Genomic DNA, 230,686 nt, shown 5'->3' on the forward strand with positions numbered 1-230,686 from the left:
GCTTCTCGTGTTTCCCGGGGGGGCTTTTGCACCCCCCCCCCCAACACGCGGTGCCCCCCCCCCCCCACACAGGGAACCGGAAACCTAGCCGGGGAACGGCTTGCTCTGGTTGTCCTCAGCCTTGATGCACGCGTCGAGCTTCCTCTCGAGGGCGGCCGCGTCGGCGAGCGCCTTCCTGGCCGCCTCGCGCTCTCCCAGCTGCTTCAGCTTCGCGGCCTTGGTCTTGAGGTCGGCGATCTGCTGGCGCATCTGGTTCTTGTTGCACGTGATGGTGGCCTTGGACGTGATCGCGCCGTGGCCGGCCGGCGTGGCGGCGTGAGCGGGCACCGACGTGACGAGGAAGCCTCCGGCGATGACCGCGGAGACGGCCAGGGCGGAAAAGCGCTTGTTCATGGGTGGTAATCCCCCAGTTTTGGCTTGAGTTGGTCGGACTGGATCTTACAAAGCCCTTTGAACCGGCCAGTAACCGACCCCGTCCCGGCCGTCCCGGACGCTCCCCGCCGACGTATCAGCGGCCCCGCTCGACGCGCAGCGCGTGCTGGTCATGGCGCATGGCGTATCCGCCGGCACCGTCGCCGTCGCCGTCGCTGAAGTGCCGCCGCACGTACGCCTCCACCGCCTCCCGGGGCACGGGCGGGCCACCCGGGACGCTGAGGTGGAAGCCGGCGACCAGCACGGTCTCGTCCAGGTCCCGGCTGCGATAACAGGCGGGTACGACGTCCAGCCCGGTGCCGCCGACCAGACCGGCCGGGAGGGAGGTCAGCTCGTCGGCGAGTTCCCGCAGATCGAAACGGCGACCGGTGAAGTGGTGCACCATGCGCATGCAGGCGTTGTCGGGATCCTGCAGCAGGATCAGCAGCACCCCGCCCGGCGCCACCCACTCCATGACACGGGCCACCGTCGCCGCCCACTGCTCGCGCGGCACGTAGTACAACACGTGGGACAGCAGGGCCAGATCGGCCCGTGCGTCGACCCGGGCCTCACCGACCGGTTCGGCCACCACCTCGGCCTGCGGAACGGCCCGCGTCAGTGCCCGCCGCATCGGCTCGCTCGGTTCGACGCACACCGTGCGCCCGAAGCAGGGGGCGAGATGCCGTGTCGTCGTACCGTCGCCGGCGCCCACGTCCACCAACACCCGTCGCTCGGGGAGCCGTTCGACAATCCCTCGCAGGTAGGCCCGGGTGAGGATCGTCTCGTCCGTCCCGGCGAGGAACCGGCCGAACGCCTCCCGGTACGCGGCCTGGTCCGTCCGCAGGCTCCCCACCTCCACGGCCGCCTCCCGCTGTCCCACTTCCACCGCTCCCTCCACCTCACGGCACGCCCGCCCGGCATGCCACCAGTGACCCGTCGACCACGCGACAGTGCCACGGCCGGCACACCCGCCCGGTGATCGGCACACCTTCGGCCGGCGGCGGAACGGGGCGCGCGGAAGCGGACTCGAACGGCACGGCGTACGCTGCGCGCGCCGGCGGTACGCACCGCACCACCGGTCCGCGGCACCCAGCCGGACGTCGGCGAGGGCGCCGGGGGAGGGAGGCCTCCGCCCGGCGCCCCGCGGACCGTGACCGGTCACAGGACCGGTCATACGACCATGAGCCGCTGGGGAGCCGGCCCGTCGGCGAGGACGGTGAACAGCTTCTTGATGTCGCCGGGGGCGAGCTTGATGCAGCCGTTGGACCGGTAGTCGGACGGCCCGTCCCAGCGCCGGCTCTCCAGGCGTCCCTGTCCGCCGTCACGGGTCATCTCACTGTGGATGAACAGGTCCGTACGCCTGGTGCGGCCGTTGTTGCAGGTCTTGTCGCTCAGCGGGATGGCGTATCCCTTGATGACCGAACCGTTGTAGCGGGTGTGCCGGGCGCCGACGGTGTAGGTGCCGGCGGGCAGCCAGCCCCGGGCCGTGGCGCACTCGTCCCGCCCCTCGGGGTGGCCGGCGCCGAAGCCGGACCCGGCGCGGTAGGAAGCCACGGTGCGGTTGTCGCGCAGCACGGTCAGCCGGGAGTTCTGCGGGTCGCCGGCGTTGCGGACGAACGTCAGCGTGGTGACGGCCGGCCGGCCCGCGCCCACGGGGGCGGCGTGGCCGTCCGGGGCGGCGGCCAGGACGGCGGTGAACGCGGCCGCGGCGGCGAGGGCGACGGCGGTGGACCGGATGCGCCCGGCCAAGGTCATGGACATGAGCGGATCACTCCTTCGGGGTGCCGAGGTGGCGAGGTGGGTGTGCGATGAGCGACGGGAGGTCACGCGGGCCGGTCACTTGTAGGTGATGTCCCAGTGGTTGCCCTCGTTGGCGTAGACGTTGCCGGCCGAGGTCCGGTACATGGGCGCCCCGTCGCCCCGCCTGCCGATGTAGTCGTAGTGGCCCTTGATGTAGCGGGTGACGCAGGTCGTGGGCGTGATGTCGACCTTGTAGCCGTTCCAGTGGCTGTACCTGCCGCCGGCGTGCCCGGTCTCGGTGCCGCCGGTGATGGTGATCCGGCAGCCGCCGGCCCGCTTGAAGGCGATGATGCCGTCGACGGTGCCGGAGTTGATCTGGGAGAAGGAGGTGCAGGTCTTCCGGTTGCGGTCGGAGCAGTGGCCGCTGGAGGTCCAGCTGACGCCGGCCGACCGCAGCCTGGCCGCCGCCTGCTCGTGCGTCAGCTTGGTGCCGCTGGCCTCCGCGCCGGCGGCGGGCAGGAGAACGGCGGTCGCCGCGGCGACGGCCACCACGGCGGCGTACCCACGGTGTGCGAGGTGCTTGACGGTCACAGGATCGTCCTTTCGGTGAGGTGAAGGGACCGGTCGCGAGTGGTGTCTCGCCTTGCCGGTGGCCCCGATCGTGTCCGTGCCGCCGCCGTCCCGGCCAGGACTTGCCCGGGGGTGAGGTGGAGGCGGGACGTCCCGCGCACTGACCTGCGCGGACGACCCCCTCAGGGACGGTGGCGCGGGATGCGCGGGACGGCTGCGGGAAGCCCGGGACGGAGCGCTCGCGCGGGCACCGGCGGGCGTCACGATTTGTGTGCGCAGGATCGCTTTCGGTAAGAGTGGGGCTGCGAGCGAGCGACGTCGGGACGCACCGGGGGTGGGAATGCCGCGTTGGAAGCCGCTGCCCGAAGGGACCGAACCCAGCGTCCGGCAGCTGGTTTCGCATCTGCGCAGGCTCAAGGACCGCAGTGGGCTGAGTCTGGCCGCGCTGGAGACCAAGACCGGGTGCAGCAGATCGTCGTGGGAGAGATACCTGGCCGGACGGGCACTGCCGTCACAGCGCGCGGTCGAGGCCCTGTGCGAGCTGAGCGGCACCGATCCGGTCCGGCTCCTGGCCCTGCGGGAGGTCGCACGGACCGTCTGGGACGCGTCCGCCACCGGCGGGGAGGACGGCACGGCCTACGACGGCCGAGTGGGCAAGGCCGAGGACGAAGACGAGGAGGGCGGGTGCCGTGCCGGGCGCCACGGCGTCGGGCGCGGCGGGTTCGCGCTGGCGGTGACGGCGGCGTTCGCCGCTGCCGCGCTGACGGGCACCTTCCTGGGCCGCGCGGCGGGCCAGGAGGCGACGCCGGAGACCCGGCTCCCCCTCGTGCACTGCCAGGTGCGGTCGGAGGAGGGCGCGCTGTACGCGGGCTACAGCCGGACGTGGAAGAAGACGATCGGACTCGGCTACTACGACGAGTGGGTGGCCGAAGCGGAGTGCCTGCTCGACCATCGCGGCTACGACACCGGACCGCTGGACGGCCTGTACGACCTCGCCACCCGCGACGCCGTCCGCCGGGCCCAGGAGGATGCCGGAGTGGTGAACGACGGGATCGTCGGGCAGGACACCTGGCCCGTGCTGCGCAGGGAGGGGTGAGCGGGACGATGCCGTGGAAACCGTTGCCGAACACACTCAGCCCGGAGAGCGTGCGGTTCGTCACCAGGCTGCGGGAGTTGAAGGACCACGCCGGTGTCAGCCTGGCGGTGCTGGCGAAGCAGACGGCGTACAGCAAGTCGTCGTGGGAGCGGTGCCTGAACGGCAGCGCGTTGCCGCCGCGCCAGGCGGTGGAGGCCATGTGCCGCTTCATCGAGCAGCCCGCCGCCCCGGTCCTCGCCCTGTGGGAACTGGCCGACCTCACCTGGGGCAAGCACCCCGACCGAACACCGACGGGCCCCGCTCCTGCGGCCGAGGCGGCGCCACCACGGCCGCACACACCCCGCCGTAGTCACCCGGAGCAGCCCGCTCCGCCCCACCGCCTCCCCGCACAGCGCAACGACGACACCCGGCAGGACCCGGAGCGACCGGCCGGGACCACCCGGCGACGCCATGCCCCGCGCACGGTGGCGGCGACGGCCGCCCTGGTGGCCGCCCTCACCCTCCCGCTCACCTGGTGGCTGGGTCACACCCTGGGCCGCCCTGCCGCACGGCACTTTCCGGCGCCGGACCTCGCGACCGCGCACCCCCTGTGCACCGGCCGGGCCTGTCAGGGCGAGGAAGCCAAGGCGACGTGGTGTACGGGCGCTTCGGAGACCGTCGCCAGGAAACGCACCGCCGACGGCGCTGTGTTCGAGGTCCGCTACGCCAAGGAGTGCGGGGCGGCCTGGGGCCGGATGTGGTTCTCCCGGCCCGGGGACCGGCTCGTCATCAGCCTGGCAGGCGACCGGTTCAGTGCGCAGGACACCGACCCCGCCAAGACCGGCAGCTACCACTCCACGCCGATGCTCGCCACGGACACACCCCGCCGCATCACCGCCTGCTACCTCCCGCGACAGGGCGCCCGGGTGTGCATCCCACCTCCCTAGACTTCACGGGCAACGGGAACGCGACGGGGGAGAGCCATGGGTACGGGTGCGGGCACGAGCGGCGCGGCGGACGGCGAGCTTCCCCTGATCGCCGCGGTTCGCGTCGGCGACATCGGCCTGGTGAGGAGGCTTCTTCTGGAGGGCGGCGACCCCGACGTGTGCGACGCGCACGGAACGCCCGCGTTCTGGCTGGCCGCCCGGTCCCGCTCCGCAGCCATCGCGCACCTGCTGCTCGACCATGGTGCCGATGCCGGGCGGTGCGGGCCGGACGGTCCGCTCCCGCTGCGCGCGGCGGTCGACTGGGGGTCGCCGGCGCTGGCCGAGGTGCTCCTGGACGGCAGGGTGCGGGGACTGTACGGCAGGCCGGAGCTGCTGGAGATGCGGGACCTGGCGCGTCACTGGTACGAGACGGGGGTCGAGGGCGAGCTGCGCCGCCGCACAGGGGCCGCGGGTTCCGTCGGCCGTACCCGGGTCCAGGACGACGAGTTCAACAGCGTCCACGAGGTCTCCCTCGGCGGGACGACCGTACGGGACGGGCACGCGGCGATCCTCACGCGCCTGGAGGAACTGCTCCGTATCCGCGCCTCCTTCGAGGACCTGATGGGCCGTGCGCTGGCCCACCCCGACCAGGACCACACGGCATGGGGAAGTGCCGCCATCCTCCTGGCCCACCGGCGTGACGAGGAGACCTGGACGGCCGCCGCGGCGCTGCGCACCCATCCGGACCCGTCCCGCCGACTGTTCGGTGCCGAGGTGCTACGGCTGACCCACCTCTTCGACGACAGCGACGAGGACGCGTTCGCCGGGCCCGCCCTGGACATCTTCACCGACTGGTCGGCCGAGGAGGCGGACCTCACCGTGCTCACCGAGGTGCTGGTCGCCCTCGGGGAGCACCCCGGCCCCCGCGCGAACGCAGCGCTCCTGCCCCACGCCGGCCACCACGACGTCCGGGTACGGCGGGCGGTGGCCCAGGCGTTCAGCACCTGGCCCGCACCACCGGTCTTCTGCGACGCCGTCCGTGAGGCGCTACTGGAGCTGATGACCGACAAGGAGGCAGTGGTACGGCAGTACGCCGGCCTCACGGTCGCAGAGGGAAAGGGCCGGGATCCCGACCTCGCCGACGCGCTGGCCGCCCTGCTGGACGACAGGGACCGGCGGGTCCAGACCGTCGCCGTGTACGGACTCGCCCTCCACGACGACGAACGCTGCGTGGAAGGGGCACGCCGCCTCGGCCCGCCCCGCCCCGGCCACCCGGACGAGGAGCGCCACCTCGGCGCCGCCTGGCGTTACGAGTGGCGCCGCGACGGCCGATGACCCCCTCGTCCACGGCGGCTAACGGTTGCGCCGCCGCTGCCCGCCGTAGAAGACGGACGCCCCGACCAGCACGGTCAGCCCGATCGTCGTAGCAGCGGTGATCTCGCTGGTGTCCTGGTCCTCGGGCCCGTACGGCAGCCACGGATCGAGCAGACCCAGCGGGTCCTCGCGCACCGTGATCCGGTCGCCCTTCCCGGCCTGCCCGAAGCAGTTCTGCATCTGGGAGACCTCGAACGTGCGCCGTTCGCCGCCCAGTTCACGGACCGTGCACATCATGTCGGCGCCGTGCTCGCGGTGCAGGTCGACGACGTTCACGACGACCGCGTCCACCGGCTCGCCCACCGTCCGCATGTACCCCTCGTACACCGCCGGCCCGGCGAACAGCGTCAGCGCGAAACCCGACACCGCCACCAGCGTGGCCGCCCCGGCCCGATGCCACACCCCGCCGACCAGACACGTCGCGACCGCGACGACGGCCAGGACGACCACCACCCCGACCAGGGTCACCCACTGCGCCACCGCGGCTCCGAACAGCAGCAGCAGCGGGACCGCCACGGCCCACGCCAACGAGTCGACCGCCCTGCGAGCTGGACTCCACGCCCGCTTCCCGCTCACCGCCCCACCCGGCACGGTCCCCGCCGCCGCCCCGAACTCGCTCATGCCCCCGTCGCCTTTCGCACACCATCAGCCGTCGTACGCGGAAGAGGGTACGAGTACGGGACGAGAGCCGACGCAAGGGGGCCGGCTGCGGGGCCGACGGTAAATCGTGTGCCGGCCCCGCTGATCACCGCGGACGCCACCGCCGAGGCGCTACGGGCGGCCCTGAACGACCTGGGCGGCGACGCGGAGCTCACCCGCCGTTCGGCTCGGCTGCGCACCGACGCACAGGGCGAGGGCGGGACCACGCGCGCCGCCGATCTGATCTGGCACCCATCGACGCCGTCGGCGCATGGGCCTTCGAGCACGGCGACGAGGTCATGGCAGCCCAGGAAGCCTCAGGGCAGGGGTTTGCCGGCAGATGAGTGCCGCATCTCTACTCCAGCAGCCGTTCGGCGTCATCCGGAACCCAGGGAAAGGACGCGGCCGGCGCCTGCCCCAGTGCGAGTGTGCTCAGGCCGAACATGAGGACTCCCAACGGGACATGGAGCGACGGCATGTGCGCGATGCCCAGTACGACCTGCACCGAGGCCAGGACGAGGAAGCCCGAGGCGTACAGGATGGGGCGGGGCGCCGCGCCGCCCGGTCGCCAGGCCAGGATCGCGGCGAGCACGTACAGCATCGACGCGCCGTACATCACGCGGGCACCGACGCTGTGCAGTGCCTCGCCGTGGGAGGAGGAAAGCAGCAGTCCGGCGGTGGTGGCCTGGAAGAACAGCGCCAGGGTCTGCAGGGCGATCGAGACCTTCAGGAACGTCTGGCCGCGGTGGTGTGCCGTCGTCTGCGAAGCCATGGTGTGTTCCCCCCATTGTCGAGTGGTGTGCGGTGGTGGACAGGACGGGTGGTGTCCGGGGCATCCGGTGTTCACCGCAGGGTGAGCGCGGTCTCGGACGCGATGCGGGTCAGTTTCTGCGGGTTGCGGACGTAGTAGAGGCCGGTGATGCGGGCGTCCTCGACGCGGACGGCCATGACGCCGTCGAGTTCCCCGTCCCGCCGTACGAGGAGCGCGGGGTGGCCGTTGACCACGGTGGGCTCGCAGCTGATCGTGACCTCGGGGTCGCGGGCGCCGCCGGTGTAGAAGCGGACCACCTTCTCGGCGCCGATCACCGGGTGCAGCGCGGCCCGCTTGAGGCCGCCGCCGTCGCTCATCAGGACGACGTGCGGGGCGAGTACGTCGAGGAGGCGCTGCGGGTCCCCGGTCTCCAGCGCGTGCCGGAACGACTCCACGGCCGCCCGGGTGGCGCGCGGGGAGACCGGTGTACGAGGGCGGCGGGCGTCGACGTGGCGGCGGGCCCGGAGCGCGATCTGGCGGACGGCGGCCGGGCTCTTGCCGACGGCTTCGGCGATCTCGGCGTAGCCGACGTCGAACACCTCGCGCAGCACGAACACCGCCCGCTCGGTCGGTGAGAGCGTCTCGAGGACGAGCATCATCGCCATCGACAGGCTCTCGGCGAGTTCGACGTCCTCGGCCACGTCCGGCGCGGTGAGCATCGGTTCGGGCAGCCACTGGCCGACGTACGCCTCCCTGCGGCGCTTCATGGTGCGCAGCCGGTTGAGCGACTGCCGGGTCGTGATCCGCACCAGGTAGGCGCGGGGATCGCTCACCTGCCCCAGGTCGGCCTCGACCCAGCGCAACCAGGTCTCCTGCAGGACGTCTTCCGCGTCGGCAGCCGATCCGAGCATCTCGTAGGCGACGGTGAACAGCAGGTTGCGGTGCTCCAGAAACGTTTCGGTCGCCGGGCCGGCGGCACGGTCGCTCACGTCTCGCCCTTCTCCTTCGCCGCCGGCCTGCCGGCCTCCGTCCTTCACACGTGCGTCCACGGCAAGTTCCTTTTCATCGGCAGACGTTCTTCATGGGGCGGCCACAAGACACCGCGTGCTCAGCCACTGTGACGATATGTGAGCCAGACCACTCGACGGACCGAGCGGGGCTCGGCTCGCGTCGGTGTGCGTCAGCGCAGTCCCAGGCAGGGCAGCCAGGTGCGGGGGGCCCCGTGGGCGGTGGTGAGCAGTGCGGACAGGGCGCCCGGCAGGCCGGTCAGCAGGTCGGTGGGCCAGGCGGCCGGCGGAGCGGAGGCGAGGCGGGCCGTCAGGTGGTGAACGAGCCGGTGCTTGAGCGCGGCGGCGGCGGGCAGCCGCGCGTGGCGGTCGAAGGCGTCGGCGACGGCCAGTACCCCGGCAGCGCCGTGGCACAGCCCCAGGCGGTCGGCGGGGGCGTCGCCGTAGAGGTGGAAGGTCTCGTCGTAGTGCTCGGCGAGCGTGGTGAAGGCGGTCGCGGCCCAGTCGGCGGCCACCGCGTCCCCGAGGGCGTCGGCGGCGTCCCACAGTGCCCAGGCGACCCCCGGGGTGCCGTAGCACCAGGCCTGGCGGGGGTGGGCCCGGCGTGCGGGCGGACGGTCGAGTCCGGCGCCGGGCCAGGTGCGGATGCCCCGCTCGTCGTCGTACGCCTGCCGGACCAGCCAGCGGGTGGCCCGGCCGAGCGCCGCGGCGAGGCCGGCGGCGAGGTCCGTGTCCGCTTTGGTGCGGCGCAGCGCGGCGGTGAGCGCGGTGACGACTCCGGCGACGCCGTGCCCCATGCCGGTGTTGACGCGGCCGTGCACCCACGCGAGGTGCGGGTGGTCCGCGTAGTGTCCGGTGCGCAGCCGTCCCAGTTCGTCCTCGTCGCACAGGAGCGCCAGGTGCTCGGCGAGCGGCCGCGGCGGGGGGTCCGTCGGTTCGGCCGTGCACAGGGCGAGCAGGGTGCCGGAGGGGCCGGAGATCAGGTCGTAGTCGGGGAAGGCGACGGTGTGGGTGCGGTACCGGGGCGGGCGCCCGCCGAGGTGGGCGGCGAGCCGGTCCGCGGCGGGCCGTAGCCCGGGGTGGACGCGGGCGCCCAGGCGCAGGCCGACGAGCGTGCCGGCCAGGCCTCCGTCGTACAGGGCGGGGTGGCAGGGCCCGCGTCCGGCCGTGCGGGACCACACGGCCACGGCGGCCGGCGCCGCCTGCCCGTCGGCGACGAGGTGGGCCAGGACCGGGATCCCGGGGTCGCAGCGGTGCCCGCCGCTCCCGGGTGCCGAGGTCCACTCCCGCAGGTAGCGGACGGCGAAGCCGTGGACGTCGTCGAGCGGGGTGACCGGTGCGGTCGTGTCGTGCGCCATCGTCCTCCTCGCCTGCGTACGGGCCGGGGCGGAGCCGCCCTCCCGGGCGGGCGGCTCCTCGGGCGGATCAGCAGATCACGACCGTGTTGCAGACGATGATCGTGCACACGCCGCTACAGCCCTCGCTGTACGCGGCGGCCGTCGGCAGGTCCTCGCTCGTGATCCGCTCTTCGAGGTCGCTGATCAGGGTGTCGAGTTCGGTGAGTTCGTTGGCGGGCATGGGACTTCCCCTTTCACTCATCGGTTGTGGACCGCCCCGGGAGCCCGCCTGGCGGGCGGGCCGGGGACGTCGTGCCGGCCCCCGACGGCCAGAGTGTCCGCGGCGGCTGCGGCGAGCCGGCCGGCGCTCTGGTCGTGGGGGAGCCGGAGCAGCAGTTGCGCGGCGACGGCCGCGCCACCGTGCAGCGGGTCGCGCAGCAGCAGGTCCTCGGGTGCCGGCAGCATCTCCTCCACCAGCAGCGCGGTGCCCGCCTCCCGGGCGCACAGCCGCTCGATCTGGTGGAGGGCCGTCAGCGAGGCGAAGTCGACGGGGACCGGCTTGCCGCCGGGGGCGGTGCGCGCGAACGCGTGCCGGGGCAGACCGGCACTCCGCCTCAGCAGGGCGAGCGTGCGGACCTTGGCGAACAGGTCGTCGCCCGGCTGCCACAGCCGGCCGCGGTCGATCCGCCAGGTGGCGGGGGCCAGGACGAGATCGCCGCCCGCCGTCAGCCGCGGCAGCCTGGCCCGGTCGGGCAGGGCCGCCTCCAGCGCGTCCAGGCGCACCAGGTACGAGGCGGCGGGATGGCTCGCGGCGAGCAGCAGGCGTACGAGGGTGTCGTAGGGCGGGGCGGGGGACCGGGTGGCGTGGTACACGGGGATGATGCGCCGGCCGTCCGCCTCGGCGACGATCCGGCCGCGGCTGTGCCGCAGGCTGATGCGGTCCAGCGGAAGGTAGCGCGCGTGCCGGCCGGGTGCGCCGTAGTACGGCGTGGGGTCCGGGTCGCCGGTCCACCAGCGGGTCGTGACGGGACGGCGTACGGCGTTGGCGGACCGCTCGGTGAGCGGCGGTACGAGCAGGTCGACGAAGCGGACACCGGTGCGCTCCTCGACGGCGGCGAGGAAGGCGCGGTAGGCGTCGTCGTTGCCGTAGCCGCAGTGCAGGGCGCGCAGTCCGCCGGCGAACCGGGCGTCGAGCACCCCGGCGGCCGACGCGGTCTCCAGGACGGCCACGGGGCCGCTGCCGGCGGAGGGGGCCAGCGGGCGCAGCAGACAGTCGACCGGCCAGGGTGGCAGTGCGTCGTCGGCGCGGGGTGCGCCCAGAGCGTCCAGCAGCGCGTGGTCGAGGTCGACGCATGCCGCGCCACTGCGGGCGGCGGCGTCCAGGTGGTCCAGCAGCCGGGCGTAGCCGCCGCCGGGGTCGCGGGCGGGGGACCAGCCGGGGTAGCGGCGGGGGGCGGGCGGCGGCTCGTCGGCGCTCAGCCGGTCGGCGAGTATCTCGCTGAGGGGCCGCGCCTGTTCGGTCAGTCCGGTCGGCGCGGGCTGCCGTTCAGCGGGGTCGGCGGGGTGGTCGGCTTCCCGGAGGGCGGCGATCCGGGCCGCGATCCGCAGCCCGCGCCGCACGCGTGCGACGGCCGCCGCGGGCACGGCGGCGTCGGCTCCGAGGCGCCGGTAGGAGTCGAGGAACCAGGCGTCGGATCCGCCGCCCGCCGTCGGCCTCGGCAGGGCACCGGTGGCGGTGACCGTGCCGGCCTCCACCCAGCCGCTGTGGTGGTGCCGGGGCGCCTGGCAGACCTGCAGCAGGCCCAGGCCGTGCAGATGCTGGAGGAACCCCCGCAGCACGCCTGGGGACAGGGGCGGCCGGCCGGGCGGCGCGGACAGGGGCGCCAGTGCCCGCTCCAGTTCGTCCAGGGGGCGCGGCCCGTCGGCGAGGAGGGCCAGCACCCCTTCCAGCAGGGGGGTGCGGCGCAGCACGATCTGCCGGAGCCGGCCGGGTTCGCCGGGATGCACGACGTAACAGCGCACCTGGCCCGGTGCGTCGCCGGGCGCGGTGGCGGGAGGTTCGGCGAAGTGCAGGGGTGTCGGCGCCAGCAGGGTGTCCGGGCCGGCGGTGCGCAGGTCGGCGGGGGCGGTGCGGGCCCGGACGAGGTGCACGTTCTCCACGGCGATCGCGGCCAGGGCACCGAGCGGGGTACCGGGCGCGAGCAGCGGCGGACATCCGCTGCGCCCGCCGGTCACCGGGAGCGCGGCGATCTGGCCCGCCCAGCCGCGGGGCGTGGTCTTCACCGCGGCCCGGCCCACGACGCGCCACAGGTAGGCGGCGCGTTTGCGTAACTGCTTGCCCGACCAGGACTGCCCTTCGGCGAGCCGCCGTTCGACGTCGTCGGCGAGTCCGGGGGCGGCGCTGTCCACGAACGCCCGCATCACCGGGCTGGAACACGCCGTACGCCAGGCCTGCTCGGCGAGACGCTCCTGTTCCGCCGCGACCGCCTGCCGCAGCGCGGCAACCGCCGCCTCGGCGGCCTCGGACTCGTCCAGCAGGGCGCGGGCCCGCTGCGCGAGATCCGCGGGCACGGCGGGAGAGTGCTCGAGGACCAGGCAGTCCGGCCTGCGCGGGGCCGCGCCGGAGTGCAGGCGCCGCCGCAGGGCGAGTACGGCACCCCGGTCGGCGGCAGCCAGCAACGGGTGCGGTACGACCTCATCGCCCAGCCGGTCGGCCAGCGCACCGGCCCGTACGGCGAGTCGCTCGGCGGCGTCGGCCTGCCGGGCGGCGCTCTCGAACAGGTGGTCGGCGGCGCCGGCCGTCCAGGCCGCGCCGGGCATCCCGCCCACCCGCAGCAGCGCCGTGGCCCCGAGCAGCGCGCCACCGGTGTCCGCCGCCTGTGCCGGTACGTGCCCCATGCTCACTCCACCCCCTCGCGGGCGTCGGCGGCGAGCGCCTCGGTGAGCAGGCACTGGCGTGCGGTGGACAGCGCGCCCCGGTTCCAGTGGAAGATCACGTGGTGGGCGGCGGCCCGGCGCGCGCCGATCGTGGCCTCGCCGGAGGCGAAGTAGTGGGTACGCCAGCGCTCCGCGGCCCGCCCCACCGCCTGGACGTGCTCGCCCACGACGTCCCGCCAGCCCTTGGGCAGCGCGTCGAGCCGGGCGCCGGGGCTCAGCTCCCACCAGGCGCGGATCCCGGCGGCGGCCCGTCGCAGGTCCGGTTCGCCGAGCCCTCCGGGCAGCCGTCGACCGGTCTCCTCCCGGACGGCCTGCCAGACCCCGCGGTGCTCCCAGCCGACGATGTCCAGGCCGTCGAACACCGCGTGCAGCAGCGCCAGCGACACCCGCCAGGACGGCGGTGCCGGGGCACCGGCCGCGACGGTGTGGACGTCCAGCCAGGCGCGCGAGTCGGCGGTGAACAGCGCGTGCACCCAGGGCATCGAGCGGGGCCCGCCGAAGAGATACGTCTCGGGCTCGTACACACCGGTCACGGGCGGCGCCCACGTGCCGTCCTGCCGCCCGGGCTCAAGACGCCGCAGCAGTACGTCACACAGCTCGCCCGCCCGGGACGGCTGTGCCGCGAGGAACCGCACGCGCAGGCCCGGGGGTTTGTGCATGAAGAAGAACTCGCGCGCCTGTCCGGAGGCGGTCAACTCGCGGGCGGTGGTGGTGAGTTGCCCGTACGGCAGCGTCCCCGTGGCGGACGGCGCGCAGGCCAGGTTGAGCTGCACCCACCCGGCGTCGGGCGTGTGCGCGCGCAGGGCGTGGAGACCGGCTGCCAGGAAGGTCCGGCGGGCCGCCGCGTAACCGGCGTCCTGGGCGGCGACGGGAACGGCACCGAACGGCTCGGTCCGCGCGTCGTCCAGGCAGTCGGCCAGTAGACGTTCCACCCGCACCATGCGGCCTCCTCACCGGGGAAGACGAAGTCACCCTTGTGATGTCCGCACGGCACGCGGTCCGAAGCACAACAACGAATTGGTCATATGATCAACAGGAGTGCGCGGGAGGTATGCCGCCCCGTGTGAATGCCCGGCCGACGCGCCGGTCTCCCACCGGCGCCGCCGACCCACGGGGATGACCAGGTCGTACGGCGCCGGGGGAGTCGCTACAGCGTCACCTCTTCGCCCAGCTCGGGTGCCAGGACCTCGTACGGTTCGCCGTCCGCCGCGTCGAGGAAGCGGGTCAGTTCCTCGGGCCGGGTGGTGTAGACGCCGTCGATGTGGAATCCGTCGTAGTGCATCGGTATCGCGGTCTTCGCTCCCAGCAGGCGCGCGGCGACGGCCGCGTGCCGGGCGTCCAGCGCGGCGGGGAGGGGGCTCGCCGGCTGGCAGTGCGGGAAGCACACGGTCGGTCCGTTGACGGGGGTCAGTACGGCGTCGAAGGGGCCGTACCGATGGGCGGCGCGCCACCAGTACCCGTGGAACATGGTGTCGCCCAGGTGGATCACGCGCTTGCCGTCGGCCTCGACCACCCAGGACACCTGGGGGTCGCCGAGCCCGTCGACCGCGGGTACGGCCGCGACGGAGAACGGCCCGATCGTCGTCGTCCCCCACGGCTCCATGGGCTGTCGGGGCAGTTTCCACGCCGTCAGTTCGGCTTCGGACTTGAGCATCCACAGGTTCTCGTGGTCGTCACCGCCGAACGACTCCGGGTGCAGGACCGCCCCGCCGGGACGCAGTGCCCGGGCCAGGGCGCCGGCGTCCGTGTGGTCGCGGTGGAGATGGGTGCACAACCCGGCGAGCACCTCGCCTTCGGCGCGTGGCGCGGTGACCTTGGGCATCGGTGCCGTGACGCCACTCCCCTCAAGAACGCCCTCGGGCTGGCCGAGCAGGTCGATGACCAGGCTCTCACCCCGCGCTTCGATCTCCACTCCGGCCCACCCCAGCCATCGGACACGCATGTGATCCGTCCTCCCCTTCGGTCGCAATTAGCGGACGATCGTTCGCCAAATTAGCATACGAGGGTTCGCTAAAATCAGGGGTATGAGGAGATCCGCCCAGGAAGCCCAGCGCACCCGCGACCGCATCGTCCGCGTCGCGGTGACTCAGGCGTCCAGCGTGGGACTGTCAGGACTGACCATCGGCTCGCTGGCCGACGCCCTCGGCATGAGCAAGGCAGGGGTGGTCGGCCCGTTCGGCTCGCGAGGCGCCCTGCAGAGCGCGGCCCTGACCGAAGCGGTGGAGATGTTCACCGAGGCCGTGGTGACCCCGAGCCGTGCCGCAGCTCCAGGCCTGGCACGACTCCATACGGTGATCGACGCATGGTGCGACTACCTCGCCAACGGCCCTTTCCCCAACGGCTGCTTCGTCACGGCCGCCTCCTGCGAACTCGACGGACAGCCGGGCGAGCTGCGCGCCTACCTCCTGCAGACGGTGACCCGCTGGCGGAACTTCCTGCGCGAGCAGACCGTGACGGCGCAAGCCGCCGGCGAACTCGACCCGGACCAGGACCCCGACGACGTCGTGTCCACCCTGACCGGCATCGCCATGGCCGCCAACCAGGAGATCCAACTCCTCGGCGATGACAGCGCTCCGGCACGCGCCCGGCGCCTCATGCGCGCGGCCGTCGACAAGGCCGGCGGCGAGACGGCCCGGCCCGGCGGGTGAGGCGAGAAGGGGCATCGCCCGTCACTGCGGAGCGAGGTGTTGTTCCAGCCAGCTGAGCAGGGCCGCGAACTCCGGCGACATGGTGGTGTCCGACTGGGTCAGCTCGGTCGAGCGGCCGCCCTCCTCCACCGTGATGGTGTAACTCATCGCGTCCCTGGCGCGGCCGGGACCCTCCTGCCCGGCCGCACCGGGGACAGCCGCCGCCACCAGCCGGCCCAGCTCCGCCGCGGCGCTCGCGGGGAGGGCATCGGTGTCCACCACCCTGGGCGGCCGGCGCAGGTGGATCGCAGCCGCCAGCCCGCCGTGCCTCGCCAGAGTCACCTTCATCGTGCACAGCCTCCCGGGGTCGGCCGAGCCGGCCGGTACGGGCCGTGCCGGCCGCCGAGGACCGGACCGGTGTCAACCGGCCGCGGTCACCTCATCGCCTTCAGCGCGGTGATGTCCTCGCTCAGCTCCTTCACCTGGGCGGCGAGTGCCCCGACCTGCTTGCTCAACGCCGCGAGGCCGTCCTCGCGGCCCACACCGCCGTCCCGGCCGGCCGCGAGACTGCGTGCCCGGGCCACCCCGGCCGGGACCCCGCTGATCTGGATCCCCACCTCCTGCCACGCCGCCAGCACGGCCAGCTGCTCGGCGCTGCCGGAGCCGTACAGCTCTTCGGCCTTCTGGTAGGTGGTGTCCGCGAATTCCTGGAACTTGCTCTCGATGCTGGAAGCCTTGAGCGCCTCGTACCAGATGAGTCCGGGAGCCTCCCAGGCGAATCCGCCGATGCGTATGGCGGTCAGGTAGAACGCCTTGTTCGGGATGCCGGAGTTGATGTGCACCCCGCCGTAGTCGCCTCTCTCGGTGTTCGGCAGGTTGACGAACTTGCTCATGTGGTCGGGCTGCGGGTCCTTGCCGAGCAGGGCGTTGTCGTACGCCGTCCCCGGAGCCTTCAGCGACCGCAGCGCGTCGGCGTCGATCCCCGGGGTGAACACATCGGCCCCGATCAGCCAGTCCGCCGTCTCCGCCGACTGGTTCGACGACCACTGCTTGACCAGCGTTCCGAAGACATCGGAGATCGACTCGTTCAGAGCCCCGGACTGGTGGTGGTAGGCGAGCCCCGCGGTGAACTCGGTGACCCCGTGGGTCAGCTCGTGGGCGATCACGTCGATGGACCCGGTGAAGTCGGTGAACATCCGTCCGTCCCCGTCACCGAAGACCATCTGCCGTCCGTCCCAGAACGCGTTGTTGTAACTCGCGTCGAAGTGGACGTACCCGTCCAGGCGCATGCCCAGGCCGTCGAGCGAATTGCGCTGGAACACCTTCTGGTAGAAGTCCCGCGTTGTGCCGAGTCCGTCGAACGCCCGGTTCACGGACTCGTCCCCGGACGCCGGCCCCTCCTCCGTCCGCGCCAGAACAGCGAAGGGGAGGAACCGTCCCTGCCGGCAGTCGAACACCGTCCGCCGGCCGTTCCCGGCGGCGGCCGCACCGGCGAAGGACGCCCGGACCGACCGCTCACCCCGCAACCGCGTCGTCGTCAGCAAGGTGTCCAGGGCGGCCTTGCGTACCTCACTGTCGTCGCTGCCCAGGAGCTTGTCGAGAAGATGCGGGGGGATGATGCAATTGACGTGGCGGGTCCTGGTCATAGGACACCTCCTGTGCGAGAGGAACGACGGTTGATTCATTGACCACGTGAAGACGACGTGATCACTTGATCGCAAACTCGGGCATGTCTCATGCCCCCGCTTGCTGCACTTCCAGATCGAAGACGACGGGGCAGTGGTCCGATGCCTTCGGTTTGTCGTGCCCCACGCCCGGGAACCGGGGGCCGGTGTATTTGACGGCACGCAGCGGCATGCCTTTGCGGAATATCTCCGGCAGCGCGTGCGGGGCTGCCCGGGCGAGTGAGACCGACGGGAGGACGTAGTCCAGCTGCCGGTATGCTTCGCCGTCGTCCCAGTAGTGCGTCCACCGGTCACCCTCGGGCAGGCGGGCCACCACGTTCTCGACCTGGTCCCAGTTGACGATCCGACCGATCCCGGAACCCCCGTCGGCGTCCGTCTCCAGATAGTCGTTCAGATCGCCCAGGACCACGAACGGACGGTCGCCCGGAGCCTCGCTCCCGAAGCGGTCGGTGACGATCTCCCTCACCTTCCCGGCCTGCCGCTCCCGCTTCTCCCGGGTCTGCGCGCGTCCGCCGCGCATGGACTTGAAGTGATTGACGAACAGCGTCACGGGCGTGCTCCGCCCCTGGCCCACGCCGACCTCGATGTCGACCTCGAGACAGTCCCGGGAGAACAGCGGTGCCGTCGGGGTCACGGGATCCATGAGGTGCTGGTACGAGCGGATACGCGTGATCGGCAGCTTCGACAGCACCGCGATGTCGATCAGCCGCGGATCGTTGCCGTCCACCCCCGCGACGTACGGGTACTCGGTGCGCCCGCCCAGCGCTTGAGCGCGGAAATGCTTGAGCGTATCGACGTTCTCCACCTCTTCCAGGCACAGCACGTCGGCCCTGAGTTCCCGCACCGCCGCCCCCGTGATGGCCTTGTCGTCCATACCCAGTTCCTGGAACAGGGTCTGGTCGACGATCCAGCCCTTCGAGTTGGCGGCCGCCGGGTCGATGCCGGCCTGGAACCGCCAGCGCGCGAAGAGGTTCTCGACGTTGAACGTGGCCAGTCGCAGCGTTGTCACGGGCGCTCCCGAAAGATCGGGACGGATAGATGGCCATCACAGGGAAATGCGCGTCCGCACCGGTGCGCGGCAGCAGCAGAAGAAGCGTGGACGCCTACCAGCCCCGTTTCCAGCGGCAGGGGCCACGCTGACATCAACAATTCTCCTGCCGGTCACGGTGCCCGGCAAACGCAGCGCCCCACCATCCAACTCCGGGACAGACGCGTGCCCTTGTCAACCGACTTCTGGCACAGGGCGCCGTCGGGCCGGCGCGATTCCGGCCGCTGATCGTCATGACTGCGAGTCAGCCCTGACGGAGCACCCGCTACGCGACCACGTCGGCGTCAACTTCGCGATTTCCGATTCACCCGAAGAAAGGGTGAGCGGGGGAGGAGTGGCGAGTCGCTTTCCGTCACGACTGGGGCGGCGGGAGATGTCAGGGACGCGTGTGTGTCTGGAGCGGTGCGGCGACCGCGGCACGGGTGCCGGCACGGCGAGGCAGGCGCGGGGGGAAGCCCGCCAAACCTGCGGCGCAGGGGTTGTCCGGACCCACGCGATCGTCACTTCCCGTGTTCACGTGAATGCGGTGAGCTGCCGAGCGCTCGGACTCCGTCACCGGACGCGCAGGCGCGTCCGGTCGGCGGCGCACTCCGGCAACGTCGACTCGAAGGGGAAGACCGATGACTACACCTCCCGCCGCACCGCTCCGCGTCGCGCTGGTCAACGGCAGCTTCGAAGAGCCCGCCGTCACCGATTACGAGATCCTCCCGGACGCCTCGCAGACCCAGGCGCCCAAGCGGGTCGTGGGCTGGCTCACCACGGCGTCCGACCACAGGATCGAGTTATGGCGGTCGGGGTTCAACGGCGTGCCGGCGGCCGAAGGCGCCCAGTTCGCGGAACTCAACGCCAACGAGGTCGCCACCCTCTACCAGGACCTGCCCACCACGCCCGGGTCCACGCTGTACTGGCGGCTCTACCACCGCGGCCGGCTGGGACAGGACACCATGGCCCTGGACATCGGCGCACCAGGCTCCCCGGTGGAACAGCGACGCTTCACCGACGGCAACACCGCCTGGGGCTACTACACCGGCACCTACACCGTCCCGGACGGCCAGACGACGACCCGCTTCGCCTTCCGCTCCGTCTCCGCCGCCGGCGGCAACCGCGGCATCGGCAACTTCCTCGACGGCATCTTCTTCGGCACCGCTCCCCACCTGGTGCTCACCAAGACCGCCGTGCCCGCGGGACCGCTGGAGGTGGGCGACGTCGTCACCTACCGCGTCACCGCCAGGAACGAGGGCGGCGGCAACGCGGAGAACCTCGTCCTGACCGACACCGTCCCGGAGGGTACGACGTATCTGCCCGGGTCCCTGCGCGTGGTCGACGGCCCCAACGCCGGTGCCAAGAGCGACGCGAAGGGCGACGACCAGGCGTACTACGACGCCCAGGCGGACCAGGTCGTCTTCCATCTGGGCAACGGGGCGTCCGGTGCGCAGGGAGGCAGCCTCCCCAACACCGAGACGCTGCCGTCGGGCACCACGGTGGAGTACCGGGTCGTCATCGACCGGGCGAGCGGCGGCAAGCAGATCAGCAACACCGCCGGCGCCTCCTACGAGAACCGGCTCGGCGAGACCCCGGAGCCGCTGACGGCCACGTCCGACGAGGAGGTCACCGAGGTCAAGCCGGCGGCCGACCTCACCGTGGCGAAGGCGGCCGACGCGACCACCGTCACCGTCGGGCAGACCGTGACCTACCGCGTCACCGTCCGCAACACCGGCCCGAACCAGGCCACCGGCGTCACCGTCACCGACCGGCTGCCGGACGGCCTCACCTTCCTGTCCGCCGAGGGCACGCCCGGAACCTACGACCCGGTCACCGGACAGTGGGCCGTGGGCGACCTGCCCGACGGCTCCACGGCGACCCTCACCCTGCGGGCCAAGGCCACCAGGTCCGGCCGGATCACCAACACCGCCACCGCCACCGCCAACGAGAAGGACCCCGACCCCACGTCCGACACCGACACGGTCACCGTCTGCGTCGAACCGGCCCCCTCCTGCTGCGACCCCTGCTCCCCCCGGCAGTAGCCGCTCATCTCGGTACGCGGCCCACAGCACTCGCTGCCGGTAGACGACGAGGTGCCGAGGGCCGATGCGTATGAGTCCTCCCGAGACGATCGCCGGGAGGACTCATCCCGCTGCTCGGCGGCCACCTGGCCCGCAGACGGTGTCGCAGGCAGCGGCCTCAGTGCCGCGTCCGTCATCGGTCCCGACGATCGTCCGTACCGCTCAACCACAGCCAGGTGACGGAGGGTCGGCCGTCAGTGCCCGTCGTCCGGCGGCAGGCTCGGCACATCGGCAGGGAAGAGGCTGAGCAGCAGCCCGTACGGCTTGGCGTGTGCGCTGTCGGTGGTTGCGTGCGGCTCCGCGCTCATCGCGCGCAGCCGGGCCTCCAGCGCGTGCGCCTCGGCGTCGGTGAGCCACAGATGGCGCAGCGCCGTGTGCGAAGGCCGGCCGGGCTGGTCCGGCAGCATCTCGCCGAGCGCGGCGTTGATCAGGAACTCGGGTCCGACCGCCGCGTCCTCGTGCACCTTGAAGCCGTGGCTGACCAGCGCGAAGTACTGCTCGGTGCCGCCGCGCACCTGGCGGGTCTCGGCCAGCCGGACCAGTCCGGCCTCCCGCAGCACGCGCACGTGATAGCCGATGGTGCCCTTGCTCATGCCCAGCACCTCGGCGAGCTGACGCAGCGTTGCGGGGCGCTGGCGCAACACGTTGACCATACGGTGACGCACCGGGTGTCCGAGGGCCTTGAACTGCTCGGGCGAGCGCAGCACCAGGTGGCCCTGCTCGTCGCGACGGTGCTCGTCCTGGTCGGCACTCCCGTGCGTGGGGGACTGCTCTTCTGCCATGGACGGATCTTCTGCCATGGCGAAAGTGTCCATGGATCCAAACACTTTTGACAACTCCATCGCGGCAGCCCCAGAATCCCCTACCAGGAAGTGGCGAGGATTCTCGTCACTTAACCCGGGATCCCCAAGGAGTCCGATGCCCCTCGCCACGGCCCGTGTCGCCACCGCGCGCCCCGCCCGCTACGTCAAGCAACTCGTCTCCCACATGGGCCACAAAGCGGCCGCCTCCCTCACGCCCGACGGCCGCGGCACGATCACGGTCGCCTCCGGGACCTGCACCCTCACGCCCACGCCGGACCGGCTGGAGCTGACCGCCACCGCGGCCGACGCCGAGTCGCTGGCCCGGGTCCAGGACGTCATCACCCGTCACCTGGTCCGCTTCGCCGCCCAGGAGCAGCTCGCCGTCGAGTGGACCGCCGCCATCGACGGAGGCGAGCTGGAACCCACCGCCCCCGTCATCGACGAGTACCTGCTCGGTCATCACACGCCGGCCGACGACATCCTCGGCGAGCTGGCCGTCGCGACCCGGGAGGCCGCCGCCGACGCCGCGCACATGCAGGTCTCCTCCGACGAGGGCGCGTTGCTCACGATGCTGACCCGGCTGACCCGCGCCCGCTTCGCGGTCGAGGTCGGCGTCTTCACCGGCTACTCGACCCTCTGCATCGCCCGCGGCCTGGCAGCCGGCGGCCGGCTGCTCGCCTGCGACGTCAGCGAGGAGTGGGCCTCGATCGGCCGGCCGTACTGGGAGCGCGCGGGCGTCGCCGACCGGATCGACCTGCGCATCGCCCCCGCGCTGGAGACGCTGCGGGCGCTCGACGCGGAACCGGTCATCGACATCGCGTTCATCGACGCCGACAAGGACAACTACCCGGCGTACTACGAGGAGATCGTGCGCCGGCTGCGCCCTGGCGGGCTGGTGGTGCTGGACAACGTCTTCCTCGGCGGCCGGGTCCTCGATCCCGCCTACCAGGAGGAGCGTCACGTGGCGATGCGCCGCCTGAACGACCTGATCCGGACCGACGAGCGGGTGGACGCGGTGATGCTCCCGCTGCGCGACGGAGTGACGATCGCCCGACGCCGCTGACCCCTGAAGGCGGCTGCCCCCGAGCGCCGGTGGTGTGCGGCGGCCCGGACCGGACGAACGGCAGGCTCAGTCCTCCTCCGCACAGCAGCCGCCCTGTGCCGCCGCGTGCCCGGCGGTCCGCAGCCGGCAGAAGCAGGACGCCTCGATCTCCACGTCCGCCATCGCCGCGGCGAACTTCAACTGCTGGGCCACGAGCTGTGCCTCCGCCTGTCTGCCCAGTCGTACGAGGCACTCGTGCAGGCCGTGCAACGCCCAGACGTTGCCCGGGTGTTGCAGCGGGCGGGGCAGCGTGTCATCCAGCCCGAGGTCGGCGCGGTAGACGGCCTCGGCCTGCTCGACCCGGCCCTGTTCGAGGAGGAGGGCGCCGTAGGCGTGACGGGTGGGTTGCATCCACCCCCACGGCTCGTCGTACGGAAGACCGTCGTCCAGCTCGATCGACCGGCGCAGCGCCGCGAACGCCGCCTCGAACGCGCCCTTGCGGTACTCCAGCTCACCGTCGAGCATGTGCGCCGCGATCTCCAGGATGTCCGCGCAGGTGTTGTTGAACAGCATCCGTGTCCCGGGGACCCGGGCCGCCGCGCCCCGGAACAGCTCGCGCTCCCGCTCCGCCTCGCCGATCCGGCCCGTGGCGGCGAACGCGACCCCGCGCGCGTACCGGAGCATCGCCGTCGTCACGCAGTACAGCTCCGCGTCGGCGGGCAGCGCGAGGCGCAGGATGTCCTCCCAGCGGCCGAAGCGGATGAGCACGTGCACCCGCATGGCCAGGAAGCCCTCCAGCCAGTCGGCCATGGGCGGACTGTCCACACGCAGCAGTTCCTCGGGCACGGCCGCCTCCAGCCGTCCCGCCGCGTCGAGCGCGTCCTTGCAGCGGCCGAGGAACATCGCGCCGTAGATCTTGAAGTGGTAGTTGTGGCACCGGTACAGGGTGTAGAAGTTCATCGCCCCGGCCCGGGCGTGGAACTTCTCGTCGGCCGTGATCGCCGCCGTGTTGTCGCCGACCACACGGCGGTAGTCGCCGCACAGCACCTCCAGGTGCGAGGGCATGTGCTGCAGGTGGCCCGCGTCCGGCACGAGACCGCGCAGCCGGTCACCGGCCGGCAGGGCGGCCTCGGGCGTGGGGGACATCTCCATCAGGTGGATGTACAGGTGCAGCAGTCCCGGGTGCCGCTCGCCCGCCTCCGTGGCGATCGCCCGTTCCAGCACGGCCCTGGCCTCGGTGGTGCGGGCACCCTGGGCCGGCCGACCGGTGCGGATGTCCCACAGCTGCCAGGGAGTGAGGTTCATCAGCGCGTCGGCGTACAGGGCGGCGACATCCGGGTCGCCGCCGGCCAGTCGGTGCACGGCTCGCATGCTGTCGGCGTAGGCGGTGTTCCACACCGGGCAGTCCCCGGCATCCGGCACCGAGGCCCGTGGGTAACGGGCCTGCAGGGCACCGATGAGGGCCTGCTCGACCGGCGTGGCACCGGCCGCCTTCGCCTGCGCGCGCCGCACGGCGGCGTGCGCACGCTCCACCGTCCGTTCCAGGTCGTCCTCGTCGAAGAACTCCCACGGCTTGTTGTAGTTCGGGCCCAGGGCGTAGGCCAGGCCCCACTCGGCCATGGCGCAGCCGGGATCCGCCGCCGCGGCAGCCTCGAAACAGCGGACGGCTTCCTCGTGGTTGAAGGCGTACGTCCAGGTCAGGCCGCGGTCGAACCATGTCTGTGCCTCGGGCGACGCCGTCGTCACGCGCCGGCCGTGGCCGCCGAGGTCGTAGTCGTAGTCGCGCATGCGAACTCCTCACAGGCCGACGGCCGGCTGTCCCGGTGACCGTGGCGGGGTAGGACGGCGGCGGTGTCACGGCCCTGGCGAAGCGGGTGTGACGACCCTAGCGAAGTACGGCGCGGGGCCCGCCGCATTCCTGTGGGAAACCCCCGGGAGGGTGTCCCGGCCCGCCGTGGTCGTCGTGTGCTCCGCACCTGGCCCGGGGCCAGGGACCCAGCGGCTCGCGGAATGCCTCGCCGGCCCCGGACCTGCCCGGTCTACAGACGGACGACGATCAAGGCGATGTCGTCCCGCCCTCCGTCCACCACGCCGAGACGGGTGAGCAGGGTGTCGGCCAGCTGCTCGGGGTCGGACCGGGCGTGGCGGGCGAGGGTGGCGGTGAGGCGGTGCAGACCGGCGTCGATGTCCTCGTCGCGGCGTTCCACGAGCCCGTCGGTGTAGAGGACCAGGGTGTCGTCCGGTGCGTAGCGGAGCGTGGCCTGGGGGCGCGGGGCGTGGCCGAGGGGGACGCCCAGGGGAGGGTCGGTGGCCTGGTCGAGCAGGACCATGGTGCCGTCCGGGCGGGACAGGACGGGTGGCAGGTGACCGGCGCTGGTGTAGGCGATGCGCCGGTGACGGGTGTCGATGACGGCCTGGGCCGCGGTCGTGGCCAGTGCCCCGTCGCAGGTCCGGGCGTACAGGCTCACGACGTCCATCGCGGTGCCGGGTTCGTGGAGGGCCCGGAGGGCGGCGGACAGCGTGCTGCGGAGCATGCCCATGACGGCGGCGGCCTCCAGGCCGTGGCCGACGACGTCACCGACCGCGACGCTGAAGCGGTCCTCGGTCAGGTCCACCACGTCGTACCAGTCGCCGCAGACGTTGAGCGACCGGGCGGCGGGCATGTAGCGCACGGCGATGTCCTGGTGCCCGGCCAGGTCGGGGGAGTGCAGCATGGCCCGCTGGAGGGTGAGGGCGGTGCGGCGTTCCCGGTTGTGGGCCTCGCGGAGTTCCTCGTTGAGGCGCTGCAGTTCCTGCGCGCGGGAGTACAGCTCGGCTTCCATCGCGGCCCTGTCACCGCCCGGTTCCTCCGATCTGGCACGCAGCGGGCGGGTCTGTACGAACTCGGTCATGTCCTCCACGCGGTGGATGATCCACGCGACCTCCCCGTCGGGTCCCAGGACGGGAGTGTTGATGGGCGACCACCACTTGGCCCGGAACACCCCGGGCCGGCCGGAGACCGGGACGTCGTACTTCTGCACTGCCATCGTGTCCGGCTTCTTCGAGCACAGCACCCGTTGCAGGGAGGCGGTCAGATTGCGGACTCCGTCGGCTTCCGGGTCCGCCGGGTTGTCGGGGTGGACGTCGAAGATGTACCGGCCGACCAGCTCGTCGCGGGTGCGGCCCGTCGCGCACAGGTACGCCTCGTTGACCTCGACAACCACCAGGTGGGGGTCGAGGACCAGGTAGGGGCTGGGCGTCACGGCGAACAGCGCCTGGTAGTCGATCTGTGGTGTGGTCACATGCGGCTCCCGTCCCGCCGCCGGGTGTCCTCACAGAAAGTATGCGCCCGACCGTGAGCGGCGCATCGGTGCCGGATGTGAAGGGGACCTTGGGCATGCTTCTCCCGGGGCGGCTTGAGCGGGCTGCCGGTCGGGCGGGGTGAAGGGGGAGCGGTGCGCAGCTTCGAAACGGGACAGACGGTCGTACGGCGTGACGTCCACCGTGGCGGCCGCGTATGGAGCGAGCACGCGCTGCGCGTCGTCGCCGACACGGGCGAAGCACTGGTGACCGCGTGCTCGCCGGGAGCCGAGGCCCGCTGGCCCGCGCTGTATGCCAAGGCCCGTGCCGACGGTGACCGCACGATGCGTACGGAGGCGTTCGACGCCATGGCGAGCGGCACGTGGGAACTGGCGGCCGCGGTGTGGCAGGAGACCGAGCTGCTGCTGTGGAAGCCGCCGACGGCATGGTTCAGCGTCAACGCCTTCTACACCGCCGCCGGACTGCGGAACTGGTACGTGAACTTCGAGCGCCCCACCCGCCGTACGCCGGACGGGTTCGACACCTTCGACCTCACCGTGGATCTGCTCGTCGCCCCGGATCTGACCAGCTGGGAGTGGAAGGACGAGGACGAGTACGCGCACGTGCGACGGCTCGGCATCGTCACCGACACCGAGCACCAGGCCGTGGACGCCGCCCGCGCCCAGGTCCTCGCGATGCTCGACGAGCGTGCCGGCCCGTTCGCCGATGTCGCCGCGTGGTCGTCCTGGCGGTGGAACCCGGCCTGGCCGATCCCGCGTCTCCCGCAGCCCGTACCGAGGGGTGGAGCTGGGCAGCCGGGATGTCTGGGATAGCGTCCCTCTCACTTGGGACAGAGGAGAGGGACGTCGTGCAGGTTCGGGTTCGTGGGCAGGGTGCCCGCCGGTGGATCACGTTCGGTGTGGTCGCGTTCGGGGCGCTCTTCCTGGTCATCGGGCTGATCCTGGCCGGAGTGTCGGTCTCGTTCCTGATGGACGCGGAGCGGACCCGGGGCACGGTGGTGGCCCTGGAGTGGCGCGGCGACCCCGACCGTGTGTCCGGCAGGAAGCGGGTGGACGACGGACCCGTGGCGTACCCGGTGGTGGCGTTCACGCCGGCCCACGGCACACCGCGGAAGTTCCGGAACTCCACGGGTTCCAATCCGCCGTCGTACGAGGTGGGCGAGCGGGTCGAGGTGCTCTACCGCGCGGATTCCCCCGAGGACGCGCGGATCAACGGGTTCGCCTCGTTGTGGCTGCTGCCGCTGATCTTCGGTGGGATCGGGCTGCTGATGGCGGGGATCGGCACAGGTGTCGCTCTGGCGACGCGGGGACGGTCCCGGGCCCTCTGACCCACACCCGGGTGCGGAACCGCCGTTGCACCGCTACCCGAGCCCTTACGCCGTCACCAGCTGATGCCGGCCGCCACCGGCAGGTGGTCGCTGCCGGTGGCCGGCAGCACCCAGGAGCTCTCCGGCGTCACGCCGCGGACCAGGATCTGGTCGATCCGCGCCACCGGGAACTTCGCCGGCCAGGTGAAGCCGAAGCCGTTCCCGGCCTCCCCCTGAGCCGAGCGCAGCTGCGCGGTGATGCCCGTGAGCGCGCGGTCGTCCATGGTGCCGTTCAGGTCGCCGAGCAGCACCACCCGCTCGTTCCGCTCGGGGGCGACGGCCTCGCCGAGCGCCTGCGCGCCACGGTCCCGGCTGTCCGTCCAGAAGCCCCTTTGGGGCATCAGCCGTACGGATCCCAGGTGGGCCACATAGACCGCCAGGGGACCCCGGTCCGTGGCCACCGTGGTGCGCAGCGCCCGGGTGTAGACCATCTTGATGTCGACCGGCTTGGTGTCCGCCAGCGGCCCGTAGTCCATCTTGGTGTCGACCGGCCGGGTGTCCGACAGGGGCAGCTTGCTCCACAGCCCGACCGTGCCCCGCACCGTGTGGTACGGGTACGTCTTCGCCAGCTCCTTCTCGTACGTGCCCCGGGCCTGCGGGGTCAATTCCACCAGGGCCAGCAGGTCCGCCCCGGAGGCGGCCAGGTCCCGGGCGGTGCCGACCGGGTCGGGATTGGCGTCGCCGACATTGTGCTCGGCCACGGTGAGGTCGCCGCCCGGGTGGGACTTGTCGCGGAGCAGCCCGCCGAAGAGGTTCAGCCACACCACGGCCGGCAGCAGCAGCACGGCCACCGCGGAGGCGGAGCGACGCCACAGCGCCCCGGCCAGCAGGACGGGGATGAACAGGCCGAACCATGGCAGGAAGGTCTCCACCAGGCTGCCGAGGCCCCCGCGGTCCGTGATCTGCGCGTGCAGCAGCAGGGTCAGGCCGAGCAGCAGCGCCGGCGCCGCGAGCACCCGGCCGCGCCTCCAGGGGCCCGGCCGGGAGACGGCCCGTATCACCCGGCGCATGCGTGCGCTTCCGGTCCTGGGCGGGGTCGGCGTGCAGACGAGGGCAGCCGTCGTCGACCGCTTGGGGGTGCAGTTCGTTCCCGTACGTGGGGACCGCCTTGCGAAGAAGGTACGGAGTCGGCGAATCCGGTGGGTGGTTGTTCGTGCTGATGGTGGGGTTCGGCGCATGCCGCCAGTCAAGGCAGCATGGTGTTGCCCGCACGTATGTGTTTTTCGATACGCCGACGATATGGGCCGGCTCGTAGCATCGAGAGCATGCGTGTGTTGATCGTCGAGGACGAACCGTATATGGCGGAAGCCATCCGCGACGGCCTACGGCTGGAAGCGATCGCGGCCGACATCGCAGGTGACGGCGACACCGCGCTGGAACTGCTGGGCACCAACACCTACGACATCGCCGTACTCGACCGCGACATTCCCGGTCCTTCCGGTGACGAGATCGCCCGACACATCGTCGTCTCCGGCAGCGGCATGCCGATTCTCATGCTCACCGCCGCCGACCGTCTCGACGACAAGGCCTCCGGTTTCGGACTCGGCGCGGACGACTACCTCACCAAACCCTTCGAACTCCGGGAACTCGTGCTCAGGCTCAGAGCACTCGACCGCAGGCGTGTCCACAACAGGCCCCCCGTGCGCGAGATCGCAGGGCTGCGGCTGGACCCGTTCCGCCGGGAGGTCCACCGGGACGGCCGCTACGTCGCGCTGACCCGGAAGCAGTTCGCCGTGCTCGAAGTCCTCGTCGCCGCGGAAGGCGGTGTCGTCAGCGCCGAGGAACTCCTGGAACGCGCGTGGGACGAGAACGCCGACCCGTTCACCAACGCCGTGCGCATCACCGTCTCGGCACTGCGCAAGCGTCTCGGGGAACCCTGGATCATCGCCACCGTGCCGGGTGCCGGCTACCGCATCGACGCGCGGCCGGGGGCCGGAGACGAGGGAGTCGAGCGTGGATAGAGCCCCTGGTATGAGTGTTCGTCTCAAACTCACCCTCAGCTACGCCGGATTCCTCATGCTGGCCGGCGTCCTGCTGCTCGCGGCGGTGTGGGTTTTCCTCCTGCGTTACGTCCCCGACCGCGCGATGCTCATCAACCCCGATGAGAAGCCCACGAACGGTGTCTTTCCCGTCCGGTCCGCCCTCCTGGACGTCTTCGCCCCGAGAGCGGCCGCAGTACTGGCGTTCCTACTGATGTTCGGTCTCCTGGCGGGATGGATCCTCGCCGGCCGTATGCTCGCCCCCCTGACCCGCATCACCGATGCCACACGCATCACCGCGAACGGATCGTTCTCCCACCGAATCCGGCTACCGGGCCGCAAAGACGAGTTCCGCGAACTCGCCGACGCCTTCGACACGATGCTCGGGCGGATCGAAACACACGTCGCCGAACAGCAGAGATTCGCAGCCAACGCCTCTCACGAGTTGCGCACCCCGCTCGCGATCTCGAAGGCGCTCCTCGACGTGGCCCGCACCGATCCGGGCCGCGCCACCGGCGAACTCATCGACCGTCTCCACGCCGTCAACACCCGAGCGATCGACCTCACCGAGGCACTGCTCCTGCTCAGCCGCGCCGAGCAGCGGTCCTTCCCCCGAGAACCCGTCGACTTGTCCCTCGTGGCGGACGAAGCCACCGAAACCCTCCTCCCCCTCGCGGAAAAGCGCGGCGTCACCCTCGAGACCTCCGGCGACATCGCCCCCACGAGCGGCTCGCAGGCGCTCCTGCTGCAGCTGACCACGAACCTCGTGCACAACGCGATCGTCCACAACCTGCCGGAACAGGGCACGGTGTGGGTCGACACCAGCGTCCGCCCCGAGACCGTGGTGCTCACCGTCGAAAACACCGGCGAGAGGCTCACCCCACAGCTGGCCTCGACACTCACCGAACCGTTCCAGCGAGGCACCGAACGCGTCCGCACCGACCACGCGGGCGTCGGCCTCGGCCTGGCGATCGTCAAGACCATCACCCACGCACACGACGGAACACTCACCCTCATCCCGCGCGCCGCCGGCGGGCTCCGCATCACTGTGGAACTGCCCGCGAGGCTCCGCAGCGAAGAGGATCTCAGCTGCCTCAAGCTGAAAACGTGAGCCCACGCGGCTCTGGGGCGATGATGTCGGAGGGAGCTGCAGGTCTCTTCAGGAGAGAAAGGGACATCCGCTATGGCGACACAAGGCCCCGCGACTCAGCCCAGGACCGAGTTCGACGCCCGCTACAGCTCCGCGACCAACCCCCGCCCGGGCGCCGCGGACGCCACCGCCACCGAGTGGACCGAGGCCCAGCGACAGCTTGAGGCAGCCGAGATCTTCTGGGTCTCCACGGTGCGGCCGGACGGCCGGCTGCACGTCACCCCCGTCATCGCCACCTGGCACGACGGGGTGCTGTACTTCGCCACCGGCCCGGGTGAGCAGAAGGCGAGGAACCTCGCCCACGACGCCCACTGCGCGCTGACCACCGGGGGAAACTCACTGACCCGAGGGCTCGACCTGGTGGTCGAGGGCACGGCGGAGCCCGTCGCCGACCCGGCGGTCCTGGAGAAGGTGATCGCGGCGTACGAGGCGAAGTACGGGCCGCACATCACGTCGCCCGAGGGCACGTTCCACGGGATCGGGGACGCGTTCCGGAGAGGGGACGCGGTGGTGTTCGCGGTGGCCCCGGCCACGGCGTACGGCTTCGGCCGGAACGACGGGGTGTACACGCATACGCGGTGGACGTTCTGAACGACAGCACGGCCCCTGGGAGAGGCAGCTCCCCCGGGGCCGGACCGATGCGGCTTACCGCACGTCTACGTAGTCACCTGAGGAGGTGACGTCCGGGGTGATCCAGTTGCCCGGGTAGGTGAGGCGGTAGTAGCCGTCGTGGGTGGCGGTGGTCGTCGTCTTCACCTGGCCGTCGTCGACCGGACTGGTGAACTTCAGCGTGGTGTAGGAGTTCTCTGTCTTCTCACGGTACTGCAGCTTCGCGGGCGTGCCGGAGGAGAAGCCGTGGTACTTGCCGTCGTCCCAGCTGGCGCGGGTGATCAGGCCGGTGACCGTGACCGTCTTGCCCTTCTTCACCGGCTCGGGCGCGGCGTCGGCGGTCAGCTTGGTGAAGCGCTGGAGCAGGAAGTCCTTGGCGCTGTCCCGCTTCGCGAGCCCGATCTTGCTCGGGTCCTGCGGGGCGTCGGTGTCCTGGCCGTTGAAGGCGAGGGCGTAGATCCCGGTCTTCCAGATGCCGGCCATGTCGTTGCGCAGTTGGGCCGGGTCGGCCGTGACGGTGGCCGTGCACGTCGCGAGGGTCGCGGGGGAGGTGGGGGAGTCCGTGCAGGCCGGTTTGGCGTCGGCGAGGAGTGCGATCGCCTCGTCGGGCGAGTTGCCGCGGTACAGCTCCAGACCGACGACGAAGTCGGAGGCGTGGATGTCGACGTCCGCCCCGTGCTTCAGCGTGAACGTGACGGTTGCCTTCTTCGGCGCGCTCGTGCCGACGACGATGTTCTTTCCGCCGTTGATCTCGGTGTTGTAGAAGGTGACGTCCAGGGCATGGGCAGTGCCCTTCACGGCGTCGGTCGGGGCGGGTGCCGTCGTACCGAGCACGTCGACGAAATCGCCGGCTCCGCTGGCCGGGGAGGTGGTCGAAGCGCCCCTGAAGTAGAAGCGGAAGTAGCCGTCGAGCGAGGCGGTGGTGGTGGCCTTCAGGTTGCCCTTGGCGTCCGCCCTGACGGTCTGCAGCGGGGAGTAGGTGCTGCCGCCCTTCCTGCGGAACTGGGGCACCACGTCCGGCGAGTGGTAGCCCTCGTACTTCAGCGTCTCCCAGTTGACGCGGGTGATGACGCCCGTGATGGTGATGGTCCGGCCCTTCTTCACCGGTTCCGGGGAAGCATCGGTGACGGAGACCTTGGCTGCGCGCTGGAAGTAGAAGAAGCCGGCCTGCTCCTTTTCGCTGTGGTCGCCGTCATCGGCGTCGACCCGCGCGTCCACGTACCAGGTACCGGCATGGGCGTTGGTGAGGTGGTCCGTCTTCGGGTCGATCGTCACCGAGGCGGTGCAGGTCGAGGTGGTGGCGTCGACCTGGGTGCAGGTGGGCTTGTCGGTCGAGGCGTGCCCGTTGCCGGGGCCGTGCAGGTAGAACGCGTCGGCACCCTTGATGCCCGAGTCGTCCGTGGCGGTCACGCTGACGTCGAAGGTGACCGCCGAGGTGCCGATGGCGACCATGTTGTCGCCGTCCACCACCACTGTGGTGATCTGGGTGTCGCCCTCACCGGAGGCCTGCGCGGCCGGTACGGCGAAAGCGGACAAGGCCAGAGCGCCGCCCACGACGGCGCTGGAGGCACGGATACGCATGTGTTGTCCCCACGTGTGAATCTGGGGAGTCGGATGACTCCGCAGAAGTGACACGAACAGGAAACGAAAGGTTGTACGACCGGTGAACAACGCGCAGACGGCTTGCCGCCGCCCCGTCACCACGCGCCTCGCCATCCCTGGCGCGCGGCTCAGCCCGGCTGTGCGGTACCCCTGACCACGTCCACGGCGAGGCGTCGGTGTACGGCGAAGAGGTCGAGGGCGGTGTCGGTGTCCCGGGCGCGCAACGCGGCGACGAGCCGCTGGTGTTCGCGCGGAACGCGGGCCAGGTAGTCCTCCGTGCTGTGCCCGATCCGGGTCAGCAGGAACAGGTGGACCTGGCAGCGGATGCCGTTCCACGCGTCGGTGAGGCGCTGGTGGCCGGCGGCGGCGAACACCACGTCGTGGAAGGCGATGTCACAGCGCACCATGTCATGCGCGTCCACGGCCCGCTCCATCATCTCGGCCGTCTTCGCGAGGGAGGCGAGGTCCTCGTCCGAGGCGCGCGAGATCACCTGGCGGACGGCCAGGTCCTCCAGCGCACCGCGCAGACTGTCCAACTCCTCCACGTCCTGGGCGGACAGCGTGGTCACCGTCGTACCACGGTGCCAGGCGCAGTGGACCAGGCCCTCGCGCTCCAGCAGGCGGAGAGCTTCGCGGACCGGGCCCCGACTGACGTCCATGTCACCGGACAGCTCCACCTCGCGCAGTTGCGCGCCGGGGGCGTACGTCCCGTCGAAGATGGCCTCCCGGATGTGGTCCGCGACCTCCTCGGCCAAGCCGCGGCGCCGGGCCGGAGCCACACGACCCCGTTCGCTCAACTGCCCCACCTCCCCGATGTCCTGACGTTAACATTCACCCGTTGTCGGAATGTCAACATTAAGACAAGGGGTTGCCATGACCGTTCTCGATTCGCCGATCCCGCGCTTCCACCTGGCCATGCCGGTCGACGACCTGGCTGCCGCCCGCCGGTTCTACGGCGACGTACTGGGCCTGGAGCAAGGCCGCAGCGCGGACACGTGGGTGGACTGGAACCTGCACGGCCACCAGTTCGTCACACACCTCGTCCCCGAGCGCGGCCGGCGCATACACAACCCGGTCGACGGACACGACGTCCCCGTACCGCACTTCGGACTGATCCTCACGATCGCCGAGTTCCACAAGCTCGCCGACCGGCTGCGCGCAGCGGGCACCGAGTTCGTCATCGAGCCCTACGTCCGTTTCCAGGGGCAGACGGGCGAGCAGTGGACGATGTTCCTCCTCGACCCGGCGGGTAACGCCCTGGAGTTCAAGGCGTTCGCCGACGACGCGCAGGTCTTCGCCGCCTGACCGACGGCCCGTCCCGCTCAGCCGGCCGAAGTGTTCTGTCTCGCCTCGCGTGCTTCGGTGAGGGCTCGCTGCCTGAGGTTGCCGCCGAACAACTGCATCGTGGTGGCGGCCAGGATGTCATCCCTGCCGATGGTCCGCCCGTCCCCCCTGCGGGTGGACGGGATTTGGAGGGAATCCTTGAGGAACGGGGGTGGGGCCGGTTCGCCCGACATCACCGGGGTGACCGTGCCGACACGTTGGGCCCCGCCCTCGCGGACGACCATGGCCGCGTCCCGGGCGAGGTCCGTCAGGAACACGCTCGCGATTCCGTCCAGGTCGCGGACCATCGCCGGGACGGCCGTAGCCCCCTGGCTCCGCAGCAGCTTCCTGACCCCAGCCTCGAACCTGTGGGCGCCGACCACGGCACTCGGTTTGCGGGATCTGCTGCGCTTACGAGACGGCACGATGACACCCTCGGCGTCGTACAGGACACCGGTCAGGCCGTGAAACGTCGGGCTGTGGTCGTACCACTTGCTCCCCACCTCGAGTTCGACGTTCCGGTCGATCGCCGAGAGAAGGTCACCGGGAACCAGCTTCTTCCGGGCCTCCTCCGCCGCCGCTCTCCTCGCGCCGTCGATGATCTCCGTCAGCACTGTCCGCGTCACCGACGCGGCGGCCCACGCGGCCGACCGAGAGACGTGCATCGAGGTCACGTCCCTGAACACCGCTTTGACGAGAGAAGGCTTGAACGGCGAGACACCCATGACCGAGGCGGTCTCGGGACCGCTGCGCTCACGGCGTGCGGGCTGTGTGGTCATCGGAAGAAACGCTCCCTGCTGTCGGAGTTGTCAGAGGCCCACACTTCACCACGCAGACCCGCTCTCGTCCCCCATCCTCCGTCGAAGCGGCACCACCTAGCGTCGGTGGAGGCGGCGACAGCCGGCGAGCCCGGCCATGGTGCGCTCGACGGTCCAACGGAGACGGTCCAGTCGTTGCCAGGACTCCACTCCCTTGAGGGCCCCGACGGATATGGGCAGACCCGACCGTTCCGTGATCAGCCGGCCAGGGCGCGAGCCGTCTCGGCCCCGAGGCCGCAGGAGGCGCCGATGGCCACCGTACGGCGGCGACCCTGGGCGTTTCAGGGTGTGAGCATCCGGTCCTGTTCCACCGGAGGTGTGCCGTCGTGCCAGTCCAGAACCCTGCCGAAGCGGACCAACTCACCGTACAGGACGGGATCGACGTGGTCGGCGAAGACCAGGTCGAGCACGGCCGCGGCAGCCTGGGCCGGCGACTGGGCCTGGCTGTAGTCGCTGAACCAGGGACGCGAGGTCGCGGTGTCGACCATGCCCGGGCACACGGCAGCGATCAGAGTCCCGGTGGCGAGGTCGTGCGCGCGGCGTTCCGCGGCGACCCAGGCTGCTGGCCACGACGAGCAACCGGCCGCCTGGGCGCAGCACGGGACCGAAGGAGCGCAGGATCGCGTGCGTGGCGGTGTTGGAGACGTCGATGAACTCGTCGGCCCGCTCGGCCTGCGACTCTTCGGGCAGCACACGGGCGACCGCGTTGGAGATGACGACGTCGGCACCGCCGTGCCGGACGCGGAGGTCCTCCGCGAGGTGAGCGATGACGTCGGGGTCGGTGACGTCCAGAACCCGTCCCTGCACGCGGGCACGGGTACCGGGCAGCCGGCCGACCTCGCGGGCGGCGTCCGTCACGCGCCGATGGCTGCGGCCGGTGAGCAGGACCAGGTCGTCCGGGTTCATGCGGGCCGCCAGTCCTTCCACGAGAGCGCGGCCGAGTCCCTGGTTGGCGCCCGTGACGAGGGCGATGCGGGATGCGTGCATGCCTGCCACGCCAGGAACCCCGTTGCCATGAGCCCAACGAAAGTTCAGCCTCGGTAGTATGCGTGAGCGTCATGGACTTCACGGCGGCGCCCCCTTCCACCGACTGGAGTCCCATGCCTGCACGCCAGAGCCTCGCCCTCGCTCTCATCGTCGCCGCAACCGCCCTGACGGGCGGCTGCGCGGAGCAGCAGAACCGGGAGACGGCGACCGAACCCGGCACCACGACCTCGGTCCCGGCCACCGCCACTGCGGCCCCCTCCTGGGACGGCAAGGCACCCCAGGAAGACGCCGTGCGACGCGCCACCCGCGCCCTGAACGCCGTGGAAACCGACGGCGCCTCACGGGTCGACGAGGGGACGGAGAACCTCGCCGAGGGATGGGGAAAGACCTTCACCCCGAAGGAGAACCGGCCCCACACCCTCGACATCGCCTGCCAGGCACCCGACCACCGCACGCTGACGCTGACCCTCGCGCGGGGCGGCGCGGAAAGCGAGTGGGAAGTGACGTGCGGCGACCGTGAGGCCGATCAGTTCAACATCCCCGCCGGCAGCCGCTTCACCGCCCGTATCCCCGCCGCGGGCCGGCACTCCCAGGGCCTCGTGCTGTGGCGGCTCAACACGGTCGCCCCCGCCGACGTGGAGGGCTGCGAGGACGACATCGCGGGATGCGACGAGTGAGAGGCACCGGAGGGCCGCCGGCCGGACGGCAAGACGCGCCTAGATCTGGGCCTCTCCGGCGCGTACGAGGCCGGTCTCGTAGGCGATGACGACGAGTTGGGCGCGGTCCCGGGCGCCGAGTTTGGCCATGGCGCGGTTGGCGTGGGTCTTGACGGTGACCGGGGTGACGAAGAGGCGTTCGGCGATCTCGTCGTTGGACAGGCCGGTGGCGACGAGAGTCATGACCTCGCGCTCGCGCGGGGTGAGGGTGGCCAGCCGCCGTGGATCCGTGAGTTCGCTCGGTGAGGGCTGGGCGAGGAAGCGGGCGATCAGTCCTTTGGTCGCGGTGGGCGAGAGCAGGGCCTCGTCGGCCGCGACGAGGCGGATGGCGTCGAGGAGCTGGGCCGGTTCGACGCCTTTGCCGAGGAAGCCGCTCGCGCCGGCCCGCAGTGCCTGGACGACGAACTCGTCCATCTCGAAGGTGGTGAGGACGAGCACCTTCACTCCGGCCAGGTCCTCGTCCTGGCCGATGAGCCGGGTGCCCTCGATGCCGTCGACGTCGGGCATGCGGATGTCCATCACCACGACATCGGCCCGCTCGGACCGGGCCAGCTCGGCCGCCTCGCGACCGTTGGACGCCTCGGCGACGACCTCCATGTCCGGCTGCGCGTCGATGAGCAGCCGGAAGGTTCCGCGGAGGAGGGCCTGGTCGTCGGCGAGCAGGACGCGAATGGTCATCGGGAGCCTTTCACAACGAGGGGTTCCAGGTCTTCGGCGTGAGTACGAGGGGGAGTTCCGCGTGGACCCGGAAGCCGCCCTCCGGCCGGGGGCCCGCGGTGACGGTCCCTCCGACGGCGGTGGCGCGTTCGCGCATGCCGATCAGGCCGTGACCGGTGCCGGGGCCCTCGGCCGGGCCGGGGAGTCCGTCGTCAGTGACGGTGATCCGCAGGGTGTCGGCCCCGTAGTCCAGTGTCACCTCGACATGGTTGGCCGAGGCGTGCTTGTGGGTGTTGGTGAGCGCCTCCTGGATGATGCGGTAGGCCGTCAGCTCGGTGGCGGGTGCCACAGGCCGGGGCAGGCCGGTGCGCTCCAGGTCCACAGCCATGCCGCCCGCTCGGAGATTGCCGACCAGGGAGTCGATGTCGGCCAGTCCGGGAAGGGGGGACCGGGAGTCCGGCGCGTCGTCGGGCTGGCGCAGCAGCCCGACGGTGGCGCGTAGTTCGTCGAGTGCGGTGCGGCTGTTGTCCTTGATGTGGGCGAGCGCCTGATGAGCCAGTTCCGGATCGGTGCGCAGCAGGTGGTGGGCCACTCCGGCCTGGGCGTTGACCAGGGTGATGTGGTGGGCGATGACGTCGTGGAGTTCACGCGCGATACGGACACGCTCCTCGGTGACCCGGCGGCGGGCCTCCGCCTCGCGGGTCTGCTCGGCGCGTTCCGCCCGGGCCTCGGCCTCGGCGAGGCGCACGCGGCGACTGCGGACGACATCGCCCAGGGCCGTGGCCGCGATCGCGAGGTCGAACCGGAGCAGCGCCTCGCCCGCGAGCGGTGACACCGAGTGGGCGAAGGCGTAGACGGCCGTGATCGCGAGGGAGGCGATGACACCGGCGACCCACGCGGTGCGCCGGCTCCCGCGGGTGGCGAGTGTGTAGAGGGCCACCAGACTTGCCGCCGGAGACAGGGAGAAGTCCGGTATGCGGACCATGTGCGCGAGGTCCACGGCCAGCGTGACGAGGACGACGGGCAGCGGCCACCGGCTGCGGAGGACGAGGGGCGCGCAGGCCAGTGCCGTCCAGGCGACGCCGCCCATTTTCGGCGCATGCCATCCGGTGCCTCCCTGCCCGACGGCACTCGCCGCCACCGCGACAAGGATCACCAGCACGGCCGGGAGCGTGTCCCGCACTCGCCCGTGACGGGCCGGCCAATGCCGAAACACGGCGGTCACCTGCATTCCTTCACTATGCAGCACACATACGGCGCGGCCCGGGCCGGGCGTGGCGGTGCGCCTTCCGCGGCCCGGCCCCTGCTCCGGGCCGGTGCGTCAGCGGCTCATCCCGGCCGGCTCCGGCTCACGACCGGGGCCCGTCCCCTGCTGCGGCTCCTGGACCGGCCCCTCCACCGACACCCGGGGAAGCGCCCGGTCCAGCGAGCGGGGCAACCACCAGTTGGAACGGCCGCACAGGTGCATGAGCGCCGGTACGACGACCATGCGGATCAGCAGGGCGTCGAGGGCCACCGCCACCGCCAGGCTCACGCCGAACTCGGAGATCACCCGCATGCCGCCGAACACGAACGACCCGAAGACACAGACCATGATGGTGGCCGCGACGGCGATCACCCTGCCGGTCTCCGCCTGCCCGACCCGGACGGCACGGCGGTTGTCCCCGGTGTGGGCCCATTCCTCGCGCATCCGGCTGACCAGGAACACCTGGTAGTCCATCGACAGGCCGAACATGATGCCTACGACGAGGATGGGCACGAACGACTCGATCGGTCCGGCGGCGCCCAGGCCGAGGAGCGAGGCCCCGAAGCCGTACTGGAAGACGACGACGATCGCGCCGAACGCCACGCCGATGCTGAGGACGTTCAGCAGTGCGCCGACGGCGGGGATGAGCAGGCTGCGGAAGGCGACCGTGAGCAGTAGGAAGCCGAGTACGGCGATCACCAGCACGAACACCGGCAGCTTGCCCATCAGCACGGACGCGAAGTCGTCGTTGCCGGCGGTGGGGCCGCCGACGTAGACCTTCATCGAGGTGCCCTGCTCGGCCTGCGGGATCACGTCGGAGCGCAAGTGGTCGATCAGGTCGGAGGTCGCCGCGGACTGCGGGGACGTCGTCGGCACGACGGAGATCACACCGACGTTCTGGCCGTCCTTCATGGGGGCGGCGCTGACCCCCGCGACACCGTCGACCTGCCCGATCGCGGTGGCCAGCTCGGCCTCGGCCGCCCTGTCGGCGGCGGTGGGCGCCTCGACGGCGAGGACGAGCGGACCGTTGAAGCCGGGCCCGAAGCCCTGCGCGATCATGTCGTACGCCTGGCGGTTCGTCGAGGTCGTCGGAAGGTTGCCGTCGTCGGACGCGCCCAGGCGCAGGGTCGGCGTCGGCAGGGCGAGCGCCGCCAGGACGACGAGGGCGACCAGACCGAACGTCTTCGGCCGCGCCTGGACCCGCCCGGCCCACCGGCCCCACAGACCCGCCGTGGGCTCGAAGGCGGTCCGCGCCTGGTCACCGGAGAGGGCACGGCGCCGGCGGCGGCCGAGGACCCGCGGGCCGATCAGCCCGAGCATCGCCGGCAGCAGGGTGACGGCGGCCAGCACGGTCAGTACGACAGTGACGGCCGCGCCGATGGCCATGCCGTTGATGATGCCGACGTTCAGGGTGAGCATGCCGAGCAGGGCGACCACGACGGTCAGCCCGGCGAAGACCACGGCCCGGCCGGAGGTGTTGAGGGACTTGCTGATCGACTCGCCGACGCTCATCCCCGCCGACAGGTTGCCGAGGTGCCGGTTGACGATGAACAGCGCGTAGTCGATGCCCACGCCGAGACCGATCAGGGAGCCGAGGGTCAGCGTGGTGTCGGAGAGCGTGATGACATGGCTGAGCAGCATCACCGCGATCGCGGAGGTGCCGACGCCGGCGATGGCCGTGATGATCGGCAGCGCTGCCACCCACACCGCCCGGAAGACGAACAGCAGCACCACGAAGGCGAGGACGATGCCCATGGCGTCGGCGACCGGGTTCGGCTCGGGGCTGACGGTGAACGCCTGTCCGTTCAGCGCGATGTGCAGGTTCGCCGACTCGGGCCCCGTGGCAAGTTGCCTCACATGGTCGATCTGGGTGTCGCTGACGCCCTGCTCGAACGCGACGGTGGCGTAGGCCGTCGTACCGTCCTTGCTGATCTGGCTCTTGCCCACCGCCGTGAAGGGGCTGCTCACGGAGGCGACGCCCGGAGCGTTCCCGATCTTCCGCACGGCGTCGGCCATCGGCTGCTCGGCGGCGGCGTCGGTGACCTCGCCGCCCTCGACCTGCCAGACGACCCGGCCGCTCTTGCCCGCCGTGCTGCTGGCGGCCTTCTGCAGCAGGGCCGTGGCCTTGGCGGAGTCGGTGTTCTGCGAGGTCGGGCTGTTGCCGAAGTCGCTGCCGGCCGCGCCGACCACGGCACCGAGGGCGATCAGCAGGCCCACCCAGGCCAGGACGACGGCGAGCCGGTGCCTGTGGCACCAGCGGGCGAGAGGGGACATCGACGAGCCTTTCGAGGGGTACGCCACACGAGCCGGGCCGGCGGTTCCGGCCCACCCTCACGCTCGCAGTCACCTGCTCTCTCGTCATTGGCCGCGCGCAGACACCTGGGTCTACTGCGATCGCAGTAGACCGTCGGCGCCGGAGGGCCCGACAGGAGGTCTCCGTCGCCCACGGGCTGGGCACCGAAGAGGCGAACCCGCTTGCGGAGTGGGGGTGTTAATGGCTTCGGCTCTGTTCGGTCGTCTATGTTGTGGGGATGATGACCGGGACGGCATTGCGCCACACACGGATTGGTGACCCGGTGCTCTTCTGAGTGCCGTACGGGCCGGTGTGGGCCCGGTGTTGGACAGAGGGTCCTGCGCTGCTGCGCGGGCTCCGCCTCCGTCGTGTTGATCACAGGCTCGACACATCGACCACGACAGGAGCATTCATGCCCACCAAGACCCTGCGGATTCCCACCGCGGACGGCCAGGCCGACGCCTTCGCCGCCTTCCCCGATGACGGCGAGCGGCACCCAGGGGTGCTGATGTACGCGGACGGCTTCGGTATCCGGCCCGTGCTGCGGAAGATGGCCCGCGAACTGGCCGGGCACGGGTACTACGTGCTCGTCCCCAACCTCTTCTACCGGCACGGCCCGGCACCGGTGATCGAACTTCCCGAGCACATCGGAGAAGAGGCCCGGCCCGCGGTCTTCGCTCAGCTGATGCCTTTGATCGAGGCGCACACCACCGAACGTGTCCTGCGCGACGCCGACGCCTACCTCGGGTTCCTCACCAACCAGCCCGAGGTCGGCGCCGGACCGGTCGCGGTGACGGGCTACTGCATAGGCGGCCTCCTGGCGATGCGCACCGCCGCGGCCCACCCCGGACAGGTGGCCGCCGTCGCCGCATTCCACGGCCCCATGGGCGCCGACGGGCCCGACAGCCTGCACCGCCTCCTCTCCAAGCTCACCGCCCAGGTCCACCTCGGCCACGCCGAGGGCGACATGACGCCCGAGGCCCTCGGCGTGCTCAACCGGGCCCTGGACGCCGCGGGTGTCGACTACACCTCCGAGATCTACCCCGGCACCATCCACGGCTTCACCATGTCCGACACCGACGCCTTCAACCCCGCCGCACTACAGCTCCACTGGGACCGCCTGCTCCCCCTCCTCGACCGCACCCTGGCCGGCAGCTGAGGCTCCGGCCCGGAAGGCCCGGAAACCGAACCTGACGTTGGTGTGAGGGCGGGCTGGGCCCGCCCTCACCGATCGAGGAGTCATGCCCGAGCACTCGGGCCGCGCCGGCTGAGGTCGCAGGGCTGCGATCAGGGGTTGGTCTTGATCTCCTTCATGGTCAGGCGGGATTCGAGGCGGATGCCGGCGGGCAGGCCCTTGAGTTTGTCCATGAGGAAGGCCTCGTAGGCGGCATGGTCGGCGACAGCGACGCGGATGAAATAGTCGGGTCGGCCGTACATGCGGCGGAACTCGACGACCTCCTCATAGGAGGCCACGGTGGCCTCGAACTCCTCGACTGTCTGGCGGTCCTGGGCATGGAGTTCCACGTCGATGAGGACTTCCAGCCCGCGGCCGAGCGCCTGCGGGTCGATGACGGCCCGGTACCCGGCGATCACGCCCGCCTCTTCCAGCCGCTTGACTCGGCGCAGGCACGGCGGTGGCGTCAGGCCGACCCGTTTGGCCAGCTCCACGTTGGTCAGCCGGCCGTCCTGACGCAGCTGAAACAAAATTTCTCGATCGACGGCGTCGAGAGTAATTTCATTGCCCATACCGCCGATCCTAGAGTCCTAGGTCGCAACCATATAAGGCGGGATTCTTTCTAAAATTTCGTCATGGACATAAGCCCCGTCGTCACCGGGGGCCGGTCTCGGCCCGCGCCCATCCCTCCGTCCCCTCCCCGGTCCGAAGCACGCGCGGCGTTGAAGCACTCCGCCGGCGTGGGCCTGGGCTTCGTCCCGCTCGGCCTGGCCTTGGGGGCGCTGGTGGTGCAGTCGGGTCTGCCCTGGTGGTGGGCGGGACTGTCCGCGGCGGTCATCTACGGCGGCTCGTTCGAGTTCCTGCTCATCGGCATGGTCACCGCCGCCGCCCCGCTGGCGGCGATCGCCGCCTCCGCGTTCATGGTGAACGTCCGCCACGTCTTCTACGCGCTGTCCTTCCCCCTGCACCGGGTGACCGGCCGCCTCGGCAAGACGTACAGCACCTACACCCTGTCCGACGAGGTATTCGCGCTGACCACCGCCGAGCAGGCCCGCTCCTGGCCCAGCCGGCGCATCCTGTGGCTGCAGCTCTTCCTGCACCTGTACTGGGCCTGCAGCGCCACCGCCGGAGCCCTGCTCGGCTCCCTGATCCCCCACAGCGTCACCGGCCTGGACTTCGCGCTCACCGCCATGTTCACCGTCCTCGCCCTCGACGCCGTCCGGGAGCTGCGCGGCGACCTGCCCACCCCCGCCCTGGCCCTGCTCAGCGCCGTGGCCGCCCGGCTCCTCTTCCCGGACGAGATGCTCCTGGCCGACTTCACCCTGTTCACCGCCGCCCTCCTCACCCGCCACCTCGCCACCGGCAGGAAGCCGAGCCATGCCTGAGACGTACTACGCCATCGCCGCCGTCCTCGTCGCCGCCGCCGTCACCTTCGCCCTGCGCGCCCTGCCCTTCGCCGCCCTCACACCCCTGCGCGCCAGTACGACCGTTCAGTACCTCAGCACGCGCATGCCCGCCGGCCTCATGGTGATCCTCCTCGCCTACTGCCTGCGCGACCTCCCACTCACCCACACCCGCGCTCTCGCCCCGGCGGCAGCCCTGACCGTCACCGTCGGCCTGCACCTGTGGCGCCGCAACGCGCTGCTGAGCATCATCGGCGGCACGACCGTCCACGTCATCCTGGCCGGCACGGTCTTCGCCCGCTGAAGCCGGGCTTGACCTTGACACGTTGATAAGGTGTGCCCTGGGTGCAGGAGGTGGTCCCGATCCACACGACAAACGGAACCCCGCAGAACACCCGCGTGGCCAACGCCCTCAGCGCCAAGGACTCCTCGGTCCGGCTTCAGGCGGCCCTGGCGGTCGGTTCGAACCCCCGCCCCGGTTTCCTGGAGACACTGGTCGAGCGGTGCGCGGTCGAGCCGGACTTCTTCGTGCGAGACATGCTGTCCTGGGCGCTGACCCGCCTCTCACCGGAGATCACCCTGCCCCGGATCCGCCGGGAACTCGACTCCGAGCGCACTCAGGCCCGCAGTCAGGCGTTGCACACGCTCTCGAAAATCGGTGACAAGAGAGCATGGGCGTGGATCAGGCGCGACATGCTGCGCGACGCCGACGACGAGGTGGCGCGGACCGCCTGGCGCGTCGCGGTCGTCCTCGTGCCCGAGGACGAGAAGACGGACCTGGTCGATGAACTGGTCGGGCAACTCGGGCGCGGCGACCGCGATATGCGGCTGAGCCTGAGCCGGGCCCTCGTGGACCTCGGCGACGTGACCGAGCCCGCCTTGGAGAAGGCCGCGGTGAGTCCCGACCCGGTGGTGGCCGCGCACGCTCGTGCCACCGAGCTGCTCCGGCAGAACCCGGAGGCCGGTTTCGACGCGGCGGTCGAGGAGGCGAAGCGAGTCGTCGTACTCGGCCCGGAAGAAGCCGCTGCCGCGGCCAACGCCACGAACGCTACGGAGGCCGTGGATTGCTGATCGGCGAGGTGGCCCGGCACTCCGGGGTGAGCACGCGGATGCTCCGGCACTACGACGCCCTCGGGCTGGCGCGGCCCACCGGTCGCACCGTCGGCGGCTACCGCGAGTACTCCGCCGAGGACGTCCGCAGAATCTTCCACGTGGAGAGCCTGCGGTCCCTCGGGCTCTCGCTCAAGCAGATCGGGCGCGCCCTGGAGGACCCGGACTTCACACCGTCCGGCCTGGTCAGCGACCTCATCCGGTGGACGGAGGACCGTGTGCGGCGGGAACAGGAGCTGCTGGAGCGGCTCCGCGCCGTCGATGCGTCCGAGCCCACCGGCTGGCAGGACGTCCTGCGCATCGTCGAACTCATGCAGGGCCTCAACTCGACCAGTCCGGCGCGCAGGCAGCAGGCCGTACTGGCCCGGCCCGAGGGCGTGCCGGTTCCCGCCGAACTGCTGGCGGGAGCGGTTCTGGCCGAGTCCGACCCCAACGTGGCGGGCGCCCTGCGCTGGGCGCTCGCCCGGTCGGGCGGCGACGGCGTGGCGGCTCTGGCCGCCGGGATGCGGTCGGAGCACGTCGACATCCGGCGGCGGGCGGTGATGGCGATCGCCGAGATGGCCGAGGCCCCGGGTGCGACCGCGGCGCTTGCGGACGCGCTCGGGGACCCGGACCCGACGGTGCGCGGGCAGGCCGCTCTGGCGTTGGGCAGGCGCGGCGTCACCGCGGCTGTGCCGACACTCGTCGGCATGGTGGTAGAGGGCTCCAACGACGTCGACGCGGCGGAAATCCTGGGAACGCTGTCCCAGGACCCTGGGTGCGCGGACCGGATCACCAGCGCACTGGCCGAGGAACTCGCAGCGTCCACCGCGGACTCGGCGACGCGGATACGGCTGACCCAGGCCCTGGTCGAGCTGCCGGGGAGCACGGCGAAGGAGGTCCTGCGCCAACTCACCCACGACGAGGACCGCGCTGTCGCCCTCGTAGCGTCGGCCTTCCTCGGAATTCTCGACAAGGGGCAGGTCTTCGCGCCCTGAGCACCGGGGGAGGAGCCACCGGGCTCCTGCCCCGGGCAGCCTGTCCGCACACAGGTCCGGCACTCCGGCACCGAGCCCAGGGGACCGGCGTAAACGGACGGACAGACTCCCGTGCGAGGTACAGTCATGCACGGTGCCAAAGCGGCCCTCACCGTTCCGGCGGTGGCGTCTTCCCGGACAACGTGTGTACGAGAGGCGGTGCGACCGTGAGTCGGATCCTGGTGACCGGTTCCGCCGACGGCCTTGGACGTGCCGCGGCCGATGCGCTGCTGTCCGCCGGGCACGAGGTCGTGGTGCACGCCCGCAGCCAGGAGCGCGCCGCGGCCCTCGACCCGCAGGTCGACCGTGGGGCGCACCTCGTGGTCGGCGACTTCACGGACCGTGACGCCGTACGGCGCATCGCCGCCGAGCTGAACGACGCCGCACCCCTCGACGCGGTCATCCACAACGCCGGCGTCTGGAGCGGCCCGGCGGTCATGCCGGTCAACATCATCGCCCCGTACCTGCTCACGGCCCTGCTCCGCGGCCCGCGGCGCCTGGTGTACCTCAGCAGCGGCTCGCACTTCAGCGGGCGGCCCTCGCTCGACGGGGTCGACTGGCAGGGGCGGAGGGCGGGCTCGTACGCCGACAGCAAGCTGTTCGTCACGACGCTCGCGGCCGCGGTGGCCCGCCTGCGCCCCGATGTGCTGAGCAACGCCGTGGACCCGGGCTGGGTACCGACCAAGATGGGCGGACCGAACGCCCCGGACGACCTCGAACTCGGCCACCAGACGCAGGAGTGGCTCGCCTCCAGCGACGAACCCGAGGCCCTGACCACCGGCGGGTACTGGTACCACCGCGAGCGACTCCAGCCGCATCGCGCGGTCCACGACGAGGCGTTCCAGGACCGTCTCGTGCAGGCACTGGCACAGGAGACGGGTACGGCGCTCTGACCAAGCAGCGAAGCCTGTCCGGCGTGAGACGCGCTCAGTTGGGGCGGGGCAACAGCGCGCTTGAGGGCAGTCGGTCCGCAGCAGCCTGATGCCGGCACCGGTGTGCGCGGCGGTCTCAGGCGGTGGGACGCTGCGCTGCCGGGTCGGTGTCTTCGGTGGCGGCCAGGGAGGCGAGCAGGCGCAGTCCCTCTTCTGAGGGGGAGCCAGGTATCGCGGCCGGCCTCACGGCGCAGGATGGCCACCGCCATGTCCCCGAACAGCTCCCAGTCGGGGTAGAACCGGCGGGAGGCCGGGTCGAGGAAGTTGAGGCGGGCCAGCTTCTGCTGGTTGTCCACGTTGGCGAACAGGTCGACGTAGAAGGCGCGGGCGAGCGGGTTGGCGGCCAGGATGTCCATGCGGCCGTTGCACACGACCGCGGGCCCCGCCGTGATCGCGTCGAGGGTCCATTGCAGGCTGCGGTGCGGGGTCCACTGCCGGGTGGTGGTGCGGCGCCGGGGGCGGGTGAGGGCGTCGGTGCCGTCGGCGGCCTGGGCCAGGTGCAGGAGGTGGGCGCGTTCGGTGTCGTCCAGTTGCAGGGCGCGGGCGACGGCTTCGAGGACGGCGGGGGAGGCGCCGGCCAGGTTGCCCCGTTCCAGTTTCGCGTAGTACTCCACGCTCATGTCGGCCAGCGCGGCGACCTCGCTCCTGCGCAGCCCCGGCACGCGCCGCCGGGACCCGGCAGGCAGGCCGGCCTGCTCCGGGGTGATCTTCGCTCGCCGCGAGGTGAGGAACTCGCGGACCTCCTCACGGTTGTCCATACCTCCGACCGTACGGCCTGCCCGCCGCGGGAGGGATGTACTGGCAGTACACCTTTCGCTGGTAACTCGCTAGCCGACGGGATGCGCGGTTACCTGGAGCGGAGGCACTCCCCTGGGCGGCGCCGCCGTGCCGACGGATACCCGGCCGGCAGCGTGCGAAGGACAGCGGCACCCTTGCCCGCCCCCGACCCGTACCTGCATACGGCCGGCTGCCCGAGGCCCCCGGCCCCGCCCCTTCAGCAAACCGGAAGGACTTCCCCCCATGCGCGGAGCAGTGATCCACGCCCCCGGCGATGTGCGCTTCGAGACCCTGGACGACCCGAAGATCGTCAAACCGACGGATGCGATCATCCGCACGGCCGTCACCTGTGTGTGCGGCTCCGACCTGTGGCCCTGGCGTGGCCTGGACGCGACCGACGAGGCGCACCCGATGGGCCACGAGTACGTCGGCTTCGTCGAGGAGGTCGGGGCTGAGGTCACCTCGGTCAGGCCCGGCCAGTTCGTCGTCGGCTCGTTCGCGACCTCGGACAACACCTGCGCCAACTGCCGGGGCGGATGGCAGTCCAACTGCCTGAACCGCGAGTTCATGAGCACCTGCCAGGCCGAGTACGTCCGTATCCCGAACGCCCAGGGCACGCTGGTCGCCACCGAGGAGGTGCCGGGCGAGGAGTTCTGGCCCGGCCTGCTGGCCGTCTCCGACGTCATGGGCACCGGCTGGTACGCCGCCGACGCCGCCGAGGTCAGGCCCGGCTCCACCGCCGTGGTCGTCGGTGACGGAGCGGTCGGCCTGTGCGCGGTGATCGCCGCGAAGGAGATGGGCGCGGAACGGATCATCGTCATGAGCCGCCACGAGACCCGCCGGCAGCTCGCCCGGGAGTTCGGCGCCACCGACCTCGTCACCGAGCGCGGCGACGAGGGCATCGCCCGGATCAAGGAGCTGACCGGCGGCATCGGCGCCGACTCCGTCCTGGAGTGCGTCGGCACCGCCCAGGCCATGCGGCAGGCCCTGCACTCCGCGCGTCCCGGCGGCAACGTGGGCTTCGTCGGCGTACCCCACGAGGTGCAGATCGACGGCCAGGAACTGTGCTTCTCCCACGTCGGCCTGCGCGGCGGCCCCGCCCCCGTGCGCCGCTACCTGCCCGACCTGATCGACCGCGTCCTGACCGGCCGCATCAACCCCGGCAAGGTCTTCGACCTCACCCTGCCGCTGGAGCAGGTCGCCGAGGGCTACCGGGCCATGGACGAGCGCCGCGCCATCAAGACCCTCCTCAAGCCTTGATCCCACAGCGCAGCCGATCCGGGGCACGCCGTCGCCCTCGCGAGCCCGGGAGCGAGCGGCACGCCGTGCCCGCCCAGCCATGACGATCACCAAGAAGGAAACGACCTTGCAGATCACCCGAAGCTCGATCAACACCGTCAAGGGTCCCGCCGACTGGTTCACCGGCGACGTCTACATCGACGCCGTCGCCGCCGCGCCCGAACCCTCCCGTGTCACCGCCAACCTGGTGCACTTCATGCCCGGCGCACGCACCCACTGACACCGCCACCCGCTCAGCCAGACCGTCTTCGTCACCGAGGGGATCGGTCTGTGCCGGCGCCGGGGCGGACCGATCGAGGTCATCCGGCCCGGCGACCGGGTGCTGTTCGAGGCCGACGAGGAGCACTGGCACGGCGCCGCGCCGAACCGGCTGATGGTCCACCTGGCCATCAACGAGAGCGATGCCGACCACGACGTCGTGCACTGGCTGACCCCCGTCACCGACGAGGAGTACGCCACCGCCCCGGCCACCGACTGACACCTGCCCCGAGCCCAGCGCCGGCCCCCCGCCGCCCTAACAGGTCGGCGACCGCGTCGGCTGCATGGTCGAGCTTCGACGCGGTCGTCCAGACCCCGCAACCGCCGTTCGAGTCGCGGTAGCCGGGCAAGCATCAGGTAGGCGACGGCCATCGGTCCCTCCAGGTAAGTGGCGCTCTTGTCGGCAGCTTTCCGCAGCAGCCGTCCAACGCGGTGGCCACCAAAGGATCACGTCAGTAGCCTGGGCGGCATATGCTCCTTACAGCGGAGGGTTTCCCGCATGTCCACCTCGTTCGTCCGCCCCGAACCGCCGTACTACGCAGTGATCATCACCACCAGGCCGTCTGCGGATCTCGAAGGCTACGCAGAGATGAGCGCGCGCATGGCCGAACTCGGTGAGGCGCAACCCGGCTATCTCGGTCGCGAGTCGCTGACCGACGAGGACGGCCGGGACCTCGTCGTCATCTATTACGCAGACGAGGCGTCGATAGCGGCATGGAAGGCCCACCCCGAACATCTCGAAGCACAGCGGCTCGGACGGGAACGCTGGTACTCCTCCTACAGCGTGGAGATCGCGCGGGTGGAGCGCGCCTACGCCTTCAGCCGCGACTGAAGGACGCACTCGGGTCGGCCCGCGCAGAGACCTGCATGGCGTCCAGGACGGCCGTGACCGTCCCGCCTGCCCCGCGCCGTCAGACGGTCCGGTGCTGGAAGGCGCGGCGATACGCCGTGGGCGTGATGCCGACGGTGTCACGGAACCGGGCCCGCATGTTGGCTCCGCTGCCGAGGCCGCACCGAGTGGCGATCTGCTCCACCTGGAGTTCGGTGGTCTCCAGGAGTTCACGCGCACGGTTGATGCGGGCGGTCAGGAGCCATTGGTGGGGGCTGACGCCGGTTTCCTGGCGCCACAGGCGGGTCAGGGTGCGTGCGGAGACGCCGGCGTGGTCGGCGAGTTCGGGGATGGTGAGGTTTTCGTCGAGTCTGCGCAGGGCCCACTCGCGGGTGTCGGCGAGCGTGGTGGCCCGTGGGTCGGGGAGGCTCCGCGTGATGTATTGGGCCTGTCCGCCGTCGCGGTGCGGGGCGGCGACGATCTCCCTGGCGATGTCGTTCGCGATGGCCGCGCCGAGGTCCTTGCGGACCATGTGCAGACACAGGTCGATGCCTGCCGTGACGCCCGCGGAGGTCAGGACGGTGTCGTTGTCGATGTAGAGGACGTTCCGGTCGACGCGCAGCCGGGGGTAGAGCTCTTCGAGGGCGTCCGCGCTGGCCCAATGGGTGGTGACGGTGCGGCCGTCGAGCAGTCCGGCCGAGGCGACGGCGAAGGCGCCGGTGCAGATGGAGGCGATGCGGATCCCGGCGCGGCCGGCGAGCTTGAGTGCGGCCCTCACCCGTGGGTGCGGAGGGCGCCGGAAGTCCTCGAAGCCCGGGACGACGATCGTGTCCGCTTCGGCGAGCGCTTCGAGCCCCGCGGTCAGTCCGAGGGTGAACCCGGCGCTGGTGGTCACGGTCTCCTCGGTGTCCCCGCACACGGTGAGTTCGTACGGGGTGTTCGGACGGGCGTTGAAGATCTGCGTGGGGATCCCCAGGTCCATGGGCAGCACGCCGTCCACCGCCAGAACCATGACGCGGTGTCTGTTCATGGCCGCAATGTTACGGCCGGTGCCCATTTCACACGGAGGGCCAGCGGGCCGCCCTGCCCAGGCCCCAGTGCGAGTGGGCGGGCCAACTACCCTGCTCAGCCTGCGCTTCGCGCAGCCGGAAAGTGACGGTTCATCCCCACCACCTTGGCCCCAAAAATACGCATGCTGGCAGATCAGCCGTGGCCTGGAAGGGAGGTTCCGGAGAAGGATCGAAAAGCGAGCGCGGGGCGACCAGCTCCCCACACCGGCGGAGCGGTCCGAGACCCCCGGCCGAGGACGAGGAGAACGGACAGTGACTTCGCAGCATGTGGTGGGCCGGTTCTTCGACGTGCAGGGCGGCCAGGTGTACGCCCATGTCCGGGAAGGCGACGGCCCGGCGCTGGTCTTCCTGCACTATTGGGGAGGCTCACGGCGCACCTGGATCCCGGTGCTGCAACGCCTGGACCCGGGGCAGGGTTTCGTGGCCTACGACCAGCGCGGATGGGGCGACTCCACGAGCGTGCCGGGACCGTACGACCTGGAGCAGCTCGCGCAGGACGCACAGCGGGTCATCGACGCGCTCGGATACTCCCGCTACGTGCTCGTCGGGCACTCCATGGGCGGCAAGGTGGCCCAGATGCTGGCCGCACGCAAGCCCGAGGGCCTCAGGGGAGTCGTCCTCGTGGCGCCCGCGCCACCCGCGCCGGTCGGGGTGACCGAGCAGGTGCAGGAGACGGTTGCGCAGGCCTACGACAGCGAGGAGGCGGTTCTGCGGAGCATCGACCTGATGCTGACCCACGGCGGGCTGACTCCCGAACTGCGCCGGCAGGTGGTCGAGGACAGTCTGCGCGGCGGCCCCCAGGCGCGTCTCGCGTGGCCGCGCCAAGGACTGGTCCAGGACGTGTCGGCCGGTGTCTCAGCCATCGAGGTGCCCGTGCTGGTTCTCGCGGGCAGCCACGACAAGGTCGACCCGCCGGCCGTGCTCGCCGAGCACCTGCTGTCCCTGATCCCGACCGCCTCGCTGACGGTCCTGAAGGACACCGGCCACCTCGCGCCCCTTGAGGTGCCCGACCAAGTGGCCGCGCACATCGGCGCGTTCGTCGCCCAGCTGTAAGCGCAGCACTCCAGCCGCACATCCCCCGTGGGGTGAGCGGCCGTCGCTCCATGCGCCGTGCGACCGCAACACCCGGCACGCCGCAGCGGGCCGCCCGGCCACCGCACCGAATCGATCGATCTGCCCCCGACCGGGGCACCCGACGAGAGAGACACATCGTGACCACCGACGCCCACCTGCCCCTCTTCGAGCAGCTCGACCTCCCCGACACGGGCCTCACCCGGGACACATACGCTTACACGGCACAGGCCACGCCCGCCTTCGTTCTCCACCACGGTGTGCGCTCCTACCTCTTCGCCCGCGCCCATGCCCGGAACCAGGAGCTGCGCGCCGGTACCGACTACGACGACGAGCTGCTGTTCGTCGCGTGCGTCCTGCACGACATCGGACTGAGCGAGGAGGGCAACGGCGACCAGCGCTTCGAAGTCGACGGCGCCGACACCGCAGCGGCATTCCTGCGCGAGCACGGTGTCGAGGAACGGCGTATCGCCATCGCCTGGGACGCCATCGTCCTGCACACCTCGGACGGCATCGCCTCGCGCAAGGGCCCGGAGGTGGCGCTGGCCCAGGCGGGCATCGCCACCGACATCCTCGGAGTCCGGCGTGAAAGCCTTCCGCGAGGCCTCGCCGACCATGTGCACGCCCTGCTCCCGCGTCAGGACCTGGCCTACGCGCTCAGCGACGCCATCATCACCCAGGCCAAGACCAAGCCGCACAAGGCGTCCCCGCTGACCTTCCCGGGCGAGCTGCTGCGCAGCCACCTGCCTTACGGCGCCCGTCCCGGCTGGTACGACCTGCTCGCCGCGGCCGGCTGGGGCGACAGGCCGGTCGGCGCCACCGCCCGGCGCCGAGCCGAGACGCCTCAGCAGGTGGGGACCTTGTTCATGGAGTACCTGGAGGCCGGTGACATCGAGGGTCTGGTGTCGCTCTACGAGCCGAACGCCCACTTCGTCCCCACCCCCGGAACCCACCTGGTGGGCACGGACGCCATCCGCGGGGCACTGCGGCAGATGATCGACAGCGGCGCCCGCCTCAAGCTGGAACTGCGCGACATACGCCAGGTGGACGACGTCGCCTTGGTGTCCCACACCGCCACCCTCACCGGGGTCGGTCCCGAACCGGTGATCTCCACCACCACCGAGATCCTTCGACGCCGGCCGGACGGCGGCTGGGTGCACGTCGTGGACGACCCGTTCTTCGGCTGACCGGGCTACTCGTCGGAGAGCGTCAGGTCCGGGACCCGCCAGGCCGCGATCACGAACGCGACCAGGGCCACCGCGGCACCGGTGAGGAAGACGACGCGCATCGAGGTGACGTATCCCTCCAGGAACGGCAGCGCCGCGCCCCGGTCGAGGGCGTGCAGGAAGGCCGAGTCCTCCAGGTCGACACCGCCGCCGGGGCGCAGGACACCCGTGAGGGCGTGGGAGTTGTCGGGCCGCGCCAGCAGCTGGCGGTAGGCGGGGTCGTGGCGGGCCTCGGCCAGCCGGTCGGCTATCCGGCCGGCCGCCGTGGAGAACAGGATGGAGAGGAAGGCGGCGGTGCCGACCGTGCCGCCGTTGGAGCGGAAGAAGTTGACCGACGCGGTCGCCGCACCCATCTCCGTACGGGGCACCTCGGACTGCGCGAGCGTGGTGAGCGTCTGCATCGACGCGCCGAGCCCCGCGCCCATCAGGGCCATGCCGAGAGCCGCGTACCACAGCGGGCTGTCCACGCCCAGGGTGGCGAAGACGAGCATCGCGGCGGTGAACGAGCCGATGCCGGCGACCAGATGGACCTTGAACCGGCCGGTTCGGGCGATCAGCCGGCCCACCAGCAGCGTCACGGCGAGGTTCGCGGCGACTGTGGGAAGGGTGGCGAGCCCCGCCGTCATCGGGCTCATGCCGCGGACGATCTGGAGGTACAACGGCAGTGTCGTCATCGCGCCGAACATGCCGATCCCGACGACGAAGTGCAGAGCGACGCCCAGCCGGAAGGCGCGGATGCGGAACAGCCGCGGCGGCAGCAGCGCGGCGTCACCCCTCCGCCGCTCCACCACGACGAAGACGACGAGCCCCAGCACGCCGACGGCGTACATCAGCAGCGCCCGGGGTGAGCCCCACCCCCAGGTGCGGCCCTGCTCGGCGACGGTCAGCAGCGGCACGATCCCCACCGCCAGGGCGAGTGCTCCGGGGTGGTCGAGCCGGTGCCGGACCCGCCGGTGCGGGAAGCGCAGGACGCGTACGATCGCCACGGCGGCCACAGCGGCGAGGGGCACGTTGATCAGGAAGATCCAGCGCCAGCCGTCGATGCCCAGCAGCGTGCCCCGGTCCGCGAGGGCTCCGCCCGCCAGCGGGCCGACGATGCTGGCGCCGCCGAACACAGCCATGAAGTAGCCCTGGTAGCGGCCTCGTTCGCGCGGGGTGGTGATGTCGGCGACGATCGTCATGGCCAACGACATCAGCCCGCCGCCGCCGAGCCCCTGCACGGCGCGGAACGCCGCGAGTTCGTAGATCGAGGTGGCGCATCCGCACAGCAGTGAGCCGGCCGTGAACAGGCCGATCGCGGCGAGGTAGACGGGCCGGCGGCCGTGGATGTCGGAGAGTTTGCCGTACAACGGTGTCGCGATGGTGGCGGTGATGAGGTAGGCGGTGGTCACCCACGCCTGGGCCGTCAGCCCGTGCAGGTCGTCGGCGATGGTCCGCAGCGCGGACGCCACCACCGTCTGGTCCAGCGCCCCCAGGAACATACCGAGGACCAGACCGGACATGACCGTGGTGATCTGCCGGTGGGTGAGCCGCACGGGCGCGTCCCCGGCGGCACCCTGGTGCCGGGTGTCGGAGAAGGTCACATGTCGTCCTAGAGGTGGGGTCCTGGGGGGAGGGGTGTGTCGGGGGCCGCGTCCGCCTTGCGGGTACGACCCCCCGTGCGCCGGCGCCGACGAGCTACCCGGCGATGCCGCCCAGGTCGCCGACCGCCTGCTCGACGTCCGGCAGCGTCAGCATCTCCAGCCGGGCCGACCGGGCCCGCGCCCGGGGCGCGGGATCGGCGAGCAGCCTGCGGCACACGTCGGCTATGCCTGCCGCGCTGCGGTCGGTGATGCGGAGGCCCAGACCCAGCTCCTCCACGCGCTCCGCGTTGGCGTGCTGATCACCGAAGTGCGGCAGGACCGCCAGCGGCGTGCCGGTGCGCAGGGCCTCGCGGATGCTGTTGAACCCGCCGTGGGTGACGAACAGGTCCACCGACTCCAGCAGCAGCGGCTGCGGCACGCGGTCGGTGACGTGTACGTGCCCGGGCAGCCCCTCGGTGTCCAGGTCAATCCCGGACGTCGACACGACCACGGTGCAGTCGCTCAGCTCGGCCGCCGCCCCCACGATCGCGCGCAGGCTTTCGGTGGTGTCCGGCATCTTCACCTGCAACGGCGTGGTCCGGCCCGCCGTGTGCTCGTGCATCGTCGGCAGGGCGGTGCCGATCGCGGCGTACACCAGGGGCCGGTCCGTGGGGAGTTCGGCCGCCCACCGGGGCAGCACCCCGTGCCGCTCGACGTCCACCGTCTGCCGGTAGGACCACGTCGGCGGCAGGTGCCGGGAGAAGGAGAAGGCGGGCGGTACGTAGTCGACGCGGCCGTTCGGTACGACGGACAGCGGATCGTCCCGCTCGGGCAGCCCAAGTTCCTGACGCCGCTCGTTGAGCAGCGGCAGCACCTCGGAGGGGTCCAGGATGTTGCTGAACCCGGAGGGCGTCGGCAGCTGCGGCACACCCAGGAGTTCGGCGGTGAGCACCGCGCCCATGTCCATGCCGTCCCGCAGGATCAGATCGGGGCGGAAGTCCCGGGCGAGGGGGAGGAGGAGGTCCAGGTGCGGCTTGACACCCGGCCCGGCCAAGGCCCGCATCAGCAACCGGGACAGCGCCGGCGCCGGTTCGGTCAGGTCGATGGTGTCCGGGAGTTCGGCGGCGTACGGGCCGATCATGGCGAGCGGGTCGAACCGCGGTAAGGCGGCGTTCACCGTCACGTCGTCGTCCTTGAAAACGGGGGCGAGGGCGTCGGTGGTGACCACCAGCACCTGATGCCCGGCCTCGGCGAGGGCGCGCAGCAGAGGAAGCTGAGCACGCCCGTGGGACGGACTGCCGAGTGTGGTGCAGAGAACTCGCATGAACTGGGCCTTTCTCGTGGACAGTTGGTGTGGCGGAGCGAGGGGAGTCGGTGCGGCGAGAGAGCGCACAGGCAGGAGAGACGCTGAGCCGTCACCCCACCCGCGCCGGTGTGCTCGAGCGGCCGATGCCGTGCAGGGTCAGCCCGGCCCGCGCGAGCAGGTCGGCGTCCAGCAGGTTGCGGAAGTCGTAGACCTGGTGGCCGGTCATGCGCGCGGCGATCGCGGCCCAGTCGAGGTCGCGCAGTTCCGGCCACTCGGTGAGGACCACGCAGGCCGCGGCCCCCTCCGCGGCCCGCACCGGGTCGTCGGCGAGTTCGACCAGATCGCTCAGGTCGGGCCGCTCCGCGCACAACGCCGGGTCGTACGCGGTGAGTACGGCGCCCCGGTCCCGCAGCAGCCGGGCGACGGCGAGCGCGGGCGAGTCGCGCAGGTCGGAGGTGCCGGCCTTGAAGGTCAGGCCGTACAGGGCGAGTCGTACGCCGTGCAGCGAGCCGTCCGCACCGCGTCCGCACGCGGCGGCGACGCGTTCGACGAGCTGGCGCTGGTGGGTGACGTTGGTCTCGATGGTGGCGCGCAGCAGCGGGAAGTCGACGCCGGACTGGTCGCACACGGTCAGCAGGGCATGGGTGTCCTTGGGGAGGCAGGAGCCGCCCCAGCCCGGCCCGGGCCGCAGGAACGCCGAGCCGATGCGCGGATCGCGCCCGATGCCCTCGGTGACATCGGCGATGTCGGCTCCGAGGCTTTCGCAGAGGGTGGCGAGGTTGTTGGCGAACGACAGCTTCATCGCGAGGAAGAAGTTCGCGGCGTACTTGGTCAGTTCGGCGCTCGCCGGGTCGGTGAGCACCAGAGGAGCGTCCAGTGCCGAGTACAGTTCGGCCACTCGGCGGGCGGCGTCGCGGTCGGCGGCGCCGATCACGATGCGGTCGGGGTGCAGGAAGTCGTGGACGGCGCGGCCCTCGCGCAGGAACTCGGGGTTGCTCACCACGGTCACGTCGGCCCGGCCGAGCAGTGCGGCGACGCGCACGCAAGTGCCGACCGGCACGGTCGACTTGTTGACGACGACACAGCCGGGCCGCAACACCTCGCGGATCTGCCCGGCGACGGCCTCCACGGCGGCGAGATCGGCCGCCCCGCCCGCTCCCATGGGCGTGGGCAGGCACAGGAACACCACGTCGGCCTCGGTGACGGCGGCCGCGGTGTCGCCGGTGAACTCCAGCCGGTCCGCCTCCAGGGTGTCCCGTACGGTCTCCGGCAGACCGGGCTCCAGGATGTCGACCCGGGCCTCGCGCAGCCGCTCGACCTTGTGCGGGTCGGCGTCGGCGCACACCACGGAGTGTCCCAGAGAGGCCAGGCAGGCACCGGTGGTCAGTCCGACGTAGCCGGTTCCGATCACGGCGACATGTCGAGCAGGCACAGAAGATCACCATTTCCGGTCGGTGGGGCCCGAGTTGTCAAGTCATCAATCGTTGACCGGTCTCAGGTATGGCACGCGGCGCGAACACAAGTCAACGATTGATGACAACGGTCGGTGACTTTGAGACAGCTGCTCCAGACTGGAACATGGGGCGGGCGGCGGGATGTCAGCAGACGACGAAAGGTGCGGTGACGTGACGGGAGTACACGACGGCGAGGCGTCGAAGGTGGCGGCGTGCCGGCCTGCCCACAGGCGCTCGGCCTCGCGCACGCGCACCGCGCTCAGGGCCGCCGCGGCGTTCCGCTTCGGCAAGTACGGCTACGAGGGCACCAGCGTGCGCGACATCGCGGGCGACGTGGGCGTGGACGCCGCCCTCGTCTACCGCTACTTCGGCTCGAAGGAAGCGCTGTTCAACGACGTGACGGGCACCGGCAAGATATTCGAGCCGCTGCTGGAGGAGCCGGTCGAGACGATCCCCGACTGGTTCTGCGCACTGCTCCTGGGGGCACCGAAGGACGGCGACTTCCCGCATCCGGTGCTGTCGGTGCTGCGATCCTCCGGCAGGGACGAGGCGGTTGCCCGACTGCGGGCGGATTTCACGGAGGTGTTCACCAAGCGCCTGGCCTCTCGCCTCGGCGGCCCCGACGCCGACCTGCGAGCGGAACTCCTGGCGGCCTGGATGCTCGGCACCAGCCTGATGCGTACGGAGATCCGCCCCCCGGCCCTGCTCTCGGCTCCGGACGCCGCGCTGGAGCGGTACCTGCGCGCGGGGATCGAGGTCCTGCTGGGCCCCACGCCGCAGGACGACGAGAAGAAGCCCGAAGCCGGGAAGGGGCAGTGCGACACGGACGACCACTGATCCGGAACACGTGAGGCGACCTCCCAGGTTCGCCGATGCCCCAGATCCTGGAGAACCCCCTGCGTGCCCAACTGGAGTGCTGCTTATTGATTTGCCGCCGGCCAGCACGCTCGGATAGGAAGCTCGCATGCTCAGGGGCGGCAAGGTCGGGCTCAGGGCCCGGCACGAGGACGACATCCCGACCCTGCGGGCCGAGCTCTACGACGACGTGGTCAACTCCTCGCGAGCCGAAGCCGGACCATGGCGGCCGATCACGCTCGGCCGCCGCCGCCGCTGCCGCCGCGGCCAGCGGGGGCATCGACAACCACAACCGCTCAGCGCACCTCGGGCCGGGGCTGCTGCCGTCCGCCCGCGGCAAGGGCTACGGCACCGACGTGGTCGCGGTGCTGTGCCACTACGGGTTCGTCGTGCGCGGCCTGCAGCGGGCGCAGATCGAGACGCTGGCGGACAACGCCGCGATGCTGCGCTCCGCCGAGCGCAACGGCTTCGTCCGCGAGGGCGTGCTGCGCTCCTCGGCCTGGCTGATGGGCGAGTTCCTGGACGAGGTGCTGCTCGGGCTCCTCGCCCGCGACTGGAAGCCGCACTCGACGGGCTGGGCTGCCGCCCGACGCCCAAGTACGGGCCGCGGAGCCGACACGGACGGCCCAGGGCCAGGCCGGTGATGCCGTCCCGCATGGGCCGTGCGCCCTGTCCACCCGACCGCCAAGCGAACCGCCAGGCGCCACGCCCAGGCCGAGGCCGTCCGCCATGACGCGAAGACCCTTGCCGGGCCGCCACCACCGGGTGCCTCACACGCGGCGCCCCAAAGTCCGGGTCGCTTCGCCCCCCGGCTGCGGATCCGGCCTACCTAGTCCTCGAAGTACAACGGCGACAGTCTTGCTCCTCGCTCCGAAGCATCCAGGTCGGGCGGCGTGACATGGGCGAGGTCACCGTCGATGGGGATGTCGAACTTCCGGCCGATGTCGGCGATGGCGATGCCAACCCTGCCGCGCAGCACACCCAACGCCTGAACCGTCAACACCCATTGGGTCCGATCCCGATGCTCGGGGTTCGAGACAACTCTCGCGGCGAGTCTGCGTGCCGACTCCGCATCGGTCAGCCACTGCCGCACAGCGGCGCGCATCGCGCGCACCTGGTCCCGCAGCTCAGCGGACTCACACTGCTCGACCTGCTCGCTCAGATAGGTACGCAGCGCCTCGATTGAGCCCCAGGTCCCGTCTTCCTCTTCGATTTCATAGGGCGCGTGGAGCACCCGGTGGTCTTCCAGACGGAGCAGGATCGACCTTGCTCGCTCGCGCTCGCTTTGGCTGAATTCCAGACTCGCACCCTGCCCGAAGAACGAGAAGCTGATCGTCTTCAACCGGCCGCGTCGACGCCACCGCCACCGCTTGAACATCCCTTACCTCCAACTCTCCGGTGTGCGAGCCGACTTGGCGCAACCCCGGGGCGCGGAGCCGAGACGACGGGCCCCTCCGCCAGCGGGGTGGGCGATCATGCCCTCGGGCGTTCCCGTGGCGGGCCGGCCGCGACGATCCACGCCGCCGAGGACGGCCCCTGGCCATCATTACCCCGGGCCGGGCGGGTGACGCGCCGGAGTTCGGGGAGGCCATGACCCGGATCCGTGCGGCGTAGGACCAACGGGCCGCCCCGGGGATACATGTCCCCGGTCTGGTAGATGGCCCAGTCGGCCCCGGGGTGATCACGCGGTCGTAGGCGATGCGGTGCCGCGGTAGGCGCTCAGGACGCCGAAAACGCTTCCGCCGTGGGCGTTGGTGCTGTGGAAGGTGAATGCCTGGCCGTCGCCGGTGACGGACCGGGTCCAGGCGGACTGCTGGGTGGAGCGGAGTTCTCGACGAGAGGACCCGGTATCGCGCTCCAGTCCGCCGCGTCGATCTCAGCCAGCACGACAGCCTCCCCGCACCTGGCGCTCGCCCCCAGGGGTCCTGCTCGGCGGCCAGTCGCTCAGTCGATCGGTGTGCCCGGTGCCGGCCATTGCCGGCGTGCAGGGATCAGCAGGCGCATCAGTCGGTAGACGAAGCGGAGTCTCCAGTCGTCAGGGGAGCGGATCTCCGTGATGAACGCGCGTGTGGACCGGCTGATGGATTCCATCGCCCGCTCAGCCGACCCGGGGTCCAGGAGCCTGTCGCAGTTGAACCAGGCAAGGCCCCGTGCGACCCGGATGCCGTAATTCGTGAAGAGCTCGTCATTGCGCGCGAACAGCCGGTCCAGGGAACTCAGACTGTGGCAGTATCGGGCGGCCAGCTCGTCCTGAATCCCGTCGATACAGGAGCCCAACACGTCATTCATGCGATGGAAGTCGCCGATGCGCTGGTGGTTGCCCCAGTGGGCATCCAGGGACTGAAGGGCAAGGGGCAGGTCGTAGGACATGTGTGCCATCATCGAGAAGAGCGCGTCCTCCAGAACGTAGGAATGCGGTACGGCCGATGCGGCATAAACGTCACGCCACGGCGGCGGAACGGAATCTGGAAGGTCATCCGGGTCGACCCTCCTATTCCGGTGAGGTCGTGTATCCAGCCAGGCGTCGATGGCGTCCATCGCCCTGAAATAGCCCGATGCGAGTGAGACGGACAGGTCAGCGACCCAATGTGGCTCTTTGAATGAAGGCGTATCCGCGCGCAAACCAGCGGCCAGGGTGCTGGTGAGCCGGTAGTAGGTGTAGGCGAACACCGCACGAGGGTCCTGCGCCTCTTCGTATTGCCTGAGCCGTTCCGCGAGCTCGCCGGCAACGCCCCAGACCTTCTCCGCAGCACCAGTGGCCTGTGTTGTCATGAGGGACGCCGTGGTTCGTCGTCGTGCACGCCCACCCGGCTGGCGCGCTCCGTCGCTCTTGCCCAATCGCAGACCAGCTCTCCCGAAAGAGTTCGCCGGTCGGGTCCTACCCGGTAGTTCGCCGTCCAAGCGGTTCCCAGCAGCGGCATGTGGTAAGTGGACGCCATGCCTGCGTCGCGGATCTCCGCAGGATAAGTGAATGTCCGCGACAGGATTTTCGGAACCGGACCGAACCTCTCCTCCGCGTGCACGGTTACCGTGCTGCCGTCGGGGTCCAGGACGTAGCGCTCTTGCAGCAGGTACAGAGTGACACCGAACTTGGAAAGCCGAACAACATTGTCAGCCTCGCCGAAGGCGCCCGAAGACGGTTTCGCTACGATCTTCGAGTCCAATCGGGACGCACCAGTGAGTTTTTGGGTCATTTGCATCGCGATGACGAGAAGCTGGTTCTTCAGGCCGAGGTCACGATCTTTCCTGAAACGCGTCCATGAGGTGATGCGGAAAGTGAATTTACCTTGCCAGGTGCCTGCCCCTACGCTGAAGTAGTAGACATGACTGGGTGCTTCAGTAGTCAACTATCTCCCCTGTCATTCCCGGGGACCCTTTGCCGTATCGGGCAGCATCATCCGCAACGAGACCACCGATGCGACGGCCGCCACAGGCGGTAGAGCCGGATGGCGCAGAGATCCAACCCAGGTGGCGCACGCGGCGGGGTCGGGCTTGGGGTGCCAGCAGTTTCCCCCTGCACGGGCTCGCCGACGACGGGCTGCATTGCGGCCAGTAGCCTCAGGCACCATGGGAATTCAGATAGATGTAGTGGCGGGTTACCTGATCAACGATGAGATGGAGAGGGTGCTCGGGCTGGCCGAGGCGGTCGGCGAGCCCGTCACTGTCACGTTCCTGTGGGAGGGGCGTGAAGAGGCCGAGCGGGCCGTGCTGGTGCCCGCGGCCACTCTGGCGCTCTGGGAGCATTGGGCCCCCACCGCCTACCCGACGAGTGACGCCAGGGACGAGAACCAGGCTGAAACGGAAAAGCCCGAACTGGCCCACCCAGCGGAATTCGGCGCGTTCACGCTCTTTCGTCGTCGCGTGGGAGGGCGCACTGCGGTCGCCCGTGGAGGCGTGGTGGTCGCCGAACTCCTGGACCCCGACGAGGCGCACTGGCTCCAAGAGCAGGCCCGCGATGTCCGCCAGGGCTTCATGGATCCGAAGCAGAAGGCGGCGTTCGAGGAGTTCCTCGCCCGACAGCCGCCCGTCGATGAGCAGTGATGCCGCGATCGCCTTCTGGGACCGTGGGACCATCCCGGAGGGAACCGAGTCGGCACAGGCTCACCCTGCCGCCGATGTTGTGCTCGTGTCACCAAGGCGCAGGCGAGAGGTTCGTCGGCGTTCTCCACGCCGGACTGGAAGACGACGCTGGCGGTCGAGGTGCCGATGACGTTGCGGGTGCCGAGCACGCTGGTGGTCCAGTACGTGCCTGAGGAGACCGCTGACGCCCGCCAGGCGCCGCCGAGGTGCAGCGGTTCGGCGATCTTCAGCGCGGCGGCGAGCAGACCGCACAGGTTGCAGCAGTCGGGTACGGCACGCGGCTCTGCCATGGCCACACCGCGATCCTCGAGCCTCGGACGCCTGGACGCCACCCGGCTGTGGGCTGATCCTTCTGCTGAACGGCTCCTGCCGTCCGGCACGATGCCGCGGCTCAGTCTTCGAAGAGTGGACCGTAGGGTTCGTCTTCCGGTGTGGAGACGCGGACGAAGTCCTTTCCGACGCCCAGTGCTACGTCCCGTACGCGAGCCAGGACGTCCCGTTCGGCAGGGAGGGTAAGGGACGGGCGGCCTCCGCCTGCTCGCGGACGGCGTTGATCAAGGATCGATCCCATGCGCGACACCACAAGGCCGGCTGGGCGGGCGGTAGCCGTACCGGCGGCCCTCGCCCGTGGCCCGCGACGGCCTTCACGGCGCATCCACGAGGGCGGTGACCGACGCGGGCGTGCCCAGCTCCATCGCCGCCCGCTCGGGTCAGAGCATCGCGGGGCGTCGCCACTCCTGTCCGAGGACATGGTGGTCGAGGAAGTTCAGCACCGTCTCGTACATGAGGCGGATGTGGTTCGGCGCTCCGACGGTGTGGCCCTCGGTCGGGAAGTGCAGGAACCTGACCGGCACGCCGAGCCGTTGGAGATCGCGGTGCAGGCTCAGTGCCTGGCCCATCGGCACGCGGTAGTCCTCACCTCCGTGCACGATCAGCACGGGGGTCGTCACACCCGCCGCGTCGAGGTGCGGCGAGTCGGCCTCGTACCGCTCCCGTTGCGTCCGCGGGTCGCCGAAGATCTTCCGGAAGTAGGCGTGCATGTCGGTCTCGGCCTGCAACGCCTCCAGGTTCCACATCCCGGCGGCCGAGACGATGGCCTTGAAGCGGTCGGTGAGGGTCGCTGCCCTGTTGGCCAGGTAGCCACCATACGACCAGCCGGCGAGGGCCGTCCGGGTCGCGTCGAGGTCGGCGCGCGCCAGCGCGGCGTCCGTCAGCGCGATGACGTCTCGGTAGGGCTGACGGCCGTATTGCCCCCGGCCGCGTACTTGCATCCGTTGCCCGTAGCCGGTGGACAGGGCCGGGTCCGGCAGCAGCACCGCGTAGCCTCGGGCCGCGAACGGCCAGGGGTTCCACGACCACGTCCAGGCACTCCAGGACGCCTGTGGGCCTCCGTGCGGGACGACCAGCAAAGGTGACGGGCGTTCGGGTGAGGCGCCTTCGGGCAGAACGAGCCAGGCACGCAACGGAAAGCCGTCGTCAGCCGTGGTGTGCACCTCGGTCAGAGTGCCGGGAAGCTGGTGGAGGTCGCCGGGGGCCTTGAGAAAGGCGGGTTGCTGATCAGGTGTGACGGCATCCAGCCGGACCACTCGGGGCGGGCTGTCGATCGCGCTGCGCAGCGCGTAGAGAGTGGTCCCGTCGGGTGTCACGCACAGCGAAGTGTAGGCGCCGGAGGCGGTCAGGCGGGTGACGGTGCCGTCCGCGTCACGACGGAAGACCGGGCAGTGCCCCCGCTCGTCCCCGGTGAACCACACGGTGGTGTCCCCGGGAACCGGCGAGAGGACCGCCCGTCCCGGCCACGGCCAGTTGTCGAACTCCGGTAGCAGGTCGGTCTCCTCGCCGGAGCCCAGCTCGAACGCGACCAGCGTGACGCGCCATTCGGTGTCGTACGTCTCCTCCCGCTGGCGCTGGCAGACCAGCGTCGAGCCGTCGGCCGTGAACGCCAGGCGGTAGTACTGATGGCCAGGGCGCGAAAAGGTGCGACGCCGGACACCTGTGGCCGCGTCGGCGATCACCACCGTATTCGTGTCCGGGGCACGACCGGTCGCGGCCCGCGTGTAGGCCACCAGCGATCCGTCCGGTGAAAGTGCCACGTCTGCTTCGCCCGCCAGGCCTTGACTGCCGGCGTTCACCGCAGGCCCGTCGAAGCCCAGGACGAACGTGTGCGGTTCGTCAGGTCCGAGGGCTCCACTCCACGCACCGGTCGCCGTCTCCTCGTACAAGGCCGCGTTGATCACGGCGTTTTCGCGCTCACGGAGAGAGGCAGCGTATGTCTCGGTGTCCGCGGCGCCGGGTAGGAGATCAGCGGTGTAAGCGACCGCGTCGGCATGGGCGGCGACGGTGAAAGCCGATATGCCACCCGGGTGGTGGGCAGTCTGCTTGGCCTCACCCGTCTCAGGCAACGCCCACAGCGACGTACCTTTTCGGTCGGTCTCATCACCGGCGGGGTCGGTGTTCTGGCGGCCTGAGAGGAACAACAGCGTCCCATCGGCAGCGAACGCGGGGTCGAAGTCGCCCTCGACAGAGCGAGCCACGGGCCGGCTCTCGTCCCGACCCGAGGGGTCAACCTCCCAAAGCGTCGAAACGTGCCCGGTTCCCTCCGCGTTGGTCGAGTACACGGACAGGACCAAACGCGTCCCATCGGGTGCCAGAGCCAAGTCGGACAGACGGGAGTGCGCGGCCAGCAGGCCGTGGAACGCGGCGGGATCATCCGAGGCGTAGACCATGGCGATCATCCTGCCTGCCGCACCCCTGCCGGGACCAGCGGTCGGACGAGCCGAGGGGCGCGCGCATCCGGTCGATCACGGCACTGCGTTGCCCCACCACCGCCTCCACGTCTTGGCGCTGCCTGCGGCGCGGTGCACCCCGGAGCCGAGGTCGACGAACCTGTAGGCGACCGTCGCGACCTGGGCGCCGAGCGTATTTCTACTCCAGTAGCTTTCGGAGCGTTCAGTACATTGCCAACGCAGCCCGGGATCACCGACTGCTGCGCAGTGGAACAACCGGAGTGTCGCCCGTGCCCAGAGAAGCGCCGTACCTCGCAGTAGCCGACATGCTCCGCACGCGGATTCAGGCGGGGGAGTGGGATGTCGGGGAGCGCCTGCCGTCCCGGGCGCGGCTCGCCGAGGAGTACGGTGTCGGGCGCAACGTCCTGCAGAGGGCCATGGACCGTTTGATCATCGACGGCCTTCTCGAAGGGCGTGCCGGCTCGGGCACCTACGTCCGCGTGCCGCGCGAGCGCCTGCGGCTGGTCCGCGCACGGCACCGTGAACGCCGGGGTGGATCTCCGTACGGCGCCGGGATGAGGGAGCGGGGCAGGGCCGACGCCTGGGATGCGCACAGCCAGGTGCGTGTCCCCGCTCCCGAGGCGATCGCCGAGCGGCTCGCCATCCGCCCCGGAGACCTCTGCGTCAACACCCACTACGAATTCCTCGCCGACGGTCAGCCTGTCCAGCTCTCCGAGTCCTGGGAACCGATGGCCATCACCGACGGAACGCCCATCGTGCTGCCCGAGTTGGGCCCTTTGGCGGGGAAGGGGGTGGTGGAGCGCATGCGTTCCATCGGCGTGGTCATCGACACCGTGGTCGAGGTGCCGCGCCCGGCTCGGGCCACCCAGACGCAGGCGAACCTGTTGGGAATCAGTGTCGGGGACCTCGTGCTGCAGATCGAGCGGACCATCTACGACTCGGACGGACGTCCGGTGGAAACTGCCGACATTGTCATTCCTGACGCGCGCCGGGCCGTGGTGTACGAGTTCGCAGCCGAGGTCCCATAGCGCCGGATCCAGTACTGCCGCATGGAAAGGACAAGAGGAGATCGTATGTCGACACCCTCTCGACTCGGGCTTTTGCGTGATCCCGACTTCGGACGCCTGTTTGCCGCCACCGCCCTCGGTCAGCTGGGTGATCGCATCCTCTTTCTCGCCTTGCCGCTGGTGGCGATCGTGGCCTTGCGCGCCGACAACTTCCAGGTCGGGTTGCTGACCGCGATGACCACGGCGGGATCGCTCCTGGTGGGGTTACCGGCCGGCGCGTGGGTTGACCGTATGCGGAAGCGATCGGTGATGATCAGCACCGACGTTGCGCGCTCACTGGTCCTGTTGACGGTACCGGTCGCGTGGTGGGCCGGTCTGCTCACGATCTGGTGGCTCTACGCAGTCGCCTTGGTTCATGGAGTCCTGACCGTCTTCTTCGATGTCGCTTACGTCAGCTATCTGCCCCACCTGGTGGGGCGCGGCAATCTTGTCGAAGCGAACTCGAAGCTTTCGGCGGTACGTTCGGTGACCAGTATCAGCGGGCCGTCGGTGGCAGGGCCGATGGTCGGCCTTGTCGGGGCTCCCGCAACGCTTCTGGTGAGTTCGGCAGGGATGGCGCTGTCAGGACTGCTCGCGATCACTATCGGCAGACGCGAAGAGAAGCGTGAGTCGAGTGAGCGCCCTCAGTTGGGCCGAGAGATCAAAGAGGGGTTGCGGTATGTTCTGCAGCGACCTGTTCTACGGGCGATGATGCTGGCAGATTTGATATTCAATCTTTCCCTGGTCATTTACCAGACCATGTTGCTGGTCTTTCTGGAGCGGGAGTTGGGGCTCGATTCCTTCGGCGTTGGCTTTGTACTGGCGGGAATGGGCTGCGGTGCCTTGCTGGGCGCGCTCTTGGCAGCCAGCGCCTCCAAGCGTGTCGGGCACGGTCCGGTCATCTGGCTCGCGCCCCTGCTCACCTGTCCATGGACCGTCCTGATGCCGTTGGCCCGACCGGGGTGGACCGTTTGTGTGGCCGCGATCGGACTCGCGTCGCTCTCTCTGGGGGGAGTCGTCCGGGTGGTGGCTCAATCAAGCTTGCAGCAGGCCCTCACACCGGATCGGCTCCTCGGCAGGATGAGCGCCACAGCTCGATTCGTATCCTGGGGCGGCATTCCCCTGGGAGGAGTCCTGGGCGGTGTCTTGGGCTCTGCGTTCGGAGCAGCGGCCACCTTGTGGATCGGTGCAGCCGGCATGACGTTGAGCATCCTGCCGAACTTCCTGTCGCCGCTCCGAACCATGCGCACATTGCCTACGGGACAGGTACCCGAGCTGGTGGGCTGAAGCTCTCACGCGGCCGACACGTGAGGCTGCCGCCGAGGCACAGCTTTGCCGCAGAGACCCACCAGCCTGTCGACCGACGGCCCCCTCAGGGCGCACAGTCGGTTGCCAGCACGTCGGGCAGGAGGGAAGCCATCTTCTCGGGCCGGACCCTTCGCGGGCCGCGCCTCACGCTCTTGCTCCGGCCCCCCAGGCCCACTCTGGCCGGCAAGGCCAGTCGCGGCCGTCGGCGCTGGCGGATCGCCCAAGCGCAGCAGGGACGACACGGTCCTGCCGCGGCCGATCAGCACGCTCCCGGTCGGCCTGACCTGGCCGTCGACGCCAGACATCACGCTGCTCGGCGATGCCGCGCACCCGATGCCGCCGGTGGGACAGGGCGCCAACATGGCGCTGCTCGACGGCGCCCTGCTCGGCCTCGCGCTGGCCGCGCACCCGGACGACTTTCCCGCCGCCGTCAGGGAATACGAACGCGAGATGTTCGAACGCACCAGCGCGGCCGGTCGGCAGTCCGCGCGCATCCAGGAAATCCTGATGTCGCCGGACGCCGGCCGGAAAATGCTCGCGTTCTTCCAACCGGACTGAACCATGAGCCTCTTCAGCTCCATACGGCCTGCTGTCCACCACTGCATCAGGTCAACTATGCGTGACCGCCTCCACGCGTGCCGTAATCACTCGTAGAGTCGGACCAGTTGGCAGGAAGGAAACGAGATGTCCCATGACCTGACCGAGCTGGCGCGTGTCGGCCGTGTGCTGGAAGAGGCACACTCCCTGCTGAAAGGTGAACAGGAACGACTGGAACAGCAGTACGGGCCGACACCGTACGGAGACAGCACCGCCGGCAGCCCCATGCAGACGCTGTCCGGGATCAGGGACCTGTCCGCAGCCATGTCCAAGGCACTCAAGGGGGTTGCCCTGGCTGCCGGCTATTCCGTCCTCGGCATGGACCAGCGAGCCGACCACGCGCTCGACGTGGCACGGATGAAGCCGGTGGCTTTCCCGTCCGGTGCGGACCGCATGTCTCGTCCGCTCGGTGAAGCCACCGTACGAGCGATGGAGCTGATTCGAGACCTCGGCTTCTTCGACGAGGACATCGCGATCGAGATCGACGTGGCCCTCGCCGCTCCGCAGGCGACGTATCCACCGGCCGATTGGGACGCGTACGCACGGGAGCAACGCGCTCGGTCCGAACGACACTGACCAACGGCCACTACAGGGCCGTAGCCGCGCTTGGTGTGACCGGTCCCGGCTGCGCCACCAGATGGCGGGGAGGTGCTGATCACTCTGGGCGCACCATCCCCGAGCCGAAGTATCAGCGGTCAATCCCTGGCGCCGCGGGAGCCGTGGCGGGTGGCCCGTCGGCTTCGGAGAAGTCGGTCTTCAAGCGCGCCTTCAGATCCATTATCCGGGTGCGGCGGGGTGCCTGTCACCGTCCTCCGGAATGATCTTTACGCCTGTTATATGCCTTTAGGGTTGCGGAGGACGAGCACAACGCACCGATGTGACCAGGGAGTCGAGAGTGACGCACGACGTTGCCGCGCTGGCGGTGGAACTCACGGAGATGGCCGTGGTAGATCACCAGTCCTCAGTCCGCGCCAACAGCGATGACCCCGCCGAGCAGTTGGCGTGGCGGCGGCTGACCGCACGGCACGGCGACCGGCTCGGCGAGATCATGGATGAGTACGGCTGGCCGACTGCGGACCTGGTCGGCGAGGAAGCCGCCCGCGCGGCCTGGCTGATTGCCCAGCATGCCGACCGGCAGCTCGACGTCCAGCGGCGTGCCCTCCAGCTGATGGAGCAGGCGGTGTCGGCGGGCTCGGCCAGCCCGCGCGAGCTGGCCTTCCTGCGCGACCGCACGCTGGTCAATGAGGGCCGCAAGCAGGTCTACGGCACTCAGATCGCCGGCGTGAAGGACGGGTCACCGGTTCCGTGGCCGTGTGAAGAGCCCGAGCGCGTGGACGAACTCCGTGCGGAAGTCGGCATCGAGCCCTTTGACGAGTACGTTGCCAAGTTCCGAATTCCACAGCGTCACTGACTCGTCGCAGTCCTCACCGAGTGGCTGTGCCCAGCACCTTCCCGGCAGACCGCAGTCGGTAGGCTTGGGGGAGTCCGTCAGGTCTCTGTTGGTGAGAGGGAAGCATCGTGGCAGCTGAGCCCTCAGTCGAGACGACCATCGCGGGCCGTGGCGTGGTGGCCAGGATCAGCGGCGAGATGAACTACCTGACCGGTCCGGACTTGTGGGAGCGGATCAAAGGAGTCCTCGCCGGGAGTGGCCGCTTCGTCGTGCTGGACCTGGCCGGTGTGCCGTTCTGCGACTCCGCGGGGCTGAGCGTCCTGCTCAGGGCTGGTCGGCACGCCAGCCTGGGCGATGCCCAGCTGGTACTGGCGTGTGTGCCGCCGCCGCTGCGGCGGATCCTGGAGATCACGGGCGCGGACCTGGTTCTACCGGTCTATGACACCGTAGCGGCGGCCCAAACGGACCTTGACGGTCGAGGGGAAGCCGGGCTCGTCCCCCAGTAGGCCATCAGGCTTCGAGCGGGGCGCCACGCGGCGTGAGTCGCACCGACTCCGCAGCGCCGCCGGCAGGGGCAAGGACCCACCGCAGTCATCCGAATGGGTGGTTTCGCCCGATAAGCGAGCGGCCAGTCGCGCACGAGGCAGCGCGGTGGACGGGACCCTCCGGTGCGGGCGCGAAGGCGTCGACTTAATCTACGGCCATGACTGACGCCACCATACCCACCATCCGGGAAGCCCTCGACCTGCTGCTGGAGGGCAACCGGCGCTTCGTCTCCGGTACCTCCGAGCACCCCAACCAGGACGCCGCGCGCCGTACGGAGATCGCCCCGGCCCAGCGACCGTTCGCGGTCCTCTTCGGCTGTTCCGACTCGCGACTGGCCGCCGAGATCATCTTCGACCGCGGCCTCGGTGACCTCTTCGTGGTCCGCACCGCCGGCCACGTCATGGGTCCGGAGGTCCTGGGCAGCATCGAATACGGTGCCGCCCTGCTGGAGGCGCCGCTCGTCGTCGTACTGGGCCACGACTCGTGCGGGGCGGTCGCGGCGACCTGCGCGGCCCTGGACGACGGCACGACCCCGTCCGGTTACGTCCGCGACGTCGTCGAACGCGTCACCCCCAGCGTCCTGGCTGCCCGTGCGGCCGGACACCGCGACGCCGACGCGATCCTCGAAGAACACGTACGCCACACCGTGGACCTCCTCCTGGACCGCTCCCGGGTCCTGGCCGAGCGCGTCGCCGCCGGCCAGACCGCCGTGGTCGGCCTGTGCTACCGGCTGACCGACGGAAGCGCCCGCCTGGTCGCGGCACGCGGCGTCGACGTACCAGCTCCCGCTCCCGTCCTGTCCTGATCCACCGCGCACCGGGCAGCGACACGTACAGCTCCCGCCCCGGACAACGCGCGGCCGGGCTCCGCGCGGCCGCAGCGGCCGTGTACCGCGGCGAACTCGTGGTGCTGCCCACCGACACGGTGTACGGCCTCGGCGTCGACGCTTTCGACGCCGAGGCCGTCAGCCGATTGTCCGGGCCAAGGGCCGAGGCCGCGACTTGCCGGCCCACGCCCTCGCGCTGGAACTGCTCGCCCTCACCGGACACCCCGTCCGCCGTCGGCGGGAAGCTCTCCGAGCATCCTGATGCCGCGGTGGTACCCCGAGGAGAAGGGCCACGCTCCGGGTCACGGGCGCGGGAAGCGGGCGCGCATGGCGTCGATGCAGGTGTCCCGGGACGTGGGCCCGCCGAACCGAAGACGGTCGTAGGCCGTGAACGCCGGTTCCAGCCTGTCGAGCTCGTCGACAAGAGCGTGCAGCCGCTCAGACCACTGTGCTGAACCGGCATGAGGGTCGTTCGCGGCGGCACTGATCGCGGTCGTCAGGTAATCCTTGCGCTGAATGGTGGCCGGGGTCACCGAGTGCAGACACACGTACTGCCCGCTGAGATACGCATTCCACTCCGCCTTCCCGGTGACCGGGTCGGCCCAGTGAGCGGTGAACCACGCTTCGAGCAGTTCTACGCCGCCGGCTTCGTCGGCGTGAGTGAACAGGTCGGACGGCACCATCTCGGCACCGTCGGACCGTAGGTATCCCGGGAGCGGCAGACGTCGGCCCAGCATCAGCCGGCGGACCTCATCAGCGTCGCGGCCATGGACGGTGCAGAGTTCCTCCAGGGCGACGAACTGCGCGCTGACGTACACGTCATCGGCATCGGACATCGGATGGTCGCCGTTGACTTCGCGGAACCGCTCGGCGAGCCGCTGCTTCAGGTCCGTCTCCGGCATCGGGTTGCCTCCGGCGTCACCAGGGCGGGCCTCTCCCGCACAGGACTCGGCACGCTACCGGCCGGACGGTTCGGCACTCACCGAACCATCGACGTGCGGGGAGGGCATCCCCTCCAGTGAGGTGGCGGGAGGCCCCAGGGCTTGGTCGAGGCCATGACCGCCCTGGAGCGTCCCACGGTCCGCCGGTCGGCGGATCGCGCGGTCCCCCCATCCGCCGGTGATGCGGGGGACCGTCGGCAGGTTTGCGCCTGCTGGATCCCTAACGCGGGAGCGTCAACGGCGACACGTCCGCGTCAACGGAGGCGACGACCCGGCTCACTCCCGCAGCTCCTGACTCCCGTCGGGTTCTGCGCCTACCACCACCGCGTAGGAACCGAGACCGAGGAGGCGGTCCGCGGAGATCTCGCCGAGCGCCGTGTACAGCGTGCGGATGTGCCCGGTCGTGTTGTCGAAGGCGATGTCCTTGACGGTGCCGTGCGCGGTGCCGTGTTCCGTCAGGACCCGGTGCCCGATGGCCTCGTGATGGGCGGGGAAGGTGCTCCGGCCGGAATCGGCGGCAGCGCGGGAGCGCACGATGACGGCGTCTCGTCCCACCGCTTCGATCGCGTTCCAGGCGATGGTCGTGGCGTGTTTCGGGGCACCGGACAGGCGTAGGCAGGCGACCACCCTGGTGTGGGGGTCGATGGTCAGGCCTTCCACTCGTCCCAGCGGTTCGGCCTCTTCGGCGGTGATCACCGGTAGCCCCTGGGCCTGGGTGAACAGCATCATGCCGCGCCCCCCTCTCCGGTCGTGGGCGTGCCCGCGTGCGACTGCGCGGCGTGCGCACGGAAGGCCTCGACCTGGGCACTGAAGCTGGGCAGGTCGTCGGCGATGAAGTGGCGGGCGTGTGCGGGGACGACCAGGGCCCGTCCCGAGACGGCCAGTGTCTCTCCGCGCGGGATGAACGCCTTCCGCTTCTGGGCATCGAGGTTTTCGTTGGCGGCGATTTCGAAGCCGACGACCCGTCCGCTGGTGCCGGCCTCGATCACGACATCCAGGACCGTGCCCACCTCGGTCCCCTGGTCGGCGAGGACGGGTGCGCCGATGACCTCGCCCTGTTCGGCTTCGCCGGCCCCCACGATCCTGTCCCGCTTCTCCATGACCGCCTCACTGCGAATCATCACGGCGGACGGTCCGATGGCGTGCACTCCCGAGAACGGCAGGCTCTCCTTGAGCGGACCGGACAACAGGCCCCGCCCGCTCAGGGTGAAGCCCGTGATCCGGCCCGCCCGAGCGTCGAAGACGGTGTCCCTGATCTGGGCGACGGCCTCGCCGCCCAGCGTCACGACCACCCGCTTGGTCAGTTCCGAGGCGAGCATGAGGGTGCTCACTGCGATCCCTCCCGACCGGACTGGCGGGCCGCACGTACCGCGATCACCGTGCCGCCACGGCGCCTCGCCTGGACCACCAAGGTTGCCGCGGTGAGCAGTACCACCACCGCGACCAGGGCGACCACCCAGCCCCACCACTCCATCACCGACCTCCTCGCTACCGTCGCTGCCGGGGCCGTCACCTTGTCCGGCGCGACCCTGGGCTATCCGCATGCCCGCGGTCCGGGCATCACACGCCTTTCGGTGCGCCAAGGGGTTGGAGCCGGTGGGGGATCAGGTCAGCTCTGGGGGTGGCCCTGCCGGGGCAGGCGTACGACGGTCACGAAAAACTCGTCGATCTGGCGTACGGCGGCGATGAACTGGTCGAGGTCGACGGGCTTGGTGACGTAGGCGTTGGCGTGCAGCTTGTAGCTGCGCAGGATGTCCTCCTCCGCGGAGGACGTCGTCAGGACGACCACCGGGATGTGCGCGAGGTCGTCGTCGGACTTGATGCGTTCGAGGACCTGACGACCGTCGTACTTGGGCAGGTTGAGGTCGAGGAGAATGAGGTCGGGTCGCGGCGCCTGGCCGTGGGCACCCCTGCGGTAGAGGAAGTCGAGGGCTTCCTCGCCGTCGCGTACGACGTGCAAGGTGTTGCCGATCTTGTTGTCCTCGAAGGCCTCCCGGGTCATGAGTTCGTCACCGGGGTCGTCCTCGACGAGCAGGACTTCGATCGGCTCTACGGGCGCGGTCATGCCGGGCTTCCTTCCAGGGGCGTGCTGACAGGTACCTCATGGTCACCGGCGCGGGCGGCCGGGCCGGCGGGGAGGGTGAAGCAGAAGCGGGTGCCACCGGTGTACGCGGTGTCGATCCAGATGCGGCCGCCGTGGAACTCGATGATCTTCTTGCACAGGGCCAGGCCGATTCCGGTGCCCGAGTAGGCGTCCCGGCCGTGCAGACGCTGGAAGATGACGAAGACCTTCTCAGCGAACTCCTCGGGGATGCCGATGCCGTTGTCGCTCACGCACAACAGCCACCCCGGCGTGTCGGCGTCGGGATCCGGTTCGCAGGTGACGAGGACCTCGGGGGTGCGGTCCGGATGACGGAACTTGACCGCGTTTCCCAGCAGGTTCTGCCAGAGCATGACCAACAGCGTGGGGTCGCCCACGACTTCGGGCAGCTGCTCGGGCCGCTCGATCCGGGCCCCGGTCTCTTCCACCCCGGCGGCGAGATTGTCGAGCGCCTTGTCCAGGCTCCGGTCCAGGGGCACGGGCACGTGAGCGTCGTTGAGGCGGCCGACGCGGGAGAAGGTGAGCAGGTCGTTGATCAGGATCTGCATGCGTTTGGCGCCGTCCACGGCGAACGCGATGTACTGCTTGCCGCGGTCGTCCAACTGGTCCCCGAACCGCTTCTCCAGCAGCTGGCAGAAGGAGGCCACCTTGCGCAGCGGCTCCTGCAGGTCATGGGAGGCGACGTAGGCGAACTGCTCCAGCTCGGCGTTGGACCGGCGCAGCTCCACCGCCTGGTCGTCCAGGTCCGACGCCTGGCGGGCCAGGGCCTCCTGCTGGGCGCGGGAGGAGTCCAGTTCGGCTACCAGGCGCTGCCGCATCGCTTCGACGGTACGGCCCATGGCCTCGATGTCAGAGGGGCCGCCCACACTGATGCGGTGCCCGAACTCCCCTTCCGCCACGCGACGGGACCCGATGCGCAGGGTGTCGAGCGGGCGGACGACCATGGTGTGCACCAGTACGGCTAGGGCGAGCCCGGTCAGGAGGAACGCGGCCACCATACCGGCCAGCACCCAGTTCCGTACGGTACGGACGTGTGCCAGCTGGCTCTTCCCCTGTTCACGGGCCTGGGCCAGGTCGTCGAGCTGGGCGGTGAAGAGGGCGCGGATGCGGTCGAAGGCCTTCTTGCCCCGCTCGGTCGCGGTCCTGTCCACCGGGCGGGGCTTGCCCGGTGTGACGCCCGCGACGAGAGGCTCCGCGTAGGAGCGGCGCCAGCCGGCCGCCGCACGCTCGATGGCGTCCAGGTCTCCGCGCAAGGTCGGTCGGTCGCCGATCAGCGTGCGCAACCGGTCGGCGGATGCCCGCTCGGCCCGCTTGCCGTCCGTGTACGGCGTGAGGAACTGGGGATCGGCCCCGATGGCGTAGCCACGCGCACCCGTCTCCTGGTTCAGCAGCGCGGCCTGCAGCCGGTAGGCCTCGGCGTGGGCCGGCTGTATCTGCTCGACCAGTTCGTCCGAGACATGCGCGGTGCGGGCGAGCAGCTCTGCACCGATCACCGATCCGGTGACCACCAGCGCGATCATGACCGCGAGAGCCACGTGGAACCAGCCCTGCACAGTGATCCTGCTGCGGCGGTGTGCCTTGGGCGGATGGGCAGGCGCTGTCATGTTCTCGATTCCTCGGTCGTCTCAGGCTGTCGGTTCCATCGCAGGTGCAGTACGGCGACGTCGTCCGTCAGGCCGCCATGGGCCTCGGACAAGTGCTCCGCGCTGCCGATGAGTGCGTCTACGAACGCCTCCGGCGGCAGCGCCGCCGCCGAGCGGGCCAACTCCAGCAGGCCCTCCTCACCCAGCCGCTCATGACCTGGGCCGGTCCGCCCCTCGAACAGGCCGTCGGTGAACAGGACGATGCCGGCGTCGGCGGGCAACCGGAGTTCCTGGGCCGGCCAGTGGGCCAGCGCGTCGGGCAGCAGCCCCAGGGCCGGCCCGCCTGCCACCTCCACCCACTCCACGCTGTTGCCACTGCGCAACAGCATTCCGGGGTGACCGGCACGCATGACCCGCGCCGAACGCCGGTCCGGCAGCAACTCCATGCTGGTGAGGGTGGCGAAAATCTGCTCCCCGGTGCGTTCGGCGACCAGGATGTCCTGAAGCGTGCCCAGCTGCCGCGCACCGGTCGTGCCGCTGACCACCAATGTGCGCCAGGCGATCCGCAGGCCCACGCCGAGAGCTGCCTCGTCCGGGCCGTGTCCTGACACATCCCCGATCAGGACGTGTACGGTGCCGTCCGGAGTCTGCACCACGTCGTAGAAGTCGCCGCCCAACAACGCCTGTTCCCGGCCGGGCAGGTACCGGGCGACCACGTCCAGGCCGTGCGCCTCGCGGAGCAGCGGGGTGGGCAGCAGACCGCGTTCCAGGCGCGCGTTCTCCTCGGCCCGCAACTGCCCGGCCTGCAGGGCTGCGGCAGCCTGCTCGGCCTGCTTGCGCTGGATGGCGTATCCGACAGCTCGGCCGAACAGCTCCGGATCGACGCGCCCCTTGACCAGGTAGTCCTGCGCCCCTGCGGCGACCGCCGCCAGCCCGGCGCCCTCCTCGGCCAGCCCCGTCAGCACCACCACCGCGACGTCCGCGCACTGCCGTACCCGGGCCACACCGTCCAGCCCGTGGGAGTCGGGCAGGTGGAGGTCCAGCAACACGCAGTCCGGCGTCGTCGTGGCCAGTGACCCGCGGGCTTCGGCCAGGGAACGTACCCAGGACAGGCGCATACCGGGAGAACAGTCGGCGACCAGTTCCTCCACCAGCAGGGCGTCCGCCTCGTCATCCTCGATCAAGAGGACCAAGGGCTCCTGCCTGGCCGAGGTCGCCTGCTCCACCGTGGACGCGCCACGAGCGCTTTGCACGCCGACAGGCCCCTGCTGTGTTGGGAGCATCCGTCTCTGCTTCCCCTTCGATCGCCTCCGCTGAGCTCCTGGAAGCCCGGTTGCCGTATGGCAACGACCGAAGAGTACTGGGCAGCCGTGCAGCGTGTCCGCCGAAGATCTCGTCGTCGGCCTGTTTCGGCTCGGGCGGATCGCTCGTGTCATTGCGGGACGCACATGTGTCGAGTCGGGGACTCAGGGTAGGCGGCCGGTTACCGGGAGAAACCAGCGGGGGTGCTGAGGAGCCGTAGATGGACGCACTTGCACGACTTATCCAGAAGGCCATGAGCCGCAAGCACCTGTCGGCCGAGTCGGTCGCCGCTCGCACCGGCATCCGGACGCCGCGCGTCAAGGCGTTCGCGGAGGACGGCGCGAAGGGGCCCGTGCGGCCTACCGAAGAAGAGCTGGCCGCACTCGCGGTCATGCTGTCCCTGCCGGCTACGGAGGTGTTGGCGGCGGCAGGCGCCCGGGACACGGCAGGCGGCGGCCGCCAGCCGGCCCTGCGCCTTCGAAGCGCTGATTGAGGCCCGGCCAGGGGGTGTTCGTTTCCGGTCACGGCAACGGTGGCCGGAGCTTGTGGCGGGCGGGGGGTCACTCGTCCTGGTGGTCGCGGAGCACGAGCATGGAGCGGGCTTCGATCTCCACCTCGCTGCCGGCTTTGATCAGGGGTCGGTACTTGGTGTAGGGGATGGCCGTGTCCACCTCCACCGCCCACCAGGGGCCGAGGCCTTCGGGAACGGTGAACGTGAGGGCTTGGCTGTGGGCGTTGAAGAGGAGGAGGAACGAGTCGTCCTCCACGCGCAGGCCCCGCAGGTCCGGTTCCGTGATGGCCTTGCCGTTGAGGTGGACCATCAGGGACCTGGCGAAGCCGGTGTCCCAGTCGGTCTCGGTCATCTCGCGCCCGGCGGGGGTGAACCAGGCGATGTCCTTCATGTCAGTGCGGCCGTCGTGAGAAGCGCGCCCCTTGAAGAACCGCCGCCGGCGGAAGACCGGGTGGTCGCGGCGCAGGGCGATCAGCTTGCGCGTGAAGTCGACCAGCTCGCTTCCTTCGCTGACGTGCGCCCAGTCGATCCAGGTCAGTTCGTTGTCCTGGCAGTAGGCGTTGTTGTTGCCGTGCTGGCTACGGCCCAGTTCGTCACCGTGCAGCAGCATGGGCACACCCTGGGAGAGCAGCAGGGTGGCGAGGAGGTTGCGCTGCTGACGGGCCCGCAGGGCGAGGATGCCGCGATCGTGGGTGAGGCCCTCCACGCCGCAGTTCCAGGAGCGGTTGTGGTTCTCACCGTCGCGGTTGTCCTCGCCGTTGGCCTCGTTGTGCTTGCTGTCGTACGAGACCAGGTCGCGCAGGGTGAAGCCGTCGTGCGCGGTGACGAAGTTGACCGATGCGTAGGGTCGGCGGCCGTCGTTCTGGTACAGGTCGGAGGAGCCGGTGAGCCGGGATGCGAACTCGCCGAGTGTGCCGCCCTCGCCCCGCCAGAAGTCACGTACGGTGTCGCGGTATTTGCCGTTCCACTCGGTCCACAGCGGCGGGAAGTTGCCGACCTGGTAGCCGCCGTCGCCGACGTCCCATGGCTCGGCGATGAGTTTCACCTGGGAGATGACCGGGTCCTGCTGGACGAGGTCGAAGAACGACGACAGGCGGTCGACCTCGTGGAACTGGCGGGCCAGGGTGGCCGCCAGGTCGAAGCGGAAGCCGTCGACGTGCATCTCGGTCACCCAGTAGCGCAGCGAGTCCATGATCAACTGCAGGGTGTGCGGGTGGTTCATCCGCAGGCTGTTGCCCGTGCCGGTGGTGTCCCAGTAGAAGCGCGGATCCTCCTCGGACAGGCGGTAGTACGCCGCGTTGTCCAGCCCGCGCAGCGACAGCACCGGACCGAGGTGGTTGCCCTCGGCCGTGTGGTTGTAGACCACGTCGAGGATGACCTCGATCCCCGCCTCGTGCAGGGCCTTGACCATCGAGCGGAACTCCTGCACCTGCTCACCCCGCTGCCCCGCCGAGCAGTAGGCGTTGTGCGGGGCGAAGAAGCCGATCGTGTTGTACCCCCAGTAGTTCGACAGTCCCTTCTGCGTCAGCGCGTGGTCCTGCACGAACTGGTGGACCGGCATCAGTTCCACCGCGGTGACGCCCAGCCTGACGAAGTAGTCCACCATGGCCGGGTGCGCAAGCGCGGCGTACGTGCCGCGCATCGCTTCCGGTATCGCCGGGTGAGTCTTCGTCATGCCCTTCACATGCGCCTCGTAGATGACCGTCTCGTGATAGGGAGTGCGCGGCGGATGGTCACTGCCCCAGTCGAAGAAGGGGTTCACCACCACCGACTTCGGCGCGTACGGGGCGGAGTCCAGGTCGTTGCGTCGGCCGGGGTCGCCGAAGTGGTAGGGGAACAGCGCCTCGCTCCACTCGACCTCGCCCTCGATCGCCTTGGCGTACGGGTCGAGCAGCAGCTTGTTCGGGTTGCACCGCTCACCACGCTCGGGCCGGTACGGTCCGTGCACCCGGAACCCGTAACGCCGGCCCGGGCCGACGTCCGGCAGGTAGATGTGGTGGACGAAGCCGTCGACCTCTCTCAGCGCGACCCGGTCCTCGGTGCCGTCCTCATCGAAGAGACACAGCTCCACGAGCTCCGCCGCTTCGGAGAACACGGCGAAGTTGGTCCCGGCGCCGTCGTAGGCGGCGCCCAACGGCGACATGTGTCCCGGTCGCGGGCCTACCTCGGTACTTTCCTGCCATATCCGCATGACCACGCGCCTCCCCGGTACGGATGGTGGGCAGCCCGCACCCGTCCGTTCCCTTGTGCCCGTGTCATCAGTGAGCATGCCCTTACGCCGGACCGGCCCCGGCGAGCCGCGCGAGGAAGCGGCGCTGTCCCAGGCGGGGCCGCATGCGGGCCGGGGCAGTCCGGACCGGCCATGGCGCGGCGTACGTCCAAAGGACGCGCGTGACTGGCGGGGGCCGCTCTCCAGCGCAAGCGTGGACCTGCGGGCAGCAGCTGATTCAGTGCGCTCGGGCTGTTGCCCGCAGGTCAGCCCACGGTTGTTCAGAGCGGCGAGCGGCTGCGAGGCACCCGGGCCAAGGGGCTCACCAGCCCGTACAGCTGGTTGAACGCGTCCCGCAGAACCGGGCGGTCCGGGGGAGCGGCCGCCACCAGTGCCTGTTCCAGAAGTTGCCTGCGGCGTTGACGCGTCGCTTCGAGCACGCAGTTTCCGGCGCCGGTGATGCAGTACTCGCCCGTCGGAAGGCGGCGCACCAGCGTGCGTTGCTCCAGCCGCTCGAGCAGTTCCGCCGCGAACGAGGGGCTGACGCCGAGGTCGCCGGCGATCCGGCCGGGATGGGCCGGCTCGCCGCCCAGGGCGAGCAGACCGCGCATCTGCTCCTCGGAAACCGAAGGGGCGACCTCCTGATGGGCCCGCTGCCACAACCTGATCATCGACGCGGCGACGAGTTCCGCCGCCGCATTGGCTTCGGCATATTCGGGTTCCACTGACATGGGTTTCCCCTTCCTTCATGCCGTTGAGTACACGCACTTACCCACCCGCAGAGGCATCAGCCCCGCCTTTACGTTCGAAAAGGCTGTGAGCTGGGACGGAGGGCGAATGACGTGACGGCATCATCGGTCATTCAGGTGACGAGGTCCCCGGTTCGAGCGGCCCTTGACCTCTCGAACCGGGGGCGGTCCGGTCGGAAAAGAAACGCGGATTCACTCCGTTAATTGGCCGGAACGGGTGGCGAATTGAGTGCCGACGGGAAGCCCGGGTAAAGGAATTCCATCCCGGGAATCGCCCCGGACCAAAGATCCTCGGCAGACGTCGGAAGGAGCAGGGATGGACAGGCCGGCGGAAGTTCTGCTTGACCGGGTGCGTGAACGCGGAGGGTACGTACAACAGGAGGAGGCGGCCCACGCGGTGCGGATCGTGCTGCCGGTACTGGGCTCGCACCTGGTCGGGGACGACCGTACCGATCTGGCGACGCTGCTGCCGTCGCAGTTCGCTCCATGGTTGGCCGAGGCGGAACCGGCCAGCGAGCCTCTCACGCCTTCGGCCTTCGTCGAGGCGGTGGCAGCGAAGGACACCATCGGTGCGGTGGACGCCCGGCGTGCCGTGGTCGCGGTGCTCAGCACGTTGGCCGACACGGCCGACGACGGCTTGCTGCGCCGGATTCTGACGCAGCTCCCGCCGGGCCACGCCGGCTTCTTCGGTCGCACGGACCCGGCCTGAGAGGCCTCCTGCTCCCGCCCAACCAGGAGGCGGATGCGGTGCGGAAGAGCCGCTCTGCCGTTGTTGCCGAGCCATCGCCGGCGGCCGGTACACGCGGGCAGTCAGTGCGTGCGACGGGCTGTCGCTCTTGGACGTGGCTGATGCCATCCTGCAGCCCGCGGCGAGAAAGACCCCGTACAAGGGAGCGACCGGAGGGATCGTCCGTCGTGGGGCGGTACACGCCGTTTCCGGCGAAGAGGAGTCACATCGGCCATGGATGCCCGTTCACGTTCACCTGGACGGGGCGGGCCCGGCGCAGAATGCGGGCCTGCGCCTGTCCGGATCCTCGGGCCATACGGACGCCCTGGCGGGGGATGCTGTGGAGGGTGTTGACCGAGCACGGCGCCGAGACGGTTGCCCGTACCGCGGTCACGCCGCCGACAGCACCGCGCGTACCGTCTTGCCACCGCCGGAATCACTCACCACCGACAGTCGGCGGGACACCGTCCTCACCAGCGCGATGCCGCGTCCGCTCTCCGCGGACATGGACGGCCCCCGCAGACAGGGCCGACGGGGACTGTCGTCATGCACCTCGATCGTGAGTTCGTCGGCGTCATCCACCGACAACCTCAGCCGGCAGGAACTACGTCCGTGCCGCGTGGCGTTGGCCACCAGCTCGGAGGCCACCAGCACGGCATCGTCCATATCGGCCGCATGCTCGGCTCCCTCGCGGATGAGGAACTCCTGGGTCAGCCGCCGCGCACAACAGGCCGAGTGGTCCGCACACGGCAGGTGGTATTCGACGCGTGCGGTACGCCGTCGGGCGCGCCGGTACGCACGCATGGTGCTCACTTCCCCTCCGTAGAGGATGGCGACGCACTGAGTGCCAGGCGCCGGGCCGGGGATGGCAAGAGCGGCACGTTCCTTGGTACGGCCCATTCCCTCCGCCAGACCCTCGCAACCCGGTCGGCGGACGATGTCCACCCGGGACGTACCGCAGTTGACGTACGCGGCCGGCCCAGGGAAGCGGATCACCAACGCCTCAGGCTCGCGACGACGCCCCGTGACCGCCGGGAATCACCTATCGGTGCCAAGGGTCCGGTTCGGGCGCGTCTTCGGTGAGTTCCGGTTCCAGGCCCTCGGTCACCCTGGTGCGGCCCCGGCCGGCCTCGGCCCGCCAGGCCTCGAAGGTCCAGGCGGTGACGGCGACGACGGCGAGACCCAGGAGCCAGCCGCCCAGAACGTCGCTGCACCAGTGCACGCCGAGGGCGACCCTGGTGAAACCGACGCCGAGCACGGACAACACGGCGACGCACCAGCACCCAACCCGCCAGGCCCTCGGTATCAGCGGCAGAAGCACCAGCAGGAAGATGCCGAAGGACGTGGTGGCCGTCATGGCGTGGCCGGACGGGAAGGCGTATCCGGGCGCATGCGCCACCGGGTCCTGCAGGCCGGGCCTGGCGCGCTCCACCACGGTCTTGACCAGCAGGCCGACGAGCCCGCCGGCCACGGCGGTCACCGCCGCCCAGGCTGCCAGACGCCACGCCCTGCGGTACAGCAGCCAGACGGTCAGCACCACGACGGCCGCACGCAGCGTGAGGGGGTCCCAGACCCCGTCGGACAGCAGGCGCAGTGCGCTCGTCCACGCCGGGTGGTCGAGGGCGACCTCGTGCAGGCGCTGTGCGGCGCCCATGTCCAACTGCCGCAAGGGCCTCCACCTGCCTTCGACCAGGATCAGCAGCAGCCCGAAGGGGACCGCGCTCACGGCGGCGACGAGAGCCGAGGCGAACAGTCGTGCGCCGAACCGGCGGTCGGCCTGCCGGCGACGTTCGCGCAGCTGTCGCAGGGTGACCAGCGTGCTCATTCAGACCTCCGGATCTTCTCGGACAGGACCGGGTCGCCGGCCACGCGCAGCTTCCAACCGGGCGGCGAAGGACAGGCCCAGGAACAGGGCGAAGAGGGTGTCGAACGAGTCGCTGAGGCTCAGGTAGAGGCTCAGCAGCCAGGTGAGCGCCATCCACAGCACCAGGTACACGGCAGCTCCGGAGTCCAGGCAGGTGTAGCCGGGTTGCCAGCGGCTCGGCGAGCTCGGTGTGCCGGGCGGTGCTCACGGGTCTCGGGAACCTCCAGGTCTTCCCGATACGGTGGCCGGCATCCGTCCCCCTGATCAACGTCTCGCGGCGATGGTCGGCCTGAGGCTCCTCCTCCGGCTCACCACCGTTTGCCCGCTCATGCCCGGAGCAAGGCAGGCCCCGCCCGGGTCACTGAGCGTCGGGAGCGCAGGGAGCGCGTCTGCATCCGGACTCGACGGCATACCGGCGGCCCCCGCCCGTGATGCCGCACCCGACGCAGCGGCACACAGGCAGCGGCTGTGCCGTCGCCTGGAGCGGCTCATCGGCGTGGCCGCCACCGAGGGCAACGAACTCCGCCCCCTGCGCGACGGCGACGAGATCTTCCCCGCCATGCTCGGAGCCATCCGTTGGCGCGACACCCGCGTCTACGGTTCCTCTTGGAGCCAGCGCCGGATCACTGGACGCGTCCTTGGCCCAGGCCGCCTTTGGGCACCAGCCGCCGTATGGTCACCGTGACCTCGTCGACGTTCAGTCCGGTCAGGTGGGTCACCCGCTCGGCGACGTCACGCTGGATGCCCTGCGAGAGGCCCGCGAGGTCGGCGGGGTAGGGCAGGTCCAGGCCCAGTCCCAGGCGTACCGATCCCCCGCGCGTGACGGCTGACGCGGAGGGCTCGGTGGCACGGCGGTCCGGTGGCAGAGCCGCCCGCTGCTCCTGAGCCGTGCGGGCCACGCGGGCGGCGATGCGGGCCACGACCCGGTCGGGGATGACGGTGGCACCCCGTTCACGGGGCGCCGGAAGCCGCTCGGTCCGCGCCGGCGATTCGGGCGTGGGGTGGCGGGTGCCGCCCGCCGCTGTGCTCACCGCTGCCGCCGCAGGTCGATGTCGCCCTTCGCGACGAGGCCGATCAGCAGCCCCACTCCGCCCAGGACGGCGACCAGGAGAAACACCCAGAAGCCACCGAAGTAGCCGGCGAAGCCGAGTGCCATGCCGGCTGCCATGCCTGCGATCGCTGTGTCCATCACTCACTCACCTGCCTCGCGCGCCCGCGCCGTGGTCGGAACGGGCGATGACCGTCGGTGTTCAGCGCACGCGACCTTCTTCTGCCGCTGCCTCTTCCTCGGGCCGCCCGGCACTTCGCGGGTGGACGTGCCAACGATCTTGGCCACCACACTGACCGAGACGGCGTCACACCGGCCACGCCGGCCAGACCCTCCTGGCCGATGCTGTTCCGGTTGGTGGTGTCCGTCATGGCCCTCGCCTCGATCGGCCTTGAGGTTTGGAAATGACACCTCTCAACGGTTAGACACCAACGCCGCCCAACCATCACACCCGCTTTGTGGCCTATGTCCCATAGCATGGTGAGGGTGACTCCGCTGGGAGCGGACGATGGCAGTACAGACCGGATGCACCCCTCCGGACCTTCGGCTCTCGGACGCCCTGCTCACGATGCGCGCCTCCGAGGGCGACGAGGACGCTTTCGCTCTGCTCGTACGGCGCCACAGCCGCAGTCTCCTCCTCCTGGCCACCCATATGCTCGGCAACCCGCAAGACGCTGAAGAGGCCGTTCAGGACGCCTTCGTCAGTGCGTGGCGACGGTTGCCGGAATTCCGTCACGGCGCCGCGTTCACCACCTGGATCTACCGGATCACTGTCAACCGGTGCCTGAACGCCCGGCGCCGCACCCGTCTTCCCCTGCCACTGGACGCGGTGGCCGAACCCGCCGCACAGGAAGCCTGCAGCTCGCCCAGCCGGACGGCCGAAGGGCATGCCGCCCTGGCCGCCCTGGCCGACTCGCTGGGCAAGCTCAACGCCGATCAACGAGTGTGCTGGATCCTCCGGGAGGTGCACGGCTTCTCCTACACCGACATCGCACAGATGACAGGCGTGAGCGAGGAAACCGTGCGCGGCAGGCTGTTTCGAGCACGCCGGTCCCTGAAGGAGGCGATGGCGCCATGGCGCTAGAGGACCAGGAGCCGCAGAGCCCCGCCGCCCGTGTGCCCGTCCTGGCATCGCTCACCGGTGACGAGGTCCTGCCCTGCGGCCGACTTCTCAGTCACGTCTGGGAACAGGCGCGCGATGCCGCACCGGAGGCGGATCCGCACACTGCTTCCTGTGCGCACTGCCGCGAGGCCGCCGAGGGGCTGGCCGCACTCGACGCGGCCACACAGGCGTTGCGCGAGCAGCAGCCGACCGGGATGAACGCCGTCGCCGACCGGGTCATGGCCATCGTCCGGTCGGAAGTCCGGCTTGGGCGCATGCTCCCGCTGAACGACCCCGCACTGGATCTGCGGATCGCCGAGAGCGCCGCCGCCAAGGTGCTGCGCCAGGCCGCCGACACGGTACCCGGGGCAAAGGCCATGAGCTGCCGCCTCTCGTCCCAGGACAGCGGCACCGGGGTGCACGTGACCATGACCCTTGCCGCAGCGTTCGACCCACCGATGCCCGTCACGGCCGACGAGGTCCGCCGATCGGTCATCACGGCGGCGGACCACACGCTCGGCATGGCGGTCACGGACGTCGACCTCACCGTGATCGACATCCTGCCCACCGAACCCGGCGGTGCCTGATGACCTCACCCGACCTCCCCGCCCTCCGCAGGGCCGCGGCGGACGCCGCTGTCATGACTCCAGGCGTGGTCGGCCTGCACTGCGGCCTCGCCCACCGCCTCGCACACGCCTGGGCGGAAACCGCCGGCAGACACTCTGCGCCCGATACGGGCGTCCGCGCCGACCGCACAGCAGACGGCACCGGCTGGCACATAGAGGTGCGCTGCCTCCTGTCCGAAGGTCACCGAGCGCTGGATGTCGCTCGCAACATCCGTTCCAGAGTGAGAAGCGCTGTCCTCACCTACCTCACCGAACGCAACCAGGTGGAACCCGTCACCATTACCGTCACCGTGACCCGCATCATCACCCACACCCCACGGTGACTCTGGAGGAGGCGCACCCCCCGCCGCGCCCCTGTTTCCGGCCCGAGGCCGAGGGCAGGCGATTGAGTGAGAGCCATGAAGGGAGAGACATGACTGCCGGAGAGAAAGCGAAGGCCAAGGCCGAGCAGGCTGTCGGTAAGGCCGTGCGAAAAGTCGCCCACGCGCTCGGCAACAGGGAAACGGAAGCCAAAGGCGCCGCACTGGAGGCGCGGGGAAAGGCTCGCGCTCTCAAGGAAACGGCGAAGGGCGGCCTCCAGCGCTGATTCCGGCCCTGAACGCGCCCGGACGACGTCCCGGTCCGGGGCGACGCGCTACGACAAGAGGGCGTACGTCTTCCACGGCACGGTCACTGCGGGATCGGCGTCGCCCTGTACCCCCAAGGGTTGAACGTATCGCGTGTTCAGCCTCCTGCCGTGGGTACTGGGCCAGGCGACCGCTCCGGTTCGGAAAGCAGCCAGGGTGGTCCGCGCGCCGAGTCTGCCCGGGACGACCCGGATGCGCGCCGGCGGGGAGCGGGCCCCCCGCTCCCCGTGCGGTGTGCGGTGTCCATGATCGGTTCGGTTGGCCCTTCCCTGCTGCTCGAGGGAGGAACAGTGATCGACCCCGGTGAGAGAGAAGGCGCCAGCGCTCCCCGGAGGCTGGTACTCGGCAACGGCTCTGACGCTCCCGCGAGAGCGCGCCGGGTCTGCCGGCGGTTCGTTCGCCAGCTCACTCCTCCGGTCGACGACCGGGCCGCCGAAGACGTGGATCTCGTCGTCACGGAACTGGTGACCAACGCGGTGCGGCACGCCCAAGGCACGACCTGCGTGCTGAGCCTCGACGCGCGGCCGGACGCGGTCGAGGTGACAGTCCTGGACTCGGACCCCGGTCCGCCCCGCCCGCGTACCCCGGACTTCAGCGGACGCTTCGGTGGTTTCGGCTGGCCCATGATCCGTCGTCTGGCCAGGAACGTCACCGTGGTGCTGGTCCCCAACGGCAAGGCCATCTGCGCCCTGGTTCCCAGGTGACTCGCACCGGTCTCCGGGCGAGGCGCCGGGGGTCGGTCAGGCCTGGTCAGCCCGGTTCGCCTTCGTATCCGCACAGCCAGGTCAGGGCAGCGCGCAGCCCGCGCAGGTAGTCGGTGTTCGTGGCCTCCAACTGGACAGTCACCGCGTCCAGTTCGGCGGTCAGTACGACCAGGTCAGGCACACCCCGACCGCCCCGGGCGGTGACGGGGGAACTCTCGGCCCGGCCGAGCGCCCACTCGTAGGCCGCCGCCTTTCCGGCACTGATGTGGGCTGCTTCCGCTGCCTGGTCACCGGTCACGGCGTCGAGGGCGGACAGGACCTCCGACCGCCGGCGCGCGCCGACCGTCTCGGCGTCACCACCGCTCCCATGGTCACGTTCCATCCGTGCCACCCTCCGTACTCATCAGCCCTGACGTCGCGCTTCAGCGTATCCGCGGGGACCGCTCACCTCCCCGCACCCCACGGTCCCGCGTGAACCGGCTCCGGACAGGCGGACGGGCCCCGGCACGCTCCACCGTCGGTCGCCTTGCTCGGCCGCTACCCCCATGGCGAAGGACATGAGAGCGAACTCCTCAGAGCCGCCGACCAGGTGCTTCGGACCTTCGAGGCGTGGCCCACAGTCGAGTGGAGGCGATCTCGGGGTATCCGAAGCCAGGAAGGGCCCTCAAGGCGTCTGTTGTCGTTTGACAACTATAGCCTCAGGGCAAGAAAGTAGCCGTGTCGTGCTGTGCGGGGAAGGATGTGGAATGTTCCGGTGGGCGGAGGATGCTCCGTGTGCTGGCCACCGACGCCCCGCAGGGTCGGGGAGTCCGGTGGTGTGGCCCAGCGGTCAGGCGGTCTGGTCGTCCGACTGCTGGGCGTTGTCGTGTATCTGCAGCGCCGCCGCGCGGCAGAACGCCTCCAGCCCCTCCAGCAGTGCCGTGCGCTTGGCAGCGGGCATGAGGGCCAGTACCGCCTGCACTTCCTGCTCCCGGCGCGCGCGGAGGTCGTCCAGGAAGGCGCGGCCCCGGGCGCTGAGGTGCAGCCGCACTTCGCGTCGGTTGGCCGCGCTGACCACGCGCTCGACGAAGCCGGCGGCGACCAGGCGGTCGCACAACCGGCTGGTGGACGGCGGCGTGGAGGCGAGGGCGTCACTGAGTGTGCGCAGGTTGATACCGTCCTGGTGCTCCAAGGTGAGCAGCACCCGCATCTGGGACGCGGACGCCGGCGCGGTGGAGGCTCGGCCCCACAGGACTTCCAGCAACTCTCCGGCCGTCGCGGTCACACGGGCGACCTCGACGGGTTCCGGGCGGGGGCGGAAAACAGCCACTGTCACACTCTCGCAGGCACTGGGACGGCCGTCAGCCTACTAGGCGCCCGCAGCGGCTAGAGAGGCTTTGGACGGCTCGTACGGCTTGGCGCGGCTGAATCGTGCGACCTCGTCACGTGGGCGAGGTCGGTAAGTGTCCGCCAAAAGATTGGTGTATTTACCATCGTGAACAGATTTGTGGCCGCCGAGCGCGCCTTGCGTACGGCGGCACCCCACGAGTTGCTCGACGCTGTCCGTCGTGTGCTGGTCGAGCAGTACGCCGCGGAGTCCGTGGAGCTGTTCATGGCCGACTACGGCCTGACCGTGCTCCAGCCGGTATCGGTGCTGCCACACACCATGGATCCGGTGTCCGTGCACAACAGTGTCGCGGGCCGGGCCTTCGGTGCCCAGGAGTCGGTCGTCGAACCCAAAGGCGAGGGCCGCGTGCGCGTGCACCTCCCGGTCAGTGTGCGCGGGGACCGGCTCGGTGTGCTGTCCGTGACCCTGAGGGGTGAGGACGGGGCGCAAGGCGTGCTGGGCGAACTCGCCGATGTCGCGGAGGTGCTCGGTCACGAGGTGGTCGTCGCCGAGCGGGACACCGACATCTACCTGCAGGCACGGCGCAAGGACCGTCTCACGCTGGCCGCCGAGATGCAGTGGCAGCTGCTGCCCGGCCGCTCCTGCTCCCGCCCCGAGTACGAGCTGGGTGCGCAACTGGAGCCGGCGTACGCGATCTTCGGTGACAACTTCGACTGGTCCGCCACGGCGGACCATCTGATGCTGTACGTCACCAACGGCATGGGCGAAGGCATAGAGGCCTCCCTGCTGACGAACCTGGCCATCAACGCCCTGCGCAACGCTCGGCGGGCCGGGATCGCCATCGACGACCAAGCGGCCCTGGCCGACCAGGCCGTGTATGCCCACTACCGGGGGCACAGTTATCTGTCGGTGCTGATGTTCGACTTCGACCTCGCGACGGGCCGGGCCAAGGTTGTGGACGCCGGCTCGCCGCAGATGCTGCGGCTACGCGGCGGCACGGTGGAACGCGTCGCCTTCGAGGCCCAGCTTCCGCTGGGCATGTTCGAGGAGACCGACTACGTGGCCCAGGAGTTCCATGTCGAGCCCGGTGACCGCCTGATCTTCGTCAGCGACGGGGTGTACGCGGTCGCCGATCCCAAGGGGGAAGCATACGGCGATGTGGCGCTCGCCCGGGCGATCCAGTCCACTCGACTGCTCCCGGCCGCCGAGGTGCCGCGCGCCATCCTGCGGGAACTGACCGGGCATCGTGGCCGACCCACCCCCGACGACGACGCTCTCGTGGTCTGCCTCGACTGGCACGGACGCTGACCTGATCGCGCAATTCCCCTCGACAGATGGCGATCCCGTGTTGTTCGCATACGCTCCCGGCGCTAACGTTTGCCGTGAGGCAATAATCGCCTCTTGGTAAGTGTGGACGCCATGCCCTCTGGGCCCGGTGCAGAGGGGCGATGCGCGTGTCGGAACAAGAGGCGGTCGTGTCGACGGCGCGCCGGCTAGGAGCGTTCCTGGAGCGCCGCCGGGAGCAGATCGCTCAGCGCTGGGCCGATGCGCCGCTCTTCCGGACGGTCTTCACCGTGTCGCGCGACGAGGCGGTGGAGGCGTGCAAGGCCGTCGTGGACGCGCTGTCCGACGTGGCGTCCTCCGGGCGGCTGGAGGACCTCTCGGCCTCCGGTTTCGGCACCGTCCGTGACCAGCTCGGGCGCATGTCCGCCTCGCGGACCCGCACAGGGTCGAGTCCGGCCCAGATCGCGGACGAGGTCGCCGCCCTGCGCCCGCCGGTCACCGAACTGCTGCGGGCGGAGTTCTCAGAAGCCGCGGTGCCCGAGGCGGCCGAGAGCGTTCTGGCACTGACGGCCTTGATGGGCACTCTGCGGCTGGTGGTGATGCAGGCGGCGCTCAGCTCGGGCGAGGAGCTGATCGCGCGGCAGCGGCAGCAGCTGCTCGAAGTGGCCACCCCGGTGATCAACCTGTGGGAGGGCATTGTCGCCGTTCCGCTGATCGGCACGCTGGACAGTGCCCGCAGCCAGGTCGTCATGGAGTCCCTGCTGGAGGGCATAGTCGACCAGCGTGCCCGGTACGCCATCCTGGACATCACCGGTGTGCCCACGGTCGACTCGCTCGTCGCGCAGCACTTGATGAAGACGGTGGCTGCCGCGCGGCTGATGGGCGCCGAGTGCATCGTTTCCGGTATCCGCCCGGCCATCGCGCAGACCATCGTCCAACTCGGCATCGACCTCGGTTCCGTGCTCACCCGGTCCTCGCTGGCCGACGCCCTGGCCTACGCCCTCACTCAGCAGGGCATCGAAGTGTCCCGGCGCACGAGCATCCGGTGACCACTCCTCTGCCGGGCCGCGCGACCGCGGTGCCGGTCCTCGCGCTGGGGGAGACCCTGCGGGTCAGCCTGCAGGGGGGCCTGCACGACGGTATGGCCGAGCAGCTCCAGCAGGACATCACCCAGCGCATCGCCGACAGCGGGGCGACCGACGTCGTCATCGACATCTCCGGCGTGGAGATCGTCGACTCGTTCCTGGGGCGGATCCCCGCCGAGATCTCCGCGAACGCCCGTCTGCCGGCGGCCCGTACCGTGGTCGCGGGCATGCGCCCCGCTGCGGCCGTCACCCTGGCCGAGCTGGGCCTCACCCTCCCCGGACCGACCACCGCGCTCGATGTCGACCGCGCACTGGAACTGCTCACGGCCGCGCCGGACGGTTCGGGCGGACGCGAGAGGGGCACGTGATGCCGGCCTCCGACCCCGTCTTGGCGACCAGCCTGCCGATCGGCTCGGACGCGGACCTGGCATGGGTACGTCAGCAAGTGCGCCAGTCCGCCTCCGGCCTCGGCTTCGGCCTGGTGCAGCAGACGAAACTGGTCACGGCGGCCAGCGAACTGGCCCGCAACACCCTGGTCCACGGCGGTGGCGGGCACGTGGAGATCACGCCGCTGGCCCAGGGGGCGGTCCGCGGGCTGCGGCTGTCGTTCATCGACAGCGGTCCTGGGATTCGTGATGTCGAGCTGGCCCTGACCGACGGCTACACCAGCGGCGGCGGCCTGGGCCTCGGGCTGAGCGGTAGCAGACGCCTCGTGAACGAGCTAGTGATCGATACCGAACCGGGCCGGGGTACCACCGTCACCGTCACCGCCTGGACCGCAGGCGTACCCGTGGCGCGTTCGGGGTCGCGATGACACGCGTCCGGGACATCCCGGTGCACGACTCCACCCGCGTACGAGACGTCCGGGTGGCGGCCGAGGCGGCAAGCCTCCTGGCCTGTCCCGGCCCGCACCGCACCGAGGTCGCCGCCCTGGTCTCCACCGAGCCGGCGAGCAACCTGCTCGAACACGCCGACGGCGGTCGCATGGTGATCCAACTCGTCGACCGCTTCCGAGGGGAGACCCGCTCTCGGGCGGTGCAGCTCCCCGCTCTCGACCACGGCCCCGGTATGCGCGATGGCGACGCGGCGATCCGGGACGGCTACACCACCAGCGAGGCGTCGCTCGGCGCGGGGCTCGGGACGTGCCCGCGCGTATCCAGCGTGTTCGACCTGTACAGCACCCACCGCGGCACCGTCGCGGTGGCCCGCATCGATCAGGACGCCGGCAAGCAGAAGACCCGGTCGGTCTTGCAGGCAGGCGGGATCGACGTCCCGCTCGGCCAGGCCGAGCACTCCGCAGACGCCTGGAGTCGGACGCACGCGGGCCCCCGCCCGACTCCGGTGCTCGCCGACGGCCTCGGCCACGGCGCCAAGGCCGCTCACGCGTCCAGTGCCGCAGTCGAGGAACTGCACCGCTCCGCGCACCCGCCACCCGCCGAGATCCTGCGCCGGACGCACTCCGCGCTGCGCCCCACCCGTGGGGCGGCCGTCGCCGTGGCCCAGCCGAACACCGACAGCGCGGAACTCACCTTCGCCGGCGTCGGGAATATCGGCGCCCGGCTGCACACCACCGGCTCAGGGGAGCACCTCGTCTCCCACCCCGGGATCGCCGGGGCCAGGTTCCCGGCGACCGTACCCGTACGGCGCGCGCCCTGGAGGCCGGGCAGTGTGCTCGTCCTGGCCCACGACTCCACGGGCCGGCGCCCATGATCCCGCCTGACGTCCGGAAGATCACCTCAGCCGCCGAGGCCGCCCACGCCCGGGCCGTCGCGGCGCGTCTCACGGCCGCCCTGGGCGCGCCCGAGGTCGAACGGGCCCGATTTCTCACGGCGCTCACGAGGCATCTGCGCCAGTGTCTTGATCACGGCGGTGCCGAGCTCACCCTCACCGTCCGGCAACCCGCGCCGGACGGGATCGGGCACGTACGGGCTGTCGTACGACCCACTCCGCCGACCCCTGACCGGACGCCGCCTTGGCGGCTCGCTCTCGCCTGTCCCGGCCCCGTGACAGAGGACCTGTCCGACTTGGCCGTCCTGGACGACGCCGCCGATCCCGCTACGGCCATGCTCGCGGTGGACGAGGCGAACGCAGCGGTTCTGAGCAGGCTGGACGAGGTGGAAAGGCTGCTCCGCCTCCACCGCGAGGAGCTGCACCAGACCAACCAGGGCGTACTCGCGCTGCACGCCGAACTGGACGCCGCCGCTCTCACCCAGCGGGACCTGCTCGACGCCGAACGAGCCGCACGCGGCGAAGCGGAGAAGGCACGGCGCCTGCTCACCTTCCTCGCCGACGCCAGCGCGGCCGTGACCGCGTCCCTCGACCACGAGGACATCCTGCGCCGCCTCCCCGAGCTGCTCATCCCCGAGTACGCCAGTCAGGTCGACGTCTGGCTCTTCGACAGCGAAGACGAACAGGCGGCCGGGAACGGCGCACACTCGGCCGCCGCGGTCGCCGCCGCCCGCACCGACCGTCCCCAGCACGCCGGCCCACGCCAAGGCGGCGTGGCCTGGACCGACGACCTCCCGCTCTCCGCGACGGACCCCACCGGGCCGGTTCTGAGCATCCCGCTCACCGTGCGCCGGACCCTGGGTGTGCTGACCCTGACCGCGCCCGGTGACCACTTCGACGCGGACACCAGCGTCATGCTGGTCGAACTGGCCCGCCGCACCGCCATCGCCCTGGACCACGCCCGCCGCTACGAACAGCATCGGGACACCGCGGAGGCGCTGCAGCGCGCCCAGCTCACCGACCTGCCCAGCACCGACAGCCTGCGCCTCACCGCCCGCTACCTGCCCGCCACCCGCGGACTCAACATCGGCGGCGACTGGTACGACGCCTTCCACCAGCCCGACGGCAGCCTGCTGGCGGTCATAGGAGACGTCACCGGACACGGGCTGCGCGCCGCCGTCATCATGGGCCAGCTGCGCACCGCCCTGCGGGCCTACGCCGTCGAGGGCGACAGCCCCGCCCAGATCCTCACCCGGCTGCACCGCATGCTGCGCCACCAGCAGCCGAATCTGTACGCGACCGCCACGATCGCCCGCTTCCGGCCCGGCGATCCCCACGTCGTGTGGGCCGCCGCCGGGCACCCCCCTGCCGTCGCCCGCACCCCCGACGGCAGCGTGCGCGTCCTGGACGCCAAACCCGGCGTCATGCTGGGCGTCCCCCTGCCGTTCGAGTACGAGGACCACACGGCCGAACTGCCCCCCGGCTCGACGCTCGTCCTGTACACCGACGGCCTGGTGGAGCGGCGCGCTCACGGCATCGACCCAGGCATCGCGTTGCTCGGCCGGACCCTGGCCGCACTGGACGAGCCCGCTTTGGAAGACCTGGACGCGTGCGCCGAGTCGCTGCTCAAGCCCCTGGTGCACGGGTCCGAACGCGACGACGACGTCTGCCTCCTGCTGTGCCGAACCCCTACGACGACTCCGGCCGGCTCTGTGGGGCCCGGAGACCGCCTGGGCGCCATCAGCGACGAGAGTGGCAGGGCCACCGACTAAAAGGCGTACATATCGGTCAAAAGGGAACGTGGACAGTGCACATCACTACTCCCCGAGGAGCGAGTGGCCATGTCCACGGGAACGCTTCTGGCGATCATCATTCCGATCGTGGTGGTGGTCGCTCTCGCCGCTGTGGCGGTTGCACTGCTGAGACGGCGCCGTCACCTCCGTCAGCGCTTCGGCCCGGAGTACGAACGGACGGTCGAGGGATCGGACAGCCGACTCGCCGCCGAGCGTGAGCTCAGGGCCCGCGAGAGGCGGCACGACTCGCTGGAGATCAAGCCCCTGCCTCCCGTCTCCCGGGACCGCTACACGCGGGAGTGGAGCAGTGTTCAGGAGGAGTTCGTCGACCGGCCGGAAGACGCCGTGCACGACGCGGACCGGCTGGTGACCTCCCTGATGCACGAGCGCGGGTACCCGACCGAGGGGTTCGAACAGCAGATGAAGGACCTCTCGGTGGAGCACGGCGCCACGCTGGAGCACTACCGGGCCGCGCACGAGGTGGAGACCCTCACCACCCGCAAGCAGGCGACGACCGAGCAGCTGCGGGGTGCCATGGTGCACTACCGCGCCCTGTTCGACGAGTTGCTCTCCGACGGCGGCGGCCGGGCGCAGCACGCCCGGTCCTGACCACGACCACGACGGCCGCATGGAGGAACGCCATGCACAGAAACGAGGACGAGGACCGCACCACCGGCGGTCTGTCCACCGAGGACCTCGCCCAGCCGGCCACCACCGGCGGCGATGAGGAGCCAGCCTCTTCCGAAGCCCCCGTCTATCCCGGCGAGAGCACCGCGACGGAGAGCGCGGGCGGCGAGCCCGCCACCGGAGGAGCCGACGCCGAGGTCGCGGCCCCCGAGGCCCCGGCCACCGCCGAGGGTGCCCCGAGCGCCTCGGACGACGAGGTTCCGCAACTGCTCACGGACGACGAGGAGCGCGGGTTCCGCGACCGGTGGCAGCAGACCCAGAACAAGTTCGTGGACGACCCCCGCGAGGCCGTGCACGACGCCGACACACTGGTGGCGGACGTCATGCAGGCCCTGGCATCCACCTTCGCCCAGCACAAGAAGGACCTGGAGGCCCAGTGGAGCCAGGGTGAGCGGGTCGACACCGAGGAACTTCGCGGGGCGCTGCGCCGATACCGTTCCTTCTTCAACCGGTTGCTCAGTACCTGAGCGTCCCGTTCAGCGCGTCAACCGGGCGGCGGCAGCGCACCGCTCTGGGCGGCGAGAAGGGCCGTCATACCGCGGCTCAGAGCCCGCCGCTCCGCCGGCTCCATTGCCGTCAGGGCTGCCGCCAGAGCCTGGGCCCGCCGTGCGGCCACATCGTCCAGTACACGGCGTCCCTGCGACGTGAGACTCAACCGCACCTCGCGACGCTTCTCCGGATGCAGCGTGCGCTCCAGCATCCCCGCCGCCTCCAGCCGGTCACAGAGCCGACTGGCGGTGGGCACCCCGATCTCCAGCCGCTCGGCCAAGGCGGTGAGGTTCAGTTCCGGTGCCGCCTGCAGAGTCCGCAGAGCACGCAGTTGATGTGGGGACAGGCGCAGCGCCGCCTGCTGCGCGGCCATCGACCAGAGGTTCGTGAGGCTCTCCACGGCATCGGCGATCTCCAGCGCGACGGCGTCCGGGTCGTCCCCCGCTCCCTCCACGTCACCGCCTGAGCCGTCGAGTCGGGTCACGAACACATCGCTTTCAGTGAGTTTCGAACGCTGCGGAGATAATCCTCACTCCATCGCTGTACCCGAAGACATGGGGTGCAAGCAGCTCGTGGCGCGACTGGGCGTAGCCCGGACAGCGTCCTGTGCGGGGCCTTCGGTGCGGCGCACGTACCTCCGCCCCGGGGCTGACCGGATCGTTCCGCCAGGGGTCCCGATCGTGCCTGTTGCCCATAGGCCGCCCCTGGTCAGACTCGTAGACATGAAGCGAGCTTTGATCGTCATCGATGTCCAGGAATCCTTCCGTGCCCGACCGCTGTGGGAACAGATCGCCGACCCCGAGATCGCCGAGCCGGTGAACCGACTGGTCCGGCTCGCTCGGGACAACGGTGATCTCGTGATCTGGGTCCTGCATTCCGAGCCTGGCAGCGGAGGCGTGTTCGACCCGGCCCTGGGGCATGTGCGGCTGCTGGACGAACTGGAGAAGCCACGGGCGAACGAGCCGGTAGTGCACAAGACGTCGCACAACGCGTTCACCACCACCAACCTGCAGCAGCGGCTGACCGAGGCCGGCGTCGGCGAACTGTGGGTGTGCGGCATTCGTACCGAGCAATGCGTCGAGACCACCGCTCGAGTCGGCAGCGACCTCGGCTACGAAGTCGTCTTCGTGGCCGACGCGACGACCACCAACCCGATCGGCGACCTCAGCGCCGAGGCGATCATCGAACGTACTCAGGCCGTGCTGCGTGACCGCTTCGCGCGGATCGCCACGGTGGCGGAGCTGGCAGCATCACGGGTATGACCCGCGTCGTCTTCGTCCTGCTGCCCGATGTCCACCTGCTCGACCTGGCCGGTCCCGCTCAGGTCTTCTCCACGGCCGTGGGCTTCGGGCAGTCGTACACCCTCGACTATGTCGCCGAGCAGGAACTGGTTCCCAGCGCCCAAGGTCTTCCGCTCACCGCCCGGACGGACTGGCCCGATCTGCGCCGGGACGATCTGGTCGTCGTACCGGGATGGAGGGCGCCCGCGCTACGGAACGGCCCCAGGCTGAGCCCCGCCACCACCGAACGACTGCGCGCGCACCACACCGCGGGCGGCACGGTCGCCAGCGTCTGCGCGGGAGCAGAGGCCCTGGGACAGGCCGGCCTGCTCGACGGTCGCCGCTGTACCACCCACCACCAGCTCCAGGAGGAGCTCGCCGCCCGTCACCCCCGGGCGACCGTGGTCCGCGACGTACTGTTCACCTCCGACGACCGGGTCATCACCTCGGCGGGTATCGCCAGCGGCATCGACCTGGCTCTGCACCTGGTGGCGGTGCGCCACGGCCCGGCCCTCGCCGCCCAAGTGGCGCGGGACATGGTGATCTATGCACGCCGGAACGGCAACGAACCGCAGGCCAGTGCGATGCTTCGCCACCGCTGCCACGTGGACGACACCGTCCATCGGGTCCAGGACCTGATAGACGCCCGCTACGCGGAATCCCTCCCGCTCGCCCGCCTCGCCGCCCACGCCGGCGTCAGCGCGCGCACGCTCACCCGGCAATTCGCGCGGGCCACCGGCGGCCTCACACCTCTGCGCTACCAACAGGCCCTGCGTGTGGAACGTGCCGAGCACCTCATCAGCCACGGCACCACAGTCGAGTCCGCGGCCCGTGAGGTCGGCTTCGAGGACGCCCGCATGCTCCGTCGGCTCCGTTCCCGGCCTTACTGATGCAGGCATCGGAGCGGCGGATCGTGGCGGCCCGGCGTCCAGGTGCCGGAGAGGCTAATGCTGCACCAGTGAGTCGGCCAGCCGGCGACGCGCCACCCGCAGTGCTGCATCCAGCTGGCGGGTCCCGGTGACCACGCACAGCGTGTACGTCGTGTCCTCAAGCTCGCGCGCGGTCTGCGGGCCGCCCCCGGATGCCAGGCTGCGCCTCAGCGTCTCGCACCGGTCGACCAACTCCCGCAGAAGCGAAGGATGGGCCATCACCAAGGTGAACACCTCCGGTCGCGCCTGGTAGAACCAACCCTTTCCCCCCAACAGTCGCATTCACCGATATTCGCTGCATCTCGGGTTCGGAGAAAACCTCGGTGCTCGCTGCCACCATCCGCGCTCGGTCGTCAACTCAGCGTTCCCGGATGCGCCACCACCACCAACGACCTGCCGTCCACTCGCTGGCCGGGGCAGGATCTGGCAGGGTGCGTCGTTCGAACGTGTCGTCGATACGAGCAACCAGCCGGCCCAGATCCCGCTGGGCTCCGCGAGGCAGGTGCATCATGGCCTCCTCCAGGTCATCGCGGGCGTCTTCCACCTCCAGCCCGGGCTGGAAGACCTCGGAGGCGTTCAGATAGCGGCCAGACTGCTGGAAAGCCCTCTCGAACCGGGACAGCGCATCAGCGACCGCGTTGGGCCACATCCTCTGGTCCTCGACACGGCGGATCGCCGCACGAGTCCGCGCGGAGACACAACGGACCTTCCGGACCGGGTGATGCCATCGTGGCCGCCATCGCTCTGCACGGACGGCCTTGGGACGCCTACGCGGCATCGTCCTTTCGGATCAACATGGCGCCATCATGCCACGGCGCGGTGCCCTCGCACACGTGGTCGGCGAGCGGGGTGAGTTCGGCGTCGCGGCCGAGCCGTGCAGTCGGATGCCACACGGCGCCTTGGGCGGGCGAAGCAGTGCGGACCGGCCGCCGTGCACCGGCAGTTGTCGGCACGAGCCGCCGGCCTGGGCGCTCAACTCCTTGGTGCGGCGCGCCTTGGCGGGGGCGGTGATGTCGGGGCGGTGACGTCGGTGTGCGCATCCTCCCGGTCATGCCCACCTGGCGCACGGAGGCCGCCCGGTCGGCGAGGTGGGGAACGCGATGGGCGGGGAGCCGCAAGGCGCTTGGGGCGTCAGCTCTTGACCGGAACGCCCAGCATGCGCATCAGCTGGGCGAGTTCCTCCTGGAACAGCTTGTCCGGGTTGGTGGTCTGGGTGCGCATGTGGCCGTAGACCTCCAGTGACACCAGGCCGTGCAGGTGTCCCCAGATACGCAGGGCGAGGGCGACTGCTGCGGGCGGCAGGCCGGGGAATGCCGGCCGTACCTTCTCGAGGAGCCCGGGGTCGAAGTCGGACCAGTCGAAGGCGCTGTCCTCGTGGAGGTGCCGGGTATGGGGCCATGCGGCTGCCGCGAGCGCGGTGAGGCCGGTGCAGACCCGGCGCGCGGCGTCCGGGGCGGGGCCTCCTTCGGGAGCGTGGTAACCGGGGACGGGGTCGCCGTAGATGAGCCGGAAGCCCTGGGGGTTGACCAGCGCCCAGGTCCGGAAGGCGGTGGCCCATGCCGCGATCCGGATGGCCGGATCCGTGGCGGGAGCGGCCTCCCAGGCGGCGTCCACGGCGTCGGCCAGGGCGGTGTACACATCGTTGATGAGCGTGGTGACCAGGTCGTCCCGGGTCGCGAAGTAACCGTAGATCGCGTTGGCGGTCATGCCCATCTCGCGGGCGATGGCCCGCAGTGTGATGGCGTCCGGGCCACCCGAGGCCATCAAGGCCAGGGCCACCTTCTTGATTTCGGCTGTGGTTTCAGCCCGCAGCCGCTCGCGCCTTCCCCTGCTTCCCGTGACTGTCACGTACGGCACTGTACAACGTCCATTTACTTAGTGCCGTGCAGAAACTTCACGGCGTATAGTTTCTGAGCGGCGTCACCTCTGGTGGCGTCCCAACTTCCGTACGCACAGGGGAGAGCCATGCACATCGGAGTCATCGGAGCCACGGGCACCATCGGCAGCAGGGTCGTCAGCGAGGCCCTGGAACGGGGCCACCACGTCAAAGCGTTCAGCCGGGACGCCGCTCAGGCGCAGCGCGAGGAGAGCCGGGACCACATCACCTGGACGAGCATCGACGTCCTGGACCCCACGAGTGTCGCCGGCGTTCTCCCGGGACTCGACGTCCTCATCAGCGCATTCCAGCCCGGCAATGCCGCGAAGGACTTCACGGACACCGTCCGGCGCTCGATCGCTGACCCCACCGTCTACGCCACGGCGGCACGGGCCCTGCTGAAGGGTCTGGAGAGTCACCCGCGGACCCGGCTCATAGTGATCGGCGGGGCGGGAAGCCTCGAAATCGAACCAGGAGTGGTGCGCGCAGACTCCGACGAACTGCTGCACGCCGCCCTCGACCACCTAGGACTGCCCCGCGCATACGCCGCAGCGGTACGCGGTCACCGCGACGCGCTGAACGTCCTGCGCACCTCGAACCGGCTGTGGACCTACTTCAGCCCCGCGGAGGAGATCGCCCCCGGAGAGCGCACCGGTCGCTTCAGGATCGGCGGTGACCAGCCGGTCCTGGACGCTGACGGCCGCAGCCGCATCTCCGTGGAAGACGCGGCCGCCGCCTTGATCGACGAGGTGGAGCTGCCGCGCTTCGTCCAGCGCCGCTTCACCATCGGCTACTGAACGCCGCAGCCCGCGTCCTCCGTACGCCGCCGGGCCCGTCACAAGGGGCTCCGGTCGGCGAGCCGTACGACCATGCCCTCGGACGCTCCCGCGACGGACTGACCCCGCAAACGCCGGAACACCGCCGAAGGCCGCATCCGACACGCTCAAGCAATGCCACGGCCCCGACCACCCGTCACGACAAGACCGCGACCATCCACCTCGCCGCCATCTAGCGTCCTAGAGCTAGTCCAAGGTCATCGTGCCGCTGGTGTAGCGCATGCCGTACTTTTCGCCGATCACGTTGACCTTTTCCAGGTCCATCGCGCCGCCCGCGGTCCTGACCGCGGGGCCGGCCGCGAAGAGAGCCTCCAGGAAGTTGTCCCAGCCGCCCGGTGTGGAGACCTGCAGCGCTCGCGCCGGAGGCCGGGAAGCGTTGCGCATGGCGTGCGGGATGCCGTGAGGCAGTAGCGCGCACATACCGGGGGTCAAGCGGTACGTCCGCCCCTGGAAGTCGATCTCCATCTCGCCTTCCAGGACATAGACGAACTCGTCCATGAACTCGTGCACATGGGACGGGATGTCGACGTCCAGGCGGTTCTCCAGGACGGCGAGCCGGCCTTCGCTGTCGGTGGTGGCGACCTTGACGCCGAAGCCGGGCGGTAACGGGACCCGGGTCTGCCGGGTCTCTCCGGGTCGCAGCAGAACAAAACGGTCAGCGGACATGAGTGATCCCTTCCTGCCGGCCAGGTGATGCCGATGGACAGCTCTCACCCTACGCGCGAAGTGGAGAAAAATCTCCAGTTACTTGGCGGCCGCTTACGATCGCCCCATGACCCCTGAGCCGCCCTTGCGCGCTGACGCCCAGCGCAACCGCGAGAGAATCCTTGCCGCCGCTCGCGAGCTCTTCCGAGAACGGGGCACCGCTGTGGCCCTGGACGACATCGCGCGCCGCGCCGGAGTGGGCGCGGGCACCCTCTATCGCCGGTTCCCCGACCGTGATGCGCTGATCCGGCAGGTCATCGTGGACGGCTTCGAAATCTGCCTGGCGGCGGTGCGGGCGGCCCATCAGGAACTGGCGGATCCGGCGGGCGCGTTGGAGCGGCTCTTCCGGCGCGTGGTGGAACAGCGCGAACGCCTCGTACTGCCCCTGATCGGCGGACCGGTCGTCCATGACCCACGGGTACAGGAACTCCAGCACGCCATCCGTGACGGTGTCGAGGAGATCCTCGCGGCCGGCCGGGCGGCCGGCGTCGTGCGCTCCGACGTCACCTCGGAAGATCTGATCACCGCCGCTGCCATGGCGTGCCGCCCCATGCCGCACCTGCCCGGCGAAGTGAGCGCGGCGCTGGCCGTCCGTCACGTGGCGGTCTACTTGCACGGACTGCGCCCCGAAGGCGCCACACCCCTGCCCGCGCTCGCGCCGTCCCCCGAGGCCATCGGGCGGCACGTGGCCATGGACCAGCGTGATCCGAGAGAAACCCCTTGAGAGCGTCCGCCGGTAGGTCATGGGATGCGAGGGCTGACGGTTCGGGTGTCCCAGCGGTGGGTGGACCAGGCTCGTCGGATCAGGCTGCGGATGGTGACGATGGCGGTGGCCAGGGCGATGAAGAACTCGAGGCAGCTCCAGCGGTGCTCGGTGTAAGTTCGCCGGGTGGGGATCGGGGAGTTGATCGGGGCGGGGCGGACGGCGGATGTGTTCGCCCTCGACCAGGACCGGGTGGTGCGGCGCTACCGCGACGGGGAGGACGCCACCGGTGAGGTGGTCGTGATGGCATACCTGGCTGAGCACGGGTACCCGGTGCCGGCGGTGTGGCCGGGCGCGGCGGCCGGGGGAATTGGTGATGCAGCGGCTGTCGGGGCCGACGATGCGTGAGGCGCTGGTCGCGGGCACGCTCAGCGGCGAGCAGGCGGGCGAGTTGCTGGCCGATCTGCTGGTGCGACTGCACGCCGTCCGGCCCCGGGTCGGGGCCGACCCCGCCCACCGCATCGTCCACCTAGACCTGCACCCGGAGAACGTCTTCCTCACCGCCGACGGCCCTGTGGTGATCGACTGGGTCACCGCCCAGGAGGGCTCTCCCGGCCTGGACACCGCGATGGCCGCGCTGATCCTCGCGCAGGCGGCGCTCACCATGCCGGCCGCCGCCGAGGTTGCCCGGACCGTCCTCCCCGCCCTGGTGCGTCAACTCGGAGGCACCGACGGCATGCTGCTGCCTGAGGCCCGGGCCCGGCGGGCCGCCGATCCGACCCTCGCCCAGGAGGAGATCGCCGCCCTCGACGAGGCGGTCGCCCTGATCCTGGCGGCAGGAACCGACGCCCATGAGAGCGTCCTCCAGTAGGAGGTGAGCTGTGGCTATCGGATGCCGGGGCTGGTGGGTCGGGTGGCCCAGCGGTGGGTGTCCCAGGTTCGGCGGATCAGGCTGCGGACGATGATGATGCCGGTGGTCAAGGCGACGTAGAACTCGATGCACACGCTGCGTCGTTCGGTGTTGCGGCGGAGCCGGCCGAAGTCGTTCATCCACGAGTTGGTCCGCTCCGCCACCCAGCGGCTCGGTCTGGATCGGTGTCTTCGTGCCGCGTTTGGTGTCCGGTGAACTCGGCGCCTCGCTGATCGGGCAGCGTGTCCACCCGAAGACGCAGCGAGAGACGTCGTGCACCGTGTGCCGCGTCCTCAGTTCCTGCTCAACAGCCTCAGCAGCCCCACCCGTTGTGCACGGGCGGGGCCGCGACGTTCGCGCCCTTGTGGGCTGCCTGCACTGCCCCGACCGTGGACTGTCGGCGGGGTGTCACTCGATGCGAGGGGAATGGCTTGCGACGCAGGTGGGATGACGCGGTGGGTCGACTGCTGTTGCACACCGCGGTGCTGCTGCACAGAACAGTGGCAGGACGGGCTGCGCGAGAGCGGTGGCGGGCGCGGCGTGATGGGGTTGTCCGGGCTGCACGTCGGAAGGGCGTGCCGATCGAGGAGCTGGCCGGGCGGATGGGATTGTCGGCGGGCTGGATCCGGCAGGTCCTTGCCGGGCAGCGGCCGGCTGAGCCGCCGGCGGTGGAGGAGGCCGCATAGCGAAGCGCGTGTGCCCGGCCGGGTGGTGGGGGCGCGGTTGCCGCCACCTCCGCAGCCGCACCGGCTGACGGAGCCGTAGGCGGACTTGTGTGAAGGCCCCGCCCGACAACTGGGCGGGGCCCCTTTCACGTGTCCATGACTTCGTCCGGAAGCTCGTTCACGGCGTTGACGTACTTGATGCCGATGTCCATGTTCCCTCACTCATTCGGAGCAGGCAGTCCGGGCGCCGGCCCTGCGTGAGCTACGGCTGGAGTGTCAGGACGACCTGCCATCCTCGTCGGCTGCCGAGGCATCGTGTTGAGGCCGGGCGTCGTCTACGGTGGCTCGGGAGAACCACATGGCCGCTTCGGCAGTGTCACCTCGCTGCTGGAGGATGCGGCCGGCCTTGCGCATGGCGACCCTGTTGCCGGTCGTGTTGGCAGCGCGCTCATACCACTCCAGGGCTTCCGTTATGCGACCCCTGCGAGCGAGTTCGTCAGCCGTCAGCATGAGGGCGCCCGAATGTCCCGCGGCGGCTGCGTGCTGGTACCAGACGAGCTTTTCCTGTCCCAGCCCAGCCTCGTCCAGGTAGGTGATCGCCTCTTGGAAACAGCTCCAGTCACCTGTCGCGATGCGGCTACGGAGCCAGTCGAGCATCTCGCCGACCTCCCCCAGCGTCTGCATCACCTCGACTCTCACGCTGGTAGCGTCGGTGTCTCCGGCGTCGCTCCGATATTTGAGCCAGTCCAGGGCGTCCTCGGAGCGCCCTGTCTCCAGCAGATCTGTGATCAGCATGCGAAGAGCTATCGCATCGCCGAGTTCGGCAGCGTCCTGGTACAGCACCAGCGCCTGATCGGCCTTGCCACGAAGCCTGAGGATGTCGGCGGCTTCGACCAAGGCCTCCAGATGCCCTTCTTCAGCCAGCAGCTTGAGTCGTTTGAGGTTTTCGTCGAACTCGCCTTCCTCCTCCAGAAGTCGAGCTCCTTGCCTGAGCGCGCCAGGCGAGCCTGCTGCCGCCCGCGACCAGATCCACCTGACCGCCTCGTTGACGAGTCCCATGGACCGCATCAGGTCGACGGCGAGCGTCTGTGCGAGCGTATTGCCTTCTTCGGCACGTGTGCGAAGCCAGGGCAGTGCTTCGCCGACCCAGAACTCGCGCCCAGGCAACTCACGCATCCGGTGCAAGCCCGCGTTCAAGCCACGCTCTGCGGCGGCCGCGAAGAGGCGATAGGCATGCCTGTACTCACCCGCACTGCGGGCGGCATCCCCCAACGGCAGCAAGGCAGTCGGCTCGCCGAAGTTGGCAGCAGCGTCCCAGAGGGCCGTGGGCACGTGTTCTGCGCTCCGGCTGAACCGGCCGTCATGGTCAAGGAAGTCGGACAGTCGATAAGCAGGGGTCGGCGATTCAGCCGACGAGAGGGGCCGCACCGTACCGAGGGGTGGGCGTGCTCCTCGGCACGGCGCCGGGTCCGACACGTATTCCCAGGCACGCCTCAGGCCCTCGTCCGTCAGGGCGCTGTACTGAGTCGGCGAGAGGTAGCCGCTGAGAGTCGCCTCCAGCAGAGCCTGCGGGAGGATCGGCCCGTGCCCGAGTCTCCGCAGGTCCATGGCTGCGTGGATCAACGCGCGCGCGGCCGCCGGAGCCGTTGTGTACCGTCTCACCACCTGTGGACCACCTGCCAGATACTGTGTGATCCTTCCGTCCTCGGCGTTGCTCAGAGCCTCTGCCCAGCGTTCGTCCGTCTCAGCCGCCTGCTGGACACTTCGCAGTACGTCAGCCCCCGTAAAGGCGTCCGGTACCGGAATCACAACGTCCGCGCCGTATGAACGATCCAGGTCGCTGAGCTCCCGGTCGTCGTTGAGGCTGCGCCAAGCGGAGCGACTTCGCATGTTGGCGCTGAACAACTGTCGGGCGTTCCTGTGCACGTCTGCGTGTGACGGGGAGGCGGGAAAGGTCCGCAAGGTACTCAAGTAGTCGGGCCAGATCGTCGCCAGGACGAGCACCGGAGCGCGACCCGGAGTCAGCAGCAGTTCGCGGAGCCCGGCGGACAGGTCCTCACCAAGAGACGAACCCGGGGTGATGACGTAGCTATGTGCCTCATCCAGCCAAATGACCGTCTTCGGTACGACGGTGGGCAGCCCGTCAAGCGCCTGTTGGGGCCCGAGCGGATACCACAGTCGCCAGTCGTCCGGAATGCTCTTGATCGCTTCCCAGCAAGCCCGCGTCTTTCCCGTGGAGGACTCACCCGACAGCACCGCCTGGACGCTCTGACCCTTCACGGCGAGGGCCACCAACTGCCGCAAAGTCCTGTCGTGGTCCCGTTCCACGTAGACAGGAAGGGCTTCCTCATCATCTGAGGCGCTGCCGATGACCTCGTGCACTTGGAGGGCAAACGGGTCGCGGAAGTCTCGGATGGGCCGCCCGGCGTACTCCATGAGTTCGGCTTCCACCCACAGCTGCCGGACCTTGGCCTCGACGTGTGCCACGTCCCATCGGGCCAGACGCCCGAGAACTCGCGCCAGGGCGCAGACGTTCGCCTGCCCGGGCAAGGCGGTCCCGTTCAAGCACCGGTTGATGGTGTCCTTGCCTGGGCTGCCTTGTGCGTCCTCGTCTTCCGACACGAGCTCCACCAGCTCCGCGAGCGTCGGCTCGCCTGCCAGCTTGTACAGCCGATACAGGAGGCTATGGAGCTCGCCGCGTGCGCCCGGTGCCCAACCCGGAGCGGTGACAGGCCGCGGACGGCGCTTTGACACCTTCTCATCGCCACTCATCGCTCAGATCATCGCGGATGAGGGTCGTTCGGCACACCCACCTCGTCCTTTTTCCTCCCCGCTCCGTCCACTCGTCTCCACTCGTCCGGCGCCGATCGCGAGGGGGTTTCTTGGTCTTGCCGGCCGGCGGACAAGACGACCCAGGCACAGACGCGGAGGCTTCATGGACGCGGAACGTCACGACGAAGAGAAGAAGGTGCGCCGAGCCGAGAGGTGGAAGGGGCGCATGAGGCGTTGCGGACAGCTCATCACCGAAGGGGCGTTGCGCGGGATCGGCTCGGCCCTCGGGAGCGCGGTGATCGGCGTACTCATCGTCTGGTGGCAGTCGAGGGGCTGACAGGCGGCGGCCATCCCCCCCGCTGGGGGATGGCCGCTCCCACCCGGGGACCGTTGGTCCCGGAGCCGTGGCTTGCGGACGCTGCCTTCCAGCTCCGAGCCCAGTTCGCGTCCCGCCAGTCGCTCGCGGGCGGTGGCGTCGGAGGCGGTGAGCAGGACTCGTACGATCCGAACCTCTGCCCCCACGGCACCACCGCCGTCTTGCCGGCACCAGCGCGCCCTCCGATGAGCAGTACCTCTGCATGCTCCACTGCTGGAGTGCCAGCCGGCACGCCGTCGGCACTCGGCGTCCGCCTGTTATGTCGCCGTCGGGCCGGAGCCGTGTTCGGTGAGCAAGAGGGCGATGTCGTCGGCCCGGTGGGAGGAGCCGCGGGCGTGGTGCAGGAGGCGGTCGGCGAGTTCGTCCAGTGAGTCGGCGCGGGCGTGGGCCAGTGCTACGCGCAGGCGGTCGATCCCCATCCCGATGTCGGTTCCGGGTTTCTCCACCAGGCCGTCGGTGTAGAGGGCGAGGACGGATCCCGGCGGGAGAGCAACAGGGGTGGGGGTGTAGGTGCTTGTGTGGTCCGCGCCGAGGAGTGTTCCGACGTCGAGGTCGAGGGTGTTCGTCGTGCCGTCGGGGAGGCGGAGCAGGGGGGAGGGGTGGCCGGCGGTGACCGCGTAGGCGTGCTCGCTGTGGGATCCGAGGTGGATGTAGCAGCAGCTGGCCAGCAGGTCGCTGTCGAGGTCGATGAGGGTGCGGTTGACGCCCGACATGACGTCGCCGGGTGCGTGACCGGAGGCCGCGAATGCGCGTACCGCACTGCGCAACTGGGCCATGGTGGCCGCGGCGGCGATGCTGTGCCCCTCCACGTCACCGATGACGAGGCAGACCCCGCTGTCGGTGGGGATGACGTCGTACCAGTCGCCACCGATGTCCATGCCGCTGGTGGCGGGCAGGTACCGGGCGACGATCCGGATGCCGGGGACTTTGGGCAGGCGGTGCGGCAGGAGCGCCTGCTGCAAGCCGTGCGCGACGGCGAACTCCGAGTCGTACAGACGTGCTCGTTCCAGGGCCTGGGCGATCAGCCCGGCGAGAGCGGTCAGGACACCGCGGTCCTTTTCCGTGAAGTGGTGGGGTGCGTCGAAGCCGAGGACGCAGGTGCCGACCGGGCGGCCGGAGGCGAGCAGGGGCAGGTACACCCAGGAGCTCACCTGTCCGGTGGGGGTGCCTGGGTAGCCCCGGGCGAGATCCTTCTGGGACTCGATGAACAGAGGAGCCCCCGAGGTGAGGGTTTCCGTTCCGGGCAGGCGGGCGTGCAGGGGGACGCCCTGGAGCCAGTCGAGGAAGGTCTCGTGGTGGCCGGTGTGATGCAGGAGGTGCATCGCTTTGTTGCGGACCACATAGATCGCCATCTGCTGGCCCCCGAAGGCCGGCAGGAGCTGCTCGGAGACGACTTCGCAGACATGGCGTGTGGTGACTGCCTCGGTCAGCGCGCTGCTGAGCTGCAGGACGTGGTACATCGCCCCCAGGCGCGCGGGTGCGGTGGCGGGTACGGACGTCGGTGCAGGCGCGGGGGCTTCCCCGGCCGATGAGGGGGGAGGGGCGGTGGGGGCCACCCGTCCGGTCACCCCGTCGGGCTGCGGGTGGAAGGAGAAGGCCAGCCACTGGTCGGGTGGCCGGCTCATCAGGAAGGACGACGGCTCCTGCGAGATCATCGCGGAGCGGTGCCGGTACTCGACGCTGGGATCGGACAGCCACGGCAGCACGTCCCACAAGCACTGGCCGAGCATGTCGTCAGCGGAGATGTCCAGCAGGTGCAGGGCGGAGCGGTTGGCGTAGGTGACACGCCCGTCTGGGGCAAGGGAGAACAACCCGTCGGGCAGCCGTTCGACCGCTGCGACGGCCGCACCGCCCGCTCGGGCGTCCACGGCAGCGCCGACCAGATGAGTGACCGGCTGAGTGCCGTCGGTTTCCGGTACACGGCCCCACACCTCGACCGTGTGAGATGTCCCGGCGCGGTCCCGTACGCGCAGGCGCCGCGCGGTGATCCGGCCCTCGCCCGCTTCGCGCGCGCAGGTCCGGAAGGCGGCACGATCACCGGGGTGCAGGCAGGAAGCAAGTGTGTCGGGACGTCCGTCGAAGGCGTCGGGGTCGAGACCGAAGATCGCGCAGAACGTGTCGTCCACGCTGAGGAGGCCGGACTCGAGGTTCCAGTCGAACAAGCCCACCTGCACGGCCGCCGCCGAGTGAGCGGGGGTCTCAACCGGAGCCGTCCCCGGTTCGCACTCGATAGGATCACCGGTACGGGCGCGGAGCTCGGCCAGGGAATCACCGAGCCGGCCGGCGAGGCTCCGAAGGTGGCGGCGCTGGGCCTTGGACAGCCCCTCGCTGCCCGGTGAAGCCGGCCACACGATCGCCAGCGATCCGAAGAGCTCCGCCCCCGCGCGCACGGGCACGGAGCAGGAGCCGAAGGCGTGGGGCAGAGCGACCGCGAGCTGCGGGTAGCGCCGCATCGTCTCGTCGGCGTTTGCCAGGTGGACCGTGCGCCCGGTCGTGTACGCCACGGCGACCGGGATGGGGCTGCCGGCCGCGATGAGGCGCCAGCCACCCAGCAGGGACGGCGGCACGCCGCACGTCGCGGCCAGGACGATCGACCGGCGGTCGCGGGAGCGCAGGAAGATACTTCCCGCGTACGCGCTCGTTCCCTGGACGGCCTCCACCACGGCGGCCGCGAGCACCTCCTCACGCTCTGCCGCCCCGCCGACGGTCAACGCGTACATACATCCAGTGTGCGCAGGTCAGAGCAACGGGGCCCAGTGGAGCGCAGTCATCTAGTGGCGTCCTTGGCCGGTGACCGTGGATTCGGGACACCCCGGACGGTGATGAGCAGGGGCCCGGGAGTCGCCGACACCGTCTGACGCGGCCTTCAGGGAAGTCATGGCGACGTCGACGGTCTCGAAAACCTGGACAGCCTGATCGGCTCCGGTCAGCTCCAAGATCCGCCGCAGCGTGGCCGGGGGGCCGGCCAGCCCCAGCAGCATCCCGCGGGCCTCCGCTTGGCGGTGGGCCTCCAGCAGCACGGTCAGCCCGGACGAGTCGCAGAACGACACGCCGCTCAGGTCCAGCACGAGAAACCGGTCGATCTCTCCCATCAGCTGCGTCAGGCGCTGACGCAGCCCCGGCTGGGTGATGTGGTCCATCACTCCCAGAACCCTCGCCACGGCGCCCGGGTCCCACGCCACTGTCTCGACCGAAGCGGCCTCATCAGCCACAGCAGTGTCCCAAACCGTCTCTTCCGGTGACCTCGTGAAGTCAATGGTTCTACAGTCCGATCCCCAACCTACCCTGCACCCTCACCTTGGGACGCGCTTGCCCGCTGCCGCCGGCTGTGGTCCGCAGGTAGGTCACGTCCGCCGGGTGTGACGGGGAGTTCGTGCCCGCACTCGGCGCCGTCGGTGGGCGGGATCGCGGGCCTGACGCGCGGAAGCCGTACGCGCTGTCGCCGCGAAGTGCCGGTTCGACCTCATCGGCGGCAGAGTGCGCCTGTCACGCCGAGGGAGGGCTGATCGACCATGGAACACCTGGACTAGGGGCCCGCGTGTACCTGGCAGGCCCACAGGCTCGGGGTCTGCGGGTACGTGTCGCGCAGGGTGCGTACCGCCCGGTGCAGGGCCTCGGCCGTGCGGGTGACGTCGAGTGTGCCGTCGCCCGTGTTCACCGCTTCGTAGACGCTGAGCGCGACCTCGGCCCCGATCACGTCGTCGACGTGCCACAGCGAGCCGACGACGTGGGGGAAGCCCGCCATCTGGAAGGCGCTGACGATGTGCACGGCCTCGTCGGCCAGCTCGGGGCTGGTGCGCAGGGTCTCGCAGGCGGAGAGGTAGGCGAGCCGGACCGACGGCAGCCGCAGCCGGGCCAGGTCGCGGACGGTCAGCGGGTGTTCGATGTGGTCGTGCAGGACGAGCCGGCTGCCGGACGGGCGCTCCAGGTCGCCCAGCGCGTGGCAGGCGAAGTGGGCGTATGCGTGGTGGTGGAGGGCGGAGACGACCGCGGAGTGAGTGGCGGAGGCGTCCGCCAGCAGCGTGGCGCCGGGGAGGAGACGGGCCAGGTGGGCGGCCTCGCGGTGTGCGCCCGGGAGCGGGGCCTGGCCGGTGGCCCGCGCGACGCTGACGACGAGCGTGCCCGTGTCCGCCGGGCGGGCGGCGCGCCGGCGGGCGTGGTGCAGGGCCCGCAGCGTTGGTGTGTACGAGGAGACCACCCGGTCCAGGGCGCCGGGAGCGCCGACGGGGGCCGCGGCGTGCAGCGGCAGCGTGCCCAGGAGACCGCCGGGCGACCACCACACGCGGGTGGCCGCGGGGAGGCGGTCGAGGACCGGTCCGGTGACCGCCTGCCACAGCCAGGCGAGGGTTTCCCGTATGTCCTGTTGGGCACGCTGCGACTGCTTGCGGGAGGTTCCGGGTGTCTCGATGCGGACCAACGCGTCTTGGAAGGTCTGCCGGCGCGCTGCCGTCGTCCGCGGGTCGAGCCCAGGGAGCGGTACGGCGTCGATGGAGTGCTCGGTGACGACCAGGGCGTCGCTGCCGTAGGGCGAGACGTTGACGAGGACCACCGGGCCTGCCGCAGCGGTCGCGCACAGTTCGCGCTCGTCCCAGTCCCGTACCGGACGCAGCATGCCCAGTTCGGGGTGTTCGGCGCGGATCCGGTCCGTGAGGTCCCGCCATTCGGCCGCCAGCCGCTGCCGCAGGTCGGCGCGGGCGTCGGGGCCGGGCGGTCCTTCTTCCAGGAACTCCCGGGTGTCGGTCGCGGTGTCGAGGGCCTCCCGGAGCTGCTCGAAGCGGTCGGCGAGGTCCGGGGCGGTCTCCCGCAGCCGCGTCAGGTCGCTGTCGGCGTCGAAGGCGTGGGAGAGGATCACGCCCCTGGCCTGTTCGAGCAGACCGACCGCGAGCCCGGGCCGGCCACAGCGCACCGCGCAGGCCGCCGCAGCGGCGCCCAGCCCGACGGTCCGGCTCAGCAGGAACTCCTGATCCTCGCGGACGAGATGGCGGGGCGCCACGGAGTGCAACAGGTCGACTGCCAGGGCATAGCCGTCCAGGGCGCCGTCCCAGTCGCCCAGCTCCGCCCGGACGTCGCCCCAGGCCCGCGCCGCGTCCAGGCGGAGGGAGGGCGCGCACTGCTGCTCCAGGGCCGCTGCCCGGAACACGTCGGCCGCCTCGACCAGATCGGCTCTACGGCGGCGTCGGCCGGGCCCCCGGTCGCGCAGCACGTTGCCGAGGTTCGTCAGGCGGACCGTGCGCTGGGGGTGGCCGGGCGGGGTGGCCTCGACCGCCCGGCGGAACAGAGCGACCGCCTCGTCCCGGGCGGCTGACGACAGCAGGGTGCGGGGGCTCAGGAGCCGCGCGCCCGCTGCCACCGTCAGAGCACCCGCCAGGTGAGGCGATTGCGCGGGCAGCGCCGCGATCGCCGCGTCGGCCAGCTCGCGCGCCTCGCGGGCGTCACCGAACCGCGGCGTCCGCGAGAAGCGGATCATCAGCGCGATGGCGAGGTTGTGGCGCCGGCGGGGCAGGGGCGGGTCGCCCTCCGGGGTGAGGGCGAGCGCCTCTCTGAGGAGCCGTATCGCCTCGTCGAGTTGGACGGCCGGATCGGCCGCGCGATCGATGCCCGGGAGCAGGCTGATCCCCGTCGAGCTGAGCAGCGCCGCCTGGTGCGCACGGCCCAGTCCGGGCAGCGCGGCGGCCCGGCGCCGGCACTCCTGGGCCTCCTGGAGATCCTCGCTGTCCTCGGTCAGCTGGTGGCGCAGGCCCAACGCCGTACCGAGGTTGAGCAGCCGCACTCCGAGCATCTCGTGCCCTTCGGGGGTGAGCGCGACCGCTTCCCGATGGACCCGTACCGCTTCGTTCAACTCCGCGAGGCTTCCCGAGCGTTGGTAGCAGGCGATCAGCACCAGGCCGAGATCGTTGAGCGCTGCGGGACGGTCCAGGTGGCCCGGCGGTATGCGAGCCTCGGCCTGCCGTAGCTGGCGCAGCGCCTCGTCCAGGTCTGCACTGTTGGCTTCCGGGTCGCGTGTGTAGCGGGTGTACCGGGCCATCGCGGGAGCGAGGAGCGGCAGTTGCGGGCCGTCCGTCGCCCCCGTGGACGCGGTGCTCGGGGTGGTGAGGTCGAGCGCCGCTTCCAGATCGGCCGGAGCGCCGGTCGCGACGGAGCGGGCGCGCAGGGCGTTGCCCAGGGCATTGCGCAAGGCCGCGCCCTGACCGGGACTCGTGGCCGCCCGGAGTGCCTCGGTCAGCACGGCGACCGCCTCATGCAGGTCCTCGACCCGGCCGGTGTGCTGTGCCCTCAGTACGAGGGCCGTGCCCAGGTCGTGGCCCGCCGCCACAGGCCCCTCCGGATTGCCGGGAACGGCTCGGCGGCACAGATCCACGAGCTCGTCGCACTGCTCGGGCGTCGCTCCCTCCCGCCGCCGCAGCAGCAACAGCGCGCGCCCCAAGGAGCTGAGGCAGCGGGCCAGACGCGGGCTTCCGGGCGGAAGTTGGGCCAGTACGTCACGTGCGATGGCGACGGCCTCATGCAGGTCCTCAGGGTCGTACGACCGTAAGAAGCGGTCCAGGAGCCGGCCGCCCAGGGCGTCGAGGGCGACAAGCCGCTCGGGGGAGTCGGCCGGGATTGCCTTGAGGGCACGGTGGGCGAGCCGGACCGGATCCGCGTCCTCGATGTGTGCGGACACGTCGCCGAACAGGTCCTCGAACGGCCAGGTCATCCCGGCGCGGGCCAGCACGCGGGACAGACCGGCGTGCCGGCCCGCGTACAGGGGGTCGTACTCCGCAGTCGCGAGGACGGCGAGGCTGCCGCACCCGACCCCGGTGGTGAGCAAGGTCTCGTGCGAGGGTGTCCTGGTGTCGAGGACCGCGGCCAGCTCGTGTAGCCGACGGACGTCCTCGGAAGCGTCCGGCGGCAGGTTGTGCTGCCGCCCCTCGGCCGCGATCACGGACGCGGCACAAAGGGCCGACCACTCGGCGGGACCGTCCGCGTTCGCCGGGTTGGGGTGCACGGCGGGATCGGTGGTCGCGTAGTAGTCCGCCAACACGGGTGGCACCAGCTCCGGATCGGCGACCCACACCGGGTAGAGCAGTGCCCCCGCCATGGACCCGTGGATACTGCCGCGATCCCCCGGGTCGGCCATCGCACGGGCGGCGCAGAGCCAGCCGGCCGCGTGCCGGGCCTCCATGTCGGTCCTCGTGTCGGCTATCCGCAGCAGCCCCCGGAGTTCCCCATCCGCCTCGGGGCCGAACACCACGTCCCCGTCCACGCCGCCGTCCGCCGATCCGGCCCGTGCGAGGCGCACACGGACCGCCTGCAGGAACCAGTCCCGGTCGTACCTCACCCCGTCGCCCCTTTGCTGTCCACCCCGATGGCACATCGACTCGCGCCCAACTCTGCCTGATTTACGGCACACTTGGGCCATGACCACACCTCCCGACTTCCCGCGTCCCGATCACAGGGCAGCAGCGGCGTTGTGCGTCCTGCTCGGCTCGCCGGACGATCTGCGGCAGCCCGGGGTCCGGGAGGCGGCAGAGCGTGCACGGGACCTGCTCCGGACGGGTGCGGGCACCGACGAACTCGCGACCTGCTACCGCGCGCTGGACACAGCGTTGCGCCAGACCGGGGACGCGCGCGGGCTGGTCAATGAATCCCGAGGCGGGACGGCCCCCGGCATCTCGCCCCACATCAAGGTGGCCGTGTGCCCCGGACCGGCCCAGTGCACCCGCGTCGAACGGGCCCGCGACCTGCTCCCCGCCCCGCACTGCGCAGTCAACGGCACCCGCATGCGCAAGGGCCGACTCGGCCCCGCACAGTGACGTCGCCCCTTATGAACCCCCTCCTCGCCACGCTGGGCGGCAAACTGACCGAACGCTGGCTGAACCTGCTGGTCCTCCCCGGCGCTCTCTTCCTCGCCGCCACAGCCGTCGGCACCACCCTGGGCCACCACCACTGGCACGACATCGACCGGCTGCGTACCAGCCTGGACGACCTCGCCGCCCGCCCCGCCCTCGACCGCACCGGCACCGCCGCGCTCCTGGTCGCCCTCGTCCTGCTCGCCGCGACCGCGGCCTCACTCGCCGCGCAGTTCCTCGCCGGCGCGATCGAGCAGTATTGGCTGCGCTTCGGCCGGGACCCGCTGTCCCGCGCCCTCACCGCCCGACGCGCCCGCAAGTGGCGAGAACGGGACGCGAGGCTCGACGACGCCGTCGGCCACGCCCACCAGACAGGTGCCGGGCCCGACGGTGCGGTGATGGTCCCGAGGCACACACTGGCGCGGATCCAGGCCCTCACCGAAGCCCGCGACCGTGTCGCGCTGCGCGAACCGACCCGCCCCACCTGGTACGGCGATCGCATGCAGGCGGCGGCCGACCGTGTCGAGGCGGCGTACGGAGCGGACCTCGCCGCCCTCTGGCCCCGGCTGTGGCTGATCCTCCCCGAGCCCGCCGTACGCCAGATCCAGGCGGCCCACGACTCCTTCAGCGCCGCGGCCCGGCTCGCCGCCTGGGCCGTTGGCTACGCCCTGCTCGCCTGCTGGTGGTGGCCGGCCGCGCTGGTCACCCTCGGATGCGTGGCCGTCGTCCGGTCCCGCGCCCGTACCGCCCTGGACGCTCTCGCGGGCCTCATCGAGGCCGCTGTCGACGTACACGGCCGCGAGCTGGCCACCCGGGTCGGCCTGACCTCGCCGGAGGCGCCGGGACTGCTGGCCCGTGACACCGGGGACGAGATGTCGGCGGTGTTCAGGAAAGCTGACTGACGGCCAGGTACGTACGGGTGGCCTCGGTGCCGTACAGCGTGAGCACGGTCGCGGCGAGGCCGCACATTCCAGAGCAGGCTCCCATCGTGATCCACCACGTCAAGTCGACCTCGGATGCGGTCAGTCCGGCGGGAACCAAGCCGAGCACGCCGACGAAGGAGTAGGCCGCCACCACGGCGAACTGGTGCTCCAGCCACACCATGCGGCTCGGCCGACCACGGAAAAGCACCGGCCCGTACCGGAGCATGACCGCGCCCTGACCCAAGAAGACGGCACAGAAAGCGATCCCCGGAACGCCGGAGGGCACCCGGTTCTCCCCTGACTTGGCATCGGCGATCCACGACACCGACGCGTGCACGCCGTAACCGCCGCCGACGAACATGATGAAGCCGCAGAGCACCGTGAGGAGCGCAGCAGCGGTGACCGTACCCGGACGTTCGTTCAACGTGCCTCCAGCCGCACTTCAGGTGGCCCGGAAGGGCGAGCAGACGCTGACGACGCGCTCGGCACCCCCGGCAGCAGGCTGCTGCCGAAGCCGCCCGTCGCCAGGCTGCGGTGCCCCCGGAGCCGGAGGACGACCACGATCAGGAGGACGACCACGATCAAGAGTCGGCAAGCTCTGCGGCCTCTTCCAGGCCCGAGCGGCGAGCGGGGACCGCCTGCCCTTTTCCACCGCGCGCAGTTGCTCCCAGCCGACGTCGGGGTGGGCGGAGGCCGGTCGCGACGCGCGATGCCGACGGCGTGGCCGCCGCGCGTGCCGCCGTCGGTGCGGCGGCGTCGGGCGGTGAACGCTCGGCGGGGGAGAGGCCAGGCGCCGGGCTTGCCGGCGGCGGCCCTCACCGGCCCATCCCGCCATCCCTGGTGGCCGGGGGAGGGCAGTTGCCCGCCTCACACGAATCTGAATCTGCTGTGCACGTTCCTGGCCGTCTACCGGGCCGGATCGCTCATGGCGGTAGCACCCCGGATCGGGCTTTCCCAGCCCACCGTGACCGCCCAGATCCGCTCTCTTGAGCAGCAGACGGGCGCCGACCTGGCCCGCGCCGCCGTCGACTCCCTGTACCCCAGCCTCCTGTCGCCCCCGGCGACAGGTTGGGAGTCGTTTCGAGGCGACAGTGGGGTCACCTTCTTCTCCAGCTTGCACCATGCTTGATCTGGGGCCCGGCACTGAGTTGGTTCGGTCAGAGGTTGAAGATCCGGCGAGCGTTACCGGACAGGAACAGCTCGGTGGCCTCGTCGTCCAGGTCGAGGGCGCCGAGGTGTTCCAGCGCCTGGGCGGGTGTGATCATGGGATAGTTCGTGCCGAACAGCACTTTCCTGCGGCCCCGGCCGCGCAGGTAGTCCACCAGCTCGCGCGGGTAGCGTCGGGCGGTGTAGGCGCTGGTGTCGATGTAGACGTTGGCGTGTTTGTCGGCCACGGCGATCATTTCGGTGGTCCATGGGTAGCCGATGTGCCCGCACACGATGGTCAGTTCAGGGAAGTCGAGGGCGACTTGGTCGATGTAGGGGATCGGGCGGCCGGTCTCGGACGGGCGCAGCGGACCAGTGTGGCCGACTTGGGTGCAGAAGGGGATGCCCAGGTCGACGCAGGCGGCATACAGCGGGTAGTACAGCCGGTCGGTGGGCGGGAGCTGCCACAGCCAGGGCACGATCCGCAGGGCCACGAAGCCGAGCTCCTCCACGGCGCGGCGCAGTTCCCGCACGGCCTGGACCGGTCGGGTGAGATCCACCCCGGCCACCCCGCGTAGGCGTCCGTCGGACTGCGCTACGAACTCGGCCACCTCGTCATTGCTGATCAACGGCTCGTGCGGGCCGTACCAGGCTGCCGACAGTCCGATCTCCACATCGGCCGCTGTCATCGCGGCCACCGTGGTCTTGACCGGCAACGGCTCATCCAGCAGCCCCTGCCCCGTCCACCGGCGCAATGACTCGAACATCTGGTGGTTCGAGTGACGGAGCGTGGGGTGCTGCATCCACACGTCGATGACCGGCACGGTTTCCCTGCCTCTCTTCCCACGTCGCCGACCGTACGGACCGGAAGCGACTAAGCGATCGCTTATCTTGACTCCGGTCGGTCGAGCCCCGCAAGTGCTGGCCAGAGAGTCCAAGTGTCAGCTGCTGAAGTTCCTGTGGCCTGCTGCCGGCGAACGACGGCTGTCGAGCGTGGCGAGTTGATGCTTCATCAGGTGCTGCCGAGTGTCCCGCCCGCTCGACTCAGGGCAGCGAAAGAGGCGTTGACCCTATGCACGTAGAGTCTGGTATTGGCCAGTCGTCTCACACCTTGGAGGAAGCCTCCATGTCGAAGGTCCCGTTCGGCTCCCTGGCTGCCGCGATCGCGGCGCTCGGGACGGTGCTCGGTTTCTTCGCGCTCCAGCTCCGCGCGGCCGGCTATGAGCAGTACGTCGAATCCGTGGCCAACTTCAGCGTCATGATGTACGTCACCGCGGCTCTGATTGTGGTGACGTGGATCCGTGATGGTCGGCCGCACTCCAACTGAGTTCCCCGGCGGCAAGGGTGGCGGGCGCAGAGCTGATGCCTTGGTGCCCGCGCACCTCTGCACGGCTTGGTTGGTACTCGGCGCCTTCGGCCGGGTGGCAGCCCGCCCCGAGCCGGCCTCGCGATGACCCTGTCGCTCTGTGATCCACATCACATGGAATTCCTGTCAGGGATCGGGGAGCTACTCCGCTCAACCCACCGAGGGAGCAAGCGAACCGACAGGAGCAGCACATGAAGCACCGCATCGTTGTCCTGGGCGCCGGTTATGCCGGGTGCTACGTGGCCGGGAACCTGGCCCGCCGGCTGTCCCCGGCCGACATCGAGGTCACCGTGGTGAACGCTGAGCCGGACTTCGTCCAGCGGCTGCGGCTTCACCAGCTCGCGGCCGGCCAGGAGATCGAAACTCCAAAGCTCGCCGATGTCTTCGCGGGCACGGGGATACAGCTGCGCTTGGCCCGTGTCACCGCCGTCGAACCCGAGCGCCAGGTCGTCGCGGTGGCCGACGCCGACGGCGGTGGCGAGATCGGCTACGACACGCTTGTCTACGCGCTTGGCAGCCACGTCGATGACCGCGGCGTCCCCGGCGTGGCCGAGCACGCCTTCGACGTCGCGAACCGGCCCTCGGCGCTGCGCCTGTGCGAGCACCTGGACAGCCTGGGCAGGCGGGGGGAAGGCGGGAGTGTGCTGGTCGTCGGCGACGGGTTGACCGGCATCGAGACCGCCACCGAACTAGCCGAGTCGCGGCCCGGGCTGTCGGTGTCGCTCATCGCCCGCGGCGAGCTGGGCGCTCCGCTCTCCGCCGGAGCCCGCAGCCACCTGCGCCAGGCCTGCGACCGGCTGGGTGTCACGGTCCTGGAGCACACATGCGTCGAGGCCGTCGAAGCGGCGCGGGTGGTGTGCGCCGACGGCACCGCACTGGCATCCGACGCGACCGTGTGGACGGCCGGGTTCGCGGTCAGCCCCATCGCCGCCGCGAGCGGGCTGGAGGTCACCGAGAACGGGCGGATCGTCGTCGACCGCACCATGCGGTCCGTCTCGCACCCGAACGTCTACGCCGCCGGCGACAGCGTCTGTGCCGTCGGCGACAACGGGCGGCCGCTGCCGATGTCCTGTGCTTCGGCCGGCTACACCGGCACGCAGGCGGCCGCCGCGATCGTGGGGGGCCTGACCGGCCGCACGATCCCCCACACCAAGCTGGAGTACGTGGGCAACCACATCAGCCTCGGTCGGCGGGACGGGATCCTGCAGATGATCGACGACGCGGCACAGGCGAAGCCGAAGTACGTGGGCGGCCGGAAGGCCGCACGGATCAAGGCGGGCATCCTCAAGGCCTCGCTGTGGGCCACCTCGCACCCGACCTTCGGCCTGCCCAAGCGAAAGCGCCGCCTGGCCGCCACCCCGGACACGTCCGCGCAGACGTCCTCGCATACGTCCGCCGAGCGGGCGGTCGCGTAGCCGCCGCCTAGGGTGGTCCGCGTGGACAGCACCGCAACCGATCGCTTCGACACGCCTCGGTTCGAGGCCAGCCGGAACCGGCTGGCCTCCCTGGCGTACCGTCTCCTCGGCTCCGCAACCGACGCCGAAGACGCCGTACAGGACGCCTTCTTGCACTGGCAGGCCGCCGACCGGCAGCTGATCAAGGTGCCGGAGGCATGGCTGACCAAGGTCGTCACCAATCTGTGCCTGGACCGGCTCCGCTCGGCACAGGGCCGCCGCGAACGCGCCGTCGGCGCCTGGCTTCCCGAACCGCTTCTCGACGGCGACCCGATGCTCGGCCCGGCCGACACGTTCGAGCAACGTGAATCGGTCTCTCTGGCCGTGCTGACCCTCATGGAGCGCCTGTCGCCCATCGAGCGGGCCGTCTACGTCCTGCGCGAAGCGTTCTCCCACAGCCACGCGGAGATCGCCGAGGTCCTCGGCATCACCGAGTCCGCGAGCCAGCAGCACCTCCACCGGGCCCGGCGCCGCATCACCGCCGCACGCCGTGGCGCCGGCGAAGTCGACCCGGCTTCCGCCCGCAGGATCGTCGAGGAGTTCCTCGACGCCGCCTCCTCGGGCCGCATCGAACAGCTGGTGGCGTTGCTCACCGACGACGCGACAGCGATCTCCGACGGCGCCGGCCTGGCCCAGAAGCTGCTGCGGTACGACACTGCGCAACGCATCGCCGCCGTGGCACGGGCCGGCTTCACCCCCACATCCGCGAAACGGCGATTGGCCGGCGGCACGCCCGCCATCCACTACGCGTTCGTCAACGGCACCCCCGCCCTCCTCTTCGTGGTCGGCGACCAGGTCGTCGGCTCCGTGACGTTCGACATCGCGGGCGGCAGGATCACAACCGTGCGCGGCATCGCCGCCCCCACCCGCCTCGCCCGCCTCGCCGAAGCCTGGCGGCAGCACGAAGCGGACACGCCGCTCATCAGCCAGTGGTGAAGCGCCGGCGTTTCATGGGTGGTCGCCTGTTTCACGGGCGACCACCCCGCGGTGCGCCTGCGGCCACCTGCGCTGCCGAGCGGGCTGCCCGTGCCGGACCGGCAAGGGCAAGTCGGCGCTTCAGCACCCCACTGCCCGCTTCAGCCTCGTACTCCCACTCGCGAAGGCGCTCAGCGTGCCGACGCGCCGAGCGACCGCCGTCCCAGCGGCGTCCTGGAGCCGTGAACACCTCGCCGCCTTGCGAGCGCGCACCGCCGAACGGGCCCGGCCGGCATGCCCAGCCCTCGCAAGATCACCTCCTGGAGCGTGCGCCTCGCCCGGACCTGCGACCTTGCCCGAGTCTTCGCCAGCCGTCACCGTGCCGGGTAGGTTGGTCTCGTGTGTTACTACGCCGAGAAGCCCTACAAGCTGCATTACGTGTGCGTGCCCTGCCGCGTCGCGTTCAAGCGGCACCCCGGGCCCGGCGGACACCGATGCACCCGATGCGCCGAGCCAATGCTCTGCGCCGGCCATGATTTTGCGGCACCACGGCGCCGGGACACCAAGGCGTGGACCGTCGTGGCCGCGGTGCTGGACGCCGGACTGCGTTACGAGGGCCGTGAACCCTGCGGCTGTGGCAAGGAGCCCAAGTTCCGCCCCCGCACCCGAGCCCAGTTGCGAGCACGTCGAATCGCGGCAGCACGAACCGGGACTTCCCTCGCCGACATGCTCGGACGCGAAGATCCGCAGATGCCCGCATGACCTGACACTCCGGTACACACGCTGCACGTGACCTGCCGCTGCACCCGCAAGATGATTCACGGAGCTGCGGACAGAGCCTTGGAAACGGCCCGGGGCCGCTCCTCGCTCCACTCGGTACGGTCCTCAACGGACGGGGGTAGTGCCTGGTCTGGCGAAGCATGCTGCGCGGCGCGCTGTGCCTGCCGGCCCTCGGCGTGCGGTCCGTCCCCCACGCCCCTTGCCATGGTCATGCCCGAGGGCACCGTGCGGCTCGGCCCTCGGCCCCCGTGGCACGGCTCGCCGGCCGGGAGGGGGCAGGGCGGACGGTACGGAGCTGCCGGCGCGCGCCGTCGTCGTGGCGACCGGTGTCGGCGCCGCCGCACGGCTGCTGCCCCGCCTGGACGTCCCCCCTCGCACAGTCACGACGGTCTACACCTCGCTCCACGGTTCCCCTGGGGTGCCCCGTCCCGCTGGTCGACATCCGTCGCCGGGTACTGAACACCTGCTTGGGCGGCGACATCGAGCCCGTGCGGGCGGCTGCGGTCGAGGCCGGTCCGGGATGTACCACCGCACCGACGCCACCGCCCTGGCCGCTGAACCGGCCCTGCCGCACCGGGCCCGGTCGCTATGTCGATGGGGATCACCGCAGGCGGGGGTTTCCCGCCACGCCTCCCGCACCTATGACACAGTCGTGGCCGACTACCCCGGCTACCACCCCCACCTGCGCCACTTGTGCGCCGACTCGGCCTGCCGGGACAGGACAGGGGCAGAGACAGGGGCTGCGCCTGCTCCAGGGGCACGGCAGCCGGCACGGACGCCTCTTTGGTCCGGTCGCATCCCGTCGGAGGCGCCGGCGCGCTGACCGTCCGGGCGGAGTTGACGGGTGCTTCGGGGAATGCCGGTCGAAGTCCGGGGTAGGCGGGTGCTTGCCGGACGACAGACCGGCGAGACAGAACCGATCAACTGGGAGGGGCGCATGATGCCGACGACGAGCACGCAGGCTGCCGAGCCGACCGTGGACGTGCCGGAGATCGCGGATCCTTCCAAGGTCGCGCCGAAGGACGCGCGAGAGCTGTCGAAGCTGTTCTTCGACCAGTTGGCGGTGCTGGAGGAGGGGACGCCCGAGCACCAGTACGCGCGCAACACGCTGATCGAGATGAACATGTCCCTGGTCCGCTTCGCGGCCGGCCGGTTCCGCAGCAGGGGGCCGGAGGAGATGGAGGACATCGTCCAGGTCGGCATGATCGGCCTGATAAAGGCAATCGACCGGTTCGAGGTGTCGCGCGAGGTCGAGTTCACCTCCTTCGCCGTTCCCTACATCGTCGGTGAGATCAAGCGGTTCTTCCGCGACACCTCCTGGGCCGTGCACGTCCCGCGCCGACTCCAGGAGGCCCGCGTCCAACTCGCCCGCGCCAACGAGGAACTGCGCAGCCGACTGGGCCGGACTCCCACGACCAAGGAACTCTCCGAACTGATGAGCCTGCCGGAGGACGAGGTGGTCGAGGCCCAACTGGCCTCCAACGGCTACAAGTCGGCCTCCCTGGACGCGGCGATCGCCGGCAGCGAGGACGGCGAGGCCGCGCTGGCGGACTTCATCGGTGACGAGGACGCCGCCCTCGGCCTTGTCGAGGACTTCCACTCCCTCGCCCCCATGATCTCCGCACTCGACGAACGCGACCGCAAGATCATCCACTGGCGCTTCGTCGAGGAACTCACCCAGGCCCAGATCGGAGAACGCCTCGGGGTCTCCCAGATGCACGTGTCCCGCCTCATCACACGTCTCCTGACCCGCCTGCGCGAAGGCATGCTCAGCACCACCTGACCGTCGGAGCCCGGCAGCAGGGCGATGCCGCGTTCTCACGGAGTACGGAGTACGGAGCACGGAGCGCGGAGCGCGGAGGATGCCGGCGTAGTGACCCCGTGCAGGTGCCCGCCGGGAAGACGGTCACGGCAGGCGCCCGCACTTGAAGCGGCGGCAGCACGCCCCGCTTGCGCTTGCGCTTGCGCCCGCGTCGGCACGGCGACCTGTCGTGCGGGCCCGAGCGCCGGAAGAAGGTGGTGGTGTGATGACGGGTGTGGTGCTCGACCGCTTCCTCGACGTGGCCGGCCTGGAGCGCAGCCGAAATGAGTCAGTCGGTTGCTTCGACGTACGACGCCAGGTTGGCCAGCGAGGAGGCGATCCCGGCCTCGTGGACTGCTTGGTCGATGCCGGATGGCACGTCCGTGGCCGTGACGGTCACCTCGGTCCCCTCACCAGTGGCAGTGAGGTGCCAGGTGATCGTCATGGTGCCCGCGTACGACGGGTCGTCGGACTCGAACACCGCCCGCTGCACCACACGCTCCGGTGGCATCAGGTCGGCGAACCCTACCTCGACGACGTCCGTCGCATCTGAAGTCTTGCCGGGGCTGTCGGTGGGATCGAGGTAGGAGAGGACCATTCGGAACCCGCCACCAGGCCGGGGGTCCCACTGCTCGACCCGCCCGCGCATGCCGTCCGGCGGCAGCCAGGCCTCGAGGGACTCCCGGTCGAGGAGGGCGCCGTAGACGGTCGCCGGTGGGGCCGCGATCACCCTGCTGGCGCGGTCGGTCCTTCCCATGGCCCGATTCTAGGACTGAGGTTCCCGCCGGGCTCATCCTCATCGGCCGACCCGCAGGGCCAAACCACTCTGGGAACCAGGGTGTTCCGAGGAGGTGGTGTCTTGCCAGGGTGCATCCAGGCGGGTCTCGGTCCGTTTGGTGAGCTGTCGGCCCTGTCTGCCGCCGCTGATCGCGCGCAAGACCATCCGTGCCGCCATCACCTCGCATTGCCGGCCGTAAGGCTTGCCGGGACGTGTTTTCGGGGCTGTGGCGCCTGGCCGGGCCGGGTCATGCGCCTTCGGTGTCCAGACGCTGCGCTGACTGGAGCAGGTACGTGGGCAGCTTCGAGCTGGCCGCGAGTACCTCGATGCCGATCAGGCGTCCCTGCTTGTCGAAGTCGAGGTTGATCATGCCGCCGACCTGTACCGGGTCACAGGGGTACATGTGCGCTGCGTGCGCTGGGGCTTGTGGGTCCGTGAAGTACACGTAGGCGGCGTCCGCCGTCTTGTCGTAGGTGACGTTGACATCTGCCATGGCCGGTGTGCTCCTTCGACGCGTTCGAGGCGGCTGGCTCTGTCTGCTCTTGCAAGCTGCAAGGCCTGGGAAGGCTTGACGATGCCGGTGATGCGGTGGGTGCGGCAACGGGGTTTGCGCAGGAGGCCAGCCGCCAGGACGTGGTGGTGGCCGTGGCCTGTTCGCCGGGAGCTTGACCCCGGGCGGGGGAGCGGTTGCCGCCTGCTGGCTGAGGGACGGTTGGTCAAGGCATCGATGACATCACCGTGAAAGAGGTGATGCCCAATGCCTATGCGCAGAAGTTCGCTGAGCAGGATTTGGTACGTCGGGCTGCGTCAGGACTGCCTCCCGAACCGCTGACTGGAAGTACCGGACGTATCGCCCGTACCGGGCCGGGCGGTGCCGTGGCTGCGTTCACCGCCCGGCCCGGAGCCTCAGGTCCTCCGCGCCACGAGTTCCGGTGATTCGTGGTCGCAGGTGTCCTCGATACCGTACGTGTCCCAGGCGGGGAACGGATCCTCCGCCGGCGGGCCCTCGCCGTCCGCCAGCAGGCAGTCGGTGAGCGTGGCGTGGAGGGCCTGGGCATGCAGGTGTGTGCCGATGAAGACCAGCTCTTGGGCGGCCGGGCTGTCGGTGTCACGGGCGGCGGAGGGCTCGAAGCGGGCCACGGAGCCGGCCTGGGACCACAGGCCCGTCACACCCGGGCGGCTGGCCAGGGTGAAGAAGCCCTTGGAACGCAGGATCCGTCCGTAGGCGCCGCTGTCCATCTCCTCGGTGACGAACCGCCACAACCGCTGCGGATGGAAGGGCAGTTCGGCGCGGAAGACGGTGGAGGAGATGCCGTACTCCTCGGTCTCGGGGACATGATCGCCGTTGAGTTCCATGACCCAGCCCGGGGCCTGCTGAGCCCGCTCAAGGTCGAAGAGCCGGGTGCCGAGTACGTTCTTCAGGGGCACACGTCCGTGGACGGCGGGAACGATCCGGGCCACCGGATTGAGGCGGGTGAGCGTCGCCCGCAGCCCGTCGGCGGTGGTCTTGTCGACCAGGTCGAGCTTGTTGAGCACGATGACGTCGGCGAACTCGATCTGGTCCATCAGCAGGTCGCTGACGGTCCGTTCATCGTCCTCGTACTGGTCGAGGCCGCGCTCGACGAGCTCGTCTCCGCTCTCCAGTTCGGGCAGGAAGTTCGCGGCGTCGACGACGGTGACCATGGTGTCCAGGCGAGCCAGGTCCCCGAGAGTGGCGCCGTCGTCGCGGGCGAAGGCGAAGGTGGCCGCGACCGGCATGGGCTCGGAGATGCCGCTGGACTCGATGAGGAGATAGTCGAACCGGCCTTCGCGGGCCAGCCGGTCCATCTCCACCAGCAGGTCGTCGCGCAGCGTGCAGCAGATGCACCCGTTGGTCATCTCGACCAGCCGCTCCTCGGTCCGCGACAGCGCCGCCTCGCCGCCGCGCACGAGCGCCGCGTCGATGTTGACCTCGCTCATGTCGTTGACGATGACCGCGACACGCAACCCCTCGCGGTTGCCGAGCACATGGTTGAGGAGCGTGGTCTTCCCCGCACCGAGGAAGCCGGACAGTACGGTCACCGGCAGCCGGTCGTGACTCATACCCGTCCCCTTCAGCCCTCGGGGCGCAACAGCCCGCGCCGGTACGCCTTGACCAGGTGCTGCGGTACGAGGTGCCGTACGCCGTCGATCGTGACCGGCACCAGCGTCGGTGTGGCGGCCTTCCACTGAGCGCGGCGGTGACGGGTGTTGCTGCGGGACATCTTGCGCTTGGGGACAGCCATGATTCTCCTCCTCGGATCACTGCGGGGAACGCTATATGAAAATGGATCTCGTTTCCAATTGGGTCCCCCGGTGATGCGTACAGCGGCGATGGGATGCACCGCTCACATGCACCGCGTTCGCCGTCAAGTGGCGGCGCACCAGCGCGGGCCGCGCCCGGTCTTCTCACCGATCGGGTGGCTGCCGTCGAGGCAGCCATCACCGGGCCGCAGACCCTCGCCACCTCCTCACCGACCCCCATGCAGGGCACGGCTGAGCCAACTGACCGTTTCAGCGTCAGATCCATCGGGGGAACTCCTCCGGCTCCTCCGGCCCTTCCCGCCGCTCCCGTGTCACAGCGGGCCGGGCTGGCTCGTCTCCGGTGTGTCGGAGACAGACTCCGGGTTCGGGAAGGTGATGGTCATGCGGGTGTTCGTGGCAGGTGGGAGCGGGGTCCTGGGGCGTCGGCTGGTGCCGCAGCTGGTGGCCCGTGGCCATCAGGTGACGGCCACGACGACAAGTCCGGCCAAGCTGGCCCTGCTCGTGGAGTTGGGTGCCCAGGGGGTGGTGATGGACGGGCTGGACGCGGTGTCGGTCGGCGAGGCGGTGGCCGCGGCCCGGCCGGACGTGCTCGTGAACCAGATGACGGGCCTGTCCGAGACACACGCCGGCAAGCCCGACATGAGGAAGGCCGGCCGCTTCTTCGAGACCACCAACCGGCTGCGCACCGAGGGGATCGACCATCTGCTGGCCGCTGCCGAGGCGGCCGGCGTGTCCCACGTCGTCGCGCAGAGCCACGCCAGCTTCAACGGGATCCGCGAGGGCGGATGGGTCAAGACCGAGGAGGACCCGCTGCAGATCGTGGAGGGGACGAAGGCGATCAGCCATCTGGAGACCGTGGTCGTCAGGGCCGGTGGCGCGGCCTTGCGCTACGGCGGCTTCTACGGGCCGGGCGCCAACGACGACCAGGTCATGATGGTGCGCAAGCGGTTGTTCCCGCTCGTCGGGGGCGGCACCGGCTACACGTCGTGGGTGCACATCGACGACGCGGCCAGCGCCACCGTCCTGGCGGTGGAGCAGCGGGCGCAGGGCGTGTTCAACATCGTCGACGACGAGCCGGCTCCTGTCAGCGAGTGGCTTCCCTATCTCGCGAAGTGCGCCGGGGCCAAGCCTCCGCGACGGCTGCCGGCGTGGCTGGCCCGTCTGCTGGCCGGCGAGATGGTGGTGGGCATGATGACCGAGGGGCGCGGCTTCTCCAACGCCAAGGCCCGGCGGGAGCTGGGTTGGGAGCCGCGGTTCCCGTCGTGGCGTGAGGGTTTCCGCACGGAGCTGGCGTGATCATCTGCTGCCGGCGGCCGCCTGGGGCCGCTGCGCTGCAACGACTCGGTGACCCGACCCACGTCGGCCAGGCTTGCCTGCCGGCAGCGGTGACCCGGATCTCGATCAACGTGCTGCCTTCCGCGTGCGTGCGGAGGGAGGCGTACGCGGGTCCGTGGTTCCCCGAGCGGCCGCTGAGCGATCCGTGCGAGGACCCGCTCGGTGGAGCCGGCCGACTCGGTGTGGATGGCATCGCTGCTGCTGTCGGAGCGGCTCAGCCCGCCGGAGCGGGCGGTCTCCGCGGTCATGCCTCGAAGCGGTAGCCCATGCCCGGCTCGGTGATCGGATAGCGCGGGTGTGCGGGGTCCGCTTCCAGTTTGCGGCGTAGCTGCGCCATGTAGACCCGCAGGTAGTTGGTCTTGTCGCGCCGGGAGACGCCCCAGACTTCCTGCAGCAGGTACTTCTGTGTGACGAGGCGGCCGGGGTGGGTGACCAGGATCTCCAACAGGTGCCATTCGGTGGGGGTCAGCCGTACGTCCAGGCCGGCTCTCGTCGCCTTCTTCGCCAGGAGGTCGAGGGTGAAGTCGTCGGTCTTGACCAGTGTCGTCTCGGGGACGAAGGGCGTCTCTTCGGTACGGCGGGCGGAGGCTCGCAGCCGTGCCATGAGTTCGTCCATGCTGAACGGCTTGGTGATGTAGTCGTCGGCGCCCGCGTCGAGAGCGGCGACCTTCTCGTCCGAGGCGCGGCGCGCGGACAGGACCAGGATGGGAGCGCGGGTCCAGCCGCGCAGGGCCGTGATCACGTCGACGCCGTCCATGTCGGGCAGTCCGAGGTCCAGGATCACCACGTCCGGCTGGCGGGCCGCGGCCAGACGGAGTGCGGTGGCGCCGTCGGGCGCGGCGTCCACTCCGTACCGGCGGGCCTGTATGTTGATCACGAGGGCTTGTACGAGCTGCGGGCCGTCCCCCACCACCAGCACCCGGGTCATCGGTGTGCGGCCTTCCTCTTGTCGGCGTGATCCGTGCTGTCGGGGCGGCGGCGGGAGACGGCGGGCCGGAGGTGTCCGGTTCGCCGACTCCCGGCCGCCCGTTTCCGTAAGCCCATTACTTCTGGGCCAGTTCCTTGAGCGCGATGTTGAGTCGCAGGACGTTGACGTGCGGCTCGCCCATGAAGCCGGCCGTACGGCCGTCGGTGTGGTCCTTAACCAGCTTCTGGACCTGGGCGATGGACAGGCCGTTCTCCCTGGCCACCCGGTTGATCTGGATCTCCGCGTACTCCTTGGAGATGTCCGGATCGATGGCGGAGGCCGAGCCGGTGACCGCATCGGCGGGCACCTTCGATTCCGGTACGCCGTTGAACTCGGCGACCTGCTTCTTCGCCGCCTCGACCGCCTTCGCCAACCGCGCGTCACCGGCGCCCAGCTGGCTGGAGCCGGTGGCCAGCGGGTCGTAGTCGCTGTGGGACGGGCGGCCCTGGAACCACTTCGGGTCCGGCTTGTCGGTGCCCTTGATGTTCCAGCTCTGGCCGATGAGCGAGGAGCCGAGCTCCTTGCCGTCGACCTTGACGATCGAGCCGTTGGCCTTGTCGTGGAACAGGGCCTGCCCGATGCCGGTGACGACGAGGGGGTAGACGATACCGGTCACGACGGTGAGGACGAGCAGCATGCGCAGCGCGGCCCAGCCCGTGCGCCCGGAGTTCACAAAGGAGTTGTTCATGTCCTTCACCCGATCCCGGGGATCAGAGAGACGAGCAGGTCGATGATCTTTATGCCGATGAAGGGCGCGATCAGGCCGCCCAGGCCGTAGACCGCAAGGTTGCGGCGGAGCATCTTGTCCGCGCTCACCGGCCGGTACTGCACGCCCTTCAGGGACAGCGGCACCAGGGCGATGATGATCAGCGCGTTGAAGACGACGGCCGACAGGATCGCGGAGTCGGGCGAGGACAGCTGCATGATGTTCAGCTTGTCCAGGCCGGGGTAGACGGCCGCGAACAGCGCGGGGATGATCGCGAAGTACTTCGCGACGTCGTTGGCGATGGAGAACGTCGTCAACGCGCCCCGGGTGATGAGGAGTTGCTTGCCGATCTCCACGATCTCGATCAGCTTGGTCGGGTTGGAGTCGAGGTCGACCATGTTGCCGGCCTCCTTGGCGGCCGACGTGCCGGTGTTCATGGCCACGCCGACGTCCGCCTGGGCGAGGGCCGGCGCGTCGTTGGTGCCGTCGCCGGTCATGGCGACCAGCTTGCCGCCGGCCTGCTCCCGCTTGATGAGGGCCATCTTGTCCTCGGGGGTGGCCTCGGCGAGGAAGTCGTCGACGCCCGCCTCCTCGGCGATCGCCTTGGCGGTCAGCGGGTTGTCACCCGTGATCATGACCGTCTTGATGCCCATGCGGCGCAGTTCCTCGAACCGCTCCCGCATGCCCTCCTTGACGACGTCCTTGAGGTGGATGACACCCAGCACGCGGGCACCCTTGTTGTCCTGGACCGCGACCAGCAGGGGCGTGCCGCCTGCCTCGGAGATGCGGTTGGCGATCCTGTCGGCGTCCTCGGCGACTGTGCCGCCCTGCTCCTCGACCCACGCGATCACGGAGGCGGAAGCTCCCTTGCGGATCCTCCTGCCGTCCACATCGACGCCGGACATGCGGGTCTGGGCGGTGAACTCGATCCACTCGGCGTGTGCCAGCTCGCCCCGGTGCCGCTCGCGCAGCCCGTACCTCTCCTTGGCCAGAACCACGACGGAGCGGCCTTCCGGTGTCTCGTCGGCCAGTGAGGACAGCTGCGCGGCGTCGGCCACCTCGGCCTCGGTCGTGCCGCGCACCGGCACGAACTCGGACGCCTGACGGTTGCCGAGGGTGATGGTGCCGGTCTTGTCGAGCAGCAGTGTGGAGACGTCACCGGCGGCCTCGACCGCGCGGCCGGACATGGCCAGCACGTTCCGCTGCACCAGCCGGTCCATGCCCGCGATACCGATCGCGGACAGCAGGGCCCCGATGGTGGTCGGGATCAGGCACACCAGCAGGGCCACCAGCACGACCATGCTCAGCTTCGAGCCCGCGTACTCCGCGAACGGCGGCAGGGTCGCCACCGCGAGGAGGAACACGATCGTCAGCGACGCCAGCAGGATGTTCAACGCGATCTCGTTCGGCGTCTTCTGCCGGGCCGCGCCCTCGACCAGACCGATCATCCGGTCGATGAAGGTCTCGCCCGGCTTCGTCGTGATCTTGACGACGATCCGGTCGGACAGCACCTTCGTACCGCCGGTCACCGCGGACCGGTCGCCACCGGACTCGCGGATGACCGGGGCGGACTCACCGGTGATCGCCGACTCGTCCACCGACGCGACGCCCTCGACGACGTCTCCGTCCCCGGGGATGACGTCCCCGGCCTCGCAGACCACCAGGTCACCGATCTTCAGCTCGGTGCCGGGGACCCGCTCCTCGGAGCCGTCCTCGAGGAGGCGGCGCGCGACGCTGTCGGTCTTGGCCTTGCGCAGGGTGTCGGCCTGGGCCTTGCCCCGGCCCTCGGCGACCGCCTCCGCCAGGTTGGCGAAGATCACGGTCAGCCACAGCCAGGCACTGATCGTCCAGCCGAACCAGTCCGTCGGGTCCTTGACGGAGAAGACGGTGGTCAGCACCGAGCCGACCAGCACGACGAACATCACGGGAGATGTGACCATCACCCGCGGGTCGAGCTTGCGGAGCGCGGCCGGCAGCGACTTGACCAGTTGCGCAGGGTCGAAGAGGCCCGCGCCGACCCGGCCCTCGGGAGACGTGTGACCCGTCGGCGCGTCCTGGTGGGGGGCAAGGGTGGGAGTGGACATGGAGTCCTGTTTCTCTACGTCGGTCTTCTGCGTGTTGGCCGTCATCACGCCAACCCCTCGGCCAGCGGGCCCAGCGCGAGGGCCGGGAAGAACGTGAGACCGGTGATGATCAGGATCGCGCCCACCAACAGGCTTGCGAACAGGGGCTTTTCGGTCCGCAGCGTGCCCGCGGTGGCCGGTATCGGCTTCTGCTCGGCGAGCGAGCCGGCCAGTGCCAGAACGAACACCATCGGCAGGAAGCGGCCCAGCAGCATGCACAGGCCGAGCATCGTGTTGTGGTACTCGGTGTTGGCCCCGAAGCCGGCGAAGGCGGAGCCGTTGTTGTTGCTCGCCGAGGCGTAGGCGTACAGCACTTCGGAGAAACCGTGCGCGCCCACATTCGTCATCGACGACTGGCCCTTGCCCAGTGCCATCGCCGACGCCGTACCGACCAGCACCAGCGCGGGGGTGATCAGGATGTAGCAGGCCGCCAGCGTGATCTCACGGGAACCGATCTTCCTCCCCAGGTACTCGGGCGTACGGCCCACCATCAAGCCGGCGATGAACACCGCGATGATCGCCATGATCAGCATGCCGTAGAGGCCGGAGCCGGCACCGCCGGGCGCGATCTCGCCCAGCATCATGCCCAGCAGCAGCACCCCGCCCGACAGGCCGCTGAAGGAATCGTGGAAGGAGTCCACGGAACCGGTCGACGTCATCGTGGTCGACACGGCGAACAGGGACGAGTTGCCTTCGCCGAACCGCTGCTCCTTGCCCTCCATCGCGCCGCCCGCGAGCTGCGACGCGCTGCCCGGGTGGGCGTACTCGATCCAGGTCACCGTGACCACGCCGAGGAACCAGACGATGCCCATCGCGGCGACGATCGCGTAGCCCTGCCTGACACTGCCGACCAGCTTGCCGAAGGTGCGTGGCAGTGAGAACGGGATCACCAGCAGCAGGAAGATCTCCAGCAGGTTGGTGAAGCCGTTGGGGTTCTCGAACGGGTGCGCGCTGTTGGCGTTGAAGAAGCCACCCCCGTTGGTGCCCAGGTTCTTGATCGCTTCCTGCGATGCGACGGCACCGGGGCTGATGGCCTGCTTGTCACCGGTCAGCGTGGTGATGTGGTGGATGTCGCCGACATTCTGGATGGCACCCGCGGCGATGAGCATCACGGCCGCGATCACGGAGATCGGGACCAGGATCCTGACGGTGCCGCGCACCAGGTCCGCCCAGAAGTTGCCGAGGTCGCCGGTGCGGGAGCGGGCGAAGCCGCGTACCAGCGCGGTGGCGACGGCCATGCCGACCGCGGCCGAGACGAAGTTCTGCACCGCCAGGCCCGTCGTCTGGGTGACGTGACTCATCGCCACCTCGCCCGAGTACGACTGCCAGTTCGTGTTGGACACGAAGGAGGCGGCGGTGTTGAACGCCTGGTCGGGGCTGATCGGCTTGAAACCGAGCGACAGCGGCAGCTTGTCCTGGATCCGCTGGAGCAGGAACAGGAACAGCACGCTGACGGCGGAGAAGGCGAGCACGCCGCGCAGGTAGGCGGGCCAGCGCATCTCCGCGTCGGGGCCGGCGCCCACCGAGCGGTAGATCCACCGCTCGACACGGAGATGCTTCGTGGACGAGTAGACGGCGGCCATGTAGTCGCCGAGGGGACGGTGCACGAGGGCGAGCGCGCCTATCAGCGCGGTCACCACGAGCACGTCAGCAAGTACGGGGCTCATGACGAGGCTCTAGAACCTCTCCGGGAAGACGAGGGCGAGGACGAGGTAACCCAGCAGGGCGACGGCCACGACCAGGCCGACGACGTTTTCGGCGGTCACAGCTTCGTCACCCCCTTGGCGAAGAAGGCGACCAGCGCGAACACCGCGACGGTGGCGATGACGAAGGCCACGTCGGCCATCGTGAGCTCCTGGATGAGGTGCGGAAACGGATCGGACCCGAACAGAAAACACGCCACCCGACGGGACCCCGCTGCCCTTGACGACCCTCATACGCCGGCACCGGCACCTTTGACGCACCCCTTACGGCCGCACCCGCACCGCCCGACTCCACGCATTGCCGAGGTCCGGCAACATTGATGCGTATCGAGGCGGCCACCAGGACGGACCGTCTGTTCGGCGTCCTGGAACAAGCCATGGATCGTTCGCCGAGGCACACGAGCGGGCGCGGAAGCCGGCCGTTCGGCAGGAGGAGGCCGCACGCCGCGAGTGGGGCCGCCGGGCGGAGCGGGCGGAACGGTTCGGTCTGCTCCTCTCCCGCGCTCACGCCGTCGCCGTAGCACAGGGTGCCGCGGCAGTCGACGACACCCACCCCGCCACTCGGCAGGCCGAGAGCGCGTCGGCCACCCGCTTCGGCGAGCGCCGCATCCTGCTGACAACCAAGAACGGACGGCTCATCCGCATCGCGCCCGGCGACCAGGACGCCGACCTGGGTTCTTCGCCCAGCAGGCGCACGCGGCCACCGACGGCGGCCCCGTCGCCATCGGACGCGCCCACCCCGGTGCCGGCGGGATAGCCCACTCCTACGAAGAAGCCTTCAACACCCTCGACCTGGCCGACCGGCTGGAGCGCATCCATGAACTGACCGGCACCAGCCCTGCCGACTCCGTGCACCGCTCCACCTTGCGGACCGCTGTGATCGGCGCCCGGTTGCTCGGTGCCTGGGGGATCCAGCCTCGTCAGGCAGTCTCGGCGCTCGCCTCGATGTCCTCGATGCCCGTGGGCCGGCCGGCCCGGTGCCACCGGACGTACAGTCCACCGGCGATCAAGAGCGTGGCCACCAGCGAGAGCACCGGCCAGCCGCGCAGCAGGTTCACCACGAGAGTGAAGCCCACGGCCGCCGAGGCAAGACCGTTGATCCAGGCCAGGACAGGCTTGCGTTCCCGCCGGGCGAAGCGGGCCATGGCGACCAGGCCGACGAAGAAGCTGACGAACACCGCGACCGCGTAGAACAGCACGAGTTCCTGCTCCCGGCCGGCCGCCGCGACGATGATCACAGCTGCGGCAGCCAGGTACACCACGACCGACCAGTACGGGGTGTGGTGACGGTTGGTCCGGCCCAGTACCAGCGGCAGCACGCCGGGCCGTGCGGCCGTGCCGGACAGCGCCTTCAGCAAGCCAGGTCCGGCCTGGAAGGACGAGCTGGCCGCGGCGAGCAGCAGCAGCGAACTCGTCAGCTGGAACGCGCCGTACAGCCAGCCGGGCCCGGCCGCGGCGTGCGCTATGTCGGCGATCTGCGTGGAGTCGGCACCGGGGATTCCGATGCGCAGGCGCACGGCGAGCGCCGTGAGGGCCAGAGTCAGACCGCCGACGATCACCACGAGCAGGGCGAGCGTGCCGCGGCCGAAGCGCCGCCGGTCCGTGTCGTCGAGCTGGCCGAGCTGGGCGATCGCGGTCGAGGGCGCCTCGACGCCGGTGGCCAGAGCCATCGCCACCGGGAATGCCAGCACGACGGCCAGGACGGCGGAGTGGCCCGGGTCGTGCGAGGCGGCCGCATGGCCGGCGGCGTGCGGCGTGACGAAACCGAGCACCAGCACGGTGACGGAGACAGCCACGAACGCCACCGTCATCACGGCGAACAGCAGCCGCCCGCCGTGCCCGAACCAGGTCAGCCCGGCCACCACGAGCAGCAGGACCAGCGCCAGCGGGATGCGCAGGGGAGCGAGACCCGGGAACAGGGCGATCACCGCGCTGGCCGCGGCCGCGATCGAGATGCCGATGGTCAGGACGAAATCCACGACCAGGGCGCCGATCGGCAGGAACGTCCAGCGCGGGCCGAACGCCCGGGCCGCCGCGGCGGCCGCGCCTCCGCCCTGCGGGAAACGGCGGACGAGCTGTCCGTAGTTGGCAGTGACCACGACGACCAGCCCGATCACCAGGCTCATGGTGGGCAGCAGCAGCGCCTGGTCCCCGCGCAGGGCCCGAAGCGCGGCCTCGATGGCGTAGGCGACGGAGGACACCGGGTCGGCGATCACCGCGAAGGCGAAGGCGAAAAAGAGTATGGAGCGACGTGGAGTACGGCCGTGTCCGGACGCGGGGGCCGCTGACCTGGCGGCAGCCTGGCGGGTGGTAGCCACGCGAAGACCTTTCCTGAAGGGGAGTGAAAAAGACTTCGCCGACCAGGCTTCCCGGCACACCGGGCGGAATCTTAACGCGGCTTGATGCCTCTTTGACAGGTCACTTACGGGCACCACCAAGCCGGGAACATCGCCAGGTTCCGGCAACCTGCGGACGGTGGCTTGAGGTGCGTCGGGGAAGACCGGTCGCGCATGGAAGCGCGAAAGTACGGAAAGGGCAGGGGGTTTCGTTCGGATCAGGTCGGATCAGGCCGCGGCGTCCGGTGCGGTGCATCGCAAGGCGGAGGATGACCCGCGTACGGGGCGTACTCGGGTGATCCGACAACGCGGCGAGGTGCCGTGCCGGGCGTCGCGGACCCGGGCTGATCCGAACGAAACCCCCTAGGGCTGGGTGCAGCGTGGAACGCAAGGCGGGGTGGCGCAGACCCTGTCTGCTCCAGGAGGCCGGCCTCGACGCGCTGATCACCGACGGCCAAGCCTTCTGCCACACCCCTAGGGCTTGTCGTCTCCTTGACCATCCACCGGCCGGGGCGCTCGCAGATGGTCGAGGGTGGTGCCGTCGGGATTCCGCCCGAAGGCGGCCTCCAGAACGGCAGGAAGGTCTGCTACGGGGACCGTGGCGCGCACCTCCGTCAGGACACGGCGGAAGGTGTCGTCGTCGATGGCGCCCATGTGCTCCTGACGGATTCCGTAGATGATCTCGACGAGTTCGGGCCGCAGCCGCATCCAGGCACGGGAGGTGCGGATCTCTTCCATTGCCGCATGCTGTCACCTCGCTCGTCGCGCGGGCAGTTCCTCGGTGAGCCGGACGGTCGCCCGCCCACTGGCGGCCGCGCGGCGCTGCAACGCCTCGCACGAGAGCTGCTTACCGGCCCACACGACCGCGTGTTCTGCCGAGGGAGCGGGTCGAGCCCGTGATCGGACCACGGAGCGGGGCTGAGAGACGTCATGCGACCGAGCTAGTGGGCAGGTCTGACATCGGTTTCGAGGAAGGAGGCGTCCCGGAACGCCCTCAGCGCCTGCGTGCGGCTGACTCCCAGCCGGGCGAGGACGTCTTCCTTGTCCAGCCCCGCGGCCCGCAGCCCGGCGCAGCGCCGCGCGAGGTCCAGTCGCTCCGGATGGTCCTGGGGTGCCTCGTAGAAGAGTCCGTCCTTCAGCAGTTCGTCGACGGTGTCGGCGGACCGGCCCATGGCTCGCGCGATCTGGGCCCGGGCCATCCCGGACCTCTTGAGGGCGACCGCCTCGGCCGCCTGGCGGCGGCGCTCCTTCTGGAGGTCTTCCGGCCGCCGAGAGGTGACACCAGCGGCTTTGCGCGCACGGGTCAGGGCGTTCTCGGCCTGCTTGTGGGTCAGCCCCAGTTCAGCGGCGATCTCCGCGACGCGCCGGCCCTCGCTCTGCAGACGCAGGGCCCGTTCGTCCTGGTCGGCTCGCTGCGCGAGCGACCGCTCGCGGTCCCGCTCCCGCCTTCTGCCGATCTCCGCCTTGAACGCGCGGAGCAGCTCCGACTTCACGGAACGGGCGAACCAGAGGCGTTCCCGCCGTTCCTCGTTCTCCTCCCGTATCTGCTCGCGGACGAAGTAGCCGTACCAGAACGGCATCCGTTCGGTCAGGTCCCCGTCTCTCTTCGCACCCCAGGTGAACAGGGGGTGCGCGGAGCGCCTGTTCCACAGCGCCTTCACGGCGGACTCGTCGGGGTCGTAGCCCCGGTCCTCGCGCAGCGCGAGACGCTGCCCGTCGGTCAGGTCGGCCATGGCGGCCGCCCAGCCGGCGCGCAGTCCCGCGGCCTCCGCCAGCTCCAGCAGGCTTCCCCAGTCCCATTTCTGCAGGGTCAGACCGAAGCGGTCCGTGCCGCCCGACGTCCAGCGGTTCGTCTCGGCGCCGGTGTACACGGCGAAACCCGCGCCGTTCCACGCTCGTACGACGTCATGCCACATCTTGGCCGAGGTCGCCGGCAGGTAGGCGACGCGCTCGCCGCCCACGTCGACGGCGACCGCCCGCGCGTCCCACGGGTTGTGGGGCTCGGGCACCAGCTCGGCCTCGACCCGCTGCCCCGCGGGGATACCGCTCAGGGACTGCTGGTGGTAGTACGCCCCGGACGCGTAGAACTCCCCGGACGCCTCGAAGTGGTCGTCGAGCAGTATGCGCCCGGCAGGCCTGATGTACTCGCCAGGACGACGCGTATGGATGCCCACCGCTGTGCCCCTCCCTCACTCGCCTCGATCAACACTCCTCCCGAGCCGTCTCCCCTCGGCTCCGGGGAAGTCCCCGCCGGCTCGGACGACAGCCGTCGTAAGGCTCCGACCTGCGGGACTTCCGGTGATCATATGCGCATGGGTGTGCGGTGGCACCGGCTGCCGGGATCGTCAGGGTGCCGCCGTCGGCAGTACCTCCCGCGGGGTGCGGGACATGCCGCCCCTCACCCAGCCGGCTCGCGGCACGGCCGTGTGCGCCCTGATGCAAGAAAACGCGCCCCGGCGTGCGCTCCTGACAATCGGTCGGCTGTCCGGATAGCGTCGCCGGACAGGGGCGGGGGTGCCGGGGCGGGGTGTCGTACTACGGTGCCGGCCTCCTCCCGGGGGAGGTCCGTTGAACCTGGACGAGATCCCGTACGAGCGTCGCAAGCTGCCGGCGGTCGACGCGGGGAGTTCGCTGAAGGACATGACCGCGGCGGGCCGGGAGGTTGTCGCCGTCTCGGCGGCGCTCCCGCCTGGGGGAGCCGGCGGTCCTCCTGCCGGCCGGGGCCGGCTTCAAGTCGGGGGCGCCCGTCGGCCAGGGAGCGACCGAGGGCGCCCTGTCCTGGCGGACGGACGCCCGCGCGTGTGTACCGATGGCAGAGCCCCGGCCCGTCGAAGCGCGAAGAGCGGCCGGGCCGTTGGCGCATCCCCTGCCGACGACCGAGCCGGGGCTGTGCGCGGCATGGTGAGGGTGTCGACGGACGGCACGACGGCGCAGGCCCCGGTGGTTCCGGAGAGTGGGCGGCCACGGTGCAACAGCAGCGGTTTTCACGACAGGGCCGCCCTGAGCAGCGCGAGGCCGCCCCACCGCTGGGAGGGAGGAGCAAGTTGCCCGACAACACCGCGCGCTCCGGTGAACCGGTGACGCAGGAGGTCGTTCGACTCGTGCTCGACGTCCGGGAACGTCATCTTTCGGAGGCCGTCGCCGTCGAGCGGATCCGCTCTCCGGACTGGGCGATCTCCGTGGAGCAGGCAGAGCGGATCACGACGGCTTCCTACGCCGCCCAGAGCGCCGGTCACCCGATCGACGCCTACCTGTACGCCCGGCTCGCTCTGGAAGCGTCGGACGTCCGCTGGGGACGCACACGGTCGAGCCCGTGGTGGTCCGCAGCCGACGCCCTGGTGGACGCGGCGCGCCTCGGTCTCGTGATCGAGCCGGACTCCGGCCGCTTCCGCCTGGCATGCGGCGTCGCGGACGAGCAGATCGCCCTCCTCCGCAGGGAACACGACGTCCCCGAACTGGCGGGGACCCTCTTCGCGGCCGGGATTCTGCGCGTGCACCCGCACACCGCGGGCCTGCTGGACATCGCGGCGTCCCTCACCATGGGGCAACGCCAGATGATGAGGCACTGGCGCAGGTCCGTCCTCGTCGCCGACCGGCAACGGCCGGACTGGGACACGCCCATGCCGCCCGCCCTGGACTGCGCACTTGAAGCGCTCCCTTACCTGGAGGAGGCGGCGGATCTGAGCGACGGCGCTCTCAGGGGGCGGTGCCTCACCGCGGTCGCCGAGACGCTGAACCTGATCCAGAGTGCCGCGCCCCAGCCCGACAGCGCGGCGTGGATGGACGACGTGAAGCTTCACCACGCCAGGGAGGCGCTGGAGCTGCTCTCCCCGGAGGCCGAGCCGCACGCCCTCCTTCAGGTGCGGCGTCTGCTCGCCGCACACGGTGAGGCGGCTCCGATCCGCTCCCTGTCCGATCTCCTCCCGTGCCCCGTCACGGAACTGCCGGGCCGGTACGGAGACCGGGACGCACTGGCGTTGCTCGACCAGGCGTCGCGCCTCCTCAGGGAACAGGGGAACAGGCACCTGCTGCGTGAGCTGATCGCCGAGCTTCCGCGCCTCACGGCCTTCACCCGTGCGGATCCGGAGGGCCGGCGCGGGCTGTGGGAGGCACAGGTCCATGTGCTGGCGGGCGATACCCGCCCGTGCCCGGCACCCGGCGATCCCGTCGAGGAGCCCGGCCCTCGCCCGCCTTCCGAAGATCCCGGCCCTCGCCCGCCCTCCGAAGACCCCGGCGGTACTCACCGGAGAACCGGGCGGCGGAGCTGTTCCACTTGGCGGCGCACCTGTACGAGCGCCGGGACTGCCTCGGGGCGGTGCGGCTCATCGAGCGCGCCGAGGCGCTGGGCGCCGGCCTCGCGGACCAGGAACACGTGGCCGTCCTTCACCTTTCGGCGAACGTGAGAGCCCACGCGGGCACCGTGTACCAGGAGAGAGGCGATGCGCTCCGTGCCGTGCAGGCGCACGGGAAGGCGGCTCTCGGCTACTGCCGCGTCCACCTCGTCGAGCCGGCGCTGCACGAGGTCGACCTGCTGGTCGACTGCGCCACGGAAGCGGGCGGGGGCGCCGTGACTCGGGCGGCGGGGATGCTGGGCCTCCTCCTGGTGCCGGTGCTGCCGACTGCGGTGGAGGAGGAGGCCGCGGTGAGCCTCAATCTCGCCTGCCGGCGCCTGGCGGCAGCTCTCGTCAGCGAGCGGTTCGACGCCGAGGTGCTGTGGTCCCTGATCACGGCTGCCAAGGGCTTCCACACGGGGGCCGCTCTCCACGTCCCCGGGCCGCGCCCGTACTACCCCCTGCTCGTCACGACGCTGGACCAGATCGCGGAGTTGGAGGCGCGTGCCGGCGATCCGCCGCCGCCGCGCCTGGACGAGCTCGGTGAGGACCTGGAGCTGCTGTGTTACACGGGTTCGCAGGAGAACGGCCCGGGCGACTCAGAAGCCCGGTACCTGGACAATCTGCGGCGCACGTTCGACCGTGAGAGTGCGCTGGCCCTGCACGCGCTGTCGGGACAGGGTGATCCGGTCCGGTCCCTGACGCCGCTGGAAGACCTCCAGCGGGCGCTGGGCCCGGAGACCGTACTCGTCAACCTGTTCCTTGGGATCACACCCGGCTGCGGATCCCGAAGCCGGCTCGCTGACGCGGACGCGGCGCTGTACACCCTCGCGGTCACCCGTGAGTCGTTCGCCATGGACATCGTGCCCTGGCCGGGTCCGGGCGCGGGATTCCGCACGGTCGGCACGGACGGCTACAGCCATCTGATGCATCCTCTCGCACAGCTCGTGGCGGATCTGCGCACGCAGGTCCTCACCGATCCCCTGTACCGCCCGGTGACGGCAGCGGCGGAGGACGAGCTGCGCGGGGAACGCCTCTTCGGACGGATCGCCGACAGGCTCCTCACGCTCCGGCGCGGCGGCAAGAACCACCTGTGCGTCTGGGGCCACGGCCCCTTCCACTACCTGCCGTTCCCTCTGCTGCATCTCGAAGGCCGGCCGTTGGCGGACGCGTGGACCGTCACCTGCGTACCGAGCCTGAGCAGTGTCATGGTCGTACGTGCCGATACCGGTGCCACCGCTCATCCCCCCGGAGAGGGTCTGCTGAGCGTGGGGGCGGCGCTGGGCGGCGCCGCATGGGACCTGCCGGCCGAACCGGTACTGGACGAACACGCACGGGCGGTCGCCCGCGTGATCGACGGAACCGCCCTCACCGGCCCGGAAGCGACCCCGGCGGCCTTCCTCGCCCGCGCCCCCGGCTGCCGGTACCTGCACATCGCCGCACACGGCTCCCTCGACCAGGCCGCACCGTCGTTCCAGTGCCTCTATCTGAGCCCGTCCGACGGGACCACGGAAGGACGGCTGTTCGCCCACCAGATCCTCACCATGGATCTGCGCGGCGTCGAGCTGGTCACGCTCAGCGCGTGCGAGTCCGCGCTGGGCCGGTTCGACCTGGTGGACGACGTACGGGGACTGACTGCCGCGTTCCTGATCGCCGGCGCCGACGCATTGGTCGGATGCCTGTGGCCGGTACGCACACCGGTCGCCACCCACTTCTTCAGCGCCCTGTACGAGAGGGTCCGGCAGGTAGGCGACACCCGGTCCGCCTTCCGCCACGCCCAGCTGTCCACACGCGGCAGGTTCCCCGAATACCGGGACTGGGGAACCTTCGCGTACTCGGGCGCCTGGCGCCCCCTGGAAGAAAGGGTGCCCCGGTGGACGTAGTGATTCCAGCCGATCTGCCTGCACACGCCGTCGATCTCGTGGCCCCGGCGACCCTCCACCGCCCCTCCGCGGAGCAGAGGATCCGCGACCGTCTGACCGTGAGCGAGCCGTTCGTCACCCTGCTCACCCCTGACCAGGTCGCCGAGGCAGGCGCCTTTCCCACAGCGCCGCCGGACGACCCGGCCGCCTACGACTATTTCGTCCTGGTCTTCTTCTGCGCCTACCGCCCGCCGCCGGACGGGGTGTCGGAGCCCTTCCTCGACTCGCGCATCGGCGTACGGCTCAGCTGCCCGGACGGCGAGCCGCACCCCATCGCCCTGTACCTGTCTCCGCCGACCTCCGCCGTCCCCGTGCCCCCGAGCTTCCGGTTCAGCGTCAGCGCGCCGATGTTCGTCTTCGATCCGACGGTGGAGTACGTTCCCGCGGCCGACCGGCACAAGCAGTACATCGTCGCGGCCGGCCGAGGACAGAGCGTCGCGGAGTGGGAGCTGCGCGCGGTGCCCAACCAACCCCTGCTGGGCGACGTCCGGTTCGTCCTGCTGGTACGAAGTCCCCCGGGCCGCCTCGTCACCGCCGAGGTCATCGTCGCCGCCACCGTGCGACGGTGGGGCCGGCCGTACCGCAGCAGGGCGGACCTGCCGCCGCTGTTGCACCGCATCGACCTGCGCGGCACGGCGGGCCCGGCCGTGCTGACCGGCCCCGCGTGAGTCCGCCGACGGGACGGGTCGTACCCGTCGTGCCCGTGATCGGGGCGTTGATGCCGTACGGGCAGCAGATGTCCAAGACCGTGGCCCGCGGTCCGCCGTTCCGGCGGACCGGGTGCCGGGGGTCTTCGGGGCATCTGCGCCGGTGTGCCCGATGCGTGATGGTTCCGAGTCGTGGTCACCAGGGGTCTCCTTGAGCGGTGAGGCAGGCATAGCGCATTGTGGCGTCGGTGGGGAAGAACGCAGGGACCTCGCCCCCAGGAGTTCAGCCAACGGCGCGCGACGGAACAGGAGAAGTCGACCGCGCAGCTGGTGCATACCCTGGTGCTACCGGACCGCGCCACCGGAGCGACTCGCCGCATGATGCCCCGCTGCCGATCCTCGAGCCGCGGACAACACAGTCGTCACTCTTCAGTGATCGCGGCAAGATCAGGCAGATCGAGATCGCGGGGAGAGACATCAATGATCACTGCCACCCAGGGTGTGAAGGTCACCTCGACATGCGCGGCCTGTGGTGGCGTACTGGTCCGTGACCTCGGTCAGTTCACCGACCGGGGGCAGCTGCGTTGGGGCATCGAAGGGCGGTGCCGAGCTTGCCCGAACGCGTGGTGCGAGACGGGCGTCGGCCCGGCTCCCCAAGAGGTCAGACAGGCACTGCTTGCCGAGCACGGGACCACTCGGCTTCGCCTGGCTGCCAAGGAGACCAGTCTCGTCCCCGTGTTGCGGGCGCTGCGCGAGGTGCGGCACCTGTCACTGGGCGAAGCCCGCCTGACGGCCGCCGACCTGAGCGAAGGCGGCCTGGTCGGCACGTTCGTGGAAATGGCGCACCTGGCGCAAGGACTTCACGAGCGGGCCGTCGCCACGACACTCTCTCCGTCGCCCACCTGACCGCTCTCGAAGCTGCCCGGACCGGTTGACGAACGGCATGAGCAATCGATGGGCAGGATCTGGACCAGTCCGACCCGGTTGTCCTCGTCCGCTTTGATGTGGGCGGCTCGGACCCTCCAGTGGCCGGCGTGCAGCGGGATGGCTGCCTGGGCGGGCATTCCGCCGCCGGGATACTCGACGTGCAGTTCGGAGCCTGCTTCGGCGGAGTCCATGAGCACGGCTGGGCCGTCCAGCACCCACGAGCCGCACTCCTCCCACGGGGTGGCGGGGTCCGCCAGGACGGCCTCGGCCGCGGCCCTCAGCCCCGCCTCGGAGTCGGCGGCGAGCCACCGCAGGAAGGCCCGGTGCTCGGGCAGATAGCAGCTGGTGGCCGGCTCGTCCGCCAGCACCAGTGCCTGCGCACCGCTGTGGCCGACGGCGATCACACCGGCCGGACCGTCCACCGCGCAGGCCCGGTCGTAGTCGTCCGGAGCGGTGGCGTCTCCCGCCAGGACCCCCGTCTCCGTGCACCCGCGCCATTCGGACAGCGCGGAGACGGGGATGACGATCAGAGGTCCGCCCATCGACTCCACCCAGACAGGGGAGGTGCGGGACGCATCGGCTGCGGCAGAGGAAGAGGCGCTCATGCCGTCAGTGTGCCCTCGCGCACTGACAACGCCCGATCTGCTGGGGTGGGGATCGTTGAGCGGCTGGTGCCGGATGAGCCGTGGGAGTTGTGCATACCGCCGATCCGTTCTCGCCGCGGCCGACGGCGAGGCAGGCCCGGCCAGCTGCACGGCGACAACGGTTACGACACCGCCGCCTGCGGGAATGGTTACGCGCCCGCGGTATCACGCCCCTTGCCCCACTCGCCGCCGTCCCGCGCCGCTGCAAGTGAGAAGTCCGCTTCGCCACGGGGGGTACGGTCTGATGCGGGGAGTGCGATCCCGGTGAGAATCAGCCCGTCCCGCTGCATCCAGCGTCCCGAGACGCGCCTGGGGACACGTGCGAGTCCGCTGCCTGTGGCCGGCAGCCCTGTCTCCAGGAAGCAAGCGGAGAAGGTGCCTTGCGGATCGATGTCGATTTCGGCTCCGTCGAATCCCAGCAACCGTTTGGTGAGCGGGTACCAGACCTTGTAAACAGCCTCCTTGCAGCTGAAGAGGAGTCGGCCCCAGGGCACTGTGCCGTCGCGATGGTCCAGGCGGTCCACCATGGCGCGTTCGTGCGGCAGGGCGATGGACTCCAGTACGCCGTCCGGGAGCGGTGCACGTACTTCGGCGTCGATTCCCACCGCTCGCACCCGGCTTTCCCGCGCTGTGGCGGCGGCCCGGTAGCCGGGACAGTGGGTCATACTCCCCACCACGCCGAGTGGCCATACCGGGGCCCGTCCGTCGCCCGGAATCAAAGGGGCCGGGGGAATTCCGAGCTGCTTCAGCGCGGCCCTGGCGCACTGTCGGACCGTCACGAACTCCCGTCGGCGCGACGGGACGGCCCTGGCGATGACGGCGCGCTCCTCAGGGAAGAGCTGGAACAGTTCAGCTCCCTCGTCGCCGAATGCTTCCTCCGTGGTCACCTCTGGGGGAAGTATTTCCTCGATCACATCATTCCTCCAGAGGCGGCGAGGACGGTACGACGGCCTCACGGTTGTGTGGCAGCTCCGCCATTGATGTGGCTGATGCCGGACCGAGGAAGCGGGGCCAGAGCCTATGCGGGGTTGATCACGCGGGTCAAGACATAGGTTGCTGACGGCTTATCGGCGCAGGTCAGCCGTGGTTGGACTCATCGTCACGCCTGTGAACTCACTGCGAACTGCAAGGCTCGGGGAATTTCCGGAGTGTTGGCTTCCGGCTTGGTTCGGCATAAGTGGCAGCGGGGGCGGCGAGGATCTCGGGGTGTTGTGTCTGTGCCATCTCCGGAAGGCCGACGTTGCATTCCGGCGGCGGCCGGCGCTTGGGGCCGCCCTGGGCATCAGCGGCCCGATGGGCTCCTGCGGCCGAACCGCGGGCCCCGGCCGCATCGATGCCCTGCGTGCTGAGGCCACGGATCGAATTGGGGTCTTGATCTGAAGGGGTCGTGGCCTGCTAAGGTCGAGCCCGCTGGACATGAGGGCGATGTGGCCGTGGGGCCCCCGTCGCCGAGGCCAGTGCAACGGGGTGAGTCAGCCGACGACCGAATCGGCCGAGTTTACGGGGGAGACAGAATGAAGCTCTACGGAGTCTAGTAAGACCTTTCTGGATGTTCCGGGGACAGCTGTGTCGCCGGCATGTCTTTCAAGCGCCTGCTGAGTTGTGGTGCTCAGGGTGCGTTTTTCCTTCGGCAGTGCCGGGTCGGTGGTGTTGACGCGCTGCAGGCCGGATTGGTGGTCTCGCCGTCCGGTCACGTTCGCAGCGGAACTCGGCATTGAGATCCCCGGGGTCTTTGCAGTGTGCTCCGGACCTTTCTCTGGCCGCTCCTGTGATCAGGTGCCCCAGCCGGTTTGGCGATCTTCTGAAATGGATATCGATGACCGAATCGCGCACGTTCACCGAGACCTTCACTGTCACCGCCGACAATCCATTGCTGGCCGGGCACGTCGTTTATGGACGCAGCCTCCTGCCGGGTGTTGGATATGTCGACCTGGTGCTGCAGGTTCTCGCGCGGCACGGTCACGCGATGCCGGACGTGGAACTGCGCGACGTCGCCATTCTGGCGCCGCTCGTCGCAGGCCCGGGTGAACGGGTGCTGACCACGGTGGAGGGCCATCCCGCGGCGACGGGGGGATGGCGGATCGAGGTGCGCAGCCGCCGCCCGGAGGACGGCAGCGACGTCGTGCACGCCGTGGTGCGCGCACGGCTGCGCGAGCGTGCCGGATTCGGGGACAGGTTGTCGTTGCCGCTCACCGGGGCGCATCAGTACACACCGCTCACCGACATCTACACCTGGTGCAGGCAGTACGACCTGCTGCATTCCGGAATGATGAAGATCGACGGCACGGTGCACCACCGGCCCGAGGACTGGGTCGCCGAACTGGAGCTGTCCCCGGAGCACCAGGGCAGTGCCGACGGCTTCCTCTTCCACCCCGCACTGTTCGAGGCCGGACTGCTCGGCGGCGGTGTGGCCCTCAGCATGTTGCACGCGGGGAATGAGGGAGCGGGGCTGTACCTGCCGCTCGTGTTCGAGTCGTTCCGGGCGGCGGCGCCGCTCGGAAAGCGCTGCTTCGTCCGCGTCCCGGCGGCATCGGTGCACCGCGACGACGAACTCATCCGGCTTGCCGTGGAGTTCTACGACGCCGACGGGCTGAAGGTGGCCGAGGTCGGCCGGTTCGTGGCGAAGAGGATTCGGGCTGCGGCGGCTCTCGACGTCAGGGACGAGCCCGCTCGTGAGGTGGTGGCGGGGTCCTTGCCGGCCGGTGGGGATCTGGTGGGTGTGCTGCGGGATCTGGTGGCGGTGCGGTTGGGGGTGCCGTCGTCGGGTGTGGATGTCTCTGCCGGTTATTACGAGTTGGGGTTGGGGTCGGCGGATCTGTTGGCGCTGGTGGCCGAGTTGGAGGAGCGGCTGTCGGTGTCGTTGTCGCCGACGGTGATGTTCGAGCACGGTTCGGTCGCGGAGCTGGCGGCGTGGCTGGAGGGTCAGGTCCCGGCGGACCGGCTCGCGGTGGGCCGGCCTGTGGCGGACCAGCCTGCGGTGGGCCGGCCTGTGGCGGACCAGCCTGCGGTGGGCCGGCCCGCGGCGGCTCTCGACGTCAGGGACGAGCCCGCTCGTGAGGTGGTGGCGGGGTCCTTGCCGGCCGGTGGGGATCTGGTGGGTGTGCTGCGGGATCTGGTGGCGGTGCGGTTGGGGGTGCCGTCGTCGGGTGTGGATGTCTCTGCCGGTTATTACGAGTTGGGGTTGGGGTCGGCGGATCTGTTGGCGCTGGTGGCCGAGTTGGAGGAGCGGCTGTCGGTGTCGTTGTCGCCGACGGTGATGTTCGAGCACGGTTCGGTCGCGGAGCTGGCGGCGTGGCTGGAGGGTCAGGTCCCGGCGGACCGGCTCGCGGTGGGCCGGCCTGCGGCGGACCCGCCTGCGGTGGACCAGCAGGCCCCGGCGGCCGCCGCGCCGGAGAACGGCACCGTTCCCGAGGACGCGGGGGCCGTCCTGCGCACCGCCGTCGTGGACGAGGTCTCGGCACTGCTGAACGTATCGGTACAGGACATCGACCCAGCCGCCGAGTTGCGGGACTTCGGACTCGACTGGACCGGTCTCGCCCAGCTCGCCGACCGGCTCAGCGCCCGGTTCGGAGTGACGCTCACCTCCGCCGACCTGGTCGAGCACCGGACCGTGAACGCCGTGTCCGCTCACCTCGCGGGGACCGTGAGCGATGCCGGGACACCCACCCCCGCGCGGTCACGCCGGCCCGCGACCGAGGACCCCGTCGCGGCGCCCGGACAGCGGGCACCCCACCCGATGCTCCAGGAGATGACGGAGTCGGACGCGACGAGCGTCACCTACCGGACGCGCCTCGACGGCAGTGAGCCGTACCTGCGCGACCACCGGGTGCGGGGCGTTGCCGTACTGCCCGGTGTCGCCCACCTGGAGATGGCCCGCGCCGCGGTGGCGGCGTTTCTCGGCCGGGAGGACGGCGACGGCGTACGGCTGACCGACGTCGTGTGGCTCCGGCCCGCCGTCTGCGGCCCGGACGGGCTGGAACTGCGCGTGACCGTGCAGACCACGCCGGCCGGATACGAGTTCACCCTTCACTGCCTGGACGAGGCGCATGGGTACGTGGTGTGCAGCCGGGGCCGTGCCACCGTGCCCCCCACCGACCGGCCGGCGCCGCCCCCTCTGGAGGAGGTACGGGCCGCCTGCGCCCAGCGCACGCTCGGCGCGGCCCACGTGTATGACGTGTACGCGGGTCTGGGCCTGGACTACGGACCGGCGCAACGCTCGCTCACCAGCGTGGGCATCGGCACCGACGACACGGGACGCCCGCAGGTGCTGGCCGAGTTGAGCCTGCCGACGGTCGAACGGCTCGACGACCGACTCCTGCACCCCGCCATCCTCGACGGCGCACTCCAGGCGACGATCGGCCTCTGGCTGGAAGCAGCACCGACGGACGACCGCGGCCCCGGCCTGGCCCTGCCCTTCGCCCTGGAACGCCTCGACGTGGCCGCCGCCACGCCGGCCCGGACGTACGCCTGGATCCGGCACCGGCCCGGCAGCGGAACCGAGACCGCCGCGGCTCGGCTGGACATCACACTCCTCGACGAACACGGCCGGGTCTGCGTGGACCTGTCCGGGCTGAGCACACGCGTGCTGCCGCAGGCCGCGCCCGGCGCGGAGCAGGCCCCGGGAACCGCCTCGACACCCCTGCGGGAGCTCCGCCCGGTGGGCGAGGACCGGGCCGCGGACGAGCCCCTGGGCCGGCCGGCGTCCCGTGCGCCGTTCGACATCGCGGTCGTCGGAGTCAGCGGCCGCTACCCGGAGGCGGCGGACCTCGACGAGTTCTGGAGGAACCTGCGCTCCGGCCGCGACAGCATCCGGGAGGTGCCCGCCGAGCGCTGGAACCATCGCCGCTACGCCGACGGCGGCGGCCCGGTGCCCGGCCGGTGGGGCGGCTTCCTGGACGACATCGACCGGTTCGACCCCCAGTTCTTCAACATCTCGCAGCTGGAGGCCGAACACCTGGACCCGCAGGAGCGGCTGTTCCTGGAGTGCGCCCACCACGTGCTGGAGGACGCCGGATACACCGGCGACCGGCTGTCCCGCGTCGCCAAGGTGGGCGTCTTCGTCGGCGTGATGTACCAGGAGTACCAGCTCTACGGCGCACAGGCACAGGAACGCGGACGACCGGTCGCCCTGTGGGGCAGCGCCGCCACGGTCGCCAACCGGGTCTCGTACTTCTACGACTTCAACGGCCCGAGCATGGCGGTCGACACCATGTGTTCCTCGTCGCTGACCGCCATTCACCTGGCCTGCGAAGCCATTCTGAGCGGTCAGTGCGGCGCGGCGATCGCCGGCGGCGTCAACCTCAGCCCGCACCCGAACAAGTACCTGATGCTCAGTCAGCGCCAGTTCCTGTCCAGCGACGGCCGCTGCCGCAGCTTCGGCGCCGGCGGCGACGGCTACGTGCCCGGGGAGGGCGTCGGAGCGGTCCTGCTGAAACCGCTGGAGCGGGCCGTCGCCGACGGGGACCACATCTACGGCGTGATCAAGGGAACCGCGGTGAACCACGGCGGTCGTACCTCGGGCTACTCCGTGCCCACCCCCGTGGCACAGGGGGAGGTCATCGCGGACGCCTTCGCCGCGGCCGGCGTCGACCCCCGGGCCGTCAGCTACCTGGAGGCGCACGGCACCGGAACATCCCTCGGAGACCCGATCGAGATCGCCGGTCTGGACGGGGCCTTCCGCAAGGCGGGCGGCCGGCCGCGGCGCTGTGCGATCGGATCGGTGAAGTCGAACATAGGCCACGCCGAGAGCGCCGCGGGCATCGCCGGCGTCACGAAGGTGCTGCTGCAGATGAAGCACGCGGAGCTGGTGCCGAGCCTGCACTCCGGCACCCTCAACCCGCACATCGACTTCGCCCGTACGCCGCTCCGCGTCCAGCAGCACCTCGAGCCGTGGGAACGGCCCACGCTGGAGACCGACGGAACGCACCGGGAACTCCCGAGGATCGCCGGTGTGTCGAGTTTCGGCGGCGGTGGTGCGAACGCGCACGTGGTCCTCGCCGAGTACGAGCCGGTGGCGGCGCCCGCGGCGGCTTCCACCGACGGCCGGCCCTCGCTGATCGTGCTGTCCGCGCGCACCGAGGCCCAACTCGTCGCATCGGCCCGGCGGCTGCACGCCCGGCTCGGGGAGCTCGACGAGGGCGACCTGCCCCATGTCGCGTGGACACTGCAGACGGGACGGATGGAACTGGAGGAGCGCCTCGCGTTCGCCGCTTCTTCCCTGGCCGCCGCCCGGGACGTGCTGGAGTCGTTCGTCACGGATCCGGGGCGCGCCGGTGCGTGGTTCCGGGACACCGTGCCGCCGCACCGGAGCACCGACGGCGAGGAGCTGTCCTCGGCGGTGACCGCCTGGTCCCGGCACGGCCGGTACGACACGCTGCTGGCGCTGTGGACGGCAGGGGCGGCGGTGGAGTGGGAGGCCGTGCACCCGTCGGCAGCGTCGGCACGCCGCATCAGCCTGCCCGGATACCCCTTCGCGCGTGAGCGGTGCTGGGTGGACCTGGACGCCACGGAACCGGAGACCCCGCCGGCCGCCCTCGTCCCGGGGCAGGGGGAGGACGCCCCTCGGGCAGGCCAGGACACGGCCGGATCCCACGAGACACCCGACGCCGACGACGACGTGCTGCTCCTGCGCCCCGGCTGGGTTGTCGAGGACGACGGGGTGTCCCGGGAGGGATACGCGCAGGCCGCCGGGGCGGAGCGCTTCTCCGAACGGCACGTGGTGCTGGTCGGCCGGGTCGCCGCCGGTGAACGAGACGCGTTCCGGGCCGCCCTGCCCGACCACGTGGCGTGTCACTTCGTCGAGGTCGAGGACGCCGCGCTGGAGCGTCAGTACACCGAGCTGACTCGACGCGTCTTCACCCTCGTCCGGGAACTCCACGAGCGAGGCGTACGACGGCCGACGCTGTTCCAGGTCGTCCTGTGGGGCGGCACGGAGGGCGACCTCGACCGGGAGCGCCTCGGCTGCCTCCGGGGACTGGCCGGTCTGCTGAAGTCGGCCCAGCTGGAGCAGCCGCTCCTGCACACCCAGTACGTGGAATGCCTCGACGGCTCGTCCCCCGCTGTCGTCGCCGCCCGCCTGGCGGCCGAGGGCACCCGGTTCGCGGAGCCCGAGGTACGCCACCGGGACGGACGACGCTACGTGGTGCGTCTGGCGGAGGTCGACTCGGCCGGGACGGCACAGGCCCCCTGGAAGGAGGACGGCGTCTACCTGATCACCGGAGGCGCCGGGGCGCTCGGGCTGCTCGTGGCGGGGGACATCGCCGCAGCGGTCGGTCACGCCACAGTCGTCCTCGCCGGGCGCTCGCCGCTGGACGAGGAGCGGCGCAAGGCCCTGGCGGCGCTGCGCGCGGCGGGCCTGACCGTGGACTACCAGCGCGTCGATGTGTCCGACCGGGCCGCGGCCGCCCGGCTGCTGGAGCACATCGCGGACAACCACGGACCCGTGACCGGCGTCCTGCACAGCGCGGGCGTCATCGACGACAAGTTCATCCTCCGCAAGCGTCCCGAGGACCTCCAGGCCGTACTCGCGCCGAAGGTGTCGGGGCTGGTCCACCTGGACGAGCTGACCGAGGGCATGCCGCTGGAACTGTTCGTGTGCTTCTCGTCGATCGGCGGAGCCTTCGGCAACCCCGGACAGGCCGACTACGCCGCGGCCAACGCCTTCATGGACGCCTACGCCGCCTACCGCGACCGCCTCGTGGAGGCCGGACTGCGCCACGGCAGGACGCTGTCCGTGGGCTGGCCGTTCTGGGACGAGGGCGGCATGGGCGCCGACGGGCCCGTGCGGGAGCAGCTGCGCGGCCTCGGGCTCGCGCCGCTGGACACCGCCCGCGGGCTGGCGGTCCTGCGGTGGGCGCTGACCACGGACGGGCCGGGCGGCGAAGGCGGCAGGCTCCTGGTCGTCGCCGGCCGCCGCAGTGAGCTTCTGGCCCGGTTCGCCGGTCACCGCCTCGCCTCTCCCACCGCCGGACACGCCACCGCGGACGGCGCTCCGCAGACGGCAGACGAGGTCCGTGGCCTGACGGAGAAGGCCGTGGGCCATCTGCGGCGGATGGTGGCGGCGGCCCTCAAACTGGCTCCCGAGCGCATCGACGCCGACACGCCGCTGGAGCGGTACGGCATGGACTCCGTCATGGCGGTCAACCTGACCTCCGGGCTGGAGGAGACCTTCGGCCCGCTGTCCCGGACCCTGCTCTTCGAGGTGCAGACCGTCCGCCGGCTGGCACAGGTCCTCGCGGAACAGCACCTCCCGGCCCTGCGCACCCTCCTGGGCGTACCCGGCACTCCCCAGCCTTCCGGCACCGGCGACGCGGAACCCGCGCCGGTGACCCCGGCGGCCCGCCCGACGCGCCGTGGCATCCACGGCACCGGCCGGTCCGAGGTCACCGGGGCCGCCGAGCGCGCCGTCGGCAGGAAGGACCGCCGGTCCGGCGGCGAGGAGATCGCGGTCATCGGCATCAGCGGCCGCTACCCGCACGCCGACGACCTGGACGCCTTCTGGGCCAATCTGCGGGAGGGCCGGGACAGTGTGACCGGGGTCCCCGCCGACCGCTGGGATCTGCCGGAAGGTGACGCCCGGAGCGCGACCGGCCCGGACCGGGGCATGTGGGGCTCGTTCCTCGACGGCGTGGACCGGTTCGACCCGCTGCATTTCGGCATCTCCCCCCGCGAGGCCGCGGCCATGGATCCGCAGCAGCGGCTGTTCCTGGAGACGGCCTGGCATCTGCTGGAGCAGAGCGGGGTGACTCAGGACGTCATCGAGGAGCGGTACGGCCGCCGTGTCGGCGTGTACGTCGGAGCGGCGTACCTGATGTACCGCACGGACGCCTCGGACCCCGTCCTCGCGGCGCTCACCTCCTCCGCCTCGTACAACCTGATCGCCAATCGCGTCTCGCACTTCTTCGGACTCCAGGGCCCGAGCCTCGCGGTGGACAGCATGTGCACCTCCTCCGCGATGGCCGTCCACCTCGCCTGCTCCGACCTGCTGCGCGGAGAGTGCGAACTGGCCCTCGCCGGCGGCGTCAATCTCACGCTGCACCCGGACAAGTTCGTGGCACTGGGCGAGATGCAGCTGCTCGGCAGTCACACCGGCAGCCGCAGCTTCCGGAACGGGGACGGCTATCTTCCGGCCGAGGCCGTGGGCGCCGTGCTCCTCAAGCCGCTCGACGCGGCCCTGCGCGACGGCGACACGATCCACGCCGTCATCAAGAGCACCGCCTCGATGCACGCGGGCCGGTCCAACGGCTTCATGACACCGAGCCATCGCACTCAGGTGGACGTGATGCGGCGGGCCCTGGAGCGGGCGGGAGCCGCACCGGGCTCGATCGGCTATGTCGAGGCCGCCGCCAACGGGACGACGTTCGCCGACGAGGTCGAACTCCGCGCACTGAGCGAGGTCTTCGCGGACGCGTCCGAACCGGTGCCCGTGGGCACCGTGAAGTCGAACCTGGGCCACCCCGAGGCCGCCTCCGGTATCGCCCAGCTCACCAAGGTCATCCTGCAACTCAGGCACGAGGAGCTGGTGCCCCTGGTCGACGCCGGCGCGCCCAACCCCAACCTCCGGCTGGCGGACACCCCGCTCAGGCTGTGCGACCGGCTGACGCCCTGGGAGCCGCGCGGTGGCGCGGCCGAGGACGGCTCTCCCGGTCCCCGGCGCGCGCTCGTCAACTCGGTCGCCGCGGGCGGAAGCCACGTCAGTCTGGTCGTCGAGGCACCTCCGCGACCGCAGGCACCGGCGGAGTCCGCCCCGGACGGCGGGCCCCAGCTCGTCGTGCTGTCCGCCAGGAACCGCGACCGTTTGCGGACTGCGGTGCGGCAGCTGCACGACCATCTGCTGCGTGACGACACGGCGCGGCTGGAGGACGTCGCGTACACCCTGCAGCTGGGCCGGGAAGCGCTGCCCGAACGGCTTGCCGTGGTGGCCGCCTCCCCGGCGGAACTGCGGCAGGCCCTGGCCCACGCCATGGCGGACGGCACCGACGGCCCGGTTCCGGCCGACGGCGGCTTCCACGCCGTGGCCCTCTACCGCGGAAACGCGGACGAGGACGCCGGACCGCTGGGCACGCTGCTGTCCGGCCACCGGGGTGGGGACTTCCTGACCGGACTCATCGCGGACCGGGACCTGGAGCGTCTCGCCGAACTCTGGGTGCGCGGCGCGCGGGTGCCGTGGCGGGCCCTGCACGACGGGCCGCGCCGCCTCGTGCCGCTCCCGCTGACCGCGTTCGACCGTCGGAGCTACTGGGCCGGCCGCCGTCCCGCCGCACCGGCCGCGGCCGGATCCGCCGGGGCCGCACCCGTGGCCGCCCCGCACGCCACCGACCGCGCCTCCGCGGGCGTACCGCAGGACGGGACACTCACCGGCACCGAGCGTCTGTTGCTGTCCGCCTGGGCGGAGCTGCTCCAGCTGGAGGACGATCAGCTGAGCGGGATCGACGTGAAGACCGACTTCTTCACGCTCGGTGGCAACTCACTGCTCGCCACCCGTCTGATCAACCTCCTGAAGCAGCGCACCGGCGTCGTCCTGCCCGTCGAGGCCGTGTTCAACGCACCGCGACTGGCCGACATGGCGGCGGAACTGGACCGCCGTACGCCGGCGGCCGAAGCGGCCGGCCCGCTCGACGCGGACCTGATCCTGCGGAACATCGACCTTGTCGCCGGTATGAGCGACGAGGAACTGGACGCCCTGGACACCGAGAACAGGCAGGAAGAACGAGGATGAGCAGCACTCATCAGGACACCGGACCGGACCTGCTCCGGAAGATCCGCTCCCTGCCCGCGAAGCGGCAGCGCGTTCTGATCGCGCTGCTCCGGCAGCAGGGCGTCGACCTCTCCGCGCTGGATGCCGTCCCCAGGCTGCCCCGGTCCGCCGACGCGCCCGTCCCCCTGTCCTTCACCCAGCAGCGGCTGTGGTTCCTGGCGCAGATGGACGGCCCCAGCTCGGCCTACAACATCCCGATGGCGATGCGTCTGAAGGGCCGCCTCGACCGCGCCGCGCTGATCCGCGCCCTGGAAGCGGTGGTGCAGCGGCACGAGGTGCTGCGCACCCGGTTCGTGGACCACGACGGCGTCCCGTACCAGCACATCGGCGACGGCCGGGATTTCCGGGTGCGCGAGGAGGAACTCGCGGATCCGGACCGGCTGCCCCTGATCTGCCAGGAGGAGGCGGCCACCCCCTTCGATCTGGAGCGGGACCTGTTGATCAGGGCCCGGCTGCTGCGTCAGGACGACCACGAGCACATTCTGCTGGTGACGACGCACCACGGTGTGTCCGACGGCTGGTCGGTCGGCGTCTTCTTCCGCGATCTGGCCGCGCTGTACGAGGCGTTCTGCGCCGGGTCGCCCTCCCCGCTCGAGCCGTTGCCCGTCCAGTACGCCGACTACGCGCAGTGGCAGCGCCAGTGGCTGGCCGGCGAGGTCCAGGAACGCCAGGTGGCGTACTGGAAGCAACAGCTCGCCGGGGTCGACCCCAGGCTGACGCTGCCCGCCGACCGGGAGCGGCCGGCGGTCAAGACGTACCGGGGCGCCCGCGAGGACCTGCGCTGTCCGGAAGAACTGCTCGACCGTCTGCGGGACATCGGCCAACAGCACGGCGTCACCCTGTACATGACGCTCCTGGCCGCCTACATGGTCGTACTGCACCGCTACACCGGACGGACCGACGTCGCCGTCGGCACGGTGGTGGCCAACCGCAACCGGCCGGAAGTGGAACAGCTGGTCGGCTACTTCGCCAACACCCTGGTGATGCGCGCGGACCTGTCCGGCGACCCCGCTTTCACCGAGTTGCTGGCCAGGGTGAAGAAGACCGCGCTCGGGGCCTACGAGCACCAGGACGTGCCCTTCGAAGCGGTGGTGGACGCCCTCGAACCCGAGCGGAGCCTGAGCCACTCGCCCGTGTTCCAGACGATGTTCGTGCTTCAGCAGGCGCAGACCGAGCGTGAGGCCGCCCTGGGCGACCTCACCGTCTCCGAGGTCGGGGTCAGCCCCGCCTTCACCAAGTTCGACGTCACCGTCGATGTGCGGGAGACGCCCGACGGCCTGCTCGGCAGCGTCGAGTACAACACCGACCTGTTCGACCGGGACACCATCCGCCGTTTCGTCGACCACTACACCGAGCTGCTGTCCGCCGTCGCGGCCGACCCGGACGTCCGTACCTCCCGGCTCGGCATGGCCGGTGAGCGGGAGCGGCGGCAGGTGGTCGAGGTCTGGAACGACACCCGCCGTCCCTACACGGACGACCGGTGCCTGCACGAGCTGTTCGAGGAGGCGGTGGCACGCCACCCCGAGCGGACCGCCCTGGTGGACGCCGAACGCTCCTGGAGCTATGCCGAGCTGAACGCCTGGGCCAATCGCATCGGTCACCGTCTGCGCGACCACGGCATCGGGCCGGACCAGCTGGTCGGCCTGCGCCTGGAGCGCTCCGCGGAGATGGTGGCGGCCATCCTGGGCACGCTCAAGGCCGGCGGCGCCTACATGCCGATCGACCCCTCCTACCCGGACGCCCGCGTCGAGGAGTTGATGACCGGCTCCGGCGCCGGTGTCGTGCTCACCCAGCCGCACCTGGGGACCGCGGTGTTCGGAAGCGTCCCGGCGCTCGCCCTGCACCGCGACGGCCGCGTGGGCGACGGCGACGACGCTCACCCCGCCCCGCCCCGGGAGGACAACCTCCCGGCCGCCGACCTGGGCCTCGGCCCGCAGCACCTGGCGTACGTCATCCACACCTCCGGGTCCACCGGCCGCCCCAAGGGCGTGATGATCGAGCACCGTGCCGCGGTCAACCGCATCGAGTGGATGCAGAACGAGTACCGCCTCACCGCGGAGGACGTCGTCCTGCAGAAGACGCCGTTCAGCTTCGACGTCTCCGTGTGGGAGTTCTTCTGGCCGCTCCTCTTCGGTGCCCGGCTGGCCGTCGCCGAACCGGGCGGCCACAAGGACCCGGGCTACCTGGTGTCGGCCATCCGGCGGTTCGGGGTGACGACCCTGCACTTCGTGCCGTCCATGCTCCGCTCGATCCTGGAGGAGCCCGCCTGGCCGGAGTGCACCTCCGTGCGCCAGGTGTTCTGCAGCGGCGAGGCCCTCCCGGCGGAGCTGTGCGCACACCACTACCGGCTCCACCCGGCACCCCTGCACAACCTCTACGGTCCGACCGAGGCCGCCGTGGACGTCAGCCACTGGACCTGCCCCGCCGACCAGGTGCCGCGCACCGTTCCCATCGGCCGCCCCATCCAGAACATCCAGCTCTACGTGCTCAACGACGCCCTGGAACCACAGGGCATCGGATGTGTCGGCCAGCTCCACATCGCGGGCACCGGCCTGGCCCGCGGCTACCTCAACCAGCCGGAGCTCACCCGCGAGCGGTTCGTGCCCAACCCCTTCGGCGACGGCCCCGACGCGCGCATGTACCGCACCGGCGACCTGGCGCGCTGGCTGCCCGACGGAACCCTGGAGTATCTCGGCCGGGCCGACGACCAGGTCAAGCTGCGCGGTTTCCGTATCGAACCGGGCGAGATCGAGCACCGCCTGAGCCGGCATCCAGCGGTACGGGCCTGCGCGGTCGTCGTCCGTGAGGACCAGCCGGGCCGGCCCCAGCTGGTGGCCTACACGGTCCCCGCCGACGGGTCCGCCGACGCCGGCACCGACCTTCGCGCCGAACTCGCCGGCCACCTCGCACACAGTCTGCCCGAGTACATGGTGCCCAGCGCCTTCGTCATGCTGGACGCCCTGCCCGTCACCGCGCACGGAAAGCTGGACCGCGCCTCCCTGCCCGCCCCCGGCATCGAGGCCTACGCCCAGCGCGCGTACGCCGCCCCCGAGACCGGCACGGAACGGCTCCTGGTGTCCGTGGTGGCCGAACTGCTGGGCCTGCCCGGGGAACGCCTCAGCGTCGAGGACAACTTCTTCGCCCTGGGCGGCCACTCCCTGCTGATCACCGTGCTGGTGGCGCGGTTGAAGGAGCACGGCCTGGCCGTGGGCGTACGCGACGTCTTCAGCGCTCCCACGCTCCGCAGCCTGGCCGCGCGGATCGACGCGACGGAGGGCGCGGCGGACCACCGGGTTCCGCCGAACCTGATACCCGAGGGCTGTGAGCGCATCACACCCGGGATGCTGCCGCTCGTCGACCTGGACCAGGAGCAGATCGACGCGATCGTGGACACCGTCCCCGGCGGCGCGCCCAACGTCCAGGACATCTATCCGCTGGTCTCGACGCAGCAGGGCATCCTGTTCCACCACCTGATGGACCCGGACCACGACCCGTACCTCGTGTCCACCGTGTACGTCGCCGAGGACGAAGCCGCCTGCGCGGCGTTCGTCCACGCCCTGCAGAAGATCATCGACCGCCACGACGTCCTGCGCACGGCCGTGCTGACCGCCGGGCTGCCCGAGGCCGTCCAGGTCGTGTGCCGCAGCGCCCGCCTGCCGGTCACCCGCGTCCGCCTCGAACCGGACGGGGATCCCGAGGAGCAGGCGCACGCCCTGCTGGACCGGCTCGGCCGGATGGACCTCGGCCGGGCCCCGCTGCTGCGGCTCGTGATCGCCGAGGATCCCGTATCCGGGCGGCGCTACCTCGTGCTGAACGCCCACCACCTCATCGAGGACGCCACCTCCCTGCGGCTGCTCCTCGGTGAGCTGGGGACCCACATGGCCGGCCGGAGCGACCTGCTCCTCCCCCCGGCGCCCTACCGCGACTTCGTCGCGCACACCCTGGTGCAGCAGTCCTCGGACGCCACGGAGGCCTACTTCCGGGAGGTCCTCGGGGACGTCGCGGAACCGACGACGCCGTTCGGCCTCACGGACGTGCGCGGCGACGGCCGCCGGGTCCGCCGGCTGCGCCGCGCGCTTCCGGCGGAGCTCGCCCGCGATCTGCGCACCCAGGCCCAGCGGCTGCGGCTGAGCCCGGCCTGCCTCTTCCACGCCGCCTGGGCCTGTGTCGTGGCCGCCTCCAGCGGACGCGACGACGTCGTGTTCGGCGCCGTCCTGTCCGGGCGCCTGCAGGGCGTGCCCGGGGTGGAGCGCATGCTCGGCAACTTCATCAACACCCTTCCGCTGCGGACCCGGCTCGCCGACCGGACCGTGCGGGACCTGATCGCCGACGTCGACACCGGGCTGCGCGAGCTGATCGCCCGGGAGCAGACCCCGTTGAGCCTGGCACAGCGGTGCAGCGGCCTGGACGGTGACGCGCCCCTGTTCAGCGCGGTGGTCAACTTCCGTCACTTCGAAGCGGAGCAGGGCCCCGCGGCGGCGCCGCGCATCGACGACCACGGGGTGCGTTTCCTGGCGGCCGTGGACGCCATCAACTACCCCGTGACGGTGTCGCTGGACGACTTCGGCACCGAGCTGTCGCTGGACATCCAGGTCGAGGAGACGGTCACCTGCGAGGCGGTGGCCGACTACGTCGAAACCGCGCTGTCCGGGATCGTCGCCGCGCTCGCCCGGGACGACGGCGCCGGCACCGCCGCGCTGGACATCGACGTCCTGCCGGCCGACGAACGGCGGCGGCTGCTCACCGAGTGGAACGACACCGCCGTAGCCGTGGCCCACGAGACGCTCGCCGCGGCGTTCGAGGCCCAGGCCGAGCGCACCCCGGACCGGACGGCGCTGGTCTTCGAGGGCAGCACCCTGTCCTACGCGGAGCTGAACGCCCGCGCCAACCGGCTCGCGCACTGGCTGATCGAGCGCGGCGCCGGGCCCGAGCGGCTGGTCGCGATCCGGATGCCCCGCTCGTTCGAGCTGGTGATCGCGGTCTACGCGGTGGTGAAGACGGGAGCGGCCTATCTGCCCCTGGACACCGACCTTCCGGACGAGCGCGTGGAGCAGGTGCTCGCCGACAGCGAGCCCCTGCTCGTCCTGGAGGACCTGCCGGACACCGCCTCCTGCCCCGGCACCAACCCGCGGGTGGCGGTGTCCGGTGAACACCCCGCGTACGTGATCTACACCTCGGGCTCGACGGGCCGGCCCAAGGGCGTGGTGATCTCCCACCGCGCGGGCCTGAACTGGACGGCGTGGAAGCAGGGCCGCTACGGCATGGGCGGCGACGACCGGATGCTGCTGAAGACCTCGGTGGGATTCGACGTGTCGGTACCGGAACTCTTCTGGCCGCTCCAGGTCGGCGCGGCCCTGGTGATCGCCCGCCCCGACGGCCACCGGGACCCGGCGTACCTCGCCCGGCTGATCCGTGACGAGCACGTCACCGACCTCCACTTCGTGCCGTCCATGCTCGCCGAGTTCCTGGCGGAGCCGGCCGCGGCCCGGTGCACCGGCCTGCGCCGCGTGGAGGCGGCCGGCGAGGTGCTCCCGGTCGAGCTGGCCGAACGGTTCGCGCGCCTTCTCCCGGACACCGAACTGCACAACCTGTACGGGCCCACGGAGGCCGGCCCCACCACCGCCTGGCTGTACCGGGCCGAGCCCGGTGCGACGAGCGTGCCCATCGGCCCGCCGGTGTGGAACACCCGCGTGTACGTGCTCGACCAGGCGCTGCGGCCGGTGCCGCCGGGAGTGCCGGGCGAGCTGTACGTCGCCGGCGACGGCCTGGCCCACGGCTATCTGAACCGGCCGGAGCTGACCGCCGAGCGCTTCGTGACCGGCCCGTCCGGCACCGAGGCGCGCATGTACCGCACCGGCGATCTCGTCAGCTGGCGTCCGGACGCCACGCTCGACTACCTCGGCCGGGTCGACGACCAGATCAAGGTGCGGGGCTTCCGGGTCGAGCCCGGAGAGGTCGCCAACGTACTGCTCACCCATCCCTCGGTGCACCGCGCCGTGGTCGTCCCCCAGGGGGAAGGCGCCGCCCGCAGGCTGGCCGCCTACGTGAGCCCGACGCCGCAGTGGCTGCACACCGCCGACCGGGAGGACGACGCGGCCCACCTCGACCACTGGCGGCGGCACTTCGAGGACCGGTACGCCCGCCCGGACGGCTCCACGGACCCGGCACCGGCGGACGGACACGATGAGTCCGCAGCCGGATCCGCGGAACCGGAGCCGGCCGAGGACACGCTGCGGCACCTGAAGGGGCTGCGGCCCAAGCGGGTCCTGGAGATCGGCTGCGGCACGGGAGCGCTGCTCTTCCGCTACGCGGACGACTGCGCCTCGGTGCACGCCCTCGACGTCTCCTCCACGGCACTCGACGCCGTCCGCCGGGGCGTGGCGGACCGTGGCTGGTCGCACGTCTCGGTGAGCCAGGGTGACGCCCTGTCGGTCTCCACGCTGCCCGCGGGGAGGTTCGACACGATCGTGCTCAACTCGGTGGTCCGGTACTTCCCCAACCGGCAGTACCTGGACGAGCTCCTCGGCCTGCTGCTCCCGCTCCTCCAGGACGGCGGGCGCGTCCTGGTCGCCGACGTGCGGAACCTGGACCTCCTCGACGCACAGCTGTGCGCCGCCGAGCGCGGGCGCGCGGAGCCCGGCACCACGGCCGCGGACCTGGCCGCCCGGGTGCGGCGCGGCCGCCGCCAGGAGACCGAACTGCTCGTCAGCCCGACCTACTTCGCGCAGACGACCGAGCACTTCCCCGAAGTGGGTGCCGTCGACATCATGGTCAAGCGCGGCGCGGGCGACGGCGAGAGGCTCGCGTACTGCTACGACGTGGTCCTGACCAAGGGCGCCGCCCGGCCGGCCGAGCCCCTGCCGTGGCGGGAGGCCGACACACCGGCGCAGCTGCGTGCCCTCCTGGACGGCGGGGCTCCCGACCGGTTCGGCGTGAGCGGTCTGACCAACCCGCGCGTCGCCGACGACGTGCGCTTCAGCGAGGGACTCGGCCGCCGGTCGCGGACCTTTGACGGGGAGCCGCCCGCCCTCGGCGCCCGGCTGTCCGCGCGGGCCACCGAGCAGCTCCGGGAACTCGAAGACGTGCTCCAGCACGCCGAGAAGCTGGGCTACCAGGTGGCGGCCACGTGGTCGCAGGACCGGCCCGACGGCCTCGACGTGGTGCTCGGCAGGGGCGAGCCGCCCCGCGTGCGGGCGCGTGCGCCCTATCGCGCGCCGTCCCTGACGAACCACCCGCAGATCGGGCACAGGGGACCGACGCTGGCCCGGTCGCTCAAGGACTTCCTGTCCGCGCGGCTGCCGCACTACATGGTTCCCGGCCTTTTCGTGGTCCTCGACGAACTGCCCGTCACCCCGAACGGCAAGGTGGACAAGCGGGCCCTGCCCGCCCCCGACGAGGACGACGTGACCAAGGAGGTCTACGTCGCCCCGCGCACCGAGGCCCAGCGCATGCTGTGCCGGGTCATCGCCGAGGTCCTCGGCCTCGGCGAGGTCGGACTCCAGGACAACTTCTTCGATCTCGGCGGGCACTCCCTGCTCGCGACCCGGCTCACCCTCCGGGTGAAGAAGGAGACGGGCGCCGAGCTGCCACTCCAGCTGATCTTCAGCGGAGCCACGGTCGAGGAGATGGCCGCTGCCCTGGAACAGCAGCCGGCGGCCCCGGTCGCAGCCGTGCAGGAGAGCGGGGAGCGGGGGGCGGCACCCATCACCCTCCAGCAGCGCGACCTGTGGTTCCTCAACCGGCCCGAGCACCTGGGAGCAGCGCACGACAACGTCCAGCTGGCCTTCCGGCTCAACGGTCCACTGGACCGGGAGGCCTATGCGCGCGCCGTGCGTGCCCTGGTCGAGCGCCATGCGGTCCTGCGGACCAGCTATGAGCGGCGTGACGGCACCGTGACCCAGCGGGTCAACCCCGCGGGGGATTTCGCGGTGCGGGTGCTGGAGACCGACGAGGAAGCCGTCACCGAGTGGCTGCGCGCCGAACGGCTGCGGCCCTTCGCCCCGGACGACCGCCACATGGTCCGCGCCCACCTGCTCACCCTGTCCGACCACGCGCACATCGCCGTGCTGACCCGGCCCTGGGGCGTCTTCGACGGCTGGTCGGTGAACGTCGTGCTGTCCGAGCTGCTGGTGCTGTATCGCGCGCTGAGCCGGGGTACGACTCCGGAACTGCCCGAACTGCCGCTGTCGTACGCCGACTTCGCCCGCTGGCAGGCGCGCGCGACAGGCGCCGAGGAGCTGGCCCGGCAGGAGCGCTACTGGCGGCGGCAACTGCAATGGCTGCCGGCCCGCCCGCCGCTGCGTACCGACTACGAGCGGTGCCCGGTCAAGACGTACCAGGGTTCCTCGGTGGAACTCCGCCTCTCCGCCGAACTCCTCGACCGGCTGCGCCGGTTGAGTCAGGAGCGCGGGGTCACGCTCTACATGTCGCTGCTGTCGGCCTTCGCCGTCCTGCTGGGCGGTCACACCGAGGGCGACGACCTCGCCATCGGCTCGGCGGTCTCCAACCGGCCCCGTGCGGAACTGGAGGGCGCGGTCGGCTACTTCGTCAACCTGGTGGCCCTGCGGCTCGACGTGCGCGCGGACCGCTCCTTCACCGACGTGCTGTCGCAGGCCAGGCGCGTCACCACCGAGGCCCACGAGCACAAGGACCTGCCGTTCCCCGACCTGGTCCGGGCCCTGGTGCCCGACCCCGACCCCGGCTGGTCCCCGCTCTTCCAGGTCATGTTCAACATGCTGCCCGCGTCCGCTCCGCCCGCGACTGACGACACGGGCACCCCGGACATCGAGGTGCTGCCCGTCCGCGCGCCCGTGACCACGACCAGGTTCGACCTCAACCTCGTGGCGCAGGAAACGGCTTCGGGTCTCCAGGGCTACCTGGAATACAGCACCGACCTGTTCTCCAGGAAGACCGCCGAGCGGATGGCACGTGCCTACGAACGGCTGCTGGAGGAGATCGCGTCGGCCCCGGAGTCGGAGGTGGCCCGGCTGCGCGCCGCGGCGACCGTGCCCACCGGTTCCACGGGGGACGGCTGCCCGGTGACGGGGCGTACGGGGGATGCGGGGGAGCACCGGACGCCACGGTCCCTGCCGGCCGGACCCGATCAGCACGACACGCAGGGCGCGGCCCCGCGGAGGCAAGCGAACAGGAGAGACACCACCATGACGTCGACGACCACGGCGGCCTTGACGCCGCCCACGATGACGGGCCACCCGGTGTTCGGGTCGCTGATGGACCTGCAGCGGGACACCCTGGGGACGTACCGCCGGGCGCAGCGCGACCACGGTGACGTGGTCCGGTTCACCGTGGGCCCGCCCGGTCTGCGGGCGGAGTTCTACGGCGTGTTCTCGGCGTCGGGCGCTCAGCAGGTGCTGGCTTCCTCGGCCCATGTCTTCAGCAAGGAGAACCGGTTCCTCGGGGAACTGCGACAGTCCTTCGGCAACGGGCTGCTGACCAGCATGGGCGACGAGTACCTGCGGCAGCGCCGGATGCTCCAGTCGCTGTTCACCCCGCGTCAGGTGGACAACTACGCCTCCGAGATCACCGAGGAGACCCGCAACCTCGTCGAGCGGTGGCGGAAGGTACCGGAGGCCACCGTCGACGTGGCCCAGGAGATGACCGGGCACACCCTGCGGACGATCACCCGCATCCTCTTCGGCCGGAAGAACGACGTGGACACCATGGTCCCCATCGTCCAGCGCAACTTCCCGCGGATCAACGACTACGCGGTCAAGCGGGCCTTCGCCCCCGTGAACCTCTCCCGGAAGATCCCCACGCCGGGCAACCTCCGCGCGGCCAAGGCGCACCAGGAACTCTACGAGGTGTGCGACGAGATCATCGCGGCCCGACGGGCCGAGGAGGCCACCGCCCTCACCGACCGGCACGACATGCTCAGCCTCCTGTCCCGGGCACGCGACGACGAGGGCAACCCGATCAGCGCACAGGAGACACGGGACCAGGTCCTGGTCTTCCTCGTCACCGGCCACGAGTCGACCGCGACCACCGTGGGCCTGACCCTGCACCTGCTCGCCACCCACCCGGACGTGCTCGCCCGCGCACACGAGGAGGTCGACAGCGTCCTGGGCGGCCGCGAGCCGGTCGCCGCGGACCTGGACAAACTCCCTTACCTCACGCGGGTGCTGAAGGAGACGCTCCGCCTCTACCCGGCGGCGCCGGCCCTGGGCCGGATCACCACCGAGGACGTGCAGGTCGGCCCGTACACCATTCCGGCCGGCGCCGATGTCGTGGTCAGCTCCGGTGTCATCCAGCGCCACCCCGACCTCTGGGACGACCCGGACGCGTTCGACCCGGACCGGTTCCTGCCGGAGCGGGAGGGGGACCGCCCGCGCTACGCCTGGTTCCCGTTCGGCGGCGGCCCGCGCGCCTGCATCGGCCAGCACCTGGCCATGCTGAACGCCACGCTCACGCTCACCGTGCTGCTCCAGCACTACTCGTTCACCGCGGTCGACACCGACATACCGCTGAACACCGGAATCACCCTGCGCCCCACCGGCCAGGTCCGCTGCAAACTGACCCCGCGTACCTGAACGCGGCGGCCCGCGGAGGAACGCAGGGTTGTCGCCGGAAATCCGGCCGGGCTTTCCCGGAATGCCTTGCCCGCATACAAGTGATCGGGTTAGCCTGGCCAGGATTTGCGGCGTGATCGCCGAATTCTTGTGGGCTGACGCCGGCCGGTTGTGTGTATTCCCGGTCCGCGGTCGAACCCGTCCACCGTTGTCGGCCTTGCTCGGCCGCGCGGTTCCTTGCCATCACACACACGGATCAATGTCGGCCGGTCGGCGAATGGCCGACGCGCGAAAGGGTTTTGGCGGTGCGCAAAGATTTCGCTCTGGTGACCGGGGGAACCAAGGGGATCGGTCTCGCTCTGAGCGGGCGGCTGGTGTCGTTGGGTTACCAGGTGGTGGCGCTCTACCGGGGCGACAAGGAGTCGGCTGCGGCGGCGGAGCGTGAGATCGGCAACGGTCTGCGTGCCCTCCAGGTCGACCTGGCGGACCCCGGCGCGGCGACCGCCGTGGCCGACGAGCTGCTCACCACGTACGGCGCGCCGAAGGTCCTGGTCAACAACGCGGGCCGGAACATCGACCGCCCCTTCCTCGACATGTCGTTCGACGACTGGAACCAGGTGATCGCGGCCAACCTGTCCGCGCCGTTCTACCTCACCCGGGCCCTGGCGCCGGCGATGCTCGCGGCAGGCGGCGGTTCGGTGGTGAACGTGTCGGCCACCACGGGGATCCGCCCGCGGCTGAACGGAGTCAATTACTGTGCCAGCAAGGCGGGACTTCTGCATTTCACCAAGTGTCTTGCAATGGAACTCGCGCCCACCATCCGCGTCAACTCGCTCATTCCCGGGATGATCGACACCGAGGAGATGCGGACGCGTTTCCGGACCGACGAGCCGTATTACCGCGAAAAGCTGCTCGAAGAGATCCCGCAGGGACGCATCGGCGACGTCGACATGATGGCCGACGCACTGGAGTTCTTGATCAGTGAGAAGGCCTCTTACATCACCGGGCAGAAACTGATCGTGGACGGTGGTCAGTTCATGTGGTGATGGCCATGGCGCGAGCGGAGCCGGCCCCTGCGGCACGGCGGGACCGGAAGACCCCCTGATTTCACGAGAAGAGGACTGTGCACGTGCGTTCACGTATGGACCGGTACGAGGGATTCCTGGCCGAGCAGTACCGGCACGGCTTCACGAAGTCCGACGAATACTCACTGGACGAGCTGTCCGAGGACCTGCGGGCCCGGATCGCCGACGGTCACTTCAAGCGTGTGGTCTTCACCGGCATGGGGTGCTCGGCGATCGTCTCCGACGTCGTCCGCGCCTTCTTCATCTCGGCCGGCGCCGAGGTGGAGTTCCACGTCTTCAACGACTACGACTACGCGTACCTGCTGCCGTCCTCCGTGATCGACGACGACCAGACCCTGATCATCCTGAGCTCCTACAGCGGTCACTCCGTGGAGCCGGCACAGGCGTTCCAGACGCTCTCGCACGCCCACCACCGGATGATCCTGCTCACCTCCGGCGGACGCCTGGCCGAGCTGGGCCGTGAGGCCGGTGTCTCGATCATCCGGTGGGAACTGAGCGAGCCGGACCGCGAGTACCCCCTGTTCCACGTGGGGCAGTACTTCGCCATCCTCCTCGAGGTCTTCTTCCGGCTGGGACTGGTCCGGCAGGACTTCGGGGAAGAGGTCCGGGCGCTCCCGGGCCACCTCGCGCACGACTTCACGGACGCCCACCGGGAACTGGCGCACACCGCGGCCATGCGCAGCCGGGAGGCCAACGTCATCATGATCGCCTCGCCGGCGTGGCACGAGAGCCTGCTGAAGCTGGCCAAGATGCACCTCAACGAGATCGCCATGGTCCCGGCCACCCGCAACTATTTCCACGAGTTCTGCCACAGCGAGGTGGCCACCCTGTCCGACCCGACGCGCAGGCACAGCGTGCTGCTCTTCACCGACGACGAGGACGACGAATACACCAAGGGGAAGATGAAGAACCTGCTCGGCCTGCTCACGAGCGACCTCCCGCAGAACCGCAACATCGAGGTCACCCAGATTCCCATGACCCAACCGACGTTCATGCGGAAGTACTTCACCGCCCTGGAGTTCGTCCAGCATCTCACGCTCGCGCTCGGCCGCGCGCACGAGACCGAGTCGCGCAACCTGATCTCCGAGGCCGCCGGGAACCCCTGGTACCACGGCGACACCATTCGCGCGGAGGCGGCCGCCCGCTAGGGGGTTCCGTTTGGATCAGCCCGGGTCCGCGACGCCCGGCACGGCGCCTCGCCGCGTTGCCGGATCACCCGAGTACGCCCAGTACGCGGGTGATCCTCCGCCTTGCGATGCACCGCACCGGACGCCGCGGCCTGGTCCGACCTGATCCGCACGAAACCCCTGGCCGCTCGTGCCGCCGGGGCCGCGCGCCGCGTGTCTCCCCCGCGGGGAGACACGCCACGCCCCCGCCCACGCGGGCGCACCCCGCCCCGGCGCCCCCGCACATTCCGCACAGCACAGCAGATCTGTCGGGCTGCCGCCCGCAACCGGTACGGAGCGACCCGCCTGACCCGGCCCGGTCAGGCACGAGGACGAAGGAGTGTTGGCTCGGTGAGCAGCCCGGATGACCCGATGGTGGCCGAGACGGACGTTGCGATCATCGGCATGGCCGGGCGGTTCCCCGGCGCCGACGACCTGGACTCCTTCTGGCACCTGCTGAGCGAGGGCCGGGAGGGCATCACCCGGTTCAGCCGCGAGGAACTGGCGGCCGCCGGCGTCCCCGCCCGGCTGCTGGACGACCCGCAGTACGTCCCGGCACACGGCGTCATCCCGGACGTGGACCTCTTCGACACGGGCTACTTCGAAATCACCCCGGCCGAGGCCGAGATGACGGACCCCCAGCACCGCATCCTGCTGACGGCCGGCCACGCCGCCCTGGAGCACGCCGGCTACGACCCCACCCGCTTCGGCGGGCTGATCAGCGTCTACGCCGGCGCCGCGATCAACACCTACCTCCAGCAGCAGGTCCTGCCGCACGTCGACCAGACCACCACCTCGAACCATTTCGCGGTCATGGTCGGCAACGACAAGGACTTCCTGGCCACCCGGCTGTCGTACAAGCTCGGCCTCACGGGCCCGAGTTACACCGTCCAGACCGCCTGCTCGACGTCGCTGGTCGCCATCCACCTGGCCTGCCAGGGGCTGATCAACGGCGAATGCGACATGGCACTGGCCGGCGGCGTCACCGTCAAGCTCCCGCAGACCAAGGGCTATCTGTACGAAGAGGGCGCCATCCTGTCCAAGGACGGGTACGTACGCACCTTCGACGCGGACGCCGACGGCACCGTGCTCGGCAACGGCGTGGGTGTCCTCGTCCTCAAGCTGCTGCGCGACGCCCTCACCGACCGGGACACCATCCACGCGGTCATCAAGGGAACCGCGACCAACAACGACGGTTCGGGCAAGGTCAGTTTCGCCGCCCCCGGCGCGGCCGGGCAGGCCGCCGTCATCCGGGAGGCACACGCGGTCTCCGGCGTCGACCCCCGCTCGATCGGCTACGTGGAGGCACACGGCACCGCCACCCGGCTGGGCGACCCGGTCGAAGTGTCGGCACTGACGAAGGCGTTCCGGGCCGCCACGTCGGACACGCAGTTCTGCTCGATCGGCTCGGTCAAGTCCAACATCGGCCACCTGGACGCGGCCGCGGGGGTCGCCGGTGTGATCAAGACGGTGCTGATGATGAAGCACCGCACGCTGGTGCCCACGCTGAACTACCACACTCCCAACCCGGCCATCGACTTCGCGGCAGGGCCCTTCAAGGTGAGCACCCGCACCGAACCGTGGCCGGCGACCGACCGGCGGCGCGCCGGTGTCAGCTCCTTCGGCATCGGCGGCACGAACGCCCACGCGGTGCTGGAGGAAGCTCCCCGGCCGCCGGCCACCGGGGACTCCCGCTCGAGCCAGGTGCTCGTCCTGTCCGCACGCACCCCGGGGGCGCTGCGCACGTCGGCCGCGGAGCTGGCCGGGTACCTGGAGAGCGAGGACACCGCCGCGCTCGCCGATGTGGCCTACACCCTGGCGGTCGGGCGGCGGGCCCACGAGTACCGCCTGGCCGTCCTGGGTGCCGACCGCACCGCCCTGGCCGCCGCCCTGCGCGGCGCCACCATCCCCGAGCGGCAGGCCACGGGCGAGGTCTCCTTCGTCTTCACCGAGCACATCGCCGACGCCGAGGCCCTGGCGGAGCAGTGGTGCGCCGCGGAACCCGCCTTCGCCGAGCACTACCGGTCGGCGATGTCGGCCGGAGCGGACGGACAGGGCCTGGCCGGGCAGACGTTCGCCCTCCAGTACGCGCTGGGCCGGCTCTGGCTCGGCTGGGGCGTGCGGCCGGTCGCGCTGCACGGCGACGGTCTCGCGGCCCGGGTCGCCGCCTGCGTCACCGGCGCACTGTCCCTGGCCGAGGGCCTGACCGGGCTCGACGGGCCGGCTGCCACCACACCGCCCAGCGCGGGCACGGACTCCCGCTTCCCGCTGCGCGGTGCGGGGGAGGAGGTCCGCGGGCGCGCCCTCGGGGTGGCCGACGGACCGTGGGGTGCCGTCGCCCGCGCCTGGGAGGCCGGGACCGACATCGACTGGCAGGCCTGGTTCGCGGACGAGGAACGCGGCCGGGTACCGCTGCCCACCTACCCCTTCGAGGGCCGCCGCTGCTGGCTGACCGGGCCTCAGGCGCCGGCTGCCGGGGATGCCGCCCGACCGGGCCCGCACCCGATGCTGGACGAGAACGTCTCCACCCTGGAGACCGTCGCGTACCGCAGCTCGCGTACGGGCGAGGAGTTCTACCTCGCGGACCACCGGGTGGAGGCCGAGCCGGTGATGCCGGCGGTCGGCTACCTGGAACTGGCCCGCGCCGCGGGTGAGCTGTCCGCCGGAGCGCCGGTGCGGCTGCACGACGTCTCCTTCGACCGCCTCCTGTCGTACGCCTCCGGACCACGCGACGTCCTGGTCTCCCTCTGGCGTGACCAGGACGCGGTCGCTTTCGAGGTCGCCCAGGACGACACCGTCTTCGCGGCGGGTGAGATCCGCACCGGCCCGGGTGAGCCGCACGCCCCGCTCGACCTGGCGGAGATCGCCGCGCGCTGCACCGAGTCCGTCGGCCACCAGGCCTGCTACACCCGGCTGGGGGACCTCGGCCTCGACTACGGCCCCCGGATGCGGGCCCTGTCCGAACTGGCGATCGGTGACCGGGAGGCACTCGCCACCCTCGAACTCCCCGACGGCGCGGCGCTGGACAGCGCGGTGCTGAACCCGGCGCTGCTCGACGGGGCTCTGCACGGCCTGGTGCTGCTGCTGGCCCGGGCCTACGGCACCACGGCCGGCGGCTTCCTGCCCATGGCACTGGGAGAACTGTCCACGTACGCTCCGGTCGACGGCCCGTGCCGGGCCCACGTGACGATCGGCCGGCTCGGTGAGCGCTCCGCCCACGCCGACGTGACCGTGCTGGACTCCCGGGGGAACGTCCTCGCCCGGCTGCGCGACCTCGTCGTCAGGGTGCTCGACCGCCCCGACGGGGCGGAACTGCTGGCCCGCCGCTGGGTCGAGGCCCCGGCCGGAACCGCCGGCGGCGGCATCGGTACCGCGCTCGTCGTCGCCGCCGACGCCGACCGCCGCACGGCCCTGGCCGGCACACTGACGTCGCTGGGCGCCGAGGAGGTCAGCGCCGTCCCGCCCGGGACCCCGGTGGCGGACGGCCTGCCGGACACCGTCCTGGCCGTGGAGCCCGAACCCGAGCAGGCCCTCCACCTGGTGCAGCAGTTGCTGAGCGGCCGGCCGACCGCCCCCGTCAGGGTGCTGCTGGTCCACCGTCACGACACCGCCGGTGCCCGCCCCGAACACGCCGCCCTGGCCGGCTTCGCCCGCGCTGTGCGGGCGGAGAACCCGTTGCTGCGGCTCCAGGTCGTCGGACTCGCCGACGACGTGGACGAATCGGTGGCACTCGCCGCCGAACTCGCCGGGCCGGGCGGCGATCCCGAGGTCGCGTACACCGCGGCGGGACGCCGTGTCCCCCGCCTGGTCCCCGCCCCGGCCGCCCCGCCCGTCCCGCTCCGCGACGGCGGTGTCTACCTGATCACCGGTGGTGCCGGCGGTCTCGGCCGGGCCGTGGCCGACTGGGTGCTGCGCCGCGTCGATGCGCGCGTCGTCCTCCTCGGCCGCAGCGCGCAGCCCTCGGCACAGCTGGACGAGCGGGTGGTGTACCGCAGCGCCGATGTCACCGACCCCGCCGCCCTGTCCGCGCAACTGGCCTCGGTCCGTGCCGAGTTCGGCCCCCTCAACGGCGTCGTCCACGCGGCGGGCGTACTGCGCGACGGCTTCGTCCCGACCAAGTCAGCGGCCGACTTCGCCGCCGTACTCGCCCCCAAGACCACCGGCCTGCGCACCGTGGAAGCCGCTACGGCCGACGACCCGCTGGACTTCTTCGTCGTCTTCTCCTCGATCGCCGCGCACATCGGCAGCGCCGGCCAGACCGACTACGCCTACGCCAACGCGTTCACCGAGGCGTACGCCGAGCGCCGGGACCGGATGACCGCCGTCGCCTGGCCGATGTGGGCCGACGGCGGCATGCGGCAGAGCACCGAGGCGGCCGCCGACATCGCCGCCCGCACCGGCTTCGGGGTGCTGCCCACCGAGACCGGCCTGCACCTCCTCGAACAGGCGCTCGGCGCCACCGGCGCACTGGTGGCGGCCTACGGCAACACCGGACGGATCGCCGCCGCGCTGTACGCCCCGCTCACCACCGCACCGGCGGCCGCCGCCGGCCGTCCGTCCGTCGCGGACGGCACGGACGGCACGGACCCGCACGCGGCCGCCGTGGAGCTGCTGCGCGAGCTGATCGCCGTCGAAACCGGGCTGGACCCCTCGGAACTCGACGAGGACGCCCCCTTCGACCGCTACGGCATCGACTCACTGGTGATCACCAAGCTCAACAGCGAGCTGGACCGCCGCTTCACCGGCCTGTCCAAGACCCTGTTCTTCGAGTACGCGACCCTGGGCGAGCTGGCCGCCTACTTCGCCGAGCAGCACCCGGCCGAACTCGGTGGTGCCCGCCGGGAGGAGCCGGCGCCGCCCGCCGAGGCCGGCCACGTCACGCCGAGCCGCGCCCGCACGCGCCGTCCCGCCATGGCCGCCGGAACCGAGGACCGGGCGGTCGCCGTCATCGGGCTGGCCGGCCGCTACCCCATGGCCGACGACGTCGAGGAGTTCTGGGCCAACCTGGTGGCGGGCCGTGACTGCATCGAGGAGATCCCCGACGACCGGTGGGACAGCACCCGCTGGTACGACCCCGATCCCGCCGCGCCGGGCCGCGCCCACACCCGCTGGGGCGGATTCCTGCGTGATGTGGACCGGTTCGACCCGCTGTTCTTCGGTATCTCCCCACGGCAGGCCGAACTGATGGACCCGCAGGAACGGCTCTTCCTGCAGAACGCCTGGCACGTGCTGGAGGATGCGGGCTACCGCCGCGCCGACCTGTCCGGGCGCCCCGTCGGCGTGTACGTCGGCGTGATGTACGGCGAGTACCAGTTCCACGGAGCCCTGGACGCCCTGCGTGGCGGCCGCCCGCTCACCGGCTCCTCGTTCGCGACCATCGCCAACCGGGTCAGCCACGCCCTCGACCTGTCAGGGCCCAGCCTGGCGCTGGACACCATGTGCTCCTCCTCGCTCACGGCGATCCACCTGGCCTGCGAGAGCCTGCGCAGGGGCGAGAGCGAACTGGCGATCGCCGGCGGCGTCAACGTCTCCGTCCACCCCTACAAGTACGCCTTCCTCAGCCAGGGCCGCTTCCTGTCCTCCGACGGCCGCTGCCGCGCCTTCGGCGCGGGCGGTGACGGCTACGTCCCGGGGGAGGGGGTCGGCGCCGTCCTGCTGAAGCCGTACCGGCAGGCACTGGCCGACGGCGACCGCATCCACGGAGTGATCCTCGGCAGCGCCATCAACCACGGAGCCCGGACCAACGGCTACACCGTGCCCAACCCGCACGCCCAGCAGCGGGCCGTCACCAGCGCCATGGAGCAGGCGGGCGTCGCCCCCGAGGACATCGGCTACGTCGAGGCGCACGGCACCGGCACCGCCCTGGGCGACCCGATCGAACTCACCGGACTGACCAACGCCTACCGGTCGGCCGCCGCGGAACCCGGCCGCTGGCCCATCGGGTCGGTGAAGTCCAACGTGGGACATCTGGAGTCCGCCGCCGGTGTCGCCGGGCTGACCAAGGTGCTGCTGCAGTTCGCGCACCGCACGCTCGTGCCCTCGCTGCACGCCGACGAACTCAACCCGAACATCGACTTCGACCGTTCGCCCTTCCGCGTGCAGCGCGAACTCGCCGAGTGGCCGGACACCCCTCGTCCGCGCCGGGCCGGGCTCAGCTCCTTCGGCGCGGGCGGCGCCAACGCCCACCTGGTGCTGGAGGAGTCGCCGCGGCCCGAGCCGGGCTCCACCGTGCCGGCGGGCGAGCAGCACACCGACGAGCCCGTCCTCTTCCTGCTGTCCGCACGCGATGAGGAACGGCTGCGCGTCTACGCCGGGCGGGCCGCACGGTTCCTGCGCACCGAGCGGGTCCCTCTCGCCGACGTCTGCTTCACCACCCAGGTCGGCCGCGAGAGCATGGACGCCCGGCTCGCGGTGCTGGCGACCGGCGGCGCCGAGGTCGTCGCCGCGCTGGAGCGCTTCGCCGAGGGCGGGCCGCTGCCGGAGGTTCCGGCCGACGGCGCGCTCGGTGAGCGGGCCCGGCGCTGGCTGGACGGCGCCGAGGTGGACTGGACCGCCTGGCACGCCTCCCGGCCCGGCCCGGCGCCGCGCCGCAGCCGAGCCCCGCGCTACCCGTTCGCGGACGAGCGTTACTGGATCCCGCTCGACCCGGAACCGGCCAGGGCACCGCATCCGCTGGTGGACGCCAACGAGTCCACCGTGACGGAGCTGCGGTTCCGCAAGACGTTGCGTCCCCGGGACCCGCTCGTGCGCGACCATGTGATCGAGGGCCGGCCCCTGTTCGCCGGCGCCGCGACCCTGGAGTTCGTGCGCGCCGCCGCCGACCTGGCCGAGCCCGGTGTGCGGCACGCGCTGCGCGATGTGCTGTGGGGCCGGGCGATCGAACCCGCCGACGCCGAGCTGGCGCTGTACGTGGCCTTCCGGCCGGACGGCGACGGGCTGGCCTTCGAGGTGTACAGCGAGGCCGCGGACGGCCGGGTGACGCACGCCCGCGGCACCGTGGTCGGCAGCCCGGGACCGCACGGTGACGCCCCGGACCCGGCCGGCGCGCGGGAACGGCTGCCCGTCGTACGGGACCGGGCCGAGGCCTACGCCGACTACCGCGCCGCGGGCTTCGTGTACGGCTCGTCGTTCCAGGTGGTGGACGAGATCCGCAGCGCGTCCGAGGAGGCGGTGCTGCGGCTGAGCGGCCGGCTCGCCGAGGAGGGGATGACGCTGCCCCCGGGGCTGCTCGACGGAGCCCTGCGGGCGTGTCACTGGGTCGGCCGGGACACCGCGCCGCGGCCCGGTGAGCTGCCCGTGCCGTTCAGCCTGGGCGCGCTCGACGTGTTCGCGCCGCTGCCGCCCGTGGTGTACGCGCACGCCCGGCTGGTGGGCGAGAGCGCCGGCGTACGCCGTTTCGACATCGCCATCCACGACGAGGGGGGCCGGCTGCTGGCCTCTTTGAGGGATTTCGCCGGCCGCGTACCGGGCGCCGCCCCCGCCACGGCGCCGGACACCCCGGCCGGGGACCGGACCGAACAGGGCCAGGGCCAGGCGCGCTTCTACGAACCGTACTGGCGGCCCGCCGCCGACCCGGAGCCCGCGGCAGCCGCACCCCGCACGCTCGCCCTGCTCGGCGACGCCCCGGACCTGGCGGCCGCGCTGACCGCGACCGGCGCCTGGCGCCGCGTGATCAACCTCCCCGGAGACCCGGACGGGGTCTCGCGGCTGCTCGCGGGCGCGGCGCAGGAGGACGGCCCCGAGGACGGTCTGGACATCGCCTTCGTCCAGGCACTCCTCCGCCCGCCGACGTACACGGCCGGCGACGACGCCTCCGCCACGGACGTCCTCGACTGTTCCTGCTTCCTCGTGCTCGACGTCCTGCGGGCCGTGGCATCCGGTGAACTGCCGGGGAGGGTGCGGTGTCTGCTGGTGCACCCCCAGGACGGCGACGCGGAACGACCCGAGTGGGCCGCCCTGGCCGGATTCGCCCGGTCCACGGCCGCAGTCGCCCGGTTCGAACTGCTGACCCTGGGCGTACCCGCGCAGGCGCCCGCCACCGAAACGGCCGCGGCCATGGCCGTCGAACTGCGTGCCGCGCCGCGAGCCGCCGGACTGGAGGTACGCCGTACGGCGACCGGCGACCGGGAGCTGCGCGGGCTGCGGCCCGTGTCCGCGTCCGGCCCGTTCGCACCGCCGCTGCGCGACCGGGGGGTCTACGTCGTCACCGGCGGCGCGGGCGCCATCGGACGCGTGCTCACCGGATACCTCGCCCGCACCCATCGGGCGCGGCTGGTGCTGGTCGGGCGTTCCGAGCCCGACCAGCGCCTGCTCGGCGAACTGGCCGGGTACGGCGCGGAGGTGCTCGCGCTGCGCGCCGACGTGACGCGGGCCGGGGAACTCGCCGCGGCCCTCGCGGCCGCCCGCGAGCGCTTCGGCGCGCTGCACGGTGTGTTCCACCTGGCCGGGGCCGCCGACGACGGGCACGCCACCGACGACGACTTCGGCCACGACAGGTTCGCGCGGGTGCTCGCGGCCAAGACCCGCGGCCTGGTCCACCTCGACCGGCTGACCCGGGACGACGCCCTCGACCTGTTCGTGGTGTTCTCCTCGATCTCCTCGCTGATCGGCGACTTCGGCGCGGCGAGCTACGCCACGGCGAACCGTTTCGCCGACCTCTACCTGGTGCTGCGTGACTCCTGGGTGCGCCGCGGTGCCCGGTCCGGCCGCAGCCTGTCGCTCGGCTGGCCGCTGTGGTCCGCCGGCGGCGTGGACGCGCTGGTCGGCCGGCCGGAGCTGGCCGCGTACGCCCGGCGCAGCGGGATGCCGGCCCTGGAACCCGAGGAGGGACTGGCCGTCTTCGAGCGCTCGTTCGCGGTCCCGGCACCCTGGCTGGTCCCCGCCTGGGGCGACCCGGCCCGGATCGACGCGGCACTGGCCGACCCGGCCGCCCCGCCCTCGCCGGCCGGGCAACAGGCCCGGACGGCGGCGGGCACGACGGCCGCACCGGCGACCCGGGCGGCGGTGGACGGCCGGCGGGCACAGCTCGTCGAGCATCTGCGCGGCATCCTGGCCTCAGTGCTCAAGCTCCCGGTGAGCCGTCTGGACAGCCGGGTCCCGCTGGACGACTACGGCCTGGACTCCGTCCTGATCATGGAGTCCAACACCGTGCTGGGCCGGGACTTCCCCGGTCTGCGGGGGACGGTGTTCTTCGAGTACCGGACGGCGGACGAGCTCGCCGACCACCTGCTCACGGAGCATGCCGACGCGGTCGCCCGCCTGTTCCCCGAACCGGGCGACGCACCACCGACCGCGCCACCCGCCCCGCAGCCCTCCGACCCCCAGCCACCTGTCTCCGCGGCGCCCACCGCGTCGGCACCGGTAGCCTCGGCACCGGTCGCGTCGGCGTCCGTCTCCGCGGCACCGGCCCCGCCCCCGCCGGCCGGGGCCGCGGACGAGCCCATCGCCGTCATCGGCATCAGCGGGCGCTATCCGCAGGCCCGCGACCTGGACGAGTTCTGGCGCAATCTCGCGGCCGGACGCGACTGCGTGACCGAGATCCCCGCCGACCGCTGGGACGCCGAGGCCCTCTTCGACCCGGATCCCGCTGCCGCGGGCCGCAGCTACAGCCGTTGGGGCGGCTTCCTGTCCGACGTGGACGCCTTCGACTCGCTGTTCTTCCAGATCTCGCCGATGCAGGCCCGTTCCATGGATCCGCAGGAGCGCCTCTTCCTGGAGACCGCCTGGTCGGCGCTGGAGAACGCGGGGTACCCGCCCTCCCGCCTCCCCGCCCCCCGGTTCGGCGGCCAGGGTCGTGACGTCGGCGTCTTCGTCGGGGCCATGTGGGACGACTACGCCGTGCTGGCGGCCACCGAGTCCGCCCGCGGCAACCCCCAGGTCGTCCTCGCCAACCGGTCCTCGATCGCCAACCTGGTCTCCTACGTCGGCGACTTCCGCGGACCCAGCGTGGTCGTGGACACCGCCTGCTCGGCGTCCCTCGTGGCGGTCCACCAGGCCTGCGAGAGCATCCGCCGCGGCGAATGCAGCTACGCCGTCGCCGGTGGCGTCAACGTGTCCGTGCACCCCGACAAGTACGTGCACCTCAGCCGCAAGACGATGCTCTCCGCCGACGGCCGGTGCCGGGCCTTCGGCGCGGGCGGCAGCGGGTACGTGCCCGGCGAGGGCGTCGGCGCCGTCGTCCTCAAACGCCTCTCCGAAGCGGTCCGGGACGGAGACACCGTGCACGCGGTGATCAGGGCGACCGCGGTCAACCACGGCGGCCGGACCAGCGGGTTCACCGTGCCCAACCCGCACGCCCAGCAGGCCCTCGTGGAGCAGGCGCTGGCCACCGCCGGCATCAGCGCCCGCACCATCGGCTGTGTCGAGGCGCACGGCACCGGAACCGCTCTCGGTGACCCGATCGAGCACACCGCGCTGGCCCAGGCCTTCGCCCGGCACACCACCGACACCGGGTTCTGCGCGCTGGGTTCGGTGAAGTCCGCCATCGGCCACCTCGAGGGCGCGGCCGGCATCGCCGGGCTCACCAAGGCGGTGCTCCAGCTGCGGCACGCCACACTGCTGCCCACGCTGCACGCCGAGGAGCCGAACCCGGCCATCGACTTCACCCGGTCGCCGTTCACCCTCCAGCGGGAGACGGCCTTCTGGCCCCAGCCGTACGACTCCGACGGGCGCCCGCTGCCGCGCCGCGCGGCGGTCAGCTCCTTCGGCGCGGGCGGCACCAACGCCCACGTCATCCTGGAGGAGTACGTGGCACCCGGGCCGGCACCGGCCGGACCCGAGGCGGCACCGGCACCCGAGCTGATCGTGCTCTCCGCCCGCGACGAGAAGCGGCTGCGGCACTACGCGGCGGAGCTGGGCCGGGCACTGGACACTCCCGCCGAACCGCCCCTGCGGCTCGCCGACGTCGCCCACACGCTGCGGGTGGGCCGCGAGCCGATGGCCGAACGCCTGGCGTTCGTCGCCACCGGCCTCGCCGAGGCGGCGTCCCGGCTCGCCGCCGTCGGACGCGGCGAGGACGGGCAGTGGCTGCACCGGGGCCGGGTCGCCCCGCACCCGCCGCTCGCGGGCCTGTTCAGCGACAGCGTCGGCGGCGACGACTTCCTGACCGCGCAGATCCGCTCCGGCAACGACGAGCTGCTCGGACGGCTGTGGGTGTCCGGCGTCGACGTCGACTGGAACCTGATGGAGCAGGGCCGGCCGGGCTCGCGGCGCCGGGTGCCGCTGCCGACGTATCCGTTCGAACGTGCCCGGCACTGGCTCAACCTGGGGCCTGCGCCGGTGAGCCCCGCGGGTGGCGGGCACGCGCCGTGGCGGCGCACCCTCGCGGTCACCGCGCCGGTGCTGCGGGACCATGTCGTCGGGGGCCGCGTGATCCTGCCCGGCGTCGGCCACCTCGACCTCGTCGCCGAAGCCCGCGGCGAGCAGGCCGGACCGTCCTTCGCCGACGTGCGCTGGATCGCGCCGCTGGAGGCGGCCGGCGCCGGGACCGACGTCGCGGTCAGGTTCGACGGGGACCGCTACGAGGTGCTCGGCGCCGACGACGCCGTCCGTTCGTGCGGACGCCTGGTCGACGCGCCCCCCGCGCCCCCCGCGGTCGATGTCGCCGCGCTGCGGGCTCGGCTGGACGAGGGCCCCGGACACACGGCCTTCTACCGGCTGCTCGAGCAGCAGGGCCTGCCGTACGGGCCGTTCTTCCGGCGCGTCCGGCAGGTCTGGACAGGCGAGGCCGAAGTCCTCGGCAGGCTGGGCGCGGTCACCGAGGACGCCGTGCACCACCTGCACCCGGGAGTCCTGGACGCGGCGCTGCACACCGTCGCGGCGCTGCTGGTCCGGCGCCGGGGGCCGGGTGCCCGGCCACTGCTGCCCTTCGCGGCGGACCGGGTCGAGGTCTTCGGGCCGGTGCCGGCGAGCGGGTGGTCGCACATCCGCGAGACCGGGCCCGACCGCTGCGACGTGCTGCTTGTCGACGACACGGGCGAGGTGCGGGTGCGGTTCACCGGCCTGGTCTACCGCGAGGCGAAGCCGGCGGCCCCGGCAGCCGTGGAAGCAGGGAGCGCCGGGGGAGCCGTGGCGGCCGGGGGAGCCGTGACGGTCTACCGGCCCGTCTGGACGCCGTCGCCGGCCGAGGACACCGCCGAGCCCGCCCGCCGGGTGCTGCTCGTCGCGGCGCGGCCGGACGCCGAACCGGCCCTGAGCATGGCCCGGGCGCACCCGGACGCGGAGGTGCACCTGCTCGCGATCGGTCAGGGGGGCCTCACCGACAGCGAGGTGGACCGGGCGCTGGCGACAGCCGCACCCGACGTGCTCTATTTCATCGGCGCCGCCGCGGAACCCGAGCCGGCCGACCGGGCGGGCCTGCGGGCCGTGATGGAACGTGGCGTCGTCTCCTTCCACCGCCTCGTCCGCGCCCTGGACCGGCACGGTCTGCTCGACCGGCCGCTCCGGATGAAGGTCGTGACCGCGGACGCGTACCCGCTCGCCGAGGACGACGCCTCCGCGCCGTGGGAGGCCGGGCTCGCCGGGGCCGCGATGGTGGTCGCCAAGGAGTTCCCGCACCTCCGGATCGCGCTGGTCGACATGCGCCTGGCCGAGGCCGCCGACACGGCCGCCGCGGTGGCGTCCGAGCCGTTTCCGGCCCGTACCGTGCCGGTGTCCCTGCGAGCCGGGGTGCGGCGGGTCAGGACGTTGGAGTGGGTCGAACTGCCGCACCAGCCGTCCGCGTTCCGGCCCGGTGGGGTGTACCTGGTGGTCGGCGGTCTGGGGGCCGTGGGCCGGGACACCTGCCGCCACCTGGCGCGCCACCACGGGGCCAAGCTGGTGGTCGTGGGGCGCTCCCCGCTCGACGGCACCCGACGCGAGCAGATCGCCGAACTCCAGGCGGCGGGTGCCGACGTGCGCTACGTCCCGCTGGACGCCACCGACCCGGCCGCCCTGGCCGAGGCCGTCGCCCTGGCCAAGCGGGAGTTCGGTGCCCTTCACGGCGTGATCAACGCCGCGATGGTCCTGGTCAACCGAGTGGTGCGGGACCTGCCGGAGGCGGAGCTGCGCTCGGCGCTGGAGTCCAAGACCGACACCACCTGGAGTCTGCTGCACGCCGTGCGCGACGAGGCCCTGGACTTCGTGCTGCTCTATTCGTCCGGTGTCGCCTTCGAGGGCAACCACGGCCAGGCGGGATACGCGGCGGGCTGCACGTTCGCGGACGCCTACGCCCGGCACGCCGCGCGGGGCCTGCCGTTCCCGGTGCGGGTGCTCAACCTGGGCTACTGGCACGCGGGCGGTGACCAGGACCGTCAGCGGGTGCTGCGCCGGGTGGCCGCGGCCGGTATCAGGCCGCTGACGGCGGAACAGGGCATGGCGGTGGTCGAGCGGACGCTGGCCGCCGGGCTGCCCCAGCTGCTCGCCCTGGACGCGGACCAGGACATCCTCGACAACCTGGGTGTTGCCCCGGACCGCCGGCTCGTCGCGCTGCCCGGGAGCACCCCTCCCGCGCTGCCCGAGGTCCGGCTCGGCCGCACGCCCGTGGACGACCCCGAACTGACCGCGCACCAGCGTGCGGTGACGGAGACGGAAGAGCTGGCAGGACGCCTGCTGGCGGCCGTACTGCACCGTGCGGGCGTCTTCGCCCGACCGGAACGCCGGCACGACCGCGCCGCACTCGCCGCCCGGCTGGGAGTGGTGCCGGAGCACGCGGCCCTGTTCCAGCGGCAGCTCGACCTGCTCGCCGCCGCCGGATACCTGCACGCCCAGGACGAGTGGGTCCAGCCCACGGGCCGCACGGTCGAGCCCGAGAGCGACGTGGTCCGGGCGGTGGGACAGCTGATCGCGCGCCGTCCCGGCATCGAGCCGGTCGCCGCACTGCTGCGGGACTGCCTGACGGCGCTGCCCGACGTGCTGACCGGACGCCGTAGCGCCATGGAGGTCCTCTTCCCCGACGGCACGCCGGACCGGGTTGCCGCTGTGTACCGGGGCGATCCGGTCACCGACCGCTGCAACGCCGAGGTGGCCCGGCTGGTCCTCGAACAGGTCGAGGCCCGGCTGGACGCCGCGCCCGGCACCACCGTGCGGGTGCTTGAGGTCGGCGCGGGGACGGGTGGTACCAGCGCGGCGGTGCTCGGCGCGCTGGCACGGCACGGCGGACCGATCGCATACGTCTTCACCGATGTCTCCCCCGCCTTCGTCCGCAAGGCCCGGACCCGGTTCGCCGAGCACTCCTTTGCACGATTCGAGGTGCTCGACATCGAGGCCGACCCGACGGAGCAGGGGTTCGCGCCCGGCGACTACGACATCGTGCTCGGCACCAACGTCCTGCACGCCACCCGCTCGCTGGCCACCACCCTGACGCAGGTCAAGCGGCTGCTGCGGACCGGCGGTGTGCTGCTCGCCACCGAGGGGACGAGGCCGCTGCACCAGCTCGCGCTGATCTTCGGTCTGACGCCCGGCTGGTGGCTGTCCGGTGATCAGGAACACCGCATGCCCGGCTCCCCGCTGGCGTCCGAGCAGCAGTGGCGGGACGTACTGGCGAGCTGCGGCTACCGGGACATCAGCGTGGGATCGCCCACGACCGAGGCGGGGCCGGCCTTCCAGAGCGTGATCGCGGCGGTCAGTGACGGCCTGGTGCCCCTGACCACCGGGGACGGGGCGGCCGTGACCGCTCCGGAGCAGGGGACGCCCGCCGGTACCGGGGTGCCCACGACCACGGTCCCCGCCGGCCACGACGACGCGCTGGAACAGGTGACCGCGGTGTTCGCCCGGGTCCTGGAGATGGCCCCGGACCAGCTGGACCCCGATCTCACCTTCGAGAACTACGGGGTGGACTCGTTGGTGGTGCTGGAACTGACGCGCGGCCTGGAGGCCGTGTACGGACCGCTGTCCGCCACCTTGTTGTTCGAGCGGATCACCATGCGGCAGCTCGCCGACTTCTTCCGCGACCGGAGCGCCCCGCGGCCGGCGGCACAGACGGCGCCGGAACCAGGGGCCGCCGTACCCGACGAAGCCGAGCGCCTGGTGGCGGACCTGTCCGACGAGGCCGTCGACGAGTTGCTGGACCGACTGCTCTCCCAGCGCGGGGAGTCCGAAGGAGGCGGACGATGACCCCTGAGCCGTTCAGCTGCGTGGTGGTGGGAGAGGAAGCCCTCCTCGTCGAGTGCACCAGAGTGCTCCGGGCCCGCGGGCACGAGGTCGTCGCCGTGGTGTCCCCGGCCCCGGACCTGATCGCCTGGGCCGAGGGCGAGGGGCTGGCGACCGTACCGTTCGGAGCGGACCTCGCCGAGCGGCTCGCCCCCCTGCGCTTCGACTACCTGTTCAGCATCGCCAACCTGCGGATGCTCCCGGACGAGGTACTGGCGCTGCCGGCTCGGCTGCCGATCAACTTCCACGACGGCCCCCTGCCCCGGCACGCCGGTCTGTTCGCCACCAGCTGGGCCATCCTGGACGGCGACGAGGAGCACGGCGTCACCTGGCACGTGATGACCACCGAGGCCGACACCGGTGATCTGCTCAAGCAGCGCCCGGTGCGCGTCGACCCGGCGGCAACCGTGCACGACCTCGACATCGCCTGCTTCGACGCGGGGATCGAGTCGTTCGGCGAGCTGGTGGACGAACTGGCGACGGGCACCGCCACCCGCACCCCGCAGGACCTCGGCCTGCGGACCTACCACGGCAGATACGACGGGCCGCCCCGGATGGGCCTGTACGACTGGCGCCGGCCCGCCGCGGACCTGGACGCCCTGGTGCGGGCGACGTCGTTCGGGCGGCGTCCCAACGACTTCGGGATTCCCCTGGTGGCGCTCGGGGACGCCCTGATCGCCGTGCGGGCCGTGGAGGTCCTGGACCGGCCCTCGTCCGCGGAACCCGGCACACTGCTCGACGCCACCCCGGACGCGCTCACGGTGGCGACCGGGGACCGGGACGTCCGCCTCACCCACCTCGCCGAGCTGACGGGGGAGCGGCTCGACCCGGTCGACGTGGCCAGAACCCTGACCGGACGGCATGCGAGCCGTTTCCCGCACCTGACCGACGCCGAAGTGGCCGAGCTGACCCGGGCCGGGCGCGCGGCACACCGCCAGGAGACCCGGTGGCTGCGCACCCTCGGCGCGCTGGAACCCGTCCTGGTGCCCAGGTTCGGCGCGCTGCGCACCGTCACCCGGCCCGCCGACCCGGTGGCGCTGCCCGCTGCCCTGTGCGGCGCGGCCACCGAGCCGGTGTGGCCGGCCCTGGCCGGCGTGCTGGCCTTCCTGGCCCGGCTCGCCCGCGAGGGTGAACGGGACATCGCCCTGCCCGCGCGGAACGCCGGGGCCGGCCGGCTGCTGGCCCCCGAGGTACCGCTCCGCCTCCCGGAGAACCTCCTCGACGGGACCCTGCCGGACCTCACCGAACGGGTCACCGCCGACGTAGCGGCGCTCCGGGCCCGCTCCCCCCACCGCCGGGACCTGCTGCTGCGCCACCCGTCCGCGACCGCTGTCGCTCGCGCGGGGCTGCCCGTCGCCGTCCGGCTGCCGGGCGACGACGAGGAGCCCGCGGACCGTCCGTTGACGATCCGGATCGACGCCCGGGGCACGGTCGGGTTCCACGCCGGCGGAGAACTGACCGCTGATCAGGTGCGCTGGCTCGGCGAGCACCTCGCCCAGTTCCTGGACGCCGTGGCGGCCGAGCCGTGGCGTCCGCTCGGGCAGGTGCCGCTGCTCACGCCCGGGGAACGGGAACTGGTCGAGGACCGCTGGAACGACACCGCCGAGGACTATCCGAGGGAACGCACCGTCAGCCGGCTGGTCTCCGACCTGGCCTGTGCCGTCCCGGACAGGCCGGCGGTCCGGTTCGAGAGCCGCGAACTGACCTACGGCGAACTGGACCAGGCCGCCGACCGGCTGGCCCGGCACCTCATCGAGCGGGGCGCGGGGCGAGGCTCGGTCGTCGGCGTCCTCCTGGAGCGCTCACCGGAACTGCTGGTGGCGCTGCTCGCCGTGATGAAGACCGGGGCGGCGTACGTGCCGATCGACCCGATCTATCCGCCGGCCAGGATCCGCCACATGGTCGCGGACTGCGGGGCCCGGCTCGTGGTGACGGACGAGGTGCTGGGCACCACGCTGACGGCCTTCCCGGTGACGCCCGTGATCGTCGCACCGCACACCGGGGCCGGCCCCGCGCGGGAAGAGCCGGCCGCACCGGTGGACCGCTCGGAGCCGGACGCCGCCGCGTACGTCATCTACACGTCGGGGTCCACCGGGCTGCCCAAGGGGGTGCAGGTGGGGCACCGGGCGCTGGTCAACTTCCTGTGGACGATGGCCCGCAGACCCGGATTCGACGCGCGCGACGCGCTGTCGGCCCTCACCACCGTCTGCTTCGACATCGCCGGTCTGGAGCTGTTCCTGCCGCTGGTGTGCGGCGGGAGCGTCGATGTGCTGCCCGCGGCGGTGGCGGCGGACGGCGTCGCCCTGCGCGAGCGGATCGAGCGCACCCGCCCGACCGTACTGCAGGCCACGCCCACCACCTGGCAGATGCTCATCGCCGCGGGATGGCCCGGCGACCAGGGCCTGCGCGCTCTGTGCGGCGGCGAGCCCCTGCCGGCCGACCTGGCGGACCGGCTGACGGAGCTGGTCGGGGAGCTGTACAACATGTACGGCCCCACCGAGACCACGATCTGGTCGACCGTCGACCGGGTGCGGCCCGGTGAGCCGGTCACCATCGGCCGTCCGATCGGCAACACCCGCTGCCACGTCCTCGACGAGCGGGGGGTGCCCGTCCCGCCCGGCGTCCCCGGCGAGTTGTACCTCTCCGGCGACGGCGTCGCCGACGGCTACCTGGGCCGCCCCGAACTGACCGCCGAACGCTTCGTCGCCGCCCCGCTCGGCCCCGGCCGGGCCTACCGCACCGGGGACCTGGTGCGGTACCTGCCGGACGGCCGTCTGGAGTACCTGGAACGGATCGACGGCCAGATAAAACTGAACGGCTACCGGATCGAGCTGGGCGAGGTGGAGTCCGCGCTCCGGCGGATCCCCGGAGTGACCTCCGCCGTGGCGCTGGTCCGCGAGGACCGGCCGGGCGAACGCCGGCTCGTGGCGTACGTGACCGGCTCCGCCGGGCTGCCCGAACCCGCCGGCCTGCGGGCGGCGCTGCGCGACGGCCTGCCCGCCTACATGGTCCCGGCCGCCGTCGTGGTCCTGCCGCGGGTCCCGCTCACGCCGAACGGGAAGATCGACCGCAAGGCGCTGCCCGTGCCGCGCACGGCCGGGACCGCGGGGGCCGGTGTCGAGGTCCGCACCGACCTGGAGCGCCGGATCGCCGAGGTCTGGTGCCAGGTCCTCGGAGTGGACCGGGTGGGCGCGGAGGACAACTTCTTCGACCTGGGCGGCGATTCACTCCGGCTCACCTCCGTGACGGCGATGCTGCGGGAGCGGCTCGGCCGGCCCGTCACCCGGCTCGACATGTTCGGGCATCCGACCGTGCGGGCCATGGCCGTGCACCTGTCCGACGACGCCGTACCCGTCGTCGGACAGCAGCGGCGCGGCCGGGACGTCGCGGCGCTGGCCCAGCGCCGCAGCCGAAGGAAGGGGCGGGCATGACCGACTCCGCCGCCCACACCGCAAACAGATTCCAGACAGGTTCCACAGGGGGTTCCGTGTCCAGCTGCAAGGTCTGCTCGCTCAAGGCCGACCATCCGGGGATAACGCTCGACGACCAGCAGGTGTGCAACCTGTGCAACCTGGACTTCGCCGAGGACCTCCTGACCAACTACCGCTACACCAGCGAGGTGTTCACCGAGTTCCAGCAGGCGCCGCCGGCCGCCGGGGAGTACGACTGCCTGTTCATGTACAGCGGCGGCAAGGACAGCACCTACATGCTGGACAAGTTCGTCAACGAGTACGGCAAGCGGGTACTGGCCTTCACCTTCGACGTCCCGTTCGAGAGCGAGCACGCGGCGCAGAACATCGCACTGGCACGGGAGAAGATCCCGGCGACGTTCGTCCTGGACGCCGACGACGACAACATCAAGCTGATGATGCGGGAGGTGTTCAACCGTCCCGCGCCCAAGAAGCCCGGCAAGTACCTGGACGAGAAGCTGCCCTGCGTCTCCTGCCGCACCTTCTTCGTGCTGCGGGCCATCCTCATGGCCTACCGGCAGAAGATCCCGTACATCGCCCTGTGCGCCGATCCGCAGCAGATCCTCACCATGGAGTCCAACGTCCGGGAAGTCGTCCGCGGCTTCTACAAGACGTTCGGCGAACGGCTGACCGACACGCTCTTCGGCGGCGAACTGGAGGAACTGCTCTTCGACGAGGACGAGAACCTCCCGAAGATCGTCTTCCCGTTCATCGCCATGCGCCACGACTACGACCCGGACCGGATCGTCGAGGAACTCCGGGCGAAGGGCCTCTACCAGTCCTCGCCCCTGGAGACCCACTGCACCCTCTTCCCGCTCCTGAACTACTACTCGTTCAAGAACTGGGACTGCATGTTCTACAAGCTCAACGCGGCCAGCCACGTGCGGTCGGTGAAGCGGAACGCCGACTACGACCGCAACACCTTCAGCATCAAGTTCCCCCGCTCGCTGGACCTCGCCGACGTCGAGGAGCGGCTCGGGCAGGTGGTCATGGCCATCGCCGCGGGTGAGGGCAGCCGGGAGCAGCACGAACGGACGCTGGTGGACCTGTTCCAGCGGATGGACGCCTCGGAGGACGCGGCCCGTTTCGTCGCCCGCAGCTTCCTCGACATGCGCGCGGTCGCCTCCGACCTCGGCATCCGCCTCGGCTGAGATCTGCGTAGGAGAATCACCATGACTTTTTCGGACTCCGATGTCGCGATCATCGGCATGGCCTGCCGCTTCCCGGGCGGTGCGGACACGGCCGACCGGTTCTGGGACGTCCTGCGCGAGGGCCGCGAGACCCTGACCCGGTACACCGACGAGCAGTTGCTCGCCGCCGGTGTACCCGCCGCACGGCTGGCCGACCCGCGTTACGTGAAGGCCGGCCAGTCTCTTCCGGACGTGGACCTGTTCGACTCCGAGCTGTTCCAGTTCACCCATGACGAGGCCGAGATCCTCGACCCGCAGCACCGGATCTTCCTGGAGTGCGCCCATGAGGCTCTCGAACGCGCCGGGTACGATCCCGACCGCGCCGAAGGGCACATAGGTGTCTACGCGGGCGCCGGGATGAACACCTACCTGCTGCACAACCTGGGCGAGCGGTACCGGGCCGCTTCCTCGGTCGACCACTACCGGCTGATGCTCGCCAACGACAAGGACTTCCTCGCCACCCGCGTCTCCTACAAGCTGAACCTGCGCGGCCCCAGCATCAGCATCAACACGGCCTGCTCCACGTCTCTGGTAGCCGTCCACACCGCCTGTCTCGGCCTGCTGGGCGGCGAGTGCGACATGGCCCTCGCCGGGGCGGTGCACCTGGCGCCCCCCAACCAGGGCTACCAGTACCAGGAAGGCATGATCTTCTCGCCGGACGGCCACTGCCGCGCCTTCGACGCCGAGGCGCGGGGTACGGTGATCGGCAGCGGCGCCGGCGTGGTCGTCCTCAAGCGGCTCAAGGACGCGCTGGCCGACGGGGACTGGGTCCACGCCGTCATCAAGGGCTCGGCGGTCAACAACGACGGCTCCCACAAGACCGGTTACACCGCCCCGAGCATCGCCGGGCAGGCCGAGGTCATCGCCGACGCCCACGAGGTCGCCGACGTCGAACCGGACACCATCGGCTACGTCGAGGCGCACGGCACCGGCACCCCGCTCGGTGACCCGATCGAGGTCGCGGCGCTCACCCAGGCCTTCCGCCGCGGCACGGACAGGTCCGGATTCTGTGCCCTCGGCTCCGTGAAGACCAACATCGGACATCTGGACACCGCGGCCGGCATGGCCGGACTGATCAAGACGGCGCTGATGCTGGAGCACGGCACCCTGGTGCCGAGCCTCAACTACACCTCGCCCAACCCCGAGATCGACTTCGCGGCGAGTCCGTTCTACGTCAACACCGAGACCACCGAGTGGCCGACGGCCGGCGGGCCCCGGCGAGCGGGCGTCAGCTCGTTCGGCATCGGCGGCACCAACGCGCACGTCATCCTCCAGGAACCCCCCGCGCGCACCGCCGCCCAGCCCGGACGAGGACGCGAACTGCTGGTCGTCTCCGCCCGGTCCGAGGAGGCGCTGCAGCGGGCTGCGACGACCCTGGCCCGCCACCTCAAGCAGCGCCCCGACCTCGACCTCGGCGCCGTCGCGCAGACCCTCGGCCTCGGCCGGCGCGGCCACGCGCACCGGCTCGCGCTGGTGGCCCGCAGTGCCCGGGACGCCGCCATGGCACTCGCGCTCGGCGACGAGGAGCGGGTGCTGCGGGGGACGGCCGACGACCGGGAGCCCCTCGGCCCCGTCCTGGTCCTGACCGGCGCCGGAGCCGACGAGGCGGACCGCGCCGAGCTGTACGGGGCGGTGCCTCGGTACCGGTCCGCCGTCGACGCCTGCGCCGCGGCCCTGGGCCGGTCCGCCGGGGCGGACGGCTCGCTCGACGGACCGGGCACGCTCTCCGCCTTCGTACACGAGTACGCCCTCGCCACCACCCTCCTCGCCTGGGGCGTCGTACCCTCGGGTCTGGCGGCGAGCGGCACCGGTCTTGCGGTGGCGGCGGCTCTCGCCGAGGCCCTGCCCCTCGCCCGGGCCCTCGCCCTGGCGGAGGGCACCGCACCGGTCGGCATGGCGGCGCCGCGCATCCCGGTCCTCTCCCCGTCCACCGGCCGGTGGATGACCGAGGACGAGAGCCGGCTGGCCGGCAGCTGGACGCACTCCAGCGGTCCGGGCGAGCCGGACGTCTCACGTGTCGGCTCCGGCCGGCTCCTCCTCCGCCTGGCACCGCAGGACCACGCCCCGGCCGGTCTCGGCCACCTGCTCACCCTCGCCGGGCAGGCCTGGGTGCACGGCGTGCCGCTGGACTTCACGGCCGTCCACGCGGACACCGAGCCCCGCCGCGTCCCTCTGCCCACGCACCAGTTCGAGCGGCGGCGCCACTGGGTGGAACCCGGCGGTCGCCCCACCGCCGCCGCGCCGCAGGACGCCGACCGGCTCATCAGCCGGTTCGACCCGCAGGACCCGTCCAAGAACGTCCGGATGATCACGGACTTCGTGGTCGAGCAGGTGGGCAGGGTGCTCGGCGACCCGCGGCGTGCCGCCCTGGAGGCCAACCTGTTCGACCTGGGCCTCGACTCGCTCGTGCTGATCGAGGTCGTCGCCAAGCTCAGCGAGGAACTGGACTTCCCCGTCCCGGCCACGTCCTTCATCGAGTTCCCGACCATCCGCGCGTTCGTCGACAACCTCGCCGAGCTGATGGGCCTCGCGTCCGCCCCGGCAACACGCCCGGAGGAGTCCGCCGTGCGGACCTCCCGGCGAGCACAACGGGCCGCGGCCCGGTACGGCGGTACGGCCTGAGGCCGGTGTACCGACGGTCGTTCGCCCCGGCCCGCAGCGGCCGACCCCAAGACCTGTGAGAGAGAGCAACTGTGGACGACAAGCGAAAGCTGCTGCTGAGCCTGCTGAACCGGGCGTCCGCCCCGGCCGCGGCGCGCACGGACGTGGCGATCGTCGGTGTCGCCGGCCGCTACCCGTCGGCCGGGACGGTCGGCGAGCTGTGGGACAACCTCGTCGCGGGGCGGCACTGCATCCGGGAGGTACCGGCCGACCGGTGGGACGCCGACGCGCACTTCGACCCGGCCGGGAAGCACGGGAGCTACAGCAAGTGGGCCGGCTTCATCGACGACGTCGACAAGTTCGACCCGCTGTTCTTCCAGATCTCGCCGGCCGACGCGGAGGCGATGGACCCGCAGGAGCGGCTGTTCCTGCAGACCGCGGCCGCGACGCTCGAGGACGCCGGCTATCCGGCGGCCCGGCTCGCGCAGCGCGGGCCGGTCGGTGTGTTCGTGGGCGTGATGAACAGCAACTACGAGTGGATGGGCGGTGAGGCCAACGCGCTGGGCGTGCCCACCGACGCCCACTCCAACCACTGGTCCATCGCCAACCGGGTGTCGTACGTCTTCGACTTCACCGGACCGAGCATGGCCGTGGACACCGCGTGCTCGGCCTCGCTGACCGCGATCCACCTGGCCTGCGAGTCCCTCCGGACCGGCGAGTGCGCCGCGGCGATCGCGGGCGGCGTGAACCTGATCCTGCACCCCATGCACCTGCGCACCCTGGCGCAGCGCGGCATGATCTCGCACGACGACCGGCTCAAGGCCTTCGGCGCCGGCGCGGACGGATTCGTCGACGGCGAGGGCGTGGGCGCCGTACTGCTCAAGCCCCTGGCCGCGGCCGTCGCCGACCGTGACCGGATCCTCGGGGTCATCCGCGGCTCAGCCATCAACTCCGGTGGCAAGACCGGCGGTTACACCGTGCCCAGCGCGGCCGCCCAGAGCGAGGTGATCCGCGGCGCGCTCAGCCGCGCCGGCGTCGAGCCGGACACCATCGGCTATGTCGAGGCGCACGGCACCGGCACCCCGCTCGGCGACCCGATCGAGATCGCCGGCCTGGTCGAGGCCTTCGGCGGCCGGCTGGACCCCGAACAGCGCGCGCAGCGGCCGACCGTCGCGGTCGGCTCGGTGAAGTCCAACATCGGTCACCTGGAGTCGGCGGCCGGCATCGCCGGACTCACCAAGGTGCTGCTGCAGTTCCGGCACGGGATGCTGGTGCCCTCACTGCACTCGGCACGCCGGAACCCGGAGATCGACTTCACCACCACACCGTTCGAGGTGCAACAGACGCTGCGGCCCTGGACGAGGCCGGGGCCGGCCGGCGCGGACGGAGGGCCCGAGCGGCTGCCACGGCGCGCCGTCGTCAGCTCCTTCGGCGGGGGAGGCGCCAACGCCTGCGTCGTCGTGGAGGAGCACCTGCCGACGGGCGGGCCCGAGCCGGCCGTGGACACGGCACCGCAGCTGCTGGTGCTGTCCGCGAAGAGCGAGGACCGCCTGCGCGCCTACGCGGCCGACCTGGCGGCGTTCCTGCGCCGCGAGGCCGCCCCGCGCGACACGGTCGAACCGGAGGCGCTGGCCGCCGCCCAGGAGCTGGTCCTGCGGCTGGCCGCCGAGACGGTCGGCGTGGCACCGCACGACCTGGACCTCGGGACCGACCTCACCGAGTTCGGCTTCCAGGTGGCGGAACGCGCCCGCTTCCACGCGCTGCTGGCCGCCGAGGCGGACACGGACCTGCCCGCGGCCGCCACCTCCGCACGCACCCTCGCCGCGGTGGCGCAGGCGATGGCCGCCGGCCGGCCCGCGACTGCGGCCGGTGACGCGGCGCCCCGGCTCGCCGATGTCGCCCACACCCTCCAGTCGGGCCGCACCGCCTACGAGTTCCGGCTCGCCCTGGTCGCGGGGTCGGTGGCCGAGGCCGCCGCGCTGCTCGCGGCCCACGCCGCCGGCGACGACGGCGCACGCGTCAGCGTCGGCCGGAGTGCCCGCACCCGGGTGCGGTTGTCCGACGAGGAGGCCGCCGCACTGGAGCAGGCGCTCGACCGGCGCGACCTGGCAGCGGTGGCCGAGCACTGGGTGAGGGGGGCCGAGGTGGACTGGCAGCGGATCACCTCCGCCACCGCCCGCCGCATCGAGCTGCCCGGTTACCCGTTCGCCCGCAAGCGCTACTGGATTCCCCAGCCGCCCACAGCCCCGTCGCCGCCCGCGGCCGCCGGCGCATCCGCCCCCGAGACCGCGGAGACCGTGGAGGCCGCGGAGGCCCCGGAGACCGCGGAGACCGTGGAGGCCCCGGAGGCCGCGGAGGCCGCGGAGGCCGCGGAGCGCAACCTTCCGGACTTCTACCGCCCGGTGTGGACACGGACGCGGACACCGGACGGCGGACCGGTGCCCCCCGTCACGGGCCGGGTCGTCGTCCTGGCCACCGGCGCCTCGGTCTGGCTCGGCGAGGCGCTGGCGGCCCGCTGCCCGGACGCCGCGGTGGAACTGGTCCGGATCGACGAACACGCCGTACCGGCCTGGCTGCCCAGGGTCTCCGGCGCCGACCTGGTCCTCCACCTGGGCGGGGTAGGGGCCAGGATCACCGACGGTGTCGGCACCGCGCAGGCGGCGGAACACCTGCGGCACGGCCCGCTCTCCCTGTTCCACGTACTGCGCGACGGCGGCGCGGACCGGATCCTCGTCGTCACCAGCGATGTGCACACCGTCGCCGGCAGCACGGCACAGAACCCCTTCGGCGCAGGCCTGCACGGTCTGCTCCAGGTCGCGCCGAAGGAGCGCCCCGGACTGCGGGTCGCCGCGCTGGACTTCGCCTCGGCCGAGGTGGCCGGCACCGAGCAGGCCCAGGCCCTGGCGGACGCGATCCTTGCCGAGCCGCTCGATGGCACCGGCCGCACCGTGTGCCTGCGCGGCGGGGTCCGCTACGTCCGCCGGCTCGGCAAGGTCGTCCTGCCGGAGACCGCCGAGGTGTTCCGGGACGGCGGCGTCTACCTGCTGGTCGGAGGTACCGGCGGCATCGGGCTGGAGCTGAGCCGGCACCTGGCCCGGCGACACCGGGCGCGGCTGGTCTGGTTCAGCCGGGGCGAACTCGGCCCCGAGCAGCGAGCCGCCGCGGACGACGTCCGGGCCCACGGGGGAGAGGTCGCCCATGTGCGCGGCGACGCCTGCTCCGTCGACGACCTGGCAAGGGCGGTGGCCGAGGCGCACCACCGCTTCGGCGCACTGCACGGCGTCGTGCACGCGGCCATGATCTTCGACAACCACCCGCTGACCGCACTCGACGAGGCCCGCTTCACCGCCGCGACCAGGGTCAAGACCGAGGGAGCGGCCGCGCTGGCCGCGGCCGTCGCCGGCGAAGCGCTGGACTTCCTCGCCTACTTCTCGTCGGCGGGCTCCTTCGGCAGCTTCGCCGGGAACGGCGCGTACATCTGCGCCTCCGCGACCGAGGACGCCTACGCGCTGTTCCTGCGCGAGCGGCTGCCGTACCCGGTCACCGTCGTCAACCAGGGCTACTGGGGCCTGATCGGCTCCGGCGCCCGGCCCGGCCTGGCGGAGATCTTCCAGGGACTCGGCATCGACGGCTTCAGCGCCGCCGAGGGCATCGCCGCGGTCCGGCGCATCCTGGGCAGCGGCCTGCCGCAGGTCATGCCGATCCGGGCCGGCCGCCGGGCGCTGGAGGCCATGGGCCACGACCCCGCCTGCGACGGCGAACGGTTCGGCGGCGGCCACCCGGCCGCCCTCGCGAACGCCCCGCTCCGACCGGGCGCCGGCAGCGGCGCCGACGACGCGGCCCTCCAGGTCCTCGCCGGCTACCGGGAGCTGGAGGCCGTCTCGGCGCCCCTGCTGCTGGACGTCTACCAGCGGATGGGTGTCTTCACGCGGCCCGGCGAGCGTCACCGGTGCGAGGAACTGCGTACCCGGCTCCGCATCCTCGACAAGTTCCAGCGGCTCCACCGGGCGTTGCTCAACATCCTGGCCGAGGCCGGCTTCCTGATCCGGGACGGCGAGTGGGTGACCACGACCGCCGAGGTCGACGCGACGGTCCGCGAGCCGGCGGTACGGTCGGACGCCGAGTTCGACAGACTCGCCACCGCCTACCCGGACATCGAGCCGACGATCACCCTCAACCGGCTGTTCCTGGAGGCGTATCCGAGGATCCTGCGGGGCGAGGTCGGAGCCACCGAGATCATGTTCCCCGGCTCCTCGATGAAGCTGGTGCAGAACTTCTACAAGGGCAATCCGCTCACCGACTCCTTCAACCTGCTGGTGCGCGACACCGTCCGCTGCTTCCTGGACCTCCGGCTGCCCCGGCTGCCGAAGGGCGACACGATCCGCGTCGTGGAGCTGGGGGCCGGCACCGGGGCCACCAGCGAGCGGGTCCTGCCGGAGCTGGCCGGCCACGCGGACCGGGTCCGGTACACGTTCACCGACATCTCGCCGCGCTTCCTGGACCACGGCCGCGAACGCTTCGCCGACCGCTACCCGTTCACCGGGTTCGAGGTGCTCAACCTGGAGCGCGGACTCGCCGAGCAGGGTTTCGAACCGGCCCGCGCCGACCTGGTCCTGGCCACCAACGTGGTGCACGCCACCAGGAACCTGCGGGCCACCCTGCGCAAGGCGAAGGCGCTGCTGAAGCCCGGCGGCTGGCTGGTGCTCAACGAGCTGACCACGGTGCGGCCGCTGCTCACCGTCGGCGGCGGCGTGCTGGAGGGCTGGTGGCTCTTCGACGACGCCGAACTGCGCCTGCCCGACTCACCACTGGCTTCACCGGAAGGCTGGCTCAGGCTGCTGCACGAGGAGGGCTACACACCGGTTCGGACCCTCGGCGGCGAGCACACCGATCTGGGACAGACCGTGCTGGTCGCGGAGAGCGACGGGGTGGTGCTCGGCGCGGCACCGGCCCACGGCCCCGCGCCCGCCCCCGCGACCACGGCCGACCCCACCGACGGCGGCGGAGCCGACGCGGTCGCGGAACGGCTGAGCGAGCTGGTCGAGCGGATCCTCGGCCTGGACGAGCGGATCGATCCCGACCGCCCCCTGGCCGACTACGGGTTCGACTCGCTCAGCGGCATGAAGATCGTGTCCGCCGTGGACGAGGCTTTCGGCGTCACCGTGCCGCTCGGTGACTTCTTCGAACGCCCGACCCTGCGCGAGCTGTCCGCCCACCTGGCCGCCGGCCGGCTCGCCGGCGCCGCCGCCGGGTCCCCGCCCGCCGCCGGGTCCCCGCCCGCCGCCGGGTCCCCGTCCGCCGCCGCGGCACTCCCCGCGCCGGCCCGCCCCTCCGGCGCCGTGGACCAGGCCCCGCCGCTCCCGGCGGCAGCCGCGGCCGAGCTGGTCCTGCGGCCCCGCAACGACCTCGTGGCGACGACCCATCCACTGTCGGAAGGACAGCGCGCACTGTGGGTGATCGAGCAGATCGCCCCCGGCACCTACGCCTACAACCTGCCGCTCGCCCTCTGGCTCGACCCGGACGTCGACGTGCTCGCCCTGCGGGTGGTCCTGCAGGACCTGCTCGACCGGCACGAGGAACTGCGCGCGACCGTAGGGGCGGACGAGGCCGGGCCGGTCATCCGTGTCACCGCCGAACCGGAACTCCCCTTCCAGCAGGTCTTCCTGACCACCGTCGCGGAACCGGACCTCCGGGACCGTATGCGCGCCGACCTGCGCCGCGCCTTCGACCTCGGGACCGGTCCGCTGGTGCGGGCCACGCTCTACACGCTGGGTGACGGCCGCCAGGCACTGCTGCTGACGTTCCACCACCTGGTCTTCGACGGCGTGTCCATCGCCCTGCTGCTCGCCGAACTGGAACGGGGCTACCACACCGTCCGGGCCGGCCGGCTGCTGCCCTCCGACCGCCCCGCCCGCACGTACGCCGACTTCGCCCGTGGGCAGCGCGACCTGCTCACGGGCCCCGAGGGCCGGCGCCTGCGCGCCTACTGGACCGAACGGCTGCGCGGCCGGCAGACCACCGTGCCCCTGCCGCTCGACCGGCCGCGCCCCGCCGTCCCCGGCTTCCGGGGCGCCAGTGTGGACGGACGCATCCAGGCCGCCGTGGCGGAACAGGCGCGCGCGCTCGCCTCGGCGGAGCGCACCTCCCTGTTCGGTGTCCTGCTCGCGGGCTGGTTCGCGCTGCTGCACCGCTACAGCGACCAGTCCGACATCGCCGTCGGCACCCCCACGGCGGGACGTCCCGCCGACGGTTATGACGACGTGCTCGGCTACTTCATGAACATGGTCGTGCTGGCCGAGCGGATCGACGGCGAGGAGACGTTCCGCGACCTGCTCCACCGGGTGCGCCGCACGGTCCTCGAAGCGCTGGAGCACGGCGCGTACCCGCTGATCACCCTCGCCGAGGAACTGAAACGCCAGGACCCCGCCGCCCCGGCCGCACCCTTCAACGTCGCCTTCTACTTCCAGAACTGGACCCGCGGCACCCAGCGCGAGGGCCTGGTGCGCGGCCACGTGCCGGGCATCCACCAGGAGGGCGAGTTCGAACTGACCCTGGAGGTGGTCGAGGAGGCCGACGGCTGCCGCTACTCGCTGAAGTACGACCCCGACCTGTTCGACGCCGTCACCGTGGAGCGGCTCGGCGACCACTTCACGACGCTGCTGGCATCGGCCGTGGCGGCACCCGACGTCCAGGTCGGACAGCTCGACCTGCTCACCGACGCCGAGCGGGCGCTGCTCGCCCCGCCGCCCGTCGCCGAGTACCCGGCCGACACCCTGGTCTGGGAGCTGGTGCGGCGACAGGCCGAGGCCCGCCCGGACGCCGTGGCCGTCCGGCACGGTGACACCGAACTGACCTACGGCCGGCTCATGGAGCGGGTCGGGGAACTCGCCGCCCGGCTGACCGCCGCCGGCGTGGGCCGGGGCCGTACCGTCGGGGTCCTCCTGCCCCGCGACGCCGATCTCCCCGTGGCCCTGCTGGCGGTGCAGGCCGCCGGCGGCGCCTACGTACCGCTCGACCCCGCGTACCCGCGGCAACGGCTCGCCTACATGGCCGAGGACGCCGGGCTGCACCTGATGCTGACGCACTCCGGCATCGAAGGCGGGTACGGGGCGGTGCCCCGGCTGCTCGTCGACGGCGACGAGCAGCCTCCCGCGGCGGACTCGCCGGGAACCGCCGGCCCGTCGGACACCGCGTACGTGATCTACACCTCCGGCTCGACCGGCCGGCCCAAGGGTGTCCGCGTCCCGCACCGCGCCCTGACCAACTTCCTCTGGTCGATGAGGCGCGAGCCCGGCTTCGGGCCCGGGGACACCCTGTTGGCCCTGACCACCGTCTGCTTCGACATCTCCGGACTGGAGCTGTACCTGCCGCTGATCACCGGCGGTACGGTGGAGGTGCTGCCGACCGAGACCGCCCGGGACGGGCTGCGGCTGCGGGAGGCCGTCGAGCGCAGCGCGGCCACGGTGATCCAGGCCACCCCGGCGACCTGGAGCATGCTCCTCGCCGCCGGCTGGCAGGGCGACCCCCGCCTCACCGTCCTGTGCGGCGGCGAGGCACTGCCCGCCGACACCGCGCAGGCCCTGCTGGCCCGCAGCCGCGAGGTGTGGAACCTCTACGGGCCCACCGAGACCACCATCTGGTCCGCGGTGAGCCGGCTGAGCCCCGGCGACCGGGTCACGATCGGCACGCCGATCGCCAACACCCGCCTGCACGTGCTCGACAGCGCGCGCCGGCCCGTCCCGGCCGGCGTGGCCGGCGAGCTGTACATCGGTGGCCACGGCGTCGCCGACGGCTATCTGGGCCGCCCGGACCTGACCGCGGAGCGCTTCCTGCCCGACCCGTTCGGGGACGGACCCGACGCGCGCATGTACCGCACCGGTGACCTGGTCCGACGGCTCGCCGACGGGCGGATCGAGTATCTGGGACGCATCGACTCCCAGGTCAAAGTGCGCGGCTTCCGGGTCGAGCTGGAGGAGATCGAGGCGACCCTGCGCCGGCTCGACGGGATCCTGGACGCCGTGGTGGTGGCACGCGGCCAGGGCGCCGGCCGGCACTCCCTGCTGGGCTGCTACCTGCTCGCGGACGGGGCCGCCGAGCCGACCCGGGAGGACCTGGCGGCCTGGCTGCCCGACCACATGGTCCCCGACGCCCTGGTCCGGGTCACCGGCTTCCCCCGGACGCTGAACGAGAAGGTGGACCGGGCCACGCTCGCGGCACTGCCCCTGCCGGAGCTGCGCGCCCGCTTCGGGGCCGCCGCCCCCGAAGGCGCCCCCGGGCACCCCGCCGAACCCGCCGGCCACAGCGAGGCACTGACGGCCGCACTCGCCGGGACGGTCGCCCGGCTGACGGGACTGCGCCCCGAGGAGATCGGCGCGCACACACCGCTCGGCGAAGTCGGCATGAACTCGGTGACCTTCACCGAGCTGAGCGCCGAGCTGCGCAAGGCCTACGGCATCGAGGTGTACCCGACTCTCTTCTACCGCAAGGGCACCCTGGCCGCGCTCGCCGAACACCTGTGGGAGCACCACCCCGCCGCACTGGCCGCACGGCTCGGCACCGCCCCTGTGCCCGCCACCGCCGTCCACCGGCCCGCCGAGGACGCCGGCCGCGAGGAGCCGGCGCCGCCGCCGGCCGCGCCCGGCCGGGACGACATCGCGGTCATCGGCATGGCCGGCCGGCTCCCCGGCTCGCACGACCTGAAGGAGTTCTGGGACCACCTGGTCGCCGGGGACGACCTGATCCAGGAGATCCCCGCCGACCGGTGGGACTGGCGCGAGCAGTCGCGCTCCCGCTCGCGCTGGGGCGGCTTCCTCCCGGACGTGGACCGCTTCGACGCCGCCTTCTTCGGGATCTCCCCGCGCGAGGCGGAACTGATGGACCCGCAGCAGCGGCTGATGCTGGAAGTCGTCTGGTCGGCCATCGAGGACGCCGGCTACCGCCCCTCCGAACTCGCGGGCAAACGGGTCGGCGTGTTCGTCGCCGCCACCAACTCCGACTACGTGGAGGTGCAGCGGGCCGCCGGGCGGCACAGCGAGGGGCACACGCTCACCGGCGCGGCGCTGTCGATCATCCCGAACCGGATCTCCTACATCCTGGACCTGCGGGGCCCGAGCATCGCCGTGGACACCGCCTGCTCCGGCTCGCTCACCGCGGTCCACCAGGCCTGCGCCGCGCTCCGCGACGGCACCTGCGACCTGGCGATCGCGGGCGGTGTCAGCCTGATCCTCTCGCCCGCCGTGTACGAGGCACTGAGCCAGGGCGAGATGCTCAGCCCCGACGGCCGCTGCAAGGCCTTCGACAGCAGGGCCGACGGCTACGTACGGGGCGAGGGCGCCGGCGTCGTCGTGCTCAAGCCCCAGGAGCGGGCGGAGCGGGACGGGGACGCCGTACACGCGGTGATCAAGGCGGTCGCGGTCAACCACGGCGGACGGACCACCTCGCTCACCGCGCCCAGCCCGGACGCCCAGGCCGACCTGCTCGTCGAGGCCTACCGCGCGGCAGGCGTACCCCTGGAGACCGTCGGCTACATCGAGGCGCACGGCACCGGCACCGCCCTGGGCGACCCGATCGAGAGCACAGGGCTGAGCACCGCCTTCCGCCGGCTGCGCGCGGAGTGCGGGACGACAGCCGCACCCGGCTGCGTCATCGGCTCGGTCAAGACCAACATCGGCCACCTGGAAGCCGCGGCGGGCATCGCCGGCCTGTTCAAGGTCGTGCTCGCGCTGCGCCACGGCGTCATCCCCGCCAACCTGCACTTCCGCGAGCAGAACCCCTACCTGGAACTCGACGGCGGCCCGTTCGAGGTGGCCGCCGCCCGCAGGCCCTGGCCGCGCCCGGTCGACACGGCCGGCGCCGAAGGGCCGCGTCGCGCCGGAGTCAGCTCCTTCGGCTTCGGAGGGGCCAACGCGCACATCGTGATGGAGGAACCGCACATGCCGGACACCCGCGAAGAGCCGGCCCAGGAGCAGCTGTTCGTGCTGTCCGCCCGGGACCCCCAGGCGCTACGGCGTGCCGCCCGGCGCCTCGCCGACCACATCCGGGACGAGGACGTCCCGCCCGGGGACCTGGCCCACACCCTGCAGACCGGCCGGGAGCCGATGGCACACCGCCTCGCCGTCGTCGCCGACAGCACCGCCGAACTCGGCGGCGAGCTGGAGAACTACCTGTCCGGGCGGCCGTCCGGCGTGCGCACCGCGCACGTCCAGGGCCGCCCGGCCCCGCCGGCCGCCGTCGCGCCGGGGAACGCCGACGAGGCCGCGGACGCCTGGCTGGCGGGCGCCGACATCGACTGGCAGGTACTGCACCGGGGGGCGCGCCGCCGCCGGGTGCACCTGCCCGCCTACCCCTTCGCAGGGCCCCGCCACTGGGTGGCGCCCGGCTCCGGGCCGACGCCCGCACCCGAGCGGCCCGCGGGCCGGCTGCACCCGTCCCTCCTCGACGCCAACGTCTCCACCTTCGGCGGACACGCCTTCGCCAAGACGCTCGTGGGAGAGGAGTTCTTCCTGCGCGACCACGTCGTGGACGGCGAGCCGGTGCTGCCCGGTGTGGCCCACCTGGAGATGGCGCGCCTGGCCGGTGAACTGGCCGCCGCCGGGGCCCGGGTGCGTGGGATCGACGACCTCGTCTGGACGGCCCCGGTCCGGCTCCCCGCCGACGGCGGCTACCGCCTGGTGGTCCGGGTCTCCCAGGAGGACACCGGGGCCTCCTTCGAGGTGCGCGGCGCCGGGGACGGCACCCCGGTACACGCGCGCGGAACCCTTCTGTTCGGCGATCCCGGCCCGCGGCGCCAGGGGATCGACCTGACGGCCGTACGGGCGCGCTGCCCGCGCACACGCACCGGTGACAGCTGCTACGACGACTTCGGCCGGCTCGGATTCCGCTACGGCCCGAGCTTCCGGGTGATCGAGGACGTCACCCTGGGCGACGGCGAGGCCCTGGCGACACTGCGGCTGCCGGCCCACCGCCGTGCGGACGCCGGCGACTACGTGTTCCACCCGTCCCTGTTCGACGCGGCCCTGCAGGTGGCCGGGATGCTCGCACCCGGCACGGCCGACCCCGCACGGCCGGCGCCGTACCTGCCGTTCTCCCTGGGGGCGGTCCGGCTCCACACGGAGCTGCCGGAGCGGGTGTACGCGTACGCCACGCCCTCGGCGCGCACCGTTCCGGCCGGCACGCTCTGCTTCGACATCGCGCTCGCGGATGCCGACGGAACCGTGCTCGCCACGATCGACGGCTTCACCCTGCGGCCGGTGCGCACGCCCGAGGCCGTGGCCGCGTTCGAACCCTTCTGGCGGCCCGCCCCGCGAGCGGGACGCCTGCCGGACGGAAGGGTCCTGGTGCTGGACCCCGGCACTCAGGGAACCGCGGTGTGCGCCGCCCTCACGGCCGCGGGGCTGGAGAACCGGCGCATCGAACTCGGCGCCGGATTCGACGCCGACGCCGTCCTGCGTACCGAGGGAACCGCGCCGCTGCACGTCGTCCACCTGGCCGGTGAGCACTCCGGCACCGGCGGCGCGGTGGAGCAGGGTCTCCACACGGCGATCGCCTTCCTCCAGGCCTGGCAGCGGCAACGGCGCGGCGCCCTGCGCTACCTGTACGCCTATCAGGAACCGGCCGCCTCACCGGCTCACCCGGCGATGGCCGCGTTCGCCCGCTCGGTACGCCAGGAGCACCCGTCCGTCGACCTCGGCGTCCTGGCCGTGGACGCCGTCTCGCTCGCCGACGCCGTCGTCGGCGAACTCGGCGCAGGTGGCGACCCGGAGGTGCGCATCGACCGCTCCGGCCGGACCTGCCGGGCCTGGCGGCAGGTGGACCTCCCCACCGCGCGGCCCGTGTTCACGGGTACCGGCGCGCACCTGATCACCGGGGGCACCGGTGCGCTGGGCCTACGGGTCGCCGAGCACATCGCGGCCGTCCGGCGCGCTGCCGGTGTCCTCGACGGCGGGATCGTCCTGGCGGCCCGGACCGCTCCCGGCCCCGAGGCACGTGCCCGGATCGAGGCCATCGGCGCACGGGTGGTGCCGACGGACGTCGCCGACGCCGCCGCGGTCCACGCCCTGGTCGACGAGGCCCGTCGCGCCCACGGGACGGTGAGCGGCGTCCTGCACCTGGCCGGTGAGCTGCGGGACGGTCTGCTGCGGGGCAAGGACCGCGCGGACGCGGACGCCGTGCTGGCCGCCAAGGTGCACGGCACGGTGCTGCTGGACGAGGCGACCCGGGACGAATCCCTGGACTACTTCGTGGCCTTCTCCTCGGCGGCGGCGGCGTTCGGCAACGCGGGCCAGACCGACTACGCCTTCGCCAACGCCTTCCTCGACCACTTCGCCGAACTGCGCGAGCGGCGGCGCCAGGCCGGGACGCGCCGGGGCCGCACCCTTGCCGCCGCCTGGCCGGTGTGGACCGAGGGCGGCATGCGCATCGACGCCACGGCCGAGGAGTACATGGGCACGGTGCTCGGCATGCGGCCGGTGGCCACCGAAGCCGGCCTGGACGCCCTCCAGCGCGCCCTGGCCGGCACCGCCCCCAGACTCCTGCTCACGCCCGGTGAGCCGGCGAGGACACTGGCGGCCCTGGACGGCGGGCCGTTCCGCACGGGCGCCCCGGCCTCCGCGGCCGGCCCGACGACGCCGGCCCCCCAACCGCGGCCCACCGCCCCGGCGACGGACCCGGCCGGCGGCAAGGTCACCGCCGAGCAGTTGGTCCTGCGCCTGCTGGCCGAGGAGCTGAAGCTGCCCGAGACGGAGATCACCGTCACGGAGCCCTTCGACCACTACGGTGTGGACTCCCTGATCACCATGAGCCTGATACGACGTCTCGAAGACCACGTCGGCCCCCTGTCGAAGACCCTCCTCTTCGAGCACGTGACCGTGAGCGAGCTGGCGGAACACCTCACCCAGGCGCACCCCGACGCGTTCGCCGCCACCACCGTCCGCACCACCGGGCCCGCCCCCGCCGCGGAGGCCACCACCGGCACCGCACCCGCGCGGCCCGGCACCGCCGGCGCCGAGATCGCGATCATCGGCGTCGCCGGACGCTTCCCGCAGGCCGACGACGTGGACGAGTTCTGGCGGAACCTGCGGGCGGGCCGGGACAGCATCGAGGAGATCCCGGCCGAGCGCTGGGACCACAGCCGGTTCTACGACGCGGACAAGTCCGTCTTCGGCAAGACCTACGGCAAGTGGGGCGGATTCGTCCGCGGCGCCGACCGGTTCGATCCGCTGTTCTTCCGGATGTCACAGATCGAGGCCGAGCACACCGATCCCCAGGAGCGGGTGTTCCTGGAGACCGTCTGGCATCTGCTGGAGGACGCGGGCTGTACCCGCGAGCAGCTGCGCGGCACCCGCACCGGTGTGTTCGTGGGCATGATGTACGGCCACTACCAGCTGTACGGGGTGCAGGACGCGCTGCGCGGCAAGGGCTTCGCCACCTCCTCGTCGTACGCCTCCGTGGCCAACCGCGTCTCGTACTTCTTCGACTTCACCGGGCCCAGCGTCGCCCTGGACACGATGTGCTCCTCCTCGCTGGTCACCGTCCACCAGGCGTGCCAGGCCATCCGCGACGGCGACTGTGACGTCGCGGTCGCGGGCGGCGTCAACATCTCCAGCCACCCGGTGAAGTTCCTGCAGCTCGCGCAGCGCGGTTTCCTCGCCGAGGACGGCCGCTGCCGCAGCTTCGGGGAGGGCGGCACCGGCTACGTTCCCGCCGAGGGCTCCGGCGCCGTCCTGCTCAAGCGCCTCGACGCCGCGCTGGCCGACGGCGACCGGATCCTGGCGGTGGTCAAGGCCTCCGCGGTCAACCACGGCGGGGCGGGCGCCGGCTACAGCGTCCCCAGCCCGCAGGCCCAGGGCGACCTCCTGAGGGCCGCGCTGGACCGGGCCGGGCTGCGGCCCGGCGACCTGGACTATGTGGAGGCGCACGGGACCGGAACCTCCCTCGGGGACCCGGTCGAGGTCACCGGCATGCTGCGGGCCTTCCGCGACGAGGCCCCCGAGCGGCTGCCGATCGGCTCGGTCAAGTCGAACATCGGGCACGCCGAGTCGGCGGCGGGGATCGCGGCCATCACCAAGGTGCTGCTCCAGATGCGGCACGGCGAGCTGGTGCCCTCCCTGCACTCGGACCGGCTCAACCCGAATATCGACTTCGCGGCCACCCCCCTGCGGGTGCAGCGCGAACGCGCCCCGTGGCCGCGCCGCGTCGACCCGGACGGCACGGTGCGACCCAGGACCGCGGGCGTCAGCTCCTTCGGTGCCGGGGGCACCAACGCGCACATCGTCCTCCAGGAGTACCTCGACAACCGGGGTTCCCGCCCCGGAGCCACCGGTGCCCAGCTGGCCGTGCTGTCCGCGCGGGACGCCGACCGGCTCACGGAGCAGGCGCGCCGCCTCGCCGCACATCTGCGCGCGGAGGGCGCAGCGTCGGCGCCGGAGGAGGTCGCCTGGACGCTCCAGACAGGCCGCGAGGCCATGGCCCACCGGTTCGCCGTCCTCTTCCGGGACCTGCCGGAACTGATCGCGCGCCTCGACGAGTTCGCCGCAGGTGGCACCCCGGCCGACAGCTGGACCGGTGTGGTCGACCCGCGCCGGGCGATCGCGGGCGAGCCGCCTGCCGCCCCCGGGCCGGCCGCCTGCGCCGCGGCCTGGTGCTCGGGGCAGCGGGTGGACTGGTCGGCCCTGCACCCGGCCGGCCGCCCGGCCCGCGTGTCACTGCCGGGCTATCCCTTCCTGGGCGAACGGGTATGGCTCGCGGCGGCCGACGAGGAACTGGCGCGCCAGGACGGTGACCGGATGGCCGGAGACGGGCTGCTGCTGACCCGGCACTGGGTCCCGGCGGAACCGGACGGGCGCACCGCCCCGCCCGTCCGGACCGCCGTGCTGACCGTGCCGGGCACCGAGGCCCTGGCAGCCCGCCTGTCCGCCGCGCTGCCCGGCGCCGAGATGCTCGACCACGACCGGATGGCGGCGGACCTCGCCGCCGCCGGCACCCGCTGGGACCGCTTCGACGCGGTGGTCGACCTGGCCGGCTGCGCCGATCCCGCCCTGCCGTCCGCCCACTCGGTGCTGCCCGTGTGGCTGCGCTGGATGCAGCACGCCGTCGAGCACAGCCGCGGCGGCCTGCGCGCCCTGCTGGTCTCCCGTGGCACCCGGGCCGGGACCGACGGCGCCGCCGGACTCGGCGGCGCGGCCCGCGTGGGGCTCTACCGGATGCTCCAGAGCGAGTACCGCCACGTCCGTTCCCGGCACCTGGACGTCGGACAGCACGCCACCGACGAGCAGGTGTGCCGCTGGACGGTCGACGAACTGCGCGCCGAGGCGGAGTACGCGGAGGTGTCCTACCGGGACGGCCTCCGGCACCGCGCGGTACTGCGCGAACCGGTCGACGGGCCCGACCACCGGGAGATACGGTTCCCCGCGGGGCACGTCCTCTGGGTGACCGGGGGTACCCGAGGCATCGGGCTGCTCACCGCCCGGCACTTCGTCGCCCGGCACGGTGTGCGCAAGGTGGTCCTCACCGGCCGCGAGGAACTCCCGCCCCGCTCCGAGTGGGCCGCGCACATCTCCGCGGACACCGCTCTCGGCCGCAAGCTCCGCCCGCTCGCCGAGCTGGCGGAGCAGGGGGTGGAGCTGGAGGTCGTCGCCGTACCGCTGGAAGAGCGGGAGGCCCTGGCCAAGGTTCTGGCGGACGTGAAACAGAAACTCGGGCCGGTCGGCGGAGTCGTCCACAGCGCCGGGTTCACCGACTTCGAGAACCCCGCGTTCGTCCGCAAGCCGCAGGACGGCATCGCCCGGGTGCTCGGCCCCAAGATCTTCGGCCTCGACGCGCTGGTGGAATGCTTCCGCGAGGAGCCGTTGAGCCTGTTCGTGCTGTACTCGTCGGTCGCCGCGACGGTGCCCGCGCTGGCGGTCGGCCAGAGCGACTACGCCATGGCCAACGCCTATCTGGACGCGGTCGCCGAGGCGCGGCCGTACGGGCTGCCCCTCGTCAGCGTGCAGTGGCCCAGCTGGAAGGAGACCGGCATGGGGGAGGCGCGCAGCGCCGCCTACCAGGCTTCGGGGCTGGCCGCTCTCTCCGACGAACAGGGACTGGCGCTGCTGGAGCGCGCGCTGCGCAGCGGCGCCCGTGTGGTCATGCCGGTCGTGGTGCGCCCCGATGCCGACTGGCGTCCCGAACGGCTGACGGACCGTCGGCTGGACGCGGCACCGGCACCGGCCCCGGCGCCGGCGGCCGAGGCAGGCGCCGCGCAGACCCCGGCTCCGGTCGCGGACTCGGTGCCGCCCCGCGACGCGGGCCCCGCCCAGGTCACCGGCGCGGTCGGCGCGGCGGCTTCCTGGCTGCTCGACCGGCTCGCCGAGGACCTGCGTTTCGACCGGACCAAGCTGTCCGGTGACGTGCCGGTGGCCGACTACGGCGTGGACTCGATCATGGTCTCGCAGCTCGTGCAGACGATCGCCCGACGGCTGGACGTGTCGGTCGACCCCTCGGCCCTGCTGGAGCACCCGACGATCGACGAATTCGCCGCCCACCTCGGCGAGGCGCACCCCGAGGAACTCGTCGCCGCCTTCGGCACGAAGCCCGCGGAGCCCGTCACCGACGGGGCCGCGCCCCCCGACCGGGCACCGGCCCCGGCACCCGCCGTCCCGCGCGAGGGCGCCGACGGGCCGGCGGCCCCCGCGCCGTCGGCCACCCGGCGCCCCGCCGGGGCCACCGAGGACATCGCCGTGGTCGGTATGTCCTGTCGGTTCCCCGGCGCCGGTTCCCCGAGCGCGTACTGGGAGCTGCTGCGGCAGGGCCGTTCGGCCCTGCGCCCCGTCCCCGAGACGCTCTTCGGCCGGCCTGTCGACCACCACGCGGGGCTGCTGGACGACGTACTGCGTTGTGATCCCGAAGCGTTCCTGCTGCCCGAGGCGGATGCCGCGGCCATGGACCCGCAGGCGCTGCTCCTGCTGGAGGAGGTGAACGCCGCCACGCACCAGGCCGGCTACCGGCCGGCCGAACTCAAGGGCCGCCGCATCGGTGTGTACGTCGGGGGGCGCGCCACCCACACGCCGGATCCCACCCGGCTGGAGCGGGCGAAGAACCCGGTGGTCGTCACCGGCCAGAACTACCTGGCCGCGAACGTCTCGCAGTTCTTCGACCTGCGCGGGCCCAGCGTGGTGATCGACACCGCCTGCTCCTCGTCCCTCGTGGCGATGGACATGGCCGTGCAGGCACTGCGCGCCGGGGACATCGAGGCGGCCGTGGTCGCGGGGGTGAGCCTGCTGGCGGACGACCGTGCGCACCAGGTGTTCGGGCGGCGCGGGCTGCTCAATCCCGGAGCCGAGTTCCATGTGTTCGACCGCCGGGCGGCGGGGCTGGTGCTCGCCGAGGGCGTCGGGGTCGTCGTGCTGAAGCCGCTGACCCGGGCGCAGGCCGACGGGGACCGGGTGCTCGCCGTCGTGAGGGGCATCGCGATCAACAACGACGGCCGGACGGCGGGCCCGGCGACCCCCAACCTGCAAGCGCAGAAGGAGGTGATGGCCGAGGCGCTGGCCCGCAGCGGCCACACCCCGGGCGACGTCGGGTGGGTCGAGGCCAACGGTTCCGGGTCGACCGTCACCGACCTGCTCGAACTCAAGGCGGTGGAGGCGGTCTACCGCTCCGGCTCGGCCCAGCCGGTCGCCCTCGGCTCGATCAAGCCGAACATCGGCCACCCGCTGGCCGCGGAGGGCATCGCGGCGTTCATCAAGGTCGTCCTCATGCTGCACCACCGTGAGCAGGTGCCGTTCCGCTCCGGTCAGGAGCCGCTGGAGCACTTCGACCTGGCCGCCTCGCCGTTGTACTTCCCACGGGAGCCGCGGCCCTGGCCGGACGCGGCCGAGGTCGCCGCCCTCAACTGCTTCGCCGACGGCGGCACGAACGCCCATGTGCTGCTCGCGCCCGCCCCGGCCGGCCCCCGCCCCACCCGCGCCCCGCTGCCGCAGCCCGTGCTGAACCGGCGACTCGTCCTCCGGGGTACCGCGCCGACAGCCGACCCGGTCAGCGGCGATCCGGTCAGCGCGGGTCCCGTGCCGGCCGCGGGACTGTTCTGGGAGAGCTACCGATGAGCAAGCCGACCCCTTACGGCGACCGCCGCTCGGGCACCGGGACACTGCCCGTCGTCTTCATGTTCTCCGGCCAGGGCTCCCAGTACTACCGGATGGGCCAGGAACTCTTCGACGCCGACCCGGTGTTCCGTGCCGCGCTGCGACGCCATGACGCCACGGTCGCGGAGGAGCTCGGGGAGTCGGTGCTGGCACGTGTTTTCGACCCCGCGAGACGCAAGAACGAACCCTTCACCGAGACCGGGATCACCCACCCGGCGATCGTCATGATCGAGCTGGCGCTGGCGGAGACCCTGCGGGCCGCGGGGATCGAGCCGGACTACCTGCTGGGCGCCAGCCTCGGCGAGTACACGGCGGCCGTCGTGTCGGGCAGCCTCGCCCCGGCCGACTGCCTGCGACTGCTGCTCCGCCAGGCCGGCGCGCTGCGGGCGGGCCCCCGCGGCGGCATGCTGGCCGTGCTCGCGGGGCCGGAGGTGATCGACCGCGTCCCCGCCCTGCGGGCCTGTGACATCGCGGCCCGCAATTACCCCGGCCACTTCGTGGTCGCGGGTACCGAGGAGGACCTGGCCCGCGCCGAGTCCGCACTGCGCGCCGCCGATGTGGTGCACCAGCGCGTGCCGGTGGAGTACGGCTACCACTCCCGCCTGATGGACCCGGTTCTCGACGGTTGTCACCAGGCTTTCGCAGGCGTGGAGTTCGCACCGCCGCGCATCCCGTGGGTGTCCAGCGTGGACGGCGGTCTGGTGGACCGGCCGACCGTGGACCACTTCACGAGGGTCGCCCGACGACCCATCGAGTTCGCGGACACCATCGCCCGCATGCGGGAGCGGGGGGAGTTCCTCTACCTGGACCTCGGCCCGTCCGGCACCCTGCACAACTTCGTGCGCCAGAACCTCCCGCCGGGGACGCGCTCCCGGTCCCTGCCCCTGCTCAGCCCCTTCGGACACGACCCGGGCCTGCTGACCAGAATCCAGCAGCTCGCCGCCCCACAGACACCCAGGAAGGCACACCGCATGAAGGTCTACGGATTCCCAGGCCAAGGATCCCAGCAGCGGGGCATGGGCAAGGGCCTGTTCGAGAAGTTCCCCGAGCAGACTGCGGCGGCGGACCGGGTGCTCGGGTACTCGATCGAGGAGCTGTGCACCGAGGACCCCGGGCGCCGGCTCGGCCGCACCGAGTTCACCCAGCCCGCGCTCTACGTGGTGAGCGCCCTGTCCTACCTCGAGCGGGTCGAACAGGATCCGGTACCGGCGGACTACCTGATCGGACACAGTCTCGGCGAGTACGTGGCCCTGTTCGCGTCGGGGGTCTTCGACTTCGAGACCGGGCTGAGGCTCGTGCAGCGGCGCGGCGCGTTGATGGCGGCCGCCGATGGCGGTGCCATGGCCGCGGTGGTCGGCGCCGACGAGGCCACCGTCATGCGTGTCCTCGCGGACTCCGGCCTCGACGGCTTGGACCTGGCCAACCACAACGCCATGGACCAGTTCGTCCTGTCCGGTCCGGGCGATGAGATCGACGCTGCCTGCCGCGCGGTGGAGGCCGCGGGCGCCCGGGCGGTCCGGCTCAACGTCAGCGCGCCCTTCCATTCCCGCTACATGCGGGGAGCCGCCGAGGAGTTCGCGCGCTTCCTCGAGGGGTTCACCCTGCGGGCGCCCGGCATCCCCGTACTGGCCAACGCCGACGCCCGGCCGTACCGCTTCGAGGCGCTCAAGGAGACCCTGGCGGCACAGATCTCCTCCCCGGTCCGGTGGAGCGAGACGGTGCGCTCCCTGATGGGACACGGCGACTTCGAGTTCGTGGAGCTGGGCCCCGGCCGCGTGCTCACCAAGCTGGTGAGCCGCATCAGGGAGGCTGCCGAGCCGCTTCCGGCACCGTCCGCGGCGCCCGCGCCCGTGGCGCCCCGCACCGCCACCGCGACCACCACCAGCGACACCGTGACCGCGACGACCACGCCCGCGGCGGAGCGCCGTGAAGTGAGCGCCGACGGCCTCGGGGCCCGGAGCTTCCGCGAACGGTACGGGCTGCGGCGCGCCTATCTGGCCGGTTCGCTGTACGGCGGCATCTCCGGCAAGCAGATGCTGACGGCGCTGGCCAAGGCGGGACTCGTGGGCTTCCTGGGCACCGGGGGTCTCGGCACCAGCGAACTGGACCGGCACCTGCGTGAGCTGACCGGGGAACTGGGACTCGGCAGTGCCTTCGGCGTCAACCTGCTCTACCGGCACGGGGCACCGGAGCAGGAGTCCGCACTGGTCGACCTGCTTCTGCGCCACGGGGTGGACCTGATCGAGGCCTCGGGCTTCCCTCTGATCACGCCGGCCCTGGTCCGGTTCCGGCTCAAGGGCGGACGGATCATCGCGAAGGTGTCCCGGAGCGACGTCGCCGCGGAGTTCCTCGCCCCGCCACCGGAGCGTGTGGTGCGGCAGCTCCTCGAAGCGGGGGAGGTGACCGAGGCGGAGGCGCGCACGGCCGCGGCGCGGCCCATGGCGGACGACCTCTGCGTGGAGGCGGACGGCGGCTGGCTGAGCAGCACGGCCGACCTGCCGACCCTGCTGCCGACGGTCCTCCGCCTGCGGGACGAGAAGGCCCTTCCCGGCCACCGGGTGCACGTCGGCTGCGCGGGCGGGCTCGGCACTCCCCAGGCGGTCGCGGCGGCCTTCCTGCTGGGAGCCGAGTTCGTGCTCACCGGATCGGTCAACCAGTGTTCCGTCGAGGCTGCGACCAGCGTGGAGGTGAAGGACATCCTGCAGGAGGCGCGCGAGTACGACGTGGACACGGCCCCCTGGGGCGAGATGTTCGAACTCGGTGTGCAGGCCCGGTACCTCAAGCGTGGGCTGTTCTTCCCGGCCAGGGCGGCGAAGCTGCAGGAACTCTGGCGCCGCCACGGGTCCGTCGCCGAACTCGACGAGGAGACCAGAAGTCAGGTTCTCGACCGGTACCTCGCGGGAGTGTCCGTCCCGCCGGGCTCCCTCGGACAGGACCCGAAGGCGGAGCTGGCCGCCTTGTTCCGCGGCTACTTCGACCGCGGCTTCCGTCTCGCGACGACAGGCGACCCGCGGTCCCGGGTGGACTACCTGGTCCATTGCGGCCCCTCGATGGGGGCGTTCAACCAGGTGGTCGCCGGCACGTCCCTGGAGCCCTGGCGGGCCCGTACGGTGGAGGCCATCGCCGACACCCTCATGGAGGGCGCCGCCGCGCACATCGAGGCCCGCCTGCGCTCCTTCTCCTAGCTTTCCCGGAGGGCCGGCGCGGCGCGCCGGCCCCCTACGGAGACGAGAGCACGATGCCCTGACCCGGTGTCGGGCCGGGACGGCCGCCCTCAGCCTGTCGACGTAGGCTCAAGGATCATGGAAGAGACCGAGGAGAGTCTGTCCCGCCTCGTATGGGGCGAGACCGAGCAGCGCGCCGCGCAAGGTGAGGTCGCGTTCGTGCGCAGGCTGGGGTCAGAGCTGGTGGACCGGCATGCCGCCGCCTGCGAACAGGTGCGGGAGTACGAACGCCAACTCGCCCATGTCATACGTGTGCTGGCGCTCACGCCCGGCCGCGACAGCCTGACACAACTGCTGCGGCTCCTTGAGGACAAACCTCCCACGGGAACGCGCCCCGACCTGCGGACTCCCTTCGTCGCCTCGCTCCTCGCGGAGCATCAGCAGGTCCCCGACCTGGTCGCCACCGTCTTCGACCGGCGTGAGTGGAAGAAGCTGGACGAACTGCGCGCCTGCCTCTACCACGAACTGCTGCTCCGCGGCGCGGACACCGAGGCCCGCGGGCCGCTGCGGGACTGGACTCTCGTACGACCCGGCTGGCACCCTCTGGCATGGCTTCCGGCACACCGCCGAGACTTCGAAGCCGGCGTGAGTTTTCCCAGCCGTTCCGTGCGCGGCTCCGCCAGCGGAGTGTCGTCCCAGCTGCCCGCCACGGGCCGGATGGACCCGCCCACACCACGCTCGGTGGAACCGTCCGCCCTCCACGACGTCGCCACGGTCGACGTGTACGAGACGATCGTCGCCGCTCCGCAGGCAGGCGACTGGGGTTCCTGCGGAGCCTGGGTCTTCCTGCTGGACGAGGCCATCACGCCCGACCAGGTGCCCGCCCTGCTGCCGACCCTGCCCATGGCCTGCGTGGACGGTCTCGGTCCGACGGATCGTTTCGAGATCGCGGTCCGCCCGATGAAGGAGGTCTGGCACCTGCTGTTCGAAACAGCCTCGATGGGAGGCATCCACAGCTCGGGCGTGCACGGTGCCTTCGGCAGGCTGTGGGCATGGCGCTCGATGGCGGCCCTCAGCGGTGCTCCGGCGGACGCGAGCGCGCCGGAGGTGGAGCGGCAGGCCCTGCAGAGTACGTGGTTCCACTTCGAAGCCGACGCGGAGTGGTTCCACAACGACATCGGCTCCGACTACGGCCTGGCCGCGCTCTCCCCCGATCGCCGCCGGATAGCCGTGCTGGCAGCGACCGACACCGACTAGATGACCGGTTTCAAGGGGTGGACGGCCGCGATGGGGCCCATCGCGGCACGGACTCAGGCGCCCACGGTTCCGTCGATGCCCTCACGCAGGAAATCCGCGTGCCCGTTGTGGCGGCCGTACTCCAGGAGCACGTGCACCATCACCATCCGCAGCGAGACCTCCTCGCCCCATCTCGGCTGGTACCCGGCCTGGTCCAGTGATGCGGCCTCCCGCTCGACACGGCGCGAGTTCTCCACCTCGGCCTCCCAGGCTGCGAACGCCTCCTCCCTGGTCGACGCGCTCGCGTCGTACGCCGCCTGGAAGTCGATCCGGTCGGACCAGACCATGGGCGCGTCGTTGTCCTCGAACACACGACGGAACCAAGCACGCTCCACCTCTGCCATGTGCCGCACCAGACCGAGCAGCGAAAGCGTGGACGGCGGCATCGACTGCTGCCGCAGCTCCTCGTCGGTAAGCCCTTCGCACTTCATGGCGAGGGTCGCGCGGTGGTAGTCGAGAAAAGCCCGCAGTATTTCGCGTTCGCTTCCAAAGCTGGGCGGTCCTATGCGGTTGTCGCTGGTCACTGGCCGTACCCTTCATCCATGCCTGCTGTCAGGGCCAGTATCCACTCCCGCCCACTGTCGATCGGGATGGGCGGTACGCCGACAGGTCACCTTCCTGCCCTACTGCGAGCGCACGCGTACCAGTCGTAGACGCCAGGAAGCTGAAGTCCACTCTTCCTACCGCTCTCAACACCCGGCCTTGTGCCGTGCCGGCGAACTCGTTCTCCCGTGCCCGGCCGCGCGGACGTCACGCGGGCTCGCGCCGAGTTCCCGGCGGCAGGCCTTGTTGAAGGCCTGGAGGTCGGCGATGCCCACGGCCGCGGCGATGGCGGTGATGGACAGGGTGGAGGACAACAGCAGGTGGCGGGCGCGCTGAAGGCGCCGGTGCCGGATGTACGACACGACCGTGAGACCGGTCTCGGCACGGAACACGCGCGTCAGGTGCGTGTGGGAGACGCCGACCGCACGAGCGATGTCCGGTACGGACAGCGGGCCTGCCAGGTGCTCCTCGATGTGGGCCTGTGCGGCCGCCACGAAGGGGTGGCGGCGCCCGGTCGCATCGCTCCTCGGCAACTCGGCGATGCGCCACAGCGCGGCCCAGACCTCGGCGGTGGCTCTTGGGGGAGAGGTCGGCATGGCCGTCACGGCGTGGCGGAGCAGATCGGCCAGGCGCGTGCTCTGTGCCCCGGCGTCCTGCATCACCGGGACCACCCGCGCGGTTCCGCTGTCGTGCATCCGTAGATGCACGTAGAGGTGCTCCGACCTGCCCCGGTAGTGAAAATGCACCTCCGCGTCCGGCGGCACCAGGCTGACATGGCCGGGTCGTACGGGGTGGACCGACCGCCCGAGGGCCAGAGCACCCTCGTAGTGGTAGAGGTGCAGCTGCCACAGGTCGGGCAGCCGGAAGACGTCGTGCGCGGTGGACACGCCGTGCACCCCGATGCCGGCGTCGACCACGGTGGGCGCCCCGTCGAGCCGTAGCGTCACGAGCTTCACGAGGACGAAAAATTACCAGCAGTGGACGATTTCAGCCCACGACCGAGCCGGACTTGGCACGTACGTTCGTCGCATGCCAACCAAGCACCTCCTGACGTCTGTTCAGGTGGCGCGCTTCGTCGCGCAGGGGTTTCTGCGCCTGGACGGAGTGGTGCCGCAGGAGATCAATGAACGCGCCGTCGCCACCTTGGCCGAGGGCATACCGGACGTGTCCTACGGCACTCCGCTGGGCGAGGCGTTCGCAAAGGACAGCTTTGTCCACGAGCTGCTCGCTCTGCCGGTCGTCGCCGGCGCCGTGGAGAGCCTGGTCGGCCCGGAGCCGACCGTGGACCACCATGCGGTGCATGTGCGCGAGCCGCACGAGGGACAGGCGCAGCCGCTCCACGCGGACGCGATCATCGACGTACGGCCGGATGCGTTCGACATCCAGCTCATGTACTACCCGCACGACGTGACCGCCGAGATGGGCGGCACGCTCAGCGTGCCCGGAAGCCATCTGCGCAGGATCAACGAGACGGACATCGGCCGCGTGCAGAACCTCAGGGGGCAGACACGGCTGACCTGCCCGGCGGGCACGGTCGTCCTCGTGCACCACGGCATCTGGCACGGCGGCCGTCGCAACGACACCGCGCGCCGCCGCTCCCTGTACAAACTCCGCCTCAATCCCACCGTGCCGCAGGTACGCCTGTGGGACACCTCCGACCTGCACGACCAGGCCGTGACCGCGGAACTCAACACGTACTTCCCCTGGTACGAGCAGGCCACCGCCCGACTGGAGATCTACAACCGGGTCCTGCTGTGGCGGGCCCTGACCGGTGACGACTCGTTCGACATCGAGCACTGGGTCACGCGCGTCAGCAACCGGCCCGCCCCAAGGAGCCACGCATGAGACAGCGGATTCTGATCCTCTACCTCGCGACGTCGGCCCTCGACGCCGATGTCGTGGGCTGGTCCCGGTACGACGGGACCGGCCGGACCCGTCCGACGACCGGTGACGGCGACGAGCCGCCCTACCCCACCGGGCTTGCCGCGCTGCAGGACGGGTGGCGCCTGTTACAGGCCTCCCCACTGCTGCCGCCGCAGCCCGGCCACGAGTACGACGTCTCCTTTCCCAAGCACGAGTTCTTCTTCGAGAAGCTGGAGGAAACCCCTCGCTCCTGACCCGGTGCCGTGCCCGGCCGCGCTCAGCGGTTGAACGTCAGGCGCGGTACCGCGTTGCGGGCCAGGGTGTGGGCCTGGTCGGGCCACCAGGTGCCGGCGGGCGGATCCACGATGCCGTACTCGGGATCGATCGTGCCGCCGGTGCCGCGTGTGCAGCTGCCGTCGGACTCACCGGGGATCTTGATCCACAGGTAGGCGTCGACCAGGGGGACGCCGGTGTCGGCGGTGGGGCGCGGGCCGAGACCACGGCCGGGCGCGTTGCACCAGACCTCCGGGTCCCCGCTGTACTTGCCCGGCTCCGGGGTCCAGGCGCCCAGACCGTCGCGGCTGGTGTCGATCACGAAGTGACGCAGTGCGTCGGCAGGCGGGGTGCCCACGTTCTGGTCGAACCAGGCGTCGGTCCACCGCCAGGTGGCGGGGTCGGCGGAGGAGACGCTGTTGCCGGGGGCGCCGTCGTTGGGAGCGGCGGACGAGTAGTACTGGCTGGCGCACCAGTCGGTGTGGCCGCGTGCCTGTTCGGGTCCGTCGGTGGCGAACCACATGCACTTGGCTATCCAGGTGCCGTACCTGGCGTTGTGCTCGGTGGGGTGGGTGTTGGACACGTTCAGGGCGAAGCCGTCGCCGTACCGGACCCCGGCGTCCAGCAGCCGCTGCGCGATGTCGCCGACGGCTCGCCACTGGACGTTGCCCGCGTCCAGGTAGACCGCGGTGTGCGGCCTCGCCTTCAGGGTCCTGACGGCGTAGGCGAGGTCGGCGATGCGGGCGGCCGTGAGGTCGCCGGTCGGGTCGGTGGCGGGCCCGCAGTCCTTGGGAAGCAGGGCCAGGCCGTCGGGCTCGACCACGACCACCGCCCTGTTGTCACCGATGCCGGTGGCGAAGGCGTCGATCCACTGCCGGTAGGCGGCGGATGATGCGGCTCCGCCGCTGGAGTACTGCGAGCAGTCCCGGCCCGGGACGTTGTAGGCGACGAGGACGGGGGTCCGCTTGACGGCCCGGGCCCGGCGGACGAGCGTGTTCGCCTTGGTGCGCACCTCGTCGGGCGTGCCCTTTGTGAACCACTCGGCCTGCGGCCAGCTCGCGAGCTTGGCCATGTTCGTGGCGTTCTCGATGTCACCGTTCCTGAAGTCCGCGAGAGCCTGCTTCGCGGCCTTGCTGTGCGGGTCCACGTAGAACTTCGTGGCCGGGGTGATCTCGTCCTGCGCGGGCGCGGCCTGCGCCTGCGTCGCGGTGAGAGCGGCGCACGCGGTGAGCGCCGCGATGACGGCGGCCGCGCGGCGCCGTGGGCTGCGTGGTGTCATGGCTGCTCCTGATCGATGCATGGGTGAGCGGACGGTGCCCGTGGCCGGGCCGCGGGGGCGGATGTACCGGGCCACGGAGTCCTGGATCAGTAGCCGTAGATCATCTTGTAGGCGACCTCGGGGAGGAACTGTCCGGCCGAGGAGCCGGCTCCGACACCGCAGTTGCCGTCGGACTCGCCCGGTGCCTTGATCCACAACAGCATCTCGGCGCCTCCGCCCGTGCGGGTCGGGGTGCCGATGCGGCGGCCCGAGGGGTTGCACCACTGGCCGTTGGAGCCGTTCCCGTTGCGGCTGGTGTCCACGACGAAGGGCTTGGTGTAGCCGTAGCGGGCGCTGAGTTCACTGTTGACGGCGTTGCCGTAGGCGGTGTTCTCGGCGGTGGTGAAGTAGTTGGAGATGTTGAGCGAGAAGCCGTGGGCCTGGCGGAGGCCGGCGTCGTTGAGGCGCCGGGCCATGGTCGCCGCGTCCGTCCAGCCCGGGTTGCCGGCGTCGAGGTAGACCCAGGTGTTGGGGGCCTGGCGGTTGAACTGGGCGAGCGCGCCGGTGAGCATGCCCTGGCGCTCGGCGATCTGAGCCTGTGTCATGCAGCCGTAGTCCCCGAGGGAGTCCGGTTCGAGGATGACGACGGCCGGGCGGCCCGCGATCCCGCCGGCGAACTGGGCGATCCAGGTCGCGTAGGCGGAGGGTGAAGCGGCTCCGCCCGCGGAGTGCCCGCCGCAGTAGTCGCGGTTGTAGATGTTGTACGCGACGAAGATGGGCAGTTTGTCCGAGCGGTCCGCCGCTCCCGCGTACGCCCCCGTGGCGGTGCCGATGGTGCCGCTCCAGGAGCCGAACCAGTGGGCCATCGGGGTGTGGGCGATGGAGGCGTCGATCGCCGGCGCCCGGCCGTCGCCGGGGTTGGCGGCGACCCACCGCTTCGCGCTGGAGTCCGGATCCACGTAGAACCCGCTGGTCATGGTGGTCGGGTCGGCGGCGTGGGCGGACGGTGCGGCGGCGAGCGCCAGCGGCAGGGCGAAAAGCGCTGCCGTGAGGGCGCGGAGTCTGCGGCGCATGAATGTACCTCGGTTTCCTGGCGGGGATGCGTGGCACGCTCTCGTCCCGGGCGTGCGACGCGCTGAGGAAGTGCGGTGGTACGGCGTTCCCTTGTGCTCGTTCTGGGAGCGCTCCCACTGGAAGCAGTCCCAAACACCGCTGAAAATCCATGGGGTGTGGTCGGTATCGTGTGGCGGGCCGGCACAGCTGTCAAGAGTCGACGTACGGGACCAGCCCTTCACAAGGCGCATACAAAGCTCTACAGTCCCCAGAACTGGAAGCGCTCCCAGTCGTCGGTCCCTGACCGGCTCCGCCCCTGTCCCACGTCTTCCCGCCCGGTCGGGAGGGAAAGGCTCATGGTTCATGGCAGCACACGCGCCGCGTCGCCCGCCGACGCTCGACGAGGTCGCCCAGCGCGCCGGCGTCTCCCGTTCCGTGGCCTCCCGCGCTCTCAACAACGCCCCGCACGTCAGCCGCGCCAAGCGCGAGGCGGTCGAACGGGCCGTCCGACAACTCGGTTACGTACCCAATCCGACCGCCCGCGCTCTGGCCACCCGTCAGACGGGCGCGGCCGCCCTGGTGGTCGCCGGAGAGGATCCGTCGATCTTCGCGGATCCGTTCTTCGCCCAGGTGATCGTGGGGGCGTCGGCCGCTCTGGAGGAGGCCGACCTGCATCTGATGCTCTGCCTGGCCGCCTCCGAGCGGGGCCGCAAGCGCGTGGAGGAACTCCTTCGGTCCAAAGGCGCCGACGGGGTCATGCTGATGGCGCTGCGCGACGACGATCCGCTCGCCCGGCTGGCCGAGGAGGCGGAGATGCCCGTCGTGTTCGGCGGACGCCCGGCCGGTCCGGCCCCCCGGTGGTACGTGGACGTCGACAACGTCGGCGGAGGGCGCGCGGCGACCGAGCACCTGCTCTCGGGCGGCCGGACTCGCGTGGCCGCGATCTGCGGGCGTCTGGACACCGAAGCCGGGCGCGCCCGGTACCGCGGCTACCGGGACGCCATGCTGGCAGCCGGCCTCGATCCCCTCCCGCCGCAGGAGGGCGACTTCACCGAGCCCAGCGGAGCCGCCGCCATGGCCGCACTGCTCGCCGAACACCCGGACGTGGACGGCGTGTTCGCCGCCAACGACAACATGGGAGCGGGAGCGCTGCGCACACTGCGGGAGACCGGCCGACGCGTCCCCGCCGACGTCGCCGTGGTCGGCTTCGACGACCTGACCGTCGCAAGGATCGCCGATCCGCCGCTCACCACCGTCCATCAGCCCATCACGGCTCTCGGACGGGAGATGGCGCGCATGCTCGTCGCGCTCGTCAACGGACAGGACCCCACCCCGCTGATCCTGCCCACCCGCCTGGTCACCCGCGCCAGCGCCTGACGGCGCGCCGGCGGGGGCAGGCCCAGGACGAGCCGAGCCCCCTCACACCTATGTGCCGGACGCCCCCGACGCGCGTGGGAGCGAACAGCGGGCGGCGACGGCGCCCGGCACATAGGTGGGGGTGGTTCTCAGGTCCCGGAAGCCGGGGTCATCCGGCGGTCAGAGTCGTCCACTTCTGGTTGGAGCCGCCGGTGCAGTCCCACAGCTGGAGCTGCGTGCCGTCGGCGGTGGAGAAGCCCGGATCGTCGAGGCAGCGGCCGGAGGCGGGGTTGCGGTAGCCGCCGTTGTAGGGCTGCCAGACCTGGTTGGCGCCGCCGTGGCAGGCCCAGATCTGCACCTTGTTGCCGTTGGCCGTGCCCCCGCCGGCGGCGTCGAGACACTTGCCCATGGAGCGCAGGGTGCCGTCGGTGTAGGCGGACCAGACCTGGTTGGCACCGCCGCCGCAGCCCCAGATCTGGACGGCGGTGCCGTCGGCGGTCTTGGCGCCGTCGACGTCCAGGCACTTGCCGGCGATGCCGGACTGCACGCGTGCGGGGGCGGGTGCGGGGTTCTTCAGCCACCCGGCACTGTCCGCGGCCTGGATGCCGCGGTGGAAGGCGTCGGCCATCTTCTGGTAGCCCGAGTCGTTGGGATGCAGGGGGTCGGCCAGATCGGCCGTGGTCAGGCCGCTCATGTCGACGTATGCGACGTGTTTGCCCGCGGCCTGTGCGTCGCGCACGATGTGGGGGATGGCCTGGTTGTACGCGCCCCGGAACCGCTCCTCCGAGCTGCTGGTGGACACGACCAGGGACGCGACCAGGACGGTTGCGTCCGGGGCGTCGGCGGTGACCTGCTGGACCAGCGACGTCAGCCGGGCGATGGCGGTGTCGACCTCGGAGGCCCCTTGGAGGTCGTTGGTACCGATGTGCAGTGTCACGACGTTGGGCCGGTAGCGGGTCAGCGAGGCGTCGGCGAGTGCGGCGATCTGGTCGATGCGGTATCCGGAATGGCCTTCGTTGTCGGGGTCGGACATCGAACCGCCCCGCAACGTGCCCACGAAGTCCAGCGGATGGCCGTCCGCCGCGAGCTTGTTCCACAACGGTCCCCGGTAGCCGTTGCCCGTGCTGCTTCCCACGCCCCAGGTTATGGAGTCGCCCAACGGCATGACCCGTAAGGGCGTGTTCGAGGCGGCGGAGGCGGCGGAGGCAGGGGTCACAGCCGCCGCCGTGACCCCGAGCGCGGCGGCGACGAGCGTGACCAGGGCGAGAATCCAGGACTTTCTCATGCAGACGTCCTCTTCTGAGGGACAGGCCCCCGGTGTGAGCCGGGGGCCTGTGGTCGGTCAGTCGGTCAGCAGGTGGAGTTGGTCTGGGTGAGGAGGCCGAGCCGCCACGGGAGGAGGTTGTAGTCGCCGCTCGCGTTGGGGTTCATGCCCTGGTAGAGGTACTGGAGCCGGCAGGCGGGAATGGTCAGGGTCTGGTCGTACCCGGCGCGGATCATCTCACCGTGGCTGATGTCCTTCGTCCAGGCGCCCGTCGGGAAGCCGACGTTGCTCGCCCGCGCGAACGGATTGCTCTCGGACGCGGCCAGCGGCGTCCAGGAGCCGGCCAGGCTGCCCGAGGTCCAGGAGCGGAAGTAGCGCCGGCCGTCCGATCCGATCGCCTCGACGATGAGCAGGTACTGGTTGCTGCCCTGCACCTTGTACACGTTGCTCGCTTCGAACAGGGCGTACTTGTTGGAGTCCTGGGCCGCGATGACCGTGTTGGTGAACCCGTTCGGGAACTGGGACAGCGTCGTCTGCGAGCGGTACAGGTGCCCGTTGTCGTCCGAGGAGAACAGGTAGCAGTTGGCGCTGTCGCAGATCACCCACATGTCGACCCAGTAGCCGTTGCCGATGTTCTGCTTGATGATGTCCGGCATCGACCCGTAGAAGTTGCGCGGCGCGCTCCAGCCGTTCGGGTTGCTGATGTCCGGGTTGGTGGAGTACGACGCGTTGCCCGTCTGGTAGACGAGGTACCACAGCTTCTGCGGCGCGAAGTAGAACACCTGCGGCGCGGCCCGGTACCCGGAGCCGATGGCGCTGCGGTCCAGGTAGTGGTGGGTGGCGGAGGACGCCTGGGACCAGTCGCTGAAGTTCAGGTACACCAGGTTGTACCCGGAGGAGCTGGCGACGCTCGCGAACACGTGGTACTTGCCGTTGTAGTAGACGACCGACGGGTCCTTGATCCCGGCGATGTTGTGCGTCGAGTCCGGTTTCGGTGAGATCAGCGGGCCGCTGGAGCTCCAGGAGAAGCGGGAGGGCAGCGCGGCGGCGGACCGGGTCGAAGCGGCGGTGGCCTTCTGCCTCGCGGCCGTGCCGCCCAGCGCCGACAGTACCGCCTGGTAAGCGGGCTTCTTGTTGCCGTTGCGGTCGAACAGCAGCGGGTTCTCACCGCTGCGCCAGGAGTCGCTGTCGCGGATGCCCCAGACGGTGATGCCGTTGCAGCGCGGCACGTTCATGCACGCCCGCACCGTGTTCGCGTACGCGGTCGGCGGCGCCTGCGCGATGTCCAGCTCGGTGATCTGGACGTCCACACCGAGGGCGGCGAAGTTCGCCAGCGTCGTCTGGAAACTGGCGGGTGGGCCGCCGGTGCCGAAGTGGGACTGGAAACCGACGCAGTCGATGGGCACGCCGCGGGACTTGAAGTCGCGCACCATGCGGTAGACGCCCTGGGTCTTCGCGTCGCTCCAGTTCTCGATGTTGTAGTCGTTGTAGCAGAGCTTGGCCGCCGGGTCGGTCGACCGCGCGGTGCGGAAGGCCTGCTCGATGAAGCCGTCACCCAGCAGGTTCTGGAACACCGAGGAGCGGTGCTGGCCGCTGCCTCCGTCGGCGAAGGCCTCGTTGACCACGTCCCAGGAGTGGATCCGGCCTTTGTAGTGGTTCATCACGCTGGTGATGTGGTGGTTCATCACGCTGCGCAGCGTGTTCGCGTCCCTGATGGAGCTGACCCAGCCGGGCAGTTGGGAGTGCCAGACCAGGGTGTGGCCCCGTACGCGCTGGCCGCGGGATGTCGCGCCGTTGACGATCTGGTCGGCGGGACCGAAGTTGAACGAGCCACGGGAAGGCTCGGTCGCGTCCCACTTCATCTCGTTCTCGGGCGTGACCGAGTTGAACTCGCGGCCCAGGATCGCGGTGTACGTGCCGTCGCCGAGCCGTCCGGCGGCCACAGCGGTCCCGAAGTACCGTCCGGACTGGGCGGCCTGGGCCCCCAGCGTGGACGCCTGGACCGTGGGGGCGGGCGCGCCGGCTGCGGTCCCTGGTGTCACCAGGGCGGCCACGGCCAGCACGCCCAGGACCGAGGCTCGGCGACGGCCGAGCCGTTTCAGGGGGTTCATGGTTCTCCTCGTACGGTCGGGAGCGGGTGGATGAGTGGTGGAGGGATCGGATCGGTTCAGGGCACGGACAGTTCGAACCGCGTGACGCGGACCGCGCCGCCGAGTGCCTGGGTGGCGTGGTTGAAGAGGGCGAATCGGTAGCCCATGAAGAACCGCCAGTCGTTGCCCATGGAGAAGGCGGGCCCGAGGCGGGTGAAGGTGGTGCCGTCGGTGCTGTAGGAGAAGGTGCCGGGGCGGGCCGCGCCGGGGCGGATGTCCGCGGCCGCGCGCAGCCAGACGCGGCCGCCGGAGACGGGCGCGCTCGCGACCTCGGTGCCGGTGCCGGTGGTGTTCCAGTTGCCGTCCATGGTCAGCCCGTTGACCATCACCACCCGCGTAGCGCCGCCGTCGCGTCTGAGGCCGATCCAGGCGGAGGAGTCACGCAGCAGCGCGAGTCCGGCCCGGTCGCCGTCCCGCATCGCGGAGTGGTCGAGCTGGACCGTGGCGGTGGAGGTGGGGCCCTGGATGCGGTGCGTGAGGGTGTTGCGGGCCCCGTACAGGTCGTTGGTGACGGTCGCGGTGCGCAGCGTCAGGCCGTTGCCGACCGACCACTTGGTGTTGTCCGGGTTGTGGTTCCACTCCCACCTCGGTGTGAGGGTCGTACCCTCGAAGGTGTCGACGCCGGTCATGGGGGTGACCTGGCGGGGTGGGGCGGGCACGGCCGGACCGGGGTACGAGGTGCCCCAGGCGCCGTTCACCAGCTGTACGACGGGCCAGCCGTCCGAGGTCCACGTGACCGGTGCCAGGACGGGCATCCGGCCGCCGGGGTAGGCATCGACGAAGGCCATGTAGTACCAGGCGCCGCTCTGTGTCTGCACCAGCCCGCCCTGGTGCGGGACGCCTCCGCCGGGGATCGGTCCGCGCAGGTCGAGGAGGACCTGCCGCATCGTGTACGGACCGAAGGGGCCGCTGGACGACTTCAGGATGTACTGGCCGTTCGCGGGGCGGGTCAGGAAGATGTAGTAGTGCCCGTTGATCTTGTAGAAGCGGGAGCCTTCGAGGGTGCCGACACTCGACGGTGTGGTGAAGACCTGCTGGGTACGGACCTGGTTGCGGCCGTCGGGCGAGAGCTGGGCGACGCTGATGGTGGTGTTCCCGTACGCCACGTACAGGGTGTCGTCGCTGTCGACGAGCAGCCCGGCGTCGTAGTAGGGCGTGCCGATCGTCGTCAGCCTGCTCCATGGCCCCTCGACGGCGGTCGCGGTGTAGACGTATGTCCGGGCGAAGTCGATCTGGCCGAGCCAGTAGAACGTCCTGTTGCTCGGACGGTAGGCCAGCGACGACGCCCAGATCCCGCGCACATAGCCACGGGCACCGTTGAGGTCGTACTTGGCGCCGAAATCGAGGACGGGCACCGAGTGACCGGCGATCTCCCAGTTCACCAGGTCGTAGGACCGCAGGACGGGGGCGCCCGGCGAGTAGTGCATGGTCGAGGCCGAGGCGTAGTAGGTGCCGCCGACCCGGATGACGTCAATGTCCGCGAAGTCCTGCCAGATCACCGGGTTCGTGTACTCCGCGGCTGCCGAGGCTCCGGCCGCCGGCAGGAAGGCGCCGGTGACCAGGCCGGTGCCGGCGGCCAGCGCTCGGCGGCGGGATATGGATTGACGAGGACATGACATATCCATGTGCCGTTTCTCCCTGTGCGGAGCGACCGGTGGGGTGGGTTCGTGATTTCGAACATTGATTGGCTTATCGACCAATCTGGATGATAGGAGGTCGGTGGATCCCGTCAATACTCCTCGCATGATTCGTCACCTATTTCGAAACATTCGAGCCGATGGATGTCGGGCTCTCGCAGGTCAGCAGGGTGGATGACGTAGATGGGCGCTCATGTGCTGCCCTCACCGGTCGGGCGGTGGAGTCCCGGGCGCCGCAGAGTGTTGACATGTTCGGAGGTCTCTCTAGTATCCGTGAGGCCCCAGACTTTCCGAATGTGGTTCGAAATTTCGAAAAGGAGCCCCGGTGCTCAGACGATCAGGCAGGCGACTGCTCCGCCTCCTCGCGGCCGCCGCGCTGACGGTCACCGCGTCCGTGACGGCCGCCGCTCACTCCACCGCCTCGGCCGCGCCCGGCAGCCCGGCCCTCACCCCACCGTTGGGGTGGAACAGCTGGAACAGCTTCGGGTGCGGGGTCACCGAGGCGCAGGTCCGTCAGGCCGCCGACGCGATGGTGTCCTCGGGCATGCGGGACGCCGGCTACCGGTACGTGGTGGTCGACGACTGCTGGTTCGACCCGCAGCGTGACGCCACCGGCAACCTGCGGGCCAATCCGGCCAAGTTCCCCGGCGGGATGAAGGCGCTCGGGGACTACATCCACAGCAAGGGCCTGAAGTTCGGCATCTACCAGGCCCCGAACGAGCGCACCTGCGCGCAGGCCACGGGCGGCTACCCGGGGTCCACCGGCAGCAAGGGGCACGAGGCCCAGGACGCCGCCACGTTCGCCTCGTGGGGCGTCGACTACCTGAAGTACGACTGGTGTTCCTCCAGCGGCACCCGCGACGAACAGGTGGCGCGGTTCACGCTCATGCGCGACGCCCTGCGCGCCACCGGGCGGCCGATCGTGTACAGCATCAACCCCAACAGCCTGCACGCCATCACCGGCGCCGCCTACAACTGGGGCGAGGTCGCCGACCTGTGGCGGACGACCGAGGACCTGCTCGACATCTGGCAGAACGGCAACACCAACAGCTATCCCATGGGCGTCGGCAACGTCCTGGACGTCACCGCGCCACTGGCGGCGCAGTCGGGCCCCGGACACTGGAACGACCCCGACATGCTGGTCGTCGGCCGCCCCGGCCTGTCACTGACCGAGTCCCGCTCGCACTTCGCCCTGTGGTCGCTGCTGGGCGCCCCGCTCATGGCCGGCAACGACATCCGCACCATGTCCGCCGACGTGAGCGCCATTCTGCGCAACCCGCGCCTGCTGGCGGTGAACCAGGACTCGCTGGGCGCGGGCGGGCGCAGGGTGCGCGACGACGGCAGCACCGAGGTGTTCGCCAAGCCGCTGTCCGACGGCTCGGTCGCGGTGGGCCTGTTCAACCGGTCAGGCGGCACCGCCACGGTCACCACGAACGCGGCGCAAGTCGGCCTCTCCGGCGGGCCGTTCACCCTCACGGACCTGTGGACCGGCGGCACGTCGAGCACGTCCGGGCAGATCTCGGCGAGCGTTCCCGCGCACGGTGTCGCCGTGTTCCGGGTGAGCGGTGGCAGTCCGCTGGCCGCCACCACCTCGCGGCTGCGGGGCACCGCGTCCGGCCGCTGCGTGGACGTGGACAACGCCTCCACCGCGGCCGGGGCCACGGTCCTGCTCTGGGACTGCCACACGGCCGCGAACCAGCTGTGGACCACGTGGGCCGGCGGCGAGATCCGCGTCTTCGGCGACAAGTGCCTGGACGCCTACGACCAGGGCACCACCAACGGCACCCGGGTCATCACCTGGCCCTGCAACGGCCAGGACAACCAGAAGTGGACCGTCGGCTCCGACGGGTCGATCCGCAACGTCCACGCCGGGCTGTGCCTCGACGCCGACCGGGCCGGCACCGCCAACGGCACCCCGCTGGTCCTGTGGACGTGCAACGGACAGGCCGGCCAGAAGTGGACCCGCGCATGAGGGGCGTCGCGCACAGGCCGACAGCCCAGCGGTCCGCCGACGTCCTCAGGAGGCCACGATGACGACCCCGGTCCGGCGGTCGTCCGCCACCGCCACGAGGCTCAGCCGGGCAGTCGCCTGGACCGCCGGTCTTCTGCTGGCGTTCGCCGTCGTTCCCGCCGCGGTGCAGCCGACGGAGGCCAGGGCCGACAACCCGATCGTGCAGCACCTCTACACCGCGGATCCGGCACCGCTGGTCCATGACGGACGGGTCTACCTGTACACCGGGCACGACGAGGACGGCTCCACCTACTACACCATGAAGGACTGGCGGGTGTGGTCCTCCGCCGACATGGTCAACTGGACCGACCACGGCTCACCGCTCAGCCTGGCCACCTTCAGCTGGGCGTCCGCCGACGCGTGGGCGGGCCAGGCCGTGCAGCGCGACGGCCGGTTCTACTGGTACGTGCCGGTGAAGAACCGGGCCACCGGCCGGATGGCCATCGGTGTGGCGGTGTCGGACAGCCCCACCGGCCCGTTCCGGGACGCCCTCGGCCACCCACTGGTGGAGAACGGCGAGATCGACCCGACCGTCTTCATCGACGACGACGGCCAGGCCTACCTCTACTGGGGCAACCCGAATCTGTGGTACGTCAAGCTGAACGCCGACATGACCTCCTACGCGGGCAGCCCCACCAGGATCCCGCTCACCACCGCGGGGTTCGGCACCCGCACCGGCGATCCCAACCGTCCCACGCTGTACGAGGAGGGACCCTGGGTCTACAAGCGGAACGGTCTGTACTACCTGGTGTTCGCGGCCAAGTGCTGCTCGGAGTTCATCGCCTACTCCACGGCGCCCGGCCCGACCGGGCCCTGGACCTACCGCGGGACCGTCATGCCCACACAGGGCAGCAGCTTCACCAACCACCCCGGGATCGCGGACTTCAAGGGCAGTTCATACTTCTTCTACCACAACGGTGCGCTGCCGGGCGGAGGCGGCTTCACCCGCTCGGTCGCGGTGGAGCGGTTCTCCTACAACGCCGACGGCACGATCCCGACACTCAGCATGACGAACGCCGGCGCAGCCCAGATCGGCACGCTCAACCCGTACGTACGCCAGGAGGCCGAGACGATCGCCTGGGGGTCCGGGATCGAGACCGAACCGGCCGGCGAGGGCGGAATGGACGTCGGCTGGATCGACAACGGCGACTACATCAAGGTCAAGGGCGTGGCCTTCGGGTCGGGCGCGTCCTCCTTCACCGCGCGCGTGGCCTCCGGCAGCGGCGGCGGCACCGTCGAACTGCGCCTCGGCTCCCCGAGCGGCACGCTCGTGGGCCGGTGCGGCGTGCCCGGCACAGGCGGCTGGCAGGCCTGGACGTCGGTGACCTGCCCGGTCAGCGGCGCCACGGGAACCCAGGACCTCTACCTGCGGTTCACGGGCGGCAGCGGCTACCTGCTCAACATCAACTGGTGGCGGTTCACCCCCGCCGCGTCCTGACCTGACACAGGGCGGTGCCCGAACAGCAGGCTCGACCAGAAGGGGAGTCGCATGACGACAACGGCAAGAACCGCAGCTTCATCCTGCGGATCCCCGACGGCTACGACCGTAACCGCGCCCACCGGCTGGTCTTCGGGTTCCACTGGCTGGGCGGCACCTCCACCGACGTCGCCACGGGCCGCACCGTGGAGACGGGCACCTGGGCCTACTACGGGCTCCAGCGACTGGCGAACAACAGCGCCGTCTTCGTCGCACCCCAGGGCCTCGACAACGGCTGGGCCAACGCCGGGGGAGAGGACGTCACCTTCGTCGACGACATGCTCAGGAAGATCGAGGCGGATCTGTGCGTCGACACGACACAGCGCTTCGCGCTGGGCTTCAGCTACGGCGCCGCCATGTCGTACGCCCTCGCGTGCTCCCGGGCGACGGTCTTCCGCGCGGTCGCGGTCCAGAGCGGCGGCCGGCTCAGCGGATGCAGTGACGGCACCGGGCCCATCGCCTACCTCGGAGTGCACGGCCTCAGGGACAGCGTCCTCGGCATCTCCGGCGGGCGGGCGATGCGGGACAGGTTCGTCAGGAACAACGGCTGCACACCCCAGAGCCCGCCGGAGCCGGCCCAGGGCAGCCTGACGCACCGGGTCACCACCTACTCGGGCTGCTCGGCCGGGCATCCGGTCGCCTGGGCCGCGTTCGACGAAGGGCACATCGCCGCTCCGCAGGACGGGGCCACCGGGGACAGCGGCTCCAGGGCCTGGCTGCCGCAAGAGATATGGAAGTTCTTCACGCAGTTCCAGCCGTCCAACCCGTCCCCGGGTACGGCGACCTGCCAGGTCACCAGCACCGTGAACGCGTGGAACACCGGCCTGACCTCGAACCTCACCATCACCAACACCGGCACGACCGCGATCGACGGCTGGTCCCTCGCCTTCACCCTTCCCGAGGGGCAGACCATCACCTCCGGCTGGAACGCGGACTACGCGCCCGCCTCCGGCCGGGTGACGGCCAGGAGCGTCTCCCACAACGCCACCCTCGCTCCCGGAGCGTCGGTCGGCATCGGCTTCCAGGCCACCCACAGCGGCAACACCGCGGCACCGAACTCCTACGCCCTCAACGGCACGGCCTGCGCAGCCACGGGGAGTGCGCCGAAGTGACTGGCGGTGGTCGGCCTGACCCTGGGCCCGGGCCGAACCGAGGCTGACGCTGCCCACCGCGCGTCCGCCGTACTCCTCCGCACCACCCCCCGCGTGCCGGACGCCTCATGAGCAGCCGTCACACCACCTCACCCGACGAAAGGACACAGCGGGTGCCCCACCAGCACCAGCCGGACAGCACGTCCGCCATCCCCGTCATCCCCGGCTTCCATCCCGACCCGAGCATCTGCCGGGTCGGCGACGACTACTACCTCGCCTGCTCCAGCTTCGAGTACTTCCCCGGCGTACCCCTGTTCCACAGCCGCGACCTGGTCCACTGGACGCAGATCGGCAACGTGCTCGACCGGCCGGAGCAGCTGCGCCTGCCGGCCGGCATGCCGTCCTCCGGCGGAATCTACGCCCCCACCCTGCGGTACCACGACGGACGGTTCTGGCTGATCGTCACCAATGCGCGGAAGGGCGGCGGGAACCTGATCGTCACGGCCACCGACCCCGCCGGGCCCTGGTCGGATCCGATCCCGGCACCGGGCGTGCCCGGCATCGACCCCGACCTGGCCTGGGACGAGGACGGCAGCTGCTGGTGCACGGTCGCCGGGGTGTCGCAGTTGCGTATCGACCCGTCCACCGGACAGACGTACGGGACACCCCGCAAGCTCTGGTCCGGCGCGCCCGGCGCCAAGGCCCCGGAGGCGCCGCACCTGTACCGGATCGGCGACTACTGGTACCTGCTCATCGCCGAGGGCGGCACCGAGCGCGGCCACGGTGTGTCGATCGCCCGCGGCCGCGCGCCGGACGGGCCGTTCGAGCCGTGCCCGGCCAACCCGATCCTCACCCACCGCGGCACGGACCATCCCGTGCAGAACACCGGGCACGCGGACCTGGTCCAGGGCCCCGACGGCTCCTGGTGGATGGTCCTGCTCGGCGTACGACCGCGTGGCGGCACCCCCGGCTGGCACGTGCTCGGCCGGGAGACCTTCCTGGCGCCCGTGACCTGGGAGGACGGCTGGCCGGTGGTCGGCGAGGTGGCCCCGGACCCGTCCGCGCTCCCGTGGCCGCTGTCCCCCGCTCCCGTCGAGGAACAGCGGGACGACTTCGACCTCACCGACCTGCGGCCGTCCTGGATCTCCGTGCGGGACCGGCCCGCCGCGCACTGCACCACCGAGGAACGCCCCGGCTGGCTGACGCTCCGCGCGCGGGGCGGCTCCCTGGACGAGCCCGACGTCATCTTCACCGGCCGGCGCCAGCAGCATCTGTCCTGCCGGGCGCGCACCCTGGCCGACGCGGGGGAGGGACGGGGCGGGCTCGCCGTCCGGCTGGACGAGCGGCACCACTACGCGATCGAGGTGTCCGGCGCGGAGGTGCGGGTGATCGCGCGCGTCGGCTCGTTGCGCACGGTCGTGGCCACGTACCCCGTGCCCGCCGGGCCGGTGGTGCTCGCCGTCACGATCACGGACCCGCCGCCTCCGCACGGCCCGTGCACCGGTCCCGACATCGTCTCCCTCGGTGTCGAGCAGCCCGACGGCACGTTCACGCAGCTCGCGTCGCTCGACGGCCGCTATCTGTCGACCGAGGTCGCGGGCGGCTTCACCGGCCGTGTCCTCGGCATGTACGCCGCCGAAGGCACCGTCCACTTCGACTGGTTCGACTACGAACCGCTCACGCCCTGAGCCGGGCCGGCCCGTCTGGAGGACCACCGACCCGCACCACCGACCGAGGCTGACGCCGGCCGTCATACTCGGACCGGCCGGCGGCACCGCGCAACCGTCGCGCTCCACGGTCGGGGTTCCGGCCCGCGCCCTGGACACCGTGGCGGCGATGCGGCCCAGCTACTTCACCCTCCCACCCAGTACCGCGGTGAGTGGCTGGCCCGGTAGTACCCGGAGTGCGCGGCTTCGCCGGCTCCCGACCGGCTGCCGGGGGTGAGGGGCGCGACGGAGTTTTCTCTTGAGACCACGGCAACCTTTGCGCCGTCTGTGACCACCGACGGGTGCAACACCCACCCCGACCTCCAGAACGGATGGAGCAATGACGGCAAGACAGCAGGCCGCCCGGCACCGCAAGCGCAGGCTCGGCCTGGTGGTGGGAGCCCCGCTGGCGCTGATCGCCGCGGGCGTTCTCGCATACGGCACGGTATTCGGGACGTTCGGTGAGGATGCCCGCTCGCAGGCGGCCGCGGCGCCCGCGGTTCCCGACGACGCCATGGCCGCGGTGGCCGCGATGCAGCCGGGCTGGAACCTGGGCAACAGCCTGGACGCCGGCCCCGACGAGACGTCGTGGGGTCAGCCCCGCACCACCAAGGCCATGCTCGACAAGCTCCGTTCCCAGGGTTTCCGCAGCATCCGCATCCCCGTGACGTGGAGCGACCACCAGGGCTCGGCGCCGAACCACACCATCGACAGGACCTACATGACCCGTGTCAAGCAGGTCGTCGACTGGGCCCTGGCCGACGGCTTCTACGTGATGCTCAACGTCCATCACGACTCCTGGCAATGGATCAGCAAGATGCCCGCCGACCACGACCGAGTGCTGGCCCGCTACCGCGCGACCTGGACCCAGATCGCCACCACGTTCAGGAACGAGCCCGGCCTGCTGACCTTCGAGAGCGTCAACGAGCCGACGTTCGAGGGCGTCGACGCCGCCCGGAAGGCCCAGCTGCTGAACGAGCTGAACAGGTCCTTCCACGACATCGTGCGGGGGTCCGGCGGCAACAACGCCAAGCGGCTGCTCGTGCTGCCCACCATGGTCGACACTCCGGACCAGGCCCTGATGGACGACCTGGCCGGCACCATCAAGTCGCTGCACGACCCGCGGCTGGTCGCCAGCGTGCACTACTACGGCTACTGGCCGTTCAGCACGAACCTCGCAGGCTCCACCCGCTTCGACGCCAGGGCCCGTTCGGACATGGCCCAGGTGTTCAAACGGACGCACGACACCTTCGTCGCCAAGGGCGTCCCCGCCGTCATCGGCGAGTATGGCATCCTCGGCTACGACTACGGCCCCGACGGCGTCGAGCGCGGCGAGATGCTGAAGTACTTCGAGGCGTTCGGCCACGCGGCCCGCACCAACGGCGTCACCGGCTTCCTGTGGGACAACGGCGCCTTCTTCGACCGCGGCAAGCTGCGCTGGCGGGACGACGGGCTGTACCGCCAGATCAAGTCGAGCTGGACGACACGCTCGGGAACGGCCTCCTCGGACCTGGTCTTCGTACCCCGGTCCGGACCCGCCGAGGACCGGACGCTCACCCTCACCCCGAACGGCACCACCTTCAAGGCGCTGAGGGCGGGCAGCACCACGCTGACCAAGGGCAGGGACTACACCCTCTCCGGCAACCGGCTGACCCTGAAGGCCGCCACCCTCACCGAACTCGCGGGCAACCGCGCCCACGGGGTGAGGGCCACCCTCCAGGCCCAGTTCTCCCAGGGCGTGCCCTGGCAGATCAAGGTGATCAGCAGCAGCCTGCCCGCACTGTCGAACGCGTCCGGGACGACCGGTTCCTTCCGCATCCCCACGCAGTTCCGGGGCGACCCGCTGGCCACCATGGAGGCCACGTACGCCGACGGCGGCAACGCCGGACCGCTCGACTGGACGCCGTACCAGCAGTTCACCAAGGCCTTCGCGCCGGACTACACCGGGAACGGCATCACGCTCACCCGCGAGTTCCTCGCCTCGCTCCGCGACGGCGCCCGGGTGAACCTCACCTTCCACTTCTGGAGCGGTGCCAAGGTGACGTACCACGTGACCAAGTCCGGCGGCACGGTGACCGGCACGACGCCCTG

At 71.1% G+C, this 230,686-nt stretch carries 165 protein-coding genes and 12 pseudogenes (1 of these 177 running past the window's edge); 90 read left to right on the forward strand and 87 right to left on the reverse strand.

Translation table 11 applies throughout. From position 1 onward, the window contains the following. Positions 1-84: 84 nt before the first annotated feature. From ACZ4U1_RS13695 to ACZ4U1_RS13710, 4 genes are all read right to left on the reverse strand, one after another. The gene (locus ACZ4U1_RS13695; RefSeq protein WP_467902980.1) at positions 85-393 is read right to left on the reverse strand and encodes a hypothetical protein; all 309 of its coding nucleotides are present in this window, start codon (positions 391-393) and stop codon (positions 85-87) included. Between the two features lie 115 nt (positions 394-508). After that, positions 509-1,291 carry a class I SAM-dependent methyltransferase gene (locus ACZ4U1_RS13700; protein ID WP_467902981.1) on the reverse strand — a complete coding sequence of 261 codons (783 nt, stop codon included), beginning with the start codon at positions 1,289-1,291 and terminating at the stop codon, positions 509-511. Positions 1,292-1,581: 290 nt separating this feature from the next. Beyond that, positions 1,582-2,172, reverse strand: a complete 591-nt coding sequence (locus tag ACZ4U1_RS13705; RefSeq protein WP_467902983.1) for a L,D-transpeptidase family protein — start codon at positions 2,170-2,172, stop codon at positions 1,582-1,584. A 75-nt stretch (positions 2,173-2,247) separates the two neighbouring features. Then, complete coding sequence (locus tag ACZ4U1_RS13710; protein ID WP_467902985.1) at positions 2,248-2,742, reverse strand: hypothetical protein; 495 nt, start codon at positions 2,740-2,742, stop codon at positions 2,248-2,250. A gap of 319 nt (positions 2,743-3,061) precedes the next feature. Between ACZ4U1_RS13710 and ACZ4U1_RS13715 the strand changes: the two genes are divergently transcribed. The 3 genes from ACZ4U1_RS13715 to ACZ4U1_RS13725 are packed head-to-tail and all read left to right on the forward strand — an operon-like array spanning position 3,062 to position 6,057. Then, positions 3,062-3,817 carry a helix-turn-helix domain-containing protein gene (locus ACZ4U1_RS13715; protein WP_467902987.1) on the forward strand — a complete coding sequence of 252 codons (756 nt, stop codon included), beginning with the start codon at positions 3,062-3,064 and terminating at the stop codon, positions 3,815-3,817. A 23-nt stretch (positions 3,818-3,840) separates the two neighbouring features. Beyond that, the gene (locus tag ACZ4U1_RS13720; protein WP_467902989.1) at positions 3,841-4,743 is read left to right on the forward strand and encodes a helix-turn-helix domain-containing protein; all 903 of its coding nucleotides are present in this window, start codon (positions 3,841-3,843) and stop codon (positions 4,741-4,743) included. Positions 4,744-4,779: 36 nt separating this feature from the next. Then, positions 4,780-6,057 (forward strand): HEAT repeat domain-containing protein, encoded by a 1,278-nt coding sequence (locus ACZ4U1_RS13725; RefSeq protein ID WP_467902991.1) that lies wholly within the window; start codon positions 4,780-4,782, stop codon positions 6,055-6,057. A gap of 18 nt (positions 6,058-6,075) precedes the next feature. Here the strand turns inward: ACZ4U1_RS13725 and ACZ4U1_RS13730 are convergent, their stop codons facing one another. The 8 genes from ACZ4U1_RS13730 to ACZ4U1_RS13765 form a co-directional block, all read right to left on the reverse strand. After that, positions 6,076-6,717 carry a hypothetical protein gene (locus ACZ4U1_RS13730; protein ID WP_467902993.1) on the reverse strand — a complete coding sequence of 214 codons (642 nt, stop codon included), beginning with the start codon at positions 6,715-6,717 and terminating at the stop codon, positions 6,076-6,078. A gap of 373 nt (positions 6,718-7,090) precedes the next feature. Continuing rightward, the gene (locus ACZ4U1_RS13735; protein ID WP_467902995.1) at positions 7,091-7,507 is read right to left on the reverse strand and encodes a hypothetical protein; all 417 of its coding nucleotides are present in this window, start codon (positions 7,505-7,507) and stop codon (positions 7,091-7,093) included. A gap of 71 nt (positions 7,508-7,578) precedes the next feature. Then, on the reverse strand, positions 7,579-8,475 hold the full coding sequence (locus ACZ4U1_RS13740; protein ID WP_467902997.1) for an RNA polymerase sigma-70 factor: 897 nt from the start codon (positions 8,473-8,475) through the stop codon (positions 7,579-7,581). Positions 8,476-8,666: 191 nt separating this feature from the next. Next, positions 8,667-9,851 carry a lanthionine synthetase LanC family protein gene (locus ACZ4U1_RS13745; RefSeq protein WP_467902999.1) on the reverse strand — a complete coding sequence of 395 codons (1,185 nt, stop codon included), beginning with the start codon at positions 9,849-9,851 and terminating at the stop codon, positions 8,667-8,669. A 67-nt stretch (positions 9,852-9,918) separates the two neighbouring features. Continuing rightward, positions 9,919-10,071, reverse strand: a complete 153-nt coding sequence (locus tag ACZ4U1_RS13750; RefSeq protein WP_467903000.1) for a hypothetical protein — start codon at positions 10,069-10,071, stop codon at positions 9,919-9,921. Positions 10,072-10,088: 17 nt separating this feature from the next. After that, positions 10,089-12,728 carry a lantibiotic dehydratase gene (locus ACZ4U1_RS13755; RefSeq protein ID WP_467903001.1) on the reverse strand — a complete coding sequence of 880 codons (2,640 nt, stop codon included), beginning with the start codon at positions 12,726-12,728 and terminating at the stop codon, positions 10,089-10,091. Positions 12,729-12,730: 2 nt separating this feature from the next. Further along, positions 12,731-13,708, reverse strand: coding sequence for a thiopeptide-type bacteriocin biosynthesis protein (locus tag ACZ4U1_RS13760; protein ID WP_467903003.1), 978 nt, complete (start codon positions 13,706-13,708; stop codon positions 12,731-12,733). A gap of 206 nt (positions 13,709-13,914) precedes the next feature. Further along, on the reverse strand, positions 13,915-14,709 hold the full coding sequence (locus ACZ4U1_RS13765) for an MBL fold metallo-hydrolase (protein ID WP_467903005.1): 795 nt from the start codon (positions 14,707-14,709) through the stop codon (positions 13,915-13,917). A gap of 82 nt (positions 14,710-14,791) precedes the next feature. On the opposite strand from ACZ4U1_RS13765, the gene ACZ4U1_RS13770 reads away from it, so the two are divergent. Next, positions 14,792-15,415 (forward strand): TetR/AcrR family transcriptional regulator, encoded by a 624-nt coding sequence (locus ACZ4U1_RS13770; RefSeq protein ID WP_467903006.1) that lies wholly within the window; start codon positions 14,792-14,794, stop codon positions 15,413-15,415. A gap of 21 nt (positions 15,416-15,436) precedes the next feature. Here ACZ4U1_RS13770 and ACZ4U1_RS13775 read toward each other — a convergent pair whose 3' ends face one another. The 3 genes from ACZ4U1_RS13775 to ACZ4U1_RS13785 form a co-directional block, all read right to left on the reverse strand. Next, positions 15,437-15,742, reverse strand: a complete 306-nt coding sequence (locus ACZ4U1_RS13775; protein WP_467903008.1) for a protealysin inhibitor emfourin — start codon at positions 15,740-15,742, stop codon at positions 15,437-15,439. Positions 15,743-15,828: 86 nt separating this feature from the next. Further along, the gene (locus tag ACZ4U1_RS13780; RefSeq protein WP_467903009.1) at positions 15,829-17,040 is read right to left on the reverse strand and encodes a M4 family metallopeptidase; all 1,212 of its coding nucleotides are present in this window, start codon (positions 17,038-17,040) and stop codon (positions 15,829-15,831) included. 88 nt (positions 17,041-17,128) lie between these two features. Beyond that, on the reverse strand, positions 17,129-18,088 hold the full coding sequence (locus ACZ4U1_RS13785; protein ID WP_467903011.1) for an endonuclease/exonuclease/phosphatase family protein: 960 nt from the start codon (positions 18,086-18,088) through the stop codon (positions 17,129-17,131). 659 nt (positions 18,089-18,747) lie between these two features. On the opposite strand from ACZ4U1_RS13785, the gene ACZ4U1_RS13790 reads away from it, so the two are divergent. Next, complete coding sequence (locus ACZ4U1_RS13790) at positions 18,748-20,151, forward strand: DUF7507 domain-containing protein (protein ID WP_467903013.1); 1,404 nt, start codon at positions 18,748-18,750, stop codon at positions 20,149-20,151. 233 nt (positions 20,152-20,384) lie between these two features. Here ACZ4U1_RS13790 and ACZ4U1_RS13795 read toward each other — a convergent pair whose 3' ends face one another. Beyond that, entirely contained in the window at positions 20,385-20,990 is a 606-nt protein-coding gene (locus tag ACZ4U1_RS13795) for an ArsR/SmtB family transcription factor (protein WP_467903014.1), read from the reverse strand. A gap of 118 nt (positions 20,991-21,108) precedes the next feature. On the opposite strand from ACZ4U1_RS13795, the gene ACZ4U1_RS13800 reads away from it, so the two are divergent. After that, complete coding sequence (locus ACZ4U1_RS13800; RefSeq protein ID WP_467903015.1) at positions 21,109-22,056, forward strand: DUF2218 domain-containing protein; 948 nt, start codon at positions 21,109-21,111, stop codon at positions 22,054-22,056. A 66-nt stretch (positions 22,057-22,122) separates the two neighbouring features. Here ACZ4U1_RS13800 and ACZ4U1_RS13805 read toward each other — a convergent pair whose 3' ends face one another. After that, positions 22,123-23,823 (reverse strand): hypothetical protein, encoded by a 1,701-nt coding sequence (locus tag ACZ4U1_RS13805; protein ID WP_467903017.1) that lies wholly within the window; start codon positions 23,821-23,823, stop codon positions 22,123-22,125. Between the two features lie 251 nt (positions 23,824-24,074). Further along, positions 24,075-25,316: a PP2C family protein-serine/threonine phosphatase gene (locus ACZ4U1_RS13810; protein ID WP_467903018.1), complete on the reverse strand. Its 1,242-nt coding sequence runs from the start codon at positions 25,314-25,316 to the stop codon at positions 24,075-24,077. 153 nt (positions 25,317-25,469) lie between these two features. Between ACZ4U1_RS13810 and ACZ4U1_RS13815 the strand changes: the two genes are divergently transcribed. Further along, on the forward strand, positions 25,470-26,147 hold the full coding sequence (locus ACZ4U1_RS13815; protein WP_467903020.1) for a ribonuclease FAU-1 family protein: 678 nt from the start codon (positions 25,470-25,472) through the stop codon (positions 26,145-26,147). A gap of 35 nt (positions 26,148-26,182) precedes the next feature. Next, positions 26,183-26,662: a DUF3592 domain-containing protein gene (locus ACZ4U1_RS13820; RefSeq protein WP_467903021.1), complete on the forward strand. Its 480-nt coding sequence runs from the start codon at positions 26,183-26,185 to the stop codon at positions 26,660-26,662. Between the two features lie 53 nt (positions 26,663-26,715). Here ACZ4U1_RS13820 and ACZ4U1_RS13825 read toward each other — a convergent pair whose 3' ends face one another. Further along, positions 26,716-27,711 (reverse strand): endonuclease/exonuclease/phosphatase family protein, encoded by a 996-nt coding sequence (locus tag ACZ4U1_RS13825; RefSeq protein WP_467903023.1) that lies wholly within the window; start codon positions 27,709-27,711, stop codon positions 26,716-26,718. Between the two features lie 255 nt (positions 27,712-27,966). Here ACZ4U1_RS13825 and ACZ4U1_RS13830 point away from each other — a divergent pair, with 255 nt between their 5' ends. From ACZ4U1_RS13830 to ACZ4U1_RS13840, 3 genes are all read left to right on the forward strand, one after another. After that, positions 27,967-28,662 carry a response regulator transcription factor gene (locus ACZ4U1_RS13830; RefSeq protein WP_467903024.1) on the forward strand — a complete coding sequence of 232 codons (696 nt, stop codon included), beginning with the start codon at positions 27,967-27,969 and terminating at the stop codon, positions 28,660-28,662. Further along, positions 28,655-29,791: a sensor histidine kinase gene (locus tag ACZ4U1_RS13835; RefSeq protein ID WP_467903025.1), complete on the forward strand. Its 1,137-nt coding sequence runs from the start codon at positions 28,655-28,657 to the stop codon at positions 29,789-29,791. The genes ACZ4U1_RS13830 and ACZ4U1_RS13835 overlap by 8 nt, the downstream gene beginning before the upstream one ends. A gap of 72 nt (positions 29,792-29,863) precedes the next feature. Continuing rightward, positions 29,864-30,421 carry a pyridoxamine 5'-phosphate oxidase family protein gene (locus ACZ4U1_RS13840; protein ID WP_467903027.1) on the forward strand — a complete coding sequence of 186 codons (558 nt, stop codon included), beginning with the start codon at positions 29,864-29,866 and terminating at the stop codon, positions 30,419-30,421. Positions 30,422-30,475: 54 nt separating this feature from the next. Here ACZ4U1_RS13840 and ACZ4U1_RS13845 read toward each other — a convergent pair whose 3' ends face one another. After that, positions 30,476-32,020, reverse strand: a complete 1,545-nt coding sequence (locus ACZ4U1_RS13845; RefSeq protein ID WP_467903029.1) for a hypothetical protein — start codon at positions 32,018-32,020, stop codon at positions 30,476-30,478. Between the two features lie 149 nt (positions 32,021-32,169). Continuing rightward, entirely contained in the window at positions 32,170-32,820 is a 651-nt protein-coding gene (locus ACZ4U1_RS13850) for a GntR family transcriptional regulator (protein ID WP_467903513.1), read from the reverse strand. 94 nt (positions 32,821-32,914) lie between these two features. Between ACZ4U1_RS13850 and ACZ4U1_RS13855 the strand changes: the two genes are divergently transcribed. Beyond that, positions 32,915-33,346, forward strand: a complete 432-nt coding sequence (locus ACZ4U1_RS13855) for a VOC family protein (protein ID WP_467903030.1) — start codon at positions 32,915-32,917, stop codon at positions 33,344-33,346. A gap of 17 nt (positions 33,347-33,363) precedes the next feature. On the opposite strand, the gene ACZ4U1_RS13860 is transcribed toward ACZ4U1_RS13855, so the two are convergent. Continuing rightward, positions 33,364-34,143 (reverse strand): hypothetical protein, encoded by a 780-nt coding sequence (locus ACZ4U1_RS13860; protein ID WP_467903032.1) that lies wholly within the window; start codon positions 34,141-34,143, stop codon positions 33,364-33,366. Between the two features lie 320 nt (positions 34,144-34,463). Further along, positions 34,464-35,169 (reverse strand): annotated as a pseudogene (locus tag ACZ4U1_RS13865) (SDR family NAD(P)-dependent oxidoreductase). 113 nt (positions 35,170-35,282) lie between these two features. On the opposite strand from ACZ4U1_RS13865, the gene ACZ4U1_RS13870 reads away from it, so the two are divergent. Next, a complete protein-coding gene (locus ACZ4U1_RS13870) occupies positions 35,283-35,846 on the forward strand; it encodes a hypothetical protein (protein ID WP_467903033.1) in 564 nt (187 codons plus the stop codon). Positions 35,847-35,885: 39 nt separating this feature from the next. Here the strand turns inward: ACZ4U1_RS13870 and ACZ4U1_RS13875 are convergent, their stop codons facing one another. From ACZ4U1_RS13875 to ACZ4U1_RS13885, 3 genes are all read right to left on the reverse strand, one after another. After that, on the reverse strand, positions 35,886-36,563 hold the full coding sequence (locus tag ACZ4U1_RS13875; RefSeq protein WP_467903035.1) for a response regulator: 678 nt from the start codon (positions 36,561-36,563) through the stop codon (positions 35,886-35,888). Between the two features lie 10 nt (positions 36,564-36,573). Beyond that, the gene (locus ACZ4U1_RS13880) at positions 36,574-37,773 is read right to left on the reverse strand and encodes a sensor histidine kinase (protein WP_467903037.1); all 1,200 of its coding nucleotides are present in this window, start codon (positions 37,771-37,773) and stop codon (positions 36,574-36,576) included. A 90-nt stretch (positions 37,774-37,863) separates the two neighbouring features. Then, positions 37,864-40,062: an MMPL family transporter gene (locus ACZ4U1_RS13885; RefSeq protein ID WP_467903039.1), complete on the reverse strand. Its 2,199-nt coding sequence runs from the start codon at positions 40,060-40,062 to the stop codon at positions 37,864-37,866. 431 nt (positions 40,063-40,493) lie between these two features. Between ACZ4U1_RS13885 and ACZ4U1_RS13890 the strand changes: the two genes are divergently transcribed. Beyond that, the gene (locus ACZ4U1_RS13890; protein ID WP_467903040.1) at positions 40,494-41,240 is read left to right on the forward strand and encodes a dienelactone hydrolase family protein; all 747 of its coding nucleotides are present in this window, start codon (positions 40,494-40,496) and stop codon (positions 41,238-41,240) included. Positions 41,241-41,368: 128 nt separating this feature from the next. Here ACZ4U1_RS13890 and ACZ4U1_RS13895 read toward each other — a convergent pair whose 3' ends face one another. Beyond that, positions 41,369-41,827 carry an Lrp/AsnC family transcriptional regulator gene (locus tag ACZ4U1_RS13895; protein ID WP_467903041.1) on the reverse strand — a complete coding sequence of 153 codons (459 nt, stop codon included), beginning with the start codon at positions 41,825-41,827 and terminating at the stop codon, positions 41,369-41,371. A 168-nt stretch (positions 41,828-41,995) separates the two neighbouring features. On the opposite strand from ACZ4U1_RS13895, the gene ACZ4U1_RS13900 reads away from it, so the two are divergent. From ACZ4U1_RS13900 to ACZ4U1_RS13920, 5 genes are all read left to right on the forward strand, one after another. Beyond that, complete coding sequence (locus ACZ4U1_RS13900) at positions 41,996-42,640, forward strand: AzlC family ABC transporter permease (protein ID WP_467903515.1); 645 nt, start codon at positions 41,996-41,998, stop codon at positions 42,638-42,640. Then, positions 42,633-42,962 (forward strand): branched-chain amino acid transporter permease, encoded by a 330-nt coding sequence (locus ACZ4U1_RS13905; protein ID WP_467903043.1) that lies wholly within the window; start codon positions 42,633-42,635, stop codon positions 42,960-42,962. Before ACZ4U1_RS13900 ends, ACZ4U1_RS13905 begins: the two co-directional genes overlap by 8 nt. A gap of 41 nt (positions 42,963-43,003) precedes the next feature. Further along, the gene (locus ACZ4U1_RS13910) at positions 43,004-43,729 is read left to right on the forward strand and encodes a HEAT repeat domain-containing protein (RefSeq protein WP_467903044.1); all 726 of its coding nucleotides are present in this window, start codon (positions 43,004-43,006) and stop codon (positions 43,727-43,729) included. Further along, on the forward strand, positions 43,723-44,745 hold the full coding sequence (locus ACZ4U1_RS13915) for a HEAT repeat domain-containing protein (RefSeq protein ID WP_467903045.1): 1,023 nt from the start codon (positions 43,723-43,725) through the stop codon (positions 44,743-44,745). The genes ACZ4U1_RS13910 and ACZ4U1_RS13915 overlap by 7 nt, the downstream gene beginning before the upstream one ends. Positions 44,746-44,951: 206 nt before the next feature. Continuing rightward, entirely contained in the window at positions 44,952-45,677 is a 726-nt protein-coding gene (locus ACZ4U1_RS13920; RefSeq protein WP_467903046.1) for an SDR family NAD(P)-dependent oxidoreductase, read from the forward strand. 209 nt (positions 45,678-45,886) lie between these two features. Here the strand turns inward: ACZ4U1_RS13920 and ACZ4U1_RS13925 are convergent. Beyond that, positions 45,887-46,474 (reverse strand): annotated as a pseudogene (locus ACZ4U1_RS13925) (helix-turn-helix transcriptional regulator); the annotation flags it as partial. A gap of 262 nt (positions 46,475-46,736) precedes the next feature. On the opposite strand from ACZ4U1_RS13925, the gene ACZ4U1_RS13930 reads away from it, so the two are divergent. The 3 genes and pseudogenes from ACZ4U1_RS13930 (at position 46,737) to ACZ4U1_RS13940 (ending at position 48,882) form a co-directional block, all read left to right on the forward strand. Next, on the forward strand, positions 46,737-47,753 hold the full coding sequence (locus tag ACZ4U1_RS13930; protein WP_467903048.1) for a zinc-dependent alcohol dehydrogenase family protein: 1,017 nt from the start codon (positions 46,737-46,739) through the stop codon (positions 47,751-47,753). A gap of 106 nt (positions 47,754-47,859) precedes the next feature. Beyond that, positions 47,860-48,270, forward strand: a pseudogene (locus ACZ4U1_RS13935) ((R)-mandelonitrile lyase). Between the two features lie 279 nt (positions 48,271-48,549). After that, complete coding sequence (locus tag ACZ4U1_RS13940; RefSeq protein WP_467903049.1) at positions 48,550-48,882, forward strand: antibiotic biosynthesis monooxygenase family protein; 333 nt, start codon at positions 48,550-48,552, stop codon at positions 48,880-48,882. Between the two features lie 79 nt (positions 48,883-48,961). On the opposite strand, the gene ACZ4U1_RS13945 is transcribed toward ACZ4U1_RS13940, so the two are convergent. Further along, a complete protein-coding gene (locus tag ACZ4U1_RS13945; RefSeq protein ID WP_467903051.1) occupies positions 48,962-49,909 on the reverse strand; it encodes a GlxA family transcriptional regulator in 948 nt (315 codons plus the stop codon). A 292-nt stretch (positions 49,910-50,201) separates the two neighbouring features. Between ACZ4U1_RS13945 and ACZ4U1_RS13950 the strand changes: the two genes are divergently transcribed. Then, entirely contained in the window at positions 50,202-51,002 is an 801-nt protein-coding gene (locus ACZ4U1_RS13950; RefSeq protein WP_467903053.1) for an alpha/beta fold hydrolase, read from the forward strand. 158 nt (positions 51,003-51,160) lie between these two features. Further along, positions 51,161-52,207 carry a nuclear transport factor 2 family protein gene (locus ACZ4U1_RS13955; protein ID WP_467903055.1) on the forward strand — a complete coding sequence of 349 codons (1,047 nt, stop codon included), beginning with the start codon at positions 51,161-51,163 and terminating at the stop codon, positions 52,205-52,207. A gap of 5 nt (positions 52,208-52,212) precedes the next feature. Here ACZ4U1_RS13955 and ACZ4U1_RS13960 read toward each other — a convergent pair whose 3' ends face one another. From ACZ4U1_RS13960 to ACZ4U1_RS13970, 3 genes are all read right to left on the reverse strand, one after another. After that, positions 52,213-53,829, reverse strand: a complete 1,617-nt coding sequence (locus tag ACZ4U1_RS13960; protein WP_467903057.1) for an MDR family MFS transporter — start codon at positions 53,827-53,829, stop codon at positions 52,213-52,215. A gap of 94 nt (positions 53,830-53,923) precedes the next feature. Beyond that, positions 53,924-55,132: a glycosyltransferase gene (locus tag ACZ4U1_RS13965; RefSeq protein ID WP_467903058.1), complete on the reverse strand. Its 1,209-nt coding sequence runs from the start codon at positions 55,130-55,132 to the stop codon at positions 53,924-53,926. A gap of 91 nt (positions 55,133-55,223) precedes the next feature. After that, entirely contained in the window at positions 55,224-56,546 is a 1,323-nt protein-coding gene (locus tag ACZ4U1_RS13970; RefSeq protein WP_467903059.1) for a UDP-glucose dehydrogenase family protein, read from the reverse strand. Between the two features lie 193 nt (positions 56,547-56,739). On the opposite strand from ACZ4U1_RS13970, the gene ACZ4U1_RS13975 reads away from it, so the two are divergent. Both ACZ4U1_RS13975 and ACZ4U1_RS13980 read left to right on the forward strand, forming a co-directional pair. Beyond that, on the forward strand, positions 56,740-57,405 hold the full coding sequence (locus ACZ4U1_RS13975; RefSeq protein ID WP_467903061.1) for a TetR/AcrR family transcriptional regulator: 666 nt from the start codon (positions 56,740-56,742) through the stop codon (positions 57,403-57,405). A gap of 127 nt (positions 57,406-57,532) precedes the next feature. Continuing rightward, positions 57,533-58,067, forward strand: a pseudogene (locus tag ACZ4U1_RS13980) (GNAT family N-acetyltransferase). A 185-nt stretch (positions 58,068-58,252) separates the two neighbouring features. On the opposite strand, the gene ACZ4U1_RS13985 reads toward ACZ4U1_RS13980, so the two are convergent. From ACZ4U1_RS13985 to ACZ4U1_RS13995, 3 genes are all read right to left on the reverse strand, one after another. Beyond that, positions 58,253-58,801, reverse strand: coding sequence for a hypothetical protein (locus ACZ4U1_RS13985; RefSeq protein WP_467903062.1), 549 nt, complete (start codon positions 58,799-58,801; stop codon positions 58,253-58,255). A gap of 566 nt (positions 58,802-59,367) precedes the next feature. Then, positions 59,368-60,195, reverse strand: a complete 828-nt coding sequence (locus tag ACZ4U1_RS13990) for a DUF5995 family protein (RefSeq protein ID WP_467903063.1) — start codon at positions 60,193-60,195, stop codon at positions 59,368-59,370. Further along, positions 60,192-60,770, reverse strand: a complete 579-nt coding sequence (locus tag ACZ4U1_RS13995) for a hypothetical protein (RefSeq protein ID WP_467903065.1) — start codon at positions 60,768-60,770, stop codon at positions 60,192-60,194. Before ACZ4U1_RS13995 ends, ACZ4U1_RS13990 begins: the two co-directional genes overlap by 4 nt. A gap of 220 nt (positions 60,771-60,990) precedes the next feature. Between ACZ4U1_RS13995 and ACZ4U1_RS14000 the strand changes: the two genes are divergently transcribed. Further along, positions 60,991-61,464 (forward strand): hypothetical protein, encoded by a 474-nt coding sequence (locus tag ACZ4U1_RS14000; protein WP_467903066.1) that lies wholly within the window; start codon positions 60,991-60,993, stop codon positions 61,462-61,464. A 749-nt stretch (positions 61,465-62,213) separates the two neighbouring features. Here ACZ4U1_RS14000 and ACZ4U1_RS14005 read toward each other — a convergent pair. Continuing rightward, entirely contained in the window at positions 62,214-64,235 is a 2,022-nt protein-coding gene (locus ACZ4U1_RS14005) for an alpha/beta fold hydrolase (protein WP_467903067.1), read from the reverse strand. Between the two features lie 281 nt (positions 64,236-64,516). On the opposite strand from ACZ4U1_RS14005, the gene ACZ4U1_RS14010 reads away from it, so the two are divergent. From ACZ4U1_RS14010 to ACZ4U1_RS14045, 8 genes and pseudogenes are all read left to right on the forward strand, one after another. Continuing rightward, positions 64,517-65,275 (forward strand): GntR family transcriptional regulator, encoded by a 759-nt coding sequence (locus ACZ4U1_RS14010; protein ID WP_467903068.1) that lies wholly within the window; start codon positions 64,517-64,519, stop codon positions 65,273-65,275. Between the two features lie 45 nt (positions 65,276-65,320). Beyond that, positions 65,321-66,580 carry an MFS transporter gene (locus tag ACZ4U1_RS14015; protein ID WP_467903070.1) on the forward strand — a complete coding sequence of 420 codons (1,260 nt, stop codon included), beginning with the start codon at positions 65,321-65,323 and terminating at the stop codon, positions 66,578-66,580. Between the two features lie 252 nt (positions 66,581-66,832). Beyond that, positions 66,833-67,159: pseudogene (locus tag ACZ4U1_RS14020) on the forward strand (FAD-dependent oxidoreductase); the annotation flags it as partial. Positions 67,160-67,285: 126 nt separating this feature from the next. Then, positions 67,286-67,774 (forward strand): hypothetical protein, encoded by a 489-nt coding sequence (locus ACZ4U1_RS14025; protein WP_467903072.1) that lies wholly within the window; start codon positions 67,286-67,288, stop codon positions 67,772-67,774. A gap of 319 nt (positions 67,775-68,093) precedes the next feature. Then, positions 68,094-68,609 carry a DUF6624 domain-containing protein gene (locus tag ACZ4U1_RS14030; RefSeq protein WP_467903073.1) on the forward strand — a complete coding sequence of 172 codons (516 nt, stop codon included), beginning with the start codon at positions 68,094-68,096 and terminating at the stop codon, positions 68,607-68,609. A gap of 107 nt (positions 68,610-68,716) precedes the next feature. Beyond that, positions 68,717-69,094: an STAS domain-containing protein gene (locus ACZ4U1_RS14035; RefSeq protein ID WP_467903075.1), complete on the forward strand. Its 378-nt coding sequence runs from the start codon at positions 68,717-68,719 to the stop codon at positions 69,092-69,094. A gap of 197 nt (positions 69,095-69,291) precedes the next feature. Next, the gene (locus ACZ4U1_RS14040) at positions 69,292-69,939 is read left to right on the forward strand and encodes a carbonic anhydrase (RefSeq protein WP_467903077.1); all 648 of its coding nucleotides are present in this window, start codon (positions 69,292-69,294) and stop codon (positions 69,937-69,939) included. Continuing rightward, positions 69,939-70,153, forward strand: a pseudogene (locus ACZ4U1_RS14045) (L-threonylcarbamoyladenylate synthase); the annotation flags it as partial. The gene ACZ4U1_RS14040 and the pseudogene ACZ4U1_RS14045, both read left to right, overlap by 1 nt. 109 nt (positions 70,154-70,262) lie before the next feature. Here the strand turns inward: ACZ4U1_RS14045 and ACZ4U1_RS14050 are convergent. The 7 genes from ACZ4U1_RS14050 to ACZ4U1_RS14080 form a co-directional block, all read right to left on the reverse strand. Further along, positions 70,263-70,862, reverse strand: coding sequence for a DUF6058 family natural product biosynthesis protein (locus ACZ4U1_RS14050; RefSeq protein ID WP_467903079.1), 600 nt, complete (start codon positions 70,860-70,862; stop codon positions 70,263-70,265). Between the two features lie 315 nt (positions 70,863-71,177). Continuing rightward, positions 71,178-71,630, reverse strand: coding sequence for a PRC-barrel domain-containing protein (locus tag ACZ4U1_RS14055; protein ID WP_467903081.1), 453 nt, complete (start codon positions 71,628-71,630; stop codon positions 71,178-71,180). Continuing rightward, on the reverse strand, positions 71,627-72,232 hold the full coding sequence (locus ACZ4U1_RS14060; RefSeq protein WP_467903082.1) for a PRC-barrel domain-containing protein: 606 nt from the start codon (positions 72,230-72,232) through the stop codon (positions 71,627-71,629). Before ACZ4U1_RS14060 ends, ACZ4U1_RS14055 begins: the two co-directional genes overlap by 4 nt. Further along, on the reverse strand, positions 72,229-72,375 hold the full coding sequence (locus ACZ4U1_RS14065) for a hypothetical protein (RefSeq protein ID WP_467903084.1): 147 nt from the start codon (positions 72,373-72,375) through the stop codon (positions 72,229-72,231). The genes ACZ4U1_RS14060 and ACZ4U1_RS14065 overlap by 4 nt, the downstream gene beginning before the upstream one ends. Positions 72,376-72,510: 135 nt before the next feature. Next, the gene (locus ACZ4U1_RS14070) at positions 72,511-72,966 is read right to left on the reverse strand and encodes a response regulator (protein ID WP_467903086.1); all 456 of its coding nucleotides are present in this window, start codon (positions 72,964-72,966) and stop codon (positions 72,511-72,513) included. Beyond that, positions 72,963-74,606 (reverse strand): sensor histidine kinase, encoded by a 1,644-nt coding sequence (locus ACZ4U1_RS14075; protein ID WP_467903088.1) that lies wholly within the window; start codon positions 74,604-74,606, stop codon positions 72,963-72,965. The genes ACZ4U1_RS14070 and ACZ4U1_RS14075 overlap by 4 nt, the downstream gene beginning before the upstream one ends. Beyond that, positions 74,603-75,868, reverse strand: a complete 1,266-nt coding sequence (locus ACZ4U1_RS14080; RefSeq protein ID WP_467903090.1) for a PP2C family protein-serine/threonine phosphatase — start codon at positions 75,866-75,868, stop codon at positions 74,603-74,605. The genes ACZ4U1_RS14075 and ACZ4U1_RS14080 overlap by 4 nt, the downstream gene beginning before the upstream one ends. A 239-nt stretch (positions 75,869-76,107) precedes the next feature. Between ACZ4U1_RS14080 and ACZ4U1_RS14085 the strand changes: the two genes are divergently transcribed. Next, positions 76,108-76,380, forward strand: a complete 273-nt coding sequence (locus ACZ4U1_RS14085) for an XRE family transcriptional regulator (RefSeq protein ID WP_467903092.1) — start codon at positions 76,108-76,110, stop codon at positions 76,378-76,380. 67 nt (positions 76,381-76,447) lie between these two features. Here the strand turns inward: ACZ4U1_RS14085 and glgX are convergent, their stop codons facing one another. Both glgX and ACZ4U1_RS14095 read right to left on the reverse strand, forming a co-directional pair. After that, complete coding sequence (glgX, locus tag ACZ4U1_RS14090) at positions 76,448-78,589, reverse strand: glycogen debranching protein GlgX (RefSeq protein ID WP_467903094.1); 2,142 nt, start codon at positions 78,587-78,589, stop codon at positions 76,448-76,450. Between the two features lie 299 nt (positions 78,590-78,888). Then, the gene (locus ACZ4U1_RS14095) at positions 78,889-79,338 is read right to left on the reverse strand and encodes a helix-turn-helix domain-containing protein (RefSeq protein WP_467903096.1); all 450 of its coding nucleotides are present in this window, start codon (positions 79,336-79,338) and stop codon (positions 78,889-78,891) included. A gap of 334 nt (positions 79,339-79,672) precedes the next feature. Between ACZ4U1_RS14095 and ACZ4U1_RS14100 the strand changes: the two genes are divergently transcribed. Then, positions 79,673-80,065 (forward strand): DUF2267 domain-containing protein, encoded by a 393-nt coding sequence (locus ACZ4U1_RS14100; protein ID WP_467903097.1) that lies wholly within the window; start codon positions 79,673-79,675, stop codon positions 80,063-80,065. A gap of 408 nt (positions 80,066-80,473) precedes the next feature. On the opposite strand, the gene ACZ4U1_RS14105 is transcribed toward ACZ4U1_RS14100, so the two are convergent. The 3 genes and pseudogenes from ACZ4U1_RS14105 to ACZ4U1_RS14115 form a co-directional block, all read right to left on the reverse strand. Next, positions 80,474-81,079 (reverse strand): ATP-binding protein, encoded by a 606-nt coding sequence (locus ACZ4U1_RS14105; protein WP_467903517.1) that lies wholly within the window; start codon positions 81,077-81,079, stop codon positions 80,474-80,476. 46 nt (positions 81,080-81,125) lie between these two features. Beyond that, positions 81,126-81,908 carry a phosphatase PAP2 family protein gene (locus tag ACZ4U1_RS14110; RefSeq protein WP_467903099.1) on the reverse strand — a complete coding sequence of 261 codons (783 nt, stop codon included), beginning with the start codon at positions 81,906-81,908 and terminating at the stop codon, positions 81,126-81,128. Beyond that, positions 81,909-82,130, reverse strand: a pseudogene (locus ACZ4U1_RS14115) (hypothetical protein); the annotation flags it as partial. It lies immediately after the preceding gene. A 226-nt stretch (positions 82,131-82,356) separates the two neighbouring features. On the opposite strand from ACZ4U1_RS14115, the pseudogene ACZ4U1_RS14120 reads away from it, so the two are divergent. After that, positions 82,357-82,524 (forward strand): annotated as a pseudogene (locus ACZ4U1_RS14120) (cardiolipin synthase B); the annotation flags it as partial. Positions 82,525-82,570: 46 nt separating this feature from the next. On the opposite strand, the gene ACZ4U1_RS14125 reads toward ACZ4U1_RS14120, so the two are convergent. Beyond that, positions 82,571-82,978, reverse strand: coding sequence for an Asp23/Gls24 family envelope stress response protein (locus ACZ4U1_RS14125; RefSeq protein WP_467903100.1), 408 nt, complete (start codon positions 82,976-82,978; stop codon positions 82,571-82,573). Then, complete coding sequence (locus ACZ4U1_RS14130; protein WP_467903102.1) at positions 82,975-83,136, reverse strand: hypothetical protein; 162 nt, start codon at positions 83,134-83,136, stop codon at positions 82,975-82,977. The genes ACZ4U1_RS14125 and ACZ4U1_RS14130 overlap by 4 nt, the downstream gene beginning before the upstream one ends. Positions 83,137-83,503: 367 nt before the next feature. Between ACZ4U1_RS14130 and ACZ4U1_RS14135 the strand changes: the two genes are divergently transcribed. The 5 genes from ACZ4U1_RS14135 to ACZ4U1_RS14155 all read left to right on the forward strand — a co-directional run bounded on the left by ACZ4U1_RS14135 (position 83,504) and on the right by ACZ4U1_RS14155 (position 86,053). Continuing rightward, positions 83,504-84,079, forward strand: a complete 576-nt coding sequence (locus ACZ4U1_RS14135) for an RNA polymerase sigma factor (protein ID WP_467903104.1) — start codon at positions 83,504-83,506, stop codon at positions 84,077-84,079. Further along, entirely contained in the window at positions 84,070-84,684 is a 615-nt protein-coding gene (locus ACZ4U1_RS14140; protein WP_467903106.1) for an Asp23/Gls24 family envelope stress response protein, read from the forward strand. The genes ACZ4U1_RS14135 and ACZ4U1_RS14140 overlap by 10 nt, the downstream gene beginning before the upstream one ends. Before the next feature lie 65 nt (positions 84,685-84,749). Further along, positions 84,750-85,046 carry an Asp23/Gls24 family envelope stress response protein gene (locus tag ACZ4U1_RS14145; RefSeq protein WP_467903108.1) on the forward strand — a complete coding sequence of 99 codons (297 nt, stop codon included), beginning with the start codon at positions 84,750-84,752 and terminating at the stop codon, positions 85,044-85,046. An 89-nt stretch (positions 85,047-85,135) separates the two neighbouring features. Then, positions 85,136-85,309: a hypothetical protein gene (locus ACZ4U1_RS14150; protein ID WP_467903109.1), complete on the forward strand. Its 174-nt coding sequence runs from the start codon at positions 85,136-85,138 to the stop codon at positions 85,307-85,309. Between the two features lie 285 nt (positions 85,310-85,594). Next, complete coding sequence (locus ACZ4U1_RS14155) at positions 85,595-86,053, forward strand: ATP-binding protein (RefSeq protein WP_467903110.1); 459 nt, start codon at positions 85,595-85,597, stop codon at positions 86,051-86,053. Positions 86,054-86,099: 46 nt separating this feature from the next. Here the strand turns inward: ACZ4U1_RS14155 and ACZ4U1_RS14160 are convergent, their stop codons facing one another. Further along, positions 86,100-86,435: a hypothetical protein gene (locus tag ACZ4U1_RS14160; RefSeq protein ID WP_467903112.1), complete on the reverse strand. Its 336-nt coding sequence runs from the start codon at positions 86,433-86,435 to the stop codon at positions 86,100-86,102. Between the two features lie 447 nt (positions 86,436-86,882). Beyond that, positions 86,883-87,368 carry a MarR family winged helix-turn-helix transcriptional regulator gene (locus tag ACZ4U1_RS14165; RefSeq protein ID WP_467903113.1) on the reverse strand — a complete coding sequence of 162 codons (486 nt, stop codon included), beginning with the start codon at positions 87,366-87,368 and terminating at the stop codon, positions 86,883-86,885. 159 nt (positions 87,369-87,527) lie between these two features. On the opposite strand from ACZ4U1_RS14165, the gene ACZ4U1_RS14170 reads away from it, so the two are divergent. The 5 genes from ACZ4U1_RS14170 to ACZ4U1_RS14190 all read left to right on the forward strand — a co-directional run bounded on the left by ACZ4U1_RS14170 (position 87,528) and on the right by ACZ4U1_RS14190 (position 91,459). Next, positions 87,528-88,688: a PP2C family protein-serine/threonine phosphatase gene (locus tag ACZ4U1_RS14170; RefSeq protein ID WP_467903114.1), complete on the forward strand. Its 1,161-nt coding sequence runs from the start codon at positions 87,528-87,530 to the stop codon at positions 88,686-88,688. Between the two features lie 140 nt (positions 88,689-88,828). Next, a complete protein-coding gene (locus ACZ4U1_RS14175; protein ID WP_467903116.1) occupies positions 88,829-89,713 on the forward strand; it encodes an STAS domain-containing protein in 885 nt (294 codons plus the stop codon). After that, positions 89,710-90,117: an STAS domain-containing protein gene (locus tag ACZ4U1_RS14180; RefSeq protein ID WP_467903118.1), complete on the forward strand. Its 408-nt coding sequence runs from the start codon at positions 89,710-89,712 to the stop codon at positions 90,115-90,117. Before ACZ4U1_RS14175 ends, ACZ4U1_RS14180 begins: the two co-directional genes overlap by 4 nt. Further along, complete coding sequence (locus ACZ4U1_RS14185) at positions 90,117-90,563, forward strand: ATP-binding protein (protein WP_467903119.1); 447 nt, start codon at positions 90,117-90,119, stop codon at positions 90,561-90,563. Before ACZ4U1_RS14180 ends, ACZ4U1_RS14185 begins: the two co-directional genes overlap by 1 nt. Further along, positions 90,560-91,459 (forward strand): SpoIIE family protein phosphatase, encoded by a 900-nt coding sequence (locus tag ACZ4U1_RS14190; protein ID WP_467903120.1) that lies wholly within the window; start codon positions 90,560-90,562, stop codon positions 91,457-91,459. Before ACZ4U1_RS14185 ends, ACZ4U1_RS14190 begins: the two co-directional genes overlap by 4 nt. A gap of 26 nt (positions 91,460-91,485) precedes the next feature. Here ACZ4U1_RS14190 and ACZ4U1_RS14195 read toward each other — a convergent pair whose 3' ends face one another. Beyond that, positions 91,486-91,671 (reverse strand): hypothetical protein, encoded by a 186-nt coding sequence (locus ACZ4U1_RS14195; protein ID WP_467903122.1) that lies wholly within the window; start codon positions 91,669-91,671, stop codon positions 91,486-91,488. An 81-nt stretch (positions 91,672-91,752) separates the two neighbouring features. Between ACZ4U1_RS14195 and ACZ4U1_RS14200 the strand changes: the two genes are divergently transcribed. From ACZ4U1_RS14200 to ACZ4U1_RS14210, 3 genes are all read left to right on the forward strand, one after another. Continuing rightward, positions 91,753-93,249: a PP2C family protein-serine/threonine phosphatase gene (locus ACZ4U1_RS14200; protein ID WP_467903124.1), complete on the forward strand. Its 1,497-nt coding sequence runs from the start codon at positions 91,753-91,755 to the stop codon at positions 93,247-93,249. A 69-nt stretch (positions 93,250-93,318) separates the two neighbouring features. Continuing rightward, positions 93,319-93,879, forward strand: a complete 561-nt coding sequence (locus tag ACZ4U1_RS14205) for a hypothetical protein (protein WP_467903126.1) — start codon at positions 93,319-93,321, stop codon at positions 93,877-93,879. Between the two features lie 32 nt (positions 93,880-93,911). After that, complete coding sequence (locus ACZ4U1_RS14210) at positions 93,912-94,424, forward strand: hypothetical protein (protein ID WP_467903128.1); 513 nt, start codon at positions 93,912-93,914, stop codon at positions 94,422-94,424. 17 nt (positions 94,425-94,441) lie between these two features. On the opposite strand, the gene ACZ4U1_RS14215 is transcribed toward ACZ4U1_RS14210, so the two are convergent. Further along, positions 94,442-94,930, reverse strand: coding sequence for a MarR family winged helix-turn-helix transcriptional regulator (locus ACZ4U1_RS14215; RefSeq protein ID WP_467903130.1), 489 nt, complete (start codon positions 94,928-94,930; stop codon positions 94,442-94,444). A 238-nt stretch (positions 94,931-95,168) separates the two neighbouring features. On the opposite strand from ACZ4U1_RS14215, the gene ACZ4U1_RS14220 reads away from it, so the two are divergent. Together ACZ4U1_RS14220 and ACZ4U1_RS14225 are read left to right on the forward strand one after the other, a co-directional pair. After that, positions 95,169-95,708: a cysteine hydrolase family protein gene (locus tag ACZ4U1_RS14220; RefSeq protein WP_467903131.1), complete on the forward strand. Its 540-nt coding sequence runs from the start codon at positions 95,169-95,171 to the stop codon at positions 95,706-95,708. Further along, positions 95,705-96,616: a GlxA family transcriptional regulator gene (locus ACZ4U1_RS14225; RefSeq protein ID WP_467903133.1), complete on the forward strand. Its 912-nt coding sequence runs from the start codon at positions 95,705-95,707 to the stop codon at positions 96,614-96,616. Before ACZ4U1_RS14220 ends, ACZ4U1_RS14225 begins: the two co-directional genes overlap by 4 nt. Positions 96,617-96,670: 54 nt before the next feature. Here ACZ4U1_RS14225 and ACZ4U1_RS14230 read toward each other — a convergent pair whose 3' ends face one another. The 3 genes from ACZ4U1_RS14230 to ACZ4U1_RS14240 all read right to left on the reverse strand — a co-directional run bounded on the left by ACZ4U1_RS14230 (position 96,671) and on the right by ACZ4U1_RS14240 (position 98,503). After that, entirely contained in the window at positions 96,671-96,937 is a 267-nt protein-coding gene (locus ACZ4U1_RS14230; RefSeq protein ID WP_467903135.1) for a DUF5133 domain-containing protein, read from the reverse strand. A gap of 76 nt (positions 96,938-97,013) precedes the next feature. Beyond that, positions 97,014-97,304 carry a hypothetical protein gene (locus tag ACZ4U1_RS14235; protein WP_467903136.1) on the reverse strand — a complete coding sequence of 97 codons (291 nt, stop codon included), beginning with the start codon at positions 97,302-97,304 and terminating at the stop codon, positions 97,014-97,016. A gap of 482 nt (positions 97,305-97,786) precedes the next feature. Beyond that, the gene (locus tag ACZ4U1_RS14240; RefSeq protein WP_467903138.1) at positions 97,787-98,503 is read right to left on the reverse strand and encodes a TetR/AcrR family transcriptional regulator; all 717 of its coding nucleotides are present in this window, start codon (positions 98,501-98,503) and stop codon (positions 97,787-97,789) included. Between the two features lie 117 nt (positions 98,504-98,620). Here ACZ4U1_RS14240 and ACZ4U1_RS14245 point away from each other — a divergent pair, with 117 nt between their 5' ends. After that, on the forward strand, positions 98,621-99,328 hold the full coding sequence (locus ACZ4U1_RS14245; RefSeq protein WP_467903140.1) for an NAD(P)-dependent oxidoreductase: 708 nt from the start codon (positions 98,621-98,623) through the stop codon (positions 99,326-99,328). Positions 99,329-99,553: 225 nt separating this feature from the next. Here the strand turns inward: ACZ4U1_RS14245 and ACZ4U1_RS14250 are convergent, their stop codons facing one another. Further along, complete coding sequence (locus tag ACZ4U1_RS14250) at positions 99,554-100,033, reverse strand: cupin domain-containing protein (protein WP_467903142.1); 480 nt, start codon at positions 100,031-100,033, stop codon at positions 99,554-99,556. A 106-nt stretch (positions 100,034-100,139) separates the two neighbouring features. On the opposite strand from ACZ4U1_RS14250, the gene ACZ4U1_RS14255 reads away from it, so the two are divergent. Both ACZ4U1_RS14255 and ACZ4U1_RS14260 read left to right on the forward strand, forming a co-directional pair. Beyond that, a complete protein-coding gene (locus ACZ4U1_RS14255) occupies positions 100,140-100,796 on the forward strand; it encodes a TetR/AcrR family transcriptional regulator (protein ID WP_467903144.1) in 657 nt (218 codons plus the stop codon). A gap of 165 nt (positions 100,797-100,961) precedes the next feature. Continuing rightward, positions 100,962-101,646: pseudogene (locus tag ACZ4U1_RS14260) on the forward strand (phosphotransferase). 14 nt (positions 101,647-101,660) lie between these two features. Here the strand turns inward: ACZ4U1_RS14260 and ACZ4U1_RS14265 are convergent. Together ACZ4U1_RS14265 and ACZ4U1_RS14270 are read right to left on the reverse strand one after the other, a co-directional pair. Continuing rightward, a pseudogene (locus ACZ4U1_RS14265) lies at positions 101,661-101,886 on the reverse strand (IS5/IS1182 family transposase); the annotation flags it as partial. Positions 101,887-102,626: 740 nt separating this feature from the next. Then, the gene (locus ACZ4U1_RS14270; protein ID WP_467903146.1) at positions 102,627-105,122 is read right to left on the reverse strand and encodes a tetratricopeptide repeat protein; all 2,496 of its coding nucleotides are present in this window, start codon (positions 105,120-105,122) and stop codon (positions 102,627-102,629) included. 163 nt (positions 105,123-105,285) lie between these two features. Here ACZ4U1_RS14270 and ACZ4U1_RS14275 point away from each other — a divergent pair, with 163 nt between their 5' ends. After that, positions 105,286-105,459, forward strand: a complete 174-nt coding sequence (locus ACZ4U1_RS14275) for a hypothetical protein (RefSeq protein ID WP_467903147.1) — start codon at positions 105,286-105,288, stop codon at positions 105,457-105,459. Between the two features lie 296 nt (positions 105,460-105,755). Here the strand turns inward: ACZ4U1_RS14275 and ACZ4U1_RS14280 are convergent, their stop codons facing one another. The 3 genes from ACZ4U1_RS14280 to ACZ4U1_RS14290 form a co-directional block, all read right to left on the reverse strand. Further along, positions 105,756-108,218, reverse strand: a complete 2,463-nt coding sequence (locus ACZ4U1_RS14280) for a SpoIIE family protein phosphatase (RefSeq protein WP_467903149.1) — start codon at positions 108,216-108,218, stop codon at positions 105,756-105,758. Between the two features lie 51 nt (positions 108,219-108,269). Next, complete coding sequence (locus ACZ4U1_RS14285; RefSeq protein WP_467903151.1) at positions 108,270-108,710, reverse strand: STAS domain-containing protein; 441 nt, start codon at positions 108,708-108,710, stop codon at positions 108,270-108,272. 314 nt (positions 108,711-109,024) lie between these two features. Next, entirely contained in the window at positions 109,025-112,816 is a 3,792-nt protein-coding gene (locus tag ACZ4U1_RS14290) for a CHAT domain-containing protein (protein ID WP_467903153.1), read from the reverse strand. 79 nt (positions 112,817-112,895) lie between these two features. On the opposite strand from ACZ4U1_RS14290, the gene ACZ4U1_RS14295 reads away from it, so the two are divergent. Together ACZ4U1_RS14295 and ACZ4U1_RS14300 are read left to right on the forward strand one after the other, a co-directional pair. Continuing rightward, a complete protein-coding gene (locus ACZ4U1_RS14295; RefSeq protein ID WP_467903155.1) occupies positions 112,896-113,291 on the forward strand; it encodes a hypothetical protein in 396 nt (131 codons plus the stop codon). Between the two features lie 11 nt (positions 113,292-113,302). Next, positions 113,303-114,229, forward strand: a complete 927-nt coding sequence (locus ACZ4U1_RS14300; RefSeq protein WP_467903157.1) for a hypothetical protein — start codon at positions 113,303-113,305, stop codon at positions 114,227-114,229. Here the strand turns inward: ACZ4U1_RS14300 and ACZ4U1_RS14305 are convergent. Further along, a complete protein-coding gene (locus ACZ4U1_RS14305) occupies positions 114,213-114,674 on the reverse strand; it encodes a hypothetical protein (protein ID WP_467903159.1) in 462 nt (153 codons plus the stop codon). The genes ACZ4U1_RS14300 and ACZ4U1_RS14305 overlap by 17 nt on opposite strands. A gap of 285 nt (positions 114,675-114,959) precedes the next feature. Here ACZ4U1_RS14305 and ACZ4U1_RS14310 point away from each other — a divergent pair, with 285 nt between their 5' ends. Then, positions 114,960-115,379, forward strand: a complete 420-nt coding sequence (locus ACZ4U1_RS14310; RefSeq protein ID WP_467903161.1) for a helix-turn-helix domain-containing protein — start codon at positions 114,960-114,962, stop codon at positions 115,377-115,379. Positions 115,380-115,407: 28 nt separating this feature from the next. Here ACZ4U1_RS14310 and ACZ4U1_RS14315 read toward each other — a convergent pair whose 3' ends face one another. Beyond that, positions 115,408-116,220: an amidohydrolase family protein gene (locus tag ACZ4U1_RS14315; RefSeq protein ID WP_467903163.1), complete on the reverse strand. Its 813-nt coding sequence runs from the start codon at positions 116,218-116,220 to the stop codon at positions 115,408-115,410. 302 nt (positions 116,221-116,522) lie between these two features. On the opposite strand from ACZ4U1_RS14315, the gene ACZ4U1_RS14320 reads away from it, so the two are divergent. The 4 genes from ACZ4U1_RS14320 (at position 116,523) to ACZ4U1_RS14335 (ending at position 121,694) form a co-directional block, all read left to right on the forward strand. Next, positions 116,523-116,723 (forward strand): SCO3870 family protein, encoded by a 201-nt coding sequence (locus tag ACZ4U1_RS14320; protein ID WP_467903164.1) that lies wholly within the window; start codon positions 116,523-116,525, stop codon positions 116,721-116,723. A 230-nt stretch (positions 116,724-116,953) separates the two neighbouring features. After that, positions 116,954-118,177 (forward strand): NAD(P)/FAD-dependent oxidoreductase, encoded by a 1,224-nt coding sequence (locus ACZ4U1_RS14325; RefSeq protein WP_467903165.1) that lies wholly within the window; start codon positions 116,954-116,956, stop codon positions 118,175-118,177. 21 nt (positions 118,178-118,198) lie between these two features. Beyond that, the gene (locus ACZ4U1_RS14330) at positions 118,199-119,152 is read left to right on the forward strand and encodes a sigma-70 family RNA polymerase sigma factor (protein ID WP_467903167.1); all 954 of its coding nucleotides are present in this window, start codon (positions 118,199-118,201) and stop codon (positions 119,150-119,152) included. 1,699 nt (positions 119,153-120,851) lie between these two features. Continuing rightward, entirely contained in the window at positions 120,852-121,694 is an 843-nt protein-coding gene (locus ACZ4U1_RS14335) for an RNA polymerase sigma factor SigF (protein ID WP_467903519.1), read from the forward strand. Between the two features lie 307 nt (positions 121,695-122,001). On the opposite strand, the gene ACZ4U1_RS14340 is transcribed toward ACZ4U1_RS14335, so the two are convergent. The 4 genes from ACZ4U1_RS14340 to rpmF all read right to left on the reverse strand — a co-directional run bounded on the left by ACZ4U1_RS14340 (position 122,002) and on the right by rpmF (position 124,754). Further along, positions 122,002-122,469, reverse strand: coding sequence for an SRPBCC family protein (locus ACZ4U1_RS14340; protein ID WP_467903169.1), 468 nt, complete (start codon positions 122,467-122,469; stop codon positions 122,002-122,004). Positions 122,470-122,737: 268 nt separating this feature from the next. Beyond that, the gene (locus ACZ4U1_RS14345; RefSeq protein WP_467903170.1) at positions 122,738-122,983 is read right to left on the reverse strand and encodes a DUF2283 domain-containing protein; all 246 of its coding nucleotides are present in this window, start codon (positions 122,981-122,983) and stop codon (positions 122,738-122,740) included. A gap of 413 nt (positions 122,984-123,396) precedes the next feature. After that, positions 123,397-124,572 carry a GTP-binding protein gene (locus tag ACZ4U1_RS14350; protein WP_467903172.1) on the reverse strand — a complete coding sequence of 392 codons (1,176 nt, stop codon included), beginning with the start codon at positions 124,570-124,572 and terminating at the stop codon, positions 123,397-123,399. 11 nt (positions 124,573-124,583) lie between these two features. After that, positions 124,584-124,754, reverse strand: coding sequence for a 50S ribosomal protein L32 (gene rpmF / locus ACZ4U1_RS14355; protein WP_467903174.1), 171 nt, complete (start codon positions 124,752-124,754; stop codon positions 124,584-124,586). A gap of 400 nt (positions 124,755-125,154) precedes the next feature. Between rpmF and ACZ4U1_RS14360 the strand changes: the two genes are divergently transcribed. Both ACZ4U1_RS14360 and ACZ4U1_RS14365 read left to right on the forward strand, forming a co-directional pair. Beyond that, positions 125,155-126,069, forward strand: coding sequence for an NAD-dependent epimerase/dehydratase family protein (locus ACZ4U1_RS14360; RefSeq protein WP_467903176.1), 915 nt, complete (start codon positions 125,155-125,157; stop codon positions 126,067-126,069). A gap of 30 nt (positions 126,070-126,099) precedes the next feature. After that, positions 126,100-126,345, forward strand: a pseudogene (locus tag ACZ4U1_RS14365) (RNA polymerase subunit sigma-24); the annotation flags it as partial. A 7-nt stretch (positions 126,346-126,352) separates the two neighbouring features. Here the strand turns inward: ACZ4U1_RS14365 and ACZ4U1_RS14370 are convergent. The 6 genes from ACZ4U1_RS14370 to ACZ4U1_RS14395 form a co-directional block, all read right to left on the reverse strand. After that, positions 126,353-127,036, reverse strand: a complete 684-nt coding sequence (locus ACZ4U1_RS14370; protein ID WP_467903178.1) for a response regulator — start codon at positions 127,034-127,036, stop codon at positions 126,353-126,355. A 115-nt stretch (positions 127,037-127,151) separates the two neighbouring features. Beyond that, entirely contained in the window at positions 127,152-127,763 is a 612-nt protein-coding gene (gene kdpC, locus ACZ4U1_RS14375) for a potassium-transporting ATPase subunit KdpC (protein WP_467903180.1), read from the reverse strand. A gap of 5 nt (positions 127,764-127,768) precedes the next feature. Beyond that, a complete protein-coding gene (gene kdpB, locus ACZ4U1_RS14380) occupies positions 127,769-129,910 on the reverse strand; it encodes a potassium-transporting ATPase subunit KdpB (RefSeq protein ID WP_467903182.1) in 2,142 nt (713 codons plus the stop codon). Next, the gene (kdpA, locus tag ACZ4U1_RS14385; RefSeq protein WP_467903185.1) at positions 129,910-131,571 is read right to left on the reverse strand and encodes a potassium-transporting ATPase subunit KdpA; all 1,662 of its coding nucleotides are present in this window, start codon (positions 131,569-131,571) and stop codon (positions 129,910-129,912) included. The genes kdpB and kdpA overlap by 1 nt, the downstream gene beginning before the upstream one ends. Before the next feature lie 9 nt (positions 131,572-131,580). Further along, positions 131,581-131,670, reverse strand: coding sequence for a K(+)-transporting ATPase subunit F (kdpF, locus tag ACZ4U1_RS14390; protein ID WP_037802756.1), 90 nt, complete (start codon positions 131,668-131,670; stop codon positions 131,581-131,583). Further along, positions 131,667-131,807, reverse strand: coding sequence for a hypothetical protein (locus ACZ4U1_RS14395; protein WP_467903187.1), 141 nt, complete (start codon positions 131,805-131,807; stop codon positions 131,667-131,669). Before ACZ4U1_RS14395 ends, kdpF begins: the two co-directional genes overlap by 4 nt. 135 nt (positions 131,808-131,942) lie before the next feature. On the opposite strand from ACZ4U1_RS14395, the pseudogene ACZ4U1_RS14400 reads away from it, so the two are divergent. After that, positions 131,943-132,507, forward strand: a pseudogene (locus tag ACZ4U1_RS14400) (hypothetical protein); the annotation flags it as partial. A gap of 20 nt (positions 132,508-132,527) precedes the next feature. On the opposite strand, the gene ACZ4U1_RS14405 reads toward ACZ4U1_RS14400, so the two are convergent. The 3 genes from ACZ4U1_RS14405 to ACZ4U1_RS14415 form a co-directional block, all read right to left on the reverse strand. Next, entirely contained in the window at positions 132,528-133,925 is a 1,398-nt protein-coding gene (locus ACZ4U1_RS14405; protein WP_467903189.1) for an APC family permease, read from the reverse strand. 492 nt (positions 133,926-134,417) lie between these two features. Next, complete coding sequence (locus ACZ4U1_RS14410) at positions 134,418-134,681, reverse strand: hypothetical protein (protein WP_467903191.1); 264 nt, start codon at positions 134,679-134,681, stop codon at positions 134,418-134,420. Between the two features lie 203 nt (positions 134,682-134,884). Then, positions 134,885-136,117, reverse strand: a complete 1,233-nt coding sequence (locus ACZ4U1_RS14415) for a hypothetical protein (RefSeq protein WP_467903193.1) — start codon at positions 136,115-136,117, stop codon at positions 134,885-134,887. 870 nt (positions 136,118-136,987) lie between these two features. On the opposite strand from ACZ4U1_RS14415, the gene ACZ4U1_RS14420 reads away from it, so the two are divergent. From ACZ4U1_RS14420 to ACZ4U1_RS14435, 4 genes are all read left to right on the forward strand, one after another. Further along, positions 136,988-138,346: a hypothetical protein gene (locus ACZ4U1_RS14420; protein WP_467903195.1), complete on the forward strand. Its 1,359-nt coding sequence runs from the start codon at positions 136,988-136,990 to the stop codon at positions 138,344-138,346. A gap of 854 nt (positions 138,347-139,200) precedes the next feature. Then, complete coding sequence (locus ACZ4U1_RS14425) at positions 139,201-140,157, forward strand: CHAT domain-containing protein (RefSeq protein ID WP_467903520.1); 957 nt, start codon at positions 139,201-139,203, stop codon at positions 140,155-140,157. Between the two features lie 98 nt (positions 140,158-140,255). Continuing rightward, on the forward strand, positions 140,256-140,864 hold the full coding sequence (locus tag ACZ4U1_RS14430) for a hypothetical protein (RefSeq protein WP_467903196.1): 609 nt from the start codon (positions 140,256-140,258) through the stop codon (positions 140,862-140,864). 459 nt (positions 140,865-141,323) lie between these two features. Next, positions 141,324-141,749: a hypothetical protein gene (locus ACZ4U1_RS14435; RefSeq protein WP_467903198.1), complete on the forward strand. Its 426-nt coding sequence runs from the start codon at positions 141,324-141,326 to the stop codon at positions 141,747-141,749. Here ACZ4U1_RS14435 and ACZ4U1_RS14440 read toward each other — a convergent pair. Both ACZ4U1_RS14440 and ACZ4U1_RS14445 read right to left on the reverse strand, forming a co-directional pair. Next, on the reverse strand, positions 141,704-142,375 hold the full coding sequence (locus ACZ4U1_RS14440; protein ID WP_467903200.1) for an immunity 21 family protein: 672 nt from the start codon (positions 142,373-142,375) through the stop codon (positions 141,704-141,706). The genes ACZ4U1_RS14435 and ACZ4U1_RS14440 overlap by 46 nt on opposite strands. Positions 142,376-142,563: 188 nt before the next feature. After that, positions 142,564-143,328: a 4'-phosphopantetheinyl transferase family protein gene (locus ACZ4U1_RS14445; protein WP_467903202.1), complete on the reverse strand. Its 765-nt coding sequence runs from the start codon at positions 143,326-143,328 to the stop codon at positions 142,564-142,566. A gap of 902 nt (positions 143,329-144,230) precedes the next feature. Here ACZ4U1_RS14445 and ACZ4U1_RS14450 point away from each other — a divergent pair. From ACZ4U1_RS14450 to ACZ4U1_RS14500, 11 genes are all read left to right on the forward strand, one after another. Then, a complete protein-coding gene (locus ACZ4U1_RS14450) occupies positions 144,231-153,131 on the forward strand; it encodes an SDR family NAD(P)-dependent oxidoreductase (protein WP_467903204.1) in 8,901 nt (2,966 codons plus the stop codon). Further along, complete coding sequence (locus ACZ4U1_RS14455; RefSeq protein ID WP_467903205.1) at positions 153,128-163,717, forward strand: amino acid adenylation domain-containing protein; 10,590 nt, start codon at positions 153,128-153,130, stop codon at positions 163,715-163,717. The genes ACZ4U1_RS14450 and ACZ4U1_RS14455 overlap by 4 nt, the downstream gene beginning before the upstream one ends. 284 nt (positions 163,718-164,001) lie before the next feature. Next, positions 164,002-164,742, forward strand: a complete 741-nt coding sequence (locus ACZ4U1_RS14460; RefSeq protein WP_467903207.1) for an SDR family NAD(P)-dependent oxidoreductase — start codon at positions 164,002-164,004, stop codon at positions 164,740-164,742. An 83-nt stretch (positions 164,743-164,825) separates the two neighbouring features. Next, positions 164,826-165,929, forward strand: a complete 1,104-nt coding sequence (locus ACZ4U1_RS14465) for an SIS domain-containing protein (RefSeq protein WP_467903209.1) — start codon at positions 164,826-164,828, stop codon at positions 165,927-165,929. Between the two features lie 390 nt (positions 165,930-166,319). Further along, on the forward strand, positions 166,320-181,037 hold the full coding sequence (locus ACZ4U1_RS14470; RefSeq protein ID WP_467903522.1) for an SDR family NAD(P)-dependent oxidoreductase: 14,718 nt from the start codon (positions 166,320-166,322) through the stop codon (positions 181,035-181,037). Next, positions 181,034-184,504, forward strand: coding sequence for an amino acid adenylation domain-containing protein (locus ACZ4U1_RS14475; RefSeq protein ID WP_467903211.1), 3,471 nt, complete (start codon positions 181,034-181,036; stop codon positions 184,502-184,504). The genes ACZ4U1_RS14470 and ACZ4U1_RS14475 overlap by 4 nt, the downstream gene beginning before the upstream one ends. Positions 184,505-184,560: 56 nt before the next feature. Further along, complete coding sequence (locus ACZ4U1_RS14480; protein WP_467903213.1) at positions 184,561-185,694, forward strand: adenine nucleotide alpha hydrolase family protein; 1,134 nt, start codon at positions 184,561-184,563, stop codon at positions 185,692-185,694. 21 nt (positions 185,695-185,715) lie between these two features. Next, complete coding sequence (locus ACZ4U1_RS14485) at positions 185,716-188,355, forward strand: type I polyketide synthase (RefSeq protein ID WP_467903214.1); 2,640 nt, start codon at positions 185,716-185,718, stop codon at positions 188,353-188,355. Positions 188,356-188,426: 71 nt separating this feature from the next. After that, complete coding sequence (locus ACZ4U1_RS14490; RefSeq protein ID WP_467903216.1) at positions 188,427-206,414, forward strand: amino acid adenylation domain-containing protein; 17,988 nt, start codon at positions 188,427-188,429, stop codon at positions 206,412-206,414. Then, positions 206,411-209,638, forward strand: coding sequence for an ACP S-malonyltransferase (gene fabD / locus ACZ4U1_RS14495; protein WP_467903218.1), 3,228 nt, complete (start codon positions 206,411-206,413; stop codon positions 209,636-209,638). Before ACZ4U1_RS14490 ends, fabD begins: the two co-directional genes overlap by 4 nt. A 117-nt stretch (positions 209,639-209,755) precedes the next feature. Next, positions 209,756-210,874, forward strand: coding sequence for a DUF6183 family protein (locus tag ACZ4U1_RS14500; RefSeq protein ID WP_467903220.1), 1,119 nt, complete (start codon positions 209,756-209,758; stop codon positions 210,872-210,874). A gap of 53 nt (positions 210,875-210,927) precedes the next feature. Here the strand turns inward: ACZ4U1_RS14500 and ACZ4U1_RS14505 are convergent, their stop codons facing one another. Continuing rightward, on the reverse strand, positions 210,928-211,437 hold the full coding sequence (locus ACZ4U1_RS14505; protein WP_467903222.1) for a DinB family protein: 510 nt from the start codon (positions 211,435-211,437) through the stop codon (positions 210,928-210,930). Between the two features lie 165 nt (positions 211,438-211,602). Beyond that, positions 211,603-212,403 carry an AraC family transcriptional regulator gene (locus ACZ4U1_RS14510; RefSeq protein WP_467903524.1) on the reverse strand — a complete coding sequence of 267 codons (801 nt, stop codon included), beginning with the start codon at positions 212,401-212,403 and terminating at the stop codon, positions 211,603-211,605. Positions 212,404-212,485: 82 nt separating this feature from the next. On the opposite strand from ACZ4U1_RS14510, the gene ACZ4U1_RS14515 reads away from it, so the two are divergent. Both ACZ4U1_RS14515 and ACZ4U1_RS14520 read left to right on the forward strand, forming a co-directional pair. Further along, complete coding sequence (locus tag ACZ4U1_RS14515) at positions 212,486-213,301, forward strand: phytanoyl-CoA dioxygenase family protein (RefSeq protein WP_467903223.1); 816 nt, start codon at positions 212,486-212,488, stop codon at positions 213,299-213,301. After that, positions 213,298-213,573 carry a hypothetical protein gene (locus ACZ4U1_RS14520; RefSeq protein WP_467903225.1) on the forward strand — a complete coding sequence of 92 codons (276 nt, stop codon included), beginning with the start codon at positions 213,298-213,300 and terminating at the stop codon, positions 213,571-213,573. Before ACZ4U1_RS14515 ends, ACZ4U1_RS14520 begins: the two co-directional genes overlap by 4 nt. Before the next feature lie 23 nt (positions 213,574-213,596). On the opposite strand, the gene ACZ4U1_RS14525 is transcribed toward ACZ4U1_RS14520, so the two are convergent. Further along, positions 213,597-214,871: a glycoside hydrolase family 6 protein gene (locus ACZ4U1_RS14525; RefSeq protein ID WP_467903227.1), complete on the reverse strand. Its 1,275-nt coding sequence runs from the start codon at positions 214,869-214,871 to the stop codon at positions 213,597-213,599. Between the two features lie 86 nt (positions 214,872-214,957). Then, positions 214,958-215,923 (reverse strand): glycoside hydrolase family 6 protein, encoded by a 966-nt coding sequence (locus ACZ4U1_RS14530; RefSeq protein WP_467903229.1) that lies wholly within the window; start codon positions 215,921-215,923, stop codon positions 214,958-214,960. 343 nt (positions 215,924-216,266) lie between these two features. Here ACZ4U1_RS14530 and ACZ4U1_RS14535 point away from each other — a divergent pair, with 343 nt between their 5' ends. Beyond that, a complete protein-coding gene (locus ACZ4U1_RS14535; RefSeq protein ID WP_467903231.1) occupies positions 216,267-217,280 on the forward strand; it encodes a LacI family DNA-binding transcriptional regulator in 1,014 nt (337 codons plus the stop codon). 148 nt (positions 217,281-217,428) lie between these two features. Here the strand turns inward: ACZ4U1_RS14535 and ACZ4U1_RS14540 are convergent, their stop codons facing one another. The 3 genes from ACZ4U1_RS14540 to ACZ4U1_RS14550 all read right to left on the reverse strand — a co-directional run bounded on the left by ACZ4U1_RS14540 (position 217,429) and on the right by ACZ4U1_RS14550 (position 222,292). Then, complete coding sequence (locus tag ACZ4U1_RS14540; protein WP_467903233.1) at positions 217,429-218,544, reverse strand: ricin-type beta-trefoil lectin domain protein; 1,116 nt, start codon at positions 218,542-218,544, stop codon at positions 217,429-217,431. Between the two features lie 65 nt (positions 218,545-218,609). Beyond that, entirely contained in the window at positions 218,610-220,634 is a 2,025-nt protein-coding gene (locus tag ACZ4U1_RS14545) for a glycoside hydrolase (protein ID WP_467903235.1), read from the reverse strand. A gap of 56 nt (positions 220,635-220,690) precedes the next feature. Next, positions 220,691-222,292 carry a glycoside hydrolase family 43 protein gene (locus tag ACZ4U1_RS14550; protein WP_467903526.1) on the reverse strand — a complete coding sequence of 534 codons (1,602 nt, stop codon included), beginning with the start codon at positions 222,290-222,292 and terminating at the stop codon, positions 220,691-220,693. 343 nt (positions 222,293-222,635) lie between these two features. On the opposite strand from ACZ4U1_RS14550, the gene ACZ4U1_RS14555 reads away from it, so the two are divergent. From ACZ4U1_RS14555 to ACZ4U1_RS14575, 5 genes are all read left to right on the forward strand, one after another. Continuing rightward, entirely contained in the window at positions 222,636-224,282 is a 1,647-nt protein-coding gene (locus tag ACZ4U1_RS14555; protein ID WP_467903237.1) for a glycoside hydrolase family 27 protein, read from the forward strand. A 58-nt stretch (positions 224,283-224,340) separates the two neighbouring features. Further along, positions 224,341-225,759, forward strand: a complete 1,419-nt coding sequence (locus ACZ4U1_RS14560) for a glycoside hydrolase family 43 protein (protein ID WP_467903238.1) — start codon at positions 224,341-224,343, stop codon at positions 225,757-225,759. Positions 225,760-225,773: 14 nt separating this feature from the next. Further along, complete coding sequence (locus ACZ4U1_RS14565; protein WP_467903240.1) at positions 225,774-226,910, forward strand: CE1 family esterase; 1,137 nt, start codon at positions 225,774-225,776, stop codon at positions 226,908-226,910. Positions 226,911-227,017: 107 nt separating this feature from the next. After that, a complete protein-coding gene (locus tag ACZ4U1_RS14570; RefSeq protein WP_467903242.1) occupies positions 227,018-228,577 on the forward strand; it encodes a glycoside hydrolase family 43 protein in 1,560 nt (519 codons plus the stop codon). Between the two features lie 358 nt (positions 228,578-228,935). Continuing rightward, a protein-coding gene (locus ACZ4U1_RS14575; RefSeq protein WP_467903243.1) for a cellulase family glycosylhydrolase crosses the window boundary here: on the forward strand, positions 228,936-230,686 show its 5' portion. The gene runs 1 nt beyond the window's last position; 1,751 of the gene's 1,752 nt are visible here — the first part of the coding sequence; it begins with the start codon at positions 228,936-228,938; its stop codon straddles the right edge of the window (only 2 of its three bases are visible, at positions 230,685-230,686).

It is taken from the genome of Streptomyces sp. NPDC028928 (assembly GCF_055564915.1).

What these genes read in the sequence shown, in the direction of transcription:
- ACZ4U1_RS14135 (WP_467903104.1), top strand. Translation starts at nt 83,504, where the DNA reads ATGGCAGTACAGACCGGATGCACCCCTCCGGACCTTCGGCTCTCGGAC.
- ACZ4U1_RS14450 (WP_467903204.1), top strand. Translation starts at nt 144,231, where the DNA reads ATGACCGAATCGCGCACGTTCACCGAGACCTTCACTGTCACCGCCGAC.
- ACZ4U1_RS14530 (WP_467903229.1), bottom strand. Translation starts at nt 215,923, where the DNA reads ATGCGCCGCAGACTCCGCGCCCTCACGGCAGCGCTTTTCGCCCTGCCG.
- ACZ4U1_RS14075 (WP_467903088.1), bottom strand. Translation starts at nt 74,606, where the DNA reads ATGACAGCGCCTGCCCATCCGCCCAAGGCACACCGCCGCAGCAGGATC.
- ACZ4U1_RS14000 (WP_467903066.1), top strand. Translation starts at nt 60,991, where the DNA reads ATGGGAATTCAGATAGATGTAGTGGCGGGTTACCTGATCAACGATGAG.
- ACZ4U1_RS13800 (WP_467903015.1), top strand. Translation starts at nt 21,109, where the DNA reads ATGCCCCTCGCCACGGCCCGTGTCGCCACCGCGCGCCCCGCCCGCTAC.
- ACZ4U1_RS13745 (WP_467902999.1), bottom strand. Translation starts at nt 9,851, where the DNA reads ATGGCGCACGACACGACCGCACCGGTCACCCCGCTCGACGACGTCCAC.
- ACZ4U1_RS14190 (WP_467903120.1), top strand. Translation starts at nt 90,560, where the DNA reads ATGACACGCGTCCGGGACATCCCGGTGCACGACTCCACCCGCGTACGA.
- ACZ4U1_RS14275 (WP_467903147.1), top strand. Translation starts at nt 105,286, where the DNA reads ATGGACGCGGAACGTCACGACGAAGAGAAGAAGGTGCGCCGAGCCGAG.
- ACZ4U1_RS13750 (WP_467903000.1), bottom strand. Translation starts at nt 10,071, where the DNA reads ATGCCCGCCAACGAACTCACCGAACTCGACACCCTGATCAGCGACCTC.
- ACZ4U1_RS14325 (WP_467903165.1), top strand. Translation starts at nt 116,954, where the DNA reads ATGAAGCACCGCATCGTTGTCCTGGGCGCCGGTTATGCCGGGTGCTAC.
- ACZ4U1_RS13760 (WP_467903003.1), bottom strand. Translation starts at nt 13,708, where the DNA reads ATGGTGCGGGTGGAACGTCTACTGGCCGACTGCCTGGACGACGCGCGG.
- ACZ4U1_RS13725 (WP_467902991.1), top strand. Translation starts at nt 4,780, where the DNA reads ATGGGTACGGGTGCGGGCACGAGCGGCGCGGCGGACGGCGAGCTTCCC.
- ACZ4U1_RS13715 (WP_467902987.1), top strand. Translation starts at nt 3,062, where the DNA reads ATGCCGCGTTGGAAGCCGCTGCCCGAAGGGACCGAACCCAGCGTCCGG.
- ACZ4U1_RS13855 (WP_467903030.1), top strand. Translation starts at nt 32,915, where the DNA reads ATGACCGTTCTCGATTCGCCGATCCCGCGCTTCCACCTGGCCATGCCG.
- ACZ4U1_RS14345 (WP_467903170.1), bottom strand. Translation starts at nt 122,983, where the DNA reads ATGGCAGATGTCAACGTCACCTACGACAAGACGGCGGACGCCGCCTAC.
- ACZ4U1_RS14455 (WP_467903205.1), top strand. Translation starts at nt 153,128, where the DNA reads ATGAGCAGCACTCATCAGGACACCGGACCGGACCTGCTCCGGAAGATC.
- ACZ4U1_RS14425 (WP_467903520.1), top strand. Translation starts at nt 139,201, where the DNA reads ATGCATCCTCTCGCACAGCTCGTGGCGGATCTGCGCACGCAGGTCCTC.
- ACZ4U1_RS14370 (WP_467903178.1), bottom strand. Translation starts at nt 127,036, where the DNA reads ATGACCCGGGTGCTGGTGGTGGGGGACGGCCCGCAGCTCGTACAAGCC.
- ACZ4U1_RS13735 (WP_467902995.1), bottom strand. Translation starts at nt 7,507, where the DNA reads ATGGCTTCGCAGACGACGGCACACCACCGCGGCCAGACGTTCCTGAAG.
- ACZ4U1_RS14110 (WP_467903099.1), bottom strand. Translation starts at nt 81,908, where the DNA reads ATGAGCACGCTGGTCACCCTGCGACAGCTGCGCGAACGTCGCCGGCAG.
- ACZ4U1_RS14500 (WP_467903220.1), top strand. Translation starts at nt 209,756, where the DNA reads ATGGAAGAGACCGAGGAGAGTCTGTCCCGCCTCGTATGGGGCGAGACC.
- ACZ4U1_RS14310 (WP_467903161.1), top strand. Translation starts at nt 114,960, where the DNA reads ATGCCGACGGCGTGGCCGCCGCGCGTGCCGCCGTCGGTGCGGCGGCGT.
- ACZ4U1_RS13775 (WP_467903008.1), bottom strand. Translation starts at nt 15,742, where the DNA reads ATGAAGGTGACTCTGGCGAGGCACGGCGGGCTGGCGGCTGCGATCCAC.
- ACZ4U1_RS13930 (WP_467903048.1), top strand. Translation starts at nt 46,737, where the DNA reads ATGCGCGGAGCAGTGATCCACGCCCCCGGCGATGTGCGCTTCGAGACC.
- ACZ4U1_RS13965 (WP_467903058.1), bottom strand. Translation starts at nt 55,132, where the DNA reads ATGCGAGTTCTCTGCACCACACTCGGCAGTCCGTCCCACGGGCGTGCT.
- ACZ4U1_RS14055 (WP_467903081.1), bottom strand. Translation starts at nt 71,630, where the DNA reads ATGATGCTGTTCACCCAGGCCCAGGGGCTACCGGTGATCACCGCCGAA.
- ACZ4U1_RS14335 (WP_467903519.1), top strand. Translation starts at nt 120,852, where the DNA reads ATGCCGACGACGAGCACGCAGGCTGCCGAGCCGACCGTGGACGTGCCG.
- fabD (WP_467903218.1), top strand. Translation starts at nt 206,411, where the DNA reads ATGAGCAAGCCGACCCCTTACGGCGACCGCCGCTCGGGCACCGGGACA.
- ACZ4U1_RS14545 (WP_467903235.1), bottom strand. Translation starts at nt 220,634, where the DNA reads ATGAACCCCCTGAAACGGCTCGGCCGTCGCCGAGCCTCGGTCCTGGGC.
- ACZ4U1_RS14160 (WP_467903112.1), bottom strand. Translation starts at nt 86,435, where the DNA reads ATGGAACGTGACCATGGGAGCGGTGGTGACGCCGAGACGGTCGGCGCG.
- ACZ4U1_RS14250 (WP_467903142.1), bottom strand. Translation starts at nt 100,033, where the DNA reads ATGTCCGCTGACCGTTTTGTTCTGCTGCGACCCGGAGAGACCCGGCAG.
- ACZ4U1_RS13985 (WP_467903062.1), bottom strand. Translation starts at nt 58,801, where the DNA reads ATGTTCAAGCGGTGGCGGTGGCGTCGACGCGGCCGGTTGAAGACGATC.
- ACZ4U1_RS14270 (WP_467903146.1), bottom strand. Translation starts at nt 105,122, where the DNA reads ATGAGTGGCGATGAGAAGGTGTCAAAGCGCCGTCCGCGGCCTGTCACC.
- ACZ4U1_RS13860 (WP_467903032.1), bottom strand. Translation starts at nt 34,143, where the DNA reads ATGACCACACAGCCCGCACGCCGTGAGCGCAGCGGTCCCGAGACCGCC.
- ACZ4U1_RS14525 (WP_467903227.1), bottom strand. Translation starts at nt 214,871, where the DNA reads ATGACACCACGCAGCCCACGGCGCCGCGCGGCCGCCGTCATCGCGGCG.
- ACZ4U1_RS14175 (WP_467903116.1), top strand. Translation starts at nt 88,829, where the DNA reads ATGCGCGTGTCGGAACAAGAGGCGGTCGTGTCGACGGCGCGCCGGCTA.
- ACZ4U1_RS14350 (WP_467903172.1), bottom strand. Translation starts at nt 124,572, where the DNA reads ATGAGTCACGACCGGCTGCCGGTGACCGTACTGTCCGGCTTCCTCGGT.
- ACZ4U1_RS14570 (WP_467903242.1), top strand. Translation starts at nt 227,018, where the DNA reads ATGAGCAGCCGTCACACCACCTCACCCGACGAAAGGACACAGCGGGTG.
- ACZ4U1_RS13695 (WP_467902980.1), bottom strand. Translation starts at nt 393, where the DNA reads ATGAACAAGCGCTTTTCCGCCCTGGCCGTCTCCGCGGTCATCGCCGGA.
- ACZ4U1_RS14005 (WP_467903067.1), bottom strand. Translation starts at nt 64,235, where the DNA reads ATGATCGCCATGGTCTACGCCTCGGATGATCCCGCCGCGTTCCACGGC.
- ACZ4U1_RS14535 (WP_467903231.1), top strand. Translation starts at nt 216,267, where the DNA reads ATGGCAGCACACGCGCCGCGTCGCCCGCCGACGCTCGACGAGGTCGCC.
- ACZ4U1_RS14185 (WP_467903119.1), top strand. Translation starts at nt 90,117, where the DNA reads ATGCCGGCCTCCGACCCCGTCTTGGCGACCAGCCTGCCGATCGGCTCG.
- ACZ4U1_RS14140 (WP_467903106.1), top strand. Translation starts at nt 84,070, where the DNA reads ATGGCGCTAGAGGACCAGGAGCCGCAGAGCCCCGCCGCCCGTGTGCCC.
- ACZ4U1_RS13885 (WP_467903039.1), bottom strand. Translation starts at nt 40,062, where the DNA reads ATGTCCCCTCTCGCCCGCTGGTGCCACAGGCACCGGCTCGCCGTCGTC.
- ACZ4U1_RS14085 (WP_467903092.1), top strand. Translation starts at nt 76,108, where the DNA reads ATGGACGCACTTGCACGACTTATCCAGAAGGCCATGAGCCGCAAGCAC.
- ACZ4U1_RS14340 (WP_467903169.1), bottom strand. Translation starts at nt 122,469, where the DNA reads ATGGGAAGGACCGACCGCGCCAGCAGGGTGATCGCGGCCCCACCGGCG.
- ACZ4U1_RS14475 (WP_467903211.1), top strand. Translation starts at nt 181,034, where the DNA reads ATGACCCCTGAGCCGTTCAGCTGCGTGGTGGTGGGAGAGGAAGCCCTC.
- ACZ4U1_RS14150 (WP_467903109.1), top strand. Translation starts at nt 85,136, where the DNA reads ATGACTGCCGGAGAGAAAGCGAAGGCCAAGGCCGAGCAGGCTGTCGGT.
- ACZ4U1_RS14300 (WP_467903157.1), top strand. Translation starts at nt 113,303, where the DNA reads ATGAACCCCCTCCTCGCCACGCTGGGCGGCAAACTGACCGAACGCTGG.
- ACZ4U1_RS14130 (WP_467903102.1), bottom strand. Translation starts at nt 83,136, where the DNA reads ATGGACACAGCGATCGCAGGCATGGCAGCCGGCATGGCACTCGGCTTC.
- ACZ4U1_RS14220 (WP_467903131.1), top strand. Translation starts at nt 95,169, where the DNA reads ATGAAGCGAGCTTTGATCGTCATCGATGTCCAGGAATCCTTCCGTGCC.
- ACZ4U1_RS14025 (WP_467903072.1), top strand. Translation starts at nt 67,286, where the DNA reads ATGTCCCATGACCTGACCGAGCTGGCGCGTGTCGGCCGTGTGCTGGAA.
- ACZ4U1_RS13840 (WP_467903027.1), top strand. Translation starts at nt 29,864, where the DNA reads ATGGCGACACAAGGCCCCGCGACTCAGCCCAGGACCGAGTTCGACGCC.
- ACZ4U1_RS14295 (WP_467903155.1), top strand. Translation starts at nt 112,896, where the DNA reads ATGACCACACCTCCCGACTTCCCGCGTCCCGATCACAGGGCAGCAGCG.
- ACZ4U1_RS14320 (WP_467903164.1), top strand. Translation starts at nt 116,523, where the DNA reads ATGTCGAAGGTCCCGTTCGGCTCCCTGGCTGCCGCGATCGCGGCGCTC.
- ACZ4U1_RS14070 (WP_467903086.1), bottom strand. Translation starts at nt 72,966, where the DNA reads ATGACCGCGCCCGTAGAGCCGATCGAAGTCCTGCTCGTCGAGGACGAC.
- ACZ4U1_RS14410 (WP_467903191.1), bottom strand. Translation starts at nt 134,681, where the DNA reads ATGGAAGAGATCCGCACCTCCCGTGCCTGGATGCGGCTGCGGCCCGAA.
- ACZ4U1_RS13830 (WP_467903024.1), top strand. Translation starts at nt 27,967, where the DNA reads ATGCGTGTGTTGATCGTCGAGGACGAACCGTATATGGCGGAAGCCATC.
- ACZ4U1_RS14235 (WP_467903136.1), bottom strand. Translation starts at nt 97,304, where the DNA reads ATGTGGCCCAACGCGGTCGCTGATGCGCTGTCCCGGTTCGAGAGGGCT.
- ACZ4U1_RS13845 (WP_467903029.1), bottom strand. Translation starts at nt 32,020, where the DNA reads ATGCGTATCCGTGCCTCCAGCGCCGTCGTGGGCGGCGCTCTGGCCTTG.
- kdpB (WP_467903182.1), bottom strand. Translation starts at nt 129,910, where the DNA reads ATGACGGCCAACACGCAGAAGACCGACGTAGAGAAACAGGACTCCATG.
- ACZ4U1_RS14100 (WP_467903097.1), top strand. Translation starts at nt 79,673, where the DNA reads ATGGACAGGCCGGCGGAAGTTCTGCTTGACCGGGTGCGTGAACGCGGA.
- ACZ4U1_RS14225 (WP_467903133.1), top strand. Translation starts at nt 95,705, where the DNA reads ATGACCCGCGTCGTCTTCGTCCTGCTGCCCGATGTCCACCTGCTCGAC.
- rpmF (WP_467903174.1), bottom strand. Translation starts at nt 124,754, where the DNA reads ATGGCTGTCCCCAAGCGCAAGATGTCCCGCAGCAACACCCGTCACCGC.
- kdpC (WP_467903180.1), bottom strand. Translation starts at nt 127,763, where the DNA reads ATGAACAACTCCTTTGTGAACTCCGGGCGCACGGGCTGGGCCGCGCTG.
- ACZ4U1_RS13730 (WP_467902993.1), bottom strand. Translation starts at nt 6,717, where the DNA reads ATGAGCGAGTTCGGGGCGGCGGCGGGGACCGTGCCGGGTGGGGCGGTG.
- ACZ4U1_RS13705 (WP_467902983.1), bottom strand. Translation starts at nt 2,172, where the DNA reads ATGTCCATGACCTTGGCCGGGCGCATCCGGTCCACCGCCGTCGCCCTC.
- ACZ4U1_RS14040 (WP_467903077.1), top strand. Translation starts at nt 69,292, where the DNA reads ATGACTGACGCCACCATACCCACCATCCGGGAAGCCCTCGACCTGCTG.
- ACZ4U1_RS13940 (WP_467903049.1), top strand. Translation starts at nt 48,550, where the DNA reads ATGTCCACCTCGTTCGTCCGCCCCGAACCGCCGTACTACGCAGTGATC.
- ACZ4U1_RS14065 (WP_467903084.1), bottom strand. Translation starts at nt 72,375, where the DNA reads ATGGAGTGGTGGGGCTGGGTGGTCGCCCTGGTCGCGGTGGTGGTACTG.
- ACZ4U1_RS14255 (WP_467903144.1), top strand. Translation starts at nt 100,140, where the DNA reads ATGACCCCTGAGCCGCCCTTGCGCGCTGACGCCCAGCGCAACCGCGAG.
- ACZ4U1_RS13880 (WP_467903037.1), bottom strand. Translation starts at nt 37,773, where the DNA reads ATGCAGGTGACCGCCGTGTTTCGGCATTGGCCGGCCCGTCACGGGCGA.
- glgX (WP_467903094.1), bottom strand. Translation starts at nt 78,589, where the DNA reads ATGCGGATATGGCAGGAAAGTACCGAGGTAGGCCCGCGACCGGGACAC.
- ACZ4U1_RS14485 (WP_467903214.1), top strand. Translation starts at nt 185,716, where the DNA reads ATGACTTTTTCGGACTCCGATGTCGCGATCATCGGCATGGCCTGCCGC.
- ACZ4U1_RS13990 (WP_467903063.1), bottom strand. Translation starts at nt 60,195, where the DNA reads ATGACAACACAGGCCACTGGTGCTGCGGAGAAGGTCTGGGGCGTTGCC.
- ACZ4U1_RS14245 (WP_467903140.1), top strand. Translation starts at nt 98,621, where the DNA reads ATGCACATCGGAGTCATCGGAGCCACGGGCACCATCGGCAGCAGGGTC.
- ACZ4U1_RS14435 (WP_467903198.1), top strand. Translation starts at nt 141,324, where the DNA reads ATGATCACTGCCACCCAGGGTGTGAAGGTCACCTCGACATGCGCGGCC.
- ACZ4U1_RS13795 (WP_467903014.1), bottom strand. Translation starts at nt 20,990, where the DNA reads ATGGCAGAAGATCCGTCCATGGCAGAAGAGCAGTCCCCCACGCACGGG.
- ACZ4U1_RS14440 (WP_467903200.1), bottom strand. Translation starts at nt 142,375, where the DNA reads ATGAGCGCCTCTTCCTCTGCCGCAGCCGATGCGTCCCGCACCTCCCCT.
- ACZ4U1_RS14520 (WP_467903225.1), top strand. Translation starts at nt 213,298, where the DNA reads ATGAGACAGCGGATTCTGATCCTCTACCTCGCGACGTCGGCCCTCGAC.
- ACZ4U1_RS14050 (WP_467903079.1), bottom strand. Translation starts at nt 70,862, where the DNA reads ATGCCGGAGACGGACCTGAAGCAGCGGCTCGCCGAGCGGTTCCGCGAA.
- ACZ4U1_RS13825 (WP_467903023.1), bottom strand. Translation starts at nt 27,711, where the DNA reads ATGCGCCGGGTGATACGGGCCGTCTCCCGGCCGGGCCCCTGGAGGCGC.
- ACZ4U1_RS13780 (WP_467903009.1), bottom strand. Translation starts at nt 17,040, where the DNA reads ATGACCAGGACCCGCCACGTCAATTGCATCATCCCCCCGCATCTTCTC.
- ACZ4U1_RS13890 (WP_467903040.1), top strand. Translation starts at nt 40,494, where the DNA reads ATGCCCACCAAGACCCTGCGGATTCCCACCGCGGACGGCCAGGCCGAC.
- ACZ4U1_RS13765 (WP_467903005.1), bottom strand. Translation starts at nt 14,709, where the DNA reads ATGCGTGTCCGATGGCTGGGGTGGGCCGGAGTGGAGATCGAAGCGCGG.
- ACZ4U1_RS14470 (WP_467903522.1), top strand. Translation starts at nt 166,320, where the DNA reads ATGGTGGCCGAGACGGACGTTGCGATCATCGGCATGGCCGGGCGGTTC.
- ACZ4U1_RS14230 (WP_467903135.1), bottom strand. Translation starts at nt 96,937, where the DNA reads ATGCGACTGTTGGGGGGAAAGGGTTGGTTCTACCAGGCGCGACCGGAG.
- ACZ4U1_RS13755 (WP_467903001.1), bottom strand. Translation starts at nt 12,728, where the DNA reads ATGGGGCACGTACCGGCACAGGCGGCGGACACCGGTGGCGCGCTGCTC.
- ACZ4U1_RS13805 (WP_467903017.1), bottom strand. Translation starts at nt 23,823, where the DNA reads ATGCGCGACTACGACTACGACCTCGGCGGCCACGGCCGGCGCGTGACG.
- ACZ4U1_RS13875 (WP_467903035.1), bottom strand. Translation starts at nt 36,563, where the DNA reads ATGACCATTCGCGTCCTGCTCGCCGACGACCAGGCCCTCCTCCGCGGA.
- ACZ4U1_RS13945 (WP_467903051.1), bottom strand. Translation starts at nt 49,909, where the DNA reads ATGAACAGACACCGCGTCATGGTTCTGGCGGTGGACGGCGTGCTGCCC.
- ACZ4U1_RS14280 (WP_467903149.1), bottom strand. Translation starts at nt 108,218, where the DNA reads ATGTACGCGTTGACCGTCGGCGGGGCGGCAGAGCGTGAGGAGGTGCTC.
- ACZ4U1_RS14210 (WP_467903128.1), top strand. Translation starts at nt 93,912, where the DNA reads ATGCACAGAAACGAGGACGAGGACCGCACCACCGGCGGTCTGTCCACC.
- kdpA (WP_467903185.1), bottom strand. Translation starts at nt 131,571, where the DNA reads ATGAGCCCCGTACTTGCTGACGTGCTCGTGGTGACCGCGCTGATAGGC.
- ACZ4U1_RS13770 (WP_467903006.1), top strand. Translation starts at nt 14,792, where the DNA reads ATGAGGAGATCCGCCCAGGAAGCCCAGCGCACCCGCGACCGCATCGTC.
- ACZ4U1_RS13870 (WP_467903033.1), top strand. Translation starts at nt 35,283, where the DNA reads ATGCCTGCACGCCAGAGCCTCGCCCTCGCTCTCATCGTCGCCGCAACC.
- ACZ4U1_RS14095 (WP_467903096.1), bottom strand. Translation starts at nt 79,338, where the DNA reads ATGTCAGTGGAACCCGAATATGCCGAAGCCAATGCGGCGGCGGAACTC.
- ACZ4U1_RS13790 (WP_467903013.1), top strand. Translation starts at nt 18,748, where the DNA reads ATGACTACACCTCCCGCCGCACCGCTCCGCGTCGCGCTGGTCAACGGC.
- ACZ4U1_RS14560 (WP_467903238.1), top strand. Translation starts at nt 224,341, where the DNA reads ATGACGACCCCGGTCCGGCGGTCGTCCGCCACCGCCACGAGGCTCAGC.
- ACZ4U1_RS14550 (WP_467903526.1), bottom strand. Translation starts at nt 222,292, where the DNA reads ATGTCATGTCCTCGTCAATCCATATCCCGCCGCCGAGCGCTGGCCGCC.
- ACZ4U1_RS14205 (WP_467903126.1), top strand. Translation starts at nt 93,319, where the DNA reads ATGTCCACGGGAACGCTTCTGGCGATCATCATTCCGATCGTGGTGGTG.
- ACZ4U1_RS14515 (WP_467903223.1), top strand. Translation starts at nt 212,486, where the DNA reads ATGCCAACCAAGCACCTCCTGACGTCTGTTCAGGTGGCGCGCTTCGTC.
- ACZ4U1_RS14080 (WP_467903090.1), bottom strand. Translation starts at nt 75,868, where the DNA reads ATGCTCCCAACACAGCAGGGGCCTGTCGGCGTGCAAAGCGCTCGTGGC.
- ACZ4U1_RS14155 (WP_467903110.1), top strand. Translation starts at nt 85,595, where the DNA reads ATGATCGGTTCGGTTGGCCCTTCCCTGCTGCTCGAGGGAGGAACAGTG.
- ACZ4U1_RS13905 (WP_467903043.1), top strand. Translation starts at nt 42,633, where the DNA reads ATGCCTGAGACGTACTACGCCATCGCCGCCGTCCTCGTCGCCGCCGCC.
- ACZ4U1_RS13895 (WP_467903041.1), bottom strand. Translation starts at nt 41,827, where the DNA reads ATGGGCAATGAAATTACTCTCGACGCCGTCGATCGAGAAATTTTGTTT.
- ACZ4U1_RS14540 (WP_467903233.1), bottom strand. Translation starts at nt 218,544, where the DNA reads ATGAGAAAGTCCTGGATTCTCGCCCTGGTCACGCTCGTCGCCGCCGCG.
- ACZ4U1_RS14015 (WP_467903070.1), top strand. Translation starts at nt 65,321, where the DNA reads ATGTCGACACCCTCTCGACTCGGGCTTTTGCGTGATCCCGACTTCGGA.
- ACZ4U1_RS14360 (WP_467903176.1), top strand. Translation starts at nt 125,155, where the DNA reads ATGCGGGTGTTCGTGGCAGGTGGGAGCGGGGTCCTGGGGCGTCGGCTG.